Source organism: Streptomyces sp. NPDC031365, from assembly GCF_055569765.1.
In genome coordinates, this window is record NZ_JBVIIM010000019.1 from 1 (window position 1) to 161,770 (window position 161,770).

Genomic DNA, 161,770 nt, shown 5'->3' on the forward strand with positions numbered 1-161,770 from the left:
GCCCGGCGGTACCAGCCGCGCAGGGACTCGGAGCTGATGCCGAGTTCCCGGGCGACGGCGGTGACCGTCTTGCCCGAGGAGTCGACGAGCGCGATCGCGTCCCGCTTGAACTCCTCGGTGTACCGCTTCGTGTACTTACTTCCCACCTGGTGCTACTTCCTCTGGAACCTCAAGATCCCAGTCTCCAGGTGTCCATGATCAAGGGGAAGCTTCACGGCAAGGCGTACACCACGAAGATCGACAGCTACAACGACCGCGGCCAACCCACCTCCTCCACCACGATAGTGCCGGACGGGGCAGCCGCTGGGACGTACACCTGGACCTTCGGCTACAACCAGTACAACGGCATACCGGAATGGGTGAAGCACCCCGCCCTCGCCGGACTGCCCAGTGAGCGCCAGACCACGGTCTACGGACAGGGCAACCTCCCGCAGAAGACGACCGCCGGCTCAGTGGTCCTGGTCAACGACACCCGATACGACGTCTACGGACGTCAGATCCGTGCCGAATACGGCACCCTCGGCCAGAAGGTGTACCGCACTCAGGACTTCGACGAGCACACCGGCCAGCTCACCCGCTCCACCATCGACGGTGACGTCGCCTTGCGCGTGGAGGACACCCGCTACGGCTACGACCCAGCCGGCAACACCACCCGTATAGCCAGCACCTCGGGTCAGGACGCGGCAGCCGTCACGGACACCCAATGCTTCACCCTGGATGCCCTGCGCCGGATGACCGAGGCCTGGACCACCAAGGCAGCCACCGACGACTGCACGGCCGCCCCTACGGCGAGCACGGTGGGCGGCCCGGACGCGTACTGGCACTCCTACACCTATGACGAGGCGGGCAACCGGACCAAGGAAGTCCAGCACGCCACCGGTACCGAGACGACGGACGTCACCCGCACCTACACCGCGGGCAAGGCAGGCGAGGCCCGTCCGCACGCCCTGCGCTCCATCTCCACCACCGGCGGAGCGGACAACGGCACAACGGAAACCTTCACCTACGACGACGTCGGCAACACCGCCAAGCGCACCGGCGGCCCGCGCACCCAAGACCTCGCCTGGGACGCGGAAGGCCACCTGGCCAAGATCGTTGAGGACGGCAAGACCACGGAGTACGTCTACGACTCCGACGGCAACCGCATGCTTGCCAGGAACGCCGACGGCTCCACCACCGCCTACCTCCCCGGTGGCAACGAACTCGAGATCACCGCGGCCGGGGCGAAGACCGCCACCCGCTACTACACGCACGGTGGTGAAACCGTCGCGGTCCGCACCAGCGCCGGCTTCTCCTTCCTCTTCAGTGACCACAAGGGCACCGCACTCATCGCCATCACCATGGGCGCCGCACAGGCGGTCACCCGCCGCAAACAACTCCCCTTCGGCGCCCCTCGCTCCACCACAGGCAGCAGCTCGTGGCCCGGTGACCGCGGCTTCGTCGGCGGCACCACCGACCCCACCGGCTACACCCACCTCGGCGCCCGCGAGTACGACCCGTCCCTGGGCCGCTTCATCTCCGTCGACCCCCTCCTCATCACCGATGACCCCAGCCAGCACAACCCGTACACGTACGGAAGCAACAACCCCGCCACCTTCTCCGACCCGACCGGAGAAGCCATCGCAGAATGTTCGCGGAGAGAGATTGATTGCGGCGGAGGACTCCCCAAGCCCAAACGCAAGGTCAATACTGCTGTCTCAGGTGGAAACCCAGGCAGCCCCGGCAACTCGGGTTCCTACGTACCCTGGACCCCGGGAAGCAAGAAGCGCATCAAAGCCGACCCGTCCAAGGGTCGCTTCAACTCCTACGGACACCTCGGCCGCAACTCCTACGGCCAGACCACATCCGCTGCCCAGAACGAATACATTGCCGCGTACCGGGAAGAACGCCGACTAGCAGATATAGCGTTTGCGAAAGGACAGGCTGAGAAGAACAAGAAGGACGAGAATTTCTTTGAAGGTGTCTGGAATGCCACTGGAGGAAAGGCCGCATCGGCCGTCGCAGATGCCGCTGGTTCTGTTTGGGGCCATAGAAAAGAGATAGGTGCGGCTCTTATCGGCGTCGCTGGTTTTGCGGGGGGAGCACTTTGTGGTGCATCAATTATCTGCGGTGTAGCAGTCGGTATTGGTGCAGGTGTCACTGCCTATTGGGTTGCAAATGGAGAGCACTCGACAGTGGAAGGTGCATTGTGGGCTGGTGGCACGGGAGCGATTGGAAGTGGGGTCGCGGCCAAGATCGGTGGTAGCCCTTACGTCATGCAACTCAAATCCACCGTGAGAATTAAGTTCAGGCTCTGGAAGCTTGATAGGAAATTGCAGAGCATCAAGCGAGATATCTATGAGTGATGAAGGTCGGCGCGCGAGACTGCTTGACTCGTTCGCACTGTGAAGGGGGTTAGAGTGAGTATCTGGAAAATCCTCGTGTCGATCATGTTGATCGTCGTCGCTTTCTGGCTGTGTGTCGATTTGAGCCCTCCATGGAATACAAGCCTTCCCGTGCTTTTCGCTGTCGCTCTGGGGATCATATTGAGCCCAAAGAGTCAGAGTGTGAGGAATAAGCGACGGGGTGGTAGTTGACACGTGAAGGGTGGCAAGTGGCCAACTTGAAGGCGTAGCGGACGGTGGCACCGCCGAAGTAGCCGCGAACGATTCGTGTCGGCCGCGGCGGTTGCCGTCTTTAGTGCCCTGATTGCCTTCGACTACCGAAAGGCCATCCGGGTGTACTGCATCATCGGTATGGTCACGCCGGGAGGTCCCGCCCGACCTCGGTTCACGCCTGACCATCTCCGTGTTGCATGGGGCTTTGTGTCGGTCCTCTCTGCTGTGGTGTCAATCGTCAGAGGAGCGGCCTTGTTCGGCTGATCTGCGTTGAACATTGGAGGACAGTTGACGTCGAGTCGCAGCAGTCCTGCCAGTCTGTGGAGGGGTCTGATCAAGGCTATATTGGCCTTGACTGTTCTCGCGTTGGTTGCTCATTTTGTTTTCGGTGCAGTAGGGGGATTGGCGCAAACCCTGGGGCCGACGGTTGTTGTGATAGGGGCGGGGATGTTCTGTGGGCAGGTTTTGAGGGAAAGGGTGAGGCGGGAAAGCGAGGATGGCTGACGCCTTTCTGTCAGGAGAGTGGCACTGACCCGTTCGATACTGAGGAGTGCCCTGAGCCCAAGGCGTCATGCGGGAGACTCGTACACGGGGGCTTGTACGGGCTGTGATGGCGGTCGGCGCGTAACCCTGGCCGGTCACCTGCGCGTTGTACGGCTGCAAGGCGTGCCGGTAACGCGAGAAGGGGGTCGTCGTCCATGGCGAACGGCAGCACGCTTGAGTCGTCCGACAGTCTCAAGGCATTCGGGGCGGCCTTGAAGACGTTCCGTGAACGTGCCCTGATGACACAGGAGCAGCTCGCCGAGCGGCTCAACTACTCCCATGCGTCCGTCGCTTCGGTCGAGCAGGGGCGGCGAATGCCGTCCGCCGCCTTCGTCGAGCGGGCGGAGGAGGAGCTGGAGGCATTCGGGGTGTTGCGCGCCATGGTCCGGCACCTCGGGCGGCAGCGCGGGCTGGCGGTGTGGTTCAGGGAGTGGGCCCAGCTGGAGGAGGTGGCGGTCGGCCTGTGTACGTACGAGTGCCGGGTGGTGCCGGGACTGCTCCAGACCGAGGCGTACACCCGCGCCGTGATGCTCAACGTGCCGCCTCCGCCCAGCGAGGAGCAACTGGAGCAGCGGATCGCGGCCCGGCTGGCGCGCCAGGAACTCCTCCGGCGCCGGCCGCCGATCGCGTTCAGCTTCATCGTCGAGGAGTCGGTGCTGCTGCGGCACACGGGCGGTGAGGACGTCACCCGGGAGCTGATCGGCCATCTCCTCGCGTCCACCGAGTTGTGGAACGTGGAGTTGCAGATCATGCCGCTGCGGCAGCCGCACCACGCCGGCACCGATGGGCCCATGCAGCTCCTGGAAGCACCGGAGCACCAGTGGTTCGGGTACTCGGAAGGGCAACAGACCGGCCAGCTGATTTCTGTCCCGAAAGACATCAGCCTGATGCAGATGCGTTATGCCAAGATGCGCTCGCAGGCCCTGTCCCCGGTGGACTCGGCCGAGTTGTTGCGGCGAATGCGAGGATCTCTATGAGCGCCAACAGTGAGCTGAACTGGTTCAAGAGCAGCTACAGCGGGTCCCAAGGCGACAGCTGCGTCGAGGTGGCATACGCGCCCGGAGCCGTGCATGTGCGTGACTCCAAGACCCAGGACGGGCCGCGGTTCGCTGTCTCATCAGCCTCGTGGCGGGACTTCCTTGGCGGTGTGGGGCGTTGATGGGGAACGCTGTGGACAGCTACGGCAAGTTGGACTGGTTCAAGAGCAGCTACAGCGGGTCCGAGGGCGACAGTTGTGTGGAGGTGGCGCACGCGCCCGGAGCCGTACACGTGCGGGACTCCAAGGAGACGGGCGGGCCGCAGTGCGTTGTCTCCGGGGTTGCGTGGCGTGACTTCCTGGGCCGTCCGGAGCGCTGACCCGCGTCAGGTTTGTGCGGGTCGGCGTATCTTGATCCCCATGGCGACGACTCCGCTGCTTCCCGACTCCCGTACCGAATCCGATGGTTCGGCCGTTGTCCGGGTGCTGAGTTACAACGTCCGCTCGATGCGGGACGACACCGACGCGCTCGCCCGGGTGATCCGCGCCTGCTCACCCGATCTGGTGCTGGTCCAGGAGGCGCCGCGGTTCTTCCGGTGGCGGAAGAAGCTGGCCCGGCTGGCGTCGGAGTCCGGGCTGGTGATGCTGTCCGGGGGTGCCACCGCCGCCGGGCCCGCCCTGCTGTGTTCGCTGCGGGCGACCGTCGAGCGGACCGAGGATGTGCTGCTGCCGCTTACTCCGGGGCAGCACCGGCGTGGGTTCGCCACCGCCGTTGTGCGGTTCGGCGGGGCTCGGCTCGGGGTGGTGAGCTGTCATTTGTCCCTGGACAAGCGCGAGCGGTACGAGCAGGGGGGCATGCTGCTCGACCGGCTGGCCGGGATGAGTGTGGAGCATGCCGTGGCGGGCGGGGATCTGAACGAGGGGCCGGGCGGGCGGACCTTCCGGCGGCTCGGTGAGTCCCTGACCGACTGCTGGGCCGGGGCCCCCTGGGGCGGGGAGCACACCTGGACCCGGAACGCACCGCACCGGCGGATCGATGCCCTCTTCGTCACCAAGGGCGTCGAGGTGCTCGGCTGCGGGGTGCCGCTGGAGCAGCCTGGGGTGAGTGAGCGGGATCTGGCGGCGGCCACCGACCATCTGCCGGTGCTGGCCGCCCTCCGGGTCCCCGCAGCCTGACGGGCTCAGACCACCGCGCCCCGCCCCGGGTCGTCCTCGTCGTCCTCGTCCGTGCGCATCCGCATCACCAGCGTGGCGAAGCCGCCCAGGAAGCCGCCGATGCACAAGGTGGTCAGCCACCAGGTCATCTCCCAGCCGAGGAGCACCGCGAGCAGCAGGAGCAGCGGGCCGCCCAGGACGCCGAGCCAGGCGAACCGGGAGGTGACGTCGGTCTCCGGCAGCGGTGGCGGCTCCGGCGGGACGAAGTGGCCCTCGTCGGTTTCGTCGAGGTCCTCCTCCGCGGGCTCGGCCACGCTGTAGTCGCGAGGACCGCCGCCGCCGACGCCGGGGGCGAAGGAGACGGAGCTCCCCAGAGGCTTGGCCGGCTTGTCCTCGGCCTTCCGGGGCGCCGTCTTCGTGTCGCCGTCGTCGTCGTTGGTCTCGGCCTCCAGCAGCGCCAGGTCCTCGATCGACTTGAACGGCTTGGCGCCCGGCGGGTCTGGCGGCTCCTCGCCGTATCCGGAGACGATCGCCTCCCACGCGGCGGCCTCGTCGATGGGAACGCCCTTCTCCTCCGGCTCGCGGCCCTCACGGTCCGAGTCGTGTTCAGCCACCTGTGGTCGTCCCTTCCTTGCCGAGACCGGTCTCCCGCTCCTTGACGGAGCCGGGTGCCAGCCGGCCGATGAACGCGGTGCTCTCCTCGAAGATCCGCTCCGCGTCATGGTCCAACGTCGCCACGTGGTAGCTCTGTTCCAGCAGGATCTCCGTCACATCCGTCGACGACACCCGGCCGAGGATCCGCGCCGAGTCCGCGGGCGGCACCACATGGTCCTGTGGGCTGCGCATCAGCAGCAGCGGCTGGGTGACCTGGGGCAGCTCGCCGTCCACGAGCCGGAAGAAGTTCCGCAGGGAGTGCGCCGCGTGCAGGGGTACCCGGTCGTACCCGAGCTCCCTGCTCAGCGGCTTGGCGATGTCGCTCGCGATGCCCTTCGTCGCCGGGACGAGGTGGCGGAGTACGGGGAGGGCATGTGCGGCCACCCCGTGCACCTTGTTCGCCGGGTTGACGACCATGACCCCGCTCACCGCGTCACCGTGCCGCGCCGCCAGCCGCAGCGCCAGCGCGCCACCCATCGACAGCCCGGCCACGAAGAGCCGCTCGGAGCGGTCCTGGAGCAGCCGCAGCTCGCGGTCCACCTGCGCGTACCAGTCCTGCCAGCCCGTGACCCCGAGGTCCTGCCAGCGGGTGCCGTGCCCGGGGAGCAGCGGCAGCGAGACGGTCAGGCCGAGCTCGGCGAGATGCTCCGCCCAGGGGCGGAGCGACTGCGGCGAACCGGTGAAGCCGTGGCAGAGGAGAACGGCGGTCTCCCCGCCCTCGTGGCGGTACGGCTCGGCTCCGGGCAGGACCGACACCTTCGGCCTCCTGTTCGATGGGTCGATGGGGCGATGGAAAGGGGCCGGCGCGTCATGACGGCCGGGGCACGGGCGGCGCACGGATTGCAGGACCTTCACCGTACGCGACCGCACTGACACCGACCAGGGCCGTCGGAGCCATTGACGGCGCTCCGGGATATGGTCTGACCTACACACACAGGAGGCACTCGGTTGTTGTACGGCACGATGAAGGTCGCCATCGGAGGGCCGCTGAAGCTGGCCTTCAGGCCCTGGGTGGAGGGCCTGGAGAACATCCCCGCCGAGGGCCCGGCCATTCTGGCCAGCAACCACCTGTCGTTCTCCGACTCCTTCTTCCTCCCGGCCGTACTGCACCGCAAGGTCACCTTCATCGCCAAGGCCGAGTACTTCACCACCCCGGGGATGAAGGGCCGGATGACGGCCGCCTTCTTCAAGGGCGCGGGCCAGCTCCCGGTGGACCGCTCCGGCGCGCGTGGCGCCGGTGAGGCCGCGATCAGGAGCGGCATAGAGGTGCTGGAGCGCGGTGAGCTGTTCGGGATCTACCCGGAGGGCACCCGCTCGCCGGACGGCCGCCTCTACCGCGGCAAGCCGGGCGGCCTCGCGCGCGTGGCGCTGGCCACCGGGGCGCCCGTGATCCCGGTCGCCATGATCGACACGGAGAAGATCCAGCCCCCCGGGCAGGTCAGGCCGAAGCTGTTGCGGCCCGGAATCCGGATCGGCAGGCCGCTGGACTTCACCCGCTACCAGGGCATGGAGCATGACCGTTTCATCCTCCGCGCGGTGACCGACGAGGTCATGTACGAAATCATGAAGCTCTCCGGCCAGGAGTACGTCGACATGTACGCCACCGCCATGAAGCGGCAGCTCACGGAGGCGGCGAAGGCCGAGAAGGAAGCGGAGAAGGCGGCCAAGGCCGCCCTCGCCCGCGCGGAGAAGGAACGGGCCGAGAAGCTGAGGGCCGCGATGGAGCAGCCCGACCGGGAGCAGACCGAGAGACGGTCCGGTCCCTAGGCGGGGCTCGGGCGGCAGTTGGGGGGCGTGGGGGACATGGTCAAGCGCGAGAGAGTCATGCGCATGTCGGTCGAGCAGCCGCTCTGGCGCGCGCTGACCGGCTACCGGGTCCTCGCCATGACGTACGCGGTCGGTCTGTTCGCCGCCGCGTACGAGGAATTCACCCGCCCCTGGCTCGCCGTCGGCTTCTTCGCCGTCCTGGTGGTGTGGACCCTCGCCACCCTGCCCAAGGTCGCGAGCGCCGCCGCCTGCACCAAGCGCTTCCTCACCGCCGACCTGACCATCGCGCTCAGCGGCGTCCTGCTCACCCCCGTGGCCGACGCGGCCGAACGCGTCCACGCGGGCGGCCCCACCCTGCCGTCGATATGGACCGCCGGATCAGTGCTCGCCTTCGCGCTCAAGGGCGGCTGGCGCTGGGCGGCCCTCGCCTCCACCCTCGTCGCCGTCGCCAACCTGATCGAGCGCGGCGGCCCCGCCCGCGACACCGTGCACAACGTGATCCTGGTCTGGGTCGCCTCCATCGCCATCGGCTACGTCGTCGAGGTCGCCCGCGCCTCCGAGCGCACCCTCGCCCGCGCCCTGGAGATCGAGGCCGCGACCCGGGAACGGGAACGGCTGGCGCGGGACATCCACGACAGCGTGCTCCAGGTACTGGCGATGGTGCAGCGGCGCGGCGCGGTGATCGGCGGTGAGGCCGCTGAGCTGGGCCGGATGGCCGGTGAGCAGGAGGTGGCCCTGCGCACCATGGTCTCCGGCGGCCTCGTACCGGTCTCCCGGGCCTCTGAGGACACCGCCCACGGCGCCGTCGTACGCGCTGTGGACCAGGACGAGGACGGCACCGGGGACGACGGGGACGACGGGCCGGTCGACCTGCGGTCCCTCCTCGCCCCCTATGCCGGAGCCCTGGTCGGCCTCGCCGAACCCGGAGCCCCGGTGCGGCTGGCGCCGGCCGCCGCGCGGGAGGTGGCCGCCGCCGTCGGGGCCGCCCTGGACAATGTGCGCCGGCACGCCGGTGAGCGGGCCCGTGCGTGGATCCTGGTCGAGGACGAACCGGACGAGGTGATCGTCACCGTCCGCGACGAGGGACCCGGCATTCCCGAGGGGCGGCTCGCCCAGGCCGAGGGCGAGGGGCGGCTCGGGGTGGCCCTGTCCATCCGGGGCCGGCTGCGCGACCTCGGCGGCAGCGCCGACCTGATCTCGGTACCGGGACAGGGCACGGAGGTCGAGTTGAGGGTGCCCAAGGAGACGAAGAACATGAACGACCCGCGGGGGAAGGCGGAACAGCGATGACGGACACCACCGGGAAGCACACGGAGCCGATCAAGGTCATGGTGGTCGACGACCACCCCATGTGGCGCGACGCCGTCGCCCGCGACCTGTCGGAGTCCGGTTTCGAGGTCGTCGCCACCGCCGGCGACGGCGACCAGGCGGTGCGCCGCGCCAAGGCCGTCGCACCGGACGTCCTCGTCCTGGACCTGAACCTGCCCGGCAAGCCCGGTGTCCAGGTCTGCAAGGAAGTCGTCGGCGTGAACCCCGCCGTCCGGGTGCTCGTCCTGTCCGCCAGCGGTGAGCACGCCGACGTCCTGGAGGCGGTGAAGTCCGGCGCCACCGGCTATCTGCTGAAGTCGGCCTCCACCGGGGACCTTCAGGACGCGGTGCGCCGTACCGCCGTCGGCGACCCGGTGTTCACCCCCGGCCTGGCCGGGCTGGTCCTCGGCGAGTACCGCCGCCTCGCCTCCGAGCCGGCCGGTGCCGCTCCCGCCGACGGCGGGCCCAGGGCACCCCGGCTGACCGAACGCGAGACCGAGGTGCTGCGCCTGGTCGCCAAGGGCCTGAGCTACAAGCAGATCGCCGAACGGCTCGTCATCTCCCACCGCACCGTGCAGAACCACGTACAGAACACCCTCGGCAAGCTCCAGCTGCACAACCGCGTGGAACTCGTCCGTTACGCCATAGAGCGCGGCCTCGACGACGAGTAGGCCGTCCCCGTGCCTGCCCCGAACGGCCCAAGATCACCCGTATATTCGCCCGTATATTCGCCGGTACGGCAATGAACCCGCACAGACCCTCCGGAGGAAACCCGTGGAAATCCTGGCGTTCGGCGTGCAGGCGGACGAGAAGCCCCTGGTCGAGCGGGCCTTCGCGGGCCACCACCCGGTGCGCGGAGTGGACGTCTTCCTCAACACCGACACCGCTCCCATCGCCGCCGGCCACGAGATCATCTCCACCAGCGTCAACTGCGACCTCGGCGCCGAGGTGCTCTCCGACCTCGCGGCCGGCGGCACCCGGATGGTCGCCCAGCGCTCCACCGGCTTCAACAACATCGACCTGGAGGTCGCCGAACGGCTCGGCCTGACGGTCGCCCGGGTCTCGTTCTACTCCCCTTACTCGGTCGCCGAGTTCGCCTGGACCCTCGCCATGGCCGTCAACCGCCGGATCGTCCGGGCCTCCACCCGCACCCGCGACTTCGACTTCCGGCTCGACGGACTGATGGGCCGTGACCTGCACGGCCGTACCGCCGGCGTCGTCGGCACCGGGAAGATCGGCGAGGCGTTCGCCCGGATCGCCCACGGCTTCGGCATGCGGCTGCTCGGCTGGGACGTCGCCGAGAACCCCGCCTGTCGGGAACTCGGCATGACCTACGTCCCCAAGGAGCAGCTTCTCGCCGAGTCCGACCTGATCAGCCTGCACGTCCCGCTGCTCCCCGCGACCCAGCACCTCATCGACGCCGACGCCCTGAAGACGATGCGGGACGACGCGATCCTGGTGAACTCCAGCCGCGGTGGCCTCGTCGACACGGCGGCCCTCGTCGCCGAACTGCGCGAGGGCCGCTTCACGGGCGTCGGCCTGGACGTGTACGAGGCGGAGGCGGGGCTGTTCTTCCTCGACAAGTCCCTGGAGGCCGTCGACGACGACACACTGGCCCGCCTGGTCACCTTCCCCAACGTCCTGGTGACCTCCCACCAGGCCTACTACACCGAGGACGCCGTCGGGCAGATCGTCGAGACCACCGTGAACAACGTCCTCGACTACACCGCGGGCCGGCGCTCCGAGAACGTGCTGGTGCCGCGGAGCTGACCCATCAGATCCCGCACCACCGCCGCGCCGTTCAGGGTCAGCACCGACTCGGGGTGGAACTGCACCCCGGCGAACCCGCGCCCCCGCAGCGCGTGCACCTCACCGTCGGCCGTGCGGCTCACCTCGACACCGTGCTCGGCCAGCTCCCGCGCGGTGTCGTCGTCGCAGTGCGCCACGAAACTGTTGTAGAAGCCGACCGTCTCCGGCCGCCCGAACAGGTCGATCTCCGTCTGCGCCCCCTGGTACGGGACCTCCTTGCGTACGATCTCCAGGCCCAGCTCGGCCGCGATCAGCTCGTGGCCGAGACAGACGCCGAGGACGCCGTGCCGGTTGTCCCGCAGGACGCCGGCGGTCAGCTCGCGCAGGAAGCGCATCTTCGGGTCCTCCGTGTCGGAGGGGTCGCCCGGACCGGGGCCCAGTACCAGCGGGCCCTCGTGCGCCAGGACCGTCTCGCGCAGGCCCGGCTCGTCATACCGGTGTACGGTCACGTCCAGTCCGGCGGCGCGCAGCACATGGGCGAGCATCGCGGTGAAGGTGTCCTCCCCGTCGACCATCAGGGCGTGCCCGGTGAGGGCGTCGGACCGCTCCTGCATCCGCAGCCAGAACGGCGCCAGCGAGGACCGGCGCCCGTCCAGCGCCGTCCGCACCCGCGGGTCGTCGGCCAGCCCCGGCCGTACGGACTCCTCGCGCGGGCGCCCGGGGCGCACCCCCAGCGCGGCCAGCACCCCGGCCGCCTTGGCGTGGGTCTCCGCCACCTCACCCGCCGGGTCCGAGCCGCGCACCAGCGTGGCCCCGACCGGCACCCGCAGCCGCCCGGCCGCGTCGATGTCGGCGGTGCGGATGAGGATGGGGGAGTCGAGGGTCTGGGCGCCGCCCTCGTCCCGGCCGATCAGCGCCAGCGCCCCCGCGTAGTAGCGGCGTCCGCCGACCTCGTGCCGCTCGATGACCCGGCAGGCGTTCTGCACCGGGGAGCCGGTGACGGTCGCCGCGAACATGGTCTCCCTCAGCACCTCGCGCACGTCCAGCGAGGACCGGCCGCGCAGCTCGTACTCGGTGTGCGCGAGGTGGGCCATCTCCTTCAGGCGGGGGCCGATCACGACCCCGCCCATGTCGCCGACGGTGCACATCATCTTGAGCTCCTCGTCGACGACCATCGACAGCTCCTCGATCTCCTTGCCGTCGGCGAGGAACTCCAGCAGGTGCTCAGGGGTCGGTCCCCCGTCCGGGTAGCGGTAGGTCCCGCTGATCGGGTTCATCACGACCGTCCCGCCGGAGGCTCTGACGTGCACCTCGGGGCTGGCCCCGACCAGCGTCCGGTCCCCGGTGTGCACGACGAACGTCCAGTACGCGCCCCGTTCGCCCTCGAGGAGCCGCCGGAACAGCGCCAGCGCGTCGGCCCGTCCGAACCCGGGGATCTCACCCTCGTAGGTCCGCCGGATCACGAAGTTGGCGCCCTCGCCCCGCCCGATCTCCTCGTCGAGCACCCGGCCGACGATCTCCGCGTAGTCCTCGTCGCCGACGTCGAAGCCGCCACCCTCGACCCGGACGTCATGGGCGGGGAGCCGGTCGAGGGCCTCGGCGAGCGGGATCTCGTGGCGCTCCTCGGGCGACAGCACCAGCAGGGGGGTGCCGTCGTCGCGCACGTCGAAACCGCGCTCGCGGATCTGGCGGAAGGGGACGAGCGCCAGGCCCTCGTCGGGCAGGTCGGCCAGATGCTCGCGGGTGCCGACCGGGCCGATCAGCAGCTCGACCACATCGTGGTCGTGGCCCGGAGTACGGCGCCGCAGCAGGGCGAAGGGACGGTCGTCGTGGGGAAGCTGTGCCAGGTCCATGGTGGACGTTCCTCGTTTCGTCTCGGTCATGAGCGGACTGTCATGAGCGGAGAGGAACGACCCCGGGAAACACCGAAGGCCGCCCCTCGGGCGGCCTTCGCGACGTCTGTGGGTACGCGCAGTCAGTGGGCCGCCGGGAGAGCGGTCCACCACCAGTTACGGGTCGTGTGCGCGAACATGCGCCCGACCCTAGCGCATCGCCGGGCCGTGCGGCCCTTGTCTCATTTGTTGAGCGCCGCGATGGACGACCGATCCGACCCCGTAATGTGGGTTCCGTGACCGTGAACGCTAAGACCAGCGCGAGCGCTGGCAACACCTGGCGAGACCTGCCCGCGGCGCAGCAGCCCGAGTACCCCGACACCGAGGCTCTGCGCGCAGTGATCGCGGACCTCGAGTCGTATCCGCCGCTCGTCTTCGCGGGCGAGTGCGACCAGCTGCGCGCCCGGATGGCGTCCGTTGCCAAGGGAGAGGCGTTCCTCCTCCAGGGCGGCGACTGCGCCGAGGCATTCGACGGGGTGTCCGCCGACCACATCCGCAGCAAGCTCAAGACGCTCCTGCAGATGGGGGCCGTGCTCACGTACGCCGCGTCCGTGCCCGTGGTGAAGGTCGGGCGGATCGCGGGCCAGTACTCCAAGCCGCGCTCCAAGCCGACCGAGACCCGCGACGGGGTGACGCTGCCCACCTACCGGGGCGACTCCGTCAACGGGTTCGACTTCACCGAAGCGGCCCGGATCCCGGACCCCGAGCGGCTGAAGCGCATGTACCACGCGTCGGCCTCCACGCTGAACCTGGTGCGCGCCTTCACCACCGGCGGTTACGCCGACCTGCGCCAGGTGCACGCCTGGAACCAGGACTTCGTGAAGTCGTCCCCGTCCGGCCAGCGCTACGAGCAGCTCGCCCGCGAGATCGACCAGGCGCTGAACTTCATGCAGGCCTGCGGCGCGGAGCCGGAGGAGTTCAAGACCGTCGAGTTCTTCTCCTCGCACGAGGCGCTGCTGATGGACTACGAGTCGGCGCTGACCCGCGTGGACTCGCGCACGGGGCAGCTGTACGACGTCTCCGCGCACATGGTGTGGATCGGTGAGCGCACCCGGCAGCTGGACCACGCGCACATCGAGTTCGCCTCGCAGATCCGCAACCCGATCGGCGTCAAGCTCGGCCCGAGCACGACGGCCGAGGAGGCGCTGCAGTACATCGAGCGTCTCGACCCCGAGCGTGAGCCCGGCCGGCTGACCTTCATCGTCCGCATGGGCGCGGACAAGATCCGCGACAAGCTCCCCGAGCTGGTCGAGAAGGTCACGGCGTCCGGCGCCACCGTCGCCTGGATCACCGACCCGATGCACGGCAACACCTACGAGGCGGCCTCCGGGCACAAGACCCGCCGCTTCGACGACGTGCTCGACGAGGTGAAGGGCTTCTTCGAGGTCCACAAGGAGCTCGGCACCCACCCGGGCGGCATCCACGTGGAGCTCACGGGTGACGACGTCACCGAGTGCGTGGGCGGCGGCGACGAGATCTTCGTCGACGATCTGCACCAGCGCTACGAGACGGCCTGTGACCCCCGGCTCAACCGCAGCCAGTCCCTGGACCTGGCGTTTCTCGTTGCGGAGATGTACCGCGACCAGTAGCGGGACCGGCCGGTGACACGGCGGCAGGGGTGGGGCGCGTATCACATCGGATCGCGCCCCACCCCTCTTTTGTGCCCTCCGGGCGGCAGGTAAGGTTAGGTTAGCCTCACCGATCAGGGGTCGGTATGGCTCGACCCAGCACTTCGTCGGGAGGTGACCCGCGTGTTCGTCTGCAGCTGCTTCGGCGTGACCGAGGAACAGGTGAAGGGACACGCGGAGGCCGGGGCGTGCACGCCCCGGCAGATCGCCTCCGCCTGCAAGGCCGGCACGGACTGCGGCGGCTGTGTGCGCCGCATCCAGGCACTGCTCGGCCGCGGTTCCTGTCCCCGCCGGCAACTGGTCGACCAGGGCGAGCCGCCGCTCACCACGGAGCTTCCGGAAGCCGCCTAGGCAGCGCCCCTGCCTCGCGCTACTCCGTCGAGAAGCCGCCCGTTCCCGGGCCTGAGGCGTCGGGCTGGGACTGCTCGACGACCGTCGACAGGTAGAGCGCCTCGCCCAGTTTCTCGATCAGTTCCAGCTGGGTGTCGAGGTAGTCGATGTGGTGCTCCTCGTCGGCCAGGATGGCCTCGAAGATGTTGGCCGACGTGATGTCGTTCTTGTTGCGCATGACCTCCACCCCGCGGCGCAGCCGGTCGATCGCCTCGAGTTCGACCTCCCGGTCGGCCTGGAACATCTCGGTGACGGTCTGCCCGACCCGGACGTGGAACAGCCGCTGGTAGTTCGGCAGGCCGTCGAGCAGCAGGATGCGGTCGGTGAGTACCTCCGCGTGGCGCATCTCGTCGAAGGACTCGGCGCGCGTGTACCGGGCGAGTTTCGTCCAGCCCTTGTGGTCCTGCAGCTTCGAGTGCAGGAAGTACTGGTTGATCGCCGTGAGCTCGGCGGTCAGCTGCTCGTTCAGGAATTCGATGACCTCGGGGTCGCCCTGCATCGCATGGGCTCCTTCCGCGCGGGGAACTGGCAGGTTGGGGCGCATGATTGCACCGGTGCGGAAGATCGTCCAGTAAGTGTTGACTTACTAAGTAAGTACATGCTTAGTGCGGTCCGCCGCGTATTGTCCGAATCTGCCGGGCCCGGTTCAGGGGCATCGCCCCCGGTCTGTCAGGATGGAGACATGGGTCAGCCGGCGGAACGCGAATCGGGGGAGCGCGCATCACGAGGAGCGGCGCATCCTGAGCTCCCGCCGGGGCAGCGACTGCAGAAGGGCTGGCCGGTCACGCATTACGGGCCGGTCCCCAGGTTCCGGCCCGAGCGATGGGAGTTCCGGGTCTTCGGCGCCACCGCCGACCGTGAGAAGCACTGCTGGAACCACGAGGAGTTCACGGCTCTGCCGTACGCCACCGTCGTGGCCGATCTGCACTGCGTCACCAAGTTCAGCATGACCGGTGCCGAGTGGGGCGGAATCCCGGCGCGCACCCTCGTGGACATCGCACCGCCCGCGCCCGATGTCACCCATGTGATGGTGTGGGCGGAGTACGGATTCAGCTCCAACCTGCGGCTCGAGGACTTCATGTCCGAGCGCGCCCTGTTCGCCACCCACAAGGACGGCGAGCTGCTGACCGCCGAGCACGGCTTCCCGCTGCGGCTGATCGTCCCCCATCTGTATGCCTGGAAGGGCCCCAAATGGGTGCGCGGTGTGGAGTACATGACCACCGACCGCCGGGGTTTCTGGGAGGAACGCGGCTACCACAACGTCGGCGACCCCTGGAAAGAGCAGCGCTACTCCTACCAGGAGGAGCCCGGGGAAGGGCCCGAGCTCTGACCTGCGGGTCCGCTCAGGATTCCCGGAGCTTCTTCAGCCGCTCCACATCCGCTGCGTGCCCCTCCCTGCCACCGGGCGTCTCGATGACCAGCGGTACGCCCTCGGTCGCCGGGTGCACCATCAGAGCCCGGAAGGGATCCTCGCCGATGTGCCCGGCGCCGATGTTGGCGTGCCGGTCCTTGTGCGCGCCGACCACGTCCATCGAGTCATTGGCGTGGATCAGTTTCAGCCGTCCCTCGCCGACCGTGTCCACCAGCAGGTCCAGCGTCTGACGCATCCCGCTCGGCCCGGTCAGATCGTGGCCGGCCGCGAAGACATGGCAGGTGTCCAGGCAGACACCCAGCTTCGGGTGGGCGTCCAGCGCCTCGAAGTACGGCCCGAAGTCCCAGGTCCGTGAGCACAGCGAGGCACCCTGGCCGGCGGTCGACTCCAGCAGCAGGAACGGGTCGTCGTCATGGGTGAGCTCGTCGAGCAGCGGCAGCAGGCGCTCCCGTACCTGCCGCAGGGCCACCGGCCGCTCCCGTCCACCGGTGGCGCTGCCCGTGTGCACCACCACACCCAGCGCGCCGATCTCCCGGCCGCGCCGCAGTGAATGCCGCAGCGATTCCACCGACCGTTCCACGGTCGCCTCGGTGTGGGACCCGAAGTTGATCAAATACGGGGCGTGCACATACGCCGGGACGGACCCTTCCGCGCAGGCCGCGCGGAACGCCTCGTCCTGCCTCGGGTTGCCGGCCGGGGTGGCCCAGCCGCGCGGATTGGCGACGAAAACCTGCACGGTCTCGGCGCCCAGCTCACGGGCGTAGGACAGGCCGACGGAATGCAGGCCGCCGGCCACGGGAACGTGACCGCCGATCGGATTGCGGTAGGGGCCGGACGGGTGACTCTTCACGCGTCAAGGGTGACATGAGCGCGCGCGTCCCCCGTCCGGCCCCCTCCCGTCAGCGGATCTCGATGGTGATCGTCGAACCCTTGGGCGCGGTGTCGCCGCCGTCCACGGACTGGCTCTTGACGGTGTCACCGAACAGGCCGAACAGCCCGCGGTCCTCCTCCACCCGGAAGCCGGCGCCCTCCAGCCGCTCCTTGGCGTCGCCCACACGGTCGCCGACCACGTCCGGCACCTCGACCATCTCCGGGCCCTTGGACAGGGTGAGCGTCACGGTGTCGCCCTCCGCGGCCTGCTGGCCGGGCGCGGGGCTCTGCCGGGCCACCTCGCCCGCGTCGTGCTCGGAGTTGACCCGCTCGGCGGCGACCTCCACCTTCAGGCCGGCCTCCTCCAGCTCGGCGCGCGCGTCCTCCAGCTCGTCACCCGTCACGTCGGGCAGGTCCACCGGGCTGCCCTTGCTGACGGTCAGCGCCACCGCGGAGTCCGCGCGGACCTTGGTGCCCTTGCCGGGCTCCGTGGAGATCACGGAGCCCGCCGGCACCGTGTCGCTGAACTCCCGGGTGGCCATGCCCGGCTTCAGTCCCTCGTCCTCCAGCAGCGAGCGTGCCTTGTCCAGCGCGTAGCCGTCGAGGTCGGGCACCCGCACGGTCTGCGGGCCCCGGGAGAGGGTCAGCGACACCGAGCCATTGCCCCGGATGCGCGCGCCGGCCTTCGGGTCGGTGCCGATCACCTTGCCCCGCTCCACCGTGTCGCTGTACGCCTCCTCCACCTGGCCCACGTCCAGCCCGGCGTCCGCGAGCCGGTCCCGGGCCTCCTGCTCCGTCTTCGCCAGCAGCGGCGGGACCTTGGTGAACTGGCCGGAGTTGATGTACCACACACCCGCGCCGAGCCCGAGGACCAGCAGCACGGCGACGACGACCGCCATCGGACCGCGCGGCAGCGTCGTCCGGCGCAGGGGCGGCAGCGGCGGCGGTGACTGGAACCGGCTGGTGTGATGTCCACGGTCCGCGCCGTCGTCCTCGTTGACCGGCAGCGGGTGGGACGGGGGTCCCCCCGCGCGAGCGAAGCCGGGCGTGGGAGAGCTGAGCCCGCGCGGGATGACGCTCGTACGGTCGTCCGTGTTGTCGTGGTGATCGTGCTCCGACATCAGCGCCTGCGGCGGCACCGCGTCGAGTTGCTCGCCGGTGAGCCGGCCGCGTGCGTCGCGGGCCCGCGCGAGCAGCGCCACCGCGTCGTGCGGGCGCAGCCCGGGGTTGCGCGCGGTCGCCGACGCCACCAGCTCGTCCAGCTCGTACGCCATACCGGGCACGGCGGCCGACGGCGGCGGCACGTCGTCGTGCAGATGCTTGTAGAGCACGATCGCGGGGGATTCCCCGTCGTGAGGCTTCTCGCCGGTCAGCATCTCGTACATCAGGATGCCGCAGGCGTAGACGTCCACCCGGGGGTCGGCGACGCCGTTCTCGATCTGCTCCGGGGCCAGGTACGAGACCGTGCCCAGCACGGTGCCCGTGGTGTTCGTCACCGAGTCCACCGCGCGGACCAGCCCGAAGTCGGCGACCTTGACCCGGCCGTCGTCCCCGATCAACACGTTCTCGGGCTTCATGTCCCGGTGCACGAACCCGGCCCGGTGCGCGGCACCGAGCGCGGCCAGCACCGGCTCCAGGATGTCCAGCGCGGCCCGCGGCTGGAGGGCCCCGCGCTCGCGCAGCACATCGCGCAGGGTGCAGCCGGCGATGTACTCCATCGCCAGATACACGTACGCCCCGTCGGTGCCCTGGTCGAAGACCTGCACAACGTTCGGGTGGGCCAGCCGGGCGACGGACTTGGCCTCGCGGATGAACCGCTCGACGAAGGAGGCGTCGGCGGCCAGGGAGGGGTGCATCACCTTGAGCGCGAGGATGCGGTCGAGGCGGGTGTCGACGGCCCGGTAGACCGTGGCCATCCCGCCGACCGCGATCCGCGCGTCCACGCGGTAGCGGCCGTCGAGCACCTGCCCGACCAGAGGGTCCTGAAGGGTCGTGTCCACGCAGCGAGTCTACGAGGCCGCACCGACACCCCCGTCCTGTCCACCCTCTGTTGCAGCGGACCTGTGACGTGTGTCGCCGTGCCGCCCCTGAGGGCGGCCTCCGGCACCAGTGCGGGCTGTCGTGCGCTGGGGCGAGTCCCGCCCTCCCGGGCCGTGCGCTGTCGTGCCGCTGGGGAGGAGCCTCGCCCTCCCCAGCCGCGGGCAGTCGTGCCTCCCCAGTGCCTCAAGGGCCCGGGAGGTACCCCCGGCGCGGCGCGGGTGGGCGCGGCGGCACGCTGCACGCGCCGGTGGGCGAACCCACCCGCGTCCGCCCCGGCAGGCAGCACCTGGAAGGCCCGGTCGCTCCGGAACCTAGAAAGCCGGTCGCTCCGGATCCAGTACAGGCATGCCCTCCGCGGGAGAGGACGCCGTGGCGAACCAACGCCGCGGAATCCGCCCCGCCAGCCGCGCCAGCCGCCCCGCTTCCACCGCCCCCCGCATGGCGGAAGCCATCAGCACCGGCTCCTGCGCCCGCGTCACCGCCGACGCCAGCATCACCCCCGCACACCCCAGCTCCATCGCCAGTGCCACATCGGACGCCGTCCCCGCCCCCGCGTCGAGGATCACCGGCACCCCCGCCCGCTCCACGATCAACTCGAAGTTGTGCGGGTTGCGGATCCCCAGCCCCGACCCGATCGGCGACCCCAGCGGCATGACCGCCGCACACCCCACGTCCTCCAGCTTCCGTGCTAGCACCGGATCGTCGTTCGTGTACGGCAGCACCGTGAACCCGTCGTCCACCAGCGTCTCCGCCGCGTCCAGCAGCTCCACCGGGTCGGGCAGCAGCGTCCGCTCGTCGGCGATGACCTCCAGCTTGACCAGTTCCGTGCCGAGCGCCTCGCGCGCGAGCCGCGCGGTGAGCACCGCCTCCCCGGCGGTGAAGCACCCCGCCGTGTTCGGCAGCACCCGGATGCCCAGGTTCTCCAGCACCGACAGCACGGACCCGTGCACCGAGGGGTCCACCCGCCGCATCGCGACGGTCGTCAGCTCCGTCCCGGACGCCACCAGCGCCCGCTCCAGCACATCGAGGCTCGGTGCCCCTCCCGTACCCATGATCAGACGGGACGTGAAGGACGTACCGCCGAGGACGAACGGATCGTCGGCCATGGTCAGCCTCCTTGGACGGCGGTCAGGATCTCCACCCGGTCCCCGTCGGCGAGGGGGGTGGCGGGCCACTGCGCGCGCGGGACGACGGTTTCGTTGAGGGCGGCGGCCACTCCCGAGGGTGCCGCGGTGAGCGACGTCACGACGAGGTCGAGGGCAGTGCCGGGAGTGAACTCCCGGGGCTCCCCGTTGACGGAGATGTTCATACGGGCTGCTCCATGAGGACGGCGGCGGCGCCGAGGCGCCGGGGGGTGAACGGGCGGGCCTCCTGAGGCAGTTCACCGGTGGTCAGGACGTCCGCGAGGGCGTCGCCGGTCACTGGCGTCAGCAGAACGCCGTTGCGGAAGTGGCCGGTTGCGAGCAGCAGCCCTTCGAGCCCGGTCGGGCCGAGCAGGGGGGCGTTGTCGGGGGAGGCGGGGCGCAGTCCGGCCCGGGTCTCGGTCAGCGGCAGCTCGGTGATCCCGGGGACCAGCTCGTGGGCGTCGCGCAGCAGCTCGTACACACCGCCCGCGGTCACGGTGGTGTCCCAGCCCATCTCCTCGCTGGTCGCGCCGATCACCAGCTCGCCGTTCTCACGCGGCACCAGATAGACATGGCTGCCGCGCACCACGGCGCGTACGGTCCGGCTCAGGAAGGGACCGGGGCGGTCGGGCATCGTCAGCCGCAGCACCTGCCCCTTCACGGGCCGCACGGGCGGCAGCACGTCCTCCGGGACGCCCGCGAGCCGCCCGCTGAGGCTGCCCGCGGCGAGCACCACCTGCCCGGCGCTCAGCTCGGTGCCGTCGGAGGCGAGAACGCCCCTCGCGCGGCCGCCGGTGACGAGGAGCCGCTCGGCCCACGCGCGGTGGACGGTCACCCCGGCCCGCTCGCAGGCGGTGACCAGGGCGGCCGCCAGCCGCCGCGGATCGATCTGATGGTCGCCGTCCACCCGCAGCCCGCCGCGCACCCCGGGCGCGAGCATCGGCTCCAGGCGTCGGCACTCCCGCCCGGACAGCCACTGCGAGTCCAGCCCCGACCGCTGGTGAAGGGCGTGCAGTTCCCGCAGGTGGGCGCGGTCGTCGGCGTCCAGGGCCACGGCGAGCGTGCCGCAACTGCGGTAGCCGAGGTCGTGGCCGGTGAGTTCGGTGAGCTCGGCCGCGAACGCGGGATAGCGCCGAGCGGAGGCGAGGTTCAGGCCGAGCAGGGTCTCCTCGCCGTAGTGCAGCTCCGTGACGGCGGCCAGCATCCCGGCGGCCACCTGGGCGGCGCCGCCCCCCGGCTCGGGGTCCACCACGGTCGTGGTCAGACCGCGCTGCGCGGCCCGCCAGGCCGTGACCAGTCCGATGATTCCGCCCCCGACGACGAGGACGTCAGAAGTACGCGTGGGCGACATGGGCGTCCAGCCCCTCCCTTCGCCGGCATGACCCGGATCAGGTTCGTACGGTCGGAGGCCGCCAGCCTCCCTCTCAGCCCGGTGCGTCCAGGCTCCCGCGAGTGCTTGTACGTTGGCCACCCTAGCCCGCAGAGCAGCGCACAGGTAAGGGAGCCTCCCCGTGGCCCGATCGCTCGACGGACTCGTCCTCGCCCCCGTCGCCGACCAGGCTCCGGGTCAGGTCGGCACCCGTACCCGGTTCGACTACCACGAGCGGGGCGGGGAGGTATGGGCCGAGTACGCGGGCGGCGACGTCGTGCGCGGGTATCTGGTGGGCACCCGCGCGGGGGACCGGCTGGACTTCCGGTACGTCCAGCTCAAGGGGGACGGCACGACGTCGTCGGGGCACTGCGTGTCCACGGTCGTGGAGCTGCCCGACGGGCGGGTACGGCTGGAGGAGAGCTGGGAGTGGGAGTCGCAGCCGGGCAGCGGCACGAGCGTGGTGGAGCAGCTCCCGGACCGCGAGAACCCGCCGGCGACCGAGTGACTAGGGTGATCGGGTGAGCGAGCAGACGCAGGAACCGGGACGGTCCGCACCGCGGCGGGTGGTGGTGGCGGGCGCCGGCATGGCCGGCGTGCAGACCGCGGCAGCCCTGCGGGAGCAGGGTTTCACCGGCACGGTGACCCTGATCGGCGCGGAGCCCCACCAGCCCTACGACCGCCCGCCGTTGTCCAAGGCGGTGCTGCTCGGCAAGGCCGAGGACTCCGCCTTCGACGTCGACTTCGAGGAGCTCGGCATCGAACTGCGGCTCGGCTGCGAGGTGCTCGGCCTGCGCCCCGGCGACCACGAGCTGGACACGGAGGCCGGGCCCGTCCCGTACGACGTCCTGGTGATCGCCACCGGCGCGGAACCGGTGCGGCTGCCGGGCGCGGAGGGCATCCCCGGTGTGCACCTCCTGCGCACCCTGGACGACGCCGAACGGCTGCGTCCGGTGCTCGCGCGGCAGCACGACATCGTGGTGGTCGGCGCCGGCTGGATCGGCGCGGAGTTCGCCACCGCCGCCCGCGGGGCGGGCTGCGCGGTCACCGTCGTGGAGGCCGAGGAGCGTCCGCTGGCCGAGGCACTTCCCGCCGAGGTGGCCGCCCCGATGACCGCCTGGTACGCCGAGGCCGGTGCAGCGCTGCGCACGCACACGCGCGTGGAGCGCGTCGAGCCGGGTGCCGTGGTCCTGGACGACGGCACCCGGCTGCCCGCGGGTGCCGTGGTCGTCGGCATCGGGGCCAGGCCCGCCACGGCCTGGCTGGCGGGCTCCGGAATCGCACTCGGGACGCGGGGCGAGGTCGTGGCCGACCGCCACCTGACGTCCTCCCTGCCGGACGTGTACGCGGTCGGCGACTGCGCGTCCTTCCCGTCCGGGCGCTATGGCGAACGCCTGCTGGTCCACCACTGGGACAACGCCCTCCAGGGGCCGCGCACGGTCGCGGCGAACATCCTCGGAGGGCCCGCCGGCCGGGCCCCGGCCGTGTACGACCCGGTGCCGTACTTCTGGTCCGAGCAGTTCGGGCGTTTCGTCCAGTACGCGGGACACCACGCGGACGCCGACCGGACCGTGTGGCGCGGGGACCCCGCCGAGGCGGCGTGGAGCGTCTGCTGGCTGCGGGAGTCCCGCCTGGTCGCGCTGCTCGCGGTGGGCCGGCCCCGGGACCTGACGCAGGGGCGCCGGCTGATCGAGGCGGGCACGGCGATGGACGCGGAACTGCTGGCGGACCCGGCGCGGCCGCTGAAGTCGGCGACGGTGTGAGGCACCCCCGCGGCGGCGTGTCCGGGCGACGCGTCCGACCAGGTGGCGGGAGCTGACTTCCGACTGTCGGTGGCAGGTGGCAGGCTTGTCCCGTGACCGAGATTGACGCAAAGATCGATGCTCTCGTCCCCGCCTGGCTCACTCTCCCCGACATCGCCGAACAGTTCGGCGTCGAGGTGACGCGCGTCCGGCAGCTGGTCAGGGAGGGCCAGATCATCGCCGTACGCCGGGGTGAGAACCGCGCGCTGCACGTGCCCGCCGCCTTCATCGACGGGGACAAGGTGGTCAAGGGCCTGACCGGGACCCTGACGCTCCTGCGGGACGACGGCTTCACGGCCGAAGAGATGCTGGAGTGGCTCTTCACCCCCGACCCGAGCCTGCCGGGCACTCCCGCGCAGGCGCTGGGCGAGAACCGTGGCACGGAGGTGAAGCGCCGGGCGCAGGCACTCGCGGTCTGACCCGCCCCGACCGACCGGAGTCCGACCAACACCGGCCGGGGCCCGTACGAGCCCCGGCCGAGGGCACCGCGCGCGCCTACCATCGGCGGCGGTCCGCCCCGGACCGTGTGCCGGGCGCGACGCCCATCGATCACCTGCCGGGTGGGGACACCCGACGCCCACCCGCCGGGCCGGAAGGCCCCGCGCCGACCTGCCGGTCGGGGATGCGCGACCATGGCCTGCCGGGCGGGGAATGCCCCATGCCGACCTGCCGGGCCGGACAGCGCACGCCGGCCTGTCGGGCCCGCCCGGTCCCTACGCCCATCACACCTGGGGGACACCCGCATGACCGACACCGAACGCGTCCGGCTCGCCGATGCCCGCGTCTATCTCTGCACCGACGCGCGCAAGCGGCAGGGAGATCTTCCGGAGTTCCTGGACGCGGTGCTGGCCGGCGGGGTCGACATCGTGCAGCTGCGGGACAAGGGCATGGAGGCCGCCGAGGAGCTGGAGCACCTGGCGGTCCTCGCCGACGCCTGCGCCCGGCACGGCACACTGCTCGCGGTCAACGACCGCGCGGACGTCGCCCACGCCGCCGGCGCCGACGTCCTCCACCTCGGCCAGGGCGACCTCCCCGTGCCCGCCGCCCGCGCCGTACTCGGGGACGGCATCCTGGTCGGCCGCTCCACCCACGAGGAGTCCGAGGCCGCCGCCGCCGCCGTCCAGCCCGGCGTGGACTACTTCTGCACCGGCCCCTGCTGGCCCACCCCCACCAAGCCCGGCCGTCACGCCCCGGGCCTCGGCCTGGTCCGCTACGCCGCCGGCCTCGGCACCGACCGGCCCTGGTTCGCCATCGGCGGTATCGACCTCGGCAACCTCGACGAGGTCCTGGACGCGGGCGCCCGCCGGATCGTCGTCGTCCGCGCGATCACCGACGCGGACGACCCGGGAGCGGCGGCCACCGAGCTCGCCAAGCGGATGCGGCAGGCCGCCGCGGACGAGGGGTGACCCCCGGGCGTCTCAGAACTGTCCAAGGGGTGGACGGCAAGTCGGTAAATCGGACAAATCTCCCGCTTCTGGTTGGGGGACCGCCGCACCCTGGCTAACCTGCCGGTATGGCCTTCGGAACCGCATCCACCAGGACTGACCGCGCACGCACCGTGCGCGACATGCTCGCCGCCGGCAAGACGACCTACTCCTTCGAGTTCTCGGCGCCGAAAACCGCCAAGGGTGAGCGGAACCTGTGGAACGCGCTGCGCAGGGTCGAGGCGGTCGCCCCGGACTTCGTCTCCGTGACGTACGGAGCCGGCGGCTCCACCCGCGCCGGGACGGTCAGGGAGACCGAGCAGATCGCCGCCGACACCACCCTCACCCCGGTCGCCCATCTCACCGCGGTGGACCACTCCGTGGCCGAACTGCGCAACATCATCGGCCAGTACGCCGACGCCGGGATCCGCAACATGCTCGCCGTGCGCGGCGACCCGCCCGGCGACCCCATGGGTGACTGGGTGCCGCACCCCCAGGGCCTTGCCTACGCCGCCGACCTCGTCCGGCTCATCAAGGAGTCGGGCGACTTCTGCGTCGGCGTCGCCGCCTTCCCGGAGATGCACCCGCGCTCCGCCGACTGGGACACCGACGTCGCCCACTTCGTCGACAAGTGCCGGGCCGGCGCCGACTACGCGATCACGCAGATGTTCTTCCGGCCCGAGTCCTATCTGCGCCTGCGTGACCGAGTCCACGCCGCGGGCTGCGAAACCCCCGTCATTCCCGAGGTCATGCCGGTGACCAGCGTGAAGATGCTGGAGAGGTTGCCAAAACTCAGTAACGCGGAGTTCCCCGACGCCCTCAAAGAGCGGATCCTGACAGCGAAGGACGATCCGGCGGCGGTACGCTCCATCGGTATCGACTTCGCCACGAAGTTCTGTGCGCGGCTGCTGGCCGAGGGAGTGCCGGGACTGCACTTCATCACGCTGAACAACTCCACGGCGACGTTGGAAATCTACGAGAACCTGGGCCTGCACCACCCACCGCGGGCCTAGACCGGTCGCACGGATATACGACACACTGCGTAGCGACCACTGGGAGAGGGGCGTACATGGGCTGGACGGTCCTCTACATCGCGTTCGGCATCGTCGCGCTGTGGTTGCTCGGCGAGGTGCTGCTGCAGTACAAGGCGCGGCTGCGCTGGCGGCTGCTCGCCTTCGCGGGCTTCCTCGGCGTCGTGCTCGGTGTGATGATCCCGTCCGTGATCGTCATCGGACTGGGCGCCGCCGCCTTCGCGGTCGGCCAGACCTACGTCACCCTGTCGTTCCGCCGCGGCTTCGCGGCCGGCTGGGCGGTCAACGCCCCGATGCTGGCAGCGGCCAAGGGCGGACGGGCCCGTCAGGAACCGGCCCTGGAGGTCTCCGACCTGGAGACGTCGCGCGACGACTACGGCGACGAGCGCGACGGCCACCACGACCGCGCCTACGGCCAGGACGACGACTACGACCGCGACGACGTGTTCACCCCCGCCGCCCGCCCCGACCAGACGACGGCCGCCGAGACCACCTCGGTCTACGAGCCGCAGCCCCTGCCCGACGACACCGGCTCCTACGGCGTCTACGGCGGTGACCCCGGATACGCGGCACCCTCCCAGGACCAGTACGCGGCGGCCACCCAGGGCGCCGACCCCAACTACGCCTACGACTACTCCGGTTACGGCCAGCAGCAGGGCTACGACACCACGGGCCAGCAGTACGCCGCGTACTCCGACCCGTACATCGGCAATCCCACGTACGGCGGCACCTCGTACGACACCGGTTACGCGGACCCGCAGCAGTACGCCCAGCAGGGCTACACCCAGGACCCCTACGCCGGAGGTTACGGCGGCGAGACCCCGGCCGGCGGACTGTGGGTCCCGCAGCAGCGCAGCGCCGACGACCCCTACGGCGGCGAACTCCCGCCGGAGCAGCAGTATCCGTACCAGGGCGACGGACAGACGCACGGCAACGACAACGGGTACGACGAGCAGCAGTACCGCTTCTGACACGCGCTCACTGGGAGCCGCGGAACTCCGGCCCTTCCACGATCAGCCCAGCCACCAGCGCCCCCGACATCCCGGCGTGCGGCAGTCCGCCCCCGGGATGCGACCAGCCCCCGACGGTGAACAACCCCGGAAGCTCCGTGCTGTTGGACGGGTGCAGCAGCCGCCCGCCCGCCGCGGCCAGCGTCGGCACCGGCACCGCGCCGCCCTCCGCGCCGGTTTCCCCGGCGATGTCGGCCGGCGTGCGCACCTCGTGCCGGAGCAGCCGGTCGCGCAGACCGGGTATCGCCCGCTCGGCGACGGCGATCAGGTTCTCGGCGTGCGCGCCCGAGGCGTCCTCGGCCCCCGCGGGCACCACCGACGTCACCGTGACCGCCTCGTGGCCGGCGTCCGGGACAAGGGCCGGGTCGTCCGGCCGCAGCACTGTGACCGTGGGGCGGGCGGGCAGGCCGCCAGAGGCGCCGAACAGCGACTCCAGCTCCGCCTGACGGTCCTCCGTGTGCACGACCGTACGGTGCGGCGTCCCCTCCGGGCGCCCGCCCCGCAGCGCCAGCAGCACCGTCATCCGGCTCGCCGCCCCCCGCCGGGCGGGAGCCCCGCCCGCACCGCGCACCCGTGTCCCCCGGCTGAGCCGGTCCAGCACGCCGGGAGCGACCCCGGCTACCACCAAATCAGCCTCCACCACCGAGCCGTCGGCCAGTTCCAGCCCCGCCGCCCGGCCGTCCTTCTCGAGCACCCCGACGGCCCGGGCACCGAAGTGGAACTCCACGCGGCGGGCCACGCACCGCTCGTACACCGCCCGTGCCAGCTCCCGCATGCCGCCCCGCACGTACCAGGTGCCGAAGGCGTGCTCCATGTACGGCAGCACGGCCGCGCTCGCCGGGGTGTCACGGGGATCGAGTCCGAGAGCGAGCGCATGGCTCTCCAGGAGCGCGGTCAGCCGGGGATCGCGCAGCTCCCACGCTCCGACCTCGGCGAGCGTGCCCGCCGTGCGCGTGCGCAGCAGCTTCCTGTGCGGGACCGCCGGATAGGGCTCGCGCTCGCCCAGGACCTGCCAGTTGGGCCACAGCGGTTCCTCCAGCAGCGGCCGGCGCGAGCGGTCCCAGGCCTCCCGGGCCCGTACCAGGAAGTCGCCCCAGCGCCCGGCGGCCCCGGGGCCGAGGCTCTCCGACAGGGCGGAGACGACACCCGCGCGGGACGCGTTGGGCAGTGACACGCGCGTGCCGTCCGCGAACACGTGGTGCGACGACGGATCGACCTGGGCGAGGTCGACGCACTCCTCCAGTGGCTCCCTGCCGGTCTTCACGAACAGATCACGGTAGACCGCCGGCAGGGGGAGCAGCCCCGGCCCGGTGTCGAAGGAGAACCCGTCCCGCTCCACGCGGCGCAGCGCGCCGCCGTACGTCCGAGTCCGCTCGTACACCGCCACCCGGTGGCCCGCGACGGCCAGCCGGGCGGCGGCCGCCATCGCGCCCATCCCGGCGCCGATCACCGCAATCCGTGCCATGCCAGGGACTGTATCCGCCGCCACGGACAGTCCGTCCCCGAGTACCCGGGCCCACGTCTGGGTGACCAGCCGGTGGCATGGAGTCGTGGGCCCGGGTGCGCACACCTGAGTATTCCCACCCAGTGGCCCGGTTGAGTACGCGCGCGGATGGGGGCCGACCCGCGAGAACGAGAGAGTGGAGACCACGGAGAGGGGCACGGTGCGGAAACCGGCGGCACGGGGCGCCGGAGCCGGACCGGGCCCGCGATCCGCTCCTTCCGCCGGCGCCGTCGGCGGGAGTGAGGCACGGGGGAACCCGGGGGACGACCGAAACGGGGGTCCACGGGGGGACGTACGGGGGAGCAGGGAAGACGCCGGTCCGACCGGTGGCCCGCGGGGGACGCGGCCACCGCCGGACCGGCGCCTCTATGTCCCGGGAGACTCAGGGGCGGCCGCTGACCCGCCCCTGCAGCAGCCGGGACAGCGCCGCGTGCACCTCGTCCAGGGAGCGCTCGGGCTGGAAGGACTTCCAGTCCAGCGCGGCCACCAGCACCATGCCCACCAGGGCCGCGGCCGTCAGCGGGACGTCGATCTCCTCACTGAACTCACCGTTCGCCACACCCTCGTGCAGCACCCCCTCGACCACCGCCACGGCCTGCTGCCGCACCACCAGCAGTGTGGACTGCCAGGCCCGGTTGGTGCGCCACAGCTCGGCCACGTACAGCTGGGTGAAGGCCGGATAGCGGTCGATGAAGACCAGCCCCGCTCGGATCATCGCGTCCAGCGCGTCGACCTTGCCGCCGCCCTGCGCGGCCGTCTGCTCGGCCGCCTCCCGCAGCGAGGCGGTCAGCAGACCGACCCCGTGCCGCAGCAACTCCTCGAAGAGGACCGACTTGCTCGCGAAGTTGTAGTAGACCGTGCCCTTCGCGACGCCTGCCCGCTCGGCGATCTCGTCCACGGTGGTGGCCGAGAAGCCCTGCTCGGCGATGAGGGTGACGGCCGCCTCGTAGAGCTTCTGCCGGGTGGCCTCGCGGCGGGCACTGCCGCCCGGCGTGGTGCTGCTGCTTTCCATGGTCCCGATTCTCACAGGAACGCCGCCGCGCCGGTTCACAGGCTCAGCTCCGGGTGCAGCCGGTCCAGGGTCCACACCTGGCGGCGGCGGGCCGACAGCGCGGTCAGCGCGAGGGCGCCCGCCGTGAAGGCCGCCAGCACGGCGCAGGCCCCCCACACCGGTCCGAGGCCGCCGCCCGTGATGAGCCGCCTCAACGCCTCGACGACGTAACTCATCGGCAGGAACGGGTGCAGCGCGTTGAAGAACGGCGGACTCGTCTGTACGGGGTACGTGCCGCCCGCCGAGGTCAGCTGGAGCATCAGCAGCGCGAGGACGAGGATCCGGCCGGCCGCGCCGAAGCGTGCGTTCAGCCACTGCACGATCGCCGCGAAGCAGGCCGTCACCAGGAACAGGAAGCCCACCGTTCCGGCCGCCCGTGCCATCTGCAGCCCGAGTGCCCAGTGCAGCACCGACATCAGGGTCACCGTCTGCAGCACCCCGATCGCCACCACCGGAAGCCAGCCCGCCAGCGCGATCCGCCAGGCCGAGGCGCCCGCCGCGAGCGCCCGCCGGTTCATCGGCGGGATCAGCATGTACACCACCATCGCGCCCACCCACAGCGACAGCGGGATGAAGTAGGGGGCGAAGCCGGTGCCGTAGTTGGGTGCCTTGTGGGGGTCGCTGGAGACGAGCCGCACCGGATCGGCCATCACCTCGGTGCGCCGGTCGCGGTCCCGCTCGTCGTAGTCGGGGATCTTCCCGGCGCCGTCGTGCAGTCCGCCGGCCAGTTCGCCGGAGCCGTCGACGAGCTTGTAGAGGCCGCCCCTGAGATCGTCCGCACCGGTCTTCAGCTTGCCGACGCCCTTGTCCAGGCCCCGGGCGCCGGTCTCGGCGGTGCCGAGACCCTTGTGGAGCTTCTTCGCCCCGGCGGCGACCTTGCCGGCCCCGGCGTCCAGCTTGTTGATCCTGGTGACGGCGTCGTCGAGGTCCTCGGAGAGGTGCGGGGCCCGGTCGGCGAGCGCCCTGGCCTGCTTCTCCAGGGTGGCGAGCTGCCCGTCGAGCTTCTTGAGGTCCTCGCGGTGGTCGGTGACCAGGGCGCCGACGTCCTCAGCGACGGCCGACGCCGTGGCGACCGCGTCCCGGGCCTTCTTCAGGTCCGCGCAGGCGGGATCGGGCAGGGCGGGGTCCTCGCAGCGCGCCCTGTGGACGTCGTCCATGGTGCCGGACGCCGCGCGGGCGTCCTTCGCGGCCGCCGGTGCCTCCTCCTTCAGCGCGTCGAGGTCGCCGCGCAGCCGGCCGGCGGAGTCGGCGACGAACCGCGCGGTGCCGCCGATGGCCTTCTCGTTGTCCTTCAGGAACGGTCCCACCTCGGCGTCGACCGCGTTGACCTCGCCGGCGAGCTTCCGGGTGCCGTCCGCGACCTTCCTGGAACCGTCCTCGAGGTCGCCCGCGCCGTCGTGGAGGTCCTTCAGGCCCTTGGACAGCTTGCCGCTGCCCTTGCGGGCGTCCGTGAGGCCGTCGGCGAGATCCCTGGAGCCCTTCTCCGCCTTTCCGATGCCGCCGTTCAGCTTGTCGGCGCCCTCCGCCGCCTTCACGGTCTCGCCGTGGATGCCGGAGAACGAGACGAAGATCCGGTCCAGGAAGGTGCGCGAGGTCTTCGTGGACGCGGCCCGGCGCACCTCGCCGAACACGGTCCGGGAGATCTGCCCGACGATGTAGTTGTTGGCGTCGTTCGTCCGCACCCGCAGGGCACCGGTCTCGGGGGAGTCGCCCGAACTGGACGCGATACGGCGGCTGAAGTCGGCGGGCACGGTCAGCGACAGGTAGTAGGCGCCGTCCTCGACGCCTCGCCGGGCCTCGTCCGCGCTCACCTCCCGCCAGTCGAAGGTGTCGCTGTCACGCAGACCCTCGGCGATGTCGGCGCCCGCGGTGATCCGCCTGCCGTCGGCGCTCGCCCCCGTGTCGTCGTTCACGAGCGCCACCGGGATACGGTCCAGCCGGTCGTACGGATCCCAGAACGACCACAGGTACAGCGCGCCGTACAGCAGGGGCAGCACCAGCAGGGCGACCAGTGCCGCACGCGGCAGCGTGCCCCGGCCGAAGCGCCGGAGCTCAAGAGCGGCCAGTCTCGGCGAGCGCATCGGCTGCCGCCTCCTTCGCCTCGTCGGGCGTGTCGGTTCCGGTACGGACCACGACCGCGTCGCGCGGTGCCTCGCTGCACACAGCCAGCACGGTGACGCCGGTGTCGGTGACGGACCTCAGGAGGGCCCAGATTTCACCCCGTTCGGCGGGGGAGAGCTTGAGATCGGTGTCGTCGAGCCCGAGCAGCCGGGGACGCCCCAGCAGCGCCAGCGCGAGCGACAGCCGCAGCGACTCCATCCGCTCCAGGTCCCGTACGGCCGTCCGCGGGCCCTTGGGCAGGGCCGCGAGGTCCAGACCGGCCGTGGCCAGCGCGGTGTCGACGCGCTGCCTCTCCCCACGCGTGCGCTCACCGCGCGGACGCGTGAGGACACCGGGGAACGAGCCGCCGAAGCGGCGTCCCAGCAGTGCCTGTTCGCGCAGGTGCTCGCCGACGGTGAAGGCCGGGTCGAGATCGGTCACACCGGTGACGTGCGCGAGGGCGCTGCGGCGGCGTACGGCGGCCATCCGCCCGGGCAGCTCCAGCCCGCCCACGGCGGCCGCGCCGGCCGTGGGCCGCATCCGTCCGGTGAGTGAGAGCAACAGGCAGGTGCGGCCCGAACCGGACGGCCCCTCCACCGCGATCAGCGAACCGGGCTCCGCGTCGGCGGAGACGCCGCGGAACGCCCAGCCCCGTGGCCCCTTGAGACCGAAGTCGTCGGCCGTGACGGCGAGTCCGAGTGGACCGTCCACAAAACGCTCTCCCTCTTGAACTGACTGGTCAGTGCAAAAGCTAGCTCGAACGGTCGCTCGAGACAAAAGCCCAGGTCAGAACGGATTGTCAGTGGCATACCTCACGATGTGTACATACGGCACCCCGTCTCGGGGCGCGCCGTCACGAAGACGACAGGAGGTTCGTCATGGCCAACTCGTCCGCAGCCGCCGCCCGTCGGCGCCGCGCAGCCGGCCCTGCACCCTCACTGAACGGCCCGGCGAGCGACATCCACCCCGTACTGCGCCGCGCCGCGGCCCCGCCCGCTGCCCTCGAACTGCTCGCCCAGGCCCGTGCCGGACTTGACGAGGCCACCGTCCTCGAGACATCGAACGAGCGCTATGCGACGGCCCATCTCGCCGCCCTGCGCACCGCCGCCGCCGTACTCGCCGCGCGTGGCAGGCCCGAGACCTCGCCCCGGGGCCGGGCCAGGATCCGGAGCGCCTGGGAAGTGCTCCCCGAGATCGCGCCGGAGCTCACCGAGTGGAGCGCGCTGTTCGCCTCCGGAGCCCGGCGCCGCGCCCGGGCCGAGGCGGACATCCAGGGCGCGGCGACCGTCCGGGACGCCGACGACCTGATACGGGACGTGACGATGTTCCTCCGGCTGGTGGAACGCATGCTGGTCCTCCAGCCGGTCCTGCCCCAGCCCCGCACCGACAGGGACAGGGGCGCTTCCGAGGGGCGCGGGGAACTGCACGAAGGAGGACTGGGGGCCTAATCCTCGGGGACGGTCCGGGAAGGGGCGGCGGCGGGGGGCGAAACACCGTAGGTCCCCGCCGCGGGCCCCGGCCGGATGACCGGCCCCCACGGCGCAGGCCATAGGGTGGACAGCGCACCAAGCCCGATCGCCCCGCCGAGGAGTCACTACCGTGTCGGACCCGATGCGACCCCGCGCCGCTCTCCGTACCGCCGTGGTCTGGGAGGTCCTCCAGGACGCCCTGGAACGCCGGGTCAAGGCGACCGGACGACAGGTGCTTGACGTCCTCGACACCGGCGGTGGCAGCGGCAACTTCGCGGTGCCCCTCGCCCGCCTCGGTCACCAGGTGACCGTCGTCGACCCCAGCCCGAACGCGCTGTTCGCCCTGGAGCGCCGCGCGGCCGAGGCCGACGTCGCCGACCGGGTCCGGGGCGTCCAGGGCGACGCTCACGGTCTGCTGGACGTGGCCGAGCGCGGCGGCTACGACGTCGTGCTGTGCCACGGCGTCCTGGAGTACGTCGACGACCCGGCCGAAGGCGTGCGCAACGCGGTGGCCGCACTCCGCCCCGGGGGAGTACTCAGCCTGCTCGCCGCGGGCCTCGGCGGCGCCGTGCTCGCCCGCGCACTCGCCGGTCACTTCACGGAGGCCAGGCAGGCGCTCGACGACCCGAACGGCCGATGGGGCACGGGCGACCCCGTGCCGCACCGCTTCACGGCCGGGCAGCTGACCTCACTCGTGGAGGGCGCGGGCCTCTCGGTCGGCGCCGTGCACGGTGTGCGGGTCTTCGCCGACCTCGTCCCCGGCGTGCTCGTCGACACCGAGCCCGGGGCCCTGGACGCCCTGCTGAAGCTGGAGGCCGCCGCGGCCGAGCTCGCCGCCTTCCACTCCGTGGCCACCCAGCTTCATGTACTCGGTGAGACACGAGGGGCCTCCGGGGCCTGAGCCGCGACCTGTGACGCGCCGCTGATCAGCGACGCGTCCGGCGGGTCCCCCGCGCATGGACTGCGCCACAGGCCCCCCGAATGGCGGCGGGGCGCCGTATGATCGAGGGAGACCGCCCGGGCATGACGGGTCGGCCGCCGGGGAATGAGAAGCCTCAGCGGGCCGGGACGTGATGGCTGGTACCGGTTGGCCAATTTGGCGTAGAGGGGCGGGTTTCACGGGGGCGATTCCCTGCCTATCCTGAAGGGACCCCCGGGTCGCCCCGGCGACTGCACGATGAGGAGGACTCCGTGCCGCTCTCGGAGCACGAGCAGCGCATGCTCGAGCAAATGGAGCGAGCGCTGTACGCCGAAGATCCCAAGTTCGCGACGGCGCTCGAGGGAAGCGGACTGCGTACGTACACCCGGCGACGGGTCTACCAGGCGGTCGCGGGCTTCCTCGTGGGTATTGCGCTCCTCATGGCCGGTATGGTCGCCCAGCAGGTCTGGCTCAGTGTCGTGGGATTCCTCGTGATGCTGGGCTGCGCGGTCCTCGCGGTGACCGGCTGGCGCAAGGCGCCCAAGCCGGGTGAGCAGGCAGCCGGTGCCACGGACACCCCGCGGGCGGGTCGTCAGGGGAGACAGCGCCGCTCCATGATGGACCGTATCGAAGAGCGCTGGCAGCGGCGCCGTGACGAACAGGGCGGGCGGTAGGCTCCGCCTTCCGGCCCATCAGGACATGGTTCAGGGGGTGACCACCACGTTGGTGGTCACCCCCTGAACCATGTCCTGATGGGCGCTGCCCCGGCGGTCGTGCTGTCTTCAGTCGCTGAATGGGACAGGGCGCTCCGGGGCTGGTGCCGATCGGGTGCGTTGTGCCGCCCCGCGGTTCACCGGCCGCCCGCCGTCGGTGTGGTCCGGGGGCAGGTGCCGCGGCCCGGCGCCGACGGGGTGCCGACGAGCCCACCCGTGCCGCCCTGCGGCACGCCTGCCCGCGGGAGCGGTTCGCCTGCGGTCGGTGGCGGGAGCGGGCCCGTGGGCGAGTGCAAGGATCCGTGAGCGGCCCGTGGGCGGGTGCGGGGATCCGGGGAACAGCCCCCGTGGGGGGCGGCCGATGAGCCTCGGCCCGCGGGGACGTCCCCGCGGGCCGCGTGTGTCTCAGCTCTGCTGGCGGGACGGTCGTCGCCAGGTCGGGCGGAGGGCCAGGAGGCGGGCACGGAGGCGGGCACGGAGGACCGACCACCGGGCCGACACCGCCCAGGTCACCCGAACCACCGACCGCGGGGCGAGTACCGTCCGCAGCCACGCCCGCCGGCCGGCCGTGCTCCGCAGGCCCGCTGCCACCGCGAGCACCTCGTCCGTCAGCCCTGCCACCGGCCGCGGTCGTGGCGCGTACAGGACCTGCTCCACCGCGCCGGCGACCCGGTGCACCGATTCCGCCGCACTCCGGTCGAGACGGCCGATGCGCACGATCCGGGCGGCCGCCCCGCGCGGGGTCAGCGACTCGTCGGGCGCGATGCCGTAGTCCCACGCAGTGTCGGTCAGCTCGTCCCAGACGGCCAGAACGTGCGGCGCCGCGTCCGCCTCCGACCGGCCGTGTCCGCCCAGGCGCACCGCCCGGGTCCGCAGCCGCCAGAGCATCGGCGACAGTGGCAGCGCCAGGACGGCGAGACCGGCCAGCGCCCACATCAGCAGCGCGTACCACTTCGGCCCGTCGCCGCCCGTCGGCAGTGCCGCCTGCGGCGACTCGCTCCCGCACCCGTCCAGCTTTCTGCGCTCCGCAGTGCAGCTCTCGCTCTCCGAGGGCGCCGCTGACGGCTCCTCGGGCGCTGCCCGGGACGGCAGCGCCGGATCGGGCACCGCGCTGCCCGTCACGTCCGGCACGGTGTACGACGGCGTCGAACCCCGGGTCGGGGTCGGCTCGAAGCGGGTCCAGCCCACGCCCTCGAAGTACAGCTCCGGCCAGGCGTGCGCGTCCCGCAGCCCGACCGCGACCGTGCCGTCCGCCTGCGGGGTGCCGGGCGCGAAGCCCACCGCGACCCGTGCCGGTATGCCCAGGGAGCGGGCCATCGACGCCATCGCGAAGGAGAAGTGCACACAGAAGCCCTGCTTGTCCCGCAGGAAGCGGGCGATCGCCTGCGAGCCGCTGCCGACGTCCACTTCGGTGTCGTACTCGAAGCCGCCGTTCAGCGTGAAGTACTCCTGGAGCCTGACCGCCTGGTCGTAGGCGTTGTCCGCGCCCTGGGTGACCTCGCGGGCCGTCCGGGACACCACGGCCGGCAGCGACTCCGGCAGCTCGGTGTACTCGCGCTTCAGGGCGGGCGCCGGCGCGGGTGCACCGGCCAGCTGCTCCGGGGTGGGCTCCACCTGGAGGCTGCGCACCTCGTAGGTCAGATCGCGGGTGTTCTGGCCGTGGTCGCCGACCAGCGTCATGCCGACGGGTTCGTAGCGCCAGTCGCCCCGGATGCTCACCCCGCTCGGCGGATACGGCATCGGCAGCCAGCTCTGGCCGTACCAGTCGGCGGTCGAGACCGTCGTGCCGACCTCCGTGCGCGCGATGTCGGGGCCGAGGCCCGGCGGGGTCGGGAACCTGCCGTCGGGCACCGTGGTGATGGACCGCTTCGACGGCTTCCACGTGGTGCCGTCGAAGTCGTCCAGGGACACGATCCGCAGATACAGGTCCGACACGTCCGCCATCTCGGAGCGCACCGACAGCACCTGGCGGTCCTCGTCCACGTTCAGCGAGTCGCGCAGCGACACCAGCGGGTTCACCGCGGAGATGGTGCCGCCCCCGCCGCTGCCCGAGCCGACGCCCGAACCGGCGGGGTCCAACAGGCCGCCGTTCATCGCGGGCAGGCCGAGCGGCACCACCAGGGCGATGCCCACCGCGAGCACACCGATTCGCCGTCCGGTGCGCACCGGCGCGACGGCGCCCGGCTGGTCCGCGCCCGGGCCGCGTGCCGTCCCGCTGAATACCCGGCCCCACTGGGAGAGCCGGTCGCGCCCTTCGGCGAGCAGCATCATCAGATAGCCGGCCGCCGCGAGCAGGAACCACAGCCAGTCGATGCCGTTGTCGGACAGTCCCGCGGCCACCGAGTACAGCGCGAGCAGCGGAAGCCCGGCCGGGGCCGAGCTGCGGAAGGTCACCGCGAGGGTGTCCACCAGCAGCCCGATCACCAGGACCCCGCCGATCAGCATCAGCCGGATGCCGTCGGACAACGGGGCCGGGATGGCGAACCGGCTGACGTCGTTCCCGCCCTGCTCCAGCAGCTCGGCGAAGAAGCGGAAGGCGTCCGGGCCGGGTATCAGTCCGGCGAAGGCGTGCTCACGCGCGAACACCAGGGTCAGCAGCACCAGTGTGACGAGAAGCTGCGCCGCCACCGTCAGCGGACGCGCCAGCGGTACCCGCCGGGCGGCAGCGCCCACACCGGACTGCACCGCCAGCAGCAGGATCGACTGGATGAGCCAGGTCGCCTCGTTGACCAGGGGCAACAGGGCGCACGCTGTCATCAGTGTGGCCGCCCACGCGCAGATGGCCAGCCTCGCCCGCCCGCTGATCACGGTCCCTCCCCACCGCCGGCCGCGGCCAGGCCCGACCGCTCCCGGTCCGCCTGCCGCCACAGCTCGTTCAGCGAGATCCCCCGCGGAACTCCCAGGGCGGTCCAGCCCGCCTCGCGCAGCATCCGCAGCCGCTCCTCGCCCTTGTCCAACGGGCCGGGCACACCGGTCGGTTCCCGCAGCCAGGTCTCACTGTTCAACAGGAAGGCGAGGGCGCCTCCGCTGCGCTGCCGCATCCGGGCCAGCACCGCGGCCTGCTCCTCGTCGAGGTCGCCGAGGAAGGCCACCAGCAGCCCCTCGTTCCCGCTGCGCAGCACGTCGTAGGCGCGGGACAGACCTTTGCCGTCGGAATGGTCCACCACGGCGAGGGTGTCCATCATCAGGCCGGCCGCGTCCGCCGACTCCTGGTTCACCCCCGCGAAACCGTCGGACCCCCCGCCCGGCACCGAGCTGCCGGTGTCCGTCAGCAGCCGCACCGAGAAGCCCCGCTCCAGCATGTGCACCAGCACGGAGGCCGCCCCTGACACCGCCCACTCGAACGCCGAGTCCGGTCCCACGCCCTCGTAGGCGATGGCCCGGGTGTCCAGCAGCACCGTGCACCGGGCGCGCTGAGGCTGCTCCTCGCGGCGCACCATCAGCTCGCCGTAGCGCGCGGTGGAGCGCCAGTGCACCCGGCGCAGATCGTCGCCGTAGCGGTAGCCGCGCGGGATGACGTCGTCCTCGCCGGCCAGCGCCAGCGAGCGCTGCCGCCCGTCGCCGTACCCCTTCGCCTCGCCGCTCAGCCGTACCGGTGGCAGCGGCTCCACGCGCGGAATCACCGTCAGTGTGTCGAACGTCGAGAAGGACCGGGTCAGCTCGCACATCCCGAACGGGTCGGACAGTCGCAGCTGGAGCGGGCCCAGCGGGTAGCGGCCGCGCAGATCGGAGCGGACCCGGTAGGACACCTCGCGGCGTCCGCCCGCCTCCACCCGGTCCAGTACGAACCGCGGGCGCGGTCCGAGCACGTAGGGCACCCGGTCCTGGAGCATCAGCAGACCCGTGGGCAGCCGGGAGACGTTGTCCATCCGCAACTGCACCCGCGCCTCGGAGCCGGCGGGCACCCGCCCGGGGGCGAGCCGACGGCTGCCGGCGACCCGGTAGCGGGTGCGGTAGAGCACGGCCGCGCACACCAGCGGCAGCACCGCCAGCAACAGCCCGACCCGCAGCAGATCGCTCTGCCCGAGCACATACGCGCAGACCGCGGCGGCCACGCCGGCGGCCAGGAAGGAACGCCCGCGAGTGGTGAGCCCCGCCAGAGCGGTCCTGATACCGCTCCGGTCGCCCGTGTCGCCGTCCGTGTGAACGGCGCCGGCGGTGGTCATCACGACCTCCGGGGCAGCTGCCGGCCGCGGCCGAGGCCGCTTCGCTGCGGGGTGTCCGCGGGCACTGCGGTGCGCTGGAGGATCTCCTGCACCACCTGCTCGGGGGTACGGCGGTTGAGCTGGGCCTGGGCGGTGGGCAGCAACCGGTGGGCGAGTACGGCGACGGCGAGTGCCTGCACGTCGTCCGGCAGCGCGTAGTCCCGGCCGCTGAGGGCCGCCGATGCCTTCGCCGCGCGCAGCAGATGAAGTGTCGCGCGCGGCGAGGCACCGAGTCTGAGATCGGGGTGCGTGCGGGTGGCGGCGACCAGGTCCACCGCGTACCGGCGGATCGGTTCGGCCACGTACACGTCGCGTACCGCCTCGATGAGCTTCAGGATCTCGTGCGCGTGCGCCACCGGCTGGAGGTCCTCCAGCGGGGAGACGCCCCCGTGCACGTCCAGCATCTGCAGTTCGGCCTCCGCGCTCGGGTAGCCGACCGAGACGCGGGCCATGAAGCGGTCGCGCTGGGCTTCCGGCAGCGGATAGGTGCCCTCCATCTCGACCGGGTTCTGCGTCGCCACGACCATGAACGGGCTGGGCAGTTCGTAGGTCTTGCCGTCGATGGTGACCTGGCGCTCCTCCATCGACTCCAGCAGCGCGGACTGGGTCTTCGGCGACGCGCGGTTGATCTCGTCGCCGATCACCACCTGCGCGAAGATGGCGCCCGGCTTGAACTCGAAGTCACGGCGCTGCTGGTCCCAGATGGACACACCCGTGATGTCCGAGGGCAGCAGATCCGGCGTGAACTGGATCCGCCGCACCGAGCAGTCGATGGACCGCGCCAGCGTCTTGGCCAGCATCGTCTTGCCGACGCCCGGGACATCCTCGATGAGCAGATGTCCCTCGGCGAGCAGTACGGTCAGCGAGAGCCGTACGACCTCAGGCTTTCCCTCGATCACGCCTTCCACCGAACTCCGCACGCGTTCCACGACGGCGGTCAGATCAGTGAGGCTCGCTCGATCGTCATAGGTCGTCACCCGGCCCTCCTCGGCCTTTCCCCACGCTCCGCGAAGGAACGGGGGACCCCAAATGTCCCGGGCCGACACCTTGTCTGCGGACCGGCCCACCCCGAATCACGGACACCACGCGGGAATAGTTCCGCGTGACACCACTCCCGCATTCTTGCCGCCGTTACCGATTCGTGTCACTCGCCTGTGGACAACTGACAGCGATATGTCAGGTCTTACGACCGGAACGGCTCCGGAGTTCAGATGGGTTCCGGGGCGGGCGACCAGGTCAGGCGGGGTCGACCTCGCGCAGCAGGCCCGACTTCACGTCGAAGACGAATCCGCGCACATCGTCGGTGTGCAGCAGGAACGGCGAGGTGCGCACCCGCTGCATCGACTGGCGCACGTCCTGGTCGACGTCCCGGAAGGCCTCCACGGCCCAGGCGGGGCGCTGGCCCACTTCCATCTCCAGGTCGTGCCGGAACTCCTCGGTGATGGATTCCAGGCCGCAGTTGGTGTGGTGGATCAGGACCACGCTGCGGGTGCCGAGCGCCCGCTGGCTGATGGTCAGCGAACGGATCACGTCGTCGGTGACGACGCCGCCCGCGTTGCGGATCGTGTGGCAGTCGCCGAGCGAGAGACCCAGCGCGTCGTGCAGGTCCAGGCGCGCGTCCATACAGGCCACCACGGCCACGTGCAGGACCGGGCGGGCGTCCATCCCGGGATCGGCGAAGGCGGCCGCGTACTGCTCGTTGGCTTCGACCAGACGGTCGGTGACCGTGCCGGGGGCGGTGGTGTTCGGGGAGCCTGCGGGAACCGATGCGGAAGTCGTCATACTCATGACGGTACTGGTCACGAGGGGAACAGGCCCGTTGTGAGACGGGACAAAGAACGTCAGCGATCCTTGTTGTGAGGTAATCCACAGGAGTGATGTGAGCCCCCTCCCAAGGGTGATCCGTCCGACGTATCCCTTGACTCGGAGCGCGGGCCGCGACGCGCAGGCCGGTTGATTGACCGGGCGGGACCGTGGACTAAAGTGACGCCAAGCGGGAGGCGAGAGTGCCCGCTGCCATGATTTCCCCCGGAGACCCAGGCCACGGGCCAGGGAATCTCCCCGCGTGCGCGGCGCGTACGTACGGCTCGGCCTCCTCCTGCCGCCGCTCGGCCGACGCCTGTGGCGCCGGCCGCCCCTCAACCGGGGGAGGGCGGGGACCCGGCGGTGCGTGAACGCCGCGCCGGTACTCGAGAGGGCCGAAGTGAGAGGGCGCGAAGCACTTCCGCACCAGGGTGGTGACGGGCGACCGGCGGGACGGAGCCGACACGTCCCGGTGATGCTCGAGCGGTGCCTGGACCTGTTGGCGCCCGCCCTGGAGCGGCCCGGAGCCGTGGTGGCCGACTGCACCCTCGGCCTCGGCGGCCACAGCGAGGCCCTGCTCCAGAGGTTCCCCGAGACCCGGCTCGTCGCCCTGGACCGCGACAGGGAAGCCCTGCGCCTGTCCGGCGAGCGGCTCGCCCCCTTCGGCGAGCGGGCCACCCTGGTGCACGCCGTCTACGACGAGCTCCCCGACGTACTCGACCGGCTCGGTATCGCGCAGGTGCAGGGGGTCCTGTTCGACCTCGGGGTGTCCTCCATGCAACTCGACGAGGCCGGCCGCGGCTTCGCCTACGCCCAGGACGCCCCGCTCGACATGCGCATGGACCAGACGGCCGGCCTCAGCGCCGCCGAGGTCCTCAACACCTACCCGCCCGGCGAACTCGTCCGCATCCTGCGCGCGTACGGAGAGGAGAAGCAGGCCAAGCGGATCGTGTCCGCCGTCGTGCGCGAGCGCGAGAAGGAGCCGTTCACCACCAGCGCGCGCCTGGTCGAGCTGATCCGGAACGCGCTGCCACAGGCCGCCAAGCGCACCGGCGGCAACCCCGCCAAGCGCACCTTCCAGGCCCTGCGGATCGAGGTCAACGGCGAGCTGGCGGTGCTGGAGCGGGCGATCCCGGCGGCCGTCAGGGCCCTCGCCGTGGGCGGACGGATCGCCGTGCTGTCGTACCACTCCCTGGAGGACCGCCTCGTCAAGCAGGTGCTCGCCGCGGGAGCCGCCACCACCGCCCCGCCCGGGCTCCCGGTCGTCCCCGAGCAGTACCAGCCCCGGCTCAAGCTGCTCACGCGCGGTGCCGAACTTCCCACCGAGGAGGAGATCGCCGAGAACCGGCGCGCCGCCCCCGCGCGGCTGCGCGGCGCCGAGCGGATCCGGGAGGATCTCGAGTGAGGCGCGGACGGCACGGACCACGCCGACGGCGGGCGGGCGCCGACGGCGCATGAGGCGGGTGACGGGCCGGGCGTACGGGCGGGACGAGCGAACTCAGGGGAGCGTGAGTGAGTAGGAAACCCGAACTGAAGGGGCTACCCGAGCTGAAGGGACGGGCGGCACGGCTTGCGCAGTTCCTGCCCACCGGCCGCGCCCAGGCGGCCCGCACCCCGTTCGTCCTCCTCGTCGTCCTGCTTCTCGGCGGCGGTCTCATCGGCCTCCTGGTGCTGAACTCCGCCCTCAGCGAGGGCGCCTTCCAGCTCGCCGACCTCCAGCGGGAGACCAAGAGCCTCACCGACGAGGAACAGGCCCTGCAGCGGGACATCGGCGCCTACTCCGCACCCGACGCCCTCCAGCGCCGTGCCCGCGAACTCGGCATGGTGCCCGGCGGCGACCCCGCCTTCCTGGATCCCGACGGCAAGGTCAGGGGTGTACCCGGCGCCGCCTCCGCCGCCCGGGCCCCCCTGGTACTCGCCCCCGAGGCGCTGGCCACCGCGACGGCCCCGCCCCCCACGACGGCGCCGAGCCCGTCGGCCGCCGCCCCCACGCCCTCCTCCGCCTCGACCCCGACTCCCGGCAGGTGACGGAAGTGTCCGACAGGGAACCGCCCCGCCGCCGGGTGCCCGGACCCGCCAGGCCGGCCCGTCCCGGCGCCGGACGGCGCCCCGGACCCGGTGCACGCCCGGCCCGCCGGCCCGCGGGCCCCCGGTCCGCGGCCCCGAAGGTCATCCGTCTGGGCAGCCCGCGCCCCCGGCTGCGCCTGGTCGGCGTGACCCTGACCCTCGTCCTGCTCGCCTTCGTCGTACGCCTGTTCCAGGTACAGGCCGTCGACGCGAGCACCTACGCCGGCAAGGCCGAGCAGAACCGCTACGTCGGCCAGGTGCTGGCCGCCGAACGCGGCGAGATCACCGACCGCAACGGCGTGGCACTGGCGACCAGCGACGACGCCTACGACATCACCGCCGACCCCACGATGTTCGCCCCGGACGAGCTGAAGATCGCCGACGGTCCCGAGCAGGCCGCCGCACTCCTCGCCCCGATCCTCGGCGAGGACCGGGAGGGCCTGGTCAAGAAGCTCCGGCCGGAGAACGAGGCCCTGCGCTACGTCAAACTGGCCGGCCGCCAGACCCCGCAGGTCTGGAAGCAGATCAAGGACCTCAAGGCGGCCCTCGCCAAGAAGGCGGAGCACGACGACTCCACCACCAACGTCCTGGGCGGCGTCTTCTCCGTGCCCACCAGCAAGCGGGTGTACCCCAACAACGAACTCGCCGCCGGGATACTGGGCTGGGTCAACGCCGAGGGCGAGGGCGGCGGAGGCATCGAGCTCCAGTTGGACAAGCGGCTGGCCGGGGAGGACGGCAAGATCCGCTACGCCCAGTCCGGCGGCCGTCTCGTCCCGACCGCCGGCGGCGCCACCGAGACCCCGGCCGTGCCCGGCAGCGACATCGAGCTGACCATCCACCGCGACATCCAGTGGGCCGCGCAGAACGCCATCAGCAAGCAGGTCAAGGAGTCCGCGGCCGACCGCGGCTACGTCATCGTCCAGGACACCCGCACCGGCGAGGTCCTCGCGATGGCCAACGCGCCCGGGTTCGACCCGGGCAACCTCTCCGAGGCCGATCCCAAGGCGCTCGGCAACGCGGCCGTCCAGGACGCCTTCGAACCCGGCTCCACCGCCAAGGTCCTGTCCATGGCCGCCGTCCTCGAGGAGAACGCCGCCACCCCGGGCACCCACGTCGTGGTGCCCAACCGGCTGCACCGCGGCGACCGGCTCTTCAAGGACGACATCGACCACCCGACCTGGTACCTCACGCTCAACGGCGTGCTCGCCAAGTCCAGCAACATCGGCACCATCCTGGCCACCGGCCAGCTCGGCAAGACCCAGTCCGAGGCCAACAAGGTCCTCTACGAGTACCTGCGCAGGTTCGGCCTCGGCAGCCACACCGGGCTCGGCTTCCCCGGCGAGACCAAGGGCATCCTCGCACCGCCGGACGCCTGGTCCACCTCGCAGCAGTACACGATTCCTTTCGGCCAGGGCGTGTCCGTCAACGCCATGCAGGCCGCCTCCGTCTACTCGACCGTCGCCAACGGCGGCGTCCGCGTCGAGCCCACGCTCGTACGCGGCACCAAGGGGCCCGACGGACGCTTCACCCCCGCCCCGAAGCCCAAGAAGACCAGGGTCGTCAGCGAGAAGACGGCGAAGACGCTCGCCCGGATGCTGGAGTCCGTCGTGGACGACGAGGAGGGCACCGGCACCAAGGCACGCATCCCGGGCTACCGGGTCGCGGGGAAGACGGGTACGGCGAACCGCGTCGATCCGGCCACCGGCAAGTACCACGGCTACACCTCGTCCTTCGCCGGATTCGCTCCCGCCGACAAGCCCAGGATCACCGTCTACTGCGTCATCCAGAACGCCACCCAGGGCAGCTACTTCGGCGGCCAGATCTGCGGACCCGTGTACAAGCAGGTGATGGAGTTCGCCCTGAAGACCCTCCAGGTGCCGCCCACCGGCGCCGCCCCCGCCGCCCTTCCGGTCACCTTCGAACCCTGACCCGTACCGAGCACCGAGCCACCAGGAACCACCTCGTGACAACGAACACCCCCGACGCCGGGAACCGCAGCACCCGCCCCTCGCTTGGCCCCTCAGCCGGTACGCCCGGTACGCTCACCGCCGTGCCACATGCCGATCAGTCTCAAACCGCCCAGAAGGGCCACCCCGTGACATATCCGGGACCGCCCCGTCCGGACCGGGTCTCCGCCACACCCCTCGCGGAACTCGCCGGTCAGCTGGGTGCCGCCGCGCCGGAGCGGGCCGCCGAGGTCACGGGCATCACCCATGACTCGCGCGCCGTCCGCCCCGGTGACCTGTACGCCGCCCTCCCGGGCGCCCGCGTCCACGGCGCCGACTTCGTCGCCCAGGCCGCCGGTCTCGGCGCGGTCGCCGTGCTCACCGACCCCTCCGGCGCCGAACGCGCCGCCGCGACCGGACTGCCGGCGCTGGTGGTCGACGACCCGCGTGCGCGGATGGGCGAGCTGGCCGCCACCCTCTACGGCCACCCGGGCCGTGATCTGCTCCAGATCGGCATCACCGGCACCTCGGGCAAGACCACCACCGCCTATCTCGTCGAGGGCGGCCTGAAGACCGTCCGCAGCACGGGACTGATCGGCACGGTCGAGATGCGCATCGGGGACGAGCGCATCAAGTCCGAGCGCACCACGCCCGAGGCCACCGACCTCCAGGCGCTGTTCGCCGTCATGCGCGAGCGCGGCACCGACGCGGTCGCCATGGAGGTCTCCAGCCACGCGCTGGTCCTCGGCCGGGTCGACGGCTGCGTCTTCGACATCGCCGTCTTCACCAACCTCAGCCCGGAGCACATGGAGTTCCACTCCGGGATGGAGGACTACTTCCAGGCCAAGGCGCAGCTGTTCACGCCCGCGCGCAGCCGGCTCGGTGTGGTCAACGTGGACGACGAGTACGGCCGCCGCCTCGTCAGGGAGGCGGGTGTCCCGGTCGTCACCTACTCCGCCGAGGGCCACCCCGACGCCGACTGGCGCGCCGAGGACGTCGAGGTCGGCCCGATGGACTCGACGTTCACCGTGGTCGGCCCCAAGGACGAGCGGATCACCGCCCGCTCTCCGCTGCCGGGCCCCTTCAACGTGGCCAACACCCTGGCCGCGATCGTCGCCCTCGCCGTCGCCGGCCTCGACCCGCAGGCCGCCGCCGACGGCGTCGCCGCCGTACCGGGCGTGCCGGGCCGGCTGGAGCGCGTGGACGCCGGACAGCCGTACCTCGCGGTGGTCGACTACGCCCACAAGACCGATGCCGTGGAATCGGTGCTGCGTGCGCTGCGCAAGGTCACCGAGGGCCGGGTGCACGTCGTGCTCGGCTGCGGCGGCGACCGCGACACCACCAAGCGGGAGCCGATGGGCGCCGCCGTCGCGCGGCTCGCCGACACCGCCGTACTGACCTCCGACAACCCCCGCTCCGAGGACCCCCTCGCGATCCTCGCCGCCATGCTCCAGGGAGCGGCCTCGGTACCCGCCCACGAGCGCGGCGAGGTGCAGGTCTTCGAGGACAGGGCCGCCGCGATCGCCGCCGCCGTCGCCCGGGCGCGGCCCGGCGACACCGTGCTGGTCGCGGGCAAGGGCCACGAGCAGGGCCAGGACATCGCCGGGGTGGTGCGTCCCTTCGACGACCGTCAAGTGCTTCGCGAAGCCATCAAGAAGACCCAGGGATGAACTTGTGATCGCCCTCTCCCTCGCCGAGATCGCAGAAGTCGTCGGCGGGCAGACGCACGACATACCGGACCCGTCCGTCCGGGTCACCGGACCGGTGGTCCGGGACTCACGGGAGGCGCAACCGGGCAGCCTGTTCGTCGCCTTCGCCGGCGAGCGCGCCGACGGACACGACTACGCTGCCGCGGTCGTCGAGGCGGGCGCGGCCGCCGTGCTGGCCTCCCGGCCCGTCGGGGTGCCCGCGATCGTCGTCGAGGACGTCCAGGCCGCCCTCGGCGCTCTCGCCCGGCATGTCGTCGGCCGGCTCGGTGCCACCCTCGTCGCGCTCACCGGCTCGGCCGGCAAGACCAGCACCAAGGACCTCATCGCCCAGGTGCTCGGGAGCAAGGCGCCGACCGTCTTCACGCCGGGCTCCCTCAACAACGAGATCGGGCTGCCGCTGACCGCGCTCACCGCCACCGAGGAGACGAAGTTCCTCGTGCTGGAGATGGGGGCGCGCGGAATCGGCCACATCCGCTACCTCACCGGCCTGACACCGCCGAAGGTCGGTCTGGTCCTGAACGTCGGCTCCGCCCACATCGGCGAGTTCGGCGGCCGGGAGCAGATCGCGCAGGCCAAGGGCGAGCTGGTCGAGTCGCTGCCCCCGGCGGAGGAGGGCGGCGCCGCGATCCTCAACGCGGACGACCCCCTCGTACGGGCCATGGCCTCCCGTACGAAGGCGAAGGTGATCCTTTTCGGAGAGTCCGACGAAGCGGACGTCTCCGCAGAGAACGTGCGACTCACGGACAGCGGACAGCCCTCCTTCAGGCTTCACACACCCTCCGGTGCATCCGATGTGACCATGCGCCTGTACGGTGAGCACCACGTGTCGAACGCGCTCGCCGCGGCCGCCGTCGCCCACGAGTTGGGCATGTCCGCTGACGAGATCGCCCGCGCGCTCTCCGAGGCGGGCTCCCTCTCCCGCTGGCGGATGGAGGTCACCGAGCGCCCGGACGGCGTGACGGTCGTCAACGACGCCTACAACGCGAACCCCGAGTCCATGAAGGCGGCGCTGCGCGCGCTGGCTGCCATGGGCGGAGCCTCACGGGCGAAGGGGGGCCGTACGTGGGCGGTGCTCGGCAAGATGGCCGAGCTCGGGGACGAGGCGCTCGCCGAGCACGACGCGGTCGGACGGCTCGCCGTCCGGCTCAACGTCAGCAAGCTCGTCGCGGTCGGGGGCAGAGAAGCCGCCTGGCTGCAACTGGGCGCATATAACGAGGGTTCGTGGGGTGAGGAGTCGGTGCACGTGTCCGACGCACAGGCGGCGGTCGACCTGTTGCGCAACGAATTGCGCCCGGGGGATGTCGTACTCGTGAAGGCGTCCCGTTCGGTCGGGCTCGAGAGCGTGGCGCAGGCGCTGCTCGAGACCGGTGCCGAGGGTGAGGTCGCGGCCCGATGATGAATCAGATCCTGTTCGCAGGAGTCATTGGTCTTTTCCTGACCCTGGTCGGCACCCCGCTGCTGATCAAGCTGCTCGCCCGCAAGGGCTATGGGCAGTACATCCGGGACGACGGCCCGCGCGAGCACGCCAGCAAGCGCGGTACGCCGACCATGGGCGGTATCGCCTTCATCTTCGCGACGCTCGCCGCGTACTTCCTCAGCAAGGTGATCAGCGGCGAGCCGCCGAGGTACTCGGGCGTGCTGGTGCTGGGCCTGATGGTCGGCATGGGCCTGGTCGGCTTCCTGGACGACTACATCAAGATCGTCAAGCGGCGTTCGCTGGGCCTGCGGGCCAAGGCGAAGATGGCCGGCCAGCTGATCGTCGGCATCACCTTCGCGGTGCTGTCCCTGCAGTTCGCGGACTCCCGCGGGCAGACCCCGGCCTCCACGAAGCTGTCGTTCATCACCGACTTCGGCTGGACCATCGGCCCGGTGCTGTTCGTCGTCTGGGCGCTGTTCATGATCCTCGCGATGTCGAACGGCGTGAACCTGACCGACGGTCTGGACGGCCTCGCCACCGGCGCCTCCGTCCTGGTCTTCGGTGCCTACACCTTCATCGGCGTCTGGCAGTTCCAGGAGTCCTGCGCCAACGGCGAGACGCTGACCAACCCGGGCGCCTGTTACGAGGTGCGCGATCCGCTGGACCTCGCGGTCGTCGCCTCCGCGCTGATGGGTTCCTGCCTCGGCTTCCTGTGGTGGAACACCTCCCCGGCCAAGATCTTCATGGGTGACACCGGTTCGCTGGCGCTCGGCGGTGTGCTCGCGGGCCTCGCGATCTGCTCCCGCACCGAGTTGCTGCTGGCCATTCTCGGCGGTCTGTTCGTCCTCATCACCATGTCGGTGGTCATCCAGGTCGGCTCGTTCCGGCTCACCGGTAAGCGGGTCTTCCGGATGGCGCCACTCCAGCACCACTTCGAACTCAAGGGCTGGTCCGAAGTCCTCGTGGTGGTCCGTTTCTGGATCATCCAGGGCATCTGCGTGATCGTCGGACTGGGCCTCTTCTACGCGGGATGGGCAGCGGACAAGTGACCGACTGGCAGGGGAAGCACGTCACCGTCGCCGGCCTCGGCGTCTCCGGAGTCCCGGCGGCCAAGGTGCTGCACGGGCTCGGCGCGAAGGTCACCGTCGTCAACGACGGCGACGACGCCCGCGCGCGTGAGCAGGCAGCCGAACTGGAGGCGCTCGGCGTCACCGTGCGCCTCGGTGACGCCCCCGGCGGAGCCGCCGGAGGACGCGGCACCCTGCCCGAAGGCACCGAACTGGTCGTCACGGCGCCCGGCTGGAAGCCGGACAAGCCGCTGTTCGCGGCGGCGGACGACGCCGGGGTGCCGGTGTGGGGCGACGTCGAACTCGCCTGGCGGCTCAGGAAGCCCGGCGCGGCACCCTGGCTCGCGGTCACCGGCACCAACGGCAAGACCACCACCGTCCGGATGCTCGCCTCCATCCTGGAGGCGGCCGGCCTGCGCACCGCCGCCGTCGGCAACATCGGCGTCTCCCTCCTCGAGGCGGTGCTCGGCGAGGAGGAGTACGACGTGCTCGCCGTGGAACTGTCCAGCTACCAGCTCCACTGGGCACCCTCCCTGCGCGCCCACTCCGCGGCCGTGCTGAACCTGGCCCCCGACCACCTCGACTGGCACGGCTCCATGGAGGCGTACGCCGCCGACAAGGGCCGTATCTACGAGGGCAATCGGGTCGCCTGCGTCTACAACGTGGATGCCACCGGCAAACCGTCCACCGAGGACCTGGTCCGCGAGGCCGACGTCGAGGAGGGCTGCCGCGCCGTCGGTTTCACCCTGGGCACCCCGGGTCCCTCCCAACTCGGTGTCGTGGAGGGCGTCCTGGTCGACCGAGCCTTCGTCGAGAACCGGCACGAGAACGCCCAGGAACTCGCCGAGGTCTCCGACGTCAGGCCCGCGGCCCCGCACAACATCGCCAACGCCCTCGCGGCCGCCGCCCTCGCGCGGGCCTACGGGGTGCCCGCGAGCGCCGTGCGGGACGGCCTGCGGGCCTTCATCCCGGACGCCCACCGCATCGCGCACGTCGCCGACCTGGACGACGTCGCCTGGGTCGACGACTCCAAGGCCACCAACACCCATGCTGCCGGGGCCTCGTTGGCCGCCTACGAGTCGATCGTGTGGATCGCCGGCGGCCTCGCCAAGGGCGCCACGTTCGACGAACTCGTCGCGGACTGCGCGAAGCGGCTGCGCGGCGCCGTGCTGATCGGCAGGGACCGCGCCCTGATCCGCGAAGCCCTGGCGCGACACGCGCCGCAAGTACCCGTCGTCGACCTCGACCGGACCGACACTGGGGCGATGCTCCAGGCTGTCCAGGAGGCGAAGCGGCTCGCACGGCCCGGCGACACGGTACTGCTGGCCCCCGCCTGCGCCTCGATGGACATGTTCGCCAACTACAACAAGCGCGGTGACGCGTTCGCACAGGCGGTGCGCGAGCTCGGCACCTGACCCCCGGCCCGCCTGGCGCCGGGCGACCTTGGGAGGGACGCGTGGGACCGTCTAGGGCCTGCCCGGCGTACACCTGTCCGGCGTACCTCGGAGGCCGTGATGCCCAGTAGCCGTACCGGCCGGCCGCCCGTGCGGCGGGCTGCGCGCGGGCCCGTCGTACCCGGTCCCCCGCGCGAGAACCCCGTCCGTACCGTGGTCACCCGGGCACGCAGGGCCTGGGACCGGCCGCTGACCGCGTACTACCTGATCCTCGGCGGCAGTCTGCTCATCACCGTGCTGGGCCTGGTGATGGTCTACTCGGCCTCCCAGATCACGGCGCTGCAGATGTCGCTGCCGGGCTCCTACTTCTTCCGCAAGCAACTCCTGGCGGCCGGGATCGGCGCCGTGCTGCTGCTCCTGGCTTCCCGGATGCCGGTGAAGCTGCACCGGGCACTGGCCTACCCCATCCTCGCGGGAGCCGTCTTCCTGATGGCCCTGGTGCAGGTGCCGGGGATAGGAGTCGCGGTCAACGGCAACCAGAACTGGATCGCCCTCGGCGGCAGCTTCCAGCTGCAGCCCAGCGAGCTCGGCAAGCTGGCGCTGGTGCTGTGGGGTGCCGATCTGCTCGCCCGCAAGCAGGACAAGCGTCTGCTGACCCAGTGGAAGCACATGTTGGTGCCACTGGTTCCGGCCGCCTTCATGCTGCTCGGACTGATCATGCTGGGCGGCGACATGGGTACGGCCATCATCCTGACGGCGATCCTGTTCGGCCTGCTGTGGCTGGCGGGAGCGCCGACCCGGCTGTTCGTCGGCGTGCTGTCGATCGCCGCCCTGCTCGGCGCGATCCTCATCCGCACCAGCCCCAACCGCATGTCCCGGCTGGCCTGTCTCGGTGCCACCGAGCCCCAGTCGGGCCCGGTCGACTGCTGGCAGGCCGTGCACGGGATCTACGCCCTCGCCTCCGGCGGGATCTTCGGTTCCGGACTCGGTGCGAGCGTGGAGAAATGGGGCCAACTGCCTGAAGCACACACGGACTTCATTTTCGCCGTCACCGGGGAGGAACTGGGCCTGGCGGGGACACTGTCGGTACTCGCCCTGTTCGCGGCTCTAGGCTATGCGGGTATCCGCGTGGCCGGACGCACGGAGGACCCCTTCGTGAGGTATGCCGCGGGAGGCGTGACCACCTGGATCACGGCCCAGGCCGTGATCAACATGGGTGCGGTGCTCGGTCTGCTGCCGATCGCCGGGGTCCCGCTCCCGCTGTTCTCCTACGGAGGGTCCGCCCTGCTGCCGACCATGTTCGCCATCGGGCTGCTGATCGCTTTCGCGCGTGAGGATCCCGCTGCGCGGATGGCGCTTGCGATGCGGCAACCCCGCTTTGGTAGAAAGCGGAACGGGGGTTCTCAGCGGCCCCGGAGATGGAACACGATGCGACGGCGTGCCCCGGGGGCGCGTACGTCCGGAGAGCGGTGAATTTCGGTGCATGTCGTACTCGCCGGCGGAGGAACCGCGGGCCATATCGAGCCCGCGCTCGCCCTCGCAGATGCCCTGCGCAGGCAGGATCCGACCGTGGGCATCACGGCCCTGGGCACGGAACGCGGCCTCGAGACCCGTCTCGTACCCGAGCGCGGGTATGAACTGGCGCTGATCCCCGCCGTACCGCTGCCGCGCAAGCCCACCCCAGAGCTGATCACCGTCCCGGGCCGGCTGCGGGGCACGATCAAGGCGACCGAGCAGATCCTGGAGCGCACCCAGGCGGACGCCGTGGTCGGCTTCGGCGGTTATGTCGCCCTGCCCGCCTATCTCGCAGCCAAGCGGCTCGGTGTGCCGATCATCGTCCACGAGGCGAACGCCCGCCCCGGTCTGGCCAACAAGATCGGCTCGCGTTACGCCGCCCAGGTCGCCGTCTCCACACCCGACAGCAAGCTGCGCAACTCCCGTTACATCGGCATCCCGCTGCGCCGCTCGGTCGCCACCCTCGACCGGGCCGCGGTGCGCCCCGAGGCCCGCGCCGCCTTCGGACTCGACCCCAACCTGCCCACGCTGCTGGTCTCCGGCGGCTCGCAGGGTGCCCGCCGGCTCAACGAGGTCGTCCAGCAGGTCGCTCCGTGGCTCCAGCGGGCCGGGATCCAGATCCTGCACGCGGTCGGCCCGAAGAACGAACTGCCGCAGGTCCAGCAGATGCCGGGAATGCCGCCCTACATCCCGGTAAGTTATCTGGACCGGATGGACCTCGCGTACGCCGCCGCCGACATGATGCTCTGCCGCGCGGGCGCGATGACCGTCGCCGAACTCTCCGCCGTCGGACTCCCGGCCGCCTATGTCCCGCTGCCCATCGGCAACGGCGAACAGCGGCTCAACGCCCAGCCGGTGGTCAAGGCCGGTGGCGGACTGCTGGTCGACGACGCGGAACTGACGCCGGAGTGGCTGCAGCAGAACGTGCTGCCGGTGCTCGCCGACCCGCACCGGCTGTACGAGATGTCCCGCGCGGCCGCCGAGTTCGGCCGCCGGGACGCCGACGACCTGCTCGTCGGCATGGTGTACGAGGCGATCGCCGCCCGTGCGCACCGTTAGACGCGTATGACGGAAGGCAGGGAGCGTGGCCGGATCGACCACCGCGGAGCGCGGTGAACGCAAGCGGGAGTCGTCCGGCCCGCCGCCCGTCCGGCGGTTCGGGCGACGGCGACTTCGTCGGATCATCGCACTGGCGATCGCCCTTGTGTTCCTCGGCAGCGGCGCTTTCTGGCTGCTGTACGGGTCGGACCTGGTCCGCGTGGAGCGCGTATCCGTATCGGGGACCAATGTCCTGACACCCGCCCAGGTGCGTGCGGCCGCCGACGTACCGCTCGGGGAACAGCTGATCTCCGTCGACGCCGAGGTGATCGAAGCCCGGCTCGCGAAGGCATTGCCCCGAATTGACACGGTTGAGGTGATCCGTTCCTGGCCACACGAAATCACGCTGAAAGTGACGGAACGTTCCCCGGTTCTCCTCGTCCGCAAAGAAGGAGAGTTCATCGAGGTGGACGATGAAGGTGTCCGGTTCGCCACGGTTTCCCGGGCGCCCAAAGGTGTACCCGAGCTGAAATGGGAGACCACGCGGAGCGGTACCTCGGCGGCGAGCCTGCGCCGCTTCGGTGAGGACGGGCTGTTGCGGGCGGCGGTGCGGGTGACCGGCGCCCTTCCGGACTCCGTGGCACGGGCGACCCGGAGCGTCAAGGTCCGTTCCTACGACGCCATCTCGCTGGAGCTGACGGACGGCCGTACGGTCGACTGGGGAAGCAGTGAGAAGGGCACCGAGAAGGGCCGTACTCTCACCGCGCTGATGAAAGCGGAGCCCCGCGCGCGGCACTTCGACGTCAGCGTTCCCACCGCCCCGGCGTCATCAGCGAGTTGACGGGTATCAGTGCAGGCCAGCACCCTGGCTGGGCAGCGCTACGGCTGATCACATAGGGTGAAAAGAAAAACGGGAGGTTCGGCGTGTTCGTTGAACGTGCGCCACTTGTCGACTTAGTGTCCTGTTCAGAAGACTCCAGGGAACAGACACACTGGTAACCCTAAACTTCAACGTTAGGGTTCGGGTCGGCGCTACGGACCGTCCCATTCGGCATCAGTCGTCGGACCGCGGCGCATCCGCGAGAAGGCGACACGTAACTCGAGGCGAGAGGCCTTCGACGTGGCAGCACCGCAGAACTACCTCGCAGTCATCAAAGTCATCGGTGTCGGCGGCGGTGGTGTCAATGCCATCAACCGGATGATCGAGGTCGGTCTCAAGGGCGTCGAGTTCATCGCCATCAACACCGACGCGCAAGCTCTGTTGATGAGCGACGCCGACGTCAAGCTCGACGTCGGCCGTGAACTCACCCGCGGACTCGGCGCCGGAGCCAACCCGGCTGTCGGCCGCAAGGCCGCCGAGGACCACCGCGAGGAGATCGAGGAGGTCCTCAAGGGGGCCGACATGGTCTTCGTGACGGCCGGTGAGGGCGGCGGCACCGGCACCGGCGGCGCGCCCGTCGTGGCCAACATCGCCCGCTCGCTCGGTGCCCTCACCATCGGCGTGGTCACGCGCCCGTTCACCTTCGAGGGCCGGCGCCGCGCGAACCAGGCCGAGGACGGCATCGCGGAGCTCCGCGAAGAGGTCGACACCCTCATCGTGATCCCGAACGACCGCCTGCTGTCCATCTCCGACCGCCAGGTGTCGGTCCTCGACGCCTTCAAGTCGGCGGACCAGGTGCTGCTCTCCGGTGTGCAGGGCATCACCGACCTCATCACCACCCCGGGCCTGATCAACCTCGACTTCGCCGACGTCAAGTCGGTCATGTCCGAGGCCGGTTCGGCCCTCATGGGTATCGGCTCGGCACGCGGCGACGACCGTGCGGTGGCCGCGGCCGAGATGGCCATCTCCTCGCCGCTGCTGGAAGCCTCCATCGACGGCGCCCGCGGTGTGCTGCTCTCCATCTCCGGCGGCTCCGACCTCGGTCTGTTCGAGATCAACGAGGCCGCTCAGCTGGTCAGCGAGGCCGCCCATCCCGAGGCCAACATCATTTTCGGCGCGGTGATCGACGACGCCCTCGGCGACGAGGTCCGGGTCACCGTGATCGCGGCCGGCTTCGACGGCGGCCAGCCGCCCTCCAAGCGGGACAACGTGCTCGGTTCGTCCTCGGCCAAGCGCGAGGAGCCGGCCCCGGCCCGCCAGCCGGAGAGCCGCCCGTCCTTCGGCTCCCTCGGCAGTGTGACGCCGAAGGAGGACCCGGAGCCCGTGGTCCCGGAGCCGGTGGCCGACATCCCGGCCGTCCAGCCCCCGGTCCCGCCGTCGCGGACCTACGACAGCGCGGCCGAGGAACTGGACGTACCGGACTTCCTGAAGTGATAGGACGGCGCGAGAGCGTGAGCGGCGCGCACTTCGCCTTCACCGACCGGTGGGGCGGAGTGAGCGCCGCTCCGTATGAGGAGCTCAACCTCGGCGGTGCCGTGGGTGACGACCCCGGTACCGTCCGTACCAACCGCGAACTGGCCGCCAAGTCCCTTGGGGTGGACCCGGCCCTGGTGGTCTGGATGAACCAGGTGCACGGGGCCGATGCCGTCGTGGTCGACGAGCCGTGGGGCGAGAGTCCGGTTCCCGGGGCCGACGCGATCGTCACCGCCCGGAAGGGACTCGCCCTCGCGGTGCTCACCGCCGACTGCGTACCGGTGCTGCTGGCCGACCCCGTCGCCGGAGTCGTCGCCGCGGCCCACGCGGGCCGGCCCGGCATGCTCGCCGGGGTGGTCCCCGCAGCCGTGCGGGCCATGACCGGACTCGGTGCCGACCCGTCCCGGATCGTCGCCCGCACCGGGCCCGCCGTGTGCGGCCGTTGCTACGAGGTGCCCGAGGCGATGCGCGCCGAGGTGGCCGCCGTCGAGCCGGCGGCCTACGCCGAGACCGGCTGGGGCACGCCGGCGGTCGACGTGGGCGCGGGCGTGGTGGCGCAGCTCGAACGGCTCGGGGTGCGCGACCGGGAACAGTCGCCGGTCTGCACGCTGGAGTCGGAGGATCACTTCTCGTACCGCCGTGACCGCACCACCGGGCGGCTCGCGGGCTATGTGTGGCTGGACTGATCGAACATGACGGACCGTAAGGGCGAACTCGCTTCGAATCTGGCGAAAGTGGAGGAGCGGATCGCCGCCGCGTGCGCCGCCGCCGGACGCGCGCGCGAGGAGGTGACCCTCGTCGTGGTCACCAAGACCTATCCCGCGAGCGATGTGCGGATGCTGTCGGAACTCGGTGTGCGTCATGTCGCCGAGAACCGCGACCAGGACGCCGCCCCCAAGGCGGCCGAGTGTGCCGATTTGCCCCTTATCTGGCACTTTGTCGGCCAGCTTCAGACCAACAAGGTGCGCTCGGTGGTCGGTTACGCCGATTTCGTACAGTCCGTCGACCGTTCCCGGCTGGTGACGGCTCTCTCCAAGGAGGCCGTGCGGGCCGGGCGCGAGATCGGCTGTCTCATCCAGGTGGCGTTCGACGCGGGCGCGAGCGCCCGGGGGGAGCGCGGGGGCGTCGCGCCCGCCGGCGTCGCGGAGTTGGCCGGACTGGTCGCCGGGGCCGAGGGGCTGCGGCTGGACGGGCTGATGACCGTCGCCCCACTCAGCGGGGAGTACGCCGGACGTGAACAGGCGGCGTTCGAGCGGTTGATGGATTTGTCGACCGACCTGCGCCGGACCCGTCCGACTGCGAACATGGTCTCGGCAGGGATGAGTGCGGACCTCGAACAGGCTGTGGCCGCCGGAGCGACACATGTGCGCGTCGGCAGTGCGGTACTCGGAGTCCGCCCCAGGCTCGGGTAACGTCGCCAAGAAGTCGGACCACAGCAGAAAATATGGTCAGTTCCGCCGAACAGCGGACGTAAAGACCTAGTGGATCGCGGGCACTTGGCGGTCGTCAGCGGATCCACCACAGAGCGGAGGACTAGGAGCATGGCCGGCGCGATGCGCAAGATGGCGGTCTACCTCGGCCTCGTGGAGGACGATGGGTACGACGGCCGCGGATTCGACCCAGACGACGACTTCGAACCCGAGCTCGACCCGGAGCCCGAGCGGGACCACCACCGACGGCACGAGCCGTCGCACCAGTCCCACGGATCACATCAGCCCCAAAGGGGCGAAGAGGTACGAGTCGCCCATCCTCCCGCGCCGCGTGAACCGGTCGCCCGTTCCGCTTCGCTCCCCGCGGAATCGCCGCGTCCGGCGCGGATCGCGCCCGTGGCATCCATCACACAAGAACGCGCCAGCCTGGAGAAGAACGCACCGGTGATCATGCCCAAGGTCGTGTCCGAACGAGAGCCTTACCGGATCACCACACTCCACCCCCGGACCTACAACGAGGCCCGTACCATCGGGGAACACTTCCGTGAGGGCACTCCGGTGATCATGAATCTCACTGAGATGGATGACACAGATGCGAAGCGACTTGTCGACTTTGCGGCCGGTTTGGTGTTTGGTCTTCACGGCAGCATTGAGCGGGTGACGCAGAAGGTGTTCCTGTTGTCGCCTGCTAACGTCGATGTCACGGCGGAGGACAAGGCCCGCATCGCAGAGGGCGGGTTCTTCAATCAGAGCTGAGACGCAGGACCGGACGAGCAGTGCACAGGGGAGAGGGAAAAGCAGGCCATGAGCGTGTTCGCGCAGGTGATCTACATCGCGCTGATGGTGTTCCTCATCGTGCTCATCTTCCGGTTGGTCATGGACTATGTGTTCCAGTTCGCCCGCTCGTGGCAACCCGGCAAGGCGATGGTGGTCGTCCTGGAGGCCACCTACACTGTCACCGATCCACCGCTGAAGCTTCTGCGGCGGTTCATTCCGCCGCTGCGTCTCGGGGGCGTGGCGCTCGACCTGTCCTTCTTCGTCCTGATGATCATCGTCTACGTCCTGATCATGCTCGTGGGCAGATTCGTGGGGTGACTGTGGACGATACGGTCTTGCCGACTGCCGATGACTACGTTGAGGTGAAGAGATGCCGTTGACCCCCGAGGACGTGCGGAACAAGCAGTTCACGACCGTCCGCCTCCGAGAAGGCTATGACGAGGACGAGGTCGATGCCTTCCTCGACGAGGTCGAAGCCGAACTGACGCGCCTGCTCCGCGAGAACGAGGACCTGCGCGCCAAGCTGGCCGCGGCCACGCGCGCTGCTGCCCAGAACCAGCAGAACATGCGCAAACCCCCCGAGCCACAGGACCAGCAGCAGCAACAGCAGGGGCCGCCACAGGGCATGCCCCAGCAGGGGATGCCTCCGCAGGGCATGCCGCAGCAGGGCATGCGAGGTCCCGGCGCTCCGGTGCCCGCCGGCATATCGGGCCCGCCGCAGCAGCAGATGGGCGGCCCCATGGGTGGTCCGCCCCAGCTGCCGAGCGGTGCTCCTCAGCTGCCCGCCGGCCCCGGCGGACAGGGTGGTCCGCAGGGTCACGGCCCGCAGGGTCACGGCCCGATGGGTCATCAGGGTCCCGGGCCGATGGGCCAGGGCGGCCCGATGCAGGGGCAGATGGGCCATGGCGGCCCGATGGGCGGTCCCATGGGCGGCCCCGGTATGCCCGGTCAGGGCGGGCCCGGCGGCGACAGCGCCGCGCGGGTGCTGTCGCTGGCCCAGCAGACCGCCGACCAGGCGATCGCGGAGGCCCGTTCCGAGGCCAACAAGATCGTGGGCGAGGCGCGTTCGCGTGCCGAGGGCCTCGAGCGGGACGCCCGTGCCAAGGCCGACGCCCTGGAGCGGGACGCGCAGGAGAAGCACCGCGTCGCGATGGGCTCCCTGGAGTCCGCCCGTGCCACGCTGGAGCGCAAGGTCGAGGACCTGCGCGGCTTCGAGCGCGAGTACCGCACGCGGCTGAAGTCCTACCTCGAGTCCCAGCTGCGTCAGCTGGAGACCCAGGCGGACGACTCGCTCGCCCCGCCGCGCCAGCCCGCGAGCGCCGCTCCGTCGCTGCCGCCGTCCCCGGCGCCTTCGATGGCTCCGGCCGGTGCCGGTGCGCCGTCCTACGGCGGCGGCCAGACGATGGGCGGCGGCCCCGGCGGTCAGGGCGGTCCGTCCTACGGCGGCGGTCAGCAGCAGATGCAGCCGGCGATGACCCAGCCCATGGCGCCGGTACGTCCGCAGGGCCCGTCGCCGATGGGCCAGGCACCCTCGCCGATGCGCGGCTTCCTGATCGACGAGGACGACAACTGACGGCCCTGTGGCCATGAGTACGGCGTAGCAGTCGGCAGCGTTCAGGGCGGGGCCCCGGGTTCAAAAACCCGGGGCACCGCCCTTTCGCTACGCGTGTTCACGGAGTGTGGGGTGTTTGTTCGGGCTCGGGTGCGGTGTCCGACGTACGCAATGCCGAAGGCCGGGGCCCACCAAGAATCTTGGAGGGCCCCGGCCTTCGGCATGTGCCGTGCCTTCCCGTCTGTCCGGACGGGGCGCGTCCGGCGTTACGCCTTGCGCAGGCGGAACGTCAGGGACAGTCCCTCGTCGGTGAACGGGGTGCCGTAACCGTCGTCCGCCTCGTCTTGGGCGCTGTGCTCATTCGAGAAGGCCGTCGCCAGCACCTCCTCGGCGATCAGTTCCGCGTGCTCCGCCAGCGCGGCGACCGTCGCGGGCTCCGTGGCGGTCCAGCGCAGGGCGATCCGGTCGGCGACATCGAGACCGCTGTTCTTGCGGGCCTCCTGGATCAGCCGGATCGCGTCACGGGCGAGGCCCGCGCGGCGCAGCTCCTCGGTGATCTCCAGGTCCAGGGCGACCGTGGCGCCGGCGTCGGAGGCCACCGACCAGCCCTCGCGCGGGGTTTCTGTGACGATCACCTCATCCGGGGCGAGAGTGATCGTCTCCCCGTCGACCTCCACCGAGGCCGTGCCCTCGCGCAGCGCCAGGGACAGCGCGGCGGCGTCCGCGTTCGCGACGGCCTTGGCGACGTCCTGGACGCGCTTGCCGAACCGCTTGCCCAGCGCGCGGAAGTTGGCCTTCGCCGTGGTGTCCACCAGAGAGCCGCCCACCTCGGACAGCGAGGCCAGGGACTCGACGTTCAGCTCCTCGGTGATCTGCGCGTGCAGTTCGGGGCCGAGGCGGTCGAAGCCGCCTGCCGCGATCAGCGCGCGCCGCAGCGGCTGGCGGGTCTTCACACCCGACTCCGCGCGCGTGGCCCGGCCCAGCTCCACGAGCCGGCGCACCAGCACCATCTGCTGCGAGAGCTGCGGGTCGATCGCGGAGAGGTCCGCCTCGGGCCAGGAGGACAGGTGCACCGACTCCGGCGCCCCCGGAGTGACCGGAACGATCACGTCCTGCCAGACCCGTTCGGTGATGAACGGGGTCAGCGGGGCCATCAGCTGGGTGACCGTCTCCACGACCTCGTGCAGGGTGCGCAGCGCGGCCTTGTCACCCTGCCAGAAGCGGCGGCGCGAGCGGCGGACGTACCAGTTGGACAGGTCGTCGACGAACGCGGACAGCAGCTTGCCGGCCCGCTGGGTGTCGTAGGCGTCCAGTGCCCGCGTGACCTGGTCGGTGAGGGTGTGCAGTTCGGACAGCAGCCAGCGGTCGAGCACGGGGCGGTCGGCGGGGGCGGGGTCGGCCTCGCCCGGTGCCCAGTCCGACGTACGGGCGTACAGGGCCTGGAAGGCGACCGTGTTCCAGTACGTCAGCAGCGTCTTGCGGACGACCTCCTGGATGGTGCCGTGGCCCACCCGGCGGGCCGCCCACGGGGAACCGCCGGCCGCCATGAACCAGCGGACCGCGTCCGCGCCGTGCTGGTCCATCAGCGGGATCGGCTGCAGGATGTTGCCCAGGTGCTTGGACATCTTGCGGCCGTCCTCGGCGAGGATGTGACCGAGGCAGACGACGTTCTCGTACGACGACTTGTCGAAGACCAGCGTGCCGATCGCCATCAGCGTGTAGAACCAGCCGCGGGTCTGGTCGATGGCCTCGCAGATGAACTGCGCGGGGTAGCGCGCCTCGAACAGTTCCTTGTTCTTGTACGGGTAGCCCCACTGCGCGAACGGCATCGAACCCGAGTCGTACCAGGCGTCGATGACCTCCGGCACGCGCATGGCCGTCTTTCCGCAGCCGTCGTGGCCGCAGGCGAAGATGACCTCGTCGATGTACGGGCGGTGCGGGTCGAGGGCGGACTGGTCGGTGCCGGTCAGCTCGGTGAGCTCCGCGCGGGAGCTGACGACCGTGAGGTGATCGTCCTCGCAGCGCCAGATGGGCAGCGGGGTGCCCCAGTAGCGGTTGCGGGACAGCGCCCAGTCGATGTTGTTGTTCAGCCAGTCGCCGTAGCGGCCGTTCTTGACCGTGTCCGGGAACCAGTTGGTGTTCTCGTTCTCCCGCAGCAGCTGGTCCTTGACGGCCGTGGTGCGGATGTACCACGACGGCTGCGCGTAGTAGAGCAGCGCGGTGTGGCAGCGCCAGCAGTGCGGGTAGCTGTGCTCGTACGGGATGTGCCGGAAGAGCAGGCCGCGCTGCTGGAGGTCCTCGGTGAGCTTCTCGTCGGCCTTCTTGAAGAAGACGCCGCCGACCAGGGGGACGTCCTCCTCGAAGGTGCCGTCGGGGCGCACGGGGTTGACGACGGGCAGGCCGTAGGCGCGGCAGACCGTGAGGTCGTCCTCACCGAAGGCGGGGGACTGGTGGACCAGACCCGTGCCGTCCTCGGTGGTGACGTACTCGGCGTTCACCACGTAGTGCGCCTCGGCGGGGAACGCAACCAGCTCGAAGGGGCGCCGGTAGGCCCAGCGCTCCATCTCGGCGCCGGTGAAGGACCGGCCGGTGGTCTCCCAGCCCTCGCCGAGGGCCTTGGTGAGCAGTGGCTCGGCGACGACGAGCTTCTCCTCGCCGTTGGTGGCGACGACGTAGGTGACCTCGGGGTGGGCGGCGACGGCCGTGTTGGAGACCAGGGTCCAGGGTGTGGTCGTCCACACCAGGAGCGCGGCCTCGCCGGCCAGCGGGCCGGAGGTGAGCGGGAAGCGGACGTAGACGGACGGGTCGACGACCGTCTCGTAGCCCTGTGCCAGCTCGTGGTCGGACAGGCCGGTGCCGCAGCGGGGGCACCAGGGGGCGACGCGGTGGTCCTGGACCAGCAGGCCCTTGCTGAAGATCTCCTTCAGCGACCACCAGACGGACTCGATGTACTCCGGGTCCATCGTGCGGTAGGGGTCCTGGAGGTCGGCCCAGTAGCCCATGCGGGTCGTGAGCTCTTCGAACGCGTCGGTGTGGCGGGTCACCGACTCACGGCACTTCGCGTTGAACTCGGCGATGCCGTACGCCTCGATGTCCTGCTTGCCGGAGAAGCCGAGCTCCTTCTCCACGGCGAGCTCCACCGGGAGGCCGTGGCAGTCCCAGCCGGCCTTGCGGGCCACGTGGTAGCCGCGCATGGTGCGGAAGCGGGGGAAGACGTCCTTGAAGACGCGCGCCTCGATGTGGTGGGCGCCGGGCATCCCGTTGGCGGTGGGCGGGCCCTCGTAGAACACCCACTCGGGGCGGCCCTCGGACTGTTCCAGGCTCTTGGCGAAGATCTTCTGCTCGCGCCAGAAGTCGAGCACCGCGTGCTCGAGGGCGGGCAGGTCGACCTGGGCGGGTACCTGGCGGTACGTCGGCGATGTCATCAGCGGGCTTCCTCCGGCGGACTTGCTGCCTTCCGTCCGGAGGGACGAGAGCTGTGTCGATGCCTGCGCCGTCTGCGGCGCGCTCCCGCGGTACCACCCTCCTTGGCTCGCCGGTGCGACGCGCGCTCCGGTGAGCCCCCTCATTGGGGTCGCGATGCCGGTTCTACTCGCCGCTGCTGCGGCTTTCCTCCGGCGGCTCCGGGGTGATCTTCACGTCGCGCTCGCCCCCGGGCTCACACCGTCCCCGGGTCGCTCTGGGCTGCGTCCGCCGCTACTCGTCCCCATCCACGCTTCTCGCTCCGCCCAGTGTACGGCGCTGCGCGGACAGGGGCCGACCGGATTTCCCGGAGGGGTATGGGTTGGTATGCCCCGAATGGCGAGGTGTGCGCGATCGGGTCTCGGGGCACCCGCCCGGGCGGCATACCCGGCGGGGAGCTGGGCACAACGGATGCAGGCTCGTCGTGCGGCGTCCGCGGGGCGGGGGAATCGAGCGGTGCGCCCCGTTGCCGCGGGACTCGAGTCGATTTATCGTCCCAGCACGATTCGCGCGCAAGATCACAATATGTGAAGGGGCCGCGGCCATGGTGGCGAAGAGGACCGCTGCACAGCAGTCGGCGCCGTCCGGCGGGCCCGGACCGGCGCCGGGTGGCGGACACGAGCGGACGGGTGCCAAGAATACCCGGGGCACAGCGCCCCCCGGCCCCACGGCACGGCCGGACCCGCCGGTCAGGGAGACCACCGCGCCGGACCATCCGCCGTCCAGGCGTAGCCCTTCATCGGATGCGGCCGGGGAGGGTCCCTCGACGGGGCCACCCGCCAAGGGCGCCTCTGCCCGGAAGAGGCCCGCCGGGAAGACGGCGGTGAGGAGGACGCCCGCGGATCGGTCCGTGACGGCGCGGGCGGCGTCCGCCGGGAAGACCGGGCGGGAGGAGGCACCCTCGGAGAGGACACCGGCCGAGAAGGCCGACCGGAAGAGGCCTGGCCGGTCGGCACCCCTCCCGGGTGCGGCGCCGGGCAAGGCGTCCGCGCGGAAGGCGGCGGAGGTGTCCGATGAGGAGGCGCCGCCACGGAAGGCGGCGAAGAAGGCACCCGTGGGGAAGGCGGTATCGAGGAGGGCGTCCGCGGGGAAGCCTGTGGCGGAGGCGCCCGCGTCCGTGGCGGTGCGGGCAGCGTCCGATGAGGAGACCGAGCGGGGGGAAGCCGCCGCGAGGAAGCCACCGGCCGAGAAGACTGGCGGGAAGACGGGCAGGAAGCCACCGGCCCGGTCGGCACCCGCCCCGGGTGCGGTGCCGGGCAAGGCGTCCGCGCGGGACGGGGAGGCGGTGGAGGTGCCGACGGGGAAGGCGGCCGGGAAGGCGTCCGCGAAGAAAGCCGTCGCACGGAAGACGGGCGGCGGGGAAACAGGGCAGAAGGCAGTCGGGGAGGGGACCGCCGCTGCGGTGGGCGAGCGCGAGGGCGCTGTCAGGACCAGTGGGTCCACTCAGGATGTGGCCGGGCACAGCACGGCCGATGACGCGGGCGCGGCCGAGGCCGCGGCGCAGACGGGAGTGACGACGGTGGGTGCGAAGAAGACCCCTGGCCCTGCGGCCACGGCGGCCACGGCGGCGAAGACCGCCGTACCCAAGGCCCGGATCGGTGTGGTGGAGCCGGGCGAGCTCGCGGTGCGTGCGGGCGAGGAGCCCTGGACGACGGAAGAGGTCGAGGAGGCGCGGACCGAGCTGATGTCCGAGGTGCTGCGGCTGCGCGAGGAGATCACGACCTCCGAGCAGTCGCTGGCCGGCCTGATGCGGGACTCCGGCGACGGCGCGGGCGACGACGACGCCGACACCGGCACCAAGAACATCACACGCGAGCACGAACTCGCGCTCGCCGCGAACGCGCGCGAGATGCTGAGCCAGTTCGAACGGGCCCTCCAGCGCCTCGACGCCGGCACGTACGGCCTGTGCGAGAACTGCGGCGACCCCATCGGGAAGGCCCGTATGCAGGCCTTCCCGCGGGCCACCCTGTGCGTGGAGTGCAAGCAGAAGCAGGAGCGCCGGTACTGATCGGCGGCCGTGCGGGTCGTGCCGTACCCTCGTCCTCAGTCAGGCACCTAGGCTGAGGGACACACGTGGCAGAGGCGGAGCGCATCATCGGTACGCCGGACACCCCGGACGCGGACCGGGACGGGCAGGAGCGGGCCGGCACCGAAGGGACGGCGGCGGAGACCGGGCGACCCCGCGGCAAGCGGCGGATCGCCGTGCTGTTCGCCGTCGCCGTCTTCGCCTACGCCCTCGATCTGATCAGCAAGATGATCGTGGTCGCCAGGCTCGAGCACCACGAGCCCGTCGAGATCATCGGGGACTGGCTGAGGTTCGAGGCGATCCGGAACGCGGGCGCCGCCTTCGGCTTCGGCGAGGCCTTCACCGTGATCTTCACGGTGATCGCGGCAGCCGTGATCGTGGTGATCATCCGTCTCGCCCGCAAGCTCTACAGCCTGCCCTGGGCGATCGCGCTCGGCCTGCTGCTCGGCGGCGCCCTCGGCAACCTCACCGACCGGATCTTCCGCTCACCGGGTGTCTTCGAGGGTGCGGTCGTCGACTTCATCGCGCCCAAGCACTTCGCCGTGTTCAACCTGGCGGACTCGGCGATCGTGTGCGGCGGCATCCTGATCGTGCTGCTGTCGTTCCGGGGCCTCGACCCGGACGGCACCGTCCACAAGGACTGAGGGTCCGGACTTTCGTACGGGAGTGCCGGGACCGTCCGGCATACTCGACGGGTGAGCACGATTCCCGAGATCCGAAACCTGCCCGTGCCCGACGGCCTGGAGGGCGAGCGCGTCGACGCCGTCATCTCCCGCATGTTCGGCTTCTCCCGCACCAAGGCCGCCGAGCTCGCCGCGGCGGGGAAGGTCACGGTCGACGGATCGGTGGTCGGCAAGTCCGAGCGGGTCAGCGGCGGCGCCTGGCTCGAGGTGGAGATGCCCCAGGCCGCCGCGCCGGTGCGGGTCGTCGCCGAGCCGGTCGAGGGCATGGAGATCGTGCACGACGACGACGACGTGGTCGTGATCGTCAAGCCGGTCGGCGTCGCCGCGCACCCCTCACCGGGCTGGACCGGCCCGACGGTGATCGGCGGCCTCGCCGCCGCCGGGTACCGCATCTCGACCTCCGGCGCCGCCGAGCGCCAGGGCATCGTGCACCGCCTCGACGTCGGCACCTCCGGTCTGATGGTCGTCGCCAAGTCGGAGTACGCGTACACATCACTGAAGCGCCAGTTCAAGGAGCGCACGGTCGACAAGCGCTACCACACGCTCGTCCAGGGCCACCCCGACCCCACCAGCGGCACCATCGACGCCCCCATCGGCCGCCACCCGCAGCACGACTACAAGTGGGCGGTCACCGCCGACGGCAAGGCGTCCGTCACGCACTACGACCTGATCGAGGCCTTCCGCGCCGCCTCCCTCCTCGACGTCAAGCTGGAGACCGGCCGTACCCACCAGATCCGCGTCCACATGGCCGCCCACCGGCACCCCTGCGTCGGAGACCTCACCTACGGCGCCGACCCGACGCTCGCCAAGCGGCTCCGCCTGACCCGCCAGTGGCTGCACGCCGTGCGGCTGGGCTTCGAGCACCCCGGCGACGGGCAGTGGGCGGAGTTCTCCTGCGACTACCCGGAGGACCTGCAGAAGGCACTGGACCAGGTCCGCGAGGAGACCTACGCGTGAGCCGCCCGTACGCCGTCCGTGTCGCGGAGGGGCCCGCCGACCGCGAGGCGTGCTTCGCTGTCCGCAAGGACGTCTTCGTCGCCGAGCAGGGCGTCCCCGAGGACATCGAGTACGACACCCACGACGCCGGCGCCGTGCATGTGCTGGCGATCGCGGAGGACGGCACCCCCCTCGGCACCGCACGCCTGCTGCACGGCGCGGCCGCCGCGGCGAAGAACGGCGGCGACCCGACCGCCGGCTCCCTCGGCCGGCTCGCGGTGACGCGGGAGGCGCGGGGCCTCGGCGTCGGCGCGGCGCTGGTGCGGGCCATCGAGGAGGCGGCCCGCGACCAGGGGCTCACCGCGGTCGACCTGCACGCGCAGACCCACGCCCTGGGCTTCTACGAGCGGCTGGGGTACGAAGCCTACGGACCGGAGTTCCCGGACGCCGGTATGCCGCACCGGGCCATGCGGCGCGCGCTGTAGCCCCGGTCCACGAATCTCCTGGTGGGGGCGACGGCATGGCAGGCCGGACGTCCGCTGACCGCTCGTAGACCCCCCGGGAGCACCGACCGTGGATCAGTTGGCCCTGCTGTTCGCCCTGTTGCTCGCGGCGGTGGTCAGCGTTCCGGTCGGGGAGCGGCTGCCGGCGCCGGTGCTGCCGCCGGGTTACCGCCGTCGGCGGCTTTCTGTTCGTAGGGTCTGGGCATGACACGCAACGTTGTGATCAGCGGAGGCGGTACCGGGATCGGACTGGCCACCGCGCGGGTGTTCGCCGCGGACGGGGACCGGGTGCTGCTGCTCGGGCGGCGCGCGGACGTCCTCGAACGGGCGGCGGTGCCGGGCGCCCTGACCTACGCGGCCGACCTGGCCGACCCGGAGGCCGTACGGGACGTGGCCGGTTTCGTGGGCCGGGAGTTCGGCGCCGTGGACGTCCTGATCCACTCCGCCGGAGGCAACGGGCTGCTCGAACCCCCGGTCGGCGGTGACGACCCGCTCGACGCGGTCGCCCGCGAATGGACCGTCACCTTCCGGCTCAATGTACTGACCGCCGTACTCCTCACGGAAGCGCTGAGGGACCGGCTCGCCGAACCCGGCGGACGGGTGCTGTTCCTCAGCTCCATTGCCGCCTACCGGGGCTCCGGACGGGTGTCGTACGCGGCGGCCAAGGCGTCGCTGCACCCGTATGCCCACGACCTGGCCCGTCGGGTGGGCCCGCACGGCGTCACCGTGAACGTGGTCGCACCCGGCTACATCGAGGACACCGGGTTCTTCGGCGACGGGCTGGACGAGGAGCGGCGGGCCCGTCTGATCGAGGAGACGTCGAACAGGCGGCCGGGGACGCCCGGGGACGTCGCGGCGACCCTGCACTGGCTCGCCTCCCCGGGCGCCGGTCACATCACCTCACAGATCGTCCAGGTCAACGGCGGCGCCGAACGCGGACACTGAGGACCGCTCAGCGCTCCCTCGGATGGTGGTGCACCCGGCGGGCCGCCGGTACGGCCGGTACACCGTCGGGGAAGCGGTGGCCGCTTCGGCCGGGCGCGGGCACCGCGTCGGCGGTGTTGACCCGGGGCAGGGCGTAGGGGTGTTCGTCGGTCAGCCAGCGGAGCATCTGCTCGCGGACCGTGACCCGCACCGTCCAGATGTCGTCCGCGTCCTTGGCCGTCGCCAGGGCCCGCACCTCCATGGTGCTGGGGGTGCTGTCCGTCACGGTCAGGTTGTAGGCGCGGCCGTCCCAGGCCGAGCACTCCCGGAGGATGTCGCGGAGCTTGTCGCGCATCGCGTCCAGCGGGGCAGTGTGGTCGAGATGCCAGAAGACGGTGCCCGTCATCTGCGGTGTCCCGCGCGACCAGTTCTCGAACGGCTTGGAGGTGAAGTACGACACCGGCATGGTGATCCGGCGCTCGTCCCAGGTGCGCACGGTCAGGAAGGTCAGGGTGATCTCCTCGACCGTGCCCCACTCGCCGTCCACGATCACCGTGTCACCGATGCGGACCATGTCGCCGAAGGCGATCTGCAGCCCGGCGAACATGTTGCCCAGCGTGGACTGGGCGGCCACACCGGCGACGATGCCGAGGATTCCGGCGGAGGCGAGCAGCGAGGCCCCGGCCGCGCGCATCGCCGGGAAGGTCAGCAGCATCGCGGCCACGGCCACCACTCCGACGACCGCCGTCACCACCCGCTGGATCAGCGTCACCTGGGTGCGCACCCGGCGGACCCGGGCGGGGTCCCGCTCGCGATGGGAGCTGGCGTAACGGGTGTACGACGTCTCCACGACCGCGAGGGCGATCCGGATCGCCAGCCAGGCGGCCGACCCGATCAGCACCAGTGACAGGATCCTGCCGATGGCGACCTCGTGGTCCGGCAGCAGCCGCGCCGCGTCGTAGGACCCTCTGAGCAGCGCCGCGCAGAGCACCAGCTGGTACGGGACGCGGGCACGGCGCAGCAGGCCCCACAGCGGCGTCTCGCGGTGGCGTTCGTCGGCCTTGCGCAGCAGCAGATCGGTGGCCCAGCCGAGCAGCAGCGTGAGCACGACCGAGCCGCCGACCACGATCAATGGGCGGAGCACGTCATCCATGTCCCCGAACCTAACCGGCTCCGCGCGGACATGAACATGTGACTTACGCACGAACGTGGGAACTGCCGCGATCGGGAGTTGTCACACCCGGCTGGCACCATGGGCTGCATGAACATCATGCTCTTTCACTCGGTCTACGGTTCGGGGCCCGGGCTGGCCGGGGCCGCCGGCCGGCTGCGCGCGGCCGGACACGAGGTGTGGACGCCCGACCTGTTCGAGGGCCGTACGTTCGACTCGGTCGAGGAGGGCGTGGCGTACAGGGAGGAGACCGGCAAGGACGAACTGCTGAGGCGGGCCGTGCTGGCGGCGGCGCCCTACTCGGAGCGCGGGCTGGTGTACGCGGGCTTCTCCTTCGGCGCCGCCGTCGCCCAGACGCTGGCCCTCGGCGACGACAAGGCGCGCGGGCTGCTGCTTCTGCACGGCACGTCGGACATCGCGGAGAACACCGTGGTGGACGAGCTGCCGGTGCAGCTGCATGTCGCCGAGCCCGACCCGTTCGAGACCGACGACTGGCTCACCGCCTGGTATCTGCGGATGGGCCGGGCCGGCGCCGACGTCGAGGTGTACAGATACGCGGGCGCCGGCCACCTCTACACCGACCCCGACCTGCCGGACTACGACGGGGAGGCCGCCGAGGCCACCTGGCGGGTGGCACTCGGCTTCCTCGAGTCGCTGGAGAACTGACCGGGGCGGGGCCCAGGCGGATCAGACGGGGTCGTAGCTGCGCTCGGCCTTCTGCGTGCCGCTGCGGGTGCGGTAGGAGCGGGCCCACGTGGACGTGGCGTCGGCCGCCGTGCGGCTGGACAGCACGTAGTAGTCCATCTGCGCCCGCTCGGCGGTGACGTCCAGTACGCCGTAGCCGTGGCGGTCGGTGTCGACCCAGTGGACATGCCGGTTGGCGGCCCGGATCAGCGGGGAGGCGAGCGCGGTGACGGTGCCCTCGGGAACCCTGACGATGTCGTCGAGGTTGTCGGAGGTGACCGAGGTGACGACGAACTCCGTGGCGGCCGAGGCCGACAGCGGGTACGTGCCGGCGTTCACCGGCACGTCGTTGGCCCACGCCATGTGGATGTCGCCGGTGAGGAAGACCGTGTTGCCGATCGCGTTCGCCCGCAGATGGGCGAGGAGCTCGCGGCGGTCGTCGGTGTAGCCGTCCCACTGGTCGGTGTTGAGGGCGAGACCCTCCTGTGGCAGGCCCAGCAGCTTCGCGAGCGGCTTCAGCAGGCTCGCGGGGAGGGACCCCACGGAGAACGGCGAGATCATGACCGAGGTGCCGACCAGCCGCCAGGTGGTGTCGGACGCCGTCAGACCCGCCTTCAGCCAGTCCAGCTGGGCGCGTCCGGTGAGCGTGCGGTCCGGGTCGTCGACGTCGCCGTCGCCGGTGGTGACCTGCTGGGAGCGGAAGGAGCGCAGATCCAGCAGGGACAGGTCGGCGAGCCTGCCGAAGCGCAGCCGTCGATAGGTGGTGCCGGCCAGCGCGGGACGTACCGGCATCCACTCGAAGTAGGCCTGCTTGGCGGCGGCCTGGCGCGCGGCCCAGCTGCCCTCCGCGCCCTCGGTGTGGTTCCCCGCGCCGCCAGACCAGGTGTCGTTGGCGATCTCGTGGTCGTCCCAGATGGCGATGACCGGCGCCTTGGCGTGCAGCGCCTGGAGGTCGGGGTCGGTCTTGTACGTCGCGTGCCGGACGCGGTAGTCGGCGAGGGTGACGATCTCGTGGGCGGGCGCGTGCGGACGGACGACGGTGTCGCGGGTGCCGTAGTCGCCGGTCGCGTACTCGTAGACGTAGTCGCCCAGGTGCAGCCAGGCATCCAGGTCGCCCCGGGCCGCGAGATGGCGGTACGCGGAGAAGTGCCCGGCCTCCCAGTTGGAGCAGGACACCACTCCGAAGCGCAGTCCGGCCACGGCGGCGTCGGCGGCCGGGGCGGTGCGGGTGCGGGCGGCGGGGGAGTCGGTGCCGCCGGACGAGAAGCGGAACCAGTAGTCGGTGGCCGGCCGCAGGCCGCGGATGTCGGCCTTGACCGTGTGGTCCGAGGCGGCGGTGGAGAGGGTCGAACCCTTCGCGACGATGTCGCCGAACGACTTGTCCCGGGCGACGGTCCAGCTCACCTCGGTGTCGGGCCCGAGCCCCGAGCCGGGTATCGCCTCCGGCACCGGCGTCACCCGGGTCCACAGCAGGATGCCGTCCGGCAGTGGGTCGCCGGAGGCGACGCCGTGCAGGAAGGCGGGAGCCTGCCGCGCCGCCCGGGCGGGCAGGGCGGCGGCGAGCGGTCCGGCCAGTGCCGCGGTGGCGGCTGCCGCCTTGACGACCGTTCGGCGGCGCGGGGAAGGGGAGTGGGCGTCCGCGGTGGCGGAGACGGCGCTCTCGGATGCTCTGTGTCGACTGGTCACAGCCGACACGCTACTGACAGGTACACGCTAGAGCGGGCGAACCGGCAGAAGTTCGCCCGCTCTTCAGCGCGTTGTCAGCCGCCCGCGACTCAGCCCTTGAGGGCCTTCTCGATGGCGGTGTTGAAGTCGTCGGGGGTCATGGGCGTGTTCTTGCCGTCGGACCCCGTGAGCTTCTTGCCGTCCATGACCAGGCTGGGCGTGCCGTTCACCTCGTCCTCGTTGGTGTCGAAGGTGTGGGACATCGCCAGGGCCCAGGCGTCGAACGTGCCGTTCTTCACCGCGTCCTGGAACTTCTTGTTGTTCTTCAGGGCGTCCACCGAGTCGCCGATCTCGATGATGTAGTCGTCGTCCTTGAGCTTGTCCTGCGACTCCTCGGGGTGGAACTTCGCCGAATAGAGGGCCTCCTTGAACTCCAGGAATGCCTCCGGGCTCACGTTCAGCGCGGCGCCGAGGGCGCTCATCGCGTTCTTGGAGCCCTCGCCGTTGGAGCCGACCTTCATCTGGTCGCCGTCCCCGGTGTCACCGTCGAGGAACGTGCCGCCGATGAACTGGAGCTTGTACTTGCCGGCTTCGTAGTCTTTGAGGAGCGTCGGGCCGACCGACTGCTCGAACGTGGCGCAGATCGGGCAGCGCGGGTCCTCGTACAGCTTCAGGGTCTTCTTCGCGCTGTCCTTGCCGAGCACGACGGCCGTGCCGTTCTTGCCCGAGGTGTTGGCCGGCGCGACGATCTTCTGGTCCAGGGCCGCGTCCCACTTTCCGGGCTTGTTCGCCTGGACGACGGCGTAGCCGATGCCGCCGGCCGCGGCCAGGACGCCCACGACCGACAGGGCGACCACGATCTGCCGCTTGGCCTTCGCCTTCTTCGCCTGGCGCTCGCGCTCCTGGCGCAGTCGCTCTCGGGCCGCCGTCTTCGCCGCCTGGCTGTTCCGCTTGCTCATGGTGATGTCTCCACGGGGGACGCACACGGACGTGTGCGGGATACGTATGGGGGCTGCTGGTGCTCGGTCCGGGCCGCCGGCCTCAGGCGCGGGCGGCGAGGGAGCGCGGCGGTCCGCGCCGTCCCAGGGAGTGCGCGAGAAGCAGGGTCCGGGCGATGGCGGTACGGCGGACCGGACGGGTCGGACGGAGAACCTCCGGTGCCCGGCGTACGAACACCGCCGCGACCGCCAGCAGCAGCGGCCGGACCGCCGTCGAGGCTGCCGTCGCGACCGCGCTCAGCAACTGGGCCAGCGCCCGCTCGCCGCGGCGCAGCCAGGCGGCGGCGCAGAGGCCGACCCCGATGTGCGCGCCGAGCAGCATCCAGGCGGTGGCGGGATCGGCCTGGGCGAGCACCTCGGCCAGCCGGTCGCCGCCCTCGGCGGCGGGTCCGGTGACCCGGACCAGCGGTGCGCCCACGCTGGTGCCGTCACCGCACAGCACGTCGAAGCCGACGGAGCGCAGTGGGCCCGCCACAGGGCCGCCCATCCGGCCGTAGCAGACGTGCTGGCCGGTGGTGAAGACCGTGTCGGCAGCCAGTTCCAGCGGGATCAGCAGGGCGGCGATCCGCCCGAAGGAACGCTCCCGGCCCGCCAGGGCGTACGCCAGGAGGAACACGGCGGCGGTGATCGCGGCCACCGTGTTGAACGGCAGCGGAGCCCCGGACAGCAGCACGTGCGACGCGGCGCTGAGCGTCACGACGACTGCCGTGAACAGCGCCGCGCGTACGGCTCTGAGCTGGTTTCCGGATTTGTCCATGGCGGGAACGAGTGTGTCACGTGCTCCGGTAAGGGATCCCTAAAGGGTTCCTGTGGACGGGCGGATCGTTAGAGTCCCGGAATCCTGCCGTTGCGGAACAGGTCCAGGAAGGTCTGGTGGTCGCTGCGCGCGCGGGCGCCGTAGCTGTGGGCGAAGTCGACCAGGAGGGGGATGAGGGAGTCCTCGTCGGCGGCGATCGCGGCGTCGATGGCACGCTCGGTGGAGAACGGCACCAGGGACTCGCCGGAGGTGTCGTCCGCCGCCGCGTGCATGGTCGCCGTGGCCCGGCCGAGGTCGGCGGCGACCAGGGCGATCTCCTCCGGGTCGTCGATGTCGCTCCAGTCCAGATCCACGGCGTACGGCGAGACCTCGGCGACCAGCTGACCCGAGCCGTCCAGCTCGGTCCAGCCCAGCCAGGGGTCGGCGTGCGCCTGGAGGGCGCGCTGGGAGATCACCGTGCGGTGCCCCTCGTGCCGGAAGTAGTCCCGGATGGCCGGATCGGTGATGTGCCGTGAGACCGCCGGGGTCTGGGCCTGCTTGATGTAGATCACCACGTCGTTCTCCAGGGCGTCGCTGTGGCCCTCCAGCAGGATGTTGTACGACGGCAGCCCGGCCGAGCCGATGCCGATGCCGCGGCGGCCCACGACGTCCTTCACGCGGTACGAGTCCGGGCGGGCCAGCGAGGCGTCCGGCAGCGTCTCCAGGTAGCCGTCGAAGGCCGCGAGCACCTTGTAGCGGGTGGCGGCGTCCAGCTCGACCGCGCCGCCGCCGGCGGCGAAGCGGCGCTCGAAGTCGCGGATCTCGGTCATCGAGTCCAGCAGCCCGAAGCGGGTCAGCGAACGGGCGTCACGCAGCGCGTCCAGCAGCGGCCCCTGGGCGGTGTCCAGGGTGAAGGGCGGCACCTCGTCGCTCTTCGCGCCGGTGGCCAGTGCGTGGATCCGCTCCCGGTAGGCGGCCGTGTAGATGGTGACCAGCTCGCCGATCTGCTCGTCGCTGAGCGCCTTCGCGTAGCCGATCAGCGCCATGGAGGCGGCGAAGCGCTTGAGGTCCCAGGTGAAGGGGCCGACATAGGCCTCGTCGAAGTCGTTGACGTTGAAGACCAGGCGGCCGTTGGAGTCCATGTAGGTGCCGAAGTTCTCCGCGTGGAGATCGCCGTGGATCCACACGCGCGAGGTGCGCTCGTCCAGGTAGGGTCCGCCGCGCTTCTCGCTGTCCAGATCGTGGTAGAAGAGGCTCGCCGTCCCGCGGTAGAAGGCGAACGCCGAGGCGGCCATCTTCCGGAACTTCACCCGGAACGCGGCCGGGTCGGCGGCCAGGAGTTCGCCGAAGGCGGTGTCGAGGACGGCGAGGATCTCCTCACCGCGGTGCTCGTCGTTGAGCTGCGGGACCGACATCGCTTTGTGCCTCCAGGTGCGGGATGTTTCGGGACGGCTGGTCCGTCCCCTGCCTAACGTGTGACACGTCACGCGAGTGCCCGTGCCACCGCCCGAAGGTACGTCCGGATGCGCCTCGGGTGTCAGTGCCGGGGCATAGACTTCGACGCTGTCCCCCGGACCGTCCGAACGCCCGTCGCCGACTGCCCTCCCGTCACCCGACCACCGCCCCTCATCGAGGCGCTCCGCGCCACAGCGTCCACTCCTGGAGGCCGCACCGTGTCCAAGCCGCCGTTCACGCACCTGCACGTCCACACCCAGTACTCACTGCTGGACGGTGCCGCGCGGCTGAAGGACATGTTCAACGCCTGCAACGAGATGGGCATGACGCACATCGCCATGTCCGACCACGGCAACCTGCACGGGGCGTACGACTTCTTCCACTCCGCGCAGAAGGCGGGCGTCACCCCGATCATCGGGATCGAGGCGTATGTCGCCCCCGAGTCCCGGCGCAACAAGCGCAAGATCCAGTGGGGCCAGCCGCACCAGAAGCGCGACGACGTCTCCGGTTCCGGTGGCTACACCCACAAGACGATGTGGGCCGTGAACAGCACCGGCCTGCACCACCTCTTCCGCCTGTCCTCCGACGCGTACGCGGAGGGCTGGCTGCAGAAGTGGCCCCGGATGGACAAGGAGACCATCGCCCAGTGGTCCGAGGGGATCGTGGCCTCCACCGGCTGTCCCTCCGGGGAGGTCCAGACCCGGCTGCGCCTCGGGCACTTCGACGAGGCCCTCAAGGCCGCCGCCGACTACCAGGACATCTTCGGAAAGGAGCGCTACTTCCTGGAGCTGATGGACCACGGCATCGACATCGAGCACCGGGTCCGCGACGGCCTGCTGGAGATCGGCAGGAAGCTCGGCATCCCCCCGCTGGTCACCAACGACTCGCACTACACGTACGCGCACGAGGCGACCGCCCACGACGCGCTGCTGTGCATCCAGACCGGCAAGAACCTCTCCGACCCCGACCGCTTCAGGTTCGACGGCACCGGCTACTACCTCAAGTCCACCGACGAGATGTACGCCATCGACTCCTCGGACGCCTGGCAGCAGGGCTGCGCCAACACCCGGCTGATCGCCGAGATGGTCGACACCACGGGCATGTTCGAAAAGCGCGACCTGATGCCGAAGTTCGACATCCCGGAGGGGTACACGGAGGTCACCTGGTTCCAGGAGGAGGTCCGCCGCGGCATGGCGCGCCGCTTCCCCGGCGGTGTCCCCGAGGACCGCCAGAAGCAGGCCGAGTACGAGATGGACGTCATCATCCAGATGGGGTTCCCGGGCTACTTCCTCGTGGTCGCCGACTTCATCATGTGGGCCAAGAACCAGGGCATCGCGGTCGGCCCCGGACGGGGCTCCGCGGCCGGCTCGATCGTCGCGTACGCGATGGGCATCACCGACCTCGACCCGATCCCGCACGGCCTGATCTTCGAGCGGTTCCTCAACCCCGAGCGCGTCTCCATGCCCGATGTCGACATCGACTTCGACGAGCGCAGGCGCGTCGAGGTGATCCGGTACGTGACCGAGAAGTACGGCGCCGACAAGGTCGCCATGATCGGCACCTACGGCAAGATCAAGGCGAAGAACGCCATCAAGGACTCCGCGCGCGTGCTGGGCTACCCGTACGCCATGGGCGACCGGCTCACCAAGGCCATGCCCGCCGACGTCCTCGGCAAGGGCATCGACCTGAACGGCATCACCGACCCCTCGCACCCGCGCTACAACGAGGCCGGCGAGATCCGCGGCATGTACGAGAACGAGCCGGACGTGAAGAAGGTCATCGACACCGCCAAGGGTGTCGAGGGTCTCGTCCGGCAGATGGGTGTGCACGCGGCCGGCGTGATCATGTCCAGCGAACCCATCGTCGACCACGCCCCGCTCTGGACGCGCCACACCGACGGCGTGACCATCACACAGTGGGACTACCCCCAGTGCGAGTCGCTCGGCCTGCTGAAGATGGACTTCCTGGGCCTGCGCAACCTCACGATCATGGACGACGCCATCAAGATGGTGAAGGCCAACAAGGGCATCGACCTGGAGATGCTCGCCCTCCCGCTGGACGACCCCAAGACCTTCGAACTGCTCTGCCGCGGTGACACCCTCGGCGTCTTCCAGTTCGACGGCGGTCCGATGCGCTCCCTGCTCCGCCAGATGCAGCCCGACAACTTCGAGGACATCTCCGCCGTCTCGGCCCTCTACCGGCCGGGCCCGATGGGCATGAACTCGCACATCAACTACGCGGAGCGCAAGAACGGCCGCCAGGAGATCACCCCGATCCACAAGGAACTGGAGGAGCCGCTCCAGGAGGTGCTGTCGGTCACCTACGGCCTGATCGTCTACCAGGAGCAGGTGCAGAAGGCCGCCCAGATCATCGCGGGCTACTCGCTCGGCGAGGCCGACATCCTCCGCCGGGTGATGGGCAAGAAGAAGCCCGACGAGCTGGCCAAGAACTTCGTCCTCTTTCAGGAGGGCGCCCGCAAGAACGGCTACAGCGACGAGGCGATCCAGGCCCTGTGGGACGTGCTGGTCCCCTTCGCCGGCTACGCCTTCAACAAGGCCCACTCCGCCGCGTACGGACTGGTGTCGTACTGGACCGGGTACCTCAAGGCGAACTACCCGGCCGAGTACATGGCCGCACTGCTCACCTCGGTCAAGGACGACAAGGACAAGTCGGCCGTCTATCTCAACGAGTGCCGCCGCATGGGCATCAAGGTGCTCCCGCCGAATGTCAACGAGTCGGAGTCGAACTTCGCCGCGCAGGGCGACGACGTGATCCTCTTCGGCCTGTCGGCCGTGCGCAACGTCGGCACCAATGTCGTCGAGTCGATCATCAAGTCCCGCAAGGCCAAGGGGAAGTACGCGTCCTTCCCGGACTACCTCGACAAGGTCGAGGCGGTCGTCTGCAACAAGCGGACCACCGAGTCGCTGATCAAGGCGGGCGCCTTCGACTCCATGGGCCACACCCGCAAGGGCCTCACCGCGCAGTACGAGCCGATGATCGACAATGTGGTCGCGGTCAAGCGCAAGGAGGCCGAGGGCCAGTTCGACCTCTTCGGCGGCATGGGCGAGGAGGAGACCAGCGAACCCGGCTTCGGTCTCGACGTCACCTTCACCGACGACGAGTGGGACAAGACGTACCTGCTCGCCCAGGAGCGGGAGATGCTCGGGCTCTACGTCTCCGACCACCCGCTGTTCGGCCTGGAGCACGTGCTGTCCGACAAGGCCGACGCGGGCATCTCCCAGCTCACCGGCGGTGACTTCGGCGACGGTGCGGTGGTCACCATCGGCGGCATCATCTCGGGCCTGCAGCGCAAGATGACCAAGCAGGGCAACGCCTGGGCGATCGCCACCGTGGAGGACCTGGCGGGCTCCCTCGAGTGCATGTTCTTCCCTGCGACGTACCAGCTCGTCTCGACCCAGCTCGTCGAGGACGCCGTGGTGTTCGTCAAGGGCCGGCTCGACAAGCGCGAGGACGTGCCGCGGCTGGTCGCCATGGAGTTGATGATCCCCGACCTGTCCCACGCGGGCGCCAACGCCCCCGTGGTGCTCACCATCCCCGCGACGCGCGTGACCCCGCCGATGGTCAGCCGGCTCGGTGAGATCCTCACCCACCACAGGGGCGACAGCGAAGTACGGATCAGGCTTCAGGGGCCGACGCGGACGACGGTGCTGCGTCTGGACCGGCACCGGGTCAAACCGGACCCCGCCCTGTTCGGCGACCTGAAGGTCCTCCTCGGACCGTCCTGCCTGGCGGGCTAGCCCGGTTTCCGGTCCTGCCGACGCGCTTGAGGGGCGCACCCTGTGGTGGGCGCGCCCCTCTTCTTGTTCCTGGGCCGCAACGGCCCGTCGTGCGGATGTCAGTTGTGACCGAAGCGCTTCTGCCGGCCCTTGCCGCGTCCGGGGTCGCCGGGCATGACCTGCGTGGTGCGCTGCTCGTCCGGCGTCTCCATCGTGGACGGCTGCGCCGCCCGCTGGGCGCGCTCGGCCTGGGGCTGCTTACGGTCACGGTTCTTGTTCTTGGCCATGGTGATGCCTCCTGTGGGGGACTAGGGGCCAGGGCCGGAACCAGATTCACACAGCCGGATAACCCACGCATGTCGGACAATTACCGTGTGTGACCGGGTGGTCGGGGCCGGGGTGGTCGGGGGAGGAAGTGTGGAAACGCCACGCCGAAGATCGAGTTCCGGCCGTTAACCCCGGCGAGGTCGGGCAGACTCGAAGCAAGCCCGAAGCAAACCTCCCGGAAAGAGGGTGGATCGCGTGGACCGCTGCATCGTCCTGGTGGACGCCGGGTATCTGCTGGGGGCCGCAGCCAGTCTCCTCGCCGGGGAGCCTTCGCGGTCCCGCATCACCGTGGACCACACGGCCCTCATCCAGGGGCTGCGCGACCGCGCCGAGAACGACACGCGGCAGCCGCTGCTGCGCATCTACTGGTTCGACGGCGCCCCCGACCGTGTTCCGCAGCCCGAGCACCGCAGGCTGCGCGTGATGCCCCGGGTCACCGTCCGGCTCGGTGCGCTGACCCGCAGCGACGGGCGCTGGGCGCAGAAGGGCGTCGACGCCGCGATGCACGCCGAGCTGACCGAACTGGCCCGCAACCGCGCCTGTTCCGACATCGTGCTGGTCACCGGGGACGGCGATCTGCTGCCGGGCATGATGGCGGCGAAGGAGCACGGTGTCGCCGTCCACCTGTGGGCCGTGCAGGCCGCAGACGGCGACTACAACCAGTCCGAGGACCTGGTCGCCGAGGCCGACGAACGCCGCGTGCTGGACCGGGCGTGGATCACCCAGGCCGTACGGGCCAAGGATCATACCGGGGTGTGTGCGCCGCCGCCCGTGCCGCGGCCCGAGATCGCCGCGATCCTCTCCGCCCCGCTGCCGGACTCCGCGCTCTCCGCGGCGGCCGAACGCACCGCGCAGGAGCCGCAGCACCCGTCCGTCGGGCACAACGGCACCGCCGAGCGGACGTCCACGGCCAAGGGCGTGCCCACCCCGAAGGACCTGGCCGCGCTGCGCAGCCCCGGCCCGCACCAGCCCCAGCAGCCCCCCTCCGCAACGCTGCGGTGGTCGTCCGACAAGGGCTGGGTCGACCGGCCCGTCGCCGAGCCGCCCGATGCCGCGTCCATGCCCACGCTCGCCCAGCTGACCACGGCGGAGCAGCGCTGGGCCGACCGCGAGGAGGACATCACCACCGTCGGCGGGGACCCCTTCGAGGTGGGACAGGTGTTCGCCCGGCGCTGGGTGGAGCGGCTCGGCGACCAGAGCCACATCCAGAAACTGTCGGTCATGTACCCCCGCATCCCCCACCGTGTCGACGGGGAGCTCCTGCGCTACGCGGCCCGCTTCGGCCTACTCGCCCACAAGGACGACCAGATCGACGAACGCGACCGCTACGCCATCCGGGCGGGCTTCTGGCGCGAACTCGACCTCCGTACGGGCACGGAACGGGCCTCCGCGGGGGAGTGAGCGGTTCCTCGCAGCCGAGCTGAGCGGGCTTCGGGGGCGTGGGGGTACCTACCCACGCCCTCCAGGCAGTGGGGGAGCGTCGCAAGGCGGCGGGAGGGCGCCGGGGCGCAGCCCTGGCAGCCGACCGCGGTGCGGTGCGGCGCGGTGCGGCGCGCCGCGGTGCCGGGCCCGCGACCCCGGCAGGATCCACACGGCACCCTATGCGCCGAGTTCGGTGAAGAGCGTCAGCTGGAGGGCGCCCGGTGCTTCGAGTCGCGAGTTCAGTGAGTTCCAGGGGGTGCGGGTCGGTTCGGCGACCACCTCGGCTCCGGCGGCGGCCAGCTTCGACGTGGTGGCGACGGAGTCGTCGACCTGGAAGGCGACCCGGACGGGACCGGCCACGCGTCGCCCGACCTCGACCTCGTCGATGAAGGCGGCGTGGTGCGGATCGGCCAGCTCCAGAGTGGCCCGGCCGGCGTCGAGGATGGTGACCCGGCCGTCGGGTGACGCGAACGCCGCGCGCTCGGTCAGGCCCAGGACGTCGCGGTAGAAGCGCAGCGCGGCGTCGTAGTCGTCGGCGGTGACCACCAGGCGCAGTTCGCGGACGGCGGGCTCGTCGGTCATTCCGGCTCCCGGGAGATCGTTTGCGTGGACGACGCGTGAACACGATGAGCGACCGGATGATTCCCCGGCGTTCACCGATGCCTCCCGGCGCGTGTCCGGTGCGTCCTGTCCCGTCCTCTCCCGGGGGCGCGACGCGCGAGCGACCCGAGGACCGGCCGGGGTCCCCGACCCCGTAGGCTCGTCCCTTGTGAGTACGCGCGCGGCACAGGGATTCCGGCACGGTGGTGATGCCGTGTGTGCGGTGCGCGGGCTGACCAAGACCTATCCGGCGGTGCGCGGCCGGCGCGGCGTTGCCGCGACCCCCGAGATCCGGGCCACCGACGATGTGGCGCTCGACATCCGGCGCGGTGAGATCTTCGGTCTGCTCGGGCCGAACGGCGCCGGCAAGTCCACCCTGGTACGCCAGCTGACCGGACTGATGCGGCCCGACCGCGGCAGTGTCGACATCCTCGGCCACGACATCGTGCGCCACCCCGAGCGGGCCTCGCGTATCCTCGCCTACCTGGGGCAGGAGTCCACCGCCCTCGACGAACTCACCGTGTCCCTCGCCGCCGAGACCACCGGCCGGCTGCGCGGGCTCGACGCACGCCGGGCGCGGTCGGAGCGGGACGACGTCCTGGACGAACTGGGGCTCGCCCCGCTCGCCGGACGCCCGCTGAAGAAGCTCTCCGGCGGCCAGCGCAGGCTCGCCTGCCTGGCCGCCGCGCTGGTGGGGGAGCGGCCCCTGCTCGTGCTCGACGAGCCCACCACCGGCATGGATCCGGTGGCCCGGCGCGCGGTGTGGTCCGCCGTCGACCGGCGCCGTGCCGAGCACGGCGCGACCGTCCTGCTGGTCACCCACAACGTCATCGAGGCCGAGACCGTTCTCGACCGGGTCGCGGTCCTCGACCGCGGCCGGGTCATCGCCTGCGACAGCCCGTCCGGGCTCAAGGAGCAGGTCGCCGGCGAGGTCCGGGTCGATCTGGTGTGGCGCGAGGCCGCACCCCTGCACGTGCCCGAGGTCGCCGCCCTGCGCGACCGCGTCGTCGAGTCCGGCCGCCGCTGGACCCTGCGGCTGGCGCCCGAGGAGGCCCGTACGGTCGTCGCCACCGTCACCGGCGGTACCGCCTTCGCCGCCCTGGACGACTTCACGCTGGCCACACCCAGTCTGGAGGACGTCTACCTGGCGCTGGGCGGTGCCGTACGACAAGGACTGGTGAAGGCGTGAGCACACGGACCGCGTCCTCCGTACCCGGAACAGGGCGACCGCCCCGGCGGATCCGGGCGAACCTCCGAGCGAAGGAGAGCAGCACGACGTGAGTGTCGTACCCGCCGAAGTCCTGCCGGACGGTGCCCTGGCCGCGAAGGAGGCGGTGCCGGACGCCGCCGAGCTCGGTCCCCGGGCGCGGCTGCTGCCGTCGCTGGCGGCCGTGTACCGGGCGCAGCTGTCCCGCGCCCGGGTCGCGCGGATCCCGCTGCTGTTCGTGGCGACCTTCCAGTCGGTGGGCATCATGATCCTGATGCGCGGGGTCGTGGACGGCGGCGGCGAGGCGCAGGCCGTGGTCGCCGGCTCGGCGGTGCTGGTCGTCGCGTTCGTCGCGCTGAACCTCCTCGCCCAGTACTTCGGCCAGCTGCGGGCCAGCGGTGGACTCGACCACTACGCGACCCTGCCCGTGCCGCCGGCGGCCGTGGTGCTGGGTGCGGCCGGCGCGTACGCGTCATTCACCGTGCCGGGGACCGTCGTGACCGCGGTCTTCGGCTGCGTGCTGTTCGGGCTGCCGCTGGCGCACCTGTGGATCCTGATCGCGGTGATCCCGCTCGCCGGCGCCGCGCTCGCCGGGCTCGGAGCGGCTCTCGGCCTGCTCGCGCCCCGGCCGGAACTGGCCACACTCCTCGGTCAGCTCGGGATGTCCGCGGCGCTGCTGCTGGGCGTGCTGCCGCCGGAGCGGATGCCGGAGGCGGTGCGCCTCGCACGCGGCCTGCTGCCGTCGACGTACGGCGTCGAGGCCCTCGCCCGGACCTTCGGACCGCACCCCGACTGGGCCCGTGTGCTCGGTGACCTCGCCGTGTGCGGGGGCGTCGGCGTGCTCTCCCTGGCCGCGGCGACCTGGGCGTACCGCAGGGCTGCCGTCCGGTGACGCGCCGCACAGCCGTGCCTGGCACGATGGCAGGGTGAGCGCTCCTCTGACACCACCACCGCCTCCGCACGAGCATTCCGCGCACTCCGCGCAGGATGCGTGGCAGCCGCCGTCCGACGGGTCCGCGGCCGCCGCGTTCCGGCATGCCGGGAAGTCCGGGCACGCCGAGTATCCCTGGCACGGCGGTTGGTACGGACAGGACGGCCCCGGGATGAAGAAGGAACTGCGGGAGGCCGCGGTGGCCGCGGTGGCCGTGGCGCTCGGCGGGGTGCTGCTCGGAGTGCTGTGGTGGTGGCTCGCGCCACGTGTACCGCTGGTGGGTGATGTGGCCGGCGACAACTGGGTCGTCTACCTCAAGGACTCCGAGGGGGAGCAGGGGATCGGGGTGGACGGCACGTTCACGCTCCTCGCGCTGGGGTTCGGCATGGTGAGCGCGCTGGTCGTGTTCCTGGTGCGCCGGCGTGGCGGTGTGCCGCTGGTGGTGGCCCTGGCGGCGGGCGGGCTGCTGGGGTCGGTCCTGGCCTGGCGGCTGGGGGTGTGGCTCGGTCCCGCGCAGGATGTGATCGCGCAGGCGAGGAGTGTCGGCAAAGGGGTCACCTTCGACGCGCCCTTGAAGCTGAGCGCCAAGGGGGCACTGCTGGCGTGGCCGTTCGCGGGGCTGCTGCTGCACCTGGGGCTGACGAGCCTGTTCGGCCCCCGGGACCCGGACCACTTCCCGCCGGCGGAGCAGCCGTACGTGCCGCAGCCGGGAGCCTAGGTTTCGCACGGCGTTGCAGCGAGACGGGTGCGGATCGCGCGGCCCGCGTGCGGGGTGTCGTTGCGGCCCTCCGCGCGCTCCTGCGCGGGGCGGTGGCCTGCGGAGACGGCAGGGGTGGTGCGGATCGTGCGGCCACCACCCCCGCCGCATCCGGCCCATCCGTGCCGCCACGCGGCGTGATGGTGCGCGGATGCGGCGAGGGCGGTGCGGGGCCGGCGGGCGTGCTGAGTCCGCGGGCGGGGTTCTGGTCAGGCCGGGCGGCGGCCGTGGTTCGCCCGGCGTTTCCTGATGCGCCACGTGCGTTTGCGGGTTCGCTTCGACATGTCCCTTTTCCTTAGCCGAGGAAGGGACGAGCGTCGAGGGGCTAAACGCGTCCGATCGGGGCCAGGGTCGCCGAGGTGAGCTCGGTCAGGTCCTCGGGGGAGAGCTCGACCTCCAGGCCGCGGCGGCCGGCCGAGACACAGATCGTCTCGTGCAGTGTCGCCGACTCGTCCAGGACCGTCGGCAGCCTCTTGCGCTGGCCCAGCGGCGAGATGCCGCCGCGCACGTACCCGGTCGTGCGTTCCGCCAGTGCCGGGTCGGCCATCGCCGCCCGCTTGCCGCCGGCCGCCGACGCGAGAGCCTTCAGGTCCAGTTGGCCCGCCACCGGCACCACCGCCACCGTCAGCGCCCCGTCGACGTCCGCCACCAGCGTCTTGAACACCCGGTCCGGCGAGACGCCCATCGCCTCGGCCGCCTCCTCGCCGTACGACGGGTGGGAGGGATCGTGGTCGTAGGAGTGCACCGTGAACGGCACCCCGGCCGCCGTGAGCGCCACCGTCGCGGGCGTTCCCCCCGGCTGTTGCTTCCTGGACTTCTTCGCCATGGTGGCCGCCATCCCGGACAGTCGTACGGTCAGTTGAGACTCATCGGGCCGCGCGTCAGCTCCGACGCCGGCAACGACGGCAGATTACGGATGATGGCCGTCTCCGCGCGAAGGAGTTTCAGCTCGTCACGCAGCCGGGACGCGGTGTCCGGCGCCTGGAGCAGACGCTGCCGCGTCGGTGTGTCCAGCATCATGGCGGCGGCGACCAGGTAGGAGACCACGCTCGGCTCGTCCGGCAGGTCCGCGCCGGTCGCCAGCGACCGCTCCCGCGCCCCCGCCAGCCGCTTCTGGTACTGGCGGAACGCCCTCAGTACCCCCTCCGCCAGCGCTCCCGACTCCTCGCCGGCATCCTCCTCCACCGGCTCCAGCTCAGCCGTCAGATACGGCCCCGAGGCGTCGACCGACAGCAGCCGCACCCGGGTCGTCCCGGTCGCCAGCACCTCGAAGCTGCCGTCGGGCCGCTCCCGGATCGTCGCCGCGTCGGCCACACAGCCCACCTTGTGGAAGGCGCGCAGCGGATCGGTGCCGAAGCCCGCAGCCGGGCCCCGGTCGGGCACGGCCGTCGGGTCGGGCAGCCCAGGGGCGCTCGGCGCGACCTCGTGGCCGTCGCGGATCGTCACGACGGCGAACCGGCGTGGCTCGTCCTCCGCGGTCTTCAGCAGCTCGCGCATCATGGCGCGGTAACGCTCCTCGAAGACGTTGAGCGGGAGTACGAGCCCCGGGAACAGCACCGTGTTCAGGGGGAAGAGCGGGAGCCGGACGGTGGTCACGACGCAAAAGCCTAATGGTCGCCGAAGCGGAGTCGTCCGCCCTGCCCATTCCTCGGACGGGCGGAAGCCGGAACGAAGGGACGTGTTCCGGCCGTGGAAGAGCCGGACGCGACCGCGGCGCACACGCCCTGACGGACCTCCAGGAACCGTCCCAGCGGGTCCTCGGCGTCCCGGTCCCAGGGGAAGGACGTGGCGTACGGGCCGGTCAGACGCAGCTGCTCCTGGGCATCCTGCCAGCGCTCCAGACGGACGAGGACGTAGGTCAGCAGGTTGCGAAGTTCGGCCGGCCGGCACTGGCCCGCGGGCAGCCGCGCGGACAGGGCGGTGGCGCGGTCGGCCGCCGCTTCGAGCCGTTCGCGCGGTACTTCGGGACCACAGCCGTCGGTGAGATAGCCGAACGCCGCCCGCAGCGGCAGCGCCTGTGTGAGCGAGCCCTCCGGCGCGTCCTGGGCCGCCCGGTCCGCGAAGTCGAGGCATTCCCGGTGCGAGCCGTGCCAGGAGGACGCCAGATAACGCAGGGCCGCCACATGGCAGCCGTGGTGGTGCGGGGCGCGCCGGACGGCCGCCTCCCACAGCTCGCCGAAGTAGGTGTGGCCGGCCCGCGCGCCCCGGGCGTGGTCCAGGGCCAGCCGCCAGGGCACCGGGTCACGGTTGTCCGCCCGGGCGGCAGCTGTGATCAGCGGGCTCACCTCGCGCAGCAGCTCGGCCCGCTCCGGTGAGTCCCAGGCGCGGTCCACCGCGCGCTGGGCGTCCACCAGCAGCACGTCGGGGTCGCGCGGGGCGAGGGCCCGCCAGGTGTCCAGCCACTCGGGGCGCGAGCGGGCGAAGGCGGCCAGCCGGCGCACATACCGGTCGCGGTGCTCCCAGGCGCCCGCGCTCCGGGTGGCGGCGAGCAGTTCGACGGCGGGTGTGCGGTCGCCGGCCGCGGCACCGACCAGCGCCGGGGCCAGCGCGTCGTCGGGCGCGTCGAGGAGCACCTCGTCGTCGCCTGGCAGTTCGAGGGGAACGAGGGACGCGGCGCCCGTCGCCTTTCCTCGCCCCCGGGACGTACGGGCGAACGCGTGCAGCAGAGCCATGGTGTCGACCATTGAAAGACCGCAGGTCACAGCGGCGCCAGAGCCCGCGCGAAAGTCGCGGAAAGTTGTACGGGGTTCGGTCAAGGCCCGGTAAAAGCCGACGGTCCCCCACGTCCCGGGGACCTCTTCCGCACCACCGGCCCCGGGCCACTCACTGCGGACTACGTGCGCCGCAGCGTCCGTGTCGCGCCCGCCGCCACCGTCGTCGCCAGGATCCAGCCCAGCAGGATGAACGCGGTGGACAACCACTGCCAGCCGCCCCGCAGCTGCCAGAAGCCCACCTGGCCCAGGTCGATCACCGGCAGCAGCAGATCCAGCGCGAACAGCGCCGGGTTCCAGGCCGGATGTTCACCGCTCTTCAGCGGCGGGTGGTCCGCGCGCGCGAACGCCAGCGAACCGGCCGCCCACAGCACTCCCATCCACACCGCCGCCCGGCCCGGCCGGTATCCGTAGGCGACCGTCCAGTCCTGCGCGTAGCCCCACAGCTTGGCCGCGAACGGCAGGCTCTCGCGGCGGCGGCGCTGCCTGGCGAGCAGCACCTCCCGGGCGTCCTCGTCCTCTCCGCCCGCCCGCAGCACGGCGGCCAGCCGCTCGTACGGCTCCGGGTTGTACTCGGCGCTCGCCGCGTCGACCCAGCGCAGCCGCAGCGCCAGCGGGAACGGCCCGCGCGGCACCAGGTTCTCGTACTGGAATCCGCCCATCTGCAGCCGGCCGGGGCCCGGCCAGCTGTCCGCCCGGTCCACCAGGTTCACCACCCGCGCCCCGGACAGCACCACCCTGCCGCGCGCCGGCCGTTCCCCGAGGAACCGCAGTTCCGGCGTCTGGACACGGCGCAGCGACAGCTCCTGCTCGTCGGTCAGGAGGAACCGGGCCCCTTCGAAGTCGACCGCGTCCCCGAACCGTCCGTCGTCCAGCCGTACCCCGCCCCGGCACTCGAACCGCTGGATCCGCGTCCCGCGCGCCGGTGTCATCCCGCTCCGCGCCTGGGCGCCCACTCCCGCCGGGGTCAGATACAGCGTGCGCTCCACGGTCAGCTGCGGCGCGTTCAGAGCGAGCCGGGTGTGCGAGTTGCCCAGCCGTGCGCCGCGCAGGCTCAGCGAGACGCCGATCGTCGCGCTGCGCAGGCTCAGCTCGCCGTGCGACTCCAGCATCTCCGCCTGGAGGTCCTGCCCGACGGTCATCCCGTCGGCGGCGATCGAGCGGCCGCTGCGGTCCCGGTGCACGATCGCCTGGTTGAGCAGCAGGTCCGTACCGATCCGCGCGTCGGTGAGCCGTATGCCGCCCAGGAACCGGCACCTCGGCAGATGCAGATCGCCCTCGGTGTGCAGCCGGGCCGCCTCCAGACGCGGTACGGAGCAGTCCACCATCCGCAGGGTCGTGAAGCGCGTCTCCGGCAGCAGCACGTCCCGCTCGAAGCGGCAGCCGCGCAGTTCCCAGTACGGCACCACCGTGCCCCCGGCCAGGTCCAGCACGCCGCTGATCAGCACCCCGACGAGCTTCAGGGACGACACCCGCCCGGCCAGCGCGGGCGGACCGTCCAGCAGCAGCCAGCACACCACGCGCGCCCGGACCGTCCGCTCCGGTCCCCACGGATGACCTCCGTGCGGATCGTCGACGACCGTGTCACCGCTGCTCAGGTCGTACACGCTGCCGTTGCGGAAGGCCTGCCACATCCCTGCCTCCGCGGCGGTCAGGTCCTCCGGCGGCTCCGCGCCGCCCGGTCCCACCCCGTGGGTCACGGACCTCCCTCCCTCCTCACGTACTCGTCGGTTCATCCCTTCGTACAACCGGTGATGCCCGGTGCGGTGACATGTCGAACACGGAAAGTGAAGAGAATCTCGTCCATGTGCGCGGACCGTTACCGCGGGGGTTCCGTATCAGCCACTGGAACGCGCGGACGGCCCACCGGCCGGGTCTGAGAGAATTGAGCACGTGATCTCACGAATCGATCTGCGCGGCGACGCCCTCCCCGAGGGTTCCGCCCTGCGCGACCTGCTGCCCCGAGCCGACTTCGACGTCGCGGCCGCCCTCGAGAAGGTGCGGCCCCTCTGCGAGGACGTGCATCATCGGGGCGACGCGGCGCTGATCGACTTCGCCGAGCGGTTCGACGGCGTCCGGCTCGACCGGGTGCGTGTCCCGGCCGTCGCGCTCACACGCGCGCTGGAGGAACTGGACCCTGCCGTGCGCGCGGCCCTGGAGGAGTCCATCCGCCGCGCCCGGCTGGTCCACCGCGAGCAGCGCCGCACCACCCACACCACCCAGGTGGTGCCCGGGGGCACCGTCACCGAGAAGTGGGTCCCGGTCGACCGTGTGGGCCTGTACGCGCCGGGTGGCCGGTCCGTCTACCCGTCCTCCGTGATCATGAACGTCGTGCCCGCCCAGGAGGCCGGCGTCCCGTCCGTCGCGCTCGCCTCCCCGGCCCAGGCCGACTTCGGCGGCCTGCCGCACCCGACGATCCTCGCCGCATGCGCCCTGCTCGGCGTCGACGAGGTGTACGCCGCCGGTGGCGCCACCGCCGTCGCGATGTTCGCGTACGGCACCGAGTCCTGCCCGCCCGCGAACATGGTCACCGGCCCCGGGAACATCTGGGTCGCCGCCGCCAAGCGCTACTTCACCGGCCGTATCGGCATCGACGCCGAGGCCGGCCCGACCGAGATCGCGATCCTCGCGGACTCCACGGCCGACCCGGCGCACGTGGCCTCCGACCTGATCAGCCAGGCCGAGCACGACCCGCTGGCCGCCGCCGTCCTGGTCACCGACTCCGCGGAACTCGCGGACGCGGTGGAGAGGGAACTGAAGCCGCAGGTCGAGGCCAGCAAGCACATCGACGACCGGATCGTCCCGGCCCTCAAGGGCCGCCAGTCCGCGATCGTGCTGGTCGACGGCCTCGACGAGGGCCTGCGGGTCGTCGACGCCTACGGCGCCGAGCACCTGGAGATCCAGACCGCCGACGCCGCCGCGGTCGCCGACCGGGTGCGCAACGCGGGCGCGGTCTTCGTCGGCCCCTGGTCCCCGGTCTCCCTCGGCGACTACGCGGCCGGCTCCAACCACGTCCTGCCCACCGGCGGCTGCGCCTGTCACTCCTCGGGCCTGTCCGTGCAGTCCTTCCTGCGCGGCATCCACATCGTCGACTACACCGAGGACGCGCTGGCCGAGGTCGCGCACCACGTGGTGACGCTGGCGGAGGCGGAGGACCTGCCCGCGCACGGCGCGGCGATCAAGGCAAGGTTCGGGTGGAAGGTGCCTGAGAACACGTGAGCTTCGGAATCGACGATCTTCCCGTACGGGACGAGCTGCGCGGCAAGTCCCCCTACGGCGCGCCCCAACTGGACGTCCCCGTACGGCTGAACACCAACGAGAACCCCTACCCGCTGCCCGAGCCGCTGGTCGAGCGGATCACCGAGCGGGTCCGCGAAGCCGCCCGGAACCTCAACCGCTACCCCGACCGGGACGCCGTCGAACTGCGCACCGCGCTGGCCGCCTACCTGACGAAGACCGCCGGCCACCCGGTCGGCGTCGAGAACGTGTGGGCGGCCAACGGCTCCAACGAGGTCATCCAGCAACTGCTGCAGACCTTCGGCGGACCGGGCCGCACGGCGATCGGTTTCGAGCCGTCGTACTCGATGCACGGCCTCATCTCGCGCGGTACCGGCACCCGCTGGATCTCCGGACCGCGCAACGAGGACTTCACCATCGACCTCGCCGCCGCGGAGAAGGCGATTGCCGAGCACCGGCCCGACGTCGTCTTCGTCACCACCCCCAACAACCCCACCGGCAACGCGGTTCCCGCCGAGACGGTCCTCGCCCTGTACGAGGCCGCCCAGGCGGCGGGGCCGTCCATGGTGGTGGTCGACGAGGCCTACATCGAGTTCAGCCACGGCGGCTCGCTTCTGCCGCTGCTCGACGGACGCCCGAACCTGGTCGTCTCCCGCACCATGTCGAAGGCGTTCGGCGCGGCGGGACTGCGCCTCGGCTACCTGGCCGCGCACCCCGCGGTCGTCGACGCCGTCCAGCTGGTCCGGCTGCCGTACCACCTGTCGGCGATCACCCAGGCGACCGCGCTGGCCGCCCTGGAACACACCGACACGCTGCTGAAGTACGTCGAGCAGCTGAAGTCGGAGCGCGACCGGCTGGTCGCCGAACTGCGCGCCCTCGGCTACGACGTCACCGAGTCCGACGCGAACTTCGTCCAGTTCGGCAGGTTCGAGGACTCCCACGCCGCCTGGCGCGAGATCCTCGACCGGGGCGTCCTGGTCCGTGACAACGGCGTACCGGGATGGCTGCGGGTCACCGCGGGCACCCCGGCCGAAAACGACGCGTTCCTCGACGCGGTACGTGACTTCAAGAAGGAGCAGAGCGCATGACCCGCGTAGGACGCGTGGAACGCACCACCAAGGAAACGTCCGTCCTCGTCGAGATCGACCTCGACGGCACCGGCAAGACCCAGATCTCCACCGGGGTCGGCTTCTACGACCACATGCTCGACCAGCTCGGCCGGCACGGTCTGTTCGACCTGACCGTGAAGACCGAGGGCGACCTGCACATCGACTCCCACCACACCATCGAGGACACCGCCCTCGCGCTCGGTGCCGCCTTCAAGCAGGCGCTCGGCGACAAGGTGGGCATCCACCGCTTCGGCAACTGCACGGTCCCGCTGGACGAGTCCCTCGCCCAGGTCACCGTCGACCTGTCCGGCCGCCCCTACCTCGTGCACACCGAGCCCGAGAACATGGCGCCGATGATCGGCGCGTACGACGTGACGATGACCCGGCACATCCTGGAGTCCTTCGTCGCCCAGGCCCAGATCGCGCTGCACGTGCACGTGCCCTACGGCCGCAACGCGCACCACATCGTGGAATGCCAGTTCAAGGCGCTCGCCCGCGCCCTGCGCTACGCCTCCGAACGCGACCCCCGCGCGGCCGGCATCCTGCCCTCCACGAAGGGCGCGCTGTAGGTATGAACGGTCTGTCCACCGTCCTGATCGTCCTCGGCCTGTTCTTCGTCGGCGGGATCGTCTCCTTCGTCAAGCAGAAGATGCCCACGAGCCTCATCGTGCTGCTCTCGATCGGCGCCGCGATGTGTCTCGTCACGGGCCTCATGTGGCTGGAGGTGTGAGGATTTGAGCACCACCAAGAAGGTCGTGGTCTTCGACTACGGCTTCGGCAACGTCCGCTCGGCCGAGCGCGCCCTCGCCCGCGCGGGAGCCGACGTCGAGATCACCCGTGACTTCGACCGTGCCATGAACGCCGACGGGCTGCTCGTGCCCGGCGTCGGCGCCTTCGCCGCCTGCATGAGGGGCCTCAAGGAGGCGCGCGGTGACTGGATCGTCGACCGCAGGCTGTCCGGCGGCCGCCCGGTGATGGGGATCTGCGTCGGCATGCAGATCCTCTTCGCGCGGGGCATCGAGCACGGCGTGGAGAGCGAGGGCCTCGGCGAGTGGCCCGGCTCGGTCGAGCCGCTCCAGGCCGAGATCGTGCCCCACATGGGCTGGAACACCGTGGACGTCCCGGCCGGCTCCGGACTGTTCGCCGGCCTCGACGCGGACACCCGCTTCTACTTCGTGCACTCCTACGCCGTCCACGACTGGGCCCTCGAGTCCACGAACCCGGCGATGCGCGCCCCGCTGGTCACCTGGTCCACCCACGGCAAGCCCTTCGTGGCGGCTGTGGAGAACGGCGCCCTGTGGGCCACCCAGTTCCACCCCGAGAAGTCCGGCGACGCCGGTGCCCAGCTCCTCACCAACTGGATCGGAACCCTGTAGAAACATGGCCAAGCTCGAACTCCTCCCCGCCGTCGACGTCCGCGACGGCCAGGCCGTCCGCCTCGTGCACGGCGAGTCCGGGACGGAAACGTCGTACGGCTCCCCCCTGGAGGCCGCGCTCGCCTGGCAGCGCTCGGGTGCCGAGTGGCTGCACCTGGTCGACCTGGACGCCGCGTTCGGCACCGGCGACAACCGCGCGCTGATCGCCGAGGTCACCGGAGCGATGGACATCAAGGTCGAACTGTCCGGTGGCATCCGCGACGACGACACCCTCGCCGCCGCCCTCGCCACCGGCTGCACCCGCGTCAACCTCGGCACCGCCGCCCTGGAGACCCCCGAGTGGGTCGCCAAGGTCATCGCCGAGCACGGCGACAGGATCGCCGTCGGCCTCGACGTACGCGGCACCACCCTGCGCGGCCGCGGCTGGACCCGCGACGGCGGAGACCTCTACGAGACGCTGGAGCGTCTCAACAAGGAGGGCTGCGCCCGCTACGTGGTCACCGACATCGCCAAGGACGGCACCCTCCAGGGACCCAATCTGGAGCTGCTGGAGAACGTCTGCGCCGCCACCGACCGCCCGGTGGTCGCCTCCGGCGGGGTCTCCTCCCTGGACGACCTGCGCGCCATCGCCCGGCTCGTCCCGCTCGGCGTCGAGGGCTCCATCGTCGGCAAGGCCCTCTACGCCAAGGCGTTCACCCTGGAAGAGGCCCTTCAGGTCACGAAGGACACGTCGCGATGACATCCGGGGCCGTACGGCGCGTGCAGAGCGGGAGCCCCTGGGAGGAGTCCCTCGGCTTCGCGCGCGCCGTGGCGGCGGGCGACCGCGTCCTGGTGGCGGGCACGACCGCGTTCCGCGGCGACATGCTGTACGGGGACGGGGACCCGTACGAACAGGCCAAGGTGGCCTTCACCATCGCGCTGGAGGCGATCGCCGAGTTCGGGCTCGGTATCGAGTCAGTGATCCGCACACGCGTTCATCTCGCCCACGCGCGGGACATCGACGCCGCCGGGCGCGCGCACAAGGAGCTGTTCGACGCGGTGCGCCCGGTCACCACCCTGCTGGTGGTCGAGGGCTTCGTCGACTCGCGCGTCCTGGTCTCAGTGGAACTCGAAGCATTCAGAGGAGCCGTGGATTCATGACCCTGGCGGTCCGAGTCATCCCCTGCCTGGACGTGGACAACGGCCGGGTCGTCAAGGGTGTGAACTTCCAGAACCTGCGGGACGCGGGCGATCCCGTCGAAATGGCCAAGGTGTACGACGCCGAGGGTGCCGACGAGCTGACGTTCCTGGACATCACCGCCTCGTCCGGCGACCGTGAGACGACCTACGACGTGGTGCGCCGCACCGCCGAGCAGGTGTTCATCCCGCTGACGGTGGGCGGCGGCGTCCGCACCGCCGACGACGTGAACAAGCTGCTCCGCGCGGGCGCCGACAAGGTCGGTGTCAACACCGCCGCCATCGCCCGCCCCGAGCTCATCCGCGAGATCGCCGAGCGTTTCGGCCGGCAGGTCCTGGTGCTCTCGGTGGACGCCCGCCGTACCGAGGCCGGGTCCTTCGAGGTGACCACGCACGGCGGCCGGCGCGGCACCGGCATCGACGCCGTGGAGTGGGCGCACCGCGCCGCCGAGCTGGGTGCGGGCGAGATCCTGCTGAACTCCATGGACGCCGACGGCACCAAGGACGGCTACGACCTGGAGATGATCACCGCCGTCCGGAAGCACGTCACCGTCCCGGTGATCGCCTCCGGTGGCGCCGGAAAGCTCGGTGACTTCCCGCCCGCCGTCGCGGCCGGCGCGGACGCGGTGCTGGCCGCCTCGGTCTTCCACTTCGGTGACCTGCGCATCGGCCAGGTCAAGGACACACTGCGCGGAGCCGGCCACCCCGTGCGGTGAGGCTCAGCCCGTCGGCTGTGCCAGCTGGATGAGGTTGCCGACCGTGTCGTCCAGGACGGCGGAGATCACCGGGCCCTGCTCCCGCGGGTCATGGACGAAGTGGACACCCTCCCCGCGCAGCCGCTCGTACTCCGCGCGGAGGTCGTCCACGGAGAAGACGATCGCCGGCAGTCCCGCCTCCCGTACCGCCCGGCGGTACGGCTCGGCGATGGATCCCTGCCCGGGCTCCAGCAGCAGCTCCAGATCCCGCTGGGCGCCCTCGCGCGCGCCCACGGTGACGAACAGCGCACCGTCGCCCATATCCATGTGGGTGCGCGTCTCGAAACCGAGGACATCGGTGTAGAAGGCGTGCGCCTTCGCCACGTCGTCCACGTACACGCTGGTCATGGCCACTTTGATCACGAGCTGCGCCTTTCGGGTACGGATCAGATGCCGAGCTGCCTGGTCTCCCGCACCTTCGCGATCGCGTTCTCGTCGCCGTCCAGCTCGACCCTGGCCGCGCTCTGCCGCCCGTAGGCGAACAGCACCAGCTCGGACGGCTCCCCGGTCACCGTGACCACGGGCGCGCCGCGGTGGGCCACCACCGTCTGCCCGTCCGGACGGCGCAGCACCAGGCCCGTCGGAACCCCGCGGCCCATCAGCCGCGCGGAACGCTCGAGCCGCGACCACAGTGCGTCCTGGAACACCGGGTCCAGCTCGCGCGGCGTCCACTCGGGCTGGGCGCGGCGGACGTCCTCGGTATGGACGTAGAACTCGACGATGTTCGACAACTCGTCGACCTGCTTGAGGGAGAAGGGCGAGAAGCGCGGGGGGCCGGTACGGATGAGCTGGATCAGCTCCTCGTACGGCTTGGCGGTGAACTCCGCCATCACCCGCTCCAGACGTGGCGCGAGCTGTTTCACCAGCATGCCGCCGGCCGCGTCGGGGCGGCGTTCGCGCACCACCACGTGGGCGGCGAGATCCCGGGTCGTCCAGCCCTCGCACAGAGTGGGGGCCTCCGCGCCCGTGGTCTCCAGCAGATCGGCCAGAAGGAGTCGTTCACGCTTCGCATGGGTCGACATGCAAGCCAGCCTACGACCAGCCGGAGGGTCCGCCCAGTGGACAGCCGCGCGGACGCGATCGCTCCGCGCGGCACAATGGTCCGCATGACCAGCATGTCCCGGCCCAGCCGCCTCGCCCCGGAGATCGCCGCGCGGCTCAAGCACAGCGCCGACGGCCTCCTGCCCGCCATCGCCCAGCAGTACGACACCGGGGAGGTGCTGATGCTGGGCTGGATGGATGACGAGGCGCTGCATCGCACGCTGACCACCGGCCGCTGCACCTACTGGTCGCGCAGCCGCCAGGAGTACTGGGTCAAGGGCGACACCTCCGGCCACGTCCAGTGGGTCAGGTCGGTCGCCCTGGACTGCGACGCCGACACCGTGCTGGTCAAGGTCGACCAGGTCGGCGCGGCCTGCCACACCGGCGCGCGGACCTGCTTCGACGCCGACGTGCTGGTGGCGGACGCTCCCGCCGCGGATCAGTAAGGTCTGCCGCCATGGACCTCGAGACCTTCCGCAAGCTCGCCACCGACCGCCGGGTCGTCCCGGTCACCCGCAAGCTCCTCGCCGACGGCGACACCCCGGTCGCGCTCTACCGCAAGCTGGCCGGCGAGCGCCCGGGTACTTTTCTGCTCGAGTCCGCAGAGAACGGCCGCTCCTGGTCCCGCTACTCCTTCGTCGGCGTCCGCAGCGCCGCCACCCTCACCGAACGAAACGGACGGGCGCACTGGGAGGGCACCCCGCCCGTGGGCGTCTCCGCCGGCGGCGACCCGCTCGGCGTCCTGCGCGCCACCCTGGAGGCCCTGCACACCCCGCGTGACCTCGCCGACGACCTGGGTCTGCCACCCTTCACCGGCGGCATGGTCGGCTACCTCGGCTACGACATCGTGCGCCGCCTGGAGAAGATCGGCCCCGGGGAGCGGGACGATCTTGAGCTGCCCGAGCTGACCATGCTGCTCACCAGCGACCTCGCCGTCATGGACCACTGGGAGGGCGCCGTCTGGTTGATCGCCAACGCGATCAACCACAACGATCTGGAGACCGGCGTCGACGAGGCCTACGCCGACGCCGTGGCGCGGCTCGACGCCATGGAGGCCGACCTCACCCGGGCGGTGGCCCAGCCGCCCGCCGTGCTGCCGCCCTCCGAGCTGCCCGAGTACACCGCCCTGTGGGGCGGCCCGGACTTCCAGCTGGCGGTGGAGGACGTCAAGGAACGCATCCGCGCGGGCGAGGCCTTCCAGGTCGTTCCCTCCCAGCGGTTCGAGACCCCGTGCACGGCGAGCGCTCTCGACGTCTACCGGGTGCTGCGGGCCACCAACCCCTCGCCGTACATGTACCTGTTCCGCTTCGACGGCTTCGACGTGGCCGGTTCCTCCCCCGAGGCCCTGGTGAAGGTCGAGGACGGCCAGGCCATGGTCCACCCCATCGCCGGCACCCGGCACCGCGGCGCCACCCCGCGGGAGGACCAGGCCCTCGCCGACGAACTGCTCGCCGACCCCAAGGAGCGCGCCGAGCACCTCATGCTCGTCGACCTGGGCCGCAACGACCTCGGACGGGTCTGCGAACCCGGCTCCGTCGAGGTCGTCGACTTCATGTCCGTCGAGCGCTACTCGCACGTCATGCACATCGTCTCGACGGTCACCGGCCGGGTCACCGGCGACCGCACCGCCTTCGACGTACTCACCGCCTGCTTCCCTGCCGGCACGCTCTCCGGCGCGCCCAAGCCCCGTGCGATGCAGATCATCGACGAACTCGAACCGTCCCGGCGCGGACTGTACGGCGGCTGCGTCGGCTACCTGGACTTCGCCGGCGACTCCGACACGGCCATCGCCATCCGTACCGCCCTGCTGCGGGACGGCACCGCGTACGTCCAGGCCGGAGCCGGGATCGTGGCCGATTCGGACCCGGTCGCCGAGGACACCGAGTGCCGCAACAAGGCGGCGGCGGTGCTGCGCGCGGTGCACACGGCGAACCGGCTGGGGAGGGCCTGAGGCCTCCGGGACGAACCCCCGGGTGTCGGTTCGCCCGGGGTTCGCGCGATAGTGGACGTCGTGACTGCTGTACCTACCCCCCGTTCCGAGTCCGCCGGCTCCGCCCGGACCGGCCGCCTCAGCCTCGCCGTCGCCCTGCTGTGCGGCGCCCTCGGCGCGGCCGTGGTGCTGCTCGCCACCCGGCAGCAGTGGTCGGAGGGCACCATCACGGTGGCCGGCGGCCCGTTCCCCCTCACCGCCAAGGGCAGCGACGTCACCGGGGTCCCGGCCGCCCTGGCCGTTGTCGGGCTGGCCGCACTCGTCGCCGTCTTCGCCGTCCGCCGGGCCGGCCGCCTCGCCGTCGCCGCGCTGCTCGCCCTCTCCGGGGCGGGCACGATCACGGCGGCGCTGCTCGGGGCGTCGGACCGTACGGCGCTCAACGAGCAGGCCGCGCAGGTGTCCGGCGACACGTCGGCGACGGTCGACGCCCTCAGCCACACGGCGTGGCCGTACGTCGCCGCAGCGGGTGGAGCACTGCTGTTGGTGGCGGGGCTGCTGGCGCTCCGGTACGGGCGGCTGTGGCCGGCGATGTCGGGCCGCTACGAGCGGGGCGGGGCGGCGGCCCGGCCACGCCGTGAGGCGCCGCCGGTCGACCCGGACCGTCCGGAGGACCTCTGGAAGGCGCTCGACCGGGGCGAGGACCCTACCGGGGCATGACTGTGCTGTGGGCCGGGGGGAGGCTGCGCGGCCCGGCGTCCGCCGGGTGCCGTCGCGCCCACCCTCCCCACTCCCACCCTCCCCACTCCCGGCTTCGCTCGAGCGGCTTCGCTCGAGCGGGGGGACCACGATCGCCCCGGCGGCACGAGTGCCCGCGGCCGGCGTACCTGTCCGGTACCCCCGATCACCCGGGACCGGGTCGTGCGGGATGATGGTGGGGAGCGCCCCGCTCAGACACGTACACAGCAACGAGGAGCAAGCAATGGCGGGCAGCAACCACGGTCACACCCCGGCCGCCTGGACCGGTGTCATCATCGCCTTCATCGGTTTCTGCGCGGCGGGTGCGTTCATGGTGATGAACCAGCCCGTGGGGTTCTGGGCAAGCATCGGCGTCATCCTCCTCGGCGGTCTCGTCGGCGCCGTCATGCGCGCGATGGGCATGGGCCAGCCGAAGCGCGACCACCCCGTGCACGAGGTCACCGGCGACCGCACACCGGCCGGCGCCGAGCGCTGAGCACCACCCGGCACCCAGGACAGGGGCGGTGGCCCGCACGGCGGAGCCGGAACCGCCCCTGACCCGCTTTCGGGGCACAATGCACCACGTGAACGCTCCCAGCCCCAGCGTGCCCCGCAACAGGACGACCCGGCTGGCCGTCCCCGCCGGGATGCTCGCCGCCGTCGCCGGCGCCTTCGTCTACGTCGGGGCCGTGGACCCCAACGAGCCCGGCCACTACCCCGTCTGTCCGCTGCTGCACCTCACCGGTCTGTACTGCCCCGGCTGCGGCGGACTGCGCAGCGCGCACGCCGTCGCCCACGGCGACCTCCTAACAGCGCTCCAGGCCAACGCGCCCGCCGTCCTCGGCTACGCGGGCTTCGCCGTGCTGTGGACCGTCTGGGTGGTCCGCGCGGCACGTGGCGGACCACCCCCGAGGATCGATCCGCCGCCGGTGCTGCTGTGGTCCCTGGGCACGTTGCTGCTGGTCTTCACCGTTGTCCGGAACCTGCCGTTCGGCGGCTGGCTGCATCCTTGACCCATGGCGGGCGTCCAGGACGGGACCTCCCGCCCGGGCCGTGCGAAGCTGGTCCGAGGGCGGGCGAGGGACCGGCGCCGACCGGATGTGAGGCATACGCCCTGCTCCGGATACCATCGCAGTGACCATCGAAGACCGACCGCAAGGAAGGGGGCCGCTCGCGTGAGTGTGCTCGACGAGATCATCGACGGAGTCCGTGCCGACCTCGCGGAGCGGCAGGCGCGCGTCAGCCTCGACGAGCTCAAGGAACGCGCGGCGAAGGCCCCCGCGGCCAAGGACGGCGTGGCCGCCCTGCGCGGCGACGGCGTCAAGGTGATCTGCGAGGTCAAGCGCTCCAGCCCGTCCAAGGGCGCGCTGGCCGCGATCGCCGACCCCGCCGCACTCGCCGCCGACTACGAGGCGGGGGGCGCCGCCGTCATCTCCGTCCTCACCGAGGAGCGCCGGTTCGGCGGCTCGCTGGCCGACCTGGAGGCCGTCCGTGCGCGCGTGGACATCCCCGTGCTGCGCAAGGACTTCATCGTCACGTCGTACCAGCTCTGGGAAGCCCGCGCGTACGGCGCCGACCTGGCGCTGCTGATCGTGGCGGCCCTGGACCAGCCGGCCCTGGAGTCGCTGATCGAGCGCGCGGAGTCCATGGGGCTCACGCCGCTCGTCGAGGTCCACGACGAGGACGAGGTGGAGCGCGCGGTGGACGCGGGAGCCAGGGTCATCGGCATCAACGCGCGCAACCTCAAGACCCTCGAGGTCGACCGCGGCACCTTCGAGCGGGTCGCCCCCGAGGTCCCCGCCCACCTGGTCAGGGTCGCCGAGTCCGGGGTCCGCGGCCCGCACGACCTCATCGCCTACGCCAACGCGGGCGCCGACGCCGTTCTGGTCGGCGAATCGCTGGTCACCGGCAAGGACCCGAAGACGGCCGTCTCCGACCTGGTGGCAGCGGGCGAACACCCGGCACTCCGCCACGGCCGTGGCTGACACCGCCGGTAGGCTGGCCCGATGACCCCCTCGCCGACCCCGGCCGCCCGGGACCCGTACGCCCGCCTCGCGCGCGGCTGCAGGCCCCGAGGCTGCCGCGCGCCCGCCCGCCGGGTGCACGGCCGCAGGGTCCGCTACGTCATCGGCGACGAACCCGGGCAGGTCAACGGCATGCGATGGCAGCACCGTGCCTTTCACGGGCGCGGGGAACTGCGCGACCAGCCACGCACGGCCTGAAGCAGGCCGACAACCCCCGCTCCCACGGCGAAGAGTGCCCAACACAAACTCACCGTGAGGTACACGCATGCCCAGCACCTTCTTCATCCCCGACCCGGAGGGTCAGACCCCGAATCCCGAAGGCTACTTCGGCGCTTTCGGCGGCAAGTTCATCCCGGAGGCCCTGGTCGCGGCAGTCGACGAGGTGGCCGTCGAGTACGACAAGGCCAAGTCCGACCCCGAGTTCGCCCGGGAGCTCGACGATCTCCTGGCCCACTACACGGGCCGTCCCTCCGCCCTGACGGAGGTCCCCCGTTTCGCCGAACACGCCGGCGGAGCCACGGTCTTCCTCAAGCGCGAGGACCTGAACCACACCGGCTCGCACAAGATCAACAATGTGCTCGGCCAGGCCCTGCTCACCAAGCGCATGGGCAAGACCCGCGTCATCGCCGAGACCGGCGCCGGTCAGCACGGCGTGGCCACCGCCACCGCCTGCGCCCTCTTCGGCCTCGACTGCACGATCTACATGGGCGAGATCGACACGCGGCGCCAGGCTCTCAACGTGGCCCGGATGCGCATGCTCGGCGCCGAGGTCGTCGCCGTGAAGTCCGGGAGCCGCACCCTGAAGGACGCCATCAACGAGGCGTTCCGCGACTGGGTCGCCAACGTGGACCGCACCCACTACCTGTTCGGCACGGTCGCCGGCCCCCACCCGTTCCCGGCGATGGTCCGCGACTTCCACCGCGTCATCGGGGTCGAGGCCCGCCGCCAGCTCCTGGAGCGCGCCGGACGGCTGCCCGACGCGGCGATCGCCTGTGTCGGCGGCGGTTCCAACGCCATCGGCCTCTTCCACGCCTTCATTCCGGACACCGGCGTACGCCTCATCGGCTGCGAGCCCGCCGGACACGGCATCGAGACCGGTGAGCACGCGGCCACCCTCACCGCGGGCGAGCCCGGCATCCTGCACGGCTCCCGCTCCTACGTGCTCCAGGACGACGAGGGCCAGATCACCGAGCCGTACTCCATCTCGGCCGGACTGGACTACCCGGGCATCGGTCCCGAGCACTCCCACCTCAAGGACAGCGGCCGCGGCGAGTACCGCGCGGTCACCGACGACGCCGCCATGCAGGCCCTGCGCCTGCTGTCCCGCACCGAGGGCATCATCCCGGCCATCGAGAGCGCCCACGCGCTGGCCGGCGCCCTGGAGGTCGGCAAGGAGCTGGGCAGGGACGGGCTGATCGTCGTCAACCTGTCCGGGCGCGGCGACAAGGACATGGACACCGCCGCCCGCTACTTCGGGCTGTACGACACCGATGCCGAGGTCGCCGCCGACGCGGCCGGCACCGCCGAGATCGAGGGGGACGCCAAGTGAGCGGGAACGTGCGGCTGCTGAACGACACCCTCGCCGCGGCGAAGTCCGAGGGCCGCTCCGCCCTCATCGCCTACCTCCCGGCCGGGTTCCCGACCGTGGATGGCGGCATCGAGGCCATCAAGGCGGCCCTGGAGGGTGGCGCCGACGTCGTCGAGGTGGGTCTGCCGCACAGCGACCCCGTCCTGGACGGCCCGGTCATCCAGACCGCCGACGACATCGCCCTGCGCGGCGGCGTGAAGATCGCCGACGTGATGCGCACGGTCCGCGAGGCGCACGCGGCCACCGGCAAGCCGATCCTCGTCATGACCTACTGGAACCCCATCGACCGCTACGGCGTCGAGCGGTTCACCGCCGAGCTCGCCGAGGCGGGCGGCGCCGGGTGCATCCTGCCCGACCTGCCGGTCCAGGAGTCGTCGCTGTGGCGGGAGCACGCGGAGAAGCACGGGCTCGCCACCGTCTTCGTGGTCGCGCCCAGCAGCAGGGACGGGCGGCTCGCCGAGATCACCGCGGCCGGCAGCGGCTTCGTCTACGCCGCCTCCCTGATGGGCGTCACCGGCACCCGTGAGTCGGTCGGCGCGCAGGCCGAGGACCTGGTGCGGCGCACCCGCGCCACCACCGACATCCCGGTCTGTGTCGGCCTGGGCGTCTCCAACCCCGCCCAGGCCGCCGAGGTCGCCCGCTTCGCCGACGGCGTGATCGTCGGCTCGGCCTTCGTCAAGCGGATGCTGGACGCCCCCGACGACGCGGCCGGCGTCGAGGCCGTCCGCGCGCTCGCCGGCGAGCTGGCCAAGGGCGTGCGTGCCCGAGCCTGACCGGGAACGTATCCGCAGGTAGTCATACGGGTCCCTCGTACGGGTGGACCTGGGACCGGGGAGGCGCTGTGCGCCTCCCCGGTTCGTTCTGCGGGGTGTGAGCGAGAAGAAGCGAGAGGGAAAGCGCACCGCCCGGGAGCGGATGGCGGTCGAGCGCGAGAAGCAGAAGGCGGCGGAGAAGCGACGGCGCGCCCTGATCGTGGGGGCGAGCGTGGTCTGTGTCCTGGGGCTCGCGGCGGTGATCGGTGTCGTCGCCGCCAACTCCGGCGGCGGCGACACGGAGAGCGACTCGGCGGGCCCGGTCGTGGCGCCCTCGGGCGCCCTCGGTGAGGACGGCACCGCCATCCCGGTCGGGAAGCCTGATGCCAAGGCGACGCTCACGGTGTGGGAGGACTTCCGCTGCCCGGCCTGCAAGACCTTCGAGCAGGTCTACAGCCCCACCATCCACGAGCTCACGGACGCCGGCCAACTGAAGGTGGAGTACCACCTGGTCACGCTGATCGACGGCGGCATGGGCGGCACCGGCTCGCGCAACGCGGCCAACGCCGCGGCCTGCGCCCAGGACGCCGGGAAGTTCACCGCGTACCACGACATGCTGTTCGAGAACCAGCCGATGGAGAGCGACGACGCCTTCGCCGACAAGGGCCGGCTGATCGACCTGGCCGGCAAGGTCGAAGGGCTGGACACCCCCGCCTTCCGCACCTGTGTCGAGGACGGCACGCACAACAGCTGGGTCGCCAAGTCCCACGAAGCGTTCGAAAAGGGCGGCTTCAGCGGCACGCCGACCGTGCTGTTCGACGGCAAGAACATCTACGCGGACCGCTCGATGACCCCTGAAAAGCTCAAGCAGATGGTCGGGGAGGCGAACAAGGGGTAGCGCCGTTCCCCAGGGAACTCCGGCGCTCCTGTTATGGAGCCGTTGCCGGGCCGCCCACCGCGCGGCCGGTCCGGCACGGTAGCGTCGACCTTGCCATGGAACTTGCCTACATTCCCAGCCCGTCGAGCGGGGTGCTGTATCTCGGCCCCGTTCCGCTGCGCGGCTACGCGTTCTGCATCATCATCGGCGTCTTCGTTGCCGTCTGGCTCGGCAACAAGCGCTGGGTCGCCCGGGGCGGGCGGACCGGCACGGTGGCCGACATCGCTGTATGGGCCGTGCCCTTCGGCCTGATCGGCGGTCGGCTCTACCACGTGATCACGGATTACCAGCTGTACTTCAGCGAGGGCCGTGACTGGGTGGACGCCTTCAAGATCTGGGAGGGCGGCCTCGGCATCTGGGGCGCGATCGCCTTCGGTGCGCTGGGCGCCTGGATCGGCTGCCGCCGGCGGGGCATCGCGCTGCCCGCCTACGCCGACGCCGTCGCGCCGGGTATCGCCTTCGCGCAGGCGATCGGCCGCTGGGGCAACTGGTTCAACCAGGAGCTGTACGGCCGGTCCACGGATCTGCCGTGGGCGGTGGAGATCACGTCCTCCTCCGACGGACGGGTACCGGGCACGTACCACCCTACGTTCCTGTACGAGTCGCTGTGGTGCATCGGAGTGGCGCTGCTGGTGATCTGGGCGGACCGCCGTTTCAAGCTCGGGCACGGGCGGGCGTTCGCGCTGTACGTCGCCGCGTACTGCGCGGGGCGGTTCTGGATCGAGTACATGCGGGTCGACGAGGCGCATGAGATTCTCGGCCTGCGGCTGAACAACTGGACCTCCATTCTGGTGTTCCTGCTTGCGGTGCTGTACATCGTGCTGTCCGTGCGGAAGCGGCCGGGGCGGGAGGACGTGGTCGAGCCGGGGGCCTCCGACGGGGATGACGCCGGGGAGGCCGGGGAGAAGGGTGAGGACGCTTCTCCTGCGGAGGAGGATGCGGCTGACGCCGGCAAGGATTCGGAGGGTCCTGAGGGTCCTGAGGGTTCCGAGGGCTCCGAGGGCTCCGAGTCCGATGAGGACTCCAAGGACGGGGCTGGGTCGGCGAAGAAGGGCTGACCGCCTGTTGTACGACGTGAGGGCGCTCGGGTCTTCCGGGCGCCCTTGGTGTGTGCGGGGCGGGGGGGTGGTGCGCGGCCCGGCGTTTGCGGGGTGCCGTCGCGCCCACCCGTGCCGCCCCAGCGGCACGATTGCCCGCGGCCTGCGGCCTGCGGCCTGCGGCCTGCGGCCTGCGGCCTGCGGCCTGCGGCCTGCGGCCTGCGGCCTGCGGCCTGCGGCCTGCGGCCTGCGGCCCGCGGCTCGTGGGTCGTGGTTAAGGGCTGCGGGCGAGGGAGAGGGTGCGGTGGGCCGCTGTGACGACTGCCGTGTCGATGAAGGAGCCGTCGGGGAGAGCCTGGGCGCCTTGGGCCGTGGCTGCTGCCTTGATGATCGTTTCGGCTTGTTCGATCTCCTGCTCCGTGGGGCGGTAGGCCCGCCTGATGACCGGGAGCTGACGGGGGTGGATCGCGGCCCGGCCCAGAAAACCCAGGGCGCGGCCTCGGAGGCAGGAGGCCATCAGACCGTCCAGGTCCCGGGTGTCCGGGTGGACGGACTGGGTGGGCGGGGGCAGCCCCGCCGCCCGCGCGGCGACGACCACCCGGGAGCGGGACCAGTCGAGGCCGGCGTCGTCGCGTACGCCCAGATCGGCCCGTAGGTCCGCCTCTCCGATGGCGATACCGCGCAGGGACGGGTGGGCGGTGGCCACCGCGTGGGCGCGCTCGATGCCGAGGGCCGTCTCCAGGAGGGCGTACAGGGGCGGTACGCCGCCGCCGGCCGACACCACCCGGCGCGCGACGCGTACGACGTCGGACGCGGACGACACCTTCGGCAGCCGCAGGCCGGACAGGCCGGGGGCCGGGGCGACGGCCGCGAGGTCGGCGCGCGCCCAGGGACCGGACAGGGCGTTGACCCGGACGTGGACCGGGACCGGCTGGGGATCGTGCAGCAGCTCGGCGGTGGCCGACCGGGCGTAGGCCTTGCGGTCGGGGGCCACCGCGTCCTCCAGGTCGATCACCACGACGTCGGCCCCCGAGGTGAGCGCCTTCGCGACCACGGAGGGACGGTCGCCGGGTGCGTAGAGACAGGTCAGCGGGAAGCCTGTCACAGGGCGCCCTCCGCGCGCAGCTCCGCGAGGTCGTCGGAGGTGAGGCCCAGCTCGGTCAGGACCTCCTCGGTGTCCGCGCCGTGCGGGCGGCCCGCCCAGCGGATCGCGCCCGGAGTGGAGGAGAGCCGGAAGAGGACGTTCTGCATGCGCAGTGGGCCCAGCTCGGGATCGTCGACCGTGGTGATCGTGTCCAGGGCCTGGTACTGCGGGTCCGCCATGACGTCCCGTACGTCCTGGACGGGGGCGACGGCCGCCTCCGCCTTCTCGAAGGCCGCCAGGACGTCGGCGCGGGTGTTCCGGCCGATCCAGCCGCCGACCGCCTCGTCCAGGATGTCCGCGTGCCGGGCCCGGTCCTCGCCGGTGGCGAACCAGGGCTCGTCGATCAGGTCCGGCCGGCCCACCAGCACCATCACCCGCTCGGCGATCGACTGGGCCGAGGTGGAGACCGCGACCCAGGTGCCGTCGGCGGTGAGGTAGGTGCCCCGCGGGGCGTTGTTCTGGGAGCGGTTGCCGGTGCGGGGCTGGATGTGGCCGAGCTGGTCGTACCAGGTGGGCTGCGGGCCGAGCGCGGTCAGGATCGGTTCGATCAGGGCCATGTCGACGACCTGGCCCGCTCCCGTGCGGTCGCGGGCGGCGAGGGCGGTCATGATCGCGTACGCCGTGGTCAGGCCCGCGATGGAGTCCGCCAGGCCGAACGGCGGCAGGGTCGGCGGGGCGTCCGGTTCGCCGGTGATCGCGGCGAAGCCGCTCATCGCCTCGGCGAGGGTGCCGAAGCCCGGGCGGTGCGCGTACGGGCCGAACTGGCCGAACCCGGTGACCCGGGCCAGGACCAGGCGGGGGTTGACGGCGGACAGTTCGGGCCAGCCCAGGTCCCACTTCTCCAGGGTGCCCGGGCGGAAGTTCTCGATGACGACGTCGGCGGCCCCGGCCAGGCGCAGGAGGGTGGCCCGGCCGCCGGGTCTGGACAGGTCCAGGGTGATGGTGCGCTTGTTGCGGCCGAGCACCTTCCACCACAGGCCGATGCCGTTCTTCGACGGGCCGTGGCCACGGCAGGGGTCCGGTTTCGTCGGATGCTCGACCTTCACGACCTCCGCGCCGAAGTCGCCGAGCAGGGTCGCGGCGAGGGGGCCGGCGAAGAGGGTGGCCAGGTCCAGGACGCGCAGGCCGGTCAGCGGGGGAGCGGTGGGGGCGGGCACGGGCGGTGGTGCGGCGGTGGTGGTGGGGTCGGAGGGCGTCATGGGCGGGAGGCCTCCAGGTGAGTCAGCCGGGCCAGGGTGTCGAATCCGGTGCCGTTGAAGTCGCCGACGGAGGTGGCCAGGCGGTTCTTCAGCGGGGCAGTCCAGCGTGCGGGCAGGGCGTGGGGCGTCCCCGTGAGCAGGCCGGCGATGCTGCCGGCGGTGGCGCCGTTGGAGTCGGTGTCCCAGCCGCCGGAGACCGCGCGGCAGATGGAGCCGGTGAAGTCGCCGTCGGCGTGGGTGAGGGCGGCGGCGGTCAGGGCGGTGTTGGGGACGGCGTGCACCCAGTGGTGGGTGGCGGCGTAGGTGGCGTGCAAGAGGTCGACGACGGTGGTGAAGTCGCTGTGCTCGTGGGCCAGTTGGATGGACCGGCGGACGGCCCGGGCGAGGCGGGAGCCGGGCGGGACGACGGTGAGACCGGTGCGTAGGCACGCGTGGATGTCGTGGTCGCCCGTGGCGGCGGTGGCGATCACGGCGGCGGTGAACATCGCGGCGTAGACGCCGTTGGCGGTGTGCGTGAGGGTCGCGTCGCGGTGTGCCTGTTCGGCGGCGGCGGCCGGGTCGCCGGGGTTGGTCCAGCCGTGCATGTCCGCGCGGATCAGGGCGCCGATCCACTCACGGAAGGGGTTGTGGTGGCGGGCGGTCAGTGGGGGTTCCAGGCCGCTGAGGAGGTTGCGGTAGGCGACGCGTTCGGCGGTGAAGGCGCGGCCGGCGGGGAGTTCGTCCAGCCAGACGCGGGCCACGTCGGTGGTGGTGAAGGTGCGGCCGTGGCGCTGGAGGAGGAGCAGGGCGAGGAGGGGGTGGTCGAGGTCGTCGTCCTCGGGCATGCCGTCGATGTTCTCGGCGAGGGAGGTCGTCGCGGAGCGGCGGTTCCAGGGGTGCCGGGTGAGGAGGTCCCGGGGGACGCCGTGGGCGGTGAAGTAGGTCGTCAGGGGCCAGTTGCCGGTGGCCTGGGCCAGGTGCCGGATGGCGGTGAGGGGGAGTTTCTCCACCGGTTTGCCCAGGAGGCAGCCGACTGCTCTGCCGAGCCATGCTGCTTCCAGGCGCGCGGGGTGGGGTGCTCGGGGGTGGGGTGCGCGGCCCGGCGTCCGCGGGGTGCCTTCCCCGCTCTCGGCTGCGCTCGAGCGGGAGGCACTCACACCGCCCACCCGTGCCGCCCCCGGGGGTGTCTCCCAGGCCCTTGAGGCACTGGGGGAGGCACGACCGCCCGCAGGAAGCGGCGCGTGGCTGCCCGCGGAGAGGGGCGGGTGGCCGTCTGCGGGGGGCGGCGGCCAGTCGGGGCAGAGGGACTTGAGGGTGGGGAGGTCGGTTGGCTCGTGTGCCGTCAGGGTGCTGGGGAGGTCGGAGAGTTCGTCCAGGAGGTCGGTGGCCAGGAGGCGGAGGCAGGGCGGGGCCGGGGTGGGGGAGGCGCCCGCCGTCAGGGGGGCTTCGGGGCCGCCTGCCGCGCGCCAGCGGGCGGCGACGGCCGAGGCTTCGCGGCCGTCCTGGGACGCCTGGCGCAGTTCGTGGCCGATCAGGTCCTCCGGCTGGACCCAGGTCAGTCGGAGCAACCCGGGCCTCCCAGTTCCGCGAACGCCTGCTCGTGGGCGCGGCGGCGGTCCACGTCGCGCGCGAAGATCTCGCGGGTCACCCCGGTCAGCGTGACCGCCGGTTCCCCCATGTCGAGCCGGCTGGCCTCCGCCACCGTCTTGGACCAGTCCTGGGGGACGGGCGAGCCGAGGGCGCCGGTCACGGCGCCGGCCATCGTGGCGATCGAGTCGCAGTCGCGGCCGTAGTTCACCGCGCCCAGCACCGCGTGCCGGAAGTCGCCTCCCGCCACCACCACCATGCCCAGCGCGACCGGGAGTTCCTCGATGGCGTGCAGCCGGGACGGACGGCGGGCGCCCAGGGAGGGGGAGCGGTAGTCGGGGCCCACGGTGTCGTACGGAGCCACCGCCTCCCGCAGCGGACGCAGCGCCGACTCGACGTCCGTGTGCCGGGCCGCCTCTTCGCAGACCCGCTCGACCGCCTCCCGCGTGCCGTCCTTCGCCAGGGACAGGCACGCGGCGACCACCGAGTCGGCCGTCGCGCCCGGTGCGCAGGCCGCCGCCACCGCCGCCGCGAAGACCCCGGCCGCCTCCCTGCCGTACGACGACTGATGGGCTCCCGCGACGTCCAGCGCCTCGGCGTAGGCGGCGGCCGGGTGGGCGGCGTTGACCAGTCCGACCGGGGCCATGTACATCGCGGCCCCGCAGTTGACGATGTTGCCGGTGCCCGCTTCCCGCGGGTCGAGGTGACCGTAGTGCAGTCGGGCCACGAGCCACTTCTCGGCGAGGAAGATCCGGTGCAGAGGGATCGCCTCCGCCTCCAGTTCCGGGATCCAGCGCGGGTTCGTCATCAGGTCGGGGACCAGATGGTCGGCGACGGCGTAGGCGTCCAGGTGGTCGCGGACCGTCGCGTACACCCGTACCAGCGCGTGGGTCATCAGGGTGTCGTCGGTGACGTGGCCGTCACCCTTGTGGTAGGGCGCGATGGGGCGGGCGGTGCGCCACGCGTTGCCGTTCCAGGGGCCGACGACGCCGTGTACGCGTCCGCCGTGCCGCTCGACGATCTGCTCGGGGGAGTACCCCTCGACCGGCCCGCCGAGGGCGTCGCCGACGGCCGCCCCGACGAGGGCGCCGGTGATCCGCTCGTCCAGGGACGGGCCCCGGGGGTCGATATGCACATCTTCACGCATCATGTCCGGATCATCCCTCCGTCGGGGTCGGGTATGCGGCTGCCAGGAGTCCGGCGAGTTCCACCAGGTCGGTGCCGGTGAGCCGGGGGAGTACGCAGCCGGAGAGGGTGCGGCAGCTGTCCCGCCATGCCGCGGGGATCGCCGGGCCGCCGCACAACGCGCCGGTGAGGGCGCCGACGAGCGCCGGAGCGGAGTCCGCGACCCGGGACAGACAGGCTGCCGCGGGGACCGCCTCCGCGATCCGACCGTGGGCGGCGGTGGTCAGCGCGAGGGCCACGGGGACGGTCTCGGCGGCGGCGACGCCGTAGCTGTAGACATGGTCGACGATCTGGTGCTCGAGTGGCGGTACGAGGGCGAAGGCGCTGTCGGCGTCCGCCGCGAGCCTCAGGGCGCACCGGGCGTTGCGGCCGATCTCCGTGTCCTCGGGCAACTCGGCGCAGGCCGCGGCCACGCACGTGTACGGGTCCGCGCCGGTCAGCGCGAGTGCGACGGCGGCGGCCATGGCGCGAGCACCGTGCACACCGTCGCCGTCCTGGGTGTAGCGGGCGTCGAACTCGGCGAGGTCGGCGGCGGCCCGGGGGTCTCCTGGATGGGCCACGGCCAGCACACAGGCCCGTACGCAGGCCGCGTCGTCGAAGTAGTGGGGGTTGTCGTGGCCGGTGGCGGGCGGCCGCAGGCCGGTGGCGAGGTTGCCGAGGCCGGCGCGGACGGAGATGCGGGCGCGCAGGGGGAGTACGGCGGACTCGGTCTCGGGGGCGCGGTCCGCCGCCGCGGCGATCTCGCCGGCAACGGTGTTCCAGGTCAGGTCGATGGCAGCGCGGGTGCGGCGTTCGCGGCTGAGGTCGCCGAAGGCGGTGTCGTCACCGGCCCGGAGCACGGCTTCCGCGGCGAAGGCCGCCCATTCGGCGTCGTCGGAGGGGCCCAGGCGCAAGGGCTCGGAGGGCTGGTTGAGGGCGATGGGGACCGGGAGGGTGGTGGTGGCGTTCTGTTCGGCGAAGGTGTCGAGTTCGCGGGTGAGGCGGCGGGTCCACTCCGGCATTCGCGCTGCGCGGTGGCGGGCGGCGGGCCAGCCCGCGGCGTCGCCTGCGGCGAGGCCCAGCAGGAGGCCCTCGATCCTTGCTTGCGGTGGGGTGCGGCGGTTCTCGGCCTCGGCTTCGCCTTCGGCCGGGGAATCGTTCCCACCCGCACTCCCCGTGCGGCTTGCGTGGTCGGGTGCGGGTGGCCCCTGTGGGGTGTTCCCGCCGTCGGCGGGTGCGGGTGGGGCTTGCGGGGGTGTCTCGCCGTCGGCGGGTGCGGGTGGGGCTTGCGGGGGTGTCTCGCCGTCGGCGGGTGCGGGTGCGGGTGCGGGTGCGGGGGCCAGGGCGGGGGCGGGCGGGGTGTGCAGGGGGTGCTTGTCGTCGGCGGGGGTGGTCGTCGTGGGGGTTGTCATGACGAGGTCTCCGGGGTCAGGAGGTCCGCGATGTGGAGGACGTGCTGGCCTGCCATGGCGGGGAGGCAGGTGCCCCGGGCCGGGGTGATGGCCGCAGCCCAGGGGGCGGGGACGGCGTCGACGCCCTGGGTCGCGCCCGCCAGCGCCCCCGCCACCGCCGCCGTCGTGTCGGCGTCGCGACCCATGTTGACGGCCGTCAGCACCGCCTGTGCGAAGTCCCCGTCGGCCGCCGCGTACGCGCCGAAGGCGAGGGCGACCGCCTCGGGGGCCAGGTCGGTCCACGGGTAGCCGCCGATCACCACCGCCGCGCGGACCGCGCGTTCGCCGAGGTGGGCCGCCGTCACGGCGCGGCGCAGTGAGCGGGCGGTCCAGGAGTCCTCCGGCACCACGGCCAGCGCCGAGGCCACCACCGCGACCACCGGTGCCCCGGCCATCGCCGCCGCGACGCCCGCCGCGACCGCCTGGCCGCCGTAGATGCCCTCGCCGTCGTGGCTGACCGAGCCGTCGATCGCCGCCAGCCGGGCCGCCTCGTCGGGACGGCCCGCCGCGAACACCCCGTGCGGCGCCGCCCGCATCGCCAGCCCGTCGCTCCAGGCGTGCCGGTGCTGGGCGGAGATGGGCGCCGCCAGCCCCCGGCGCAGGTTCTCCAGCGTGCCGCGCTCGCTGAAGCCGGCACCCCGGAACGGGCCCTCGGAGCGGTCCGCGATCCACTCGTGCCAGGCGGCCCCGACATGTGCCGGGGTGAGCGCGGAGCCGTGCCGGGCCAGCAGCAGGCCGGAGAAGATCGCGTACTCGGTGTCGTCCGTGCCCGCCGGGCGGTCGGCCACGTATCCCGTGATGCGGCCCCATTTCGCGCGGATCTCGGAGGGCTTCATGTTCTCGGCCGGGGCGCCCAGCGCGTCGCCGACGGCCAGGCCGAGCAGCGCGCCGCGTCCCCGTTCCCGGCGCCCGAGGGCGTCCCCGGGCGCCGGGACCGAGGGGATGCGGGTGGTCGACGCCATACGCGGCTCTCCTCTCAGGCGCGCCCCGAGGGAGGCGCGGAGCCCTTTGCGGAACTGTCCCCGGTGTGGTGTCCGGCGCAGCCTCACGGGCCTCAGCGTCACCCGGTCGACATCTGCGCGTTCATCTACACAAACGAGCAGATGATGCAAAGCCGCAGGTTAGCCCAGCCTTTCCTAGCTGGCGGGAGGGAATGGGGAGGCGTACATTGAGTGCCGTCGAAGAATGGAACGCGTCCAAACAAGGGGCTGTGGGGGACCGGTATGGCCATCATCGAGACCGAGGCGGCGCTGCACGAGGCGCACCGCGACAACCACACGCACCGGGATGTGAACGGCGGCTGGCTGCGCCCCGCGGTGTTCGGCGCCATGGACGGACTGGTCTCCAACCTCGCCCTGATGACCGGTGTCGCCGGCGGGGCGGTCGGCCAGCAGACCGTCGTCCTCACCGGCCTCGCCGGACTGGCCGCCGGTGCCTTCTCCATGGCGGCCGGCGAGTACACCTCCGTCGCCTCCCAGCGTGAGCTGGTCGAGGCCGAACTGGACGTCGAGCGGCGTGAACTGCGTAAGCACCCGAAGGACGAGGAGGCTGAACTCGCCGCCCTCTACCAGGCCCGCGGTGTCGAGCCCGCCCTGGCCCGCGAGGTGGCCCGTCAGCTGTCCCGGGACCCCGAGCAGGCCCTGGAGATCCACGCCCGCGAGGAACTCGGCATCGACCCCGGCGACCTGCCCTCGCCCACCGTGGCCGCCGTGTCCAGTTTCGGCTCCTTCGCGCTGGGCGCCCTGCTCCCCGTCCTGCCGTATCTGCTCGGTGCGAGCAGCCTGTGGCCGGCCGTGCTGCTGGCGCTGCTCGGCCTCTTCCTGTGCGGCGCGGTGGTGGCCAAGGTGACGGCACGCACCTGGTGGTACAGCGGTCTGCGGCAGCTCGCCCTGGGCGGCGCGGCGGCCGGTGTGACGTACGCCCTGGGCGCGCTGTTCGGAACGGCCCTAGGATGATGCCCTTCACGCTTATGCGAGGGGCCGCATAAGTAGTGGTTACTTGCTGGTTTCGGCGGCATGACCACTGGGCATGAGCCGTAAGCGCTGTGGGCAATGAGGCCGACGGCGTGCCCCGCGGGACGGGCGAAGGAGCCTCTTCCCGCCACCGCTGACGGGCATCGATCTGTCCGTCGCGGACTCCATGGCTTCCACCGCCGGGCGCGGAACCCCACCGCGCCCCGTCCGGTGTCCGCATGCTGGAACGGAATGTTCCGGTTCCCGAGAGCCGCTCCATCATGTAACCTGCACGAAATTTCGCACCCCCGCAGAGGGCCAACGTCGTCCCTCGGCACTTCACATGCCACATGACGACGACGGGAGAGCCGATGCGTACGCCGCGCCAGCCGTCCCAGCATTCTCCGAACGACCGCCTGAACTGGTCGTTCATGGATGCTCGCCCTGCTGCGCAGGGTATGTACGATCCCCGCAACGAGCACGACGCCTGTGGCGTCGGCTTCGTCGCGACCCTTACCGGCGAGGCGTCCCACACCCTGGTCGAGCAGGCACTCACCGTTCTGCGCAACCTCGAACACCGCGGCGCCACCGGCTCCGAGCCGGACTCGGGCGACGGCGCGGGGATCCTCTCCCAGGTGCCGGACGCCTTCTTCCGCGAGGTGGCCGGATTCGGTCTCCCCGAGGCCGGCGGCTACGCCGTCGGTATCGCCTTCCTGCCGGAGGACGGCACCGACGCCGCCGTCGTCCGCATCGAGGAGATCGCCGCCGCCGAGGACCTGACCGTCCTCGGCTGGCGCGAGGTTCCGGTCGCGCCCCAGCTGCTCGGCGCCACCGCCCGCTCGACGATGCCGGTCTTCCGGCAGATCTTCGTCACCGACGGTGAGAGCCGGGGCATCGGCCTCGACCGCAAGGCGTTCGTGCTGCGCAAGCGCGCCGAGCGCGAGGCGGGTGTCTACTTCCCGTCCCTCTCGGCCCGCACCATCGTCTACAAGGGCATGCTGACCACCGGCCAGCTCGAGCCGTTCTTCCCGGACCTGTCCGACCGCCGCTTCGGCTCCGCGATCGCGCTGGTGCACTCCCGGTTCTCCACCAACACCTTCCCGTCGTGGCCGCTCGCGCACCCGTACCGCTTCGTCGCGCACAACGGCGAGATCAACACCGTCAAGGGCAACCGCAACTGGATGCGCGCCCGCGAGTCCCAGCTTGCCTCGGACCTGTTCGGCAGCCGCACGGACCTCGAGCGGATCTTCCCGATCTGCACCCCCGACGCCTCCGACTCGGCGTCCTTCGACGAGGTCCTGGAACTGCTGCACCTGGGCGGCCGCTCCCTGCCGCACTCCGTGCTGATGATGATCCCGGAGGCGTGGGAGAACCACGACTCCATGGACACGGCCCGGCGCGCCTTCTACCAGTACCACTCCACGATGATGGAGCCCTGGGACGGCCCCGCGTGCGTCACCTTCACCGACGGCACCCAGGTCGGCGCCGTACTCGACCGCAACGGCCTGCGCCCCGGCCGCTACTGGGTCACCGACGACGGCCTCGTCGTCCTCGGCTCCGAGGTCGGCGTGCTCGACATCGACCCGGCGAAGGTCGTCCGCAAGGGCCGTCTCCAGCCGGGCCGCATGTTCCTGGTCGACACCGCCGAGCACCGCATCATCGAGGACGACGAGATCAAGTCCGCCCTCGCGGCCGAACGCCCCTACGCGGAGTGGCTCGAGGCCGGCGAGATCGAGCTGTCCGACCTGCCCGAGCGCGAGCACATCGTGCACACCCACGCCTCGGTCACCCGCCGCCAGCAGACCTTCGGCTACACCGAGGAGGAACTGCGCGTCCTCATCGCGCCGATGGCCAAGGCCGGCGCCGAGCCCATCGGCTCGATGGGCACCGACTCGCCGATCGCCGCGCTGAGCGAACGCCCGCGGCTGCTCTTCGACTACTTCACCCAGCTGTTCGCCCAGGTCACCAACCCGCCGCTGGACGCGATCCGCGAGGAACTGGTCACCTCCCTGCTCTCCTCGCTGGGCCCGCAGGGCAACCTGCTCGAGCCGACCGCCGCGGCGTGCCGGAGCGTCACGCTGCCCTTCCCGGTGATCGACAACGACGAGCTGGCCAAGCTCATCCACGTCAACGCCGACGGCGACATGCCGGGCTTGAAGGCCGCGACCCTCTCCGGCCTGTACCGGGTCTCCGGCGGCGGCGACGCCCTCGCCGACCGGATCGGGGCCATCTGCGCCGAGGCCGACGCCGCCATCGACAACGGCGCCCGGCTGATCGTCCTGTCCGACCGGCACTCCGACGCCGAGCACGCGCCCATCCCGTCGCTGCTGCTCACCTCGGCCGTCCACCATCACCTCATCCGCACCAAGCAGCGCACCCAGGTGGGCCTGCTGGTGGAGGCCGGTGACGTCCGGGAAGTCCACCACGTCGCCCTGCTCATCGGCTACGGCGCCGCCGCCGTCAACCCCTACCTGGCGATGGAGTCCGTCGAGGACCTGGTCCGCGCGGGCACCTTCCTGCCCGGCATGGAGCCCGAGCAGGCCATCCGCAACCTGATCCACGCCCTCGGCAAGGGCGTCCTGAAGGTCATGTCCAAGATGGGCATCTCCACGGTCGCCTCCTACCGCGGGGCCCAGGTCTTCGAGGCCGTCGGCCTGGCGGACGACTTCGTCGAGAAGTACTTCAACGGCACCGCCACCAAGATCGGCGGCGTCGGCATCGATGTGATCGCCAAGGAGGTCGCCGCCCGCCACGCCAAGGCCTACCCCGCCTCCGGCATCGCTCCCGCGCACCGCGCCCTGGAGATCGGCGGCGAGTACCAGTGGCGCCGCGAGGGCGAGCCGCACCTGTTCGACCCGGAGACGGTCTTCCGCCTCCAGCACTCCACGCGCTCCGGCCGCTACGACATCTTCAAGCAGTACACCGGCCGCGTGAACGAGCAGTCCGAGCGGCTGATGACGCTCCGCGGGCTCTTCGGCTTCACGTCCGGCCGGGGGCCGGTCCCCCTCGAGGAGGTCGAGCCGGTCTCCGAGATCGTCAAGCGGTTCTCCACCGGTGCCATGTCGTACGGCTCCATCTCCCAGGAGGCGCACGAGACCCTCGCCATCGCCATGAACCAGCTGGGCGGCAAGTCCAACACCGGTGAGGGCGGCGAGGACGCCGAGCGGCTGTACGACCCGGCCCGCCGGTCCGCCATCAAGCAGGTCGCCTCCGGCCGCTTCGGTGTGACCTCCGAGTACCTGGTCAACTCCGACGACATCCAGATCAAGATGGCCCAGGGCGCCAAGCCCGGCGAGGGCGGCCAGCTGCCCGGCCACAAGGTCTACCCGTGGGTCGCCAGGACCCGGCACAGCACCCCCGGTGTGGGACTCATCTCCCCGCCGCCGCACCACGACATCTACTCCATCGAGGACCTCGCCCAGCTGATCCACGACCTGAAGAACGCCAACCCCCAGGCGCGCATTCACGTCAAGCTGGTCTCCGAGGTCGGCGTCGGCACGGTCGCCGCGGGTGTCTCCAAGGCCCACGCGGACGTCGTGCTGATCTCCGGTCACGATGGCGGTACGGGAGCCTCCCCGCTCACCTCGCTGAAGCACGCCGGCGGTCCCTGGGAGCTCGGCCTCGCCGAGACCCAGCAGACCCTGCTGCTCAACGGCCTGCGCGACCGGATCGTCGTCCAGACCGACGGCCAGCTCAAGACCGGCCGGGACGTGGTGATCGCCGCCCTGCTCGGCGCCGAGGAGTTCGGCTTCGCCACCGCTCCGCTGGTCGTCTCCGGCTGCGTCATGATGCGCGTCTGCCACCTGGACACCTGCCCGGTGGGCATCGCCACCCAGAACCCCGTACTGCGGGACCGCTTCTCGGGCAAGGCCGAGTACATCGTGAACTTCTTCCGGTTCATCGCCGAGGAGGTCCGCGAGCTCCTCGCCGAGCTGGGCTTCCGCTCCATCGAGGAGGCCGTCGGTCACGCCGAGGTCCTCGACGTGACCCGCGCGGTCGACCACTGGAAGGCCCAGGGCCTGGAGCTGGCGCCGCTGTTCCACGTGCCCGAACTGCCCGAGGGCGCCGTCCGCCACCAGGCCGTCACCCAGGACCACGGCCTGGAGAAGGCCCTCGACAACGAGCTGATCAAGCTCGCCGCCGACGCGCTGTCCGCGGCCGGCGCCGAGGACGCCCAGCCGGTGCGCGCCCGGATCGCCATCCGCAACATCAACCGCACGGTCGGCACCATGCTCGGCCACGAGGTCACCAAGAAGTTCGGCGGTGCGGGCCTGCCCGACGACACCATCGACATCACCTTCACCGGCTCCGCCGGCCAGTCCTTCGGTGCCTTCCTCCCGCGCGGTGTCACACTGCGTCTCGAGGGCGACGCCAACGACTACGTAGGCAAGGGCCTGTCCGGCGGCCGCATCGTGGTCCGCCCGGACCGCGCGGCCGACCACCTCGCCGAGTACTCGACCATCGCGGGCAACACGATCGCCTACGGCGCGACCGGCGGCGAGCTGTTCCTGCGCGGTCGTACGGGCGAGCGGTTCTGCGTCCGCAACTCAGGAGCGACGGTCGTCTCCGAGGGCGTGGGCGACCACGGCTGCGAGTACATGACCGGCGGCCACGCGGTCATCCTCGGCGAGACCGGACGCAACTTCGCGGCCGGCATGTCCGGCGGCATCGCCTACGTCATCGACCTGGACCCGGACAACGTCAACGCCGGAAACCTGGACGCCGTACAGGCGCTGGACGACGCCGACGAGCAGTGGCTGCACGACGCGGTCCGCCGGCACCAGGAGGAGACGGGTTCCACCGTCGCGGAGAAGCTGCTCGCCGAGTGGGACACGGCCGTTGCGCGTTTCAGCAAGATCATCCCCCGCACGTACAAGGCAGTGCTCGCCGCCAAGGACGCCGCCGAGCGAGCCGGTCTTTCCGAGACCGCGATCACCGAGAAGATGATGGAGGCGGCGATCAATGGCTGACCCGAAGGGTTTTCTGAACCACGGCCGCGAGGTCGCCAGGTCCCGTCCGGTCGAAGAGCGGACGAAGGACTGGAACGAGGTCTACGTCCCCGGCTCCCTGCTGCCGATCATCAGCACGCAGGCGAGCCGCTGCATGGACTGCGGCATCCCCTTCTGTCACAACGGCTGCCCGCTCGGCAACCTCATCCCCGAGTGGAACGACTTCGCCTACCGTGAGGACTGGGGCGCCGCCTCCGAGCGGCTGCACGCCACCAACAACTTCCCGGAGTTCACCGGCCGGCTGTGCCCCGCCCCGTGCGAGTCGGCGTGTGTGCTCGGCATCAACCAGCCGCCGGTCACCATCAAGAACGTCGAGGTCTCGATCATCGACAAGGCGTGGGAGAGCGGTGACGTCGCCCCGCAGATCCCCGAGCGCCTCTCCGGCAAGACCGTCGCGGTCGTCGGCTCAGGCCCCGCGGGTCTGGCCGCCGCCCAGCAGCTGACCCGGGCCGGTCACACGGTCGCCGTCTACGAGCGTGCCGACCGCATCGGCGGTCTGCTCCGCTACGGCATCCCCGAGTTCAAGATGGAGAAGCGGCACATCAACCGCCGCATCGAGCAGATGCGCGCGGAGGGCACCAAGTTCCGCACCGGCATCGAGATCGGCCGCGACATGCCGGCGACAGCGCTGCGCAAGCGGTACGACGCCGTGGTCCTCGCCGTCGGGGCGACGACCGCGCGCGACCTGCCGGTGCCCGGCCGGGACCTCAAGGGCATTTACCAGGCCATGGAGTACCTGCCGCTGGCCAACAAGGTGCAGGAGGGCGACTACGTCGCCCCGCCGATCTCCGCCGAGGGCAAGCACGTCGTGGTGATCGGCGGCGGTGACACCGGCGCCGACTGCGTGGGCACCGCCCACCGCCAGGGCGCCGCGTCCGTCACCCAGCTGGAGATCATGCCCCGCCCGGGCGAGGAGCGGGACCCGGTCGGCCAGCCGTGGCCGACCTTCCCGATGCTCTACAAGGTCACCAGCGCCCACGAGGAGGGCGGTGAGCGGGTCTACTCCGTCTCCACCACCCACTTCGAGGGCGACGAGGACGGCAATGTCCAGTGGCTGCACCTGAGCGAGGTCGAGTTCGTCGACGGCAGGCTCACGCCGAAGCCGGGCACCGATCGGAAGATCCCGGCCCAGCTGGTCACTCTCGCCATGGGCTTCACCGGCACCGACCGGGACAACGGCCTGGTGGACCAGTTCGGCCTGGAGCTCGACGAACGGGGTAACATCGCCCGCGACGCCGACTTCCAGACCAATGTGCCCGGAGTGTTCGTCGCCGGTGACGCCGGCCGTGGCCAGTCGCTCATCGTGTGGGCGATCGCCGAGGGCCGCTCCGCCGCCCGGGGCTGCGACCGCCTCCTCACCGGGGCGAGCGAGCTGCACGCCCCGATCCGGCCGACGGACCGTGCCCTGATGGCCTGACGGCACCTCACAAGCGTCCCGTACAAAGGCGTACGGGCGGGTTATCTGGGGGACACCCCCCAGACCCCCCGAGACGGCGCCTGCCCGCCTGTCCCCGACCGGACAACTGGGCAGGCGCCGCCCCATGTCAGGGGGTCACGCCACCTTGTAGGCCGTCCCGTACATCTCCCACTCCAGCGGGGTGTCGAGGTCCAGATTGCCCTCGTTGAGGAAGCGGCGCTGGGCGGTGTCGACACGGCTGGTGTCGTGCCCGGGGTGCAGCTCCGTCATGGCGGTGCGGCGGATGTCCAGGAACGCGGAGAGGTACGCCTCCTCGTCACCGCCCTCGGCGGGGACGTCCGCCCGCTTCATCGCCGCCGCGCGGATGCCGCCGAGGCTCGTGGGACCGTCACCGGGGCCGTGGTAGACGAGCGCGTCGTAGTAGATGAACTGGCCCAGCGCCGACAGTCCGTCGCGCCTCGCCTGCCCTACGGCCGGTTCGAAGTACTCCGTGTCCCGTTTGGCGTCCTGCGCGGCACGGAACTCCGGTTGCTTCGCCTCCGCCTTCCAGGCCGCCCTGAACCCCGGGTCCAGGCCCTCGTGCGAGTCCGTGCCGTCGACCTCGCGCAGCGCGGGCAGATAGCGTGCGAGGCCGTTGTCCGGGTGGTCCCCGGTGTACTCCTCGACCAGGGTCAGCAGATCGTGCGTACCGGTGCAGAAGCCGATGATGCCCGCGGTGTAGCCCTGGCCGTCGCCTATGTCCTCGATGTAGCCGTAGGCGCTGCGCCAGTCGAGCGTGCCGTTCTCGGCGCTGGCGACTATCCGCTGCGCGAGCTCCTTCTTGGCGGGACTGGTCAGCGCCGACGCCTCGTCCTTCCCGGAAGTGGCGGACGAGCAGCCCGCCGACGCCAGCGCGAGGACGGACAGGGCCGTGAGCAGGGCACGTTTCATGGACCCAGCGTACGAAGGAGGGGGGCGGATCCGTCCGGCACCGCGGGCCCGCCCGTTCACCGTTCTGCGGGCGCCGCGGCGTCGTCAGGGCAGCGTGTAGTGCTCGCCGTGCATGTCCCACGCCAACGGCGTGTCCAGATCCAGGTTCCCGGCCTTCAGGAACCGGTGCTGGGCGGTGTCGATGCGGGAGGTGTCGTGGTCCGGGTACCGGCTCAGCATGGTGTCGCGGCGGACGTCCAGGAAGGCGCTCAGATACGTTTCCTCAAGACCGCCCGCCGCGGGCGTCTCCGCCTGATCGAGGGCCCGCTCGCGTACGTCGTAGAAGCCGCCCGCCTCGATGCCGGGCCCGTGGAAGACCATCGCGTCGAAGTAGACGAACTGGCCCAGCGTGCCGAGGCCGTCCAGCTTCGCCAGACGTACCGCCGGTTCGAAGTACCTGCGGTCGCGCTCCGCCTCCTGCGCCGCGCGGAACGCGGCGGTCTGCGACTCCGCCTTCCAGGCGGCCGGGAAGCCGGGGTCCAGGCCCTCGTGCGAGTCCGTGCCGTCGACCTCGCGCAGCGCGGGCAGATAGGGCGCCAGCCCGTTGTCCGGGTGGTCCTCGGTGTAGGTCTCGACCAGCGCGAGCAGATCATGGGTGCCGGTGCAGAAGCCGACGATGCCCGCCGTGTACCCGCAGCCGTCGCCCTCGTCCTCGACGACGCCGTAGGTGCCGCGCCAGTCGGTCGTCGCGTGCTCGGCACTCGCCACCAGCCGCTGGGCCAGGTCCTTCTTCTCGGGGGCGGCCAGCCCCGGCGGCCGGGCGGCGACGACCGCGTCGTCGGCCGCCAGTTCCTTCTCGGCCCGGTCCTTGGCCTCCTCCAGCGCCGCCTGCGAGCTGGCTGCGGGCGGTGGCGCCGGGGTGTCCGGGGAGTCGGACGGCAGCATGAAGTACACCGCCGCGGCGATCACGGGAACAGCGGACAGAAGCACACTGACGGGTTTCACCGCGGGACACCTCCACTTGTCATCCCGGCCACCTTGGCCACCGCTGCCACCAGCAGCAACGCCAGCAGGACAGTACAGGCCGCCGCCTGGATGAGCACCCGACGCCTGCCCCGGGGCACGTACGCGAAGACCAGCGCCACCGCACCGCCCGCCAGCAGCCCGCCCAGGTGCCCCTCCCAGGATGTGACGACCGCGGAGATCACCAGCCACAGCAGCAGCCCGGCCATGAATCGGTTGACCTGGCCCATGTCGGCACCCACCCGCCGCGCCATCACGTAGTACGCCGCCCCCACACCGAAGACCGCCCCGGACGCGCCGACCACGGCGTCCTCGGGCGCGAGCAGCAGTACCAGCACCGAACCGCCCAGGGCGGACAGCAGATACAGGGCGAGATAGTGGACACGGCCGAGCATCGGCTCGACGAGCCGGCCCAGATTCCACAGCGCCACCATGTTCATCACGATGTGGAGGATGCCGAACGTGCCCTCGGTGGGCGGCAGATGCAGGAACGCGCCGGTCAGCAGCCGGTACCACTCCCCGTCCACGATCCCCTCCGGGCTGAAGCCCGCAGGGTGGGGATCCATCCACGTCAAGCGCTCGCCGTACGCCCCGACCAGTCCGGCACCCAGCATCGCGAACCGGTCCACGATCTCGGGGCGCACCAACTCCGCCAGGTAGACCAGCGCGTTGACGACGATCAGCGCATACGTCACCACCGGCACCGCCGACACCCGGCCGCCCGCCAGGGTGCGGGCCTGCCGCATCGACCGCGCGCCCTCCTTCACGCACTCGGGGCACTGGTGGCCCACGGCCGCCTCCCGCATGCAGTCCGGGCAGATGTACCGCTCGCAGCGCGTGCAGCGGACGTGGCACTCCACCTTCGGATGGCGGTAGCAGGTGGTGACGGCGGACTCGGACTCCACGGGCCGGCTCCTCGGGAGGGAACGGGGACGGACAAGAGCCGGTGGGGACGGCGGCGAACAAAATAGCGAACGCCGGTGGACGGAGTGGGGGGCGGGGTGGGGGTGCCGTACTCTCGGGGGCCCGTTCCGTGACCGAGGGGGAGCCGTATGGCCGCGATCAGCCTGACCAAGGTCGAGGAGACCGCGCCCGCGCTGGTCAGCCTCTACAAGACCGCCGGGGTGTCACTCACCAAGCACGGGCTGGACGGTGTGCGCGCCGCCGTCTACCTGGTGGTCGACTACTCCGGCTCGATGAAGCCGTACTACAAGGACGGCAGCGTGCAGGCGCTCGCCGACCGGGTGCTCGGCCTGTCGGCCCACCTCGACGACGACGGCACGGTCCCGGTCGTCTTCTTCTCCACCGACGTCGACGCCGTCACCGACATCGCCCTCGCCGACCACCGGGGCCGCATCGAGCGGATCGTGGCCGGGCTCGGGCACATGGGCAGGACCAGCTACCACCTGGCGATGGACGCGGTCATCGACCACTACCTGGACAGCGGCTCCACCGAGCCCGCGCTCGTCGTCTTCCAGACCGACGGCGGCCCCGTCAACAAGCTCGCCGCGGAGAAGTACCTGTGCAAGGCCGCCCGCCTCCCGCTCTTCTGGCAGTTCATCGGCTTCGGCGACCCGCGCAGCAAGCAGTTCGACTACCTCCGCAAGCTCGACGACCTGGCCGTACCGGCCAAGCGGCCCGTCGACAACGCGGGCTTCTTCCACGCCGGTTCGGACCCGCGCGAGGTGTCGGACGCGGACCTGTACGACCGCTTGGTGGGCGAGTTTCCCGGCTGGCTGGCAGCGGCGCGGACGCAGGGGATCGTCCGCCCCTGACGCCTCCATTGACGCTAGCCCGGCCGGCGGTGACCCTCTCGGGCCCGGCCGGGACTACCGTCCCAGAGCGAAGCCCAGCAGTACGCCCGCCGCCACTTCCACCATGCCCGGCACGAGATCTCCCGACGAGTTCCCGCCACCACCGCCGTGTCCGCGGAACTGGTGGAACTCCTGCGACTCGGAGTCCACGTCCTGGATGTGGAGCACCGTCCCCAGGCGCACCTCAGCCGCCTCCGCGTACACCTGCGCCTTGCGGCGGGCCGCCGCGACCGCACGGCGCCGTGCCTCGTCCCGCAGCGCCGGCTTGTCGTGCACGTCGAACTCGACGTCGTCGATGTTGTGCGCACCCGCCCCGACCACGTCCACGATCAGCTGCTGAAGACCGTCCAGTGCCTCGCTCTCGACGACGTACGCGGCCTTGCAGCGGTAGCCGAGGAACTTCCGGTCACCGCCGTACCCGTTGTACTCCGAGCTCAGCCTGAGCCGTGAGCCGGACACCGACGCGTCCGGAATCCCGTGCCCACGCAGGACCTCCCGCAGCCGTGCCACCGCGGCCCCCGCCGCATGGAACGCCCGGTCCGGAGCCTTCTCCAGCACATCCACGCCGAGCTTCACCCGGACCAGCTGCGGCTCGGCCCGCACACTGCCGGCACCGAAGACACTGAGCCCCCATGGCTCCTTGATCGTTTCTGTCATGCGGGCATTGAAGCACCACAGGGCCGCCACGCGCGGGGGATTCCCCGGGCCCGCCGGATGCCCCCGTCACCCGCCCGGCGTCCGTCACGTATCGCACTCCAGCACCGTCCGGCACAACCCGCACCGTGCCCGCACCCGGCCCTTCACCGGAACCCGGATCCGCTGGTGGCAGGTCGGGCACGGGAACGACACCCGCAACGGACCTGGGTCGGCCGCCGTGAAGCTGTACGGCACCTCCTGCCGCCCTCCGGCCGGGACGGAGTGGTCCCGGGCGTGCCGCCGGTCTCGCGCGTACCGCCGCCGGCCCGCCCGGCCGGCCGCGGTCAACGGCGGCTGCTCCCCGTCCCGGCGCGCCAGCGCCATCCCCTTCCCGTACGCCGTGTACGCCTGCGCGCTGGTGAACCACACCGACGGGTCCTCCCCGAACAGCAGCGACCGCTTCGCCAGCACATAGCCGAACTCCTCCGGCGTGAGGTACCCCAGCTTCTGGGACGACGCCGCGTCCTCCCGGAACGCGTCCAGTAGCAGCCATCCCGCCCCCAGATAGGTCGCCGTGGTGTCCGTCAGGATCTCGTTGTCCCGCGTCCCCGGGAACGACAACCCCAGCCGGTGCAGATACACGTGCGCCACCTCGTGCGCCAGCGCCGCCCCGATGTCCCGCCGATGCGTCCGGAACCGGTCGTTCAGTTCGACGAAGTACTCCGGCCCCGCGGCCAGTTCCACGTTCGCCGCATGCGTCATCTCACGGAACCCGACGATCAGCCGCGCGTCCGGCAGCCGGTAGTGCCGCACCATCTCACGGGCCACCCGCTGTGCCCCCAGATGCAGATCGTCCGTGTCGCAGAACGCCACGTCCACGGGCGCCACACTCACCGGGAACGTCCGGACCGTGTCGTGCGACAGCCGCCTGTACAGCGCCGTGACGGCCTCCCGCACCGTCTCCAGGTGCGGGTAACCGTGCTCCACCGGTCCGCCGTTCGCCACGTCGCACCCCCGCGCGCCCTGAACCCGATTCCACTGTACGGTCCCGCCGCGGACACCGCCGCGGACACCACCGCGGACACCACCGAACCCGGTCCCGCCCGCACCGTAGGCTGGCCCCCCATGACCACCAGCAACACCACGACCGGTGACATCGACCCCGCGGTCCGTGCGGAACTCACCCGGTTGCGTGACAGCATCGACAACATCGACGCCGCCGTCGTCCACATGCTCGCCGAACGCTTCAAGTGCACCCAGCAGGTCGGCCGCCTCAAGGCCGAGCACCGGCTGCCGCCCGCCGACCCCGGCCGCGAGGCCCGCCAGATCGCCCGGCTGCGCGCCCTCGCCGAGAACGCCAAACTCGATCCGGCCTTCGCGGAGAAGTTCCTCAACTTCATCATCGCCGAGGTGATCCGCCACCACGAACGCCTCGCCGACGACACCGCGGACGCCACGCCCTCAGCGAACCGGGCCACTACCTCCTCCCCCGGGGAGTGACAGGGCGGCCCGCAGGGGGCATGCTGCGCTGTGCACTCCTTGTCAGCTGACGAGCACCATCCGTCAGCGTCCGGACAGCCATCCGGTCCCTTACGAGGAGGGATGTGTGCCATGCCGCCCAACGCCCGGATCCTCATCGTCGACGACCACGAGGACACCCTGTACGCCCTGGAGAGCGCCCTGGCCCCGCTGGGTCACCTGCTGGGCCGGGCCACCAGCGGCGACGAGGCCCTCAAACAGCTCCTGCGCGGAAACGTCGGCCTGCTCCTCCTCGACGTCCACATGCCCGGCACCGGCGGCCTCGACGTCGTGCGCTACATGCGGCGCCTGGAACAGACCCAGCACATTCCCGTCGTCCTGCTCACCGGCTTCGCCCGCGACCGGCAGCTCGGCGCCGCCGCGTACGCCCTCGGCGTCGCCGACCTCGTCACCAAACCCGTCGACCCCTGGGCCCTGCGCACCAAGATCCGACACCTCTACGACGTCCACCAGCGCCGTCTCGCCCTGGAGGCCGAGATCCGCGCCCTGCGCGCCCGGCTCGAGAAACGCAACCCCACCCCCGCACACCCCGCCCTGCCCCACCCGCACGCGCACATGGCGCCCGGACAGCCCTCGGGGGCGCAGACCGGGGAGCTCGAACGAGACCGGACATAGGCCGCGTACCCGATCCGCCCCTGTGCCGCGGCAACGGCATCAGGCAGCATGGCCTGCATGTCCGTACTGACGCGCGACGAAGCGCAGAACCGAGCACAGCTCCTCGACGTCCGCCGCTACACGATCGAACTCGATCTGACCACCGGCGACGAGACGTTCGACTCCCGCACCCTGATCAGGTTCGGCGCCCGCGCGGACGCGGACACCTTCGTCGAGATCAAGCCCGCCGAGCTGCGCTCCGTCACCCTCGACGGACAGCCCCTGGACCCCGGCAGCCTCGACGGCAACCGGCTGCCGCTGCGGAACCTCACCGCCGGCGAGCACGAACTGCGCGTCGACGCGCGCATGCGCTACTCCCGCACCGGTGAGGGCATGCACCGCTTCACCGACCCCACCGACGGCGAGACCTACGCCTACACCCAGCTGTTCCTCGACGACGTCCAGCGTGTCTTCGCCGCCTTCGACCAGCCCGACCTCAAGGCCGTCTTCGAGCTGACCGTCACCGCCCCGCAGCACTGGACCGTCCTCGCCAACGGTGTCACCGAGCACACCGGCAACGGCGTGTGGCAGGCCGCCCCCACCCCGCTGATCTCCACCTACCTCGTCGCCGTCGCCGCCGGGCCCTGGCACTCCGTGCGCACCGAGCACCGCGGCCTGCCCTTCGGCATTCACTGCCGCCGCTCCCTCGCCGTCCACCTCGACGCGGACGCCGAGGAACTCCTCGACATCACCCGCGCCTGCTTCGACCGCTACCACGAGAAGTTCGAGGAGCCGTACCCCTTCGACTCCTACGACCAGGCCTTCGTCCCCGAGTTCAACGCGGGCGCGATGGAGAACCCCGGACTGGTCACCTTCCGTGACGAGTTCGTCTACCGCTCCGCCGTCACCGACACCGAACGCCAGACCCGGGCCATGGTCATCGCCCACGAGATGGCGCACATGTGGTTCGGCGACCTCGTCACCCTGAGGTGGTGGGACGACATCTGGCTGAACGAGTCCTTCGCCGAGTACATGGGCTACCAGACCCTCACCGAGGCGACCCGCTTCACCGACACCTGGACCGACTTCGGTGTCTCCCGGAAGGCCTGGGGCTACGACGCCGACCAGCGGTCCTCCACCCACCCCGTCGCCCCCGGAGACGTAGGGGACACCGCCTCCGCGCTGCTCAACTTCGACGGCATCTCCTACGCCAAGGGCGCCTCCGCGCTGCGTCAACTGGTCGCCTGGCTGGGCGAGAAGGACTTCCTCGCCGGCATCAACCTCCACTTCCAGCGCCACCGGTTCGCCAACGCCGCCCTCGCCGACTTCCTCGACTCCCTCGCCGCCGCCACCGAACGCGACGTCCACGCCTGGGCCGACGCCTGGCTGCGCACCACCGGCGTCGACACCCTCACCCCCGAACCGAGAGCCGGCGACAACGGCTACTGGCACCTCGACATCCGGCACCGGGGCGACGCCGGCGTGGGGACCGGCCCCGCCCCCGACACGAACCGCGACGACCACGTCCACCACGGGCCCCGGCCGACCGGTAGCAAGCGCCCCCACCGCATCTCCATCGGCGTCTACGACCACGACCTCCACGACGCCGGCCGCCTCACCCTGCGCCGGCGCCTCGAAGCCGATCTCCCCACCGCCGAGAGCGTCGACCTCAGCAGTGGCGGCCCACGTCCCGCCCTCGTCGTCCTCAACGACGGCGACCTGACCTACGCCAAGATGCGCTTCGACCCCGAGTCCCTGAGCACCCTGCGCTCCCACCTGTCCGGCCTGCCCGAACCCCTCACCCGTGCGGTGGTGTGGAACGCACTCAGAGACTCCGTCCGCGACGGCGACCTGCCCGCCGCGGACTTCCTGGACATCGCCCGCACCCACCTGCCGCACGAGAGGGACCTCGCCCTCGTCCAGGGCGTCCTCGCCTTCGCCTCCGTCCACATCGCCGACCGCTACCTCACCCCCGACCGGCGGCCCGGCGCCCTCTCCACCCTCACCGCGCTGTGCCGCGACCTCATCCGACGCACCGAGGACGGTGACAACCCCGGCCTGCGCCTCATCGCCGTACGCCAGTTCATCGACGTGGCCGCCCACCCCGACACCATCGCCGCCTGGCTCGCCGAAGGCACCGTCCCCGGCGGTCCCGAACTCGACCCCGAACTGCGCTGGCGGGTCCTCGCCCGTCTCGCCGTGCTCGGCGCCACCGACGAGACCGACATCGCCGCCGAACTCGAACGCGACCCCAGCGCCACCGGCCAGGAGGGCGCCGCCCGCTGCCGCGCCGCCCTCCCCGACGAGGACGCCAAGGCCCGTGCCTGGGACGCGATGTTCGGCTCCGACGACCGGGCCGACTTGTCGAACTACCTGTTCACCGCCACCGCCCGGGGCTTCTGGCAGCCCGAACAGGCCGACCTCGTACGCCCTTATGTGGGCCGCTACTACAAGGACGCCGTCGCCCTCGCCGCCCGCCGCGGCCCCGCCATCGCGGAGGCCGTCGGCCGCTGGGCCTTCCCCGCCCACGCCGTCGACGCCGAGAACCTCAAGCTCGGCGAGAAGTGCCTGCGCAAGGCCAACCCGACGCCCGCCCTGCGCCGCAAGCTCGTCGACCAACTCGACGACCTGGCACGCGCGTTGCGCGTGCGGGAGGTGTAGCCGGGCGCGCGGGCCCCACCCGCCCGCCCGGTGGGCGCGGACGGGGTGGGGCCCGATCCGCCCTGCTCACCGCACACCGACCCGTCCTCCGCCCGGCAGCTCCGAGTAGTGCTCGCCGTTCGTGCCCACCGCGTGCCCACCGCGTGCCCACCGCTTGCCCACCGCGTCCAGCGCCGCCAGGAGCGGAGCGGGTCCGACGGCGCCACGTACGGTGGGAAGGGCGAAGTGCGACGGTGAGATCCGCCCGGGGACGCGCGGGTTGCCAGAGGCGTGCACCAGCACGGTGGCGCCCTGCCCCACGCCTGCGAGGACCGCCGATGAGCACGCCACCCCAGGTTCCCGCGGGCGCCGAGGTCTTCCTCGACCTGCTCCGCCGACGGCCCCCGGCCAAGGAACGGCTGCACTGGCTGGGCCGCACCGATGCCTTCGCCCCCATGGAGTGCTCCAAGCTCGGCCTGGAGCACTTCACCCCCGACCACACCCGCTACTTCCACGCCCTGCCGGAACCCGTCCGCGACCGGCTCGTCCCCGCGCGGTGGCAGCTCCACAAGGGCGTCGGCGCCGCCACCATCGCAGCCGTCCACGACGAGCTCGGGCCGGCCGCCCTGCACGGCGGCCGGCCCGACGCCGTCCTCACTCCCGCCGTCCGCGTCCACGCCGCCGCCCGCACCGGTGCCACCGGCAACGGACTCTGGACCTGATACCCGTACGGACCGGAGGAACGGTCAGAACACCGGCGTGCCGTCCCGCGTCAGCCTCCAGTCGGCGGACGCGAAGTCCTTCGAGTCCAGCACACCCTTCGCCGTCACCCACTCCGCGATCCGGGTCCGGATCTCCGTCGACTCCGCCCACAGCTCCTTCGCCGACGCCACCTGCGGGACCTTCCGGGCGGTGCAACGGCATGTCGGGCTCTCCTCGCACAACAACGAACAACGCGCGTGGATTCGCCCGACGATTCCGACCTGAGCACGCCGACCGGAACAGCCCTTCCGGGTTGCGATCCGACGACCGCCCGGCCGGAGCGCCCGCGTTTCCCCGCCGGCGCCCACCGCGCCCGCTCATCGGAGCGCCCCTACGCACAATTCAACACTTGTCAATAACCTTTCACCCGAAGGCCGTTGAGTCGTCGCCCGTGACCAAATCGCTACCCGCGGGTAAGACATAGGCTCGACGCATGCGCCGAGCGAAAATCGTCTGCACTCTGGGCCCCGCCACCGACACATACGACCAGATCAAAGCACTGGTCGATGCCGGGATGGACGTGGCCCGATTCAACCTCAGTCACGGTGAACACACCGAGCACGAGGAGCGCTACCGACGGGTACGAAAAGCCGCCGACGAAACCGGCCGCAGCGTCGGCCTCCTCGCCGACCTTCAAGGCCCGAAAATCCGACTCGGCCGATTCACCGAAGGGCCCGTACTCCTCGAACGCGGCGACACCTTCACCATCACCGTCGAGGAAGGCGCCGAAGGCGACCGTCACGGCTGCGGCACCACCTACGCCGGCCTCGCCGCCGACGTCACCACCGGCGAACGCGTCCTCGTCGACGACGGCAAGGTCACCCTCGAAGTCACCGCTGTCGACGGTCCCCGCGTCCGCACCACCGTCATCGAAGGCGGCATGGTCTCCGACCACAAGGGCCTCAACCTCCCCGGCGTCGCCGTCTCCGTGCCCGCACTCTCCAAGAAGGACGAGGACGACCTCCGCTGGGCCCTGCGCACCGGCTTCGACGTCATCGCCCTCTCCTTCGTCCGCAGCGGACGCGACATCAAGGACGTCCACCGCATCATGGACGAGGAAGGCCGGCGCCTTCCCGTCATCGCCAAGGTCGAAAAGCCCCAGGCCGTTGAGAACATCGACGACATCGTCGCCGCCTTCGACGGCATCATGGTCGCCCGCGGCGACCTCGGCGTCGAGATGCCCCTCGAGCAGGTGCCCCTCGTCCAGAAGCGCGCCATCAAGCTCGCCAAGCGCAACGCCAAGCCGGTCATCGTCGCCACCCAGATGCTCGACTCGATGATCGACAACGCGCGCCCCACCCGCGCCGAAGCCTCCGACGTCGCCAACGCCGTCATCGACGGCACCGATGCCGTCATGCTCTCGGGTGAGACCAGCGTCGGCAGCCACGCCGTCGACACCGTCCGCACCATGGCGCGCATCGTGGCGGCGGCCGAGGAGGACATCCTCGCCAAGGGCCTGCCGCCCCTCACCGAACGCAACAAGCCCCGCACCCAGGGCGGCGCGGTCGCCCGCGCGGCAGCGGAGATGGGCGACTTCCTCGGCGCCAAGTTCCTGGTCGCCTTCACCCAGTCCGGCGACACCGCCCGCCGCCTCTCCCGCTACCGCTCCCCGATCCCCGTCCTCGCCTTCACCCCTGACCCGGCCACCCGCTCCCAACTCAGCCTCACGTGGGGCGTGGAGACCTTCCTCGGCCCCCATGTGAACACCACGGACGCGATGGTCGACCAGGTCGACGACCTGCTCATCGGCTACGCACGCTGCGACAAGGGGGACACTGTCGTCGTCACGGCCGGCTCCCCGCCGGGCGTATCGGGCTCCACGAACCTGGTCCGCGTCCATCACATCGGAGAGGACGACGGCCCTCAGTAGCGGGCCGGGCGGGGGCGCCCTTGACGCACGACAAAAGCGGATGTTCACCGCGTCGGTGGACATCCGCTCTCAAATGGTGACCTTGAATACAGAGGAAAAGTACCCCGGGTCGGATTCGAACCGACGCTGGATGGTGTTTGAGACCATTGCCTCTACCGCTGGGCTACCGGGGCGCCCTGCAAAACGAAGGTCGACGGTTACCCGCCGTGCCCCCACCCTATCGCAGCTGGGTACGCTCTTGTCAGCAGTACCGGTCTGCCCCGCACCAAGGAGCCCACGTGAGCGCCCCCGAGTCGCCCCAGCCTGTAGACGCGCCCGATGACGACAAGTCGCACGTGCCTCCGATGACGACGCGTGTCGTGATCGCCGAGGACGAGGCCCTGATCCGGCTCGATCTCAAAGAGATGCTGGAGGAGGAGGGGTACACCGTCGTCGGTGAGGCCGGTGACGGTGAGCGGGCCGTCGAGCTGGCGCGCGAGCACCGGCCCGATCTGGTGATCCTCGATGTGAAGATGCCGAAGCTGGACGGTATCTCCGCGGCGGAGAAGATCGCCGAGGAGAGCATCGCCCCGGTGCTGATGCTGACCGCCTTCTCGCAGCGCGACCTGGTGGAGCGGGCGCGGGACGCGGGGGCCATGGCGTACCTGGTGAAGCCGTTCAGCAAGAGTGATGTGGTGCCGGCGATCGAGATGGCGGTGTCGCGGTTCACGGAGCTGAAGGAGCTGGAGCGGGAGGTCGCGGACCTGAGTCTGCGGCTGGAGACGCGCAAGCTGGTGGACCGGGCGAAGTCGGTGCTGCAGACGCAGTACGGGCTGACGGAGCCGGCGGCGTTCCGGTGGATCCAGAAGACGTCGATGGACCGGCGGATGTCGATGCAGCAGGTGGCGCAGGCGGTCATCGACGACGCCGAGGAGAAGAAGGCGTCGAAGGGCTAGCAGGCCGTTCGGGTACGACAGAGGCCCGCGCCCCGTCAGGGGGAGCGGGCCTCTTCGCGTGCCTGCGTCGCCTGCCTCGCCTCAGTCCTCGCCGAGGTAGGCCTTGCGGACCGAATCGTCGTGGAGGAGGTCCTGACCGGTGCCGGAGAGGACGATGTTGCCGACCTCCATGACGTGACCGTGGTCCGCCAGGGAGAGGGCGGCCTGGGCGTTCTGCTCGACGAGCAGGATGGTGGTGCCCTGGGCCTTCAGCTCGGCGATGGTCGTCATGATCTTCTGCATCATGATCGGTGAGAGACCCATGGAGGGTTCGTCGAGCATGAGCAGCTTGGGCTGGGACATCAGCGCCCTGCCCATGGCGAGCATCTGCTGCTCACCGCCGGAGAGGGTTCCGGCGGCCTGCTTGCGGCGTTCCCCGAGGATGGGGAAGAGGTCGTAGGCGCGCTGGATGTCCTTGTCGATACCCGCCCTGTCGCTGCGCAGGAAGGCACCGAGGCGGAGGTTGTCCTCGATGGTCATGCGCGGGAAGATGTGCCGCCCCTCGGGGGAGTGGGCGAGCCCGAGGGAGACGATCTTGTGGGCGGGGATCTTCTTGAGCGACTTGCCCTCGAACTTGATCTGGCCGCCGACGGGCCTGAGGAGCCCGGACAGCGTGCGCAGGGTGGTGGTCTTGCCGGCGCCGTTGGTGCCGATGAGGGTGACCACTTCGCCCGCGTCGACGCTGAACGAGATGCCCTTGACGGCCTGGATCTTGCCGTAGGCGACTTTGAGGTCCTCGACCTCGAGGAGTGCGGTCATCGGTCGTTCTCCTTGCCGGGCGCGGCGTCCGTGGCGTCCGTGGCGGACTCGGCTGCTGCCTGAGCCGCGGCTTCGGCGGCCTCGACCTCGGCGGCCTCGGCGGCGCCGGGGTCGTTCTCCATGGGTTCACCGATGTAGGCGGCGATGACGCGCTCGTCGCCCTGCACGGTGGCCGGGTCGCCCTCGATGAGCTTCTCGCCCTGGACGAGGACGGCGACGCGGTCGCAGAGGTTGAAGATGAACCGCATGTCGTGCTCGATCACGAGGACGGCGGTGCCCTGGTCGCGGATGGCGAAGATGAGCTCCTCGGCCGCCCGGGTCTCCTGGGGGTTCATGCCGGCGGTCGGCTCGTCCAGGAGCAGCAGCCCCGGTTCGCTGGCGAGGGCGCGGGCGATCTCCAGCTTGCGCTGCTCGCCGTAGGGGAGGTTGCGCGCGAGATGGTCCGCCTTCTCGGCGAGGCCGACGAACTCCAGGAGTTCCATGGCGCGTGCCCGGGAGGTCGCCTCGGCCCGGTGGAATCCGGGGCCGCGCAGGACGGCCGACCAGAAGCCCTCCTTGGTCCGGGTGTGGCGGCCGACGAGGACGTTCTCCAGGACGGTCATGTTGGCGAACAGCCGGATGTTCTGGAAGGTCCGGGCGATGCCGGCGGCGGTCACCTTGAAGGACTTGGGCGGCAGGACCTTGCCCTTGTAGCGGACCTCGCCCTCGGTGGGGATGTAGAGGCCGGTGAGGCAGTTGAAGAAGGTGGTCTTGCCGGCGCCGTTGGGGCCGATGAGGCCGACGATCTCGCCGCTGTTGACGGTGAGGTCGACGTCGCGGACGGCGGTGAGGCCGCCGAAGCGCATCGTGACGCCGCGTGCGTCGAGGACGGTGGTGCCGGGGGCGGGTGCGCCCGGGGCGGTGTCCTTGGTGATGATGTCGGTGGTCATGGTGGTCAGGCCCCTGTCTTGCTCAGGACTGTGGGCGCGTCGGCCTCTTCGTGGAACTCCAGTTGGCGGCGCCGGTTGGGGATGAGGCCCTCGGGACGGAAGCGCATCAGCAGGACGAGTGCGAGACCGAAGGCGAGGAGTTGGTAGTCGCCCAGGAACTGGAGCTTGTTGGGGATCAGGAAGAGCAGCGCGGCCCCGATGAGGGGTCCGGCGATCGTGCCCATGCCGCCCAGCACGACCGCGGCGAGCAGGAAGGCGGAGTTGGGCGGGGTGGTGCCGGCGAACAGGTACTGCTCGGGTGTCACGGTGTAGGTGACGTGTGCCTGGACGGTTCCGGCGAGTCCGGCGAGGGTGGCGCCGACGGCGAAGGCGATGAGCTTGACCCGGAAGCCGTTGATGCCCATGGCGAGGGCTGCGGTCTCGTCCTCGCGGATGGCGACCCAGGCCCGCCCGATGCGGGAGTCGCCGCTGCGCCGGAAGACGAGGACGACGACGGCCGTGATGAGCAGCATCAGGAAGAAATAGTTGGCGAACCGGCCGATGGTGAAGCCGGCGATGTCGTGCTGGATCCCGAGGTCGAAGCCGAGGATCTTCAGGTCCGGGATGGACGCGATGCCGTTGGATCCGTTGGTGATGTCGGGACCGGAGGTGCCGTCGGTGTTGTTGGCCGCGATCCGGAAGATCTCACCGAAGCCGAGGGTGACGATGGCGAGGTAGTCGCCGCGCAGCCGAAGGGTCGGGGCGCCGATGAGGACACCGAAGACGAGGGAGGCGAGGGCCCCGACGAGTACGGCGGCCCAGAAGGGGAAGTGAACGCCGAAGGGCGAGCTGGGGGAGCCGGAGACGAGCGCGGCCGCGTAGGCGCCGACGCCGAGGAAGGCGACGTATCCGAGGTCGAGCAGGCCGGCGAGTCCGACGACGATGTTCAGACCCAGGGCGACGGTGGCGAAGATGAGGATGTAGACGCCGAGGGTGGCGTACTGGTCGTCGGTCTGGGTGAAGGGGAAGCAGGCCGCCGCGATGAAGGCGCCGCAGACGGTGATGTTCGTGTGGCGCGCGGTGATCTGCGAGGCGTGGCTGATCAGACCGGAGCGGTTCAGCGCGCTGAATCCGAAGCCGGCCGTGATCAGGAAGCCCACGAAGAGCTCGTCGTACTCGGTGCCGATGCCGTAGGTGAAGACGACCAGGGCGAGTGCCAGGACGGCGACGATGATCAGGATCTCGACGTAGGACGGCAGGGCGCGCACGGGGCGCGGGCTGCCGGAAGCGAACGCCGCCCGGAGGGTGGCCCAGCGCTGGCCGGTCTCGTGCTTGAACCGCTCCCAGCCGGTGTCGTCCGGGTCGAAGGGGTCGGGTTCGGGCCGCTCGAAGGGGAGGGCCAGGGCGCCGAGGAGGGCTGCCAGCGTGGCGGCGGCGACGACGTAGCCGCCGGGCTCGAGGTTGACGAGGCCGCCGAGCTTGAAGCTGATCGCGAGGATGGTGTACCAGGCGGTGGCGAAGGTGCCGAGCGTGGCGTACTTGACGGCCGCGTCGGCGCCGGCCGGGGTGAGCCAGCGCAGTCCCTTGACGCCGTAGGAGGCGACGGCGAACAGCGTGGCGAGTACGCCGCCCACGAGGACGAGGACCTGGAGTCCGCCCGGGTAGCCGTAGTAGGTGAGGTCGCCGGGGAACTCGTCGGTCCAGGTCCACGCGAGGAAGGTGGAGACGACAGCGAGGGCGCTGCCGCCGGTGGCCAGGGCACGGCCGATGTGCGGAGGGATGCCGATGAGGCCGGTGGGGGTCTTCGCGGCGGGGGCGGCCGCGGGGGTCGAAGCGGTGGTCTGTGTGGTCATCGGTGTCACGCCCTGTCCGCAACGCGCTCGCCGAGCAGGCCCTGCGGCCTGAAGAGGAGCACGAGGATGAGGAGAATGAAGGCCCAGACGTCGGCCCAGGACTGGCTGCCGAACTGGCCCAGGCCCGGAATGTCGGAGATGTAGGCGGTGGCCAGGGTCTCGGCGACGCCGAGGACCACACCGCCGATCATGGCGCCGTAGATGTTGCCGATGCCGCCGAGGACCGCCGCGGTGAAGGCCTTGAGGCCGAGGATGAAGCCCATCTTGAAGTCGATCTGGCCGTACTTGAGGCCGTTCGCGACGCCGCCGATGGCGGCGAAGATGGCACCGAGGGCGAAGGCGACCACGATGATGCGGTCGGTGTTGACGCCCATGAGCTTGGCGGTGTCCGGGTCCTGGGCGGTGGCCTGCATACCGCGTCCGGTGCGGGTGCGCATCACGAAGTAGGCGAGGAAGGCCATGCTGACCGGGGCGGCGGCGAGCAGGAAGATGTCACCCGTCTGGATGGTGGCGCCGCCGATGGTGAAGGGGCCGCCCTCGATCTGGGGGAAGGCGAGCTTGGACTTCGCGTTGGGGTAGAAGGCCCAGACGGCCTGCTGGAGCGCGAGGGAGAGTCCGATGGCGGTGATGAGCGGGGCGAGGCGGGGGGCGCCGCGCAGCGGGCGGTAGGCGAACCGTTCCGCCCCGACGGCGACCAGGACGGAGACGACCATGGCGCCGAGCAGCATCAGGGGGAGGGAGACCCAGATGGAGGTGCCGTCGGGCAGGAGGTACATGTGTACCGTGAGCGCGCCGAAGGCGCCGACCATGAAGATCTCGCCGTGGGCGAAGTTGATGAGCTGGACAATGCCGTAGACCATCGTGTAGCCGATGGCGATCAGCCCGTACATGGATCCCAGTAGCAGGCCGTTGACCAGCTGCTGCGGCAGTTCGTTCACCGCATGTCCTCCGAGACGTTCGGAATAGTTCGACGGATGGGGCCGGATGCGAGTCCGCGCGGGGCGCCAGTGGAACAGCGCCCCGCGCGGCTCGTGGGAGTGGTGCGGGCGGTGATCAGCCGGTGAAGGTGCCCGACTTCACCGTGGCCCAGTCGCCGTCCTTGACGGAGTACACGGTGAGCTGCTTGTTGGTGGCGTCACCGAACTCGTCGAAGGCGACCTTTCCGGTCACTCCGTCGAAGGACACGTTCTGCATGGCGTCGACGACCTTGGCGCGGGCGTCGTCGGGGAGCTTGCCGTCGTTGTCCTCGACGACCTTCTTGACGGCCTCGATGATCGCCCAGGCGGAGTCGTAGGAGTAGCCGCCGTACGCCTCGAAGGCCTCCTTGTACTTGGCGGCCTTGTAGTTGGCGACGAACTCCTTGGCGGAGGGGAGCTCCTCGACGGGCGCGCCGACGGAGGTGGCGAGGTCACCGGTGCCCGCGGCGCCGGCCAGCTTGATGAAGTCGGCGCTGTAGATGCCGTCACCGCCGACCAGCGGGATCTTGGCGCCGGCTTCCTTGATCTGCTTGCTCAGCGGACCGGCCTGCGGGTATTCGCCGCCGTAGTAGACGACGTCGGCGCCGGAGTTCTTGACCTTGGTGGCGACAGCGTTGAAGTCCTTGCTGTCGGGGTTGATGTGCTCGGTGCCGACGACCTTGCCGCCGAGCTTCTTGAACTCGTCGGTGAAGGTGGCGGCGAGGCCGGCGCCGTAGGTCTTCTTGTCGTCGATGACGAAGACCTTCTTCTTCTTGGCGTCGTTGAAGACGTACTGCGCGGCGAACGGGCCCTGGATGGCGTCCGTGGTCGCGGTGCGGAAGTACGACTTGTACGGCCGGACCTTCTCCTTCTGCCAGTTCACGCCCTGGGTGAGGGCGGGGTTGGTGTTGGCCGGCGAGACCTCGACGAGCTTGGCCGTGTCGAAGACCTTCTGCATGGCCTCGCCGACGGACGAGTTCAGCGGGCCGACGACGCCGAGGACGTCGTCGTTGGCGACGAGCTTGGTGGCGTTCTGCTGGCCGACGGAAGCCTGGCCCTGGTCGTCGAGGGCTTCGATCTTGAAGGTGATGCCCTCGACGTACTTCTCCTTGTTGGCGGTCTTCGCCGCGAGGTCCACGGAGTTCTTGATACCGAGGCCGAGCGCGGAGAGGTCGCCGGTCAGCGGCGCGTCGACGCCGATGACCACGGTGGTGCCACCGTTGCCGGAGTCCGAGCTGCCGCCGTCGTCGTCGCGTGAGCCGCAGGCGGTGAGGGTGAGTGCTCCCGCCGCCAGGGCGGCGGTGATGGCGATGAGCGAACGTTGACGCACGATCCAGTCCTTTCCCCTGACAGCCGCTTCCCGGTGGAAACGGCCGAGTCGAGCGCTGGGCCGAAGTGACAATCAGGCGGCGCGGTGACTGGCGGTGACTCTAAGGCGGGTGGGGAATGTGGAGGAGACTCTGGCCAAGGCTGTGACGCTCTTGTTATGACACGACGTATTGCAGAGCGGTACTGAGTGGGGGGAAGAGCAGAGTTATCGCCGTTTTGCCCTGTCCGGATGCTGAGAAAGCGCAGGACCCGGAGGGGGTGGTTCAGGCGTGTCAGCGGTTTTGGTGATTACCTCGCATCGTTGCTGCAGGCTACTTGCAGGGCGCGGGAGAGGTCCTGTGCGTACCGGGGTCCGAGGATGAAGCTGTGCGCCTCCATTGCGCGCGTATTACGCAGAGTTACATCCAGGAAAGGCAGCCCGGCATTCCGTGGCACTTTTCCGCATTCCGTGACGTGCATGGTGAGGGTGATCCTGCGGGGGGATCCTGCGTTTGTCCGGAAAGGAGTGCGCGGGCTGGAGGTCACGGACAGGCCTGCATAGGGCTGGGATATCCGCACGACGGTGACCGGAGGGCCGGATTCCGTGGTCACCTCCACATCGAAAGTGAAGCCCCGCGGGGCGGTGTTGGGGTCCATGGCCTGCGGATTCAGGTAGGCGACCTCGGTCACCTGGCTCGGGTACGGCGTGGCCGGCGGCGGCTCAGGACGGGGCCGGGTGACGTAGAGGTAGCCGCTGCCGGTGAGCACGGCGGTGGCGAGGAGCCCGCCGAGCACGGCCCTGCGGTGCCGCTCGAAGTGCCGTGCGAAGGCCGCGCGTTGAGGGTGGGACCCGGGGGGTACGTCCAGGAGATGCGTGCCCTCTCCCGGCTCGATGGGGCCGACCCCGCTCATTGCCAGGGCCCGGTGCCGGGGCCGCCGGCGCGATACCACGCGACGCACCCTTCGCGTGCCTCACGGTCGATCAACTGACCGATCCCGGCCGTCCCCTGCCGCTTGGCGGCCCGCGCGGAATCGACCACCTCGCGCAGGATGTCGTACTGGCCGCCGGACAGCCCCATCGACTGGTAGTCGCCGTAGGTACGGCCGTCGAGCACCTTGCGCGACCAATAGCCGACGATCTTCGTGCACAGGTCCGCGTCGGACGTCACCCGGGGTGACGGGGAGGAGGCGCGAACGCCGCCCGCTCCGGCCGACGGGGCTTCCCGCGCGTGGCCGGAATCCGTCGGACCGCACCCGGCCGCCGTCAAGCCCGCCAGCAGCGCGGCCACGAACGGCACACCGAACGCCCCCGCCCTCGCCCCCGCCCGAGACGTGCCTCCCCGTCGCATGCCCCGAACGCTAAGGCGCCCGGGTGCCGGTGGCAATGGCGGGGCGAGGAGGGGGGTGGGGTGGCAGCGGCGCGGGTGCCTGGTCTGCACGAGCCGTGCGGTGCGGATGGGCGTCGACCGGGAGACGGGGCGAGCGTCGTGTGCGGCACGGGACGGGCGGGCGGCGTGGGACGCGAGCCCGCGTGCGTGGTGGCGCGGGGAGGCTTCGCGGGAGGGGCGGGCCCGTGAGGCGGTGGGGACGCGACCGGGCACGGACGGACGGGTGGCCCGGGGCGGGTGAGCGTGTTCGCGGGGTGGGAGGGCCCGTGGTGCGGGGCAGGCGAACGCGTGGTGCGGGGCGATAGGACACATGGTGCGGGGCAGTGAACGCGTGGGGCGGGGCGTCCGCGGCCCCGCCCCACCGCGGTGGTCAGCCCGTCGCCCGCTCCGCCTCGCCGGGCCCGGCGTCCCGCAGCAGGCAGGTCAGCCGCGCGGTGCACACCCGCTTGTCCGCCTCATCGGTGATGACGATCTCGTACGTCGCCGTGGACCGACCCCGGTGCACGGGTGTGGCGACTCCGGTGACCAGGCCGGAGCGGGCGCCGCGGTGGTGCGTGCAGTTGAGGTCGACACCGACCGCGATCTTGGAGCTACCGCCGTGCAGCATCGACCCCACCGACCCCAGCGTCTCCGCCAGGACGGCGGACGCGCCGCCGTGCAGCAGTCCGTACGGCTGGGTGTTGCCCTCCACCGGCATCGTCCCGACGACCCGCTCCGCCGAGGCTTCCAGTATCTGCACGCCCATGCGCGTGCCCAGGTGGCCCGCGGAGAACAGCGACGGCAGGTCGACGCCGAGCGCTGCGTACTCGTCGATGACCTCCTGCGGGAACTTGACCTGCTGCTGCTCGCCCATGGGCCCGGCTCCATTCGTCCTGCGTCGGTACGGCTGTCTGCTGAGCAAACGCTCAGTCGGTCGGCGATTGTTCCAGACGCACCACGACGGACTTGCTGGCCGGGGTGTTACTGGTGTCCGCGGTGGCGTCCAGTGGCACCAGGACATTGGTCTCCGGGTAGTACGCCGCCGCGCAGCCCCGCGCCGTCGGGTAGTGCACGACACGGAAACCGGGTGCCCTGCGCTCCACGCCGTCCCTCCACTCGCTCACCAGATCGACGTAACCGCCGTCCACGAGCCGCAGCTCCCGCGCGTCCTCCGGATTGACCAGCACCACACGGCGGCCGTTCCTGATACCGCGGTAGCGGTCGTCCAGACCGTAGATCGTGGTGTTGTACTGGTCGTGCGAGCGCAGCGTCTGCAACAGCAGCCGGCCCTCAGGCAGCTCGGGATACTCCACCGGCGCGGCGGTGAAGTTGGCCTTGCCGGTCGCGGTCGGGAAGCGGCGCTCGTCGCGCGGGGCGTGGGGAAGCGCGAAGCCCCCGGGGCGCGCCACGCGCGCGTTGAAGTCCTCGAAGCCGGGGATCACCCGCGCGATGCGGTCGCGGATCATCGCGTAGTCCTTCTCGAACTCCTCCCACGGCACGGTGCTGTCCTCACCGAGGACACGGCGGGCCAGCCGGCACACGATGGCCGGCTCGGACAGCAGTTGTCCGCTCGCAGGCTCCAGACGGCCGCGCGAGGCGTGCACCATGCCCATGGAGTCCTCGACCGTCACGAACTGCTCGCCCGCGCCCTGCACGTCGCGCTCGGTGCGGCCCAGCGTCGGCAGGATCAGTGCACGCGCGCCCGTGACGGTGTGCGAGCGGTTCAGCTTGGTCGACACGTGCACCGTCAGCCGGGCGCGGCGCATCGCGGCCTCGGTGACCTCCGTGTCCGGAGAGGCGGAGACGAAGTTTCCGCCCATGGCGAAGAAGACCTTCGCCTTCCCGTCGCGCAGCGCGCGGATGGCCCGCACGACGTCGTAGCCGTGCTCCCGCGGCGGCGCGAATCCGAACTCCTTCTCCAGGGCGTCCAGGAACGCCGGCGCGGGCCGTTCGAAGATGCCCATGGTGCGGTCGCCCTGCACGTTGGAGTGACCGCGCACCGGGCACACGCCCGCACCCGGCCGGCCGATGTTGCCGCGCAGCAGGAGGAAGTTGACGATCTCGCGGATCATCGGCACGGAGTGCTTGTGCTGGGTCAGGCCCATCGCCCAGCAGACGATGACACGCTCGGACTCGAGGACCATGCGCAGACACTCCTCGATGTCCCCGCGTGTGAGACCGGTCGCGGTCAGCGTCTCGTCCCAGTCGGCGGCGCGCGCGGCCTTGGCGAACTCCTCGTAGCCGTGCGTGTGTTCGCGTACGAACTCCTCGTCCACCGCGTCCGGCGTGTCGAGGATCAGCCGGTTGAGGAGGCGGAAGAGGGCCTGGTCGCCGCCGAGGCGGATCTGCAGGAACAGGTCGGTCAGGGCGGCGCCGGTGGCGAGCCCCCTGGCGGTCTGCGGGTTCTTGAAGCGCTCCAGGCCCGCCTCGGGCAGCGGGTTGACGCTGACGATCCGCGCGCCGTTCGCCTTGGCCTTCTCCAGGGCGGACAGCATGCGCGGATGGTTGGTGCCGGGGTTCTGCCCGGCGACGATGATCAGATCGGCCCGGTAGAGGTCCTCCAGCAGGACGCTGCCCTTGCCGACGCCGATCGTCTCCGACAGGGCCGAGCCGGACGACTCGTGGCACATGTTGGAACAGTCCGGCAGGTTGTTGGTGCCGAGCTCGCGGGCGAACAACTGGTAGAGGAAGGCGGCCTCGTTGCTGGTGCGTCCCGAGGTGTAGAAGACGGCCTCGTCGGGGGTGCCGAGGGCGGTGATCTCCTCGGCGACGATGTCGAAGGCACGCTCCCAGGTGACCGGTTCGTAGTGGTCGGCGCCCTCGGGGAGGTACATGGGGTGGGTCAGCCGGCCCTGCTGCCCCAGCCAGTAGCCGCTGCGGCCGGCCAGGTCGGCGACGGAGTGCGCGGCGAAGAACTCCGGGGTGACCCGGCGCAGGGTGGCCTCCTCGGCCACGGCCTTCGCGCCGTTCTCACAGAACTCCGCCTTGTGCCGGTGCTCCGGCTCCGGCCAGGCGCAGCCGGGGCAGTCGAAGCCGTCCTTCTGGTTGACGCTGAGCAGCGTCAGCGCCGTGCGCTTCACACCCATCTGCTGGTGGGCCATCCGCAGCGTGTGACCGATCGCGGGGAGCCCGGCGGCCACCCGCTTCGGCTCGGCGACCTGCGGCGCGTCCTGGACCGGATCACCCTTGGGCGGTTTCGTGGCCATCGCGCACTCCTGTTCACGCACGTGTGAGGTATATCTCCGATCCTGCCACGTGGCGCCGACGACGACCGGGGCCGGCAAGACGGAGAACCCGAGCAGAGCCTGCGACGCCGACATGCACACCGGCTGACGGGTTCAGTGCGTGAGCGGTGCGTTCCGCACGCCGGCTGACGGGTCCCGCAGGTGAGCGGTGCGTTCCGCACTGCGAGGGTGCGTCTCCCGTACTGCGGTGCGCGTGGCACTCCCAGCCCGCCCGGCGTCCTCCCTCAGCCGCCCGACCGGCATCTCCTGCAAGCCGACCGGCACCTTCCCTGAGCCGATCCGCTGCCGCCTCCTCCAAACCGGTCTGGTGTCTCGCCCGAATCGGCCCGGCCCGCCCGGCCCGCCCGAATCGGCCCGGCCCGCCCGGCCCGCCCGAATCGGCCCGGCCCGCCAAGCCCGCCCGACGCCTCCCTTCCTCCTCCCGGCCGCCCGGCATCTTCTCCCGTCCGGTTCGGCGTCCCTCCGGCCCGGAGTGGGGTCTCCTCCAAGCCCGTCCGGCGTTTGAGGACGAGGCCGGGAGGCCGACGAGGGGACGGGAACGGGAAGGGGCGGAGGGGGCGAAACCGCACTGGCCGATCCACCCCACCGCACGCGGCCGGGACCGACTGTCAGTGGCACGTGGCAGGATCGAGGGCGTGGCAGAGACAGCATCGAAGAAGACCGACCAGCCCCCCGGTGGGACCCGCCCCCGCCTGATGCTCATGGACGGGCACTCACTCGCGTACCGCGCGTTCTTCGCGCTGCCCGCGGAAAACTTCACCACCGCGACGGGCCAGCCGACAAACGCGATCTACGGCTTCGCGTCGATGCTGGCCAACACGCTCCGTGACGAGGCCCCCACCCACTTCGCCGTCGCCTTCGACGTCTCCCGGAAGACATGGCGCTCGGAGGAGTTCACCGAGTACAAGGCGAACCGCTCCAAGACCCCGGACGAGTTCAAGGGCCAGGTCGAGCTGATCGGCGAACTGCTCGACGCGATGCACGCGCAGCGCTTCGCCGTCGACGGTTTCGAGGCGGACGACGTCATCGCCACCCTCGCCACCCAGGCCGAGGCCGAGGGCTTCGAGGTGCTGATCGTCACCGGTGACCGAGACTCCTTCCAGCTGGTCTCGGAGCACACCACGGTGCTGTATCCGACGAAGGGCGTCTCCGAGCTGACCCGGTTCACCCCGGAGAAGGTCTTCGAGAAGTACGGCCTGACCCCGGCCCAGTACCCCGATTTCGCCGCACTGCGCGGCGACCCGTCCGACAACCTGCCCGGCATCCCCGGCGTCGGCGAGAAGACGGCCGCGAAGTGGATCAACCAGTTCGGCTCCTTCGCCGAGCTGGTCGAGCGCGTCGACGAGGTCAAGGGCAAGGCCGGGCAGAACCTGCGCGACCACCTGGAGTCCGTCAAGCTCAACCGCAGGCTCACCGAGCTGGAGCGCCGGGTCGAGCTGCCCAGGGCCGTCCTCGACCTGGAGCGGACCGCCTACGACCGCAAGGGCGTGGCGATGATCCTGGACACCCTGGAGATCAGGAACCCGTCGCTGCGCGAGCGCCTGTTCGCCGTCGACCCGGGCGCGGAGGAGGCCGAGACCACTCCGGTCGTCGCGGAGGGCGTGGAGCTGGACGGCACGGTGCTGGGCACCGGCGAGCTGACCGGCTGGCTCGCGGAGCACGGCACCGGCCCCCTCGGGGTCGCCACGGTCGGCACCTGGGCGCTCGGCACCGGCTCGGTCGCCGAGATCGCGCTGGCCGCGGCCGCCGGACCGGCCGCCTGGTTCGACCCTTCCGAGCTGGACGAGACCGACGAGCAGGCGTTCACCACCTGGCTGGCCGACGTGGAGCGCCCCAAGGTGTTCCACAACGCCAAGGGCGCGATGCGCGTCTTCGCCGAGCACGGCTGGCTCATCGAGGGCGTCACCATGGACACCGCCCTCGCCGCGTACCTGGTGAAGCCGGGCCGCCGCTCCTTCGATCTGGACGCGCTGTCCCTGGAGTACCTGCACCGCGAACTGGCGCCCGCCGCCGCGCCCGACGGACAGCTGGCCTTCGGCGCGGACGAGAGCGCGGAGGCCGAGGCGCTCATGGTGCAGGCCCGCGCCATCCTCGACCTGGGCGAGGTCTTCGAGGGCCGCCTGGAGGAGGTGGGCGCGGCGGATCTGCTCCGCGACATGGAGCTGCCCACGTCCGCGCTGCTGGCCCGCATGGAGCGGCACGGCATCGCGGCCGACCGGGAGCACCTCCAGGCCATGGAGCAGATGTTCGCGGGTGCCGTACAGCAGGCGGTGAAGGAGGCCCACGCGGCGGCGGGGCACGAGTTCAACCTGGGCTCGCCCAAGCAGCTCCAGGAGGTCCTCTTCGGTGAGCTGGCGCTGCCGAAGACGAAGAAGACGAAGACCGGCTACACCACGGACGCCGACGCGCTGGCCTGGCTGGCGGGCCAGACCGACAACGAGCTGCCGGTGATCATGCTTCGCCACCGTGAGCAGGCGAAACTGCGCGTCACCGTCGAGGGCCTGATCAAGACGATCGCCGCGGACGGCCGTATCCACACCACGTTCAACCAGACGGTCGCCGCGACGGGCCGTCTGTCCTCCACGGACCCCAACCTCCAGAACATCCCGGTCCGCACGGACGAGGGCCGCGCGATCCGTCGCGGCTTCGTCGTCGGTGAGGGCTTCGAGTCCCTCCTGACCGCCGACTACAGCCAGATCGAACTGCGCGTGATGGCCCATCTCTCCGAGGACGCCGGCCTGACCGAGGCGTTCACCTCGGGCGAGGACCTGCACACCACGGCGGCCGCGCAGGTGTTCTCGGTGGAGCAGTCCGCGGTCGACGCGGAGATGCGCCGCAAGATCAAGGCGATGTCGTACGGCCTGGCGTACGGGCTGTCGGCCTTCGGCCTCTCCCAGCAGCTGAACATCGAGGCGGCCGAGGCGCGTGCGCTGATGGACGCGTACTTCGAGCGGTTCGGCGGCGTACGGGACTATCTGCGTCGGGTGGTCGACGAGGCGAGGGCGACCGGTTACACGGCGACGCTCTTCGGCCGCCGCCGCTACCTGCCCGACCTCAACAGCGACAACCGCCAGCGCCGCGAGGCGGCCGAGCGCATGGCGCTCAACGCACCGATCCAGGGCACGGCGGCGGACATCGTCAAGATCGCCATGCTGAACGTGGACCGCGCACTGCGCGAGGCGGACCTGCGCTCCCGCATGCTCCTCCAGGTCCACGACGAAATCGTCCTGGAACTGGCCCCCGGCGAACGCGCGACGGTGGAGGACCTGGTCCGCCAGCACATGGCCACCGCCGTCCAGCTCCGAGTCCCGCTCGGCGTCTCGGTGGGCGTGGGCCCGGACTGGGAGTCGGCGGCGCACTAGCTGTTCTGTCCACGGAGAAGCCGCGAGCCCTCTGCCGGACACCGGACCCGTCACGTACGAGAGTGTGGTCCGGCGGTGCCCCGACCGGCTTCCTCGGAGACGCGGCCCCACCGCAGTCCGGGGAGGCCCGGGGCCCCGGCGGCTCGCCGTACGGGTGTTGCGCGGCGGGGCGCCGGGACGGCGGGTACGGGCGGCGGTGCGGTGCGGCGGGCCCTCGCCGGCCGTACCCCCCCGGGGGCCACCGTGCCGCCACCGGGCACACGGCGCCCCCACGGAACCTCCGGAGGAAACGTCACTCGCGTGGCCCTCGCAGACACGCCGTCGGCCGGGTTGGCCGACAGGATGCGACGCATGGGTATACGCATGCTTCACCGCACAGCGGCACCCCCGCGGACCGACGCCGACGGACCCACCCTCAAGGCGTTTCCGCCGGTTCCGGTCTTCGCGGCCGCCGCAAGTACCGCCCGCATCCCCGTCGCCTTCACCGCCGCGCCGCGCCGCGCCACCGCGGCCCTCGGCCGCCGTATCACCGACGGCCGGTGGAGAGGCGACGGCAACCCCACCGGCGAGCAGCCGGCCTGGCGGCTGTGGGCCGAGCTGGCCCGCGCCTATCTCACCCTCGCGGTCACCCTGCTGCACCGGCCCCGCCCGGTCCGTACCGTCACCGTGTTCGTCGCGGCGAGCGACACCCTCAGCGTGCGGCCGTACGATCCGGCCGCCGCGTACCGTCGTCCGCAGGGCCCTCCATGGCCGGGGTGGCCGGACGCCACGCCCTGACGGCCAGCGCGTACAACGGAAGCGCGAGGACCAGCCCCGCGCCCGCACCGAAGCACACCGTCGGGATCAGTTCCCAGGGCTTCGCGGTCGAGCCCCAGTAGGCCCACCACCGCGAGGCCCGCTGCACCGCCCCCGCCAGTGCACACCCGGCGAGCAGCGCGACGGCCCACCACCGGTCGCCGACGGAGAGGGCAGGCACCCCCGTCGGCCGGGCCGGCCCCGGTGCCGCCCCGCGCAGGGCCCGTGCCACGAAGAGCGCGATCACGACCGCGGCCACCGCCGACCCCCCGTACTGCAGATACCAGTACAGCGGCGACCCCGCGATCTCCTCGCCCAGCACGGGAAGCACCCGCATCCCCCACCGGTCGGGATGCGTGAACGCATCCCAGACCACATGCGTCAACGCCCCCAGCACCGCCGAGACGTACCAGCGTGCCACCAGGGAGGGACGTACGCGCGTACGCGGCGCACCACAGCGCACAAGCGCGGCCGGTCGCCCCTGCCGTGTCCGCGGCAACAGCGCCACCAACGGCTCACGCACCAGCAGCCACAGCCCCACCAGCGCCCACGCGATGAGCGCATCGACGGTGAACACGCCCCAGAAGGCGTGCGTCACCTCGCCGTACTTCATCGCTCCCGGCAGGACACTCGCCGCGTAATAGGTCATGTCGGGAGCGAAGCTGCCCGCGATGAGCACGGAGGGGACCAAGGCGCCCCGACCGCTCCCGTCGGTGCGCACGGCCGGCAGGACCGCCGCCGCATGGCTCAGCGTGAACGGCAACTCGACTCCCCGTGGGCGGCGTTGACCGGACCATCGGGGCCCGTCGACCGGAAGCCCTCAGTATGCGGGACAGCCCGCCGCGGACCCTGCCACGACAGGAACGTGGCCAACCGGTGAATATCGGTCATCAACGGGTGTCCGCGCAAAGGAAGTTGTCGTAGGGTCGCGAGGGTCGTCGTGCCGGATGGCCTGACAGTGCAACCGGCGGGACGGGAAGAACGTCACAGCAGGGCGGACACAACACACGATGGCGGGCGCCACAGCGCCCACGGGAGGGGTTCACTCTATGGCGGCGCATTTCGGCAGGAGGCTGCGCAAGGGAGCGGCAACCACCGCCGTGGCCGCGGCAGCGGTGGCAGCCCTGTCCGCGTCCCAGGCTCCTGGGGTGACGGTGGACGACCAGGGCAGACGGACCGCCTCCGACGCCACGCCCTCGCCCGAGGAGACCGCCGACGGCGGCAGCGCGACCGGCAACTCGCCGTACTACACGGACCTGCCGCCCCTCAACAGCCCCAAGCCCTCCCCGAGCACCGGCACCGGCCCGTTCGACCCGGCCGGCGCCGAGGCCGGCATACCCGCGACCGTCCTCGACGCCTACAAGAAGGCGGAGGCCGCGCTGCGCGAGAAGAAGCCCGGCTGCAACCTGCCCTGGCAACTCCTCGCCGCCATCGGCAAGGTGGAGTCCGGGCAGGCCCGCGGCGGACGTGTCTCCGCCGACGGCACCACGCTCTCCCCGATCCTCGGACCCCAGCTCGACGGCAACGGCTTCGCCCTCATCAAGGACACCGACAACGGTGCCTACGACGGCAACAGCGCCTACGACCAGGCCGTCGGCCCCATGCAGTTCATTCCCTCCACCTGGGAATGGGCGGGCCGCGACGGCAACGCCGACGGGCGTGAGGACCCGAACAACATCTACGACGCCGCCCTCGCCGCCGGCCACTACCTGTGCCGCTTCGGCTGGGACCTGTCCGACCGCGCCGACCTCGACAGGGCGATCCTCAGCTACAACCACTCGACGGACTATCTGAACACCGTCCTGTCGTGGTTGGAGTACTACCGCAAGGGCACCCACGAGATCCCGGACGGTTCAGGAGCCCTGCCCACGGACCGCAGCGACGACAGGACGACGCGTCCCTCGCCCTCCCCGAGGACACCGGGCACCTCGTCGCCGAGGCCCAGCCCTCCGCCCGCCAGGCCGGGCGGCTCCAGCACGAGCCCGACCCCGCCCGGCTCCGACAGCCCGGCCACCCCGCCGCCCACCACCCCTCCCACCACCCCGCCCACCACTCCTCCCACCCCCACCGACACGGTGGACCACCTGGAGGACGCGGGCCCCGCGACGCTCACCGCGATGGCGGGCGACACCTTCACCAAGAGGATCAGCGCCCGCGCCGAGACGGATGCCGGCAAGGCGGTGGCCAAGGTGCGGATCCGCTTCAGCATCTACGGCGACACCGACGCCACCTTCACCGGCGGCGAAAGTGTGGCCACCGTCGTCACCAACCGCTCCGGCGTCGCCGTGGCACCCGTGCTCCAGGCCGGCGAGAAGACCGGCGCGTTCGCCGTCCGCGCCGTAGTCGTGGGCCGCACGATCCCGGGCATCGCCTACAAGGCCACGGTCACCGAACGCGCCGCCGACACCCTCGTCCGCACCGGCGACGCGGCACTGACCTGCACTCCGGGCGGCGAGTTCGCCGAACCGGTCGAGCTGAAGGCCACCTACGACGGCGTGGCCGCAGACAAGGTCGCCGCCACCGCCACGCTCGTCAAGTCCGCCGACGACCCGGCCCAGAACGACAAGGGCCCCTACTTCAAGGACGCCGACGGCAAGGCGATCCGCACGCTGGGCGGCCTCAGGACCGACGCGGACGGTCTGCTGAAGCTGCCGCAGCTGTACGCGGACGACACCACCGGCACGTTCCTGCTCCGGGTCACCACCGCGGGCGGAGCGACCCTCACGGTCGAACTGACCGTGGCGGCGGCCGAAACGGAGACCGAGACCGGGACGCCGTCCCCGAGCCCTTCGACGAGCCCCGGCGCCTGACGGCACTGCACGGCACCCACGCGATGGCGTCCCTCCCCGAACGAAGGAGGGGCGCCATCGCGCGTGCGCGCCCGGCCGGAACCGGAACCGGAACGGTTCACCGCCTGAGCCGTGCGTTGGTGTGCCGGGTCGGCTCGGCGGCGGCCGGATCCTCCGGCCAGGGATGCTTGGGATAACGCCCGCGCAGCTCGGCCCGTACGCCCTTGTAGCCGTCCCGCCAGAAGGAGGCGAGATCGGCGGTCACGGCGGCCGGCCGCCCGGCCGGGGACAGCAGGTGCACCAGCAGCGGAACCCCGGCCACCCGGGGCGACTCCTGGAGCCCGAACATCTCCTGGAGTTTCACCGCGAGCACCGGTTGCTCCGGATCGGAGTAGTCGACCCGGATCGCGGACCCACTGGGCACGGTGACCCGCTCGGGCGCGAGCTCATCGAGCCGCACGGCCTCACCTGAGGCCCAGGGGAGCAGCCGTCCGAGCGCCTGCGCGGTGTCGATCCGCACGAGATCGGCCCGCCGCCGCGCCCGGCTCAGTTCCGGCTCCAGCCACTCCTCGACCCGCGCGTGCAGCGCCTCGTCGGACACGTCGGGCCACGGCTCACCGAACCGGCCGTGCAGAAAGGCCAGCCGCTGCCGCAGTACCTCCGCCCCGGCCGGCCACCGCAACAGCCCGAACCCCTCCCGCCGCAGTCCGTCCAGGAGCGCGGCCCGTACGAGCGGGCGTTCGGCGCCGGTATGCGGCCGTACGGCCAGCTCCACCGCCCCGAGCCGTTCGACCAGCCGCGTGACAACGTCCCCATCGGCCCAGCACACCTCCTCACGGCTCTCCAGCAGCGCACCGGCCGCGTACCGCGCGATCCCCTCGTCGACGACCGCGCCCAGCCCCACGCGCGCGTGCCCGCGCCCCACGGGCCGGTCGGCCACGGCGACGGCGACCCACTCCGCTCCCCGCAACCCTGACCCCGCCCCCACCTCGGCCCGGGTCCCGGACACCATCAGATACGCCCCACCGTCCACGCGAGCCACCCGCTCAGGAAAGGCAAGCGCGACCACCACCCCGACCCTCCCGTCCTCCCCACCGGATCCCGGCACACCGTCCCCGGCCACCCACTCGGACGGCGAGCCCGCGGTGGATCCGGCGTCTTCCCGCGGGCCCGGCGTGGTCGAGTCGGGTGCCTGGTGTGTGGAGGAGGTGTCAGTCCCGCTCTCGGGCGGGGCGGGTGGGGGTGGTGAGCCGGGTACGGGCGCGGACCCGGTGTCGTTCCCCGGACGGGACGTGGAGTCCGGACCCGCCGGTGCGGCGTGCGGGAGGGCCGGTGCCGGAGGCCGGCCCGAGGTCTCGGAGGTGAGCCGCCGCAGGCGGCGGGTCTCCGTGCGCCACCGCGCGGCGTACGCGTCGCCGCCGCGCCGCGCGGTGCGCAGCGCGCTCGTGAGGTCGTCGCCGTAGTCGCGCGGTGGCTCCTCGCCGATCAGGGCGACCACCTCGGCGGCGAGGCCGGGGCCCACCACCGGTGCCGCGTCCAGCAGCGCCCGCCCCAGCCGGGGATGCAGTCCCAGCCGCGACAGCCGAGCACCGCGCCGCGTGGCACGTCCGTCCGGGCCCACCGCCCCGATCGCCGTCAGAACGGCGCGGGCCGCCGCCATCGCCCCGCCCGGCGGAGGATCCAGCAGCGCCAGCCCGGAGGCATCCGGATCGCCCCAGCAGGCGGCCTGGAGCGCGAACGCCGTCAGATCGGCCACTTTGATCTCGGGCGAGGGGAACCGCGGCAGTCGCGCCTCCTCCGCCTCCGCCCAGCAGCGGTACACCGCACCCGGTGCCTCACGCCCGGCCCGCCCCGCCCGCTGCCGCCCCGCCGCGCGGGAGGCCCGTACCGTCGTCAGCGCGCTCAGCCCCCGCGCGTGATCGACCCGGGGCTCCCGCGCGAGCCCCGAGTCCACGACGACCCGCACCCCGGGAACCGTCAGCGACGACTCGGCCACCGACGTCGCCAGCACCACCCGGCGCCGCTCCCCGGGCGCCAGTACCGCGTCCTGCACGGCGGCCGGCGCCCGCCCGTGCACCTGAAGCAGTTCCACACCGTCCAGATCCCCGAGCCGCCCGGCCACCCGCGCGATCTCGCCCACCCCGGGCAGGAACACCAGCACGTCGCCGTCCCGCTCGGCCAACGCCCGCCGCACCACCGACGCCACATGCGTCAGCAGCGCCGGATCGACCCGCATCCCGTGCGGCGGCCGCACCGCCCGCACGGGAGGCGACCACACCACCTCCACCGGGTACGCCGCACCACGCGCCTCGACCACCGGCGCGCCGCCCAGCAGCCGTGCCCAGCCCGCCGCGTCCGTCGTGGCCGACGCGGCCACCAGCCGCAACTCGGGGCGGAGCGTCTCGCGCACGTCCCACAGGAACGCCGCCGTCGTGTCCGCGTCGAGATGCCGTTCGTGGCATTCGTCGAGGACCACCACATCCACCCCGGTCAGCTCCTGGTCGCGCTGCAGCCGCTGCAGGAGCACACCGGTGGTGACGACCTCCACGCGTGTGCTCCGCCCGACCGCCCGCTCCCCGCGCACGGTGAAACCGACCGACTCGCCGACCCGCTCGCCCAGCAGCCACGCCATCCGCCGTGCCGCCGCGCGGGCGGCGATCCGCCGCGGCTCGGCGACCACCACCCGCCGCGCGGGACCCGCGTCCAGCAGCCCCGCCAGGGCCAGCGGCACCAGCGTCGTCTTCCCGGTCCCGGGCGGCGCCACCAGCACGGCGGTGCCGTGCGCGTCGAGCGCGTCGGTCAGCCCGGGCAGAGCATCGCGTACGGGAAGGGCGTCCAGGGCGTCGTAACGGATCACGCACTCAGTCTCGTACGCACACGAAGATCGCGGTTCCCGGGATCAGATTCCCGCGCAGCGGGGACCAGCCGCCCCACTCGGAGGTGTTCCAGGCCGGCCACTGCGGCTCCACCAGATCCACCAGCCGGAACCCCGAGGCGACGACATCACGCACCCGGTCCCCGAGCGTCCTGTGGTGCTCGACGTACACCGCGCGGCCGTCCTCGCCCTGTTCGACGTACGGCGTGCGGTCGAAGTACGACCCGGAGACGCTCAGCCCTTCCGGACCCGGCTCGTCCGGGAACGCCCAGCGGATCGGGTGCGTCACGGAGAACACCAGCCGGCCCCCGGGCCGCAGCACCCGGCGCACCTCGCGCAGTACCAGCCGCGGATCGGCGACGAAGGGCAGCGCCCCGTACGCCGAGCAGGCCAGGTCGAAGGAGCCGTCCGCGAACGGCAGCGCGCCCGCGTCGGCACACACCAGCGGGAGCGGCCCGCCGATGCGCAGTGCGTGCTGCAACTGCCGGTGCGAGATGTCCAGGGCCACCGGACGCGCCCCCTGGGCGGCCAGCCAGCGCGAGCACTGCGCCGCGCCGGCGCCCAGCTCCAGGACGTCCCGTCCCTTCAGCTCCTCCGGCGGGCCGAGCAGCTCCGCCTCCACCTCGTCCAGACCCTCGGGACCCCAGACGAAGCGGTCGTCACCGAGGAACGTGCCGTGCTCGGTCTGGTACTCGTCCGCGTTGCGGTCCCACCAGCCCCGGTTGGCGCGTGTGCTCTCCGCGACACCGGCCTCGCGCCGGGTCGCCTCCGGTTCGGGTGCTACGGGCTCTTGGATGATCGGCTCCCTCGTCGTACTCTTCCGTCCAGCCGGACTCCGGTGTGTCGCAAAGGCGGGTTCGGGGCCCCTGCGTGGCCTCGGATGATGGGACTTGTGCCGGTTATGCGGCGATCCGCCCCGGGTGGGCGGCTTCGCGCATTGACCCTGCCCGGCTGCCCCCGTATGCTACAAGTTGCGCTGCGAGCTTGCGCGCCTCAGACGTAGCAGGCTGCGCTCGCATCTGTTGTATGTCCCCTCGGTTCTCGAGGCGTCATCGCCAGTGTCTGGTGGGGCGCTTCCTTGGCTGTCCGGCTTCGGCAGAGCGAAACGGGCTCCCGGCGTAAGCAGTACCTACGACTCACTGTCCGCACCGGAGCCCTTTCCCACATGACGAGCAGCACCGAGACCACCGCCACCACCCCGCAGGTTGCGGTCAACGACATCGGTAACGAGGAAGCCTTCCTCGCCGCGATCGACGAGACGATCAAGTACTTCAACGACGGCGACATCGTCGACGGCGTCATCGTGAAGGTCGACCGGGACGAGGTCCTGCTCGACATCGGTTACAAGACCGAAGGTGTCATCCCGAGCCGCGAGCTCTCGATCAAGCACGACGTCGACCCCAACGAGGTCGTCGCCGTCGGTGACGAGATCGAGGCCCTTGTTCTCCAGAAGGAGGACAAGGAAGGCCGCCTGATCCTCTCGAAGAAGCGCGCCCAGTACGAGCGTGCCTGGGGCACCATCGAGAAGATCAAGGAAGAGGACGGCATCGTCACCGGTACCGTCATCGAGGTCGTCAAGGGTGGTCTCATCCTCGACATCGGCCTCCGCGGCTTCCTTCCGGCCTCCCTGGTCGAGATGCGCCGTGTTCGCGACCTCCAGCCCTACGTGGGCAAGGAGCTCGAGGCGAAGATCATCGAGCTGGACAAGAACCGCAACAACGTGGTCCTGTCCCGCCGTGCCTGGCTGGAGCAGACCCAGTCCGAGGTCCGCCAGACGTTCCTCACCACCCTCCAGAAGGGTCAGGTCCGTTCCGGCGTCGTTTCCTCGATCGTCAACTTCGGTGCCTTCGTGGACCTGGGTGGCGTCGACGGTCTGGTCCACGTCTCCGAGCTGTCCTGGAAGCACATCGACCACCCCTCCGAGGTTGTCGAGGTCGGCCAGGAGGTCACCGTCGAGGTCCTCGACGTCGACATGGACCGCGAGCGTGTCTCCCTGTCGCTGAAGGCGACCCAGGAAGACCCGTGGCAGCAGTTCGCCCGTACCCACCAGATCGGCCAGGTCGTGCCCGGCAAGGTCACGAAGCTGGTTCCGTTCGGTGCGTTCGTCCGCGTGGACGAGGGCATCGAGGGTCTGGTCCACATCTCCGAGCTGGCCGAGCGCCACGTGGAGATCCCGGAGCAGGTCGTCCAGGTCAACGACGAGATCTTCGTCAAGGTCATCGACATCGACCTCGAGCGCCGTCGCATCAGCCTTTCGCTGAAGCAGGCCAACGAGGCCTTCGGTGCCGACCCGTCGGTGGTCGAGTTCGACCCGACCCTGTACGGCATGGCCGCGTCCTACGACGACCAGGGCAACTACATCTACCCCGAGGGCTTCGACCCCGAGACCAACGACTGGCTCGAGGGCTACGAGACCCAGCGCGAGGCGTGGGAGACGCAGTACGCCGAGGCGCAGACCCGCTTCGAGCAGCACCAGGCGCAGGTCATCAAGTCCCGCGAGGCGGACGAGAAGGCCGCTGCCGAGGGCGGCGAGGCTGCCGCTCCGGCCGCGTCCGGTGGCGGTGGCGGTGGCGGCGGTTCGTACTCCTCCGAGGGCGGTGACCAGTCCGGTGCGCTGGCTTCGGACGAGGCGCTGGCCGCTCTGCGGGAGAAGCTGGCGGGTGGGCAGAGCTGAACGCTCGCCGCTGAGGCTTAGCCGTTGACTGAGGGGCCGTACCTTTCGAGGTGCGGCCCCTCAGTGTTGTCCCCTCCGGGGTTGCGGGCTGCTGCGGGCCGGCGGGGCGTGGTGCACCGTTCTCCGCGGCCCTGGGGATGGTTGTCCGCACCCCGCTGATAAGTGCCCCCGCCGAGGAGTCCCTGCGGTTCCTGACAGGGCGGTTGGCCGTGCCTGGGAATGTCGGTGCCGTGGGCCACGTTGTCGTGTACGGACACGAGGAGGAGCGGTCACTGTGCTTGATCCGCAGGGTTTGTACGCATGGGAGCCGAAAGGGCTCGGCGTCGTCGACATGGCGCTGGCCCAGGAGTCGGCCGGACTTGTCATGCTCTACCACTTCGACGGATACATCGACGCGGGGGAGACCGGGGACCAGATCGTCGACCGGCTGCTCGGCTCGCTGCCCCACCAGGTCGTCGCCCGGTTCGACCACGACCGGCTCGTCGACTACCGCGCCCGGCGCCCGCTGCTCACCTTCACCCGCGACCGCTGGAGCGACTATGAGGTGCCCGCCATCGAGGTGCGCCTCGTCCAGGACGCCACCGGGGCGCCGTTCCTGCTGCTGTCCGGACCGGAACCGGACGTCGAGTGGGAGCGCTTCGCCGCGGCCGTCCAGCAGATCGTGGAGCGGCTCGGCGTACGCCTGTCGGTGAACTTCCACGGCATCCCCATGGGCGTCCCGCACACCCGCCCCGTCGGCATCACCCCGCACGGCAACCGCACCGACCTCGTCCCGGTGACCAGTAGCGTCTTCGACGAGGCGCAGGTGCCCGGCAGCGCCGAGGCCCTCGTCGAGTACCGGCTCATGCAGGCCGGACACGACGTCCTGGGCGTCGCGGCGCACGTGCCCCACTACATCGCCCGGTCCCCGTACCCGGACGCGGCGCTGACCGCCCTGGAGTCCGTCACGGCCGCCACCGGACTGGTCCTGCCCGGTGTCGCCCACTCCCTGCGCACCGACGCCCACCGCACCCAGAGCGAGATCGACCGCCAGATCCAGGAGGGTGACGACGAACTCACCGCCCTCGTCCAGGGCCTCGAGCACCAGTACGACGCCGCCGCGGGTGCGGAAACCCGGGGCAACATGCTCGCGGAACCCGCACAGATCCCGTCGGCGGACGAGATCGGCCGAGAATTCGAGCGCTTCCTGGCGGAACGAGAAGGCGAGAGCTGACCTTCTCGGCCTGCGGCCCCGTGTCACCGGGCCCGACGCCCGACCGGACCTTCCCGGCTTCCCCGGCCGGGCAGGCTCTAGGCTGCTGTTCATGCTGACAGTGGGTCTGACCGGCGGTATCGGCGCCGGCAAGAGTGAGGTGTCGCGGCTGCTCGTCGAGTGCGGGGCCGTGCTGATCGACGCGGACCGCATCGCTCGCGAGGTCGTCGAGCCGGGGACGCCGGGTCTCGCCGCGGTCGTGGACGCCTTCGGCGAGGGGGTCCTGGCCGCGGACGGCAGCCTCGACCGGCCCGAACTCGGCTCGATCGTCTTCGCCGACCCGGAGAAGCTGGCCGTTCTCAACTCGATCGTTCATCCCCTGGTGGGCGCCCGGTCCCGCGAGCTGGAAGAGGCCGCCGCGGAGGACGCCGTCGTCGTACACGACGTCCCCCTGCTCACGGAGAACGGCCTCGCGCCCCTGTACGACCTGGTGATCGTCGTCGACGCGAGCCCTGAGACCCAGCTCGACCGGCTCGTGGGCCGGCGCGGCATGACGGAGGAGGACGCACGCGCGCGGATGGCCGCCCAGGCGACCCGCGAGCAGCGCCGGGCAATCGCCGACATCGTCATCGACAACGACGTCCCGCTCGACGAGCTGGAGCAACGGGTCAAGGACGTGTGGTCCCGGCTGGCCCTCCGCGCGCGGGCGTCCCATCCGGAATAGAGGGCCCTGGGCGGGGCGTTGAACCCGGTCAGCGAGGGAAGGATTCCGCCGTGCCCCAGACCAGCGGTCCGACCGGACGTACGCCGGAGACGCATGTCATCGACTTCCGTGCCGCCGAGCATCTGCTCGCCTCCGGAGATCCGCGGGGCGCGGTGAAGCTGCTGGACGGCGTGATCGACGTCCACCCGGAGAACACCGCCGCACGCCTGCTGCGCGCCCGCGCCTTCTTCGCGGCCGCCCAGCTGCGCCCCGCCGAGCTGGAATTCTCCCTGGTCCTGGAGCGCGAGCCGGACAACGCCTATGCGCACTTCGCGCTGGCCCGCACCTATCAGCGGCAGAGCCGCCCGCACCCGGCCAAGCGCCACTTCCGGCTGGCGGCCGCCCTGGACCCGAACCCGGAGTATCTGAAGGCGGCCCGCTTCGACGCGTGACGGCCGCGTGCGCCGAGTCCGCGCTACGGCCGGCTCCTCGGCGGCTCATACGGAGGGACGTCCCGCCCAGGCTGGTAGTGCGGCCCCTGACGGATGTGCCGGACGACGACGATCAGGTCGACCGTGACGAGCAGCCACAGCGCACCGCACGCCAGCGCCCAGCCGGGATGTCCCGCGAGCGTGAACGCCACCGTTCCGGCCACCGTCCAGACCACGCCCCACACACTGAGCCAGAACCGCATCCGCAGAGCACTGCGCGCGGTCGCCGGCTCACTGCCCGTACGCATCGTCCTCACCACCACCACTCCCGCCCGCGACCTGCGAGTTCCCCGTCCGGGTGCCCGGAACGGGCCGGTCCACCGCGGGTGCGGTGACCGGTACTCACTCGAACGGGTGAACCGGCGGCGGGTGGGAACGGGCGTGCGGAGACGGTCCGTTGGACGGACATGGAGCCGAAAAAGCGTGAGGGGTACGAGGGAACAGGGCCCGGGGCGATCACCCCGGACGGCTGCGCGGTGGAGCTCTACTCGCGTCTGTCCGTCGGGGACGAGCCGGACATCGTCGCCGCTGAGGCACCGGCGGGAGCGAGGGTGCTCGAGCTGGGCAGTGGTGTGGGACGGATGACCCACGCGCTGCTGGAGCGGGGCTTCGAGGTCACCGCGGTGGATGAGTCCGCGCAGATGCTGGAGCGCGTGCGCGGGGCACGCACGATATGCAGCCCCATAGAGGAACTCGACGTCGGCGAGACGTTCGACGTGGTGCTGCTGGCGTCCTTCCTGGTGCACGCGGGGGACATCGAGGTACGGCGTGGCCTGCTGCGCACCTGTGTGCGGCATCTGGCGAAGGGCGGATGCGTGCTGATCCAGCGGGAGGGCGAGGACTACCACACCAATGTGCCGCGCGAGCGCAAGGACCCGGCCGGCTACACCGTGCGGATCGTGTCGGCGGAACCGGCGGGCGACGGGGCCGACTCGGTACACGCGGAGTATGTGTTCCCGGACGCGGTCTGGACCCAGACGTTCCGTACCCGGCCCTTGACGAGGCAACAGTTCGAGGAGGCACTGGAGGAGGCGGGCCTGAGGGTGGACCGGTATCTGACGGTGGACAGGATGTGGGTGAGGGCGGTACCGACGGCCGCAGACTGAGCGCGCAATTCATGCTGGACAGCGATGAGTTCGCAGGCGGGGGACGGTCTACCTCTCTGACAGCATCACGGACCGCATCCCGCAGGAGACCCCATGTCCGAGACCACCGCTCCCGGCGCGACCGCCGCCTCTTCCAGGACCGTCGTCGCCGAGTCCGCAACCGCCCGCGGACGGCGTGCCCGTCTCGCGCTGCGCGGACTGCAGGTGCTGATCGCGCTGTTCTACGCGATCGCGAGCGCGCTGCCCAAGCTGATCGCGCACTCCTCCGCAGCCGGGCCCTTCGACGAGATGGGCTGGGGCAGCACGGGCATGTACGCCATCGGCGTGCTGGAACTCGCGGGAGCGGTCGGCCTGTTGGTGCCGGTGCTCCAGTCGGCGGCGGCGACGGGGCTGGCCGCGCTGATGGCGGGCGCGTTCGTTGTGCAGATGACGGTCTTCGACGGTGAGAACGCGGCGACACCGGTCATCCTGCTCGTGCCGCTCGTCCTGATCGCCTGGGCCCGCCGGGGTTGCAACACGGATCTGCTGCGACTCCTGCGCCGTCAGGGCTGAGAGCCGCGTGGGGGAGGGCCTGCCCTTCCCTACGCCCCGTCCGGCCGGGGCCGTGCTGCGAACGGGCTCACCGGCCGGGCACCCGCTTGCCATCCGCTCACCCGCGTGCCGAGCCGCCGGACCCTCCACCGCGGGACTTGCCCCTGCCCTCGTGGCCCCGGCCGCCGCCCGCCCCGCCCGCCCGGCGGCCACCGGTTCTCCGACGGCCACCGGTGTCACCGGGCGCGGCGCCAAGGTCGTCAGGCCCGCCGGTCCCGTCAGGCCCGCCGAAGCCGACCGGTCCGCCGAGCCCGCGCAAGCGTTCCATCTCGCGGCGGTCACGCTTGGTCGGACGGCCGGTGCCGCGGTCGCGGATGCCGGCCGGGGCGACGGCCTCGCGGGACGGGGGCGGCGGGGAGTTGTCGACATAGCACTGGACGGCCACCGGGGCACCCACCCGCTTGCGGATGAGCCGCTTGACGACGACGATCCGCTCCCGGGTCTCGGCCCGCAGTCGCACCTCGTCACCGACACGGACGGAGTGCGAGGGCTTCACCCGCTCGCCGTTCACCCGGACATGTCCGCCGCGGCAGGCGGCGGCACCGAGGGACCGCGTCCTGACCAGCCGCACCGACCAGATCCAGCTGTCGATCCGCACGGACTGACCGCTCCCCGGCCCGGCCGCCTCGGCGGCGGCCACGGCAGCGACGATCTCGGGATCGACCGGTGCGGCCGCCCCCTCGCCGGCGGTCTCACCCGCACCGTTCGCGGGCACCGTGCCACCGGCCCCCCGCGACCCGTCCGCGGGACCCGCGGCCATCCGGTCCGTCCCGTCGTTCTCCGCACCCTCGGAAACCATGCTCCCGACCTTAGCCCGGTCGTCCCGCGGACCCTACGGAGATTTCCGCGGGCGCCACGACGCGATCTCCGACCGTGCGCCACGGGGCAGCAGACCGGTCGCCCGGCGCAGCAAGGTGAAGGCATCCCCCATGCGGAGCGTTGTCCGGGAGACGGGCGGCTCACCCCCGCGCCCCTCTCTGGCGCCTACCGTGGAGCCATGGACCCCAGCGGCCTCTCCCGTCTCGACCAGCGCATCGCCGGCTGCCGTGCCTGCCCCCGGCTGGTCGACTGGCGCGAGGAGGTCGCCCGTACCAAGCGGGCCGCGTTCGCGGACTGGACGTACTGGGGCAGGCCGGTGCCCGGATTCGGACCACCGGACGCCCGTCTGCTGATCGTCGGGCTGGCGCCCGCGGCACACGGCGGGAACCGTACGGGGCGGATGTTCACCGGGGATCGTTCCGGGGACGTGTTGTACCGGGCGCTGTACGACGTGGGGCTGGCCTCGCAGCCGAGCTCCACCCACGCCGACGACGGACTGGAACTGTACGGGGTGCGCGTCACGTCGCCGGTGCACTGCGCCCCGCCCGCCAACAAACCCACCCCCGAGGAGCGGGACGCCTGCCGGCCCTGGCTGGTGCAGGAGCTGCACCTGCTGCGGCCGACGCTCCGGGCCGCACTCGTCCTCGGTGCCTTCGGCTGGCAGGCGGCACTGCCCGCGTTCGCCGAGGCGGGCTGGACCGTGCCCCGGCCCCGGCCCGCCTTCGCCCACGCCGCCCACACCGTCCTGGACGCCCCCGACGGCCCCGGCCTGAACGTCTTCGGCTGCTTCCACGTCAGCCAGCGCAACACCTTCACCGGCCGGCTCACCCCCGGGATGCTCAGGGAGGTGCTGCGCGCGGCGGCCGCCGCGGCGGGACTGGGCATGGCGGAAAGGGGATGAGCAGACCCGGCCGGCGCACTACGGTGCTCCGGTGAGCAGATACCCAGAGATCGAACCGTACGACCACGGCATGCTCGACGTCGGGGACGGCAACCACATGTACTGGGAGACCAGCGGAAACCCGCACGGCAAGCCCGCACTGGTGCTGCACGGTGGCCCCGGCTCCCGGACCAGTCCGAATCTACGCCGCTACTTCGACCCGGCCGCCTACCGGATCGTCCTGATCGACCAGAGGGGGGCCGGTCGGTCGCTGCCCCCGGCGAGTGATCCCGCCACCGACATGAGCGTCAACACGACCGCCCACCTCATGGCGGACCTGGAGCTGCTGCGTGCCCATCTGGGAATCGAGCGGTGGCTGGTGTGGGGGGTGTCGTGGGGATCGGCCCTGGGGCTGCGGTACGCGCAGACCCACCCGGGGGTCGTGTCCGAACTCGTCCTCACCGGAGTCGCCACCGGCTCGAACGCCGAAGTCGCCCTGCTCACCCGGGGGCTGGGCACGTTCTTCCCCGAGGCACACGAACGCTTCCTCGCCGAACTGCCCGCCGATGAACGCGACGGCAACCCGGCAGCCGCGTACAACGGACTGCTGGAGTCGCCCGACCCGGAGGTCAGGGAACGCGCCGCGCGTGCCTGGACCGACTGGGAGACGGCGACCATCCCCGCCCCGCCGGGTTCGGTCGAACGCTTCCAGGACCCGGAGTTCCGGCTGGGCTTCGCCCGTACCGTCACCCACTACTGGGGCAACGACCACTTCCTCGTCGGAGGAGAGGACGGAGGGGAGGACAACGACGAGGGTGTCGTCCTCCGCGACGCCCACCTCCTGAAGGGCATCCCCGGCACCCTGGTCCAGGGCAGCCTCGACTTCGGCAATCTCCTCGGTATCGTCTGGCGGTTGCACCACGCCTGGCCGGACAGCGAGCTGGTGATCGTGGACGAGGCCGGTCACGACGCGGGCGCGGTCGGCGACGAGGCGCTGGTGGCGGCCACGGACCGGTATGCCCGCCCGCACCTGACGCCCGCCCGCAGCTGACGCCTCACGACCGACGGGGCGTCCTACGGCCGCCACACGTACCGCACGTCAGGTTCCCGCTCCTCGTTGCCGGAGCCGTCCGTGCGTTCCACGGCCGCGAAGCCGTGCCGCTCGTAGAAGCGGTGCGCGGGGGCGTTGACCTGGAAGGTCCACAGGGACAGCCCCCGGGGGCTGCGTTCCTTGGCCAGGGCGAGGAACCGGTCACCGATCCCGCGTCCGCGCCACCCGGGGTCGAGGTACAGCTGCTCCAGCTCCTCACCCTCCAGCACCAGCACACCGATGACTCCCTCACCCGCCGCCTCCGCCACCCACGTCTCCCTCAGGGGCACCAGAACGTGCCGGAAGTACTCCCGGACCTCGTCGTCGGAACGCGGCCGGACCACGCCCGGCAGAGCGGCGGCGAAGGACCTCAGCCAGACACCGGAGGCGGCCGCGGCGTCGGAGGCGACGGCCCGGCGCAGGGCCACCACGGGCCCGTCGGCCTTCACGAGGCGGCCGGGTCCGGCACCACCGCCGTCGCCGTGATCTCCACGAGCTGCCCGGTGTATCCGAGGCAGGCCACACCGATCAGGGTCGACGAGTGAGGTCCCGTGCTCAGCCCGGACGCCTCGACGACGTCCCAGACGGAGTGGAGCACGGCGGGCTCAGCACTCACGACATGCACATCCGTCGCGACGACGTGCTCCGGGCCGCTGCCCACTGCCCGCAGCTGTTCCTCGAGGTTGGCGATCACCTGCCGGGCCTGCCGCACCGGATCCCCCTCGCCGACCAGCTTCCCGTCCGCGTCCAGCGGGACCGATCCGGCGAGAAACGCCAGTCCGGTGCCGGCCTTGACGACGGAGGCGTGGGAGTAGGCGGGCGGCGGGAAGAGGGTGGGTACGGTGACGCGCTGGATCACGAAGACTCCTGGGGCGGGGGGGGGGGGGGGGGGGGGGGGGGGGGGGGGGGGGGGGGGGGGGGGGGGGGAGGGGGGGGGTGGGGGGGGGGTGGGGGGTGGGGGGGGGAGGGGGGGGGGGAGGAG

The 161,770-nt window shown here is 71.3% G+C and carries 149 protein-coding genes, 1 tRNA gene, 2 pseudogenes and 1 riboswitch; of the genes and pseudogenes, 89 read left to right on the forward strand and 63 right to left on the reverse strand.

Features of this window, described 5'->3' with window-relative positions; genetic code table 11:
* Positions 1–146: transposase (locus ACZ5C2_RS25150; protein WP_468795459.1), on the reverse strand; the 146-nt coding region annotated here is incomplete at its 3' end.
* Between the two features lie 48 nt (positions 147–194).
* Between ACZ5C2_RS25150 and ACZ5C2_RS25155 the strand changes: the two genes are divergently transcribed.
* From ACZ5C2_RS25155 to ACZ5C2_RS25175, 5 genes are all read left to right on the forward strand, one after another.
* Positions 195–2,345 carry an RHS repeat domain-containing protein gene (locus ACZ5C2_RS25155; RefSeq protein ID WP_468795062.1) on the forward strand — a complete coding sequence of 717 codons (2,151 nt, stop codon included), beginning with the start codon at positions 195–197 and terminating at the stop codon, positions 2,343–2,345.
* A gap of 950 nt (positions 2,346–3,295) precedes the next feature.
* Complete coding sequence (locus ACZ5C2_RS25160; protein ID WP_468795065.1) at positions 3,296–4,117, forward strand: helix-turn-helix domain-containing protein; 822 nt, start codon at positions 3,296–3,298, stop codon at positions 4,115–4,117.
* The gene (locus ACZ5C2_RS25165; protein WP_468795068.1) at positions 4,114–4,299 is read left to right on the forward strand and encodes a DUF397 domain-containing protein; all 186 of its coding nucleotides are present in this window, start codon (positions 4,114–4,116) and stop codon (positions 4,297–4,299) included. Before ACZ5C2_RS25160 ends, ACZ5C2_RS25165 begins: the two co-directional genes overlap by 4 nt.
* A complete protein-coding gene (locus ACZ5C2_RS25170; protein ID WP_468795071.1) occupies positions 4,299–4,496 on the forward strand; it encodes a DUF397 domain-containing protein in 198 nt (65 codons plus the stop codon). Before ACZ5C2_RS25165 ends, ACZ5C2_RS25170 begins: the two co-directional genes overlap by 1 nt.
* A gap of 40 nt (positions 4,497–4,536) precedes the next feature.
* Complete coding sequence (locus ACZ5C2_RS25175) at positions 4,537–5,292, forward strand: endonuclease/exonuclease/phosphatase family protein (RefSeq protein WP_468795075.1); 756 nt, start codon at positions 4,537–4,539, stop codon at positions 5,290–5,292.
* 5 nt (positions 5,293–5,297) lie between these two features.
* Here ACZ5C2_RS25175 and ACZ5C2_RS25180 read toward each other — a convergent pair whose 3' ends face one another.
* Positions 5,298–5,885 (reverse strand): hypothetical protein, encoded by a 588-nt coding sequence (locus ACZ5C2_RS25180; protein WP_468795078.1) that lies wholly within the window; start codon positions 5,883–5,885, stop codon positions 5,298–5,300.
* Positions 5,878–6,681, reverse strand: a complete 804-nt coding sequence (locus ACZ5C2_RS25185; RefSeq protein WP_468795081.1) for an alpha/beta hydrolase — start codon at positions 6,679–6,681, stop codon at positions 5,878–5,880. The genes ACZ5C2_RS25180 and ACZ5C2_RS25185 overlap by 8 nt, the downstream gene beginning before the upstream one ends.
* Before the next feature lie 207 nt (positions 6,682–6,888).
* Here ACZ5C2_RS25185 and ACZ5C2_RS25190 point away from each other — a divergent pair, with 207 nt between their 5' ends.
* The 4 genes from ACZ5C2_RS25190 to ACZ5C2_RS25205 all read left to right on the forward strand — a co-directional run bounded on the left by ACZ5C2_RS25190 (position 6,889) and on the right by ACZ5C2_RS25205 (position 10,770).
* Positions 6,889–7,692, forward strand: a complete 804-nt coding sequence (locus ACZ5C2_RS25190) for a lysophospholipid acyltransferase family protein (protein ID WP_468795462.1) — start codon at positions 6,889–6,891, stop codon at positions 7,690–7,692.
* Positions 7,693–7,728: 36 nt separating this feature from the next.
* Positions 7,729–8,982, forward strand: coding sequence for a MacS family sensor histidine kinase (gene macS, locus ACZ5C2_RS25195; RefSeq protein ID WP_468795084.1), 1,254 nt, complete (start codon positions 7,729–7,731; stop codon positions 8,980–8,982).
* On the forward strand, positions 8,979–9,671 hold the full coding sequence (locus tag ACZ5C2_RS25200) for a response regulator (RefSeq protein WP_468795087.1): 693 nt from the start codon (positions 8,979–8,981) through the stop codon (positions 9,669–9,671). Before macS ends, ACZ5C2_RS25200 begins: the two co-directional genes overlap by 4 nt.
* 103 nt (positions 9,672–9,774) lie before the next feature.
* The gene (locus ACZ5C2_RS25205) at positions 9,775–10,770 is read left to right on the forward strand and encodes a 2-hydroxyacid dehydrogenase (protein WP_468795090.1); all 996 of its coding nucleotides are present in this window, start codon (positions 9,775–9,777) and stop codon (positions 10,768–10,770) included.
* On the opposite strand, the gene ACZ5C2_RS25210 is transcribed toward ACZ5C2_RS25205, so the two are convergent.
* Together ACZ5C2_RS25210 and ACZ5C2_RS25215 are read right to left on the reverse strand one after the other, a co-directional pair.
* The gene (locus tag ACZ5C2_RS25210) at positions 10,722–12,602 is read right to left on the reverse strand and encodes an anthranilate synthase family protein (RefSeq protein ID WP_468795465.1); all 1,881 of its coding nucleotides are present in this window, start codon (positions 12,600–12,602) and stop codon (positions 10,722–10,724) included. The two genes, ACZ5C2_RS25205 and ACZ5C2_RS25210, sit on opposite strands and share 49 nt — an antisense overlap.
* Before the next feature lie 122 nt (positions 12,603–12,724).
* A complete protein-coding gene (locus ACZ5C2_RS25215) occupies positions 12,725–12,781 on the reverse strand; it encodes a trp operon leader peptide (protein ID WP_468795468.1) in 57 nt (18 codons plus the stop codon).
* Positions 12,782–12,877: 96 nt separating this feature from the next.
* Between ACZ5C2_RS25215 and ACZ5C2_RS25220 the strand changes: the two genes are divergently transcribed.
* A complete protein-coding gene (locus ACZ5C2_RS25220) occupies positions 12,878–14,230 on the forward strand; it encodes a class II 3-deoxy-7-phosphoheptulonate synthase (protein WP_468795093.1) in 1,353 nt (450 codons plus the stop codon).
* A gap of 153 nt (positions 14,231–14,383) precedes the next feature.
* Positions 14,384–14,620, forward strand: coding sequence for a (2Fe-2S)-binding protein (locus ACZ5C2_RS25225; RefSeq protein WP_468795096.1), 237 nt, complete (start codon positions 14,384–14,386; stop codon positions 14,618–14,620).
* A 19-nt stretch (positions 14,621–14,639) separates the two neighbouring features.
* Here ACZ5C2_RS25225 and bfr read toward each other — a convergent pair whose 3' ends face one another.
* Positions 14,640–15,158, reverse strand: coding sequence for a bacterioferritin (gene bfr, locus ACZ5C2_RS25230; RefSeq protein ID WP_468795099.1), 519 nt, complete (start codon positions 15,156–15,158; stop codon positions 14,640–14,642).
* A 183-nt stretch (positions 15,159–15,341) separates the two neighbouring features.
* On the opposite strand from bfr, the gene ACZ5C2_RS25235 reads away from it, so the two are divergent.
* Complete coding sequence (locus ACZ5C2_RS25235) at positions 15,342–15,989, forward strand: sulfite oxidase-like oxidoreductase (RefSeq protein WP_468795102.1); 648 nt, start codon at positions 15,342–15,344, stop codon at positions 15,987–15,989.
* Between the two features lie 13 nt (positions 15,990–16,002).
* On the opposite strand, the gene ACZ5C2_RS25240 is transcribed toward ACZ5C2_RS25235, so the two are convergent.
* From ACZ5C2_RS25240 to thiO, 5 genes are all read right to left on the reverse strand, one after another.
* Positions 16,003–16,881: a deoxyribonuclease IV gene (locus ACZ5C2_RS25240; protein ID WP_468795105.1), complete on the reverse strand. Its 879-nt coding sequence runs from the start codon at positions 16,879–16,881 to the stop codon at positions 16,003–16,005.
* Between the two features lie 49 nt (positions 16,882–16,930).
* Positions 16,931–18,901, reverse strand: coding sequence for a Stk1 family PASTA domain-containing Ser/Thr kinase (gene pknB, locus ACZ5C2_RS25245; protein ID WP_468795108.1), 1,971 nt, complete (start codon positions 18,899–18,901; stop codon positions 16,931–16,933).
* 351 nt (positions 18,902–19,252) lie between these two features.
* Positions 19,253–20,047: a thiazole synthase gene (locus ACZ5C2_RS25250; protein WP_468795111.1), complete on the reverse strand. Its 795-nt coding sequence runs from the start codon at positions 20,045–20,047 to the stop codon at positions 19,253–19,255.
* A gap of 2 nt (positions 20,048–20,049) precedes the next feature.
* Complete coding sequence (gene thiS, locus ACZ5C2_RS25255; RefSeq protein ID WP_468795114.1) at positions 20,050–20,250, reverse strand: sulfur carrier protein ThiS; 201 nt, start codon at positions 20,248–20,250, stop codon at positions 20,050–20,052.
* Positions 20,247–21,416, reverse strand: coding sequence for a glycine oxidase ThiO (thiO, locus tag ACZ5C2_RS25260; protein ID WP_468795117.1), 1,170 nt, complete (start codon positions 21,414–21,416; stop codon positions 20,247–20,249). Before thiO ends, thiS begins: the two co-directional genes overlap by 4 nt.
* Positions 21,414–21,525: riboswitch (TPP riboswitch) on the reverse strand. It overlaps the preceding gene by 3 nt.
* A gap of 51 nt (positions 21,526–21,576) precedes the next feature.
* Here thiO and ACZ5C2_RS25265 point away from each other — a divergent pair.
* The 6 genes from ACZ5C2_RS25265 (at position 21,577) to ACZ5C2_RS25290 (ending at position 26,662) form a co-directional block, all read left to right on the forward strand.
* Positions 21,577–21,942, forward strand: coding sequence for an avidin-fold protein (locus tag ACZ5C2_RS25265; RefSeq protein WP_468795120.1), 366 nt, complete (start codon positions 21,577–21,579; stop codon positions 21,940–21,942).
* Between the two features lie 13 nt (positions 21,943–21,955).
* Positions 21,956–23,197, forward strand: a complete 1,242-nt coding sequence (locus ACZ5C2_RS25270) for an NAD(P)/FAD-dependent oxidoreductase (RefSeq protein WP_468795123.1) — start codon at positions 21,956–21,958, stop codon at positions 23,195–23,197.
* Positions 23,198–23,289: 92 nt separating this feature from the next.
* Positions 23,290–23,655 carry an Rv2175c family DNA-binding protein gene (locus ACZ5C2_RS25275; RefSeq protein ID WP_468795126.1) on the forward strand — a complete coding sequence of 122 codons (366 nt, stop codon included), beginning with the start codon at positions 23,290–23,292 and terminating at the stop codon, positions 23,653–23,655.
* A gap of 324 nt (positions 23,656–23,979) precedes the next feature.
* Positions 23,980–24,642, forward strand: a complete 663-nt coding sequence (gene thiE / locus ACZ5C2_RS25280) for a thiamine phosphate synthase (RefSeq protein WP_468795129.1) — start codon at positions 23,980–23,982, stop codon at positions 24,640–24,642.
* A gap of 107 nt (positions 24,643–24,749) precedes the next feature.
* Complete coding sequence (metF, locus tag ACZ5C2_RS25285) at positions 24,750–25,673, forward strand: methylenetetrahydrofolate reductase [NAD(P)H] (protein ID WP_468795131.1); 924 nt, start codon at positions 24,750–24,752, stop codon at positions 25,671–25,673.
* A 56-nt stretch (positions 25,674–25,729) separates the two neighbouring features.
* On the forward strand, positions 25,730–26,662 hold the full coding sequence (locus ACZ5C2_RS25290; RefSeq protein WP_468795134.1) for an SCO2102 family sporulation regulator: 933 nt from the start codon (positions 25,730–25,732) through the stop codon (positions 26,660–26,662).
* 7 nt (positions 26,663–26,669) lie between these two features.
* On the opposite strand, the gene ACZ5C2_RS25295 is transcribed toward ACZ5C2_RS25290, so the two are convergent.
* The 4 genes from ACZ5C2_RS25295 to ACZ5C2_RS25310 form a co-directional block, all read right to left on the reverse strand.
* The gene (locus ACZ5C2_RS25295) at positions 26,670–28,166 is read right to left on the reverse strand and encodes a phytoene desaturase family protein (RefSeq protein WP_468795137.1); all 1,497 of its coding nucleotides are present in this window, start codon (positions 28,164–28,166) and stop codon (positions 26,670–26,672) included.
* A gap of 421 nt (positions 28,167–28,587) precedes the next feature.
* Positions 28,588–29,217, reverse strand: a complete 630-nt coding sequence (locus tag ACZ5C2_RS25300) for a TetR/AcrR family transcriptional regulator (RefSeq protein ID WP_468795140.1) — start codon at positions 29,215–29,217, stop codon at positions 28,588–28,590.
* Positions 29,218–29,252: 35 nt separating this feature from the next.
* The gene (locus tag ACZ5C2_RS25305) at positions 29,253–31,337 is read right to left on the reverse strand and encodes a YhgE/Pip family protein (protein WP_468795143.1); all 2,085 of its coding nucleotides are present in this window, start codon (positions 31,335–31,337) and stop codon (positions 29,253–29,255) included.
* Positions 31,309–32,067 carry an ATP-binding cassette domain-containing protein gene (locus tag ACZ5C2_RS25310; protein WP_468795146.1) on the reverse strand — a complete coding sequence of 253 codons (759 nt, stop codon included), beginning with the start codon at positions 32,065–32,067 and terminating at the stop codon, positions 31,309–31,311. Before ACZ5C2_RS25310 ends, ACZ5C2_RS25305 begins: the two co-directional genes overlap by 29 nt.
* Before the next feature lie 167 nt (positions 32,068–32,234).
* Here ACZ5C2_RS25310 and ACZ5C2_RS25315 point away from each other — a divergent pair, with 167 nt between their 5' ends.
* The 3 genes from ACZ5C2_RS25315 (at position 32,235) to ACZ5C2_RS25325 (ending at position 34,418) form a co-directional block, all read left to right on the forward strand.
* Positions 32,235–32,804 carry an SAV_6107 family HEPN domain-containing protein gene (locus ACZ5C2_RS25315; protein ID WP_468795149.1) on the forward strand — a complete coding sequence of 190 codons (570 nt, stop codon included), beginning with the start codon at positions 32,235–32,237 and terminating at the stop codon, positions 32,802–32,804.
* A gap of 151 nt (positions 32,805–32,955) precedes the next feature.
* Positions 32,956–33,726, forward strand: coding sequence for a methyltransferase (locus ACZ5C2_RS25320; protein ID WP_468795152.1), 771 nt, complete (start codon positions 32,956–32,958; stop codon positions 33,724–33,726).
* A 290-nt stretch (positions 33,727–34,016) separates the two neighbouring features.
* Positions 34,017–34,418 carry a DUF3040 domain-containing protein gene (locus ACZ5C2_RS25325; RefSeq protein WP_468795155.1) on the forward strand — a complete coding sequence of 134 codons (402 nt, stop codon included), beginning with the start codon at positions 34,017–34,019 and terminating at the stop codon, positions 34,416–34,418.
* 444 nt (positions 34,419–34,862) lie between these two features.
* Here ACZ5C2_RS25325 and ACZ5C2_RS25330 read toward each other — a convergent pair whose 3' ends face one another.
* The 4 genes from ACZ5C2_RS25330 to ACZ5C2_RS25345 form a co-directional block, all read right to left on the reverse strand.
* A complete protein-coding gene (locus ACZ5C2_RS25330) occupies positions 34,863–37,214 on the reverse strand; it encodes a transglutaminase TgpA family protein (protein WP_468795471.1) in 2,352 nt (783 codons plus the stop codon).
* Positions 37,215–37,261: 47 nt separating this feature from the next.
* Positions 37,262–38,623 carry a DUF58 domain-containing protein gene (locus tag ACZ5C2_RS25335; RefSeq protein WP_468795158.1) on the reverse strand — a complete coding sequence of 454 codons (1,362 nt, stop codon included), beginning with the start codon at positions 38,621–38,623 and terminating at the stop codon, positions 37,262–37,264.
* Entirely contained in the window at positions 38,623–39,639 is a 1,017-nt protein-coding gene (locus ACZ5C2_RS25340) for an AAA family ATPase (protein ID WP_468795161.1), read from the reverse strand. The genes ACZ5C2_RS25335 and ACZ5C2_RS25340 overlap by 1 nt, the downstream gene beginning before the upstream one ends.
* Positions 39,640–39,898: 259 nt before the next feature.
* Positions 39,899–40,444 (reverse strand): beta-class carbonic anhydrase, encoded by a 546-nt coding sequence (locus tag ACZ5C2_RS25345; protein ID WP_468795164.1) that lies wholly within the window; start codon positions 40,442–40,444, stop codon positions 39,899–39,901.
* Between the two features lie 421 nt (positions 40,445–40,865).
* Here ACZ5C2_RS25345 and rsmH point away from each other — a divergent pair, with 421 nt between their 5' ends.
* From rsmH to ACZ5C2_RS25425, 16 genes are all read left to right on the forward strand, one after another.
* Entirely contained in the window at positions 40,866–41,870 is a 1,005-nt protein-coding gene (gene rsmH / locus ACZ5C2_RS25350) for a 16S rRNA (cytosine(1402)-N(4))-methyltransferase RsmH (RefSeq protein ID WP_468795474.1), read from the forward strand.
* A 107-nt stretch (positions 41,871–41,977) separates the two neighbouring features.
* On the forward strand, positions 41,978–42,493 hold the full coding sequence (gene ftsL / locus ACZ5C2_RS25355; RefSeq protein WP_468795167.1) for a cell division protein FtsL: 516 nt from the start codon (positions 41,978–41,980) through the stop codon (positions 42,491–42,493).
* Positions 42,494–42,498: 5 nt separating this feature from the next.
* A complete protein-coding gene (locus ACZ5C2_RS25360; RefSeq protein ID WP_468795170.1) occupies positions 42,499–44,460 on the forward strand; it encodes a peptidoglycan D,D-transpeptidase FtsI family protein in 1,962 nt (653 codons plus the stop codon).
* Positions 44,461–44,627: 167 nt separating this feature from the next.
* The gene (locus ACZ5C2_RS25365; RefSeq protein WP_468795173.1) at positions 44,628–46,148 is read left to right on the forward strand and encodes a UDP-N-acetylmuramoyl-L-alanyl-D-glutamate--2,6-diaminopimelate ligase; all 1,521 of its coding nucleotides are present in this window, start codon (positions 44,628–44,630) and stop codon (positions 46,146–46,148) included.
* A gap of 4 nt (positions 46,149–46,152) precedes the next feature.
* A complete protein-coding gene (locus tag ACZ5C2_RS25370; protein ID WP_468795176.1) occupies positions 46,153–47,583 on the forward strand; it encodes a UDP-N-acetylmuramoyl-tripeptide--D-alanyl-D-alanine ligase in 1,431 nt (476 codons plus the stop codon).
* Positions 47,580–48,653, forward strand: coding sequence for a phospho-N-acetylmuramoyl-pentapeptide-transferase (gene mraY / locus ACZ5C2_RS25375; RefSeq protein WP_103542307.1), 1,074 nt, complete (start codon positions 47,580–47,582; stop codon positions 48,651–48,653). The genes ACZ5C2_RS25370 and mraY overlap by 4 nt, the downstream gene beginning before the upstream one ends.
* Positions 48,635–50,086 (forward strand): UDP-N-acetylmuramoyl-L-alanine--D-glutamate ligase, encoded by a 1,452-nt coding sequence (gene murD / locus ACZ5C2_RS25380; RefSeq protein WP_468795179.1) that lies wholly within the window; start codon positions 48,635–48,637, stop codon positions 50,084–50,086. The genes mraY and murD overlap by 19 nt, the downstream gene beginning before the upstream one ends.
* A 99-nt stretch (positions 50,087–50,185) precedes the next feature.
* Entirely contained in the window at positions 50,186–51,538 is a 1,353-nt protein-coding gene (ftsW, locus tag ACZ5C2_RS25385; protein ID WP_468795182.1) for a putative lipid II flippase FtsW, read from the forward strand.
* A 6-nt stretch (positions 51,539–51,544) separates the two neighbouring features.
* Positions 51,545–52,639, forward strand: a complete 1,095-nt coding sequence (gene murG / locus ACZ5C2_RS25390) for an undecaprenyldiphospho-muramoylpentapeptide beta-N-acetylglucosaminyltransferase (RefSeq protein WP_468795185.1) — start codon at positions 51,545–51,547, stop codon at positions 52,637–52,639.
* Positions 52,640–52,664: 25 nt separating this feature from the next.
* Positions 52,665–53,459 (forward strand): cell division protein FtsQ/DivIB, encoded by a 795-nt coding sequence (locus ACZ5C2_RS25395; RefSeq protein WP_468795188.1) that lies wholly within the window; start codon positions 52,665–52,667, stop codon positions 53,457–53,459.
* A 279-nt stretch (positions 53,460–53,738) separates the two neighbouring features.
* Positions 53,739–54,932 carry a cell division protein FtsZ gene (gene ftsZ, locus ACZ5C2_RS25400; RefSeq protein ID WP_468795190.1) on the forward strand — a complete coding sequence of 398 codons (1,194 nt, stop codon included), beginning with the start codon at positions 53,739–53,741 and terminating at the stop codon, positions 54,930–54,932.
* Entirely contained in the window at positions 54,929–55,657 is a 729-nt protein-coding gene (pgeF, locus tag ACZ5C2_RS25405) for a peptidoglycan editing factor PgeF (RefSeq protein WP_468795193.1), read from the forward strand. Before ftsZ ends, pgeF begins: the two co-directional genes overlap by 4 nt.
* A gap of 6 nt (positions 55,658–55,663) precedes the next feature.
* The gene (locus tag ACZ5C2_RS25410) at positions 55,664–56,383 is read left to right on the forward strand and encodes a YggS family pyridoxal phosphate-dependent enzyme (protein ID WP_468795196.1); all 720 of its coding nucleotides are present in this window, start codon (positions 55,664–55,666) and stop codon (positions 56,381–56,383) included.
* 129 nt (positions 56,384–56,512) lie between these two features.
* Positions 56,513–57,157 carry a cell division protein SepF gene (locus ACZ5C2_RS25415; protein ID WP_468795199.1) on the forward strand — a complete coding sequence of 215 codons (645 nt, stop codon included), beginning with the start codon at positions 56,513–56,515 and terminating at the stop codon, positions 57,155–57,157.
* 48 nt (positions 57,158–57,205) lie between these two features.
* Positions 57,206–57,496, forward strand: coding sequence for a YggT family protein (locus ACZ5C2_RS25420; RefSeq protein ID WP_468795202.1), 291 nt, complete (start codon positions 57,206–57,208; stop codon positions 57,494–57,496).
* A gap of 52 nt (positions 57,497–57,548) precedes the next feature.
* Positions 57,549–58,751, forward strand: a complete 1,203-nt coding sequence (locus tag ACZ5C2_RS25425; RefSeq protein WP_468795205.1) for a DivIVA domain-containing protein — start codon at positions 57,549–57,551, stop codon at positions 58,749–58,751.
* A gap of 245 nt (positions 58,752–58,996) precedes the next feature.
* On the opposite strand, the gene ileS is transcribed toward ACZ5C2_RS25425, so the two are convergent.
* Positions 58,997–62,155 (reverse strand): isoleucine--tRNA ligase, encoded by a 3,159-nt coding sequence (gene ileS, locus ACZ5C2_RS25430; protein WP_468795208.1) that lies wholly within the window; start codon positions 62,153–62,155, stop codon positions 58,997–58,999.
* 1,154 nt (positions 62,156–63,309) lie between these two features.
* On the opposite strand from ileS, the gene ACZ5C2_RS25435 reads away from it, so the two are divergent.
* The 6 genes from ACZ5C2_RS25435 to ACZ5C2_RS25460 all read left to right on the forward strand — a co-directional run bounded on the left by ACZ5C2_RS25435 (position 63,310) and on the right by ACZ5C2_RS25460 (position 67,285).
* Positions 63,310–64,200 carry a TraR/DksA family transcriptional regulator gene (locus ACZ5C2_RS25435; protein WP_468795477.1) on the forward strand — a complete coding sequence of 297 codons (891 nt, stop codon included), beginning with the start codon at positions 63,310–63,312 and terminating at the stop codon, positions 64,198–64,200.
* 65 nt (positions 64,201–64,265) lie between these two features.
* On the forward strand, positions 64,266–64,862 hold the full coding sequence (gene lspA, locus ACZ5C2_RS25440) for a signal peptidase II (protein WP_468795211.1): 597 nt from the start codon (positions 64,266–64,268) through the stop codon (positions 64,860–64,862).
* Positions 64,863–64,913: 51 nt separating this feature from the next.
* Positions 64,914–65,858, forward strand: coding sequence for an RluA family pseudouridine synthase (locus ACZ5C2_RS25445; RefSeq protein WP_468795214.1), 945 nt, complete (start codon positions 64,914–64,916; stop codon positions 65,856–65,858).
* On the forward strand, positions 65,855–66,322 hold the full coding sequence (locus ACZ5C2_RS25450; RefSeq protein ID WP_468795217.1) for a GNAT family N-acetyltransferase: 468 nt from the start codon (positions 65,855–65,857) through the stop codon (positions 66,320–66,322). The genes ACZ5C2_RS25445 and ACZ5C2_RS25450 overlap by 4 nt, the downstream gene beginning before the upstream one ends.
* An 88-nt stretch (positions 66,323–66,410) precedes the next feature.
* Positions 66,411–66,548, forward strand: a complete 138-nt coding sequence (locus tag ACZ5C2_RS25455; RefSeq protein ID WP_468795501.1) for a hypothetical protein — start codon at positions 66,411–66,413, stop codon at positions 66,546–66,548.
* Entirely contained in the window at positions 66,545–67,285 is a 741-nt protein-coding gene (locus ACZ5C2_RS25460; RefSeq protein ID WP_468795220.1) for an SDR family NAD(P)-dependent oxidoreductase, read from the forward strand. The genes ACZ5C2_RS25455 and ACZ5C2_RS25460 overlap by 4 nt, the downstream gene beginning before the upstream one ends.
* A 7-nt stretch (positions 67,286–67,292) precedes the next feature.
* Here the strand turns inward: ACZ5C2_RS25460 and ACZ5C2_RS25465 are convergent, their stop codons facing one another.
* Positions 67,293–68,417 carry a mechanosensitive ion channel family protein gene (locus ACZ5C2_RS25465; protein WP_468795222.1) on the reverse strand — a complete coding sequence of 375 codons (1,125 nt, stop codon included), beginning with the start codon at positions 68,415–68,417 and terminating at the stop codon, positions 67,293–67,295.
* 108 nt (positions 68,418–68,525) lie between these two features.
* On the opposite strand from ACZ5C2_RS25465, the gene ACZ5C2_RS25470 reads away from it, so the two are divergent.
* Positions 68,526–69,101, forward strand: a complete 576-nt coding sequence (locus tag ACZ5C2_RS25470) for a dienelactone hydrolase family protein (RefSeq protein ID WP_468795225.1) — start codon at positions 68,526–68,528, stop codon at positions 69,099–69,101.
* 21 nt (positions 69,102–69,122) lie between these two features.
* Here the strand turns inward: ACZ5C2_RS25470 and ACZ5C2_RS25475 are convergent, their stop codons facing one another.
* From ACZ5C2_RS25475 to ACZ5C2_RS25490, 4 genes are all read right to left on the reverse strand, one after another.
* A complete protein-coding gene (locus ACZ5C2_RS25475) occupies positions 69,123–70,805 on the reverse strand; it encodes an alkaline phosphatase D family protein (RefSeq protein ID WP_468795228.1) in 1,683 nt (560 codons plus the stop codon).
* Between the two features lie 89 nt (positions 70,806–70,894).
* Positions 70,895–71,743, reverse strand: a complete 849-nt coding sequence (locus ACZ5C2_RS25480) for a thioredoxin domain-containing protein (RefSeq protein WP_468795231.1) — start codon at positions 71,741–71,743, stop codon at positions 70,895–70,897.
* Between the two features lie 82 nt (positions 71,744–71,825).
* A complete protein-coding gene (locus ACZ5C2_RS25485; RefSeq protein WP_468795234.1) occupies positions 71,826–72,539 on the reverse strand; it encodes a hypothetical protein in 714 nt (237 codons plus the stop codon).
* 68 nt (positions 72,540–72,607) lie between these two features.
* A complete protein-coding gene (locus tag ACZ5C2_RS25490) occupies positions 72,608–73,933 on the reverse strand; it encodes a DUF2252 domain-containing protein (protein ID WP_468795237.1) in 1,326 nt (441 codons plus the stop codon).
* 258 nt (positions 73,934–74,191) lie between these two features.
* Between ACZ5C2_RS25490 and dnaE the strand changes: the two genes are divergently transcribed.
* A complete protein-coding gene (gene dnaE / locus ACZ5C2_RS25495) occupies positions 74,192–77,731 on the forward strand; it encodes a DNA polymerase III subunit alpha (RefSeq protein ID WP_468795240.1) in 3,540 nt (1,179 codons plus the stop codon).
* A 98-nt stretch (positions 77,732–77,829) separates the two neighbouring features.
* Here dnaE and ACZ5C2_RS25500 read toward each other — a convergent pair whose 3' ends face one another.
* Positions 77,830–77,997: a hypothetical protein gene (locus ACZ5C2_RS25500; RefSeq protein ID WP_468795243.1), complete on the reverse strand. Its 168-nt coding sequence runs from the start codon at positions 77,995–77,997 to the stop codon at positions 77,830–77,832.
* A gap of 235 nt (positions 77,998–78,232) precedes the next feature.
* Between ACZ5C2_RS25500 and ACZ5C2_RS25505 the strand changes: the two genes are divergently transcribed.
* Entirely contained in the window at positions 78,233–79,438 is a 1,206-nt protein-coding gene (locus tag ACZ5C2_RS25505) for an NYN domain-containing protein (RefSeq protein ID WP_468795246.1), read from the forward strand.
* A 198-nt stretch (positions 79,439–79,636) separates the two neighbouring features.
* Here ACZ5C2_RS25505 and ACZ5C2_RS25510 read toward each other — a convergent pair whose 3' ends face one another.
* Positions 79,637–80,041 carry a VOC family protein gene (locus ACZ5C2_RS25510; protein ID WP_468795248.1) on the reverse strand — a complete coding sequence of 135 codons (405 nt, stop codon included), beginning with the start codon at positions 80,039–80,041 and terminating at the stop codon, positions 79,637–79,639.
* 232 nt (positions 80,042–80,273) lie between these two features.
* Between ACZ5C2_RS25510 and ACZ5C2_RS25515 the strand changes: the two genes are divergently transcribed.
* From ACZ5C2_RS25515 to ACZ5C2_RS25525, 3 genes are all read left to right on the forward strand, one after another.
* A complete protein-coding gene (locus ACZ5C2_RS25515) occupies positions 80,274–81,248 on the forward strand; it encodes an ABC transporter ATP-binding protein (RefSeq protein WP_468795480.1) in 975 nt (324 codons plus the stop codon).
* A gap of 88 nt (positions 81,249–81,336) precedes the next feature.
* Positions 81,337–82,158, forward strand: coding sequence for an ABC transporter permease (locus tag ACZ5C2_RS25520; protein ID WP_468795251.1), 822 nt, complete (start codon positions 81,337–81,339; stop codon positions 82,156–82,158).
* 34 nt (positions 82,159–82,192) lie between these two features.
* Positions 82,193–82,915: an AAA family ATPase gene (locus ACZ5C2_RS25525; RefSeq protein WP_468795255.1), complete on the forward strand. Its 723-nt coding sequence runs from the start codon at positions 82,193–82,195 to the stop codon at positions 82,913–82,915.
* 364 nt (positions 82,916–83,279) lie between these two features.
* Here the strand turns inward: ACZ5C2_RS25525 and ybaK are convergent, their stop codons facing one another.
* The 4 genes from ybaK to ACZ5C2_RS25545 form a co-directional block, all read right to left on the reverse strand.
* A complete protein-coding gene (gene ybaK / locus ACZ5C2_RS25530; protein WP_468795483.1) occupies positions 83,280–83,780 on the reverse strand; it encodes a Cys-tRNA(Pro) deacylase in 501 nt (166 codons plus the stop codon).
* 29 nt (positions 83,781–83,809) lie between these two features.
* Positions 83,810–84,550 carry an LON peptidase substrate-binding domain-containing protein gene (locus ACZ5C2_RS25535; RefSeq protein ID WP_468795258.1) on the reverse strand — a complete coding sequence of 247 codons (741 nt, stop codon included), beginning with the start codon at positions 84,548–84,550 and terminating at the stop codon, positions 83,810–83,812.
* 11 nt (positions 84,551–84,561) lie between these two features.
* Positions 84,562–85,638 carry a hypothetical protein gene (locus ACZ5C2_RS25540; RefSeq protein WP_468795261.1) on the reverse strand — a complete coding sequence of 359 codons (1,077 nt, stop codon included), beginning with the start codon at positions 85,636–85,638 and terminating at the stop codon, positions 84,562–84,564.
* Positions 85,639–85,787: 149 nt separating this feature from the next.
* Positions 85,788–87,365 carry an oxidoreductase gene (locus ACZ5C2_RS25545; protein ID WP_468795264.1) on the reverse strand — a complete coding sequence of 526 codons (1,578 nt, stop codon included), beginning with the start codon at positions 87,363–87,365 and terminating at the stop codon, positions 85,788–85,790.
* Between the two features lie 193 nt (positions 87,366–87,558).
* Here ACZ5C2_RS25545 and hisD point away from each other — a divergent pair, with 193 nt between their 5' ends.
* From hisD to hisF, 8 genes are read left to right on the forward strand one after another with little or no spacing between them, the layout of a single operon-like run.
* Entirely contained in the window at positions 87,559–88,884 is a 1,326-nt protein-coding gene (hisD, locus tag ACZ5C2_RS25550; RefSeq protein ID WP_468795267.1) for a histidinol dehydrogenase, read from the forward strand.
* Positions 88,881–89,990, forward strand: a complete 1,110-nt coding sequence (locus tag ACZ5C2_RS25555; protein WP_468795270.1) for a histidinol-phosphate transaminase — start codon at positions 88,881–88,883, stop codon at positions 89,988–89,990. Before hisD ends, ACZ5C2_RS25555 begins: the two co-directional genes overlap by 4 nt.
* Positions 89,987–90,580 carry an imidazoleglycerol-phosphate dehydratase HisB gene (hisB, locus tag ACZ5C2_RS25560; RefSeq protein WP_468795273.1) on the forward strand — a complete coding sequence of 198 codons (594 nt, stop codon included), beginning with the start codon at positions 89,987–89,989 and terminating at the stop codon, positions 90,578–90,580. Before ACZ5C2_RS25555 ends, hisB begins: the two co-directional genes overlap by 4 nt.
* A gap of 2 nt (positions 90,581–90,582) precedes the next feature.
* Positions 90,583–90,741: a hypothetical protein gene (locus tag ACZ5C2_RS25565; RefSeq protein WP_468795276.1), complete on the forward strand. Its 159-nt coding sequence runs from the start codon at positions 90,583–90,585 to the stop codon at positions 90,739–90,741.
* Positions 90,742–90,745: 4 nt separating this feature from the next.
* Positions 90,746–91,387 carry an imidazole glycerol phosphate synthase subunit HisH gene (hisH, locus tag ACZ5C2_RS25570; protein ID WP_468795279.1) on the forward strand — a complete coding sequence of 214 codons (642 nt, stop codon included), beginning with the start codon at positions 90,746–90,748 and terminating at the stop codon, positions 91,385–91,387.
* 4 nt (positions 91,388–91,391) lie between these two features.
* Complete coding sequence (gene priA, locus ACZ5C2_RS25575; RefSeq protein ID WP_468795282.1) at positions 91,392–92,126, forward strand: bifunctional 1-(5-phosphoribosyl)-5-((5-phosphoribosylamino)methylideneamino)imidazole-4-carboxamide isomerase/phosphoribosylanthranilate isomerase PriA; 735 nt, start codon at positions 91,392–91,394, stop codon at positions 92,124–92,126.
* The gene (locus ACZ5C2_RS25580) at positions 92,123–92,527 is read left to right on the forward strand and encodes a RidA family protein (RefSeq protein ID WP_468795285.1); all 405 of its coding nucleotides are present in this window, start codon (positions 92,123–92,125) and stop codon (positions 92,525–92,527) included. The genes priA and ACZ5C2_RS25580 overlap by 4 nt, the downstream gene beginning before the upstream one ends.
* Positions 92,524–93,279: an imidazole glycerol phosphate synthase subunit HisF gene (gene hisF, locus ACZ5C2_RS25585; RefSeq protein ID WP_468795288.1), complete on the forward strand. Its 756-nt coding sequence runs from the start codon at positions 92,524–92,526 to the stop codon at positions 93,277–93,279. Before ACZ5C2_RS25580 ends, hisF begins: the two co-directional genes overlap by 4 nt.
* Positions 93,280–93,282: 3 nt before the next feature.
* Here hisF and ACZ5C2_RS25590 read toward each other — a convergent pair whose 3' ends face one another.
* Together ACZ5C2_RS25590 and ACZ5C2_RS25595 are read right to left on the reverse strand one after the other, a co-directional pair.
* Positions 93,283–93,681, reverse strand: coding sequence for a VOC family protein (locus ACZ5C2_RS25590; RefSeq protein WP_468795291.1), 399 nt, complete (start codon positions 93,679–93,681; stop codon positions 93,283–93,285).
* A gap of 23 nt (positions 93,682–93,704) precedes the next feature.
* Positions 93,705–94,340 carry a TIGR03085 family metal-binding protein gene (locus ACZ5C2_RS25595; RefSeq protein WP_468795294.1) on the reverse strand — a complete coding sequence of 212 codons (636 nt, stop codon included), beginning with the start codon at positions 94,338–94,340 and terminating at the stop codon, positions 93,705–93,707.
* 75 nt (positions 94,341–94,415) lie between these two features.
* Between ACZ5C2_RS25595 and hisI the strand changes: the two genes are divergently transcribed.
* The 11 genes from hisI to lgt all read left to right on the forward strand — a co-directional run bounded on the left by hisI (position 94,416) and on the right by lgt (position 103,383).
* Complete coding sequence (gene hisI / locus ACZ5C2_RS25600) at positions 94,416–94,805, forward strand: phosphoribosyl-AMP cyclohydrolase (protein ID WP_468795486.1); 390 nt, start codon at positions 94,416–94,418, stop codon at positions 94,803–94,805.
* 11 nt (positions 94,806–94,816) lie between these two features.
* Positions 94,817–96,310, forward strand: a complete 1,494-nt coding sequence (locus tag ACZ5C2_RS25605; RefSeq protein ID WP_468795297.1) for an anthranilate synthase component I — start codon at positions 94,817–94,819, stop codon at positions 96,308–96,310.
* A gap of 51 nt (positions 96,311–96,361) precedes the next feature.
* Positions 96,362–97,006 carry a TIGR02234 family membrane protein gene (locus ACZ5C2_RS25610; protein ID WP_468795300.1) on the forward strand — a complete coding sequence of 215 codons (645 nt, stop codon included), beginning with the start codon at positions 96,362–96,364 and terminating at the stop codon, positions 97,004–97,006.
* 262 nt (positions 97,007–97,268) lie between these two features.
* Positions 97,269–97,520, forward strand: a complete 252-nt coding sequence (locus ACZ5C2_RS25615; RefSeq protein WP_468795303.1) for an HGxxPAAW family protein — start codon at positions 97,269–97,271, stop codon at positions 97,518–97,520.
* 79 nt (positions 97,521–97,599) lie between these two features.
* Entirely contained in the window at positions 97,600–98,037 is a 438-nt protein-coding gene (locus ACZ5C2_RS25620) for a DUF2752 domain-containing protein (RefSeq protein WP_468795306.1), read from the forward strand.
* Between the two features lie 162 nt (positions 98,038–98,199).
* On the forward strand, positions 98,200–99,009 hold the full coding sequence (gene trpC, locus ACZ5C2_RS25625) for an indole-3-glycerol phosphate synthase TrpC (protein WP_468795309.1): 810 nt from the start codon (positions 98,200–98,202) through the stop codon (positions 99,007–99,009).
* A gap of 21 nt (positions 99,010–99,030) precedes the next feature.
* Positions 99,031–99,246, forward strand: a complete 216-nt coding sequence (trpM, locus tag ACZ5C2_RS25630; RefSeq protein ID WP_468795313.1) for a tryptophan biosynthesis modulator TrpM — start codon at positions 99,031–99,033, stop codon at positions 99,244–99,246.
* 67 nt (positions 99,247–99,313) lie between these two features.
* A complete protein-coding gene (gene trpB / locus ACZ5C2_RS25635; RefSeq protein ID WP_468795316.1) occupies positions 99,314–100,597 on the forward strand; it encodes a tryptophan synthase subunit beta in 1,284 nt (427 codons plus the stop codon).
* Positions 100,594–101,409 carry a tryptophan synthase subunit alpha gene (gene trpA, locus ACZ5C2_RS25640; RefSeq protein WP_468795319.1) on the forward strand — a complete coding sequence of 272 codons (816 nt, stop codon included), beginning with the start codon at positions 100,594–100,596 and terminating at the stop codon, positions 101,407–101,409. The genes trpB and trpA overlap by 4 nt, the downstream gene beginning before the upstream one ends.
* Before the next feature lie 97 nt (positions 101,410–101,506).
* Entirely contained in the window at positions 101,507–102,286 is a 780-nt protein-coding gene (locus ACZ5C2_RS25645) for a thioredoxin domain-containing protein (protein WP_468795322.1), read from the forward strand.
* A gap of 95 nt (positions 102,287–102,381) precedes the next feature.
* The gene (gene lgt / locus ACZ5C2_RS25650; protein WP_468795324.1) at positions 102,382–103,383 is read left to right on the forward strand and encodes a prolipoprotein diacylglyceryl transferase; all 1,002 of its coding nucleotides are present in this window, start codon (positions 102,382–102,384) and stop codon (positions 103,381–103,383) included.
* Between the two features lie 253 nt (positions 103,384–103,636).
* On the opposite strand, the gene ACZ5C2_RS25655 is transcribed toward lgt, so the two are convergent.
* From ACZ5C2_RS25655 to ACZ5C2_RS25680, 6 genes are read right to left on the reverse strand one after another with little or no spacing between them, the layout of a single operon-like run.
* A complete protein-coding gene (locus tag ACZ5C2_RS25655) occupies positions 103,637–104,467 on the reverse strand; it encodes an HpcH/HpaI aldolase/citrate lyase family protein (RefSeq protein WP_468795328.1) in 831 nt (276 codons plus the stop codon).
* On the reverse strand, positions 104,464–105,705 hold the full coding sequence (locus ACZ5C2_RS25660; protein ID WP_468795331.1) for a CaiB/BaiF CoA transferase family protein: 1,242 nt from the start codon (positions 105,703–105,705) through the stop codon (positions 104,464–104,466). Before ACZ5C2_RS25660 ends, ACZ5C2_RS25655 begins: the two co-directional genes overlap by 4 nt.
* On the reverse strand, positions 105,702–107,252 hold the full coding sequence (locus ACZ5C2_RS25665) for an ADP-ribosylglycohydrolase family protein (RefSeq protein WP_468795334.1): 1,551 nt from the start codon (positions 107,250–107,252) through the stop codon (positions 105,702–105,704). Before ACZ5C2_RS25665 ends, ACZ5C2_RS25660 begins: the two co-directional genes overlap by 4 nt.
* Entirely contained in the window at positions 107,240–108,418 is a 1,179-nt protein-coding gene (locus ACZ5C2_RS25670) for an ADP-ribosylglycohydrolase family protein (RefSeq protein ID WP_468795489.1), read from the reverse strand. Before ACZ5C2_RS25670 ends, ACZ5C2_RS25665 begins: the two co-directional genes overlap by 13 nt.
* A gap of 10 nt (positions 108,419–108,428) precedes the next feature.
* The gene (locus ACZ5C2_RS25675; RefSeq protein ID WP_468795337.1) at positions 108,429–109,847 is read right to left on the reverse strand and encodes an ADP-ribosylglycohydrolase family protein; all 1,419 of its coding nucleotides are present in this window, start codon (positions 109,845–109,847) and stop codon (positions 108,429–108,431) included.
* Positions 109,844–110,848, reverse strand: a complete 1,005-nt coding sequence (locus tag ACZ5C2_RS25680) for an ADP-ribosylglycohydrolase family protein (RefSeq protein WP_468795340.1) — start codon at positions 110,846–110,848, stop codon at positions 109,844–109,846. The genes ACZ5C2_RS25675 and ACZ5C2_RS25680 overlap by 4 nt, the downstream gene beginning before the upstream one ends.
* Before the next feature lie 261 nt (positions 110,849–111,109).
* Here ACZ5C2_RS25680 and ACZ5C2_RS25685 point away from each other — a divergent pair, with 261 nt between their 5' ends.
* From ACZ5C2_RS25685 to ACZ5C2_RS25695, 3 genes are all read left to right on the forward strand, one after another.
* Positions 111,110–111,841 carry a VIT1/CCC1 transporter family protein gene (locus ACZ5C2_RS25685; RefSeq protein WP_468795343.1) on the forward strand — a complete coding sequence of 244 codons (732 nt, stop codon included), beginning with the start codon at positions 111,110–111,112 and terminating at the stop codon, positions 111,839–111,841.
* 368 nt (positions 111,842–112,209) lie between these two features.
* On the forward strand, positions 112,210–116,808 hold the full coding sequence (gltB, locus tag ACZ5C2_RS25690; protein ID WP_468795492.1) for a glutamate synthase large subunit: 4,599 nt from the start codon (positions 112,210–112,212) through the stop codon (positions 116,806–116,808).
* On the forward strand, positions 116,801–118,264 hold the full coding sequence (locus tag ACZ5C2_RS25695) for a glutamate synthase subunit beta (RefSeq protein ID WP_468795346.1): 1,464 nt from the start codon (positions 116,801–116,803) through the stop codon (positions 118,262–118,264). Before gltB ends, ACZ5C2_RS25695 begins: the two co-directional genes overlap by 8 nt.
* Positions 118,265–118,399: 135 nt before the next feature.
* Here the strand turns inward: ACZ5C2_RS25695 and ACZ5C2_RS25700 are convergent, their stop codons facing one another.
* The 3 genes from ACZ5C2_RS25700 to ACZ5C2_RS25710 form a co-directional block, all read right to left on the reverse strand.
* Positions 118,400–119,194: a chitosanase gene (locus tag ACZ5C2_RS25700; protein ID WP_468795349.1), complete on the reverse strand. Its 795-nt coding sequence runs from the start codon at positions 119,192–119,194 to the stop codon at positions 118,400–118,402.
* Positions 119,195–119,278: 84 nt separating this feature from the next.
* Positions 119,279–120,118 (reverse strand): chitosanase, encoded by an 840-nt coding sequence (locus tag ACZ5C2_RS25705; protein ID WP_468795495.1) that lies wholly within the window; start codon positions 120,116–120,118, stop codon positions 119,279–119,281.
* Between the two features lie 56 nt (positions 120,119–120,174).
* Entirely contained in the window at positions 120,175–121,101 is a 927-nt protein-coding gene (locus ACZ5C2_RS25710) for a rhomboid family intramembrane serine protease (RefSeq protein WP_468795352.1), read from the reverse strand.
* Positions 121,102–121,248: 147 nt separating this feature from the next.
* Between ACZ5C2_RS25710 and ACZ5C2_RS25715 the strand changes: the two genes are divergently transcribed.
* Positions 121,249–121,971, forward strand: coding sequence for a vWA domain-containing protein (locus tag ACZ5C2_RS25715; protein WP_468795355.1), 723 nt, complete (start codon positions 121,249–121,251; stop codon positions 121,969–121,971).
* Positions 121,972–122,025: 54 nt separating this feature from the next.
* Here the strand turns inward: ACZ5C2_RS25715 and ACZ5C2_RS25720 are convergent, their stop codons facing one another.
* Positions 122,026–122,667 carry an SIMPL domain-containing protein gene (locus tag ACZ5C2_RS25720; protein WP_468795358.1) on the reverse strand — a complete coding sequence of 214 codons (642 nt, stop codon included), beginning with the start codon at positions 122,665–122,667 and terminating at the stop codon, positions 122,026–122,028.
* A gap of 84 nt (positions 122,668–122,751) precedes the next feature.
* Complete coding sequence (locus ACZ5C2_RS25725; protein WP_468795361.1) at positions 122,752–123,651, reverse strand: hypothetical protein; 900 nt, start codon at positions 123,649–123,651, stop codon at positions 122,752–122,754.
* 120 nt (positions 123,652–123,771) lie between these two features.
* On the opposite strand from ACZ5C2_RS25725, the gene ACZ5C2_RS25730 reads away from it, so the two are divergent.
* The 3 genes and pseudogenes from ACZ5C2_RS25730 to pepN form a co-directional block, all read left to right on the forward strand.
* On the forward strand, positions 123,772–124,146 hold the full coding sequence (locus ACZ5C2_RS25730; protein WP_468795364.1) for a chorismate mutase: 375 nt from the start codon (positions 123,772–123,774) through the stop codon (positions 124,144–124,146).
* Positions 124,147–124,257: 111 nt separating this feature from the next.
* On the forward strand, positions 124,258–124,800 hold the full coding sequence (locus ACZ5C2_RS25735; protein ID WP_468795367.1) for a response regulator: 543 nt from the start codon (positions 124,258–124,260) through the stop codon (positions 124,798–124,800).
* Between the two features lie 48 nt (positions 124,801–124,848).
* Positions 124,849–127,434 (forward strand): annotated as a pseudogene (pepN, locus tag ACZ5C2_RS25740) (aminopeptidase N); the annotation flags it as partial.
* 72 nt (positions 127,435–127,506) lie between these two features.
* Here pepN and ACZ5C2_RS25745 read toward each other — a convergent pair.
* The gene (locus tag ACZ5C2_RS25745) at positions 127,507–127,770 is read right to left on the reverse strand and encodes a hypothetical protein (RefSeq protein ID WP_468795371.1); all 264 of its coding nucleotides are present in this window, start codon (positions 127,768–127,770) and stop codon (positions 127,507–127,509) included.
* 11 nt (positions 127,771–127,781) lie between these two features.
* On the opposite strand from ACZ5C2_RS25745, the pseudogene ACZ5C2_RS25750 reads away from it, so the two are divergent.
* Positions 127,782–128,120: pseudogene (locus ACZ5C2_RS25750) on the forward strand (SidA/IucD/PvdA family monooxygenase); the annotation flags it as partial.
* A gap of 45 nt (positions 128,121–128,165) precedes the next feature.
* Here the strand turns inward: ACZ5C2_RS25750 and ACZ5C2_RS25755 are convergent.
* Complete coding sequence (locus ACZ5C2_RS25755) at positions 128,166–128,312, reverse strand: hypothetical protein (protein ID WP_468795504.1); 147 nt, start codon at positions 128,310–128,312, stop codon at positions 128,166–128,168.
* 302 nt (positions 128,313–128,614) lie between these two features.
* Between ACZ5C2_RS25755 and pyk the strand changes: the two genes are divergently transcribed.
* Positions 128,615–130,051 carry a pyruvate kinase gene (pyk, locus tag ACZ5C2_RS25760; protein ID WP_468795374.1) on the forward strand — a complete coding sequence of 479 codons (1,437 nt, stop codon included), beginning with the start codon at positions 128,615–128,617 and terminating at the stop codon, positions 130,049–130,051.
* A gap of 100 nt (positions 130,052–130,151) precedes the next feature.
* Here the strand turns inward: pyk and ACZ5C2_RS25765 are convergent.
* Positions 130,152–130,224, reverse strand: a tRNA-Leu gene (locus ACZ5C2_RS25765).
* A gap of 105 nt (positions 130,225–130,329) precedes the next feature.
* Between ACZ5C2_RS25765 and ACZ5C2_RS25770 the strand changes: the two genes are divergently transcribed.
* Positions 130,330–130,986 (forward strand): ANTAR domain-containing response regulator, encoded by a 657-nt coding sequence (locus ACZ5C2_RS25770; protein WP_468795377.1) that lies wholly within the window; start codon positions 130,330–130,332, stop codon positions 130,984–130,986.
* 81 nt (positions 130,987–131,067) lie between these two features.
* Here ACZ5C2_RS25770 and ACZ5C2_RS25775 read toward each other — a convergent pair whose 3' ends face one another.
* The 9 genes from ACZ5C2_RS25775 to ACZ5C2_RS25815 form a co-directional block, all read right to left on the reverse strand.
* Entirely contained in the window at positions 131,068–131,784 is a 717-nt protein-coding gene (locus tag ACZ5C2_RS25775; protein WP_468795380.1) for an ABC transporter ATP-binding protein, read from the reverse strand.
* Complete coding sequence (locus ACZ5C2_RS25780) at positions 131,781–132,713, reverse strand: ABC transporter ATP-binding protein (RefSeq protein ID WP_468795383.1); 933 nt, start codon at positions 132,711–132,713, stop codon at positions 131,781–131,783. The genes ACZ5C2_RS25775 and ACZ5C2_RS25780 overlap by 4 nt, the downstream gene beginning before the upstream one ends.
* Before the next feature lie 5 nt (positions 132,714–132,718).
* The gene (locus ACZ5C2_RS25785) at positions 132,719–134,545 is read right to left on the reverse strand and encodes a branched-chain amino acid ABC transporter permease (protein ID WP_468795386.1); all 1,827 of its coding nucleotides are present in this window, start codon (positions 134,543–134,545) and stop codon (positions 132,719–132,721) included.
* 5 nt (positions 134,546–134,550) lie between these two features.
* Positions 134,551–135,483, reverse strand: coding sequence for a branched-chain amino acid ABC transporter permease (locus tag ACZ5C2_RS25790; RefSeq protein ID WP_468795389.1), 933 nt, complete (start codon positions 135,481–135,483; stop codon positions 134,551–134,553).
* Positions 135,484–135,598: 115 nt separating this feature from the next.
* A complete protein-coding gene (locus ACZ5C2_RS25795) occupies positions 135,599–136,831 on the reverse strand; it encodes a branched-chain amino acid ABC transporter substrate-binding protein (protein ID WP_468795392.1) in 1,233 nt (410 codons plus the stop codon).
* Between the two features lie 287 nt (positions 136,832–137,118).
* The gene (locus ACZ5C2_RS25800; protein WP_468795395.1) at positions 137,119–137,721 is read right to left on the reverse strand and encodes a Tat pathway signal sequence domain protein; all 603 of its coding nucleotides are present in this window, start codon (positions 137,719–137,721) and stop codon (positions 137,119–137,121) included.
* On the reverse strand, positions 137,718–138,158 hold the full coding sequence (locus ACZ5C2_RS25805; RefSeq protein WP_468795398.1) for a hypothetical protein: 441 nt from the start codon (positions 138,156–138,158) through the stop codon (positions 137,718–137,720). The genes ACZ5C2_RS25800 and ACZ5C2_RS25805 overlap by 4 nt, the downstream gene beginning before the upstream one ends.
* A gap of 409 nt (positions 138,159–138,567) precedes the next feature.
* Positions 138,568–139,050, reverse strand: coding sequence for a PaaI family thioesterase (locus ACZ5C2_RS25810; protein WP_468795401.1), 483 nt, complete (start codon positions 139,048–139,050; stop codon positions 138,568–138,570).
* Positions 139,051–139,102: 52 nt separating this feature from the next.
* The gene (locus ACZ5C2_RS25815) at positions 139,103–141,382 is read right to left on the reverse strand and encodes an FdhF/YdeP family oxidoreductase (protein ID WP_468795404.1); all 2,280 of its coding nucleotides are present in this window, start codon (positions 141,380–141,382) and stop codon (positions 139,103–139,105) included.
* 674 nt (positions 141,383–142,056) lie between these two features.
* Here ACZ5C2_RS25815 and polA point away from each other — a divergent pair.
* Together polA and ACZ5C2_RS25825 are read left to right on the forward strand one after the other, a co-directional pair.
* Positions 142,057–144,783, forward strand: a complete 2,727-nt coding sequence (gene polA, locus ACZ5C2_RS25820; protein WP_468795407.1) for a DNA polymerase I — start codon at positions 142,057–142,059, stop codon at positions 144,781–144,783.
* Between the two features lie 351 nt (positions 144,784–145,134).
* Complete coding sequence (locus tag ACZ5C2_RS25825) at positions 145,135–145,560, forward strand: hypothetical protein (protein ID WP_468795410.1); 426 nt, start codon at positions 145,135–145,137, stop codon at positions 145,558–145,560.
* On the opposite strand, the gene ACZ5C2_RS25830 is transcribed toward ACZ5C2_RS25825, so the two are convergent.
* Entirely contained in the window at positions 145,475–146,341 is an 867-nt protein-coding gene (locus tag ACZ5C2_RS25830; RefSeq protein WP_468795413.1) for a DUF4184 family protein, read from the reverse strand. The genes ACZ5C2_RS25825 and ACZ5C2_RS25830 overlap by 86 nt on opposite strands.
* A 286-nt stretch (positions 146,342–146,627) precedes the next feature.
* Here ACZ5C2_RS25830 and ACZ5C2_RS25835 point away from each other — a divergent pair, with 286 nt between their 5' ends.
* Complete coding sequence (locus ACZ5C2_RS25835) at positions 146,628–148,388, forward strand: lytic transglycosylase domain-containing protein (RefSeq protein WP_468795416.1); 1,761 nt, start codon at positions 146,628–146,630, stop codon at positions 148,386–148,388.
* Positions 148,389–148,485: 97 nt separating this feature from the next.
* Here ACZ5C2_RS25835 and ACZ5C2_RS25840 read toward each other — a convergent pair whose 3' ends face one another.
* Complete coding sequence (locus tag ACZ5C2_RS25840; RefSeq protein WP_468795419.1) at positions 148,486–151,224, reverse strand: ATP-dependent RNA helicase; 2,739 nt, start codon at positions 151,222–151,224, stop codon at positions 148,486–148,488.
* A 4-nt stretch (positions 151,225–151,228) separates the two neighbouring features.
* Entirely contained in the window at positions 151,229–152,041 is an 813-nt protein-coding gene (locus ACZ5C2_RS25845) for a class I SAM-dependent methyltransferase (protein ID WP_468795498.1), read from the reverse strand.
* A gap of 366 nt (positions 152,042–152,407) precedes the next feature.
* Here ACZ5C2_RS25845 and rpsA point away from each other — a divergent pair, with 366 nt between their 5' ends.
* The 4 genes from rpsA (at position 152,408) to ACZ5C2_RS25865 (ending at position 156,263) form a co-directional block, all read left to right on the forward strand.
* A complete protein-coding gene (gene rpsA, locus ACZ5C2_RS25850; RefSeq protein WP_468795422.1) occupies positions 152,408–153,916 on the forward strand; it encodes a 30S ribosomal protein S1 in 1,509 nt (502 codons plus the stop codon).
* A gap of 274 nt (positions 153,917–154,190) precedes the next feature.
* The gene (locus ACZ5C2_RS25855) at positions 154,191–155,129 is read left to right on the forward strand and encodes a PAC2 family protein (protein ID WP_468795425.1); all 939 of its coding nucleotides are present in this window, start codon (positions 154,191–154,193) and stop codon (positions 155,127–155,129) included.
* Between the two features lie 91 nt (positions 155,130–155,220).
* Positions 155,221–155,832, forward strand: a complete 612-nt coding sequence (gene coaE / locus ACZ5C2_RS25860; RefSeq protein WP_468795428.1) for a dephospho-CoA kinase — start codon at positions 155,221–155,223, stop codon at positions 155,830–155,832.
* A 50-nt stretch (positions 155,833–155,882) separates the two neighbouring features.
* A complete protein-coding gene (locus ACZ5C2_RS25865; protein ID WP_468795431.1) occupies positions 155,883–156,263 on the forward strand; it encodes a tetratricopeptide repeat protein in 381 nt (126 codons plus the stop codon).
* Positions 156,264–156,286: 23 nt separating this feature from the next.
* On the opposite strand, the gene ACZ5C2_RS25870 is transcribed toward ACZ5C2_RS25865, so the two are convergent.
* Positions 156,287–156,550, reverse strand: coding sequence for a DUF6343 family protein (locus ACZ5C2_RS25870; protein ID WP_468795434.1), 264 nt, complete (start codon positions 156,548–156,550; stop codon positions 156,287–156,289).
* A 159-nt stretch (positions 156,551–156,709) separates the two neighbouring features.
* On the opposite strand from ACZ5C2_RS25870, the gene ACZ5C2_RS25875 reads away from it, so the two are divergent.
* Both ACZ5C2_RS25875 and ACZ5C2_RS25880 read left to right on the forward strand, forming a co-directional pair.
* Complete coding sequence (locus ACZ5C2_RS25875; RefSeq protein WP_468795437.1) at positions 156,710–157,408, forward strand: class I SAM-dependent methyltransferase; 699 nt, start codon at positions 156,710–156,712, stop codon at positions 157,406–157,408.
* A gap of 93 nt (positions 157,409–157,501) precedes the next feature.
* Positions 157,502–157,960 (forward strand): DoxX family protein, encoded by a 459-nt coding sequence (locus ACZ5C2_RS25880; protein WP_468795440.1) that lies wholly within the window; start codon positions 157,502–157,504, stop codon positions 157,958–157,960.
* A gap of 97 nt (positions 157,961–158,057) precedes the next feature.
* On the opposite strand, the gene ACZ5C2_RS25885 is transcribed toward ACZ5C2_RS25880, so the two are convergent.
* Positions 158,058–158,798 carry an RNA-binding S4 domain-containing protein gene (locus tag ACZ5C2_RS25885; protein WP_468795443.1) on the reverse strand — a complete coding sequence of 247 codons (741 nt, stop codon included), beginning with the start codon at positions 158,796–158,798 and terminating at the stop codon, positions 158,058–158,060.
* A gap of 198 nt (positions 158,799–158,996) precedes the next feature.
* On the opposite strand from ACZ5C2_RS25885, the gene ACZ5C2_RS25890 reads away from it, so the two are divergent.
* Both ACZ5C2_RS25890 and pip read left to right on the forward strand, forming a co-directional pair.
* Positions 158,997–159,719, forward strand: a complete 723-nt coding sequence (locus ACZ5C2_RS25890) for a uracil-DNA glycosylase (RefSeq protein WP_468795446.1) — start codon at positions 158,997–158,999, stop codon at positions 159,717–159,719.
* Between the two features lie 31 nt (positions 159,720–159,750).
* Positions 159,751–160,749 (forward strand): prolyl aminopeptidase, encoded by a 999-nt coding sequence (gene pip / locus ACZ5C2_RS25895; protein WP_468795449.1) that lies wholly within the window; start codon positions 159,751–159,753, stop codon positions 160,747–160,749.
* A gap of 23 nt (positions 160,750–160,772) precedes the next feature.
* Here the strand turns inward: pip and ACZ5C2_RS25900 are convergent, their stop codons facing one another.
* Together ACZ5C2_RS25900 and ACZ5C2_RS25905 are read right to left on the reverse strand one after the other, a co-directional pair.
* Positions 160,773–161,237 (reverse strand): GNAT family N-acetyltransferase, encoded by a 465-nt coding sequence (locus tag ACZ5C2_RS25900; protein ID WP_468795453.1) that lies wholly within the window; start codon positions 161,235–161,237, stop codon positions 160,773–160,775.
* Positions 161,234–161,647 carry a RidA family protein gene (locus tag ACZ5C2_RS25905; protein ID WP_468795456.1) on the reverse strand — a complete coding sequence of 138 codons (414 nt, stop codon included), beginning with the start codon at positions 161,645–161,647 and terminating at the stop codon, positions 161,234–161,236. The genes ACZ5C2_RS25900 and ACZ5C2_RS25905 overlap by 4 nt, the downstream gene beginning before the upstream one ends.
* Between the last annotated feature and the right edge of the window lie 123 nt (positions 161,648–161,770).

What these genes read in the sequence shown, in the direction of transcription:
- ACZ5C2_RS25155 (WP_468795062.1), top strand. Translation starts at nt 195, where the DNA reads ATGATCAAGGGGAAGCTTCACGGCAAGGCGTACACCACGAAGATCGAC.
- ACZ5C2_RS25160 (WP_468795065.1), top strand. Translation starts at nt 3,296, where the DNA reads ATGGCGAACGGCAGCACGCTTGAGTCGTCCGACAGTCTCAAGGCATTC.
- ACZ5C2_RS25165 (WP_468795068.1), top strand. Translation starts at nt 4,114, where the DNA reads ATGAGCGCCAACAGTGAGCTGAACTGGTTCAAGAGCAGCTACAGCGGG.
- ACZ5C2_RS25170 (WP_468795071.1), top strand. Translation starts at nt 4,299, where the DNA reads ATGGGGAACGCTGTGGACAGCTACGGCAAGTTGGACTGGTTCAAGAGC.
- ACZ5C2_RS25175 (WP_468795075.1), top strand. Translation starts at nt 4,537, where the DNA reads ATGGCGACGACTCCGCTGCTTCCCGACTCCCGTACCGAATCCGATGGT.
- ACZ5C2_RS25190 (WP_468795462.1), top strand. Translation starts at nt 6,889, where the DNA reads ATGAAGGTCGCCATCGGAGGGCCGCTGAAGCTGGCCTTCAGGCCCTGG.
- macS (WP_468795084.1), top strand. Translation starts at nt 7,729, where the DNA reads ATGGTCAAGCGCGAGAGAGTCATGCGCATGTCGGTCGAGCAGCCGCTC.
- ACZ5C2_RS25200 (WP_468795087.1), top strand. Translation starts at nt 8,979, where the DNA reads ATGACGGACACCACCGGGAAGCACACGGAGCCGATCAAGGTCATGGTG.
- ACZ5C2_RS25210 (WP_468795465.1), bottom strand. Translation starts at nt 12,602, where the DNA reads ATGGACCTGGCACAGCTTCCCCACGACGACCGTCCCTTCGCCCTGCTG.
- bfr (WP_468795099.1), bottom strand. Translation starts at nt 15,158, where the DNA reads ATGCAGGGCGACCCCGAGGTCATCGAATTCCTGAACGAGCAGCTGACC.
- ACZ5C2_RS25235 (WP_468795102.1), top strand. Translation starts at nt 15,342, where the DNA reads ATGGGTCAGCCGGCGGAACGCGAATCGGGGGAGCGCGCATCACGAGGA.
- ACZ5C2_RS25250 (WP_468795111.1), bottom strand. Translation starts at nt 20,047, where the DNA reads ATGGCCGACGATCCGTTCGTCCTCGGCGGTACGTCCTTCACGTCCCGT.
- thiS (WP_468795114.1), bottom strand. Translation starts at nt 20,250, where the DNA reads ATGAACATCTCCGTCAACGGGGAGCCCCGGGAGTTCACTCCCGGCACT.
- thiO (WP_468795117.1), bottom strand. Translation starts at nt 21,416, where the DNA reads ATGTCGCCCACGCGTACTTCTGACGTCCTCGTCGTCGGGGGCGGAATC.
- thiE (WP_468795129.1), top strand. Translation starts at nt 23,980, where the DNA reads ATGACCGACACCGAACGCGTCCGGCTCGCCGATGCCCGCGTCTATCTC.
- metF (WP_468795131.1), top strand. Translation starts at nt 24,750, where the DNA reads ATGGCCTTCGGAACCGCATCCACCAGGACTGACCGCGCACGCACCGTG.
- ACZ5C2_RS25290 (WP_468795134.1), top strand. Translation starts at nt 25,730, where the DNA reads ATGGGCTGGACGGTCCTCTACATCGCGTTCGGCATCGTCGCGCTGTGG.
- ACZ5C2_RS25295 (WP_468795137.1), bottom strand. Translation starts at nt 28,166, where the DNA reads ATGGCACGGATTGCGGTGATCGGCGCCGGGATGGGCGCGATGGCGGCC.
- ACZ5C2_RS25300 (WP_468795140.1), bottom strand. Translation starts at nt 29,217, where the DNA reads ATGGAAAGCAGCAGCACCACGCCGGGCGGCAGTGCCCGCCGCGAGGCC.
- ACZ5C2_RS25305 (WP_468795143.1), bottom strand. Translation starts at nt 31,337, where the DNA reads ATGCGCTCGCCGAGACTGGCCGCTCTTGAGCTCCGGCGCTTCGGCCGG.
- ACZ5C2_RS25315 (WP_468795149.1), top strand. Translation starts at nt 32,235, where the DNA reads ATGGCCAACTCGTCCGCAGCCGCCGCCCGTCGGCGCCGCGCAGCCGGC.
- ACZ5C2_RS25330 (WP_468795471.1), bottom strand. Translation starts at nt 37,214, where the DNA reads ATGACAGCGTGCGCCCTGTTGCCCCTGGTCAACGAGGCGACCTGGCTC.
- ACZ5C2_RS25335 (WP_468795158.1), bottom strand. Translation starts at nt 38,623, where the DNA reads ATGACCACCGCCGGCGCCGTTCACACGGACGGCGACACGGGCGACCGG.
- ACZ5C2_RS25345 (WP_468795164.1), bottom strand. Translation starts at nt 40,444, where the DNA reads ATGACGACTTCCGCATCGGTTCCCGCAGGCTCCCCGAACACCACCGCC.
- mraY (WP_103542307.1), top strand. Translation starts at nt 47,580, where the DNA reads ATGATGAATCAGATCCTGTTCGCAGGAGTCATTGGTCTTTTCCTGACC.
- murD (WP_468795179.1), top strand. Translation starts at nt 48,635, where the DNA reads ATGGGCAGCGGACAAGTGACCGACTGGCAGGGGAAGCACGTCACCGTC.
- ftsW (WP_468795182.1), top strand. Translation starts at nt 50,186, where the DNA reads ATGCCCAGTAGCCGTACCGGCCGGCCGCCCGTGCGGCGGGCTGCGCGC.
- ACZ5C2_RS25410 (WP_468795196.1), top strand. Translation starts at nt 55,664, where the DNA reads ATGACGGACCGTAAGGGCGAACTCGCTTCGAATCTGGCGAAAGTGGAG.
- ACZ5C2_RS25415 (WP_468795199.1), top strand. Translation starts at nt 56,513, where the DNA reads ATGGCCGGCGCGATGCGCAAGATGGCGGTCTACCTCGGCCTCGTGGAG.
- ACZ5C2_RS25420 (WP_468795202.1), top strand. Translation starts at nt 57,206, where the DNA reads ATGAGCGTGTTCGCGCAGGTGATCTACATCGCGCTGATGGTGTTCCTC.
- ACZ5C2_RS25425 (WP_468795205.1), top strand. Translation starts at nt 57,549, where the DNA reads ATGCCGTTGACCCCCGAGGACGTGCGGAACAAGCAGTTCACGACCGTC.
- ileS (WP_468795208.1), bottom strand. Translation starts at nt 62,155, where the DNA reads ATGACATCGCCGACGTACCGCCAGGTACCCGCCCAGGTCGACCTGCCC.
- ACZ5C2_RS25460 (WP_468795220.1), top strand. Translation starts at nt 66,545, where the DNA reads ATGACACGCAACGTTGTGATCAGCGGAGGCGGTACCGGGATCGGACTG.
- ACZ5C2_RS25465 (WP_468795222.1), bottom strand. Translation starts at nt 68,417, where the DNA reads ATGGATGACGTGCTCCGCCCATTGATCGTGGTCGGCGGCTCGGTCGTG.
- ACZ5C2_RS25470 (WP_468795225.1), top strand. Translation starts at nt 68,526, where the DNA reads ATGAACATCATGCTCTTTCACTCGGTCTACGGTTCGGGGCCCGGGCTG.
- ACZ5C2_RS25480 (WP_468795231.1), bottom strand. Translation starts at nt 71,743, where the DNA reads ATGAGCAAGCGGAACAGCCAGGCGGCGAAGACGGCGGCCCGAGAGCGA.
- ACZ5C2_RS25485 (WP_468795234.1), bottom strand. Translation starts at nt 72,539, where the DNA reads ATGGACAAATCCGGAAACCAGCTCAGAGCCGTACGCGCGGCGCTGTTC.
- ACZ5C2_RS25490 (WP_468795237.1), bottom strand. Translation starts at nt 73,933, where the DNA reads ATGTCGGTCCCGCAGCTCAACGACGAGCACCGCGGTGAGGAGATCCTC.
- ACZ5C2_RS25500 (WP_468795243.1), bottom strand. Translation starts at nt 77,997, where the DNA reads ATGGCCAAGAACAAGAACCGTGACCGTAAGCAGCCCCAGGCCGAGCGC.
- ACZ5C2_RS25510 (WP_468795248.1), bottom strand. Translation starts at nt 80,041, where the DNA reads ATGACCGACGAGCCCGCCGTCCGCGAACTGCGCCTGGTGGTCACCGCC.
- ybaK (WP_468795483.1), bottom strand. Translation starts at nt 83,780, where the DNA reads ATGGCGAAGAAGTCCAGGAAGCAACAGCCGGGGGGAACGCCCGCGACG.
- ACZ5C2_RS25540 (WP_468795261.1), bottom strand. Translation starts at nt 85,638, where the DNA reads ATGGTCGACACCATGGCTCTGCTGCACGCGTTCGCCCGTACGTCCCGG.
- hisB (WP_468795273.1), top strand. Translation starts at nt 89,987, where the DNA reads ATGACCCGCGTAGGACGCGTGGAACGCACCACCAAGGAAACGTCCGTC.
- ACZ5C2_RS25565 (WP_468795276.1), top strand. Translation starts at nt 90,583, where the DNA reads ATGAACGGTCTGTCCACCGTCCTGATCGTCCTCGGCCTGTTCTTCGTC.
- priA (WP_468795282.1), top strand. Translation starts at nt 91,392, where the DNA reads ATGGCCAAGCTCGAACTCCTCCCCGCCGTCGACGTCCGCGACGGCCAG.
- ACZ5C2_RS25580 (WP_468795285.1), top strand. Translation starts at nt 92,123, where the DNA reads ATGACATCCGGGGCCGTACGGCGCGTGCAGAGCGGGAGCCCCTGGGAG.
- hisF (WP_468795288.1), top strand. Translation starts at nt 92,524, where the DNA reads ATGACCCTGGCGGTCCGAGTCATCCCCTGCCTGGACGTGGACAACGGC.
- ACZ5C2_RS25595 (WP_468795294.1), bottom strand. Translation starts at nt 94,340, where the DNA reads ATGTCGACCCATGCGAAGCGTGAACGACTCCTTCTGGCCGATCTGCTG.
- hisI (WP_468795486.1), top strand. Translation starts at nt 94,416, where the DNA reads ATGGTCCGCATGACCAGCATGTCCCGGCCCAGCCGCCTCGCCCCGGAG.
- ACZ5C2_RS25605 (WP_468795297.1), top strand. Translation starts at nt 94,817, where the DNA reads ATGGACCTCGAGACCTTCCGCAAGCTCGCCACCGACCGCCGGGTCGTC.
- ACZ5C2_RS25615 (WP_468795303.1), top strand. Translation starts at nt 97,269, where the DNA reads ATGGCGGGCAGCAACCACGGTCACACCCCGGCCGCCTGGACCGGTGTC.
- ACZ5C2_RS25620 (WP_468795306.1), top strand. Translation starts at nt 97,600, where the DNA reads ATGCACCACGTGAACGCTCCCAGCCCCAGCGTGCCCCGCAACAGGACG.
- trpM (WP_468795313.1), top strand. Translation starts at nt 99,031, where the DNA reads ATGACCCCCTCGCCGACCCCGGCCGCCCGGGACCCGTACGCCCGCCTC.
- trpB (WP_468795316.1), top strand. Translation starts at nt 99,314, where the DNA reads ATGCCCAGCACCTTCTTCATCCCCGACCCGGAGGGTCAGACCCCGAAT.
- lgt (WP_468795324.1), top strand. Translation starts at nt 102,382, where the DNA reads ATGGAACTTGCCTACATTCCCAGCCCGTCGAGCGGGGTGCTGTATCTC.
- ACZ5C2_RS25660 (WP_468795331.1), bottom strand. Translation starts at nt 105,705, where the DNA reads ATGACGCCCTCCGACCCCACCACCACCGCCGCACCACCGCCCGTGCCC.
- ACZ5C2_RS25670 (WP_468795489.1), bottom strand. Translation starts at nt 108,418, where the DNA reads ATGCGTGAAGATGTGCATATCGACCCCCGGGGCCCGTCCCTGGACGAG.
- ACZ5C2_RS25675 (WP_468795337.1), bottom strand. Translation starts at nt 109,847, where the DNA reads ATGACAACCCCCACGACGACCACCCCCGCCGACGACAAGCACCCCCTG.
- ACZ5C2_RS25680 (WP_468795340.1), bottom strand. Translation starts at nt 110,848, where the DNA reads ATGGCGTCGACCACCCGCATCCCCTCGGTCCCGGCGCCCGGGGACGCC.
- ACZ5C2_RS25685 (WP_468795343.1), top strand. Translation starts at nt 111,110, where the DNA reads ATGGCCATCATCGAGACCGAGGCGGCGCTGCACGAGGCGCACCGCGAC.
- gltB (WP_468795492.1), top strand. Translation starts at nt 112,210, where the DNA reads ATGCGTACGCCGCGCCAGCCGTCCCAGCATTCTCCGAACGACCGCCTG.
- ACZ5C2_RS25695 (WP_468795346.1), top strand. Translation starts at nt 116,801, where the DNA reads ATGGCTGACCCGAAGGGTTTTCTGAACCACGGCCGCGAGGTCGCCAGG.
- ACZ5C2_RS25700 (WP_468795349.1), bottom strand. Translation starts at nt 119,194, where the DNA reads ATGAAACGTGCCCTGCTCACGGCCCTGTCCGTCCTCGCGCTGGCGTCG.
- ACZ5C2_RS25705 (WP_468795495.1), bottom strand. Translation starts at nt 120,118, where the DNA reads ATGCTGCCGTCCGACTCCCCGGACACCCCGGCGCCACCGCCCGCAGCC.
- ACZ5C2_RS25715 (WP_468795355.1), top strand. Translation starts at nt 121,249, where the DNA reads ATGGCCGCGATCAGCCTGACCAAGGTCGAGGAGACCGCGCCCGCGCTG.
- ACZ5C2_RS25720 (WP_468795358.1), bottom strand. Translation starts at nt 122,667, where the DNA reads ATGACAGAAACGATCAAGGAGCCATGGGGGCTCAGTGTCTTCGGTGCC.
- ACZ5C2_RS25730 (WP_468795364.1), top strand. Translation starts at nt 123,772, where the DNA reads ATGACCACCAGCAACACCACGACCGGTGACATCGACCCCGCGGTCCGT.
- ACZ5C2_RS25735 (WP_468795367.1), top strand. Translation starts at nt 124,258, where the DNA reads ATGCCGCCCAACGCCCGGATCCTCATCGTCGACGACCACGAGGACACC.
- pyk (WP_468795374.1), top strand. Translation starts at nt 128,615, where the DNA reads ATGCGCCGAGCGAAAATCGTCTGCACTCTGGGCCCCGCCACCGACACA.
- ACZ5C2_RS25775 (WP_468795380.1), bottom strand. Translation starts at nt 131,784, where the DNA reads ATGACCGCACTCCTCGAGGTCGAGGACCTCAAAGTCGCCTACGGCAAG.
- ACZ5C2_RS25780 (WP_468795383.1), bottom strand. Translation starts at nt 132,713, where the DNA reads ATGACCACCGACATCATCACCAAGGACACCGCCCCGGGCGCACCCGCC.
- ACZ5C2_RS25785 (WP_468795386.1), bottom strand. Translation starts at nt 134,545, where the DNA reads ATGACCACACAGACCACCGCTTCGACCCCCGCGGCCGCCCCCGCCGCG.
- ACZ5C2_RS25800 (WP_468795395.1), bottom strand. Translation starts at nt 137,721, where the DNA reads ATGAGCGGGGTCGGCCCCATCGAGCCGGGAGAGGGCACGCATCTCCTG.
- ACZ5C2_RS25805 (WP_468795398.1), bottom strand. Translation starts at nt 138,158, where the DNA reads ATGCGACGGGGAGGCACGTCTCGGGCGGGGGCGAGGGCGGGGGCGTTC.
- ACZ5C2_RS25810 (WP_468795401.1), bottom strand. Translation starts at nt 139,050, where the DNA reads ATGGGCGAGCAGCAGCAGGTCAAGTTCCCGCAGGAGGTCATCGACGAG.
- ACZ5C2_RS25815 (WP_468795404.1), bottom strand. Translation starts at nt 141,382, where the DNA reads ATGGCCACGAAACCGCCCAAGGGTGATCCGGTCCAGGACGCGCCGCAG.
- ACZ5C2_RS25825 (WP_468795410.1), top strand. Translation starts at nt 145,135, where the DNA reads ATGGGTATACGCATGCTTCACCGCACAGCGGCACCCCCGCGGACCGAC.
- ACZ5C2_RS25835 (WP_468795416.1), top strand. Translation starts at nt 146,628, where the DNA reads ATGGCGGCGCATTTCGGCAGGAGGCTGCGCAAGGGAGCGGCAACCACC.
- rpsA (WP_468795422.1), top strand. Translation starts at nt 152,408, where the DNA reads ATGACGAGCAGCACCGAGACCACCGCCACCACCCCGCAGGTTGCGGTC.
- coaE (WP_468795428.1), top strand. Translation starts at nt 155,221, where the DNA reads ATGCTGACAGTGGGTCTGACCGGCGGTATCGGCGCCGGCAAGAGTGAG.
- ACZ5C2_RS25870 (WP_468795434.1), bottom strand. Translation starts at nt 156,550, where the DNA reads ATGCGTACGGGCAGTGAGCCGGCGACCGCGCGCAGTGCTCTGCGGATG.
- ACZ5C2_RS25875 (WP_468795437.1), top strand. Translation starts at nt 156,710, where the DNA reads ATGGAGCCGAAAAAGCGTGAGGGGTACGAGGGAACAGGGCCCGGGGCG.
- ACZ5C2_RS25880 (WP_468795440.1), top strand. Translation starts at nt 157,502, where the DNA reads ATGTCCGAGACCACCGCTCCCGGCGCGACCGCCGCCTCTTCCAGGACC.
- ACZ5C2_RS25885 (WP_468795443.1), bottom strand. Translation starts at nt 158,798, where the DNA reads ATGGTTTCCGAGGGTGCGGAGAACGACGGGACGGACCGGATGGCCGCG.
- ACZ5C2_RS25890 (WP_468795446.1), top strand. Translation starts at nt 158,997, where the DNA reads ATGGACCCCAGCGGCCTCTCCCGTCTCGACCAGCGCATCGCCGGCTGC.